Origin of the sequence: Pseudomonas sp. S31, assembly GCF_016648105.1 — a bacterium.
Taxonomy (GTDB): Bacteria; Pseudomonadota; Gammaproteobacteria; order Pseudomonadales; family Pseudomonadaceae; genus Aquipseudomonas.
The window spans coordinates 344334-563869 of record NZ_JACVVE010000001.1; the positions used below are offsets into that span (position 1 = coordinate 344334).

General features: G+C 63.6%; 183 protein-coding genes, 2 pseudogenes and 1 riboswitch. Of the genes and pseudogenes, 101 read left to right on the plus strand and 84 right to left on the minus strand.

The window, feature by feature from the left end; translation table 11 throughout:
- Positions 1–214 precede the first annotated feature (214 nt).
- From IAE37_RS01425 to IAE37_RS01445, 5 genes are all read left to right on the plus strand, one after another.
- On the plus strand, positions 215–1240 hold the full coding sequence (locus IAE37_RS01425; protein WP_201167701.1) for a polyamine ABC transporter substrate-binding protein: 1026 nt from the start codon (positions 215–217) through the stop codon (positions 1238–1240).
- Positions 1237–2148: an ABC transporter permease gene (locus IAE37_RS01430; protein WP_201167703.1), complete on the plus strand. Its 912-nt coding sequence runs from the start codon at positions 1237–1239 to the stop codon at positions 2146–2148. Before IAE37_RS01425 ends, IAE37_RS01430 begins: the two co-directional genes overlap by 4 nt.
- 6 nt (positions 2149–2154) lie before the next feature.
- Positions 2155–2964: an ABC transporter permease gene (locus IAE37_RS01435; protein WP_201167706.1), complete on the plus strand. Its 810-nt coding sequence runs from the start codon at positions 2155–2157 to the stop codon at positions 2962–2964.
- A gap of 19 nt (positions 2965–2983) precedes the next feature.
- Positions 2984–4132: an ABC transporter ATP-binding protein gene (locus tag IAE37_RS01440; RefSeq protein WP_201167709.1), complete on the plus strand. Its 1149-nt coding sequence runs from the start codon at positions 2984–2986 to the stop codon at positions 4130–4132.
- Between the two features lie 94 nt (positions 4133–4226).
- The gene (locus tag IAE37_RS01445) at positions 4227–5534 is read left to right on the plus strand and encodes a substrate-binding domain-containing protein (protein WP_201167712.1); all 1308 of its coding nucleotides are present in this window, start codon (positions 4227–4229) and stop codon (positions 5532–5534) included.
- Positions 5535–5545: 11 nt separating this feature from the next.
- Here the strand turns inward: IAE37_RS01445 and IAE37_RS01450 are convergent, their stop codons facing one another.
- Positions 5546–7750 (minus strand): TonB-dependent siderophore receptor, encoded by a 2205-nt coding sequence (locus tag IAE37_RS01450; protein ID WP_201167715.1) that lies wholly within the window; start codon positions 7748–7750, stop codon positions 5546–5548.
- A 335-nt stretch (positions 7751–8085) separates the two neighbouring features.
- Between IAE37_RS01450 and IAE37_RS01455 the strand changes: the two genes are divergently transcribed.
- Entirely contained in the window at positions 8086–9084 is a 999-nt protein-coding gene (locus tag IAE37_RS01455; RefSeq protein WP_201167716.1) for a TerC family protein, read from the plus strand.
- An 87-nt stretch (positions 9085–9171) separates the two neighbouring features.
- A complete protein-coding gene (locus IAE37_RS01460; RefSeq protein WP_201167717.1) occupies positions 9172–10521 on the plus strand; it encodes an SPFH domain-containing protein in 1350 nt (449 codons plus the stop codon).
- Between the two features lie 55 nt (positions 10522–10576).
- On the opposite strand, the gene IAE37_RS01465 is transcribed toward IAE37_RS01460, so the two are convergent.
- Positions 10577–11806, minus strand: coding sequence for an acyl-CoA dehydrogenase (locus IAE37_RS01465; RefSeq protein WP_201167718.1), 1230 nt, complete (start codon positions 11804–11806; stop codon positions 10577–10579).
- 138 nt (positions 11807–11944) lie between these two features.
- Between IAE37_RS01465 and IAE37_RS01470 the strand changes: the two genes are divergently transcribed.
- Positions 11945–12874 carry a LysR family transcriptional regulator gene (locus tag IAE37_RS01470; protein WP_201167719.1) on the plus strand — a complete coding sequence of 310 codons (930 nt, stop codon included), beginning with the start codon at positions 11945–11947 and terminating at the stop codon, positions 12872–12874.
- Positions 12875–13051: 177 nt separating this feature from the next.
- Positions 13052–14206 (plus strand): cysteine desulfurase family protein, encoded by a 1155-nt coding sequence (locus IAE37_RS01475; RefSeq protein WP_201167720.1) that lies wholly within the window; start codon positions 13052–13054, stop codon positions 14204–14206.
- A 13-nt stretch (positions 14207–14219) separates the two neighbouring features.
- On the opposite strand, the gene nfsB is transcribed toward IAE37_RS01475, so the two are convergent.
- Positions 14220–14873, minus strand: a complete 654-nt coding sequence (gene nfsB, locus IAE37_RS01480) for an oxygen-insensitive NAD(P)H nitroreductase (protein ID WP_201167722.1) — start codon at positions 14871–14873, stop codon at positions 14220–14222.
- A gap of 105 nt (positions 14874–14978) precedes the next feature.
- On the opposite strand from nfsB, the gene IAE37_RS01485 reads away from it, so the two are divergent.
- The 3 genes and pseudogenes from IAE37_RS01485 (at position 14979) to IAE37_RS01495 (ending at position 17403) form a co-directional block, all read left to right on the plus strand.
- Positions 14979–15878, plus strand: coding sequence for a LysR family transcriptional regulator (locus IAE37_RS01485; RefSeq protein WP_201167724.1), 900 nt, complete (start codon positions 14979–14981; stop codon positions 15876–15878).
- Positions 15879–15937: 59 nt separating this feature from the next.
- Positions 15938–16768, plus strand: coding sequence for an AraC family transcriptional regulator (locus IAE37_RS01490; RefSeq protein WP_201167726.1), 831 nt, complete (start codon positions 15938–15940; stop codon positions 16766–16768).
- Positions 16769–16818: 50 nt separating this feature from the next.
- Positions 16819–17403: pseudogene (locus IAE37_RS01495) on the plus strand (LysE family translocator).
- A 31-nt stretch (positions 17404–17434) separates the two neighbouring features.
- Here the strand turns inward: IAE37_RS01495 and IAE37_RS01500 are convergent.
- Positions 17435–18634: a sugar transporter gene (locus IAE37_RS01500; RefSeq protein WP_201167728.1), complete on the minus strand. Its 1200-nt coding sequence runs from the start codon at positions 18632–18634 to the stop codon at positions 17435–17437.
- A gap of 256 nt (positions 18635–18890) precedes the next feature.
- Positions 18891–19943 carry a vanillin reductase gene (calA, locus tag IAE37_RS01505; protein ID WP_201167730.1) on the minus strand — a complete coding sequence of 351 codons (1053 nt, stop codon included), beginning with the start codon at positions 19941–19943 and terminating at the stop codon, positions 18891–18893.
- A gap of 180 nt (positions 19944–20123) precedes the next feature.
- Here calA and IAE37_RS01510 point away from each other — a divergent pair, with 180 nt between their 5' ends.
- Positions 20124–21029, plus strand: a complete 906-nt coding sequence (locus tag IAE37_RS01510) for an AraC family transcriptional regulator (RefSeq protein WP_201167732.1) — start codon at positions 20124–20126, stop codon at positions 21027–21029.
- Between the two features lie 30 nt (positions 21030–21059).
- On the opposite strand, the gene thpR is transcribed toward IAE37_RS01510, so the two are convergent.
- Positions 21060–21605: an RNA 2',3'-cyclic phosphodiesterase gene (gene thpR / locus IAE37_RS01515; RefSeq protein ID WP_201167740.1), complete on the minus strand. Its 546-nt coding sequence runs from the start codon at positions 21603–21605 to the stop codon at positions 21060–21062.
- A 131-nt stretch (positions 21606–21736) separates the two neighbouring features.
- Between thpR and IAE37_RS01520 the strand changes: the two genes are divergently transcribed.
- From IAE37_RS01520 to IAE37_RS01535, 4 genes are all read left to right on the plus strand, one after another.
- Positions 21737–22537: a hypothetical protein gene (locus IAE37_RS01520; RefSeq protein ID WP_201167743.1), complete on the plus strand. Its 801-nt coding sequence runs from the start codon at positions 21737–21739 to the stop codon at positions 22535–22537.
- A 156-nt stretch (positions 22538–22693) separates the two neighbouring features.
- The gene (gene lpxO / locus IAE37_RS01525) at positions 22694–23593 is read left to right on the plus strand and encodes a lipid A hydroxylase LpxO (protein WP_201167758.1); all 900 of its coding nucleotides are present in this window, start codon (positions 22694–22696) and stop codon (positions 23591–23593) included.
- A gap of 78 nt (positions 23594–23671) precedes the next feature.
- Complete coding sequence (locus IAE37_RS01530; RefSeq protein WP_201167761.1) at positions 23672–24016, plus strand: carboxymuconolactone decarboxylase family protein; 345 nt, start codon at positions 23672–23674, stop codon at positions 24014–24016.
- 77 nt (positions 24017–24093) lie between these two features.
- Positions 24094–24663: a GNAT family N-acetyltransferase gene (locus IAE37_RS01535; RefSeq protein WP_201167764.1), complete on the plus strand. Its 570-nt coding sequence runs from the start codon at positions 24094–24096 to the stop codon at positions 24661–24663.
- A 58-nt stretch (positions 24664–24721) separates the two neighbouring features.
- Here IAE37_RS01535 and IAE37_RS01540 read toward each other — a convergent pair whose 3' ends face one another.
- Positions 24722–25468, minus strand: a complete 747-nt coding sequence (locus IAE37_RS01540) for an outer membrane beta-barrel protein (RefSeq protein ID WP_201167767.1) — start codon at positions 25466–25468, stop codon at positions 24722–24724.
- Between the two features lie 220 nt (positions 25469–25688).
- On the opposite strand from IAE37_RS01540, the gene IAE37_RS01545 reads away from it, so the two are divergent.
- From IAE37_RS01545 to IAE37_RS01570, 6 genes are all read left to right on the plus strand, one after another.
- Positions 25689–26855 (plus strand): DUF1624 domain-containing protein, encoded by a 1167-nt coding sequence (locus IAE37_RS01545; protein ID WP_201167770.1) that lies wholly within the window; start codon positions 25689–25691, stop codon positions 26853–26855.
- Between the two features lie 28 nt (positions 26856–26883).
- Positions 26884–27082: riboswitch (cobalamin riboswitch) on the plus strand.
- 113 nt (positions 27083–27195) lie between these two features.
- Positions 27196–28221 (plus strand): ABC transporter substrate-binding protein, encoded by a 1026-nt coding sequence (locus IAE37_RS01550; protein WP_201167773.1) that lies wholly within the window; start codon positions 27196–27198, stop codon positions 28219–28221.
- Positions 28221–29237, plus strand: a complete 1017-nt coding sequence (locus tag IAE37_RS01555) for a FecCD family ABC transporter permease (RefSeq protein ID WP_201167776.1) — start codon at positions 28221–28223, stop codon at positions 29235–29237. Before IAE37_RS01550 ends, IAE37_RS01555 begins: the two co-directional genes overlap by 1 nt.
- Positions 29234–30022: an ABC transporter ATP-binding protein gene (locus IAE37_RS01560; RefSeq protein ID WP_201167779.1), complete on the plus strand. Its 789-nt coding sequence runs from the start codon at positions 29234–29236 to the stop codon at positions 30020–30022. The genes IAE37_RS01555 and IAE37_RS01560 overlap by 4 nt, the downstream gene beginning before the upstream one ends.
- 17 nt (positions 30023–30039) lie before the next feature.
- Complete coding sequence (locus IAE37_RS01565; protein ID WP_201167782.1) at positions 30040–30471, plus strand: pseudoazurin; 432 nt, start codon at positions 30040–30042, stop codon at positions 30469–30471.
- Positions 30468–31805 carry an OprD family porin gene (locus IAE37_RS01570; protein ID WP_201167783.1) on the plus strand — a complete coding sequence of 446 codons (1338 nt, stop codon included), beginning with the start codon at positions 30468–30470 and terminating at the stop codon, positions 31803–31805. The genes IAE37_RS01565 and IAE37_RS01570 overlap by 4 nt, the downstream gene beginning before the upstream one ends.
- Before the next feature lie 11 nt (positions 31806–31816).
- Here IAE37_RS01570 and IAE37_RS01575 read toward each other — a convergent pair whose 3' ends face one another.
- Both IAE37_RS01575 and IAE37_RS01580 read right to left on the minus strand, forming a co-directional pair.
- Complete coding sequence (locus tag IAE37_RS01575) at positions 31817–32125, minus strand: hypothetical protein (RefSeq protein ID WP_201167785.1); 309 nt, start codon at positions 32123–32125, stop codon at positions 31817–31819.
- A gap of 75 nt (positions 32126–32200) precedes the next feature.
- On the minus strand, positions 32201–32728 hold the full coding sequence (locus IAE37_RS01580) for a GNAT family N-acetyltransferase (RefSeq protein ID WP_201167786.1): 528 nt from the start codon (positions 32726–32728) through the stop codon (positions 32201–32203).
- 100 nt (positions 32729–32828) lie between these two features.
- Here IAE37_RS01580 and IAE37_RS01585 point away from each other — a divergent pair, with 100 nt between their 5' ends.
- The 6 genes from IAE37_RS01585 to IAE37_RS01610 all read left to right on the plus strand — a co-directional run bounded on the left by IAE37_RS01585 (position 32829) and on the right by IAE37_RS01610 (position 37102).
- Positions 32829–33308 carry a hypothetical protein gene (locus IAE37_RS01585; RefSeq protein WP_201167787.1) on the plus strand — a complete coding sequence of 160 codons (480 nt, stop codon included), beginning with the start codon at positions 32829–32831 and terminating at the stop codon, positions 33306–33308.
- A gap of 161 nt (positions 33309–33469) precedes the next feature.
- Positions 33470–33853 (plus strand): hypothetical protein, encoded by a 384-nt coding sequence (locus IAE37_RS01590; RefSeq protein WP_236409720.1) that lies wholly within the window; start codon positions 33470–33472, stop codon positions 33851–33853.
- Between the two features lie 176 nt (positions 33854–34029).
- Positions 34030–34806, plus strand: a complete 777-nt coding sequence (locus IAE37_RS01595; protein ID WP_201167791.1) for a ParA family protein — start codon at positions 34030–34032, stop codon at positions 34804–34806.
- Between the two features lie 135 nt (positions 34807–34941).
- Positions 34942–35697, plus strand: a complete 756-nt coding sequence (locus IAE37_RS01600; protein WP_328822673.1) for a hypothetical protein — start codon at positions 34942–34944, stop codon at positions 35695–35697.
- 110 nt (positions 35698–35807) lie between these two features.
- On the plus strand, positions 35808–36257 hold the full coding sequence (aroQ, locus tag IAE37_RS01605) for a type II 3-dehydroquinate dehydratase (RefSeq protein ID WP_201167796.1): 450 nt from the start codon (positions 35808–35810) through the stop codon (positions 36255–36257).
- Positions 36254–37102: a shikimate dehydrogenase gene (locus IAE37_RS01610; protein WP_201167798.1), complete on the plus strand. Its 849-nt coding sequence runs from the start codon at positions 36254–36256 to the stop codon at positions 37100–37102. The genes aroQ and IAE37_RS01610 overlap by 4 nt, the downstream gene beginning before the upstream one ends.
- Before the next feature lie 57 nt (positions 37103–37159).
- On the opposite strand, the gene IAE37_RS01615 is transcribed toward IAE37_RS01610, so the two are convergent.
- Together IAE37_RS01615 and IAE37_RS01620 are read right to left on the minus strand one after the other, a co-directional pair.
- Positions 37160–37696, minus strand: a complete 537-nt coding sequence (locus tag IAE37_RS01615) for a thioredoxin family protein (protein ID WP_201167800.1) — start codon at positions 37694–37696, stop codon at positions 37160–37162.
- Entirely contained in the window at positions 37686–37961 is a 276-nt protein-coding gene (locus IAE37_RS01620; protein WP_201167802.1) for a DUF2790 domain-containing protein, read from the minus strand. The genes IAE37_RS01615 and IAE37_RS01620 overlap by 11 nt, the downstream gene beginning before the upstream one ends.
- A gap of 219 nt (positions 37962–38180) precedes the next feature.
- Between IAE37_RS01620 and IAE37_RS01625 the strand changes: the two genes are divergently transcribed.
- The 3 genes from IAE37_RS01625 to IAE37_RS01635 all read left to right on the plus strand — a co-directional run bounded on the left by IAE37_RS01625 (position 38181) and on the right by IAE37_RS01635 (position 40947).
- A complete protein-coding gene (locus IAE37_RS01625; protein ID WP_201167815.1) occupies positions 38181–38921 on the plus strand; it encodes a response regulator in 741 nt (246 codons plus the stop codon).
- The gene (locus IAE37_RS01630; RefSeq protein WP_201167818.1) at positions 38918–40204 is read left to right on the plus strand and encodes a sensor histidine kinase; all 1287 of its coding nucleotides are present in this window, start codon (positions 38918–38920) and stop codon (positions 40202–40204) included. Before IAE37_RS01625 ends, IAE37_RS01630 begins: the two co-directional genes overlap by 4 nt.
- Before the next feature lie 254 nt (positions 40205–40458).
- Complete coding sequence (locus IAE37_RS01635) at positions 40459–40947, plus strand: HvfX family Cu-binding RiPP maturation protein (RefSeq protein ID WP_201167821.1); 489 nt, start codon at positions 40459–40461, stop codon at positions 40945–40947.
- 248 nt (positions 40948–41195) lie between these two features.
- On the opposite strand, the gene IAE37_RS01640 is transcribed toward IAE37_RS01635, so the two are convergent.
- The 7 genes from IAE37_RS01640 to IAE37_RS01670 all read right to left on the minus strand — a co-directional run bounded on the left by IAE37_RS01640 (position 41196) and on the right by IAE37_RS01670 (position 52350).
- The gene (locus IAE37_RS01640) at positions 41196–41903 is read right to left on the minus strand and encodes an HvfC family RiPP maturation protein (RefSeq protein WP_201167837.1); all 708 of its coding nucleotides are present in this window, start codon (positions 41901–41903) and stop codon (positions 41196–41198) included.
- Complete coding sequence (locus IAE37_RS01645; RefSeq protein WP_201167840.1) at positions 41896–42729, minus strand: HvfB family MNIO-type RiPP peptide maturase; 834 nt, start codon at positions 42727–42729, stop codon at positions 41896–41898. Before IAE37_RS01645 ends, IAE37_RS01640 begins: the two co-directional genes overlap by 8 nt.
- A gap of 73 nt (positions 42730–42802) precedes the next feature.
- Entirely contained in the window at positions 42803–43243 is a 441-nt protein-coding gene (locus IAE37_RS01650; RefSeq protein WP_201167843.1) for an HvfA family oxazolone/thioamide-modified RiPP metallophore, read from the minus strand.
- 142 nt (positions 43244–43385) lie between these two features.
- Positions 43386–43940, minus strand: a complete 555-nt coding sequence (locus tag IAE37_RS01655; protein WP_201167846.1) for a DUF4174 domain-containing protein — start codon at positions 43938–43940, stop codon at positions 43386–43388.
- A 187-nt stretch (positions 43941–44127) separates the two neighbouring features.
- The gene (locus tag IAE37_RS01660; RefSeq protein ID WP_201167849.1) at positions 44128–48657 is read right to left on the minus strand and encodes an NEL-type E3 ubiquitin ligase domain-containing protein; all 4530 of its coding nucleotides are present in this window, start codon (positions 48655–48657) and stop codon (positions 44128–44130) included.
- A 78-nt stretch (positions 48658–48735) separates the two neighbouring features.
- Entirely contained in the window at positions 48736–51096 is a 2361-nt protein-coding gene (locus IAE37_RS01665) for a DNA polymerase II (protein ID WP_201167852.1), read from the minus strand.
- Positions 51097–51159: 63 nt separating this feature from the next.
- Positions 51160–52350 (minus strand): MFS transporter, encoded by a 1191-nt coding sequence (locus IAE37_RS01670; protein ID WP_201167855.1) that lies wholly within the window; start codon positions 52348–52350, stop codon positions 51160–51162.
- A gap of 115 nt (positions 52351–52465) precedes the next feature.
- Between IAE37_RS01670 and IAE37_RS01675 the strand changes: the two genes are divergently transcribed.
- Entirely contained in the window at positions 52466–53377 is a 912-nt protein-coding gene (locus IAE37_RS01675) for a LysR family transcriptional regulator (protein WP_201167858.1), read from the plus strand.
- Here IAE37_RS01675 and IAE37_RS01680 read toward each other — a convergent pair.
- Positions 53358–54278 carry a LysR substrate-binding domain-containing protein gene (locus tag IAE37_RS01680; RefSeq protein WP_201167861.1) on the minus strand — a complete coding sequence of 307 codons (921 nt, stop codon included), beginning with the start codon at positions 54276–54278 and terminating at the stop codon, positions 53358–53360. The two genes, IAE37_RS01675 and IAE37_RS01680, sit on opposite strands and share 20 nt — an antisense overlap.
- Positions 54279–54438: 160 nt before the next feature.
- Between IAE37_RS01680 and IAE37_RS01685 the strand changes: the two genes are divergently transcribed.
- The 7 genes from IAE37_RS01685 (at position 54439) to IAE37_RS01715 (ending at position 59795) form a co-directional block, all read left to right on the plus strand.
- Entirely contained in the window at positions 54439–55215 is a 777-nt protein-coding gene (locus IAE37_RS01685; RefSeq protein WP_201167864.1) for a YqcI/YcgG family protein, read from the plus strand.
- Between the two features lie 2 nt (positions 55216–55217).
- Entirely contained in the window at positions 55218–55850 is a 633-nt protein-coding gene (locus tag IAE37_RS01690) for a LysE family translocator (protein WP_201167891.1), read from the plus strand.
- A 40-nt stretch (positions 55851–55890) separates the two neighbouring features.
- Positions 55891–56985, plus strand: a complete 1095-nt coding sequence (locus IAE37_RS01695; protein WP_201167893.1) for a hypothetical protein — start codon at positions 55891–55893, stop codon at positions 56983–56985.
- A gap of 175 nt (positions 56986–57160) precedes the next feature.
- Entirely contained in the window at positions 57161–57838 is a 678-nt protein-coding gene (locus tag IAE37_RS01700; RefSeq protein WP_236409749.1) for a sel1 repeat family protein, read from the plus strand.
- Between the two features lie 99 nt (positions 57839–57937).
- Positions 57938–58639, plus strand: coding sequence for an AzlC family ABC transporter permease (locus IAE37_RS01705; RefSeq protein ID WP_201168514.1), 702 nt, complete (start codon positions 57938–57940; stop codon positions 58637–58639).
- Positions 58636–58950 (plus strand): AzlD domain-containing protein, encoded by a 315-nt coding sequence (locus IAE37_RS01710; RefSeq protein WP_201167899.1) that lies wholly within the window; start codon positions 58636–58638, stop codon positions 58948–58950. The genes IAE37_RS01705 and IAE37_RS01710 overlap by 4 nt, the downstream gene beginning before the upstream one ends.
- On the plus strand, positions 58947–59795 hold the full coding sequence (locus IAE37_RS01715) for an AraC family transcriptional regulator (RefSeq protein ID WP_201167902.1): 849 nt from the start codon (positions 58947–58949) through the stop codon (positions 59793–59795). The genes IAE37_RS01710 and IAE37_RS01715 overlap by 4 nt, the downstream gene beginning before the upstream one ends.
- Positions 59796–59832: 37 nt before the next feature.
- On the opposite strand, the gene IAE37_RS01720 is transcribed toward IAE37_RS01715, so the two are convergent.
- The gene (locus tag IAE37_RS01720; protein ID WP_201167905.1) at positions 59833–61047 is read right to left on the minus strand and encodes an MFS transporter; all 1215 of its coding nucleotides are present in this window, start codon (positions 61045–61047) and stop codon (positions 59833–59835) included.
- Between the two features lie 422 nt (positions 61048–61469).
- Between IAE37_RS01720 and IAE37_RS01725 the strand changes: the two genes are divergently transcribed.
- Positions 61470–61697, plus strand: coding sequence for a hypothetical protein (locus IAE37_RS01725; RefSeq protein ID WP_201167908.1), 228 nt, complete (start codon positions 61470–61472; stop codon positions 61695–61697).
- Between the two features lie 48 nt (positions 61698–61745).
- On the opposite strand, the gene IAE37_RS01730 is transcribed toward IAE37_RS01725, so the two are convergent.
- The 5 genes from IAE37_RS01730 to IAE37_RS01750 all read right to left on the minus strand — a co-directional run bounded on the left by IAE37_RS01730 (position 61746) and on the right by IAE37_RS01750 (position 67337).
- Complete coding sequence (locus tag IAE37_RS01730) at positions 61746–62234, minus strand: copper chaperone PCu(A)C (protein ID WP_201167911.1); 489 nt, start codon at positions 62232–62234, stop codon at positions 61746–61748.
- Positions 62234–62842, minus strand: a complete 609-nt coding sequence (locus tag IAE37_RS01735) for an SCO family protein (protein WP_201167914.1) — start codon at positions 62840–62842, stop codon at positions 62234–62236. The genes IAE37_RS01730 and IAE37_RS01735 overlap by 1 nt, the downstream gene beginning before the upstream one ends.
- 265 nt (positions 62843–63107) lie before the next feature.
- Positions 63108–63692: a Fe-S biogenesis protein NfuA gene (gene nfuA, locus IAE37_RS01740; protein ID WP_063545100.1), complete on the minus strand. Its 585-nt coding sequence runs from the start codon at positions 63690–63692 to the stop codon at positions 63108–63110.
- 57 nt (positions 63693–63749) lie between these two features.
- Complete coding sequence (locus IAE37_RS01745; RefSeq protein ID WP_201167917.1) at positions 63750–64784, minus strand: acyltransferase family protein; 1035 nt, start codon at positions 64782–64784, stop codon at positions 63750–63752.
- A gap of 213 nt (positions 64785–64997) precedes the next feature.
- Positions 64998–67337, minus strand: a complete 2340-nt coding sequence (locus tag IAE37_RS01750) for a fatty acid cis/trans isomerase (protein WP_201167919.1) — start codon at positions 67335–67337, stop codon at positions 64998–65000.
- A gap of 137 nt (positions 67338–67474) precedes the next feature.
- On the opposite strand from IAE37_RS01750, the gene metH reads away from it, so the two are divergent.
- The 5 genes from metH to dkgB all read left to right on the plus strand — a co-directional run bounded on the left by metH (position 67475) and on the right by dkgB (position 75147).
- Positions 67475–71182: a methionine synthase gene (gene metH, locus IAE37_RS01755; protein WP_201167933.1), complete on the plus strand. Its 3708-nt coding sequence runs from the start codon at positions 67475–67477 to the stop codon at positions 71180–71182.
- A 151-nt stretch (positions 71183–71333) separates the two neighbouring features.
- On the plus strand, positions 71334–71552 hold the full coding sequence (locus IAE37_RS01760) for a DUF2970 domain-containing protein (RefSeq protein WP_201167936.1): 219 nt from the start codon (positions 71334–71336) through the stop codon (positions 71550–71552).
- 469 nt (positions 71553–72021) lie between these two features.
- Positions 72022–73674, plus strand: coding sequence for a nitrite/sulfite reductase (locus IAE37_RS01765; protein ID WP_201167939.1), 1653 nt, complete (start codon positions 72022–72024; stop codon positions 73672–73674).
- Positions 73658–74152, plus strand: coding sequence for a DUF934 domain-containing protein (locus IAE37_RS01770; RefSeq protein ID WP_136914153.1), 495 nt, complete (start codon positions 73658–73660; stop codon positions 74150–74152). Before IAE37_RS01765 ends, IAE37_RS01770 begins: the two co-directional genes overlap by 17 nt.
- Before the next feature lie 191 nt (positions 74153–74343).
- Positions 74344–75147: a 2,5-didehydrogluconate reductase DkgB gene (gene dkgB / locus IAE37_RS01775; RefSeq protein WP_201167942.1), complete on the plus strand. Its 804-nt coding sequence runs from the start codon at positions 74344–74346 to the stop codon at positions 75145–75147.
- A gap of 3 nt (positions 75148–75150) precedes the next feature.
- Here dkgB and IAE37_RS01780 read toward each other — a convergent pair whose 3' ends face one another.
- On the minus strand, positions 75151–75624 hold the full coding sequence (locus tag IAE37_RS01780; protein ID WP_201167945.1) for a sn-glycerol-3-phosphate transporter: 474 nt from the start codon (positions 75622–75624) through the stop codon (positions 75151–75153).
- 109 nt (positions 75625–75733) lie between these two features.
- Here IAE37_RS01780 and IAE37_RS01785 point away from each other — a divergent pair, with 109 nt between their 5' ends.
- Entirely contained in the window at positions 75734–77164 is a 1431-nt protein-coding gene (locus IAE37_RS01785; RefSeq protein ID WP_201167948.1) for an alpha/beta hydrolase, read from the plus strand.
- 108 nt (positions 77165–77272) lie between these two features.
- Positions 77273–77737 carry a nuclear transport factor 2 family protein gene (locus IAE37_RS01790; RefSeq protein WP_201167962.1) on the plus strand — a complete coding sequence of 155 codons (465 nt, stop codon included), beginning with the start codon at positions 77273–77275 and terminating at the stop codon, positions 77735–77737.
- 44 nt (positions 77738–77781) lie between these two features.
- Here the strand turns inward: IAE37_RS01790 and IAE37_RS01795 are convergent, their stop codons facing one another.
- The 8 genes from IAE37_RS01795 to IAE37_RS01830 all read right to left on the minus strand — a co-directional run bounded on the left by IAE37_RS01795 (position 77782) and on the right by IAE37_RS01830 (position 88979).
- Positions 77782–78744, minus strand: a complete 963-nt coding sequence (locus IAE37_RS01795) for an aliphatic sulfonate ABC transporter substrate-binding protein (RefSeq protein WP_201167965.1) — start codon at positions 78742–78744, stop codon at positions 77782–77784.
- A 15-nt stretch (positions 78745–78759) separates the two neighbouring features.
- Positions 78760–79719: an ABC transporter substrate-binding protein gene (locus tag IAE37_RS01800; protein ID WP_201168517.1), complete on the minus strand. Its 960-nt coding sequence runs from the start codon at positions 79717–79719 to the stop codon at positions 78760–78762.
- Positions 79720–79963: 244 nt separating this feature from the next.
- Positions 79964–81016 (minus strand): ABC transporter substrate-binding protein, encoded by a 1053-nt coding sequence (locus IAE37_RS01805; RefSeq protein WP_201167968.1) that lies wholly within the window; start codon positions 81014–81016, stop codon positions 79964–79966.
- A gap of 11 nt (positions 81017–81027) precedes the next feature.
- Entirely contained in the window at positions 81028–82050 is a 1023-nt protein-coding gene (locus tag IAE37_RS01810) for an aldo/keto reductase (protein WP_201167971.1), read from the minus strand.
- Positions 82051–82086: 36 nt separating this feature from the next.
- A complete protein-coding gene (locus IAE37_RS01815; protein WP_201167976.1) occupies positions 82087–83874 on the minus strand; it encodes an ABC transporter ATP-binding protein in 1788 nt (595 codons plus the stop codon).
- Positions 83875–83899: 25 nt separating this feature from the next.
- The gene (locus IAE37_RS01820; RefSeq protein WP_201167979.1) at positions 83900–85063 is read right to left on the minus strand and encodes an LLM class flavin-dependent oxidoreductase; all 1164 of its coding nucleotides are present in this window, start codon (positions 85061–85063) and stop codon (positions 83900–83902) included.
- 50 nt (positions 85064–85113) lie between these two features.
- Positions 85114–87612: a TonB-dependent receptor plug domain-containing protein gene (locus tag IAE37_RS01825; protein ID WP_236409722.1), complete on the minus strand. Its 2499-nt coding sequence runs from the start codon at positions 87610–87612 to the stop codon at positions 85114–85116.
- A gap of 149 nt (positions 87613–87761) precedes the next feature.
- Entirely contained in the window at positions 87762–88979 is a 1218-nt protein-coding gene (locus IAE37_RS01830) for an acyl-CoA dehydrogenase family protein (protein WP_201167982.1), read from the minus strand.
- 267 nt (positions 88980–89246) lie between these two features.
- On the opposite strand from IAE37_RS01830, the gene IAE37_RS01835 reads away from it, so the two are divergent.
- The 3 genes from IAE37_RS01835 to IAE37_RS01845 are packed head-to-tail and all read left to right on the plus strand — an operon-like array spanning position 89247 to position 92708.
- A complete protein-coding gene (locus IAE37_RS01835; RefSeq protein ID WP_201167985.1) occupies positions 89247–90236 on the plus strand; it encodes an ABC transporter permease in 990 nt (329 codons plus the stop codon).
- Positions 90233–91078: an ABC transporter permease gene (locus IAE37_RS01840; RefSeq protein ID WP_201167988.1), complete on the plus strand. Its 846-nt coding sequence runs from the start codon at positions 90233–90235 to the stop codon at positions 91076–91078. Before IAE37_RS01835 ends, IAE37_RS01840 begins: the two co-directional genes overlap by 4 nt.
- Before the next feature lie 34 nt (positions 91079–91112).
- Entirely contained in the window at positions 91113–92708 is a 1596-nt protein-coding gene (locus IAE37_RS01845) for an ABC transporter substrate-binding protein (protein WP_201167991.1), read from the plus strand.
- A gap of 64 nt (positions 92709–92772) precedes the next feature.
- Here IAE37_RS01845 and IAE37_RS01850 read toward each other — a convergent pair whose 3' ends face one another.
- Entirely contained in the window at positions 92773–93459 is a 687-nt protein-coding gene (locus IAE37_RS01850; RefSeq protein WP_201167994.1) for a B3/B4 domain-containing protein, read from the minus strand.
- 405 nt (positions 93460–93864) lie between these two features.
- Between IAE37_RS01850 and IAE37_RS01855 the strand changes: the two genes are divergently transcribed.
- The 8 genes from IAE37_RS01855 to IAE37_RS01890 all read left to right on the plus strand — a co-directional run bounded on the left by IAE37_RS01855 (position 93865) and on the right by IAE37_RS01890 (position 101928).
- On the plus strand, positions 93865–94785 hold the full coding sequence (locus tag IAE37_RS01855) for an ABC transporter substrate-binding protein (protein WP_201167997.1): 921 nt from the start codon (positions 93865–93867) through the stop codon (positions 94783–94785).
- A complete protein-coding gene (locus tag IAE37_RS01860; RefSeq protein WP_201168000.1) occupies positions 94782–95930 on the plus strand; it encodes a phosphotransferase enzyme family protein in 1149 nt (382 codons plus the stop codon). The genes IAE37_RS01855 and IAE37_RS01860 overlap by 4 nt, the downstream gene beginning before the upstream one ends.
- A gap of 10 nt (positions 95931–95940) precedes the next feature.
- The gene (locus IAE37_RS01865; protein ID WP_201168003.1) at positions 95941–96819 is read left to right on the plus strand and encodes a sulfurtransferase; all 879 of its coding nucleotides are present in this window, start codon (positions 95941–95943) and stop codon (positions 96817–96819) included.
- Positions 96820–96918: 99 nt separating this feature from the next.
- Entirely contained in the window at positions 96919–99087 is a 2169-nt protein-coding gene (locus IAE37_RS01870) for a TonB-dependent siderophore receptor (RefSeq protein WP_201168005.1), read from the plus strand.
- A gap of 9 nt (positions 99088–99096) precedes the next feature.
- Positions 99097–99930 (plus strand): 5'-nucleotidase, lipoprotein e(P4) family, encoded by an 834-nt coding sequence (locus IAE37_RS01875; RefSeq protein WP_201168008.1) that lies wholly within the window; start codon positions 99097–99099, stop codon positions 99928–99930.
- Positions 99931–99950: 20 nt separating this feature from the next.
- On the plus strand, positions 99951–100547 hold the full coding sequence (pnuC, locus tag IAE37_RS01880) for a nicotinamide riboside transporter PnuC (protein ID WP_201168011.1): 597 nt from the start codon (positions 99951–99953) through the stop codon (positions 100545–100547).
- Entirely contained in the window at positions 100544–101332 is a 789-nt protein-coding gene (locus IAE37_RS01885) for a GntR family transcriptional regulator (RefSeq protein ID WP_201168014.1), read from the plus strand. Before pnuC ends, IAE37_RS01885 begins: the two co-directional genes overlap by 4 nt.
- Positions 101333–101448: 116 nt before the next feature.
- Positions 101449–101928, plus strand: coding sequence for an isochorismatase family protein (locus IAE37_RS01890; RefSeq protein WP_201168028.1), 480 nt, complete (start codon positions 101449–101451; stop codon positions 101926–101928).
- A gap of 10 nt (positions 101929–101938) precedes the next feature.
- Here IAE37_RS01890 and IAE37_RS01895 read toward each other — a convergent pair whose 3' ends face one another.
- From IAE37_RS01895 to IAE37_RS01910, 4 genes are all read right to left on the minus strand, one after another.
- Complete coding sequence (locus tag IAE37_RS01895; RefSeq protein ID WP_201168030.1) at positions 101939–103564, minus strand: BCCT family transporter; 1626 nt, start codon at positions 103562–103564, stop codon at positions 101939–101941.
- Between the two features lie 204 nt (positions 103565–103768).
- Complete coding sequence (locus tag IAE37_RS01900; protein ID WP_201168033.1) at positions 103769–104899, minus strand: hybrid-cluster NAD(P)-dependent oxidoreductase; 1131 nt, start codon at positions 104897–104899, stop codon at positions 103769–103771.
- A gap of 5 nt (positions 104900–104904) precedes the next feature.
- Complete coding sequence (locus IAE37_RS01905; RefSeq protein WP_201168036.1) at positions 104905–106161, minus strand: aromatic ring-hydroxylating oxygenase subunit alpha; 1257 nt, start codon at positions 106159–106161, stop codon at positions 104905–104907.
- A 107-nt stretch (positions 106162–106268) separates the two neighbouring features.
- Positions 106269–107225, minus strand: coding sequence for a LysR substrate-binding domain-containing protein (locus tag IAE37_RS01910; RefSeq protein ID WP_201168039.1), 957 nt, complete (start codon positions 107223–107225; stop codon positions 106269–106271).
- A gap of 461 nt (positions 107226–107686) precedes the next feature.
- On the opposite strand from IAE37_RS01910, the gene proX reads away from it, so the two are divergent.
- Positions 107687–108715 (plus strand): glycine betaine/L-proline ABC transporter substrate-binding protein ProX, encoded by a 1029-nt coding sequence (proX, locus tag IAE37_RS01915; RefSeq protein ID WP_201168042.1) that lies wholly within the window; start codon positions 107687–107689, stop codon positions 108713–108715.
- Between the two features lie 110 nt (positions 108716–108825).
- On the opposite strand, the gene IAE37_RS01920 is transcribed toward proX, so the two are convergent.
- The 3 genes from IAE37_RS01920 to IAE37_RS01930 form a co-directional block, all read right to left on the minus strand.
- Positions 108826–111885, minus strand: coding sequence for an efflux RND transporter permease subunit (locus tag IAE37_RS01920; RefSeq protein WP_201168044.1), 3060 nt, complete (start codon positions 111883–111885; stop codon positions 108826–108828).
- Positions 111885–112970, minus strand: a complete 1086-nt coding sequence (locus IAE37_RS01925; protein ID WP_201168047.1) for an efflux RND transporter periplasmic adaptor subunit — start codon at positions 112968–112970, stop codon at positions 111885–111887. The genes IAE37_RS01920 and IAE37_RS01925 overlap by 1 nt, the downstream gene beginning before the upstream one ends.
- A gap of 79 nt (positions 112971–113049) precedes the next feature.
- On the minus strand, positions 113050–113826 hold the full coding sequence (locus IAE37_RS01930; RefSeq protein WP_201168063.1) for an IclR family transcriptional regulator: 777 nt from the start codon (positions 113824–113826) through the stop codon (positions 113050–113052).
- Between the two features lie 123 nt (positions 113827–113949).
- Between IAE37_RS01930 and IAE37_RS01935 the strand changes: the two genes are divergently transcribed.
- Entirely contained in the window at positions 113950–115374 is a 1425-nt protein-coding gene (locus IAE37_RS01935; RefSeq protein ID WP_201168065.1) for an amidase, read from the plus strand.
- 90 nt (positions 115375–115464) lie between these two features.
- A complete protein-coding gene (locus IAE37_RS01940) occupies positions 115465–116787 on the plus strand; it encodes an MFS transporter (protein ID WP_201168067.1) in 1323 nt (440 codons plus the stop codon).
- 106 nt (positions 116788–116893) lie between these two features.
- Here the strand turns inward: IAE37_RS01940 and IAE37_RS01945 are convergent, their stop codons facing one another.
- Together IAE37_RS01945 and IAE37_RS01950 are read right to left on the minus strand one after the other, a co-directional pair.
- Positions 116894–117943, minus strand: a complete 1050-nt coding sequence (locus IAE37_RS01945; protein WP_201168070.1) for an NAD(P)-dependent alcohol dehydrogenase — start codon at positions 117941–117943, stop codon at positions 116894–116896.
- Between the two features lie 144 nt (positions 117944–118087).
- The gene (locus tag IAE37_RS01950) at positions 118088–119098 is read right to left on the minus strand and encodes a zinc-dependent alcohol dehydrogenase family protein (protein ID WP_201168072.1); all 1011 of its coding nucleotides are present in this window, start codon (positions 119096–119098) and stop codon (positions 118088–118090) included.
- Positions 119099–119257: 159 nt separating this feature from the next.
- On the opposite strand from IAE37_RS01950, the gene IAE37_RS01955 reads away from it, so the two are divergent.
- On the plus strand, positions 119258–120184 hold the full coding sequence (locus IAE37_RS01955; protein WP_201168075.1) for a LysR family transcriptional regulator: 927 nt from the start codon (positions 119258–119260) through the stop codon (positions 120182–120184).
- A gap of 53 nt (positions 120185–120237) precedes the next feature.
- Here IAE37_RS01955 and IAE37_RS01960 read toward each other — a convergent pair whose 3' ends face one another.
- On the minus strand, positions 120238–120942 hold the full coding sequence (locus tag IAE37_RS01960) for an SDR family oxidoreductase (RefSeq protein ID WP_201168078.1): 705 nt from the start codon (positions 120940–120942) through the stop codon (positions 120238–120240).
- Between the two features lie 90 nt (positions 120943–121032).
- Positions 121033–121926 (minus strand): LysR substrate-binding domain-containing protein, encoded by an 894-nt coding sequence (locus tag IAE37_RS01965; RefSeq protein WP_201168081.1) that lies wholly within the window; start codon positions 121924–121926, stop codon positions 121033–121035.
- Positions 121927–122207: 281 nt separating this feature from the next.
- Here IAE37_RS01965 and IAE37_RS01970 point away from each other — a divergent pair, with 281 nt between their 5' ends.
- From IAE37_RS01970 to IAE37_RS01980, 3 genes are all read left to right on the plus strand, one after another.
- Positions 122208–123557 (plus strand): MFS transporter, encoded by a 1350-nt coding sequence (locus IAE37_RS01970; RefSeq protein WP_201168083.1) that lies wholly within the window; start codon positions 122208–122210, stop codon positions 123555–123557.
- Between the two features lie 21 nt (positions 123558–123578).
- Positions 123579–124841, plus strand: coding sequence for a gallate dioxygenase (locus tag IAE37_RS01975; RefSeq protein WP_201168086.1), 1263 nt, complete (start codon positions 123579–123581; stop codon positions 124839–124841).
- Positions 124842–125069: 228 nt separating this feature from the next.
- Positions 125070–126317, plus strand: coding sequence for an OprD family porin (locus IAE37_RS01980; RefSeq protein ID WP_201168088.1), 1248 nt, complete (start codon positions 125070–125072; stop codon positions 126315–126317).
- A 44-nt stretch (positions 126318–126361) separates the two neighbouring features.
- On the opposite strand, the gene IAE37_RS01985 is transcribed toward IAE37_RS01980, so the two are convergent.
- Positions 126362–127579, minus strand: coding sequence for a LysR family transcriptional regulator (locus tag IAE37_RS01985; RefSeq protein WP_201168100.1), 1218 nt, complete (start codon positions 127577–127579; stop codon positions 126362–126364).
- Between the two features lie 158 nt (positions 127580–127737).
- Between IAE37_RS01985 and galB the strand changes: the two genes are divergently transcribed.
- From galB to IAE37_RS02005, 4 genes are all read left to right on the plus strand, one after another.
- A complete protein-coding gene (gene galB / locus IAE37_RS01990) occupies positions 127738–128472 on the plus strand; it encodes a 4-oxalmesaconate hydratase (RefSeq protein ID WP_201168111.1) in 735 nt (244 codons plus the stop codon).
- The gene (locus IAE37_RS01995) at positions 128469–129185 is read left to right on the plus strand and encodes a 4-carboxy-4-hydroxy-2-oxoadipate aldolase/oxaloacetate decarboxylase (RefSeq protein ID WP_201168113.1); all 717 of its coding nucleotides are present in this window, start codon (positions 128469–128471) and stop codon (positions 129183–129185) included. Before galB ends, IAE37_RS01995 begins: the two co-directional genes overlap by 4 nt.
- A gap of 2 nt (positions 129186–129187) precedes the next feature.
- The gene (locus IAE37_RS02000; protein ID WP_201168115.1) at positions 129188–130270 is read left to right on the plus strand and encodes a 4-oxalomesaconate tautomerase; all 1083 of its coding nucleotides are present in this window, start codon (positions 129188–129190) and stop codon (positions 130268–130270) included.
- 258 nt (positions 130271–130528) lie between these two features.
- Entirely contained in the window at positions 130529–132442 is a 1914-nt protein-coding gene (locus IAE37_RS02005) for a tyrosine-protein phosphatase (protein WP_201168117.1), read from the plus strand.
- An 18-nt stretch (positions 132443–132460) separates the two neighbouring features.
- Here IAE37_RS02005 and IAE37_RS02010 read toward each other — a convergent pair whose 3' ends face one another.
- The 6 genes from IAE37_RS02010 to IAE37_RS02035 form a co-directional block, all read right to left on the minus strand.
- Positions 132461–133438 carry an AraC family transcriptional regulator gene (locus IAE37_RS02010; RefSeq protein ID WP_442967755.1) on the minus strand — a complete coding sequence of 326 codons (978 nt, stop codon included), beginning with the start codon at positions 133436–133438 and terminating at the stop codon, positions 132461–132463.
- A gap of 77 nt (positions 133439–133515) precedes the next feature.
- The gene (locus IAE37_RS02015) at positions 133516–135237 is read right to left on the minus strand and encodes a S8/S53 family peptidase (protein WP_236409724.1); all 1722 of its coding nucleotides are present in this window, start codon (positions 135235–135237) and stop codon (positions 133516–133518) included.
- Positions 135238–135371: 134 nt separating this feature from the next.
- The gene (locus IAE37_RS02020; protein ID WP_201168131.1) at positions 135372–137777 is read right to left on the minus strand and encodes a glucose/quinate/shikimate family membrane-bound PQQ-dependent dehydrogenase; all 2406 of its coding nucleotides are present in this window, start codon (positions 137775–137777) and stop codon (positions 135372–135374) included.
- 57 nt (positions 137778–137834) lie between these two features.
- A complete protein-coding gene (locus IAE37_RS02025; protein WP_201168134.1) occupies positions 137835–139202 on the minus strand; it encodes a carbohydrate porin in 1368 nt (455 codons plus the stop codon).
- Between the two features lie 299 nt (positions 139203–139501).
- Complete coding sequence (locus IAE37_RS02030; RefSeq protein ID WP_201168136.1) at positions 139502–139771, minus strand: hypothetical protein; 270 nt, start codon at positions 139769–139771, stop codon at positions 139502–139504.
- Between the two features lie 131 nt (positions 139772–139902).
- The gene (locus IAE37_RS02035; protein ID WP_236409725.1) at positions 139903–140574 is read right to left on the minus strand and encodes a TIGR02466 family protein; all 672 of its coding nucleotides are present in this window, start codon (positions 140572–140574) and stop codon (positions 139903–139905) included.
- Between the two features lie 196 nt (positions 140575–140770).
- Here IAE37_RS02035 and IAE37_RS02040 point away from each other — a divergent pair, with 196 nt between their 5' ends.
- The 3 genes from IAE37_RS02040 (at position 140771) to IAE37_RS02050 (ending at position 144761) form a co-directional block, all read left to right on the plus strand.
- On the plus strand, positions 140771–141286 hold the full coding sequence (locus IAE37_RS02040) for a sigma-70 family RNA polymerase sigma factor (RefSeq protein ID WP_201168139.1): 516 nt from the start codon (positions 140771–140773) through the stop codon (positions 141284–141286).
- A complete protein-coding gene (locus IAE37_RS02045) occupies positions 141283–142206 on the plus strand; it encodes a FecR domain-containing protein (RefSeq protein WP_201168146.1) in 924 nt (307 codons plus the stop codon). Before IAE37_RS02040 ends, IAE37_RS02045 begins: the two co-directional genes overlap by 4 nt.
- A gap of 107 nt (positions 142207–142313) precedes the next feature.
- Positions 142314–144761 (plus strand): TonB-dependent siderophore receptor, encoded by a 2448-nt coding sequence (locus IAE37_RS02050; protein ID WP_201168149.1) that lies wholly within the window; start codon positions 142314–142316, stop codon positions 144759–144761.
- Positions 144762–144807: 46 nt separating this feature from the next.
- On the opposite strand, the gene IAE37_RS02055 is transcribed toward IAE37_RS02050, so the two are convergent.
- Positions 144808–146793, minus strand: coding sequence for a TonB-dependent receptor family protein (locus tag IAE37_RS02055; protein WP_236409726.1), 1986 nt, complete (start codon positions 146791–146793; stop codon positions 144808–144810).
- A 506-nt stretch (positions 146794–147299) separates the two neighbouring features.
- Here IAE37_RS02055 and IAE37_RS02060 point away from each other — a divergent pair.
- Positions 147300–148427 carry a sigma-54 interaction domain-containing protein gene (locus IAE37_RS02060; RefSeq protein ID WP_201168530.1) on the plus strand — a complete coding sequence of 376 codons (1128 nt, stop codon included), beginning with the start codon at positions 147300–147302 and terminating at the stop codon, positions 148425–148427.
- 60 nt (positions 148428–148487) lie between these two features.
- On the opposite strand, the gene IAE37_RS02065 is transcribed toward IAE37_RS02060, so the two are convergent.
- The 16 genes from IAE37_RS02065 to IAE37_RS02140 form a co-directional block, all read right to left on the minus strand.
- Positions 148488–150311, minus strand: a complete 1824-nt coding sequence (locus IAE37_RS02065; RefSeq protein WP_201168155.1) for an ABC transporter ATP-binding protein — start codon at positions 150309–150311, stop codon at positions 148488–148490.
- Between the two features lie 83 nt (positions 150312–150394).
- The gene (locus tag IAE37_RS02070) at positions 150395–150907 is read right to left on the minus strand and encodes a GNAT family N-acetyltransferase (protein ID WP_201168158.1); all 513 of its coding nucleotides are present in this window, start codon (positions 150905–150907) and stop codon (positions 150395–150397) included.
- 156 nt (positions 150908–151063) lie between these two features.
- Positions 151064–152428 (minus strand): MFS transporter, encoded by a 1365-nt coding sequence (locus IAE37_RS02075; RefSeq protein WP_201168533.1) that lies wholly within the window; start codon positions 152426–152428, stop codon positions 151064–151066.
- A gap of 111 nt (positions 152429–152539) precedes the next feature.
- Positions 152540–153748 carry an acyl-CoA dehydrogenase family protein gene (locus IAE37_RS02080; protein ID WP_201168172.1) on the minus strand — a complete coding sequence of 403 codons (1209 nt, stop codon included), beginning with the start codon at positions 153746–153748 and terminating at the stop codon, positions 152540–152542.
- Positions 153749–153780: 32 nt separating this feature from the next.
- Positions 153781–155496, minus strand: a complete 1716-nt coding sequence (locus IAE37_RS02085) for a dipeptide ABC transporter ATP-binding protein (protein ID WP_201168174.1) — start codon at positions 155494–155496, stop codon at positions 153781–153783.
- Positions 155493–156356, minus strand: coding sequence for an ABC transporter permease (locus IAE37_RS02090; RefSeq protein WP_201168176.1), 864 nt, complete (start codon positions 156354–156356; stop codon positions 155493–155495). Before IAE37_RS02090 ends, IAE37_RS02085 begins: the two co-directional genes overlap by 4 nt.
- A complete protein-coding gene (locus IAE37_RS02095) occupies positions 156353–157345 on the minus strand; it encodes an ABC transporter permease (RefSeq protein ID WP_236409727.1) in 993 nt (330 codons plus the stop codon). The genes IAE37_RS02090 and IAE37_RS02095 overlap by 4 nt, the downstream gene beginning before the upstream one ends.
- Positions 157342–159027 (minus strand): ABC transporter substrate-binding protein, encoded by a 1686-nt coding sequence (locus IAE37_RS02100; protein WP_201168179.1) that lies wholly within the window; start codon positions 159025–159027, stop codon positions 157342–157344. The genes IAE37_RS02095 and IAE37_RS02100 overlap by 4 nt, the downstream gene beginning before the upstream one ends.
- Positions 159028–159177: 150 nt before the next feature.
- Positions 159178–160599: an NtaA/DmoA family FMN-dependent monooxygenase gene (locus tag IAE37_RS02105; RefSeq protein WP_201168196.1), complete on the minus strand. Its 1422-nt coding sequence runs from the start codon at positions 160597–160599 to the stop codon at positions 159178–159180.
- A 9-nt stretch (positions 160600–160608) separates the two neighbouring features.
- Positions 160609–162267 carry a dipeptide ABC transporter ATP-binding protein gene (locus IAE37_RS02110; RefSeq protein ID WP_201168200.1) on the minus strand — a complete coding sequence of 553 codons (1659 nt, stop codon included), beginning with the start codon at positions 162265–162267 and terminating at the stop codon, positions 160609–160611.
- Entirely contained in the window at positions 162264–163091 is an 828-nt protein-coding gene (locus IAE37_RS02115) for an ABC transporter permease (protein WP_442967756.1), read from the minus strand. The genes IAE37_RS02110 and IAE37_RS02115 overlap by 4 nt, the downstream gene beginning before the upstream one ends.
- A gap of 105 nt (positions 163092–163196) precedes the next feature.
- On the minus strand, positions 163197–164249 hold the full coding sequence (locus IAE37_RS02120; RefSeq protein ID WP_201168229.1) for an NADP(H)-dependent aldo-keto reductase: 1053 nt from the start codon (positions 164247–164249) through the stop codon (positions 163197–163199).
- 38 nt (positions 164250–164287) lie between these two features.
- Positions 164288–165640, minus strand: a complete 1353-nt coding sequence (locus IAE37_RS02125; protein ID WP_201168231.1) for an LLM class flavin-dependent oxidoreductase — start codon at positions 165638–165640, stop codon at positions 164288–164290.
- Positions 165637–166911, minus strand: coding sequence for an acyl-CoA dehydrogenase family protein (locus tag IAE37_RS02130; RefSeq protein ID WP_201168233.1), 1275 nt, complete (start codon positions 166909–166911; stop codon positions 165637–165639). Before IAE37_RS02130 ends, IAE37_RS02125 begins: the two co-directional genes overlap by 4 nt.
- A 41-nt stretch (positions 166912–166952) precedes the next feature.
- Positions 166953–167885 carry an ABC transporter permease gene (locus IAE37_RS02135; protein ID WP_201168235.1) on the minus strand — a complete coding sequence of 311 codons (933 nt, stop codon included), beginning with the start codon at positions 167883–167885 and terminating at the stop codon, positions 166953–166955.
- The gene (locus IAE37_RS02140; RefSeq protein WP_442967752.1) at positions 167882–169399 is read right to left on the minus strand and encodes an ABC transporter substrate-binding protein; all 1518 of its coding nucleotides are present in this window, start codon (positions 169397–169399) and stop codon (positions 167882–167884) included. Before IAE37_RS02140 ends, IAE37_RS02135 begins: the two co-directional genes overlap by 4 nt.
- Positions 169400–169996: 597 nt before the next feature.
- Here IAE37_RS02140 and IAE37_RS02145 point away from each other — a divergent pair.
- Complete coding sequence (locus IAE37_RS02145; RefSeq protein ID WP_201168239.1) at positions 169997–170746, plus strand: class I SAM-dependent methyltransferase; 750 nt, start codon at positions 169997–169999, stop codon at positions 170744–170746.
- Here the strand turns inward: IAE37_RS02145 and IAE37_RS02150 are convergent.
- Complete coding sequence (locus IAE37_RS02150; RefSeq protein ID WP_201168252.1) at positions 170739–172940, minus strand: TonB-dependent receptor family protein; 2202 nt, start codon at positions 172938–172940, stop codon at positions 170739–170741. The genes IAE37_RS02145 and IAE37_RS02150 overlap by 8 nt on opposite strands.
- Positions 172941–173211: 271 nt before the next feature.
- On the opposite strand from IAE37_RS02150, the gene IAE37_RS02155 reads away from it, so the two are divergent.
- Entirely contained in the window at positions 173212–173466 is a 255-nt protein-coding gene (locus IAE37_RS02155; protein WP_201168256.1) for a hypothetical protein, read from the plus strand.
- A 29-nt stretch (positions 173467–173495) separates the two neighbouring features.
- Here IAE37_RS02155 and IAE37_RS02160 read toward each other — a convergent pair whose 3' ends face one another.
- From IAE37_RS02160 to IAE37_RS02180, 5 genes are all read right to left on the minus strand, one after another.
- Positions 173496–174512 (minus strand): GNAT family N-acetyltransferase, encoded by a 1017-nt coding sequence (locus tag IAE37_RS02160; RefSeq protein ID WP_201168267.1) that lies wholly within the window; start codon positions 174510–174512, stop codon positions 173496–173498.
- Positions 174513–174767: 255 nt separating this feature from the next.
- Complete coding sequence (locus IAE37_RS02165; protein ID WP_236409728.1) at positions 174768–177149, minus strand: TonB-dependent siderophore receptor; 2382 nt, start codon at positions 177147–177149, stop codon at positions 174768–174770.
- Positions 177150–177230: 81 nt separating this feature from the next.
- Positions 177231–178145, minus strand: a complete 915-nt coding sequence (locus tag IAE37_RS02170) for a FecR family protein (RefSeq protein WP_201168283.1) — start codon at positions 178143–178145, stop codon at positions 177231–177233.
- Positions 178142–178657, minus strand: a complete 516-nt coding sequence (locus IAE37_RS02175) for a sigma-70 family RNA polymerase sigma factor (protein WP_201168286.1) — start codon at positions 178655–178657, stop codon at positions 178142–178144. Before IAE37_RS02175 ends, IAE37_RS02170 begins: the two co-directional genes overlap by 4 nt.
- 103 nt (positions 178658–178760) lie before the next feature.
- The gene (locus tag IAE37_RS02180; RefSeq protein WP_201168289.1) at positions 178761–179630 is read right to left on the minus strand and encodes a DMT family transporter; all 870 of its coding nucleotides are present in this window, start codon (positions 179628–179630) and stop codon (positions 178761–178763) included.
- A 121-nt stretch (positions 179631–179751) separates the two neighbouring features.
- On the opposite strand from IAE37_RS02180, the gene IAE37_RS02185 reads away from it, so the two are divergent.
- The gene (locus tag IAE37_RS02185) at positions 179752–181134 is read left to right on the plus strand and encodes an aminotransferase-like domain-containing protein (RefSeq protein WP_201168291.1); all 1383 of its coding nucleotides are present in this window, start codon (positions 179752–179754) and stop codon (positions 181132–181134) included.
- 262 nt (positions 181135–181396) lie between these two features.
- Here the strand turns inward: IAE37_RS02185 and IAE37_RS02190 are convergent, their stop codons facing one another.
- The 5 genes from IAE37_RS02190 to IAE37_RS02210 form a co-directional block, all read right to left on the minus strand.
- Positions 181397–182995, minus strand: a complete 1599-nt coding sequence (locus tag IAE37_RS02190; protein WP_201168294.1) for a GMC family oxidoreductase — start codon at positions 182993–182995, stop codon at positions 181397–181399.
- Complete coding sequence (locus IAE37_RS02195; RefSeq protein WP_201168296.1) at positions 182982–183827, minus strand: shikimate dehydrogenase family protein; 846 nt, start codon at positions 183825–183827, stop codon at positions 182982–182984. The genes IAE37_RS02190 and IAE37_RS02195 overlap by 14 nt, the downstream gene beginning before the upstream one ends.
- Positions 183828–183832: 5 nt before the next feature.
- Positions 183833–185266 carry an aldehyde dehydrogenase family protein gene (locus IAE37_RS02200; protein ID WP_201168298.1) on the minus strand — a complete coding sequence of 478 codons (1434 nt, stop codon included), beginning with the start codon at positions 185264–185266 and terminating at the stop codon, positions 183833–183835.
- Between the two features lie 156 nt (positions 185267–185422).
- On the minus strand, positions 185423–186307 hold the full coding sequence (locus tag IAE37_RS02205) for a LysR family transcriptional regulator (RefSeq protein WP_201168539.1): 885 nt from the start codon (positions 186305–186307) through the stop codon (positions 185423–185425).
- 20 nt (positions 186308–186327) lie between these two features.
- Positions 186328–187371: a LacI family DNA-binding transcriptional regulator gene (locus IAE37_RS02210; protein WP_201168310.1), complete on the minus strand. Its 1044-nt coding sequence runs from the start codon at positions 187369–187371 to the stop codon at positions 186328–186330.
- A gap of 200 nt (positions 187372–187571) precedes the next feature.
- Here IAE37_RS02210 and IAE37_RS02215 point away from each other — a divergent pair, with 200 nt between their 5' ends.
- The 6 genes from IAE37_RS02215 (at position 187572) to IAE37_RS02240 (ending at position 194019) form a co-directional block, all read left to right on the plus strand.
- Positions 187572–188783, plus strand: coding sequence for an ABC transporter substrate-binding protein (locus IAE37_RS02215; RefSeq protein ID WP_201168312.1), 1212 nt, complete (start codon positions 187572–187574; stop codon positions 188781–188783).
- 66 nt (positions 188784–188849) lie between these two features.
- Entirely contained in the window at positions 188850–189728 is an 879-nt protein-coding gene (locus IAE37_RS02220) for a branched-chain amino acid ABC transporter permease (protein WP_201168314.1), read from the plus strand.
- Between the two features lie 10 nt (positions 189729–189738).
- On the plus strand, positions 189739–191517 hold the full coding sequence (locus tag IAE37_RS02225) for a branched-chain amino acid ABC transporter ATP-binding protein/permease (RefSeq protein WP_201168316.1): 1779 nt from the start codon (positions 189739–189741) through the stop codon (positions 191515–191517).
- Entirely contained in the window at positions 191504–192208 is a 705-nt protein-coding gene (locus tag IAE37_RS02230) for an ABC transporter ATP-binding protein (protein ID WP_201168319.1), read from the plus strand. The genes IAE37_RS02225 and IAE37_RS02230 overlap by 14 nt, the downstream gene beginning before the upstream one ends.
- Positions 192209–192256: 48 nt before the next feature.
- Positions 192257–193252, plus strand: coding sequence for an NAD(P)H-quinone oxidoreductase (locus IAE37_RS02235; RefSeq protein WP_201168321.1), 996 nt, complete (start codon positions 192257–192259; stop codon positions 193250–193252).
- Positions 193249–194019 carry an SDR family oxidoreductase gene (locus tag IAE37_RS02240; RefSeq protein WP_201168325.1) on the plus strand — a complete coding sequence of 257 codons (771 nt, stop codon included), beginning with the start codon at positions 193249–193251 and terminating at the stop codon, positions 194017–194019. Before IAE37_RS02235 ends, IAE37_RS02240 begins: the two co-directional genes overlap by 4 nt.
- Positions 194020–194081: 62 nt before the next feature.
- On the opposite strand, the gene tssM is transcribed toward IAE37_RS02240, so the two are convergent.
- The 3 genes from tssM to vasI are packed head-to-tail and all read right to left on the minus strand — an operon-like array spanning position 194082 to position 199725.
- Entirely contained in the window at positions 194082–197660 is a 3579-nt protein-coding gene (gene tssM / locus IAE37_RS02245) for a type VI secretion system membrane subunit TssM (RefSeq protein WP_201168341.1), read from the minus strand.
- Positions 197661–197668: 8 nt separating this feature from the next.
- Positions 197669–199120, minus strand: a complete 1452-nt coding sequence (gene tssA / locus IAE37_RS02250) for a type VI secretion system protein TssA (RefSeq protein WP_201168351.1) — start codon at positions 199118–199120, stop codon at positions 197669–197671.
- The gene (gene vasI, locus IAE37_RS02255; protein ID WP_236409729.1) at positions 199108–199725 is read right to left on the minus strand and encodes a type VI secretion system-associated protein VasI; all 618 of its coding nucleotides are present in this window, start codon (positions 199723–199725) and stop codon (positions 199108–199110) included. Before vasI ends, tssA begins: the two co-directional genes overlap by 13 nt.
- 354 nt (positions 199726–200079) lie before the next feature.
- Here vasI and tssB point away from each other — a divergent pair, with 354 nt between their 5' ends.
- From tssB to IAE37_RS02345, 18 genes and pseudogenes are all read left to right on the plus strand, one after another.
- Positions 200080–200583 (plus strand): type VI secretion system contractile sheath small subunit, encoded by a 504-nt coding sequence (gene tssB / locus IAE37_RS02260; RefSeq protein ID WP_201168364.1) that lies wholly within the window; start codon positions 200080–200082, stop codon positions 200581–200583.
- Positions 200584–200601: 18 nt separating this feature from the next.
- Positions 200602–202092: a type VI secretion system contractile sheath large subunit gene (gene tssC, locus IAE37_RS02265; protein ID WP_201168383.1), complete on the plus strand. Its 1491-nt coding sequence runs from the start codon at positions 200602–200604 to the stop codon at positions 202090–202092.
- On the plus strand, positions 202089–202499 hold the full coding sequence (tssE, locus tag IAE37_RS02270; protein WP_201168391.1) for a type VI secretion system baseplate subunit TssE: 411 nt from the start codon (positions 202089–202091) through the stop codon (positions 202497–202499). The genes tssC and tssE overlap by 4 nt, the downstream gene beginning before the upstream one ends.
- Before the next feature lie 2 nt (positions 202500–202501).
- Positions 202502–204268, plus strand: coding sequence for a type VI secretion system baseplate subunit TssF (tssF, locus tag IAE37_RS02275; RefSeq protein ID WP_201168398.1), 1767 nt, complete (start codon positions 202502–202504; stop codon positions 204266–204268).
- The gene (gene tssG, locus IAE37_RS02280; protein ID WP_201168407.1) at positions 204232–205248 is read left to right on the plus strand and encodes a type VI secretion system baseplate subunit TssG; all 1017 of its coding nucleotides are present in this window, start codon (positions 204232–204234) and stop codon (positions 205246–205248) included. The genes tssF and tssG overlap by 37 nt, the downstream gene beginning before the upstream one ends.
- Positions 205245–205805, plus strand: coding sequence for an FHA domain-containing protein (locus IAE37_RS02285; RefSeq protein WP_201168422.1), 561 nt, complete (start codon positions 205245–205247; stop codon positions 205803–205805). The genes tssG and IAE37_RS02285 overlap by 4 nt, the downstream gene beginning before the upstream one ends.
- Positions 205802–206602, plus strand: a complete 801-nt coding sequence (gene tssJ, locus IAE37_RS02290; RefSeq protein WP_201168430.1) for a type VI secretion system lipoprotein TssJ — start codon at positions 205802–205804, stop codon at positions 206600–206602. The genes IAE37_RS02285 and tssJ overlap by 4 nt, the downstream gene beginning before the upstream one ends.
- 46 nt (positions 206603–206648) lie before the next feature.
- Complete coding sequence (tssK, locus tag IAE37_RS02295; RefSeq protein WP_201168441.1) at positions 206649–207986, plus strand: type VI secretion system baseplate subunit TssK; 1338 nt, start codon at positions 206649–206651, stop codon at positions 207984–207986.
- A 97-nt stretch (positions 207987–208083) separates the two neighbouring features.
- Positions 208084–208833 (plus strand): type IVB secretion system protein IcmH/DotU, encoded by a 750-nt coding sequence (gene icmH / locus IAE37_RS02300; protein ID WP_328822681.1) that lies wholly within the window; start codon positions 208084–208086, stop codon positions 208831–208833.
- A gap of 133 nt (positions 208834–208966) precedes the next feature.
- Positions 208967–209482 carry an Hcp family type VI secretion system effector gene (locus IAE37_RS02305; RefSeq protein WP_201168454.1) on the plus strand — a complete coding sequence of 172 codons (516 nt, stop codon included), beginning with the start codon at positions 208967–208969 and terminating at the stop codon, positions 209480–209482.
- Between the two features lie 74 nt (positions 209483–209556).
- Complete coding sequence (locus tag IAE37_RS02310) at positions 209557–211623, plus strand: type VI secretion system Vgr family protein (RefSeq protein WP_201168456.1); 2067 nt, start codon at positions 209557–209559, stop codon at positions 211621–211623.
- Positions 211620–212543 carry a hypothetical protein gene (locus tag IAE37_RS02315; protein ID WP_201168459.1) on the plus strand — a complete coding sequence of 308 codons (924 nt, stop codon included), beginning with the start codon at positions 211620–211622 and terminating at the stop codon, positions 212541–212543. Before IAE37_RS02310 ends, IAE37_RS02315 begins: the two co-directional genes overlap by 4 nt.
- Positions 212540–215728 carry a T6SS effector BTH_I2691 family protein gene (locus IAE37_RS02320; RefSeq protein ID WP_201168461.1) on the plus strand — a complete coding sequence of 1063 codons (3189 nt, stop codon included), beginning with the start codon at positions 212540–212542 and terminating at the stop codon, positions 215726–215728. Before IAE37_RS02315 ends, IAE37_RS02320 begins: the two co-directional genes overlap by 4 nt.
- Positions 215728–216528 carry a DUF6708 domain-containing protein gene (locus IAE37_RS28695; RefSeq protein ID WP_236409730.1) on the plus strand — a complete coding sequence of 267 codons (801 nt, stop codon included), beginning with the start codon at positions 215728–215730 and terminating at the stop codon, positions 216526–216528. The genes IAE37_RS02320 and IAE37_RS28695 overlap by 1 nt, the downstream gene beginning before the upstream one ends.
- Positions 216525–216782 (plus strand): PAAR domain-containing protein, encoded by a 258-nt coding sequence (locus IAE37_RS02330; protein ID WP_201168464.1) that lies wholly within the window; start codon positions 216525–216527, stop codon positions 216780–216782. Before IAE37_RS28695 ends, IAE37_RS02330 begins: the two co-directional genes overlap by 4 nt.
- 140 nt (positions 216783–216922) lie before the next feature.
- Positions 216923–217801: a type IVB secretion system protein IcmH/DotU gene (gene icmH, locus IAE37_RS02335; protein ID WP_236409731.1), complete on the plus strand. Its 879-nt coding sequence runs from the start codon at positions 216923–216925 to the stop codon at positions 217799–217801.
- 14 nt (positions 217802–217815) lie between these two features.
- Positions 217816–218520, plus strand: a pseudogene (locus tag IAE37_RS02340) (bacteriophage T4 gp5 trimerisation domain-containing protein); the annotation flags it as partial.
- Complete coding sequence (locus IAE37_RS02345) at positions 218517–219455, plus strand: DUF4123 domain-containing protein (protein ID WP_328822683.1); 939 nt, start codon at positions 218517–218519, stop codon at positions 219453–219455. The pseudogene IAE37_RS02340 and the gene IAE37_RS02345, both read left to right, overlap by 4 nt.
- Positions 219456–219536 lie beyond the last annotated feature (81 nt).

The following is a 219536-nucleotide window of genomic DNA, read 5'->3' on the forward strand; positions in this document are numbered from 1 at the left end:
GCGCCGAGCCGCGGAGTGATGGCCGGTCGCCTCCTCCCTCTTGCGAAAAGTTTGGAATACCATAATATGATATCCCGTAGACCTTAAACTGCAGGCCGGCACCTACAATCACAATCGGCCGCAAGACACTTTGTAAAGCTGCTCCCCGAACACAGTTGGCGGGCGCAAGACAAATAGCCCCGCCTCGAATAACAAAAGCAACGAGGGCGTAACCATGCTGTTGAGCAAACGTGTAACCGCAGTGCTGTCCGCCAGCCTGCTGACCCTGGCATGTCAGGCCGCCCAGGCCGCCGACAGCCTGAATTTCGTCAGCTGGGGCGGGACCACCCAGGACGCCCAGAAAGAAGCGTGGGCCGTTCCCTTCAGCAAAAGTACCGACATCAAAGTCGTCCAGGACGGCCCCACCGACTACGGCAAGCTCAAGGCCATGGTCGAGAGCGGCAACGTGCAGTGGGACGTGGTCGACGTCGAAGCCGATTTCGCCCTGCGCGCCGCCAGCGAAGGCCTGCTCGAACCCCTCGACTTCAACACCATCCAACGCGACAAGATCGACCCGCGCTTCGTTTCCGACCACGGCGTCGGCTCGTTCTTCTTCTCCTTCGTGCTCGGCTACAACGAAGGCAAGCTCGGTGCCAACAAGCCGGTCGACTGGACTGCGCTGTTCGACACCAAGACCTACCCGGGCAAGCGCGCCCTGTACAAATGGCCAAGCCCCGGGGTGCTGGAGCTAGCCCTGCTGGCCGATGGCGTAGCCCCCGACAAGCTCTATCCGCTGGACCTGGACCGCGCCTTCAAGAAGCTCGACACCATCAAGAAAGACATCGTCTGGTGGGGCGGTGGTGCTCAGTCCCAGCAGTTGCTGGCCTCTGGCGAAGCCTCGCTTGGCCAATTCTGGAACGGCCGTGTCTACGCCCTGCAACAAGACGGTGCGCCGGTGGGCGTGAGCTGGAAGCAGAACCTGGTCATGGCCGATTTCCTGGTCATCCCCAAAGGCGCCAAGAACAAGGACGCGGCCATGAAGTTCCTGGCCAACGCCAGCAGCGCCGAGGGCCAGGCCGAGTTCGCCAACAAGACGGCCTATGCGCCAGTGAACCTCGACAGCGTGGCCAAGCTGGACAAGGACCTGGCACCGAACCTGCCGACCGCTTACGCCCAGGACCAGGTCACCCTGGACTTCGCCTACTGGGCCAAGAACGGCCAGGCCATCGCCGCGCGCTGGAATGAGTGGTTGGTCAAATGAAAGTCGCCATCAACGCCCTGCATAACGCCCAAGGTGCCCCCACGGGCGCCCCGGGCGCGGCCAGCCGCCGCGTCAGCCTGAGCCAGCGCTGGAAAGGCAGCCGCAACCTGTTGCCGGCCCTGCTGTTCCTCGGCCTGTTCTTCTTCGCTCCGTTGATCGGCCTGCTGCTGCGCGGCGTGCTGGAGCCGGTGCCGGGCCTGAGCAACTATGAGCAGTTGTTCGCCAACTCCGCCTATGCGCGGGTGCTGTTCAACACCTTCTCGGTGGCCGGCCTGGTGACGCTGATCAGTGTGCTGCTGGGCTTCCCGCTGGCCTGGGCGATCACCCTGGTGCCCAAGGGCTGGGGCCGCTGGCTGCTGAACATCGTGCTGCTGTCGATGTGGACCAGCCTGCTGGCGCGCACCTACTCGTGGCTGGTGCTGCTGCAGGGCTCGGGGGTGATCAACAAGGCGTTGATGGCCATGGGCATCATCGATGCCCCGCTGGAACTGGTGCACAACCTCACCGGCGTGGTGATCGGTATGAGCTACATCATGATCCCGTTCATCGTCCTGCCGCTGCAGGCGACCATGCACGCCATCGACCCGATGGTGCTGCAGGCCGGCTCCATCTGCGGCGCCAGCCCCTGGACCAACTTCTGGAAGGTGTTCCTGCCACTGTGCCGCTCGGGGTTGTTCTCCGGTGCGTTGATGGTGTTCGTCATGTCGCTCGGCTACTACGTCACGCCGGCCCTGCTGGGTGGGGCGCAGAACATGATGCTGCCGGAATTCATCATCCAGCAGGTGCAGTCGTTCCTCAACTGGGGCCTGGCCAGCGCCGCCGCCGCACTGCTGGTGGTGATCACCCTGGTGCTCTTCTACCTGTACCTGAAGCTGCAACCGGAATCCCCGGTCGGCAACGCGAGGTAAACCGCCATGCTCCTGTCCCCCAATGCCATGGGCCGCCCGCTGCGCACGGGCCTGTACCTGACCACCGGCGTCATCGCCGCCTTCCTGCTGCTGCCGGTGGTGTTCATCATCCTGCTGTCGTTCGGTTCCTCGCAATGGCTGGTGTTTCCACCTCCGGGCTGGACCTTCAAGTGGTATGGCCAGTTCTTCTCCAACCCCGAGTGGATGGAGGCCGCCCTGGCCAGCCTCAAGGTCGCCGTGCTGACCACCCTCGCCGCCGTGGCGCTGGGCCTGCCCACCGCGTTCGCCCTGGTGCGTGGTCGCTTTCCGGGCCGCGAGATGCTCTACGGCCTGTTCACCATGCCGATGATCGTGCCGCTGGTGATCATCGCCGTGGCGGTATACGCACTGTTCCTCAAGCTGGGCTATACCGGCACGCTGTTCGCCTTCGTGGTCAGCCATGTCATCGTCGCCCTGCCCTTCACCATCATCTCGATCATCAACTCGCTGAAGCTGTTCGACCAGTCGATCGAGGATGCCGCAGTCATCTGCGGCGCCTCGCGCCTGCAAGCGATTCGCAAGGTGACCTTCCCGGCCATTCGCCCCGGCATGATCGCTGGCGGCCTGTTCGCCTTCCTGGTCTCGTGGGATGAAGTGGTCCTGAGCGTCATGATGGCCAGCCCCGACCTGCAGACCCTGCCGGTGAAGATGTGGACCACCCTGCGCCAGGACCTCAGCCCGGTGATCGCCGTCGCCTCGACGCTGCTGATCGGCCTGTCGCTGCTTGTCATGTTCATTGCCGCCGCCTTGCGCCGGCGCACCGAAGCCAACGCCTGAGCGCGCGGAGAAAACCACAATGAGTGCAGTCATCAAAGACAACGCGCACGGCAAGACCCTGGTCAGCCTGCGCGGCCTGAACAAGCACTACGGCGACTTCACCGCCGTGGACAACCTCGACCTGGAGATCCAGGACGGCGAGTTCCTGACCTTCCTCGGCTCCAGCGGCTCGGGCAAGTCCACCACCCTGTCGATGCTGGCCGGCTTCGAGACGCCAAGCAGTGGCGAGATCCTGGTCGAAGGCCAGTCGCTGGTGAACGTGCCGCCGCACAAGCGTGACATCGGCATGGTGTTCCAGCGCTACTCACTGTTCCCGCACCTGACCGTACGCGACAACATCGCCTTCCCCCTGGCCATCCGCAAGCTCGGCACCGCCGAAACCAACAAGCGCGTCGATGCCATGCTCAAGCTGGTGCAACTGGAAAAGTTCGCTCACCGCAAACCTTCGCAGATGTCCGGTGGCCAGCAGCAGCGCGTAGCGATCGCCCGGGCCCTGGTGTACGAGCCACGGATCCTGCTGATGGACGAACCGCTCGGCGCACTGGACAAGAAACTGCGCGAAGACCTGCAGGACGAACTGCGCCAGCTGCATCGGCGGCTGGGCATCACCATCGTCTACGTGACCCACGACCAGGAAGAGGCCATGCGCCTGTCCCAGCGCATCGCCATCTTCAGCCACGGCAAGATCGTCGGCTTGGGCAGTGGCTACGATCTCTACCAGAACCCGCCGAACGCCTTCGTCGCCTCGTTCCTGGGCAACTCCAACTTCCTGCGCATCACCGCCAATAGCCACGGTGCCGGCAATTTCGAGGGCCAGCCGGTGGCCATCCGCCTGACCCCGGGCCTTGCAGCCGAGCAGCAGGCGCTGATCATGGTGCGCCCGGAAAAAGCCCTGGCCCTGACTGCCGAGCAGGCCGCACGCGAACCGCTGCCGGCGGGATGGAACGAGGTCGGCGCCAAGGTGGCCGAGGTGCTGTTCCTGGGTGAAAGCCAGACCTGCCATGTGGTCACTGCAGGCGGCACCGAACTGACGGTCAAGGCGTTGTCCGCCGCCGGCATGCCGATGCAGCCAGGGGATACCGTGAAAGTCCGCTGGGCGGTGGCCGATGCCTGCATCTATACCGAATGGGCCGAGAGCGACCTGAGCAAGTCGGCAGGTGCGCACTGAGTACACTCGGCGGCTGACATGTCCTGAGCGTCATATTTCGGTCACGCCATCGTCGTAATCTGCCGGGCAACGCTATGTCACAAGGTTGCCCGGCATGCCCCGCGTGCTTTTCCTGCTGATCGCCCTGTTGCCCGGCCTGGTTCTGGCCGAGTCCGCGCAGTTGCGCGTACAAGGCTCCAATACCATCGGCGCGGCCCTGCTCCCGGCACTGGCCACGGGGCTGCTGCAGGCACAGCACGCCCAGGCCATCGAACAGCGACCAGGTGCGCAAGCCAACGAGACCGTGATCAACGCCCGTGACGGCAACGGCAAGACACTGCGTATCGACATCGCCGCGCATGGCTCGAGCACCGGTTTCAGCGCACTCGGCCGTGGCGAGGCCGACCTTGCCGCCGCCTCACGGCCCATCAGCGACGCCGAACGGCAGCAATTGCGCGCGCTGGGTGACTTGCGGGCGGCCACTTCCGAACAGGTCATCGGCCTGGATGGCGTGGCGGTGATCGTCCATCCGGACAACCCACTGCCGCAGTTGACCACCACGCAACTGGCGCAGATCTTTTCCGGGCAGATACAGCGCTGGGAACAACTGGGCGCCTCCCGCGGGCCCATCCACCTGTACGCCCGTGACGACCGCTCCGGCACCTACGAAACCTTCAAGGCCCTGGTGCTGGAGCCACAACATGCCGAACTGGCGGCCAGCGCGCAGCGTTTCGAATCCAGCGACGAATTGGCCATGCGGGTCGGCAGTGACCGTCAGGCCATTGGTTTCAGCAGCCTCGCTTCGGTGCACGGTGCCAAAGTGCTCGCGGTGGCCGAGGGCGATGCTCCGGCGATGCTACCGGCACGCGCTCTGGTCGCCAGCGAGGACTACCCGCTGTCGCGGCGGCTGTACTTCTACCTGCCGGCCAATGCCAAGCCCCAGGCCAGGGCCCTGGTCGAGTTCGCCCAGAGCCCGGCTGGCCAGGCGATCGTCGCCGAGCAAGGCTTCGTCTCGCAGCAGATCAAGGCCCAGCCGGTTCCCGCCCAGGCTGACATGCCACCGCGTTACCGTAGCCTGGCGCAACAGGCACAGCGCCTGAGCGTCAACTTCCGCTTCCAGGAGGGCAGCGCCAGCCTCGACAACAAGGCCCTGCGCGACGTCCAGCGGGTGGTCGAATACCTGCGCCAGGCCGGCAAGTTGCAGGGCAAGGCCGTGCTGGTCGGCTTCGGCGACACCAAGGAAACGCCCGGCCGCGCTGCCCTGCTGTCGCGCCTGCGGGCCCTGGCGGTGCGCCGCGAGCTGGCCCGCGACGGGGTCGAGGTGCTGGAGGTGGCGGGCATGGGCGACGAGTTGCCGGTGGCAGGCAACGACCTGGAGCAGGGCCGCCTGCGCAACCGGCGCGTGGAAGTGTGGGTCTACTGAGGCAGGTCGCCTCAGAAGTCGTAGCGGGTGGTCAGCATGAAGTTGCGCGGATCGCCGTAGAAGCCACCGTTGTAGAAGCCCAGGTTGCCGTAGTAGCGCTTGTCGGTGAGGTTGTTGCCGTTCAGCGTCACGGACAACTGCTCGGTCACCTGGTACTTGGCCAAGGCATCCAGGGTCAGGTAGCTGGCCTGGGTGTGGCGGTAGTCGTCGGTGTCGGTGGCCGGGTTGTAGAGGTCTTTCCAGATCTTGCTCTGCCAGTTGGCCGAGGCGCCGAGGGTGAGCTTGTCCCAGGCCCCGGGCAGGCGGTACGTGGTGGACAGGCGCAGCAGGTTCTCCGGTTCGATGGTGGCGATCTTGTCACCATCGCCATCCTTGGTCACACGATGGGTGAAGCCACCCTGCACGTGCCAGTCCGGGGTCAGTTCGCCGGCCACCTCCAGCTCGAAGCCGCGGGTCTTGGCGCCTTGCACCGCGCGGTACACCGAGGTGTTGGTGGCCGCGTCGAAACCGACCAGCTCGGGCAGGTTGTCCTGGCGCACTTCGAACAAGGCCAGGCTGGCATTCAGTCGGCCGTCGAAGAACGCGCTCTTGAGCCCCACTTCGTAGGCATCGCCCTCTTCCGGCTCGATCATCTTGCCATCGATGTCCTCCTCACTCTCGTGGGGCTTGAAGATGCTGGTATAGCTGCCGTACACCGACCAGTGCTCATCGAGGTCATAGACCACGCCGGCATAGGGCACCACCACGCCGTTCTCTTCCAGGTCCTGGGTCTTGCTGCGCTGGCCGCTGGTGGTATCCAGGCGGGTGCTGTCCAGCTGCCAGTTGGACAGCCGGCTGCCGAGGATCACCGACACGTTGTCGGTCGGCTTGAAGCGGCCGGTGAGGTACGCCGCGCTTTCCTGCAGGCGGGTATCGACCTTGCTGGTCGGGCGGCCCCAATCAGGCTCGGGGAAGTTGCCGTCCCACTGGAAGATGTTCGGCGCGCTGGCGAAGAAGAATGGCCAGTTGTCCTCATGGGCACGGATATCGCGATGGGAAACACCGACGACCAACTCGTGCTCGCGCCCCAGCAACTCGAACGGCCCACTGGCATACAGGTCGTAGGCATTCTGGTCGGTCTTGTAACGGTAGCGGCCCAGCCACACGCCCATGCCGCTGCCATCGACCGGGTTGGGGTTGCCGCTGGCGGCCGAGCCCAGGGTGATCGGCGCATCGGATTCGGTGCGGCTGGCCGATGCCTTGATCGACCAATCGTTGGCCAGGCGCTGCTCGAGGGTCACGAACAGGTTGTCGTTGGTATTGTCCCACTGGCTCCACTTAGTGGCGGGGTTGAAGGAACGCGGCATGCTGAAGCCGTTGCCGGTACTGTCGACCAAGGCCGTGGACGGGCCCCAGGAGGAACCTTCGGGGCGGTTGGTCTGGCGGCTCAGGCCAACGCTGAGCAGGGTGTCTTCCGACAGGTCGGCCTCGACGATGCCGTACATCACCTGCTTCTTCTCGGACAAATTATCCATGAACGACTGGCCGTCCTCGTAGGCGGTGACGAAACGCCCGCGCACATTGCCGGAGGCGGTCAGCCCGCCGCCCACGTCGAGCTCGCCTCGATAGGTGTCCCAGCTGCCCGCGCCAAGAGAGGCATAACCGGAAAACTCGCGCGTCGGCCGCTTGCGCACCAGGTTGACGGTCGCCGAAGGGCTGCCGAAACCGCTGAGCAGCCCGGTGGCACCGCGCAGCACCTCGACACGGTCGTAGATCACCATGTCGGTCTGGTCGATACCGTTGCCGAAGCGAAATGCAGCGGGAATGCCATCGATCTGGAAGTTGTCGATCTCGAAGCCGCGGGCCTGGAAGCTGGCGCGGTTGCTATCGAGCTTGGTAACCGTGATGCCAGGGGTCTTGGCCAGGACATCACCAATGCTGGTGAGGTTCTGGTCGTCCATCTGCTGGCGCGTGATCACGCTCACCGACTGCGGGGTCTCACGCGGCGACAAGGCCATACGCGTGGCCGTTCGGGTCGCCCCCGTGGTGTACGAATGAGTCCCCTCAGTGGTTTCCCCCAGGGAGGTATCGGTGACGGCGGTGGCCCCCAGCTCGAGGGCGCCCTTGACCTGGGTATCCTCGGCCCAGGCGATGCCGATCGGTGCGGCGAGGCTCGCCGCGAGTATGGCCAGTGGCAGTGACGCGCGCTGGCGGACGGGAGTGGCGGTCCATGCCACGTGATCCGTGTTCTGTGAATGGTGCTTTGGCACGCTTGTTGACCCCTACTTGATGACGTTGGGGCTGATCGACGGCATTGTTCTTGTGGTTGCTCGCCAAGGGCGGGCCGCTCTGAGGCGGCGGAGCGCATATTAATCTTTATTAACAATAATTAACAATTGGGAATTGATCGCTTTAAGGGCACTTTGCAAAGAAAAGTAACAGGACGCCGTTCGGCACCACCGAGGGATGGGGCTAGGCTCTAAGTCATGTGATACCGGGCCCCTCTGACGGCTGCCCAGCCGTGATGTCGGATCACTGTTGCCATGCAACGTCGACTATCAAGGAGGGGCTCATGACGGCTCTGCACGTATTCCTCACCACTCCATTTCTGGGTACCGCCACCTGGCTGTGGCTGGTCTTCATGGCCATCGTCATCGGCTTGCTGGTGCTCGACCTCGGCGTGCTGCACCGCCAAGACCGCGAAATCGAAATGCGCGAGAGCCTGCTGCTGTACAGCGGCTATTTCAGTGTCGGCGTGCTGTTCGGTGCCTGGGTCTGGCACGAGCTGGGCGCCCAGTCGGCGTTGGAGTTCTATACCGGCTTCCTGGTGGAGCAGTCGCTGTCGATGGACAACGTGTTCGTCATGGCGATGATCTTCGGCTACTTCGCCATCCCCCGGCGCTACCAGCACCGTGTGCTGTTCTGGGGCATCCTCGGCGTGGTGCTGCTACGGGCGATCATGATCGGCGTGGGTGCTGCACTGGTGCAACATTTCGCCTGGGTGCTGTACCTCTTCGGAGCTTTCTTGCTGTTCACCGGGGTGAAGATGGCCCTGTCCAAGGAGGACAACCACCCGGACCTGGCCGACAACCCGATCATCCGCTTCGTGCGCCGGCACATGCGAGTGACCGACGAGATCCACGGCTCGCACTTCTTCGTGCGCCTCACCCCGCCTGGCCAGAGCAAGGCCCTGCGCTACGCCACCCCGCTGTTCCTGGCCCTGGTACTGATCGAACTGGCCGACCTGGTGTTCGCCGTCGACAGCGTGCCGGCGATCTTCGCCATCACCCAGGACCCGTTCATCGTCTACACCTCGAACATCTTCGCCATCCTCGGCCTGCGCTCGCTGTATTTCGCCCTGTCGGCGCTGATGCACCGCTTCGTCTACCTCAAGTACGCGCTGGCGATGGTGCTGATCTTCATCGGCTGCAAGATCTTCTACCACGGCATGGTCGGCAAGGTGCCGGCGTTGCTGTCGCTGGGGGTGACGTTCGGGTTGCTGCTGGGCGGGGTGGTAGTGTCGTTGATCAAGACGCGCGGAGCAAAGGTGGCAAACAAAATCGAGGGCTGACCGTGTCCTACAAGCGTCTCGGAATCCGCTGATTGTAAGGCATATCCAGGCTTAGGCAGCATTCGCACTTCCCACAAGGAGTGGCCCATGCAAAAGCTCTCGATGCAGTCTTTCAACTCCCTGCGTATCAGCGGCAAGTTGATCGCAGCGGTGTTGATCCCCGCGCTGGCGATAGGCGCCTTCACCGTCACCTTCGATCACGTGTACTTCTATAACGAAGCGGGCCAGATGACCCATGTGCGCACCATTTTTGGCGAAGAGAAGGTCGTCGAAGACGTAGGCTACGCCACCAAATGGTTTGGCCGCAGCACGGCCTGGCGTCGCACCATTGGCGTCCAGTCGGCCATGCAGGTCGATGATGACGCCGTACCCAATGGGCACCCCGCCGTGACCATCGAAAACCTGCCCATCGTGTTCCTTGGCAATGTCGACGCCAAGGCAGAGTTCAGCACCCAGTTTCGCCTGCCTTCCGGCGATGCCTTCTTGAAGATCGCCCAGGAATACCGGACCCCCGACAACTTCCTGCAACGTGCGCTGCTGCCAGCCGTGAAGGAAACCCTCCAGGCAACGGCATCGTTGATGAGCGCCGATGACTACTACGCGGGGAACCGCAGTCATTTCGGTGCGGAATTCGAAAACCAGCTGCGTAACGGCCTGTACCTGACCAGCCGCAAGGAAATCCGCGTCAAGCGTGACAACTTCCCGCCACAGACAGCCGTGCTGCAATCCGGCACCGAGCAGGGGAGCTTTGGCGACAACAGCTCGACCCGCTTCGTCATCGAGAAGAAATTGGGCAAGGATGGCCAGGAGCTGCGCAAACAACAGCAGTTTCGCTTGTTCGGCGTCGAACTCGTGGACGCACGGGTCACCCATATCGACCCCAACCCGCAATATCAGCAGCGCATGGTACGCGTGCAACAGGCGCTCGCAGAACTGGCAGTCGCACGGCAGAATCGCCTGAAGGAAGAAGAGGAAAAAGAACTGGTGACTGCGCGGGGCGCCAAGGATGTCGAGGCCAGACGCCAGGAAAGCTTGCGCAACCAGATCGAACGCACCACCGAGGCTGAAACCGAAAAGCAGCTCACGTTGATCAATGCAGAACGGGAAAACCGCCGCGCCGAGATCGACAAGCAGACCGCCGAGCTACTGCGCGATACCGCGCGCGTCAATGCGGAGGCCACCAAGATCGCCGCCGATGCCGAAGCCTATGCCCGCGAAGCCCAGATCAAGGCCGATGGAGCGCTGCAGACCAAACTTGACGCGCTAGTCGAGATCAACCGCGCTTGGGCCGACGCGGCTGGCCGCGCGCCTGTGCCAAACGTGATGATGGGCAGCGCTGACGCTGGTGTCGGGCGTCAGGACGAAATGAGCAAGCTGATGAGCGTGCTAGCCACCAAGGCCGCACAGGATCTGGTGGTGGACCTCAAGACCCAGTGAATCCACCATGAGCTCCTTGGCGCTCCGCCCGCCAGGAGCTCATGCAGTACCCTCCTCAGTGACCGCTACGCGTCATTTCCGCCGGCACATACTTGCCAATCTCATACTTGCCAATCGCCGCCCGATGCACCTCGTCCGGCCCATCGGCCAGGCGCAGGGTGCGCTGCATCGCGTACATGTAGGCCAACGGGAAATCACCGCTCACCCCTGCCCCGCCATGCATCTGGATGGCCCGGTCGATCACCTTCAACGCCACGTTCGGCGCAACCACCTTGATCTGGGCGATCTCACTGCGCGCCACCTTGTTGCCGACGGTGTCCATCATGTACGCGGCTTTCAGGGTCAGCAGCCGCGCCATGTCGATCTCCATGCGTGAATCGGCGATCTTGTCGACGTTGCCACCCAACCGTGCCAATGGCCGGCCGAACGCAGTGCGAGCCACCGCCCGCTTGCACATCAACTCCAGCGCGCGTTCGGCCATGCCGATCGAACGCATGCAATGGTGGATCCGGCCCGGCCCGAGGCGGCCCTGGGCGATCTCGAAACCACGGCCTTCACCGAGAATCACGTTCTCATAGGGCACCCGCACGTTCTCGAACAGCACCTCGGCATGGCCATGGGGCGCGTCGTCGTAGCCGAACACCGGCAGAGGCCGGACGATCTTCACCCCCGGTGCATCGGTCGGCACCAGGACCATGGAGTGTTGCTGGTGACGCGGCGCCTGCGGGTCGGACAGCCCCATGAAGATCAGGACCTTGCAGCGCGGATCGCAGGCACCGGAAGTCCACCACTTGCGCCCGTTGATCACCCATTCGTCGCCATCGCGCACAGCAGTGGCCGCCATGTTGGTGGCATCCGACGAGGCCACGTCCGGTTCGGTCATGGCGAAGGCCGAGCGGATCTCGCCGCGCAGCAACGGTTCCAGCCACTGGCGCTTCTGCGCCTCGCTGCCATAGCGCACCAGCACTTCCATGTTGCCGGTGTCCGGCGCCGAGCAGTTGAAAGGTTCCGGCCCCAGCAGCGAACGCCCCATGATTTCCGCCAGGGGCGCATATTCCAGGTTGCTCAGCCCGGCGCCGTACTCGGAGTCCGGCAAGAACAGGTTCCACAGGCCCTCGGCCTGGGCCTTGCTCTTCAGCGTCTGCATGATCGCGGTGGGCTGCCAGCGGTCGCCCTCGGCGACCTGGCGTTCGAACACCGGCTCGGCGGGATACACATGGGCATCCATGAATGCGCTGACACGCTCGCGCAGTGCCTGGACTTTGGGCGAATAGGCGAAATCCATCGGGGCTACCTTCACGATTCGAAAGACATGGGCAGAGCCTAGAGCAGCCACCCTTCATCCACCTAACCTATTTTCCGCGTGTATAAACATTCATAACCGATATATGATCGGCCAATAACTCCAATAAGAGCGGCGCCCATGAACCTCAGCAAAGTCGACCTGAACCTTTTCATCGTCTTCGACGCGATCTACACCGAAGCCAACCTGACTCGCGCCGGGCAGATCGTCGGCATCACCCAGCCAGCGGTGTCCAACGCCCTGTCGCGTTTGCGCGAAACCTTCAACGATCCCTTGTTCGTGCGTACCGCCCAAGGCATGGTGCCCACGCCCATGGCGCAGAACATCATCGGCCCGGTGCGCAATGCTCTGGCGCTGCTGCGCACCTCGGTGCAGGAAAGCCGCATCTTCAACCCGCAGCAGGCCAGCAAGACCTTCCGCATCAGCATGACCGACCTCACCGAGGCGGTGGTGCTACCGCCGCTGTTCCAGCGCCTGCGCCGCCTGGCACCGGCAGTGATGATCGAAAGTTTCCTGTGCAAGCGCCGCGAGACCACCAAGGAGCTCGCGGCCGGGCGCCTGGACTTCGCCGTCGATGCGCCGCTCAACACCGACCCGCAGGTACGCCACGTGAAACTGATGCAGGACCGCTTCGTCTGCGCCCTGCGTCAAGGCCACCCGCTGGCCGACTCGCGACTGACCCTCGAGCATTACCTGGGCATGACCCATATCCACATTTCCAGCCGCCGCAACGGCCTGGGCTATGTCGACCTGGCCCTGGGCAAGATGGGCGTGCAACGCAAGGTAGCGCTGCGTTCGCAGCACTACCTGATGGCTTCCCAGGTGCTGCAGCAAACCGACATGGTGATGACCGTGCCGGAGCGTTTCGCCCGCCGCCACCAGTTGCGTTACCAACCGTTGCCCGTAGAGGTGGCGCCTCTGGAGACGCACCTGTACTGGCACGAGAGTACCGATCAGGACCCAGCCAACCGCTGGATGCGCGAACAGATCATCGAGTTGTGCGAGCGGGTGGTGATGGAAGAGGAGCAGAAAGCCATGCAACCGGCCTGATTGCGCTGCCGGCCAAGCGAGATGGGGAAATATTTTCTCCAGCCTTCCTGATCAGGAGAATCTTTTTCACGAACCTGAAGCGCCACGCCACGATTTGGCAAAAAGCGTGTTCGAGGGCACCGTTACGCTAGGTTCATCGATCGCCGATTCCACGGCGACATTGCCCGGACCCGCCCCATGCCTAGCGCCCCACTGTACTTCGATTACGCCGCCACCACCCCGGTCGACGACCGGGTCATCGAGGCCATGCTGGCCTGCCTCGGTCGCCATGCCACGTTCGGCAACCCGGCATCCAGTGGGCATGCCCACGGCCAGGCCGCACGCGAGGTCGTCGAGCAGGCCCGGCGCCAGGTCGCCGAGCGTGTCGGTGCCGACCCGCAGACCATGGTCTGGACGTCTGGCGCCACCGAGTCGAACAACCTCGCCCTAAAGGGCATTGCCCAGGGCATCGGCCAAGCGGGCCACCTGATCACCAGCCAGCTGGAGCACAAGGCGGTACTCGATACCGTGGCCGAACTGGAACGCCAGGGCTGGGCGGTAACCCGCCTGGCTCCCGACACGTCAGGGTTGATCCACCCGGACGCAGTGCAAGCGGCGCTGCGTGCCGATACCCGGCTGGTGTCGTTGATGGCCGTCAACAACGAACTGGGGACCGTGACCGACTTTGCCGCCATCGGTGAGCGGGTGCGCGCCCATGGCGCGCTGTTCCACGTCGACGCCGCCCAGGCGGTCGGCAAACTGTCGATCGACCTCGGCACGAGCGCGGTGGACCTGATGTCGTTCTCGGCGCACAAGGTCTATGGGCCCAAAGGCATCGGTGCACTGTATGTCGGCCCGCGCGCGGGCAAGCTGATGCGCGCACAGATCCACGGCGGTGGCCATGAGCAGGGGCTGCGCTCAGGCACCCTGGCCACCCACCAGATCGTCGGCATGGGTAGCGCTTTCGCCCTGGCCGGGCAGCCGGGAGACAACGACTACCAACACACCGAACGGCTTGCTTCCCAGCTACGCGAGGGGCTTCTTGCACTCCCTGGGATCAGCCTCAATGGCTCCCCGGTGCAGCGTGTTCCCCACACTTTTAACCTGTGTATCGAAGCCGCAGGTTTCAACAGCGCCGCATTGGCCAGTGAACTGGCGTTGTCGACCACCTCGGCCTGCAATTCCGCCAGCAATGCGGCATCCCACGTACTGCTGGCGCTGGGCCTGGATGAAGCGCAGGCGCGGCGCAGCGTGCGGGTGAGCATCGGGCGGTTCACCACCGAGGCCGAGATCGAGCAGGCCATCGAGGTGTTCCGCCGGGCGTTGTCCGCAGGCTCTACCGCGTTCTGGTAGGAGCACGGCGGGATTACAGGAAGGTGAACACCGTCGAAGCCGGCAGGCGCGACTTGCTCAGCCCAGCGTTGAAGTCCGACTCGCTGCGGTAGCCCAGGCTCAGCAACACCACGCTGCTATAGCCTTGCTCGCGCAGGCCCAGCTCGGCGTCGAGCACCTTGCTGTCGAAGCCTTCGATCGGTGTAGCGTCCAGGCCATGGGCAGCGGCGCCGAGCAGTGCGGTACCCAGGGCCAGGTAGGTCTGCTTCTCCATCCAGTGCTGCAGGTCCTTGAGGTCGAAGCGATGCAGGTCGACGTAGCCGCGGCGGGTCTGGTCCTGGCCGGCACGGGCCTGCTCATCGCGGAAGCGCCCGTCACGCTGTTCCTGGTCGAGCACGGCGTCGAGGTGCGCCTCGGTCATGTCGGTGCGGGTGCAAAAAGCGATGACATGCGAAGCGTCGAGGATTTTCGCCGTGTTGTAGGCGAAGCGCCCTTCGGTGGCCTTGGCCAGGCGCGCCTTGCCTTCCGGGCTGTCGGCAACGATGAAATGCCAAGGTTGCGAGTTGACCGACGACGGGCTGTGGCGCAGTTGTTCGAGCAGCGCATCGATGGTCGCCTGGGGAATCTTGCGAGCGGCATCGTAGGCCTTGGTGGTATAGCGGCGCTTGGCCAGGGAGACGGTATCCATGCTGCAACTCCAATTAAGCGGGACGGGATTCGTGGCACATCTTATCTTTCCTTCAGGGAAGAAAAACCAGCAGAATGCAGCAACACTTTCACCTTTGGAGTGAAAATGCTCCGTATCGATGACCTCGAACTGTTCGTACGCAGCAGTGCGCTGGGCAGTTTCACCGCGGCAGCCCATGAGGCCGACCTGCTGCCTGGGCAGGTCGCCGCCGCGATCAAGCGCCTGGAGCGCGACCTCGACGTGCGCCTGTTCGCCCGCACCACACGCAGCCTGCGGCTGACCGCCGAGGGCGAGCTGTACCTGCCCACCGCGCTCAACGTACTGGAAAGCCTGCGCCAAGGCCGCGACAACCTGCATGGCGCGCACTCCGGACTGCGCGGTGTGCTGCAGGTCTCGGCGCCTTCGGACCTGGGGCGCAACATCCTGCTGCCGTGGTTGAGCGATTTTCGCCGCGATCACCCTGACCTGAGCCTGCGGCTGTTCTTGTCCGACCAGATCGCCGACCTGTTCCGTGACCCGGTGGACGTCGCCATTCGCTACGGCATCAATCAGGAAGCCAACTACGTCGCCCTGCCCCTGGCGCCCTGGAACCGCCGGGTACTGGTCGCCTCACCCGGCTACCTGGCCCGTCATGGCCGGCCGCTGAGCGTCGACGACCTGCAGCACCACGCCTGCCTGCTTTATCTGCAACTGGGGCGGATCTATGACAAATGGCGGCTGGGCAATCGCCTGGTCCAGGTCAGTGGCCCACTGTTCAGCGACGACGCCGACGTGGTGCGGCGCTGGGCGCTGCTCGGCGAGGGCATCGCCTACAAATCGTGGCTGGATGTCAGCGCCAACGTGGCGGCAGGTGAACTGGAAGTGCTGCTGCCCGAGTACCCTGGCGAGCTCACCCCGGTGACTCTCGCCTGCCCGCATCGCAAACAGTTGTCGCCCGCCGTGTCGCGCCTGCATGTGTGGCTGCGCGAGCGTTTCGCGGCACTGGAGCCTGCACAATTGTTCTAAACGAGCAGAGGCCGGTGCGTTAAGGTAAACAACCCTTTCCCAGCCGCAGCCCCGCCACCATGAGCAACTGGATCGACCTCAAGCAGGACGCCGACACCGGCATCGAGTCGGTCCGCGCACACTTCGTCGGCCATGCCTACGACCCACACTGGCACGACAGTTTCCTGGTCGGCGTCACCGAACAGGGCGTGCAGCAATTCAACTGCCGCCGGGTGCGCCACCACAGCACGCCAGGCCAGGTGTTCCTGCTCGAACCGGGTGACATCCACGATGGCCATGCCCCGACCGCCGACGGCTTCACCTACTCCACGCTGTACCTGCAACCCCACTGGCTCGAGACAGAACTACGCTCGGTGTTCGAACAAGCGCCCAGCGGCAACCTGCCCAGCTTCGCCGATACCCTGTGCCACGACGCCCGGTTGGCCCATGCCACTGCCGTGGCCTTTCGCGCTGTGCACGACCAGGAGCTGCGCATCGTTCGGCAAAGCGCCATGGACCAATTGCTCGGCTGCCTGACCTGTCACCTGCACTGGCGCAAGCGCCTCGATCCCGACCCCCGCCTGCCACTGACCGCCCAGCGTGCGCGTGATTACCTGCATGCCAACCTGGAGCGCGACATCAGCCTGGAAGAGGTTGCATTGGTCTGCGGCGTCGACCGCTTCCGTCTGACCCGCGCTTTCAAGGCCGCCTTCGGCCTTGCTCCGCATGCCTACCTGATCCAGTTACGCCTGGCCCGCGCCCGGCGCTTGCTGGCCCTGGGCCAGACGCCCGCCGAAGTGGCCGTGGCCCTGGGTTTCGCCGACCAGAGCCACCTCGGGCGCTGGTTTCGCCGGGCCTATCGCCTGACTCCGGCGGATTACCGCAAGCGCTGCTCAAACCTTCCAGACTAGTGCCGCATTGGCGGCGAACATGACGCTCTGATCAACCGGAGCCGTTCGCCATGTCACAATCGTTGTTGCCCTTCATCCTGTTTGCCCTGGTCGCCAGCATCAGCCCCGGGCCGACCAACCTGCTGATCCTCGCCCACGGCGCCCGCCAAGGCCTGCGTGCGAGCCTGGCGCCGATCCTCGCGGCCTGTGGCGCAGCGGCCGCGATCGTGCTGGTGGTCGGCCTGGGGCTTGGCGAAGTGCTCCTGCGTCATCCGTTGGCGCAACAACTGATGAGCTGGGCCGGGGTCCTGTGGCTGAGCTGGCTGGCCCTCGCCATGCTGCGCGGAGCCAGCGAGCCACTCGGCAACGCCAGCGCGAGCCCGTTCGGCGTGGTGAGCGCGGCCTCGCTGCAACTGGTCAACCCCAAGGTCTGGCTGATGGCGGTGGCGGTGATCGGCGTGTTCGCCGCACCGTCGTTGCCGGTATGGTAACTGGCGCTGGTCTTCCTGCTGATTGCGCTGCCGTGCATGACGGCGTGGGCAGTATTGGGTGTGGGCAGCGCGCGCTGGTTGCAGGCGCCGGGGCGGTTGCTGTGGTTCAACCGAGGGTTGGCGGGGCTGTTGCTGGTGTCGGCGTGGGCATCGCTATTGAGGTGAGCTGCGCTTGTGGCAGCCCACCATCCATCCATCAAGGGATCAAGGCCTCGCGAAAGCGCCGGCTGCTGGCCACCGCGATACCCAGCCCGACCACGGCGACGACACCGCCCACCAGGCCGATATGGGCAACGCCCAGCTGGCTGCTGACGATACTGCCCAGCAGCGCACCACCGCCGATGCCGATGTTGTAGATACCCGAGAACAGCGCCATGGCCACGTCGGTGGCGTCGGACGCCAGCTTGAGCGTCTTCGATTGCAGCGCCAAGCTGAAGCTCAGGATCGCCACGCCCCAGCACATGCTCAGCCCGGCGAACACATAGAAGTTGCCCGACAATGGCAACAGCAACAGCAGGCAGGCCGCCAGCACGCCAATGGAACCCAGCAGGAAGCCCTGGGGGAATCGCTCGCTGTAGCGGCTGAACAGCACCGAACCGAATACCCCGGCGCCGCCGAACAGCAACAGCAGCAAGGTGGTGCGCTCGCCGCCGATCTGCGCCACGTGCAGGGCGAACGGTTCGATATAGCTATAGGCGGTGAATTGCGCGGTGATGACCAGCGTCACCAGCAGGTAGGTGATCACCAGCGCGCGGCGCTTGAACAGGATCGGCAAGCTACGCAACGAACCGGAGTTCTGGCTCGGCAGCAACGGCAGCGATTTCAACAGGCACAGCATGGTGGCCAGGGCCACGCCGGCGATGCTGAGGAACGTCACCCGCCAGCCCAGCGCCTCGCCGACCACGCGCCCCAGCGGAATGCCCAGCACCATCGCCAGGGTGGTACCGGTGGCCAGCAGACCCAGGGCCTTGGCCTGTTGCCCGGGCGGCGCGACACGCACCGCCAGCGATGCGGTGATGGACCAGAACACCGCGTGGGCCAGGGCGATGCCGATGCGGCTGACCAGCAGCATGGCGAAACTCTGCGACAGCCACGACAGCAGGTGGCTGACGATGAATACCAGGAACACCAGCAGCAGCAGGCGGCGACGCTCGATGTTGCGGGTCAGCAGCATCATCGGCAGCGAGGCCAGGGCCACGACCCAGGCGTAGATGGTCAGCATCAGGCCGACCTGGGCGGTGCTCATGTCGAAGCTGCGGCCAATGTCGCTGAGCAGCGCCACCGGCACGAATTCGGTGGTATTGAAGATGAAGGCGGCCAGGGCCAGCGCGATCACGCTCAGCCAGCTGCCGCTGCCCACGGTCGGGGGCATGTTGACGGGGGTGGGTCCATTCATGGAGGAAACTCGCTGTTACGCGGACAAGGCGATAGAACGCACGACCCACGCCGAGGTTCGACGGGGTTGACGCATGATGGGTTATTGGAGGAATGCCCGGCATGGTACGCGTCAGGGCGTGGTGCCACAACCGTTGTGGGCGTTGACGCTCGAAGAACCGGCCGGCCCGGCTCCCCGGCAAGGCCGCTCCTACCCCGACCGTTCAGGTAAGGAGCGACCTAGCGCCGCGAAAGGGCTGCGCAGCAGCCCTGCTGATTCAGCCCTTGAGGGTGGCCATGTCGATCACGAAGCGGTACTTCACATCACCGGCGATCATGCGCTCGTAGGCCTGGTTGATGTTGCGGATATCCAGCATCTCGATATCGCAGCGGATGTCGTGCTCGGCGCAGAAGTCCAGCACTTCCTGGGTCTCGGCGATGCCGCCGATCAACGAGCCAGCCAGCACCCGGCGCTTGAGCACAAGGTTGGCCGCGTGCACCGCCGGGTCGATCGGCTCGATCAGCCCGACCAGGATGTGCACCCCGTCGAACTTGAGGGTTTCCAGGTACGGATTGAGGTCGTGTTGCACCGGAATGGTGTCGAGCAGGAAGTCGAAACGCCCGGCCGCGGCCTGCATCTGCTCGGCGTCGGTGGACACGATCACATGGTCGGCACCCTGGCGGCGGGCTTCCTCGGCCTTGGCCTGGGAGCGGGTGAACAGCGTCACTTCGGCGCCCAGCGCCTTGGCCAGCTTGATGCCCATGTGGCCCAGGCCGCCCATGCCGAGGATGCCCACTTTGTGGCCAGGGCCGACGCCGTGATGCTTGAGCGGCGAATAGGTGGTGATGCCGGCACAGAGGATCGGCGCCGCGCTGGGCAGGTCCATGCCGACAGGAATACGCACGACGAAGTGCTCGTTGACCACGATGTTGCTGGAGTAACCACCCATGGTGTTGCTGCCGTCGACCCGGTCAGGGGTGGCGTAGGTCATGGTCGGGCCTTCCAGGCAATACTGTTCCAGGTCCTTGGCACAGGCTTCGCAGTGGCGGCAGGAGTCGACCATGCAACCGACTCCGACCAGGTCGCCGACCTTGTGCGCCGAGACCTGCGCGCCGACGGCGGTGACCCGGCCGATGATCTCGTGACCAGGCATCAGCGGGTACACGGCGATGCCCCATTCGTTGCGTGCCTGGTGGATGTCGGAGTGGCACACGCCGCAATACAGGATCTCGATGGCGACGTCGTCCGGGCGCGGGCTGCGGCGCTCGAAGGTCATGGGGGCCAGTGGGCTGGTCGGGGTTTGGGCGGCGTAACCGATGGCGGTGTACATACAGGGCCTCGCAGTCAGTGAAACGATTCAGGCGACGCATTGTGCACGCCCCTGCACCACCGAGCCCACGGCTGATTCTCCGGCATGCATGCCTGATTCTCCGAAGTTGCCACACTACACCTGGCGTCTTTCCTTCGATCTGCGATGATTGCAGTGTCTGATCCTCCGCCCTGGCCCATCATGCAACTGACCCGTCACGTCGATGCCAACGCCCCGCTCTGCGGGCTCATCCGCAACCTCGCCACGCGCCCTGGGTTCGTGCCCACCCACCTGCCCCAAGTCCAGGTGTTGAGCTGGGGGCACTATGTGGCCAGCAGCCCGCAGATCTACGAACCGAGCCTGATGATCCTGGCCCAGGGCAGCAAGCTGGCGCGCCTGGGCCCGCGCACGTTGGAATACGGCGCCGGGCATTACCTGGTGCAGGCGCTGTCGGTGCCATTCATGTGCGAGACCTTCGCCACCGAGGACGCCCCGCTGCTTGGCGTGGCCGTGGACATCGACCGCAGCGTGCTGGGCGAGTTGGTGCAGAGCATGGACTTGCCGCCGGACCCTGCGGTGCAGGCGCAGACGCCGCAATCGATGACCTCGGCCGCGCTGGACGCCCCGATGCGCGAGAGCGTCGAGCGCCTGCTGCAATGCCTGCAGGACCCGCTGGATGCCAAGGTGCTCGGCCCGGCACGGGTACGCGAAGTGCTCTACACCGCGCTGCGTGGGCCTCAGGCCGGGGTGCTGCGGGCCCTGGTGGAGCAGCAGGGGCACTTTGCCCGCATCGGCGCTGCCCTCGCCCACCTGCGCGAGCACTACACGGCGCCGCTCAGCGTCGAGGACCTGGCAGCCCGCGCCAACATGAGCGTGTCGACCTTCCACGAGCATTTCAAACGCTGCACCGACATGGCGCCCATGCAATACCTCAAGCGCCTGCGGTTGCTCAAGGCCCAGCAGATGCTGATCGGCGAGGGCCTTGGCGTGGCCCAGGCCGCGCACCGGGTGGGCTACCAGAGCACCTCGCAGTTCAGCCGCGAATACAAGCGCCAGTTCGCCCGCAGCCCAGGCGACGAGTTGCCCTACCAGAGCTTGCCGGTGTAGCGACGCATCTGTTCAAACAGCGGCCTTGAGTCATTTGCGAAGCGGCCACTGGGCCAATGGCCAGTAAGCACCCTTGCGGGACTCGTACAGCGTGAAATGCTCGGGGGCGAGATAGAACTCCGGCGCACTGGTGGCCTCTGGCGGGCAGTTGCGGTAGTCCCTGGCCAGCGTCAGGTGCGGGCGGTATTCGCGGCTGGGCGCCTGCAGCCCCAACGGCAGCATCGCCTGCTGCAAGCCGTACACCAGTTGCAACAAGTCAAACGGCGTCTGTTGGGCCTCCAGCACCAAGGCGCTGGCACGCTGCCACACGTGCAACCGGTCGAGCAACAGCCTCGGCATCGCGACTGGCACTGGCAACTGGTCGACCGCTGCGCAGATTGCTGGCACCTGCACGGCATCCACATCGCCAAGAAATAACAGCGTGACATGAAAGTTGTCCGCCGGTACTGGCTTACCACTGCGCAGGGCCAGGCCGCTCCGCCACTGGGCCAAGGCACGACGCTGGGCGTCATTGACCGGCAAGGCGAAGAACAGCCGTTTGAAAGGTCGCCCGGGATTACGAGGTAACAACGTCATTAATTCACTCCTGAGACACGTTCACGAACTGCCGGCGTCAGCGCCGTGTCGCTCCTGATAATTCTGCTAGTACCGGCCTGACGACGGTATATCTACCCTGGACTTCCCTTCAAATGGCAATGGAATCGACCATGAACCAGCATGAGAACGCCCCAAAAGCAAACAATGCCATGCATGCGTCGCTGAACTTCAGCGGCCAAACGCTTCCGTTCACCACGGAAGACGTCGTGAGTGGTGAGCATTTCGGCAGGCTGTGGGTCCAAGGCTACCAGGCAACGCGGCACCCCAACTCCCAGCAGGAAACGTTCACCCAAATCACGCTTCAGTTTCCCGAAAAAGACCTGGCGCCAGGCAAGGTATTGATCATCGGCAACGGTGAAGGTGCAGAAATATCGGCCTACTTGGGCTCGACCCGCATTGGTCGCTCTGGCTATGCCACTCAAGGCGAAATCACCATTACTCATTGGGATAACCGTACCAGGACACTCAGCGCCACCTTCAACTTCGATGTCGAAGCGACCCAGGGCGACGTGCAGGTGATGAGCGGGACGCTGGACATATCCTTGGCTGCCGCTGCCGCCACCGGCAAAGGCTTTGCCAAGGCCACACTCGACCCGATCATAAACCCAGCCCTAGGCCACCTCGATGCAAGGTCCATCCACTTCATTGAATCTTCGGACGGCGTCATCCGGCTCAGAGCGGTGCAGGAAGGCGCATCTGCAAAACAGGGAGTCTGGGTGAATGTCGGTCAGCATTCTGCGCGGGTGTTCTTCATCATCGATAATGGTCTCTACGACGCGTTCGGCGAGGTCAAGGCTCACTGGGATGCGCAGGCCAAAAAATTGACGCTCGACGCCGAAGAACTGGTCTTCACTTACCAAGGCGTGGAACACAAAATCGCCAATCTCAGGATCGATGCCACACAGGCATAACACGCCGTCAAGTCACGCAGACCTTGGCGCAGAGCCTGCCTCTCGTACCAAGGTCTGCCCTCCTTGCACAACATTCCTCTATAAAGCTTCGGTTCGATTGTTTATGCTGGCGGGCTTAGCCATCACCCATGGCCATTAATCGATACGTATTCGCCCATGAAAATCGCACTCGTCCTGATCTTCCTCTTCTCGATCGCCTATGTTCACCTGCGCGGTCGGGTTCGCCACAAGCTGACCCGCCAGCTGGGCGACCACTCCAGCTTCCTCGCCCCGATCAACAGTTTTCTCTACCTGTTCTCCCGCCACCCGGCCAAGCCCTACCTGCCGGTCGAGGCCTTTCCCGAGCTGCAGCCGCTCAAGGACCATTGGCAGGAAATTCGCGAGGAAGCCCAGCAGTTGCTGCACGTGGGCGAAATCAAGAAGTCCGACAACTATGACGACGTCGGTTTCAACTCGTTCTTCAAGACCGGCTGGAAGCGCTTCTACCTGAAGTGGTACGGCGAGAGCCACCCTTCGGCGATGAACCTGTGCCCACGCACCACCGAGCTGCTGCAAGGCATCGGCACGGTCAAGGCGGCGATGTTCGCCACCCTGCCACCCGGCGCCAAGCTGGTCCGTCACCGCGACCCTTATGCCGGTTCCTACCGCTACCACCTGGGCCTGGACACACCGAACGACGACGGCTGCTACATCGACGTCGACGGTGAGAAATATTCCTGGCGTGACGGCGAAGCGGTGATCTTCGACGAGACGTACATCCACTACGCCGCCAACACCACCGAGCACAACCGTATCATCCTGTTCTGCGACGTCGAGCGCCCGCTCAAGTACCGCTGGGCCACCGCCTTCAACCGCTGGTTCAGCCGCAACGTGATGGCCGCGGCGGCCGCCCCCAACGATGCCAACGACAAGACCGGCGGCATCAACCGCCTGTTCACCCGCATCTACAAGATCCGCGAACGCGGCAAGGCCCTGAAAAAGCGCAACCGCACCCGCTACTACCTGGAAAAGTGGGCCGTCGTCGCCGCCCTGCTGCTGTTCTTCATCTACATCTGATGCCTGCCCGGGCGGCCCTGCCGCCCTTCATCGTCTAGCCTGAAAGCTCACCCTCCCCAACCGCACAAGGTGAAGACGATGAGCATGATGGACTGGGACGCCTACCGTAAGCAGTTGATGGCCGGCATCGGCGATCTCAAGCAGTTGTCCCCCGATACCGTCGCTGGCTACATGACTGCCAGCGGCGCCGGCGCCAAGACCAACCATCTGGACGCCAAGACCCGCGAACTGATCTCCCTGGCCGTGGCGGTGACGACCCGCTGCGACGGCTGCATCGCCGTGCATTCGCAGCAGGCGGTCAAGCACGGCGCCACCCGCGAGGAAATCGCCGAGGCCCTCGGCGTGGCCGTGGCGATGAATGCTGGGGCCGCACTGGTGTACTCGGCCCGTGCCCTCGACGCGCTGGGCAAGGCCGACGGCTGAGCCGATTGGCGTCGCTGCCCTTGCGCGGCGGCGCCTACCCCCCCAGACTTGGCGGCCCAGCCACTTCAGGTAACGCCATGACCCTTCTGCGCCCCATGACACCAGACGACTTCGAGCGCTTCTGGCCGACCTTCCAAGCCGTGCTCCAGGCCCGTGAAACCTACGCGCTCGACCCGGACATGACGATCGAACAGGCGCGCCGTCTATGGTTGGAGCTGCCACTGCACGGCTGGGTGGCCGAACACCAGGGCGAACTGTTGGGTGCCTATTACCTCAAGGCCAACGCCGCCGGCCCCGGTGCTCATGTCGGCAATTGCGGCTACGTGGTCTGCGAAGCGGCCCGTGGGCGCGGCGTGGCTCGGCTGATGTGCGAGCACTCGCAGAAGCAGGCGCGCCAGGAGGGCTTCCTGGCCTTGCAATTCAATTCGGTGGTGGCCAGCAACGAAGTGGCCGTGGCGCTGTGGCACAAGCTCGGCTTCGAGACCGTCGGGCGCTTGCCCAAGGCGTTTCGCCATGCCCGGCTGGGGCTGGTGGACTGCCTGGTGATGTACAAGTGGCTGGCGGATGAGCCAGTGGTGGAGAAGCCGCCACTGCTGATCGGGCGCAAGAACATCGAAGCGCGGGTGTCGCGCCGGCGCGGGCGCTGATCGAAGCGCCGGCCTCTTCGCGAGCGGCGAAGGGGCCGGGCCTGTCAGCCTAAGAGGCTCAGAACGCCAAACCTACCTTGAAGCCGAACTCATCACGCTTGAGCTTGGTGTTGTCGGCCGCTTCCGAGTCTTCATCCAGCTTGTACTCGGTCCGGGTGTAGTACACCCCGGCCTGCACCGGCAGGTCGCCCTGCTGGTTCATCAGCAAGGTGACCTCGGCGTACGGATTGGTACGGTCCTTCATGTCCACGCTGTCGCTGCCGAAATCATCCACCTTGAGCCGCGCACGGCCATCGATGCTGCGGCGCGCCCCGACTTCCACGCGCAGAGTCGATGCATCGAACTGGTGGTTGTAGCCCAGCGCGGCCTTGGCGAACGGCGACTTGTAGGTGAGCTTGGTGTCCAGGTCGTTGATCTCCGGCTCGAAACGCGACCAGCTGTAACCACCGCCAACGATCACGTCGACGAAGTTGCGCGCATCCAGCGCCGCGCGCCAGCCCAGGTCGAGGTCGGCCTGGGCTTCCTTGAGCTTGTTGTCGTTCTTCTTGCCGTACTTGGCTTCGGCACCCACCTGGTAGATGAAGCCGGATTCGGCGGTCAGCTTGTTACCGAACGTGGCGAACACACCGCCCTCGCCCATGTGGTCCTTTTCAGACTCACTGCCCCCTTCGAACTTGAACTTGTCGTACGCGCCAAGCAAGCCGACGCTGAACAGCGGGTCGGTACTGGGCGCAGCGGTGGCCAGCAGGGGGCTACCGAGCAAAGCGAACAGGCAGGTTTGGCGCAGCAGATTGCGAGCGGACATTACGTGCAGTCTCCATGACAGAAATACGATTGACGAATCAGCGCTTCGAGACCGCCGCCTGCGAGAAAGTTCGAAAAAAAATCACCAAAAACGTAGAACATTGTGATTCCACTCGCATTTTGCAATGGGTGCCCAGCAAAGATTGGGCTACCACACCGCCCAATAATAGTTATAAGATAACGTTTCATTTGACATCCATTCCTGCCTGCGACCTCTTCACATGACAAGCGCCTCAGCCACGCCCACCCTGCTCACTCAGCGCCTGCAGAGCATCGATGCCCTGCGCGGCCTGGTCATCCTGTTCATGTTGCTGGACCATGTCCGCGAAACGTTCTTCCTGCATCGCCAGGTCAGCGACCCGATGACCATCGACGCCACCGATCCTTCGCTGTTCTTCAGCCGCACCCTGGCCCACCTGTGCGCGCCGGTATTCGTCCTGCTGACCGGGCTGTCGGCATGGCTGTACGGCGAAAAATACCAGGGCCGCAGCGACGTCTCGGCGTTCCTGTTCAAGCGCGGGCTGTTCCTGGTGGTGCTGGAGTTCACCCTGGTCAACTTCGCTTGGACCTTCCAACTGCCGCCCAGCGTGATCTACCTGCAGGTGATCTGGGCCATCGGCATCAGCATGATCGCCCTGTCGCTGCTGGTCTGGCTGCCACGCCCCGCGCTGCTGGCGATCGGCGCGCTGATCATCGCCGGGCACAACCTGCTCGATGGCGTGCACTTCGGTGCGGAATCGGCCCTGCACGTACCATGGGCGATCCTGCATGACCGAGGCTGGCTCGAGGTTTCCGAGGCGATGCGCCTGCGCACTTCCTACCCTGTGCTGCCTTGGATCGGCGTGATCGCCCTGGGCTACGGGCTGGGGCCCTGGTTCGCCCGTGGCAGCCTGGCCGACAAGCGCCAGCGCCGTTTGCTGGTGGCGGGGGTCGCCGCCCTGCTCGGCTTCGTCGTGCTGCGCCTAGCCAACGGCTACGGCGAGGCGCCATGGCGCATCTATCCCGACGTTACCCAGACCATGATGAGTTTCTTCAATATCACCAAGTACCCCCCATCACTGTTGTTCGTGGCCCTGACCCTGGGCTGCGGCCTGTTGCTGCTGCGCGCCTGCGAACGGGCCGGCGCCGCGCGCTGGGTGAGCATGCTGGCGGTATTCGGCGCCGCACCGATGTTCTTCTATCTGCTGCACCTGTACGTGCTCAAGGTGCTGTACCTCGCTTGCGTGTCGCTGTTCGGCCTGAATCACGGCGACTACTTCGGCTTCGACGGCATCGCTTCGGTGTGGCTGGCTTGCGTGCTGCTGGCAGCGGCGCTGTACCTGCCAGTGCGCAGCTTCGCCCGGCTGAAGGCACGCCGCCGCGACATCCGTTGGCTCAAGTACTTCTGAAAATGCGTTTCACCGGGCGGCCGGATGGTCTACCATGCGGCCCGCCGGTTTCCACCACGGAATTAATAGGGAATCCCCGGCTCGCTCACGCGGGCCAACTGGAACTGCCCCCGCAACTGTAGGTGCCGAGCCTGCTCCATCGATGCCACTGGATCTGTTGATCCGGGAAGGCTGGAGCCGGGCCATGACGCACCAGTCAGGAGACCTGCCGGCCCACATTCACCAACCGGCGGGGTGTCCGGGATGGCCATCCGTACCGGTGCCGTTCGCCATAGCGCGGGCGCTGGCGATGCCTGTCCGTGGGTTCCTCCGTGAACTGTCCGATAGGAGATCGACCAGCATGCAGCCCCGTTTCGCCACCCTGCTCGCGGGCCTCGGCCTGGCCGGCCTGGGCTTCGTCGGCCCGGCCCTGGCCGCCGCCACCCAGTACCCGCTGAGCGTGCACAACTGCACCACCACGCAGACCTTCACCCAGGCGCCCCAGCACGTGGTCACCATCGGCCAGGCCGGCACCGAGATGCTCTATGCCCTGGGGCTGGGCGACAAGCTGGTCGGCACCTCGCTGTGGTTCAACAACGTGCTGCCCGAATACAAGGCCCTCAACGACAAGGTCGAGCGCCTGGCCGACAACGACCCGAGCTTCGAGGCCGTGGTCGGCAAGCGCCCACAGCTGGTGGCCGTGCAGTTCGAATGGATGGTCGGCGCCCAGGGCGTGGTCGGCACCCGCGAGCAGTTCGACGAGCTGAAGATCCCCACCTACCTGCTGCCCTCGGATTGCGAAGGCAAGGACAACCTGGTCGGCGCCGATGGCACTCGCCTGCAGGCGTTCCAGGTCGACAGCATCTACAAAAGCATCAGCCAGCTGGCCGAGATCTTCGATGTGCAGGACCGCGGCGCGGCACTCAACGCCGACCTGCAGGGCCGCCTGGCCAGCGCCCGCCAACAGCTGGCCGGCAAGGACCTGAGCCATACCTCGGCGCTGTTCTGGTTCTCCAGCGCCGACCTCGACATCGACCCCTACGTCGCCGGCCGCCAGGGCGTAGCCGACTTCATGCTGCGCACCCTGGGCGTGCGCAACGTGGTCGAGTCGACCGAGGAGTGGCCGACCGTGGGCTGGGAGACCTTGGCCAAGGCCAACCCGACCTGGCTGATCATCGCCCGCATGGACCGCCGCCGCTTCCCCGCCGACGACTACCAGAAGAAGCTCGAATTCCTCCACAGCGACCCCGTGACGCGCAACATGGACGCGGTGAAGAACAACCGCATCATCATCCTCGACGCCGATGCCATGCAGGCGGGCATTCGCCTGTTCCGCGGCCTGCAGACCCTCTCCGCGGCCTTCGCCAGCGGTAAAGCGGCGCAGTGATGGCTCGCCCGCTGTACACCTGCGCCCTGGCCTTGCTGGCGCTGCTCGCAGCCTTGCTGGCCGGCACCGCGATCGGCGAGAGCAACCTGCCGCCCGACGTCGTGTACCAGGTGTTGGCCAACCATCTGTGGCAGGCCGGCTACCCGGTCGACCCGATCGATGCCGGCATCGTCTGGAACTATCGCCTGACTCGCACCCTGGTCGCGGCGGCCTGCGGCGCCGGCCTGGCCACCTGCGGGGTGATCCTCCAGGCGCTGCTGCGCAACCCCTTGGCCGAGCCATACCTGCTGGGCCTGTCGGCAGGCGCCTCGACCGGCGCGGTGCTGGTCGGCCTGCTGGGCTGGGGCAGCGTGGCCCTGAGTTTGTCCGGTGGCGCCTTCATCGGCGCGCTGGCGGCGTTCGCCCTGGTCCTGGTGCTGGCACGCGCCGCTGGCCCGAGCAGCAACAACGCCCAGGTGATCCTCGCCGGCATTGCCGGCTCGCAACTGTTCAACGCCTTGACCGCGTTCCTGATCACCAAATCGGCCACCGCCGAGCAAGCGCGGGGCATCTTGTTCTGGCTGCTGGGCAACCTCAGTGGGGTGCGCTGGCCATCGGTGTGGCTGGCATTGCCGGTGGCGCTGGGCGGCTTGCTGGTTTGCCTGTGGCACCGTCGGGCCCTGGATGCCTTCACCTTCGGCACAGACTCGGCCGCCTCGCTCGGCATTCCCGTGCGCCGCACGCAATTGCTGCTGATCAGCTGCGCCGCGCTGGTCACCGCAGTGATGGTGTCGATCGTCGGCGCCATCGGCTTCGTCGGCCTGGTCATCCCCCACGCCTTGCGCCTGTTGCTAGGGCCCGGCCACAGCCGCCTGCTGCCAGCCAGCGCGCTGGGCGGCGCATTGTTCCTGATTGCCGCCGACGTGCTGTCGCGCACACTGATCCCTGGCCAGGTGATCCCGGTGGGCGTGGTCACTGCGTTGATCGGCGCGCCGGTGTTCGCCCTGATCCTGGTCAGCCGACGGAGGCAGTCATGACCCTCATGCCCTCGCTCGCCATTGCCCCCCTGGCCTGCGCCCAGCTTGGCCTCAAGCTGGGCGGCCAGGCGGTGCTGCGCGACATCGACCTGAGCGTGGTGCGCGGCGAAACCCTGGGGATCGTCGGCCCCAACGGTTCGGGCAAGTCGTCGCTGCTCAAGCTGCTCGCCGGCTTGCGCACCCCCACCCATGGCAGCGTGCAGTTGCTCGGCGAGCCGCTCGCCGGCCTGCCCAGGCGCCGCATCGCCCAGGCCCTGGCCCTGGTCGAACAGCAGGCCGACACCCTCGACGCCATCAGCGTGTACGACGCGGTTGCCCTTGGCCGCACGCCGTGGCTGTCGGCGCTGGCACCGTTCGCCAAGGAAGACCGCGCCATCGTCGAACAGGCGCTGGTCGATGCCGATGCACTGCACCTGCGCGCACGCCTCTGGGGCTCGTTGTCCGGTGGCGAACGCCAGCGTGTGCACATCGCCCGCGCCCTGGCCCAACGCCCCCAGGTGCTACTGCTGGACGAACCCACCAACCACCTCGACATCCAGCACCAACTGGGCCTGCTGCGCCAGGTGCAGGCGTTGCCGGTGACCACCCTGGTGGCCCTGCACGACCTCAACCAGGCCCTGACCTGCGACCGCCTCGCGGTGCTCGACCAGGGCCGCCTGGTGGCCCTCGGCAAGCCGCTGGACGTGCTCACCCCCGAGCGCCTGCTGAGCACCTTCGGCGTCCACGCCCACTACCTCACCGACCCCTTTGACGGCGCGCGCATCCTGCGTTTTCGCGCCCCTTGAAACAGGAAATTGCCACCATGTTGCGCCCTGTCGCCCTGCTGCTTGCCAGCGCCCTTCTCGCCCCTGCCGCGCTGGCCCAGGTGTATGAAGTGAAGATGCTCAATCGCGGCGAGGCAGGCGCCATGGTGTACGAGCCAGACCACCTGCGCATCGCCCCGGGCGACACGGTACGCTTCCTGCCGACCATGAGCGGGCACAACGCCGCCAGCCTGCCAGGGCTGTTGCCCGAAGGCGCCGAGGCGTTCAAGAGCAAGCTCAACCAGCCTTTCGAACACACCTTCGCGGTACCCGGGCTGTACGGCATCCAGTGCATCCCGCACCTGGCCATGGGCATGGTGATGCTGATCCAGGTGGGCGACGGCGCCGCAGTACAACTGCCAGGCAATCTGCCTGAGCGTGCCAGGGTGCGCCTGGCCAGCCAGATGGGCCAACTGGAGGCTGGGCAATGAGCCGCTGGTGGCTGGCGCTCCCCTTGCTGGGCAGCGTGGCCCAGGCCCAGGCGGACTCGGCGCAAAGCCTGAGCAACGGCCTGGTCGAGGACAGTACCTGGAGCCTGTTGAACCGCAGCGTGTACGACCAGCGCGACTACAAGCACGGCGCCCGCAACAGCGGCGCGCGTAACGCCTACAAACCCCGAGACCAGCGCAACGGCCTGGCCGAGGAGTGGGCCTACGGCCTGATGGGCACGTTCAGCTCCGGCTTCACCCAGGGCCTGATCGGGGTCGGCGTCGATGCCCATGCCTACCTCGGCGTGCAACTCGACAGTGGGGGCGGCCGTGCCGGCAAGGCCCGGCTGCTCGGGCTGGACAACGACGGGCACCCGAAGAGCGAATACGGCCGTGGCGGCGCAGCGCTCAAGCTGCGCCTGTCGAATACCGTGCTGTCGTATGGCGAGCAGCGGGTCAAGACACCGGTGTTCAGCTCGTCGGACAGCCGCCTCTTGCCGGAAACGGCCACCGGTTTCTTCCTCACCAGCAACGAATTCGACACGCTCAAACTGGTGGCCGGCCACTTCAACGAAAGCACCGACCGCAATGCTTCGAGCCACGACCAGGGCTTCGTGGTCAACTACTCCGATGGCCGCCAAGGCAACAGCTTCGACCTCGCCGGGGTCGTCTGGAACCCCGCTGCCGAGCTGAGCGCCAGCCTGTACACCTCACGTTACGAGGACAACTGGAACCAGCACTACCTGGGCAGCACCTTGACCCATGCGCTCGATGAGCGCCGCAGCCTGAGCCTGGACCTCAACCTGTACCGCACCACCGATACCGGCAAGGCGTTCTCCGGGCAGATCGACAACACCACCTGGAGCCTGGTCTCGCGCTATGCCCAGGGCCCGCATGGGTTCAGCCTCGGCTGGCAGCAGGTCGATGGCAACACACCGTTCGACTACGTCACCCGCGGGGCTATCTTCATCGGCAACGCGGTGCAGATGTCCGACTTCAACGCCCCTAACGAGAAGTCCTGGCAAGCGCGCTACGACCTCGACATGGGCCCGTTCGGGGTACCGGGGTTGAACCTCACGGCGCTGTATGTGCGCGGCTTCGATATCGACGGCACGCATGTAGACCCCAACGGTGGCTATGCCTACCTGGGCTACGGTAAAGGCGGCAAGCATTGGGAACGTGACCTGGAGGCGCGCTACGTGGTGCAGAGCGGCAAGGCCAAGGGCACGGCGTTTTCCCTGCGGCACAACGTGCACCGGGGCAACACCGCCCAGGCCGAGCTCGACGGCAACCAGATTCGGCTAGCGGTGGAGTGGCCGATTTCAGGCGGTCTGTGAGGCCGGCAGCCTCACCGCTGCCCGACCCCCCACGCGCTTCTCTCGAGCGGATTCATCCCCACCACCACCTCGCCGAATACCTCGCTCAGTTCTCTGCTCAACCCACCCTGCACCTGATGAGAGGTCAGCAAGAAGCGCTTCACCGCCAACGGCCAGGCGCCATCCTTGTGCGCCGTGACGATGATCGCCTTGGCATCCTGCCCCTGTGCCGTGGGCCGCACCTCTGCAAGCCGCCGCTCGAAGTCGACGTAGGTCCAGTCATCGTGCCGGCCTTCGAACTCGTCCAGCAACTTGAGCTTGTACAAGGCAATGTGCGCCATCGGCAGAACCCCCTGATTGGTAAATGTACCCAGGACGGTAAGGCAACCGGAGCGGGAGCGAAATAAACGCGTTGATCAAGACGCCACGGGATGTTCGGAATTTTCCGATGCGAGTCGCCTTTCCATGTGCGTGGTCTGCCAGACCGGATCCGCCTCGACATCGACAACCCTGAAGCCCTGCTGCTCCCAGAAGCGGATCGCCCCGGGCAGGAACGGATGAGTGTGCAGGTACAGGCATTCGACGCCAGCGGCGCTGGCGTGCAGCCTGAGCGCCTCGAACAGTGCAGCGGCCAGGCCATGGCGGCGATAGGCAGGCATCACGAACAGGCGCACCACTTCGACCACCCGCTGACCGTGATAATCCAGCTGGGCGAAACGATGGTCGTACGGCAGGTAGCCGATTGCCGCGATCAACCGGCCCTGGTCGCGGGCCACGAGAAAATGGCCAGCGCCATCGAGGTAGGTGTCGGCAAAATGCGCCAAGTCCCTGGGCAATGGGCTATCGGCCAGCAGCGGAAACAGCTCGCGCCGCGCCGTGTCGACGAACGCGACGGTCTCGGCCGTGGCCTCGCGGGTGGGTACTTGGATGATCCAGTCAGGCATGGCAGCACGCATACAGTTGAGTCGACCCCGTTCTACCCCAGGCAATGCGCCGGTGCAAATCGGTATAATCGCCCCATTCACTCCCTGCCCAGGCCATCCCATGCCCCGCTTGCCGAAGTTGCTGCTGCCCCTGCTGATGTTCACTGCCCTCGCCGCCTGCGACCAGAAACCCACCCGCGAGGAACAGATCCTGGCCAAGCTGCCGTTGCAGGATGCCTACGAGCACAACATCGGGCGCATGGCCGCCCTGCTGACCCGCACCCACCCGCAGCTCGACCAGCAGCAGATCGAGGCTGTGCTGCGCAAGCACCTCACCGTCGAGGACCAACGCCAGGACCTGTTCAAGCTCTACAGCGAAAAGAACTTCAGCGATGCCGAGTTCGCCACCATCGTCGAAGCCACCCAGGACCCGGCCAAGGCCCAGGCCCTGGAAGACACCGACGAAGGCAAGCGGCTGAGCGAAAAACTGACCACGCTGATGCGTGAAACGGCCAGCGATGCCAAGGTGCAGGCACTGGCCGAACAACGCATGCAGCAGGTCGAGGACGAGCTGACGGCGCTGGAGAAAGCCGGTTCCTGAGTCCACGCCAACGGTGGAACCACTGGACAACCCTGGCGTTCTACCGGCAATGCCTGGCCGGGTGAGAAAACCTGCCCGTCCGTCGCCGCCATCGCACCGCCCCCGCTTGCCCTTTGCCGAACGCAGGTAATCACCCATAAAGGACATTCACCATGAAGCGGATGACCTCTCACGCTCTGCTGTTGGCCTTGTGCCTGGGCAGCAGTGCGCCGATGGTACTGGCAGCGACCGACATGAACGACCCTGGCAATGGCAGCCACGGCATGGGCACGGGCACCATGAACGGGGGCACGGGCGGTGCCACCGGCTCGGGGACGCCTGGGGATGCGACCGGTAGCGGCAACAGCACCGACCGCAATGGCACCGATAATACCGGAGGCGATGGCACTACCCAGGGTCCTTCCACCGGCAATGGAAACATGGGGCCGGGCGGTGTCGGCAATGGTCCCAGCAATGACAATGGCATGGGCAATGGTAATGGCACCGGAACAGGAACAGGGACCGGGACTGGATCCGGCGCAACGGGCGGTGACGGCGGCAGCTAGGCCCTCACGCGGCGCATGGCACGGGCTATGCCCGTGTTCGCGGGGCAAGCCCGCTCCTACAGGCAGGGTCTGGTATGCGGTCCATGCTAGTTGTAACAACCCTTGTCATAAAACTGTCGTCTTATGGTCATAGGATTGCCTGCAACCTGACATTTCCCATTCACGGAAGAAGTCCCATGCGTCGTGTCGTATTCAATCAAAAAGGTGGCGTAGGAAAATCGAGTATCGCTTGTAACCTTGCCGCGGCCAGCGCTGCCGAAGGTTACCGCACGCTACTGGTGGATCTCGATCCGCAAGCCAACGCCACCTACTACCTCACCGGCCTTACCCACGACCAGATTCCCCCGGGCATCGCTGACTTCTTCCGCCAGACCCTGTCGCCGGTGACCGCTGCGGGCAAGAAACACCGTGCGCACATCACCGAAACGCGCTACGACAACCTTCACCTGATCACCGCCAGCCCCGACCTCAGCGACCTGCAGAGCAAGCTGGAAAGCAAGTTCAAGATCAACAAGCTGCGCAAGCTGCTGGTGGAGCTGGGCGAGGACTACGAGCGTATCTATATCGACACCCCGCCCGCGCTCAACTTCTACACCTTCAGCGCCCTGGTCGCCGCCGAGCGCCTGCTGATCCCGTTCGACTGCGACAGCTTCTCGCGCCAGGCATTGCTCAGCGTCATGGCCGAGGTCGAGGAACTGCGCCAGGACCACAACCCCAACCTGCAGGTCGAAGGCGTGGTGGTCAATCAGTTCGCTGGGCGTACCGCACTGCACCAGACCCTGGTAGATCAGCTGCGCGGCGAAGGCCTGCCAGTGCTGCCGGTATACCTGAGCAGCTCGATCAAGATGCGCGAGTCGCATCAGGTCTCGGTGCCGCTGGTGCACATGGCGCCGCGGCACAAGCTGGCCCAGGAGTTTGTCGATTTGCTCGATGCGCTCGAACGGGCGGCGTGAGCAGCATGCTCAAGGCCCACGATCTCTGTTACCGCTTCCTACAGTAATGGCGGCCCAGTCCTAGATCCGCATCCTCGATACTGTGCGCCCTGCCGGCACATGAAGCGCCGGCAACAGGCATACCGAGGAAACCCCGTGATCGAATCGCGACATTACGCAGGGCTGGCGGTCGCTCTGCTAGCGCTGACAGCCTGCCATGCAGCCCCGCCACGCGCCATGGAACCCGCCGAGCAAACCTTCAGGGCCGGCATGATCGAGGCTTTGCACCGCAGCATCCAGCAAGCCGACACTGGCGAGCAGATTGGCGCCGTCTTGCTGCATGTCGTGCTCGACCGCCGCTCCGCCCCCCTCGAATGCAAGGCCACCAGGGCGCCGGCCAAGTACCAGAGCAAGATGCCCAGCGACGTGCCCCCCAGTGATTTCCAAGCGCTCGCCAGCGTGGTCGAAACACAGTGCCGCAAGGCCATCTACCCGCTTGCACCTGCCAATGCGCAGAGTACCGAGGATGTCGTCGACGTCATCGCCCCGTTGATGCTGATGCTTCCCTCGGAGGCCCAAGCGACCAGTACCCCTCGACGACAGGCCAACGCGCGAAGGGACTATTTCTGGAAACACCTGCTACGCGATCAACCGATCAGCAGCATCGGCACGGCTTCGGTGTATTGGCGGGCGAACGCCGAAGGCCAGGTCGATGGTTGTCTGGTGCAACTTCACCCCCATCCGCTGCGGGCCGCGGAGTTCCGCCTCGATGGCGATTTTCAGGCCCGCCTGAGTAACCGGTGCATGGCCTTGAATCTCAGTGACCTGCCGTACTTCTCGGTGGATCAGCAGGGTTTTGCCGAGGGCTACAGCGAGCTCGACTACGCGCCCTGGCGCGTAGGCCAACCATAGATATCCGATAATCGCCCACTTTCCAGGGGGCGGTCTTTTGCCTAATTGACGAAACTAACCAGATAGTACAAAGATAAGCGCATCCAACAACAACAAAGGCGCTGTTTGCCATGAAGCCCCTTATCCTTGTCCTCAACGGCCCCAATCTCAACATGCTGGGTACCCGTGAACCCGCCCAGTACGGCCACGAAACCCTCGCCGACCTGGGCCAGCGCTGCGCTGACAGTGCCAGGGCCCACGGCCTGGAAATCGAGTTCCGCCAGACCAACCACGAAGGCGAGCTGATCGACTGGATCCACGCCGCACGTGGCCGCTGCGCAGGCATCCTGATCAACCCTGGCGCGTGGACCCACACCTCGGTGGCCATCCGCGACGCCCTGGTCGCCAGCGAGCTGCCAGTGATCGAAGTGCATCTGTCCAACGTGCACAAGCGCGAGCCCTTCCGCCACGTATCGTTCGTGTCCGGCATCGCCGTGGGAGTGATCTGCGGCCTGGGTAGCCAGGGCTACCGCATGGCCCTGAGCTACTTCGCCGAACTGCTCAAGGAGCAGGCCGCATGAACCACCCTGCCATTCTCGCCGGCCTCATCGGCCGCGGCATTCAGCTGTCACGCACCCCTGCCCTGCATGAGTACGAAGGCGATGCCCAGGCCCTGCGCTATCTGTACCGGCTGATCGATGCCGACCAGCTGGGCGTCGACGACAGTGCCCTGCCGCGCTTGCTCGACGCCGCGCAGCACACCGGTTTCACTGGGCTCAACATCACCTACCCATTCAAGCAGGCGATCCTGCCACTGCTCGACGAACTCTCGGATGAAGCGCGTGGCATTGGCGCAGTGAACACCGTGGTGTTCAAGGAGGGCAAACGAGTCGGCCACAACACCGATTGCCTAGGCTTCGCCGAAGGCCTGCGACGCGGCCTGGCCGACGCGACGCGGCGCCAGGTGGTGCAGATGGGCGCCGGCGGCGCGGGTGCTGCGGTGGCGCATGCCCTGCTCAGCGAAGGCGTCGAGCGGCTGGTGCTGTTCGAGGTCGACGTCGCTCGGGCACAGGCCTTGGTCGACAACCTCAACGCACATTTCGGCGCGGGCCGCGCGGCGCTCGGCAGCGACCTGGCCAGCTCCCTGGCAGAGGCCGATGGCCTGGTCAATACCACCCCGGTCGGCATGGCCAAGCTGCCCGGCACGCCGTTGCCGATCGAACTGCTGCATGCACGGTTGTGGGTCGCCGAGATCATCTACTTCCCGCTCGAGACCGAATTGCTGCGCGCTGCCAGAGCCTTGGGCTGCCGGACCCTGGATGGCAGCAGCATGGCGGTGTTCCAGGCGGTGAAGGCGTTCGAGCTGTTCAGCGGCCGCCCTGCGGATGCCCAGCGCATGCAGGCACATTTCGCCAGCCTCGGCTGAATCGACGTCACCCCCGGTCCGCAGAGATACCGCGTGCCGAGGGTGCCCCCCTGCTCATCAACCGTGCTCATCGAGCAAGGCCTCGATCACTTTTTCCTGCCCGTCGTAGTCGCCTTCACCGAAATGCACATGGCGCACCTGCCCCTGTCGATCGACGAAGTAATGAGCCGGCCAGAACTGATTGCCCCAGGCGTTCCACACCCGGTGATCGTTATCCACCGCCACCGGATAATCGATCCCCAGGCTCGCCACCTTGCCCTTCAAGGTGCCGACATCATGCTCATAGTCGTACTCCGGCGTGTGCACGCCTACCACCACCAAGCCCTGGTCGGCATAACGACGCGCCCAGTCATTGACGTGCGGCAGGCTGCGCTGGCAGTTGATGCAGTCCCACGTCCAGAAGTCCACCAGCACGACCTTGCCCTTGAGTTGCGCAGCGTCCAGCGGCGGCGAGTTGAGCCAGCCGCTGGCCCCCGCGAGCGATGGCATGGCGCCGTAGCTGTCACGCGCCATCAGCTGACTGGCCAGGCCCAGGCCCAACAGTGCCAAGGCCACGCCACCCGCAGTGAGCAACCTCCGGCGCTCAGCTCTCATGGCAACCACCGGTGGCGTAGGTGCGGTACTCGATGCTCTGCGCATGGCCCTTGGAGTCGAGGTAGTCCATGCGCGTGTTGACCAGGCCGCAGGCATTGCTTTGCTCGTCCTGGACCGACAGCACCTTCTGCACATCCAGCTTGTCGCCATAGCGGTACTGCATCGCTGCGGCCTGCGGCGAGGGGGCGCTGGCGGCCTGGGCGGTAACGGCAGCAATGCTCATCACGGCAAGCAGGCTGGCGCTGGCAAGGGTCTTGAAGTTCATGGCATCTCTCCTGTGCATCGTTGGGGTGTGGGGAGGTTCGCTCCCCGGTCGAGAGCCATTTCACGCCCGGCAGGTATCGCCCATGTGTCTTCAAGCCCTGTGATGTGCTTCCTCCTGTATCTGTACGCGAGCCAGATACACTGCAATACAAAGCCACGCAGGCACGGGCGCGAACGCTCGGTACACTGCGCCCAACCCACCCATACAGGAAGGCAACGCATGGATCACGTCGATCACATCCTGATCGTCGACGACGACCGCGAAATCCGCGAGCTGGTCGGCAACTACCTGAAGAAGAACGGCTTGCGCACCAGCATCGTCGCCGACGGCCGGCAGATGCGCGCCTTCCTCGAAGCCAACAGCGTCGACCTGATCGTCCTCGACATCATGATGCCCGGCGACGACGGCCTGGTGCTGTGCCGCGAGTTGCGCGCCGGCAAGCACCGCAACACGCCCGTGCTGATGCTGACCGCGCGCAACGACGAGACCGACCGCATCATCGGCCTGGAAATGGGCGCCGACGACTACCTGACCAAACCCTTCTCGGCCCGTGAGTTGCTGGCGCGCATCAATGCCGTGTTGCGCCGCACGCGCATGCTGCCGCCCAACCTGACCATCAGTGAAAGCAGCCGCCTGCTCGGTTTCGGCCAGTGGCGCCTGGATACCACCGCCCGTCACCTGCTCGACAGCGAAGGCACCCTGGTGGCACTCAGCGGGGCCGAGTACCGTTTGCTGCGGGTGTTCCTCGACCACCCGCAACGGGTGCTCAGCCGCGAACAGCTGCTCAACCTGACCCAAGGCCGCGAGGCGGATATCTTCGACCGCTCCATCGACTTGCTGGTCAGCCGCCTGCGCCAGCGCCTGGGTGACGATGCCCGCGAACCGGCCTGCATCAAGACGGTTCGCAGCGAGGGCTACGTCTTTTCCCTGCCCGTGCAGTTGCTCGAGTCGCCGTCATGAAGTGGCCTTCTACCCTGGCCTCGCGCCTGGCACTGATCTTCTTCACCGGCCTGGTGCTGGCCTACGGCCTGTCGTTCAGCCTGCAGGCGTACGAGCGCTATGTCAGCAGCCGCTCGATGATGCTCAGCAACCTGGAGCTGGACGTGTCCACCTCGGTGGCCATCCTCGACCGCCTGCCGGCCGCCGAGCGTGCCGCCTGGCTGCCGCGCCTGGAACGCCGCACCTATCGCTACCGCCTGGACGATGGCCTGCCAGGCGACGCCATGCCCAGCGGCGATCCGCCCATGGCCGCCGAGTCCATCGTCAAGGCCATCGGCAGCGATTACCGCCTGACGTTCCAGGAGATTCCCGGCCCCAATGCGCATTTCCAGGCGCACCTGCGCCTGGCCGACGGTGCTCCGCTGACCATCGACGTGACCCCGAGCCCAGTACCGACGGCACGCTGGCTGCCCCTGGTGCTGCTGATCCAGCTTGCCGTGCTGTTGTTGTGCACCTGGTTGGCGGTGCGCCTGGCGATCCGCCCGCTGACCCGCCTGGCCCAGGCCGTCGATGACCTCGACCCGGACAAGCCAGGGCTGCAGCTGGATGAAAGCGGCCCGCGCGAGGTGCGCTACGCGGCGCTCGCCTTCAACGCCTTGCAGGCGCGCATCGCCGCATACCTCAAGGAGCGCATGCAGCTGCTGGCGGCGATCTCCCATGACCTGCAAACCCCGATCACGCGCATGAAACTGCGTGTCGAAGTCATGGACGACGGAGCGGAGAAAGACAAGCTGTGTCACGACCTTGATGCCATGGAGCATCTGGTGCACGAAGGCGTGGCCTATGCCCGCAGCATGGACATCAACACCGAGGCGCCGTGTCGCATAGACCTCGACGCGTTTCTCGACAGCCTGGTGTTCGACTATCAGGACAGCGGTGCGCGGGTCGAGCGCCAGGGCAGCAGCGCGAGCTTGCTGGAAACACGCCCGCACGCCCTGCGCCGGGTGCTGGTGAACCTGCTGGACAACGCATTGAAGTTCGCCGGTTCCGCGCAACTGGAGGTGGCCACGGAACAGGGCCGCACGGTGATCCGCGTGCTCGACCAAGGCCCTGGCATTCCGGGCGCCGAGCTGGCCGACGTGGTCAAGCCGTTCTACCGGGTGGAGAGTTCGCGCAATCGCAGCACTGGCGGTACCGGGCTGGGCCTGGCCATCGCCCAACAGCTGACCCAGGCCCTGGGCGGTCGCCTGACCCTGAGCAACCGTGCCACCGGTGGGCTGTGCGCACAGATCGAGTTGCCATAGCCCTGCGCTTCGAGGCACTACCTGGGATACGTCTACAAACCGATACACAACCCGCCCGCCGCCGACACACTGCAGATACCCCACCCCAGCACACTCCCGGTCACACCACCACAACCGGGAGACTTCACGATGCCCCCCTCACCCTGCCCTCCGGCTGGAAGCTGTTCGCCGCCATCGCATTCAAGCTCACCGCCAAGCTGGCCCAACGCCGCCGCGTCGCCAGCACCCCACTGTGCTGAAAGGAGACACTGGAAATGCAAGCATTGACCCGCACCCTGAACAACGTCGACCGTCTCGGCACCTGGAGCGCCGACTTACCGCTGCGGCTGTTCCTGGCCTGGGAGTTTTTCGAATCCGGCTGGGAAAAGTTCAACGGCAGCAACTGGTTCACCGACATCCAGGGTAACTTCCCCTTCCCGTTCGATGCACTGCCAGTGGAGCTGAACTGGCAACTGTCGATGTGGGCCGAGCTGCTGTTGCCGTTACTGCTGTTGCTGGGCCTGGGCACGCGCCTGGCTGCGGCCGGGTTGATGGTAGTGACCGTGGTGGCGATCGCTGCGGTGCACTGGCCGGCACATTGGTCGAGCCTGGGCGAACTGGCCCGGGGGTATTCGATCAGCGACCAGGGGTTTGGGAACTACAAGCTGCCGCTGATCTACCTGGTTGCGTTGCTGCCGTTGCTGCTCAAGGGCGCGGGGCGGCTGAGTCTTGATCATTGGCTTAGAAGGCGGGTGGCTGCCTAGTGTCCGACTGGAGTTTGGTGTGCACGCGTAAATCGAGCGCCGCCCGCGCGGCGCTTCGCGGGTAAACCCGCTCCTACAGTTCGTTTCGGACCAGTCATGCCAGTGAAATCCCCTGGCGAATCACACGGCTGGCAACCATGGCCTGTCAGGCATGGCACGTTGCAATAGATGTAGGAGCGGGTTTACCCGCGAAGCGCCGCGCGGGCGGCGCTCGATCTGGTAGGCGCCATCAATGGCATGGCGGTCTCCTACGCATCCAACCCCGTACCAATGACCACGCCCTGCGCCCGCAGGCTTTCCAGCAACGCCAAACCAGGTCCAATCTCCGCGCCAAGCGCGAGCAAACGCTCGCGGCCAGTACCACGAACCTGCGCCAGTAACCGATAAGCCAGCGGCGTCAGGCGGGCGAAGCGCACCTTGAAGTCGGCATCGCGATACACCAACAGCAACGTCGGCACCTCAGGTGGAGTCGCCGCCTGGAAACCCGGGCCAATGCACTCGACCGGCCACTGATAGGCCAACACCCTCGCGGTGCACGACAACAACGGCTCGCCTTCGAGCAGGTCCCCCTCTGGCTGATGCAGGGGATCTTCGGCATCGCTCAGGTACAACTGCGCCTCGACCCACTCATAATGGGCCAGCTCAAGCTGCCAGGGCTCATCGAGCTCGACCGCTTGCAGGTAATCGACAAAGGCCCCGGCAACTTCGCTGAACAGTGGCGTCTGGCTGCGGTAGTTGGCATAGAAATCGTGCACCCGTGCCTGCCAACGCTGCTGGCCCAATGTGTCGCGCATCACCGGGAAACTGCCGGCCAGCAACCCTTCGATATTGCCGAAGAACAGCTCGCGGTAGACCTTCAAGCGCCGCGCTTCGATGCCAGGTGGCGGGGCGTGCCGGTCCGGGTCGCGCAAATGGCGGGCCAGGGTGAATTGCTGATCGTGCAACCGTTCAGCCATGACGGAGCCCTCCCACCGCCTGCTGCACGGCACGAATCCGCGCCGTCTCCTCGAGCAATTCGGCCAGCGGCGGATAATTGAAATCACGCTCCAGCACCGTCGGCTGCGCGCCAAAGCGCTCGCAGGCGATGGCGAACAAGCGCCAGACATCGTCGCGCACTGGGGCACCGTGGGTGTCGACCTTCAGATCCGGCGCTTCGTCGTAATGCCCTGCGACGTGCATCCCAGTGACCCGCCCCAATGGCAGCCCCTGGAGAAACGCTTCGGCGTCGTAACCGTGGTTGCAGGCATTTACGAAGACATTGTTGACGTCCAGCAGCAGGTCGCAATCGGCTTCGTCGAGTACCGCCCGGATGAACGCCAGTTCGCTCATCGCCTGGTAGGGCGCGGCGTAGTAGCTGATGTTTTCCACGGCGATGCGCCGCTGCAAATGGTCCTGGGCTTGGCGGATCCTGGCGACCACGTGATGCACCGCCTCTTCGGTGAAGGGGATCGGCATCAGGTCGTAGAGGTGGCCATCGTCGCTGCAGTAGCTGAGGTGTTCACTGTACAGGCACACCTGGTGGCGATCGAGGAACTGTCGCGTCTGCTCCAGCAGCCCGATATCCAGAGGCGCGCTGCCACCCAGCGACAGCGACAAGCCATGGCACGCCAGCGGAAAACGCTCGGCCAGGCAGGCCAGCCCCTGGCCGTAGGCGCCACCGACGCCAATCCAGTTCTCCGGCGCGCACTCGAGAAAGTCGACGGCGCCGGCCTCCATGGCCAGCAGCTGCGCCATCAACCCCCGGCGCAGACCCAGGCCGGTAAACAAGGATGTCGTATTCATCACAAAGGCTCCAGCAAGCACGACGCCCCACCTGGACTCCAGGCGGGGCGTCGTAGGGGTTCATCGGTCAGGATCAGGTCGGGTCGACCAGGTGACTGAACAGGTCCTTGGGCATCGGCTTGCCGTTGGCCTGGTAGATGGCCTTGAGATGGTCGTAGGCCTCCTGCTCGGAGATGAAGCCATCGTGGTTGCTGTCGATTTTGTCGAAGTCGGCCGCACGATCCTTGGCTACCGCGAGAAACTCCTCGCGTGACACCTTGCCGTCGTGGTTGCTGTCGGTGCGGGCGAACGAAGCGTCGCCACACTTGCCCTCGCCGCATTTGCCTTCGGCCTGGGTGGCCTTGGCGCCGCCACCGCACTTGCCCTCGCCACACTTGCCCTCACCAGCGGCCTTGGCCGAGGCCAGTTGATAGCCTTGCGACAAAGGCTCGACGGCGAATGCGTTGCTGCCAATCGCCATGCTGCCGATCAGCGCGGCGCCCAGCAGGCCCAGCGTGTTCCGTGGGTTTTTCATGGTGTTGCTCCACTGTGGTTGGAAAGTGGAGCCATTAGGCCGCGACGGTGTATCGACGATGTATCGCGCAGGCCCGGGTTTTGTGTGGCACTGCATCATCGATGCGCCTGGATACATTGCGATACAGGCGCATCGGCGGCGATCAATCGTCCAACGGCTTGGGCGGCGCAGCAGGCTTGGCCGGCTTGGTTGGCTTGCTTTCCTTGGCCTTGGGCTCGGCGACCGGTGCCGCCACCGGTTCGGCGGCGGTCATGGCCTTTTCGCTGGCGGGCAGTTCGTCGACGGCCTTGAAGATCACCTGCGGGTCGATCTTGTCACCGCTATCGTCATCCTTGAGCACATGGCGTTCGCCGTCCTTGCCCACCAGGATCACCTTGGTGCCCTTGCTCGCGCCGAGCTTGAGTTCGCGGATCAAGGCCATGGTGGTCTGCTGCTCGAGGCTCTTGTCCTCACGCTTGCCGACCATCTTCGCCACGCTGTACAGCACCAGGTTGCGCTCCTTGAAACCGGCCTGGGTGGCCGGGTCTTTCAGCGCCTCCTCCAGCCCGCGCAAGGTCGGGTCGGCGCTGCTGGGTGCGATCACCACGAGGGGCCTGGCCTTCCCCACTTCCTTGGCCAGCGGTGCATCACTGTCGGCTGCGAACGACGGCCCGGCAATTGCGAGCAGAGTGGCGAGGGTCAGTGACCGAACGAGCATGCGCATCTCCTTGTTTTCCCGATAAACCAAAGACTGCGGATCAGGGAGAAAGATCCGCGCTGCGAGCCTAAACCAGCCGGCCAGGCTTACGCTCGCGGCAAAGGTAACATCCGATTTCCGCGCCTTTTGCCAGAAACGGCCTGCACCTTCTTCAGGCATGACTGGCTTCTGCACAGAGCATAGCCCATCAAGGCCCAGGCGCGGCCGGTGCTTCACCCGGGCCGGCAGGCAGCGGCGAGAGTTCACCGAGGGCCTGCCGGGTCAACCTGAGCATCAAGGCACGCCGGGCCACGTCGCGCTCGCGCTGGACCTCGTTCATCTGCTCCAGGTAGCGCCCTTCCGGCAGGGTTTCGACAGCTGTCATCAAGGTGTCGACGCGGTCGTGAAACCCCACATCGAGCGCCTCGAAACGCTCTGCATGGGCCTGCAGCAGGTATTCGCGCCAGAAGTCCCGATCGACCAGCGACTGGACAAGCCGCTCCACGGTTTCCTGGCTCAGGACCTCCGCGCGGGCGAGGTCGACCTGCGCCGAGCTCAATCCGGCGGTCTCGGCGAACAGCATGTCGCCTGGTTGCGCCGGCAACGCCAGGGCCTCGCGCAGGCCAATGCGGTAGGCGAGCATTATTTCGATCTGATCGGGGTCGGCACCGCCGGCACGGCGCGTGGTGTAATCGCGCTCGGCGATCCGGTCGACCTGCTCCAGCCGCCACAATTGTCGCCCCAGGCGCAACAGCGCCGACTCCTCGCCACCTGCCTGGGCATCGTAGCGCGCCTGCCACACCAGCAGTCGCAGCTCCAGATCGCTGAAGGCCAGCGCGGCGCTGTCCTGGCAGGTCACCGGCAAGCCCGCCTGGGCGAACAGCTCGATGCTCAGGCTTTCGTGTGCCTCCATCGCCGCCAGCATCGCGAACACGCGGCTGGCCAGGGCGACCGGCTGCTGCTGGAAGTCGGCGGTTTCCAGCAGGCGACTCAGTAGCAGAAAAAAGTCCGACGCCTCGGCCTGCGACTCAAGGTCGTCCCAGAACATCGCCTGCTGGGTCCGCGCCGTGCTGTCGGCGGCATCCAGCCAGCGCTGGCGGGTCGCCGTCGGCTCCAAGTCACCTGTCAGTTCGGCCGACCAGCCATGATCGCGCATGAAGGCCTCGAGCCGTAGCGCGTCGCCTTCAGGCAAAGGGTTGCCTTCCAGGCGGACCGCGGCACTTATCCATGCAGGGGCGCGATAAAAACGAGCGGGAACGCGGGTGATGTCGTTGTCACGCAAGTCCGCCAGGAGCAATTCGAAACGCCCGAACAATCCGTCCGGCAGGACGGCCAGACCAGTGGCGCGCAAGTACAGATGACGCAGGCGCGCCATGCGTTGCACGGAGAACACTTGGCCGAGCGGGTTATAGGACAGGTTGATGTACTCCAGGTGTTCGAGGTTGGCGAGCATCATGCTTTGCCCAGCATCGAGGACGATCTGGTTGCCGAACAGGTCGAGCTGGCGAAGCAGGGTCAATTGCCCGAGCCCTGCGGGTATGCGGTCAAGCCGGTTGCCCATCAACTCGATGATACGCAGGGTACGAAAGGCGCGAAGGAAACCGGCAGGAATCTCACTGATGCCCATCGCCATCAGCGAAAGCTCACGTACGTGTTCGAAATGAACCTGTTCCGGCAGATCCGGCAATTGTTCCACTGTGAGGTTGCGTATGGTCAGGCGAAAGGCCCCTGGCAGCGTCGCGTCGGTATCGTCGGCACGGCGTTGCCAGCAACGCTGCAGCGCCTCGGCGAACGAATGCCGGTCGGCCCGTTGCAGCCTGCCGACTGCCTGCCGGGACCAGGTGTGCAGGCTGCGGCTGAGCGTCTCCAACTCGGAGGCAAGACGCACCAGTTCTGCTTCGACCTGGCGCCCCAATTGCCGGACCTGGGCCAACCAGCGTTGCACCTGCGCATCATCGAACGCAGGATACAGCCCACGCACCGTCGCATAGAGCCCTGCGCTGCGTCCGCGCCCACGACCGCTGAGCGGATAGCCGAGACGTCCACCCTCCAGGCGCTGCGGCGCTCGGAACCAGCGCGGCGGCGATACCGGCTCGAACAGCGCCGTCAGCTCCGCCCTGCGTGGGCCGGCCAGCGTCCGTAGCAAGCCACGCAATTCGCCAGCGTCTGTCGCCAACGGCGCTGCCAGGGTCTGGAACAATTCGCCAGGGCCCGCCAGGAGTTGCCCACCCGACAGTATCCGGAACTGCCCCGCGTGATGGATCACGTCATACGCCACGCCACTGTGCTCAGCGCCGGCCTCCATCAGCAATGGGCCCTGCGCCGAACCCTCGAACAAGCGCCAGCGAATACCCGGTACGCCAGCCTCCAGGTACAGGACGACACGTGCAAGGTCGGCAGTCTGCGGCGCTTCGAGGTAGAACCCTTGCAACGCCCTGGCCAGCCGTTGCTGGCGCGCACTGGCGCGGGCGGCCTGGGCAAGCGCCGGCGGCACGCGTCCCAGGCCGGACACTGCCTGGCGGTCGGCAACCTTCGCCGCACGCAACAGCTCGCTCGCCCCGCGGCGGTGCAGGCTTGGAAAGATCCGGCGCAACGTCGCGCTTGCAGCATCCTCGGCTGGCTGGCTGGCCTGGTAGAGCGCATCGAACCAGGCACGCCGATGCACCGTCGCTTGCGCGGCGTCCACCCCTTGCGTGCCTGCCACCGCCTGCAACAGCTGCAGGGCCTGCGGGTCGTCCACGGCGCGCCCTGCCTGCAAGGCATCGGTCAGCTCGGCCAGACGCCGGTCGATGACGAAACGCTCCACGCTGTCGATCAAGCCGGCCTCGGGCGCCTGCCCGTGCACGTGCCAGGCACGCAGATGGTCGGCGTCCAGGCCATGCACCCACATCACCTGCTCGATGCGCTGTTCGTCCAATTCGGCGCAGACCCCACCCAAACGCCGGAACATGCGTGGTGTATCGGCCCACTCGGCAGGTTGCTCGCACCACAAGCGCCAGGCACCCGCGCCGTTGTGGCACAGCGACGGGCTGTGACCGTCACGCGACAGCAGGTGCCAACGGCCATCGCTGACACGTTGGGCGACCGGATAATGATGGCCGTCCATCTCGATCCAGGCTCGCTCGGCCAAGCGGTACACGCCCGCCTCGTCACGCAGGGCCTCGGCCGGTGGCGCAGCGACGCGGTAGGCCGTCACGTCCGGCTGCCACAGCTTGCGCATGCCCGAGTCCAGATGTGCCGGCACCATGTCGTCGACCCAGCGCGAACGGCTCCAGGCATTGCGCGCCATCGTGAAACCGGCCGCAGTGGCAGCCAGTACCGCCACATCGGTGGCGACGTTCACCACGTGCTCCAGCGCCTCGGCCGAGTCCCCCTCATGCCAGGCATCGACACCGTGATACACCTCGCGCAGCAACTGCCAACCGGCATAGCCCAGCAGTGCGAGGCCCAACCCAGGGACGAACAGACCGGCCAGGTTGAGCAGGGTCCAGCCTTCGGCCGCCAAACGCTGGTCGTGCGCTTGCTGCACCTGCCTATCGAGCGCCGCGGTCGGGACGGCGAGCATCGCGGCATCGTCCATGATCTGGGCGATGCGGTCGTTGCCCAGGGTGTCGAACACCGGTGCCGGGCAACTGCGCAGGCGTTCACGCAAATCGGTATTGGCCAGGTCGGAAAGCCCCTCGTAGCCTTGGTCCACGGCAGAGAAAAACGCCTGGCTGTCGCGGCGCCGGACGAACCGGGCGAAGAAACGCTGGTAGTCCGCGGTACGCAGGTGCTTGCCCAGGGCATTGGCAAAACCGCGCAGGTCAGCATGCGCACGCCAGGGCGAATGCGGGTCGCCGGGAATGTGCACCAGCACTCGCGTGCTGGAGGTGTACAGCGGGCTGAGGCGTTGGTCGCGCACATCCAGCACGAGGATCTGCTCCAGGGCGCAGCCGAGCATTTCCAGACGCTTGATCTCGACCGGGTTGCCATCGAGCTCGAGGGGGCCACGCAGGCTGCACAATTCGACCAGCAGCCGGTGCTCCGCCGGCGTCACGTGGCCCTTGAGCAGCGCCACGTGGGCGTCGACCAGCATGGTATAGCGATGGCCCCTGGCGAACAGCGACAACACCCTTCTGCGCCCCTCGCCCTCTGGCTCGGAGGGCAGCGACGCAGGTTGCAGCACCCCACGCAGGTGGCTCTGGTACGCCTTGCCCAGGTCGAGCCTGCGGCACAACAGCGCGAAGCCTGCCGACGTCGGCAGCGGTTTCTCACCCTCCTGCGCCCCGCCAGCCGATGCGCCGACGCGCTCCAGACGGTTGCCGACCAGTTGTCCCCCTGGCGTGGCGTCGTCCGGGGTGAAATTGCGCCAGGCGGCCTCGAGCAGCGACCGCTGCATATACACCGCCCGCGTTACCGGGTAACCGATCGGCTGGGGGGTCACCACCGGCTCGCGATGCCCCCAGCGCTGAACGACGCCCGCCAGGTTCACGCTTTCGCCGACGGCCTGGTCCAGCGCCTGCTGGAGCAGAGGCTGGGTAAACGCGGCGACGTCCTGGATCGCGCCGAGTACCTCGCTGACGCGCTGGTTGAAATACAGGCTGAGGCTCATCGCATCCCCCAGCTCGCGCAACTGTTCGACACTGGCGGCTCGTAGCCAGTGCGGTATGCGCTCGGCGATCAGCCGGTCCTGGAAGGCCTGCTCTTCGGTGGGTGGTACGGGTACGCTGTCATCGAATCGGTCGTCGCTGCTCATGGTGCGGTGCCTCCTGCGCAAAAACCCAGGCTAGGCGCCTCGCTGTTGCAGGCTGCGGTGATGATCTACCACCCGCGCTCAGAACAGGCTCAACTGCTGGTCGATCAACGCCTCGAACTGATCGCCGACCATCGGCAGGATGGCATCGGCCACCGGTTGCAACTGGCGACTGAGGTAATGCTGGTAGTCGATGGGCGAGCGCCGGTCTTCCAGGGGTTCAGGGCCGGCGACGGTAATCACGTAGCTGATCCAACCGCCGTTCTGGTACTGCCGGGGCCGCCCCAGCTGGCGGTTGTAGTCATCGGCCAGGCGCGCCGCACGCACATGCGGCGGCACATTTCGCTGGTAGTCGGCCAGGGGCCTGCGCAGGCGCTTGCGGTAGATCAGCAGTTCATCCTGCTCGCCGGCCAAGGTGCTGCGCACATATTCCTTCAGGTACTCACGGTACGGCTGGCCGCGGAAGATCCGGCCATACAGTTCCTGCTGGAACTGCCGAGCCAGCGGCGACCAGTCGGTGCGCACCGACTCCAGGCCCTTGAACACCATCTCATCACCGCCATCGGCACGCTGCACCAGGCCGGCATAGCGCTTCTTGCTGCCCTCGTCGGTGCCCCGGATCGTGGGCATGAGAAAGCGTCGGTAATGGGTCTCGTATTGCAGCTCGAGGGCACTGGCCAGGCCCATCTCCTGCTGCAGGTGCTCGCGCCACCACTGGTTGATCTGCGCCACCAGCTGTCGGCCGATGCTGGCGGCGGCTTCCTCGTCGTGGGCCTGTTTCAACCAGACGAAGGTGGAGTCGGTGTCGCCGTAGATCACATCGAACCCACTTGCCTCCACCAGGGCGCGGGTCTGGCGCATGATCTGGTGCCCGCGCAGGGTGATCGACGAAGCCAGGCGTGGGTCGAAGAACCGGCAGCCGCTGGAGCCGAGCACGCCGTAGAACGCGTTCATGATGATCTTCAGCGCCTGGGACAACGGTGCGTTGCCTGCGCGCTTGGCCGCTTCACGGCCCTGCCACACGTCTTCGACGATGGCCGGCAGACAATGCTGGCTGCGCGAGAAGCGCCCGCCACGAAAGCCCTCCACCGAATGCGCGTCATCCGGCTGGCGCAGACCTTCGACCAAGCCCACCGGGTCGATCAGGAAGGTGCGGATGATCGAGGGGTACAGACTCTTGTAGTCCAGAACCAGCACCGAGTCGTACAGCCCTGGGCGCGAGTCCATGACGAAGCCACCGGGGCTGGCTTCGTCGGGACGGCTGCCGAGGTTGGGCGCGACGAAACCCAGGCGGTGCATGTGCGGGATGTACAGGTGGCAGAACGCGGCGACCGAGCCACCGCTGCGGTCAACCGCCAGGCCGGTGACCGAGGCCCTTTCAAGCAGAAACTCGAGCAGCCGGGTGTGCGCGAAGATCCGCGTGACCAGCTCGCAGTCCTTGAGGTTGTAGCGAGCCAGGGCAGGCTTGTCCTCGGCGAACATGCGGTTGATCTCGTCCATGCGCTGGTACGGCGTGTCGATGGCCTTGCCCTCCCCCAGCAACGTCTGCGCGACGTTTTCCAGGCTGAACGACGGGAAGCTCCAGGTCGCCGAGCGCAACGCCTCGATCCCATCGATGAGCAGCCGCCCTGGGGCATCGGCGAACACATGGCCGCGGTTGGCGTGGCTGCGCAAGGTCATCGGTGCGCCGTTACGCCCCAGTGCCAGGGGCATGTCCAGCTGCCGGGCATGCTCGTGGAGGATGCGCAGGTCGAACTGGATCAGGTTCCAGCCGATGATCGCATCCGGGTCGTGGCGGGCCAACCACTGGTTCAGGCATTCGAGCAACGCGGCGCGGTCTGCACAGAAGTGCAGGTCGAAGTCGACCTCGGCGGCCTGGTCACCAGGCGCCCCGAGCATGTACACCTGGCGCTGCCCGCATCCTTCCAGGGCGATGCTGTACAACTCACCGCGCTCGCTGGTCTCGATGTCCAGCGACGCCAGGCGCAACGGCGGGCGATACCCCGGTGAGGGTTTGAGCTGGGCATCGCACACCACGCCTTCGCTGTCCATTCGCCCGGTGTAGTGCACTGGGGCGGTGATGAAGCGCTCCATCAGGTAGCGTTCCGGCGGACGGATATCGGCTTCGAGTACGTCGATGCCGGCGCTGCGCAGGCGTTGCTCGAGTTGCAACAGCTGGCGGTACTGGCGGCAGTACAGGCCCAGCACCGGGCGCTGCTCAAAGTCGCGCAGGCGCAACGGCTTGAGTTCGGCCCCAGGCTCATCGCCCAGCAATACCTTGGCATGGGCGGCCTGTGCCTGCGGCAGGAAGGCCACCGACTCCTGGGGCGCCAGGCGCAGCAAGCGTGGGCCCTGGTCGGTGGCGAGCCAGAACTCCACGCAGGTGCCCTGGGGCGTATCGTGCCAATGCCGGGTCAGGACAAAGCCCTGCTGCAACTTCACTGCGGTGTTCCTCGAAGCGCCCTGAGGCAAAAAGGCGATTCTACCCCAAGGCGCCACGCCAGGTTATCGCGCCCCGGCGCTGAAGCCCGCGTGCCTTCCGGCCCAGGCCAGCATCCAGGCCAGCGCGATGAACACCAGCACCACGGGCACGAAGGCCTCGACCCCAGCACCGCTGAGCAGTAAACCTCCGATGATGCCACCCAGGGCGATCGCGCTGTTCCACACCGTGACCAGCATCGACTGGGCCACGTCGCCGCCTTCGCCCGCCGTATCGGCGCAGGCGGTCTGCAACAGGGTAGGCGCGCCCCCGTAGGTCAGGCCCCAGAGCGCCACGCTGAGGTACACCCAGAGCGCACTGGTCTGGCCCAGCGCCAGCGTGGCCAGGGCAAAGGCGCCGAGGCTGAGCAGCACCAGCGGCCGCAGGTGACGATCGACCAGCACCCCGACCAGGCCGATGCCCGCCAGCGCCGCGAGACCGAACACCATCAGCACCGGGCCGATCTCGGCGGCCATGCCGGCAGCGGCCAGCAACGGCACGATATAGGTGTAGAGGATGTTGTGGCCGAGAATCCACGCCAGGATCACCAGCAGTACCCGCGCCACCCCGGGTATGCGCAACACCTGGCGCGCCGCCGGGCGTCGGCCCGCGGCATGGCCTGGGTAGTCGGGCACCGCACGCAGCACCCAGGCCACCAGCAGCAACGCCGCCAGCGTGACCACGGCAAAGGTGGCACGCCAGCCCAGGCCGGCGCCCAACCAGGTGGCGATCGGCAGCCCCAGCGACAGGGCAATCGGCTGCCCGAGCATGGCCACGGCCATCGCCCGCCCTTGCTGGGCCACTGGCACCATGCGCCGGGCATGCCCGGCGATCAGGCCCCAGGCCAGGCCCGCCGCAGCGCCAGTTAGAAAGCGCAAGGCCAGGGTCAGGGTGTTGTTCGACGACAACGCGGTGAAGCCGTTGAACAGAACGAAGCCGAGGATGGCCAGCAACAGCGCACGGCGCCGGAACCAGCCCTGGGTCAGGGTCACCAATGGGATCGCCGTGAGCAACGAGCCCAACGCATAGGCGGTGACCCACTGCCCGGCCATGGCTTGGCTGATGTGCATGCCGCCGGCGATCTGGTCGAGCAGCCCGGCCGGCAGGGTTTCACTGAGAATGGCGATGAAGCCGGTCATCGCCAGGGCCAACAGGCCGCTCAGGGGCAAGCGGCCGGTGCGGGTGTCGGACACGGGCGCGGCAGAGGTCTGGGACATGGTGCAAGCCTTGTGGGAAATTCGGACGGCCAGTCTGCAAGGGCAGGCATTACGGAAAAAGACGGGTAGTATTCCACTCACCCAGGACATTGGTGTCCGCAATCAGGAGTGGCGCATGGACAGCCTCAGCGGCTTCGTGGTGTTCAACCGGGTGGCCGAGACCCGCAGTTTCGTCGCTGCCAGCCAATCGCTGGGCATCAGCGCCTCGGCGGTGGGCAAACGCGTGGCGCGCCTGGAGAGCCGCCTGGGGGTGCGCCTGTTCCACCGCAGTACCCGGAGCATCACCCTGACTGCCGAGGGCCTGCTGTTTCTCGAGCGCAGCCGGCGCATCCTGGCGGAAATCGAGGCCACCGAGCAGGAATTGTCCCAGGCCAGCGAAACACCACGCGGGCGTCTGCGCATCAGCCTGCCTCAGGTGACCGGCCTGGTGATGCCAGCACTGGCCGATTTCATGGCGCTATACCCACAGGTCGAACTGGACCTGGAGTTCACCGACCGCATGGTCGACATCGTCGGCGAAGGATTCGATGTGGTGATGCGCGGGGGGCAGCCGCAGGACTCGCGGCTCAATGCCAAGTTCCTCGGCCATTTCCAGCATTGCCTGGTGGCATCGCCCGCCTACCTGGACGAACGCGGCACGCCGCTGCACCCACGTGATCTTGCCGCGCACACTTGCCTGCACTACCGCTTTCCGAGCAACGGCAAGCTGGAAACCTGGCCATTGCGCCAGGACCACCCCGAGCAGTCCCACGACATCCCCATCTCGATGGTCTGCAACCATGTCGAGACGCGTATCTGCTTCGCCATCAACAACCGCGGCATCACCTGCCTGCCGGACTTCGCCGTGCGCCGCGAACTGGCTGCGGGCACCCTGGTCAGCGTGCTCGACGACTTCATCGAGCGGCGCGGCAGCTTCTACCTGCTGTGGCCATCCGGCCGCCAGGTACCGCCGAAGTTGAGGGTGTTCATCGACTTCATGCTCGAGCGGGTATTCGCCGAGTACGGGGTCAGTCGTAGAGGTAGTTGATGTCCTTGTAGGCCAGCGGTGGGACCTTGCTGACCAGGTAATCGCGCAGCTTGAGCATCTGCCGTGCCTTGGGGCTGGACTTGAGCCAGGTCATGTAATAGCCGTCACCGGTCGCCACCGCGTGCTTGAACGGCGTGACCAGGCTGCCTGCCGCCAGGTCGGCACTGGCCAGCGCCAGGTCGACTACCGAGATGCCCAGGCCCTGCTGCGCCGCCGAGATGCCCTGGTCGAGGGTATCGAACACCTGGCCTTTGTCGATGCTGATGTCCAGCGCGTCCATCCGCGCCAGCCAACGCCGCCAGTCACGCCGATCCGGTGAGGGATGGAGGAATTCACACTGGCGCAGGTCGGACAGTTCCGGCTGGGCCTGGGCCAGGTAGCCCGGATGGCACACCGGGATCAGCCATTCGTCGAACAGCTTGAAGCCCTCGACATCGGCGGAAAACGGCCCGTTGCCCAGCAGGATCGCGCAGTCGTAAGGCTCGGAGTAGAAGTCCACGGTGTCGATGTCCATCCACACGCTGGACAGTTGCACGCTGCAGTTGTCGTCGAGCTTCTTGAAGCCGTCCAGGGCCCGCAGCAGCCAGCGCACGGTCAAGGTCGAGGGCGCTTTCAGGCGCAGGCCATAGCGGTCCTGGCGCAGCAGCGCGCAGGCGTTCTCGATGATCTTGAAGCCGACCTTGAGCTCCTGGGCCAGCAACCGGCCGTGCTCGGTCAGGCGCAGCTTGGGGCCACGCCGCTCGAACAGGTCGCAACCGAACATCGACTCCAGTGTCTTGATGTGATGGCTCACCGCACCCTGGGTCAGTGCGAGTTCCTCGGCCGCACGGGTGAACGAGCCGTAGCGTGACGCCACCTCGAAGGCCCGAAGGGCATGCAAAGCCTGAATCCGTTCCGACATGACGCCCTCGAAGCATGAGTAAGACTAATAGTAGGTCATAGTTCCACGCGTTTTACAACCTGGGAGGGGTTCCAGAAAATGCAGGTAAATAACAAAGATAAACAACCATCTTGCCTGCATATGACTGGATCACCCACTTAACAAAACGCCTGGGGAAATCATGTTTACGGGTTATGGAAATTGCTATCGCCTGGACGCGCTAGAGCTCACTTCTGAACATGTCCGGAACACCCAACACTGGACCTACAAGACCATAGAACATTTTCGCGGCATCCTCGCCAATCCCGACTTCCCGTGCCTGTTCGGGCGCAAGGCAGTCGCCGGGCAGAGCTGCCACATCCTCTTCGCCCGCGCCGACCATCTGGCCGACGACATCGCCCGGGGCCTGGCCGACTACGTGCGCACCGTCACCCCGATTCCGCTCAAGCAGCGCATCGGCAGCCCGCTGGTGGTGTTTCTCGAAACCGCCGGCGACAGCACCCTGGCGCAGCAGCAGTCACTGGCCTGGAAGGTCCTGCGAGGCGTGCACGCGCGCGACCCGCAACCCTGGCCGCAGGCCATGCCCACCGACCCCGACGACAGCGACTGGTCGTTCTGCTATGCCGGTATGCCGCTGTTCATCAACATGAATTTCCCCGGCCACCAGCAGATGAAAAGCCGCAACCTGGGCCCGCACATCACCTTCGTCATCAACCCGCGGGAGAACTTCGACGAAGTCGCCGATACCGCCACCGAGAGCGGCAAGCGTATCCGTGCACGCATCCGCGACCGGGTTCGCCACTACAACGACGGCGTGGTGCCCGACACCCTGGGTGCCTTCGGCGACGCCGACAACTACGAATGGAAGCAGTACCAGCTGCAGGAACAGGGGTCGCTCAACCCCTCGCGCTGCCCCTTCCACGCCCATGCGACAACCGATACCGTGATCGAGAACTGACCGTGAATACCGCACTGACCGCCACCTACGCCCTCACCGTGCTGCTGCTGATCGCCACCCCCGGCCCGGTCGTGGCACTGATCGTCAACACCGCCGCCGCCTCTGGCTCGCGCAAGGCCATGTTCACCGCTGTCGGCACCAACTGGGCCTCGCTGGTGCTGATCGGTGCCGCGGCCTGGATCATCATGACCAGCGCCGCCATCGACAGCGCCTGGCTCAGCGGCATGAGCCTGCTGGGTTGCCTGTTCATCGGCTACATCGCCGTCGGCACCCTGAAGGAAGCCTTGCAGCCGCCAGCGGCCGACGCGCCGGATGCGCCCCCCCGCCCGGCACGTGCCGGCGGCGGCCTGTGGCAAGGCTTCATGGTGGGTATCTCCAACCCCAAGGACATCATCTTCTTCATCGCCTTCTTCCCGCAGTTCATCCAGATCACCGAATCGTTCGGCAAGAGCATGGTGGTGCTGTCGCTGCTGTGGGTGGCCATCGATTTTGCCGTGCTCAGCCTGTACATCTTCGCCATCGGCAAGATCGCCTCGCAACGCAGCAACCGCCTCATCTCCCTGGCCTCGGGGGTCGCGCTGTTGCTGATCGCCGTGGGCGGGCTGGCTTACAACCTCACCGCGCTGGCGGGCTGACGGCCTTGCGCCCGCGCCACGCCCGCCACGACGGAGCCCCATGCGACTGACCGACACAACCCCGCACGCCCCAGGCACCGCGTCGCCCCTGCAACAGGATTACCAGCGCTTCCTGATGCTCGGCCGACGCCGCGCGCCCCATACCTTGCATGTACACGAGAGCGGTTACCGCTCCGCCACCATCAACACCGATGCCCTTGGCCTGCGCTACAGCCACTGCGCTGGCAAGCGCTTCTCGGCCGCCGAGCGTGGCGGCGCGCCACGGGTCAACCTGCTGGTCGGCGGCTCCACCGCCCTGGGCATCGGGGCCAGCGGTGACCAGCACACGGTGGCCTCGCACCTGTCGATGCTGACCGGCGAGGTGTGGCTGAGCCTTGCCGGCTGCGGGCTCAACGCCAGCCAGGAACTGCTGCTTTTCCTCAGTCACCAGCATCGCTTCGGCCAGGTCGGCCACGTGGTCGTGCTCAGCGGCCTGAACAGCCTCGCCCACGAAGCGCTGGGCGAGGTGCTGGACAGCGCTCACGAGCCGCTGCAGACAGCGGCCTACCAGCACTTGCTCAACAGCTTCAGCGAAGGTGCAGGGTCAGTCGAGGGGCAGCAACACAAACCGCTCTGGCGTCGCCTGCTGCAAACCCTGGCACCTCGCCGCGCACCGCCCCAGGTGCAATGGTCGCTGTCGGCGCCCAACAAGCGCCTGGCCCGTGCCGCAGACAGCATCGGCCGTACTCTGCTGCAATGGGACCGCCTGCTGGCCGGCAGTCATGCCAGCCTGACCTTCATCCTGCAACCACTGCTGCCGTGGTGCCGCGATACCCTGCCGGCGGGCGAGCAGGCCGCGCTCGAAGCCCTGGAGCGCCAGCCGGCCAACTTCGACCGGCTGCTCGACGGCGTCTTCGACAGCCAACTGCATGCGGACTTCTTCCGCCGCATCAAGCAACAGGCCGACCCGGTGGCCTGTTACGACATGAACAGCATGCTCAGCAGCTCGCCTGTGTTCGGCGCCGACCTGTTCGTCGACCGCCTGCACCTGAACGACCTGGGCAACAACGCATTGGCCAAGGTCATCACCGCCAAGCTCGGCCTGGCCCATGAAAAACACGCCCAACGCAGGGTGACGCCGATCAAGCTCGTCTGAACAATGTTGCATAAGCCTTTCAGCCAGCCCCCGCGCATGGCTAGAATACGCCGTCGTCCTGTTTTGCCTGAGGCCCACGGGTATCTGCCATGAACATCGAAGCCGTCCATCCGCAGCTAGCTGCCTGCCGTGACATCGGGTCGCACGGGGCTCGCCTGTGAGCCGCGTCAGCCTGATGCCTTCGCTCCTGGTGGCCCTGGCGCCGTTCAGCGCCCATGCGCTGGAGGTGCATATCGACCCCCATGCCGACCTGCTCTACCGCCAGGCCCTGCCGCTGCTCGAACAGGCCGATGCCCAGGACGATGCGCCGAGCCCCCTGCGTGCCGTCGTCGACGCCGACCCGGAGCTCACCCGCCAAGGCCAGGCCATGGCGCGCACCCTGCCCACCGCCGTGGCGCTGCTGAAAAAGTCGGTGGCCCTCGGGCACCCCGTGGCGCAGTATCGCTTGGCGCTGTACTACATGACCTACCTGCCGGCTGCGCAGATTCCCGACGCCGCCTGTCCGCTGCTCGAGTCGAGCCTCAAACAGGGCTTCGCGCCACCCGCCACCGCCATCGCCACTTGGTGCCCGCCCTACAATGCCAGCCTGGCCTACCGCAGCGACCTCGAGTCGGTGCCGAGCATGGCCACGTTATATGCGCCCTATTACCCGCAACCGGCCGCGCGCCTGGCGTGCAGCCGCAGCCAGCCGCAAGGCCTGGAGATGCAGTGGGGGCGCCAGCGCGACTATCAGGCCGAGGTCTATCGCCTGCTCGGCGATCTCGACCCGGCGCAGCGCCAGGCCCTGCTGCAAAAGGCCGTGGACATCAATGGCTGCGCAGCGGCCCAGCAGCGGCTCACCAGCTATCGCTGAACCGGTCTGCCCGTGGCCCTGAGCAAGATCGTTCAAGCCACCTGTTACGCGCTCTGGCATGCTGGCAGTCCGAACCCCGAGTACCTCATCGTCGCCACCATGCCCAGTCATTCACCCATCGCCCGCCATGCCTTCCTGCGTGGCGCCATCGCCATCCTGCCACTCTCGCTCGCCGTCGCGCCCTGGGGCCTGCTGGCCGGTTCCATGGCCATCGAGGCCAACCTCAGCGCCTGGGAAGGCCAGGGTCTGTCGGCCATCGTCTTCGCCGGTGCCGCGCAACTGGTGGCCATCGGCATGCTCAAGGGCGGGGCGAACCTGCTGTCGATCCTGCTCACCACCCTGCTGCTGACCTCCCAGCACTTGCTGTATGGCCTGTCCATGCGCCCGGTGCTGTCCAACCAGCCACTGCGCTGGCGCTTGGGGCTGGGCTTCTTGCTGACGGACGAGTTCTTCGCCCTGACCAGCCAGCACGACCGCCAGCAGTTCAACCGCTGGTACGCCCTTGGCGTGGGCCTGACCTTCTACGTGGCCTGGAACCTGTTCACCTTCGCCGGCATCGTGCTCGGCCAGAGCATTCCTCACCTGGACCAACTGGGCCTGGATTTTTCCATCGTCGCCACCTTCGTGGCGCTGATCGCTCCGCTGGTACGTAACCTGGCTACCGTGGTGTGCGTGGCGGTTTCGCTGTTCTGCTCGGTGCTGTTCAGCTACTGGCAGTGGGAAACCGCCCTGGTCGCCGCAGGCCTGCTGGGCATGGCCGCCGGCTTTGTCTGCCAGAAGTTTTCCGGAGCTCGCCAATGACCTGGCTGCTGATCTTCGCCATGGGCGCGGTGGTGTTCCTCAACCGCTATGCCTTCCTCGAACCGCGCCTGCCGCTGCGCCTGAGCTCCAATGCGCGGCAGTTCCTGGGGTTTGCCGTGCCCGGCATGCTCACGGCGATCTGCGGCCCAATCATCTTCCTACCCGGCCACCAGTTGGACGTGAGCCTGCTCAACCCCTATCTGCTGGGGGCGGTGGCAGCGGTGGCACTGGTGTTGTTGACCCGCAGCGTGTTGCTGAGCATGCTGGTGAGCATGTTGATCTTCTTCCTGCTGCGCAGCTGGCTGGCATGACCCACTCCCTGCGCGAACAGACCCACCTCTGGCAAGCGCCCGCCCTGGGTGACGTGGAGATGTTGCATGCGCGCTATTACCAGCAGCGCTTCGCCCCGCATGTGCACGAAGGCTATGTGTTCACCGTGATCGAATCCGGCGCCCAGCGTTTCTGGCACCGCGGCAGTGAACACCTGGCCCCGGAAGGCAGCATGGTGCTGATCAACCCCGATGAACTGCATACTGGCGCCACGGCCCACGAAGCCGGTTGGCGCTACCGCGGCTTCTACCCCGAACAGGCCAGGGTCAGCGGCGTGCTCGACGAGCTGGAACTGGGCCGCGGCATGCCCCACTTCAAAGCCAGCGTTATCCACGATCCGGCGCTGGCCACCGCCTTCAGCCGCCTGCACAGGTTGTCGGAGTCGGCCGCCAGTGCCCTGGAACAACAAACGGCCTGGCGCCAGGCGGTACTGGCCCTGGTACAGCGCCATGGGCATTGCGCCGAACCCGCCGCCCCCGGTAACGAGCCCTTGGCGGTCGCCCGCGCCCGTGAACTGCTGGAAAGCCAGCTCGCCGACCCTCCGTCGCTGGAGGCATTGGCGGCAGCGGTCAACCTGTCGCCCTTCCACTTCGCCCGGGTGTTCCGCCAGGCCACTGGCCTGCCACCGCATGCCTGGCTGAAACAGCGACGCCTGGCGCGGGCAAGGGATTTTCTGAAAAGCGGATTGGCGGCCTCTGATGTAGCGTTCGCCTTGGGATTTGCCGACCAGAGTCATTTGAACCGGCAGTTCAAGCAAGCCTACGGGGTGACTCCGGGGGTATATCGACAGGCTTGCGTTCAATCAGCCAGACACCCAGTTGTTTAAAAGTTCAGATTCCTGACAATGGGTGGCTGACCGCCAATTAACGATTGTCAGCATCATCGTCACGCCCTCTCATGTTCCAGGCCATTGGCGCGACAAACAACATTAGCGTCATCCAGATGAAGGTTGCCGACCCCGCAAATACAAAAACCAGACTCGCAATTAGTCCAGAAGCAGCATCACCAAGAACAGCTGTAAAATAGTAAACCGAAAAATTCCTACCCACCTCATGATCGCTCGATAAACACTGTATATTGGTGACTATCGCGATATCGATAAATGCTCCGACAAAGCCAACCATGAACAGGGTCATCAGAAAGAGCCAACTGCTAAATTTCAGCGCCACCGCTGCAGCAAAAAACAGGGCACCATAGATAACCCAATAACGCAGCACCAGTCGCACGGTCGTCTTATTATTGAAGCGTGTATAGAGCACGCCGCCCAGTACAGTGCCGGCTGCAAGTAGCGCGAACACGTAACCAACTACCTCTTCCGAGGCGAAATGATCCAGTACTGTGGCCGGAAGGATGAAGCGGATCACAGAGGTGGCGAACGTCGCACAGAGGGTGGTGCAGCTAATAACTGCGAACAATGGCGCATTGCTAGCTTTGAGCTGGCTTAAGCTTTGCACAGTGCCCCGAAACAAAGCTGGCCCGTCGAATTCCTGGCGGAGACCTTGCCGGGGTGCCTCTAGGGTAGCGATGGAGATGCCCGACGCTACCAGGCAAATTGCGAAAAACAGGAACGTCGCTTCACGGGACAACAGCAACACGCATGCTGCGAACACCAGCGGTCCAACAATCGAAGCCGCATCCTCGATGACCTGGATACCGCTGTTGGCCGAGGCCAGCCGATTTTTTTCGATAAGATCAGGGAAGTATGCACGAAAGGTGGGTACATAAAGACATTCAAGAGCGGTCATGACCATCGCGAGGCTTACCATCATAGGCAATGCCAGCGTATATACGGCGGATAGGGTGAAAAAAGCAAAGGCCACAACACTTTTAGAAATCTCGACGCTGACTAAGGTTTTTCTTTTGTCGACATTATCCGCCAGCCATCCGCCAAGGGGCGAAAACACTACAGTTGGCAAATAGCGAAAAAAATACGCCATGCCAATCAACAGCATATCCGCATTAGTCACGGAAACAATCGCCACAGCGAATGCGGCTTCGAATGCAAATTCTCCGCATTTGGAAAAACAGTACCCCGACGCTAGAACTCGCGTCCCGCGATTAAGAATCAGCGCCTGCATGTCGATTATTTCCTCAGCCTGCGGTATAGGTCAGATTTTGCATCGCTTAGGCACAATCAACCTACAACCCACCCACAACCAAGCGCAACTCCAAAGTTGTAACGCAACCACTACCAATAGTAGGAAGCGACATAGAGAAAAAACGATAATTCCTACTTAAAGGGCGTGTGCTTTATGGTAGAGAACAATTACCTGCTCGCAGAATAGAGCGGCTCAGACAGACCGTGTGAAGGCCGAGCCACAAGCGGGGCGTAATATAAATCCACCAGAACCGAATGATTTTGTTTGATATTTTTAACAAGTAACAATTTACTACAGCTTTATAAGCCGGCCTTTGCTGTTGCTCACATGCGCCCTCTGGAAAGCCCAGGTGCCCTGCAACCCCTCTGCTACAATGAGAAAGCTAAACGGAGGATCCCATCATGTCCGAAAGAGAGCTCACCACCCTGATATCGCTGATGAACCAGCGCCAGGCCTGCCTGAGCAGTGCCTGCGAGGAGATCGCCGACTGGATCGACCGCCAGGGCGATGTGCCCGCTGCAGGCAAGATCCGCGCTAGCCTCAAGGCGTTGGAGGCCGATGAGGCCCAGGTTCGTAAGACCCTGACCTCGCTGACGCTGGAGAGGCCGCTGCCACGCTTCCGTAGCTGAAGCGCGCAGCGCAAGGAAGAAGGGCCGCGGATGCGGCCCTTTCGTCTGTCAGTGGTTCATGTGCATGTGGTCATGCCCACCGCCAGCCTCGGCGTTGAGAGGGCGGACTTCTGCCTGCACTTCCACGGTTTCCTTGGCGCCCTTGGCATCTTCGATGGTCAGGGTCAGCGGCACCTTCTCGCCTTCCTTCACTTGCTGGACCAGGCCCATCAGCATCACGTGATAGCCATTGGGGTCCAGGCTCACCGGCTTGCCGGCCGGCAGCTCCACGGCCTTGACTTCCTTCATGCCCATCACGTCGCCGTTCATGGTCATCTCGTGCACTTGCACGGTCTTGGCCACGGGCGAGGCAACGCCTACCAGCTTGCTGTCGCTGCTGGCGGTCAGGGTCATGAAGGCACCGGTGGACGGCTGGTGCGGCACGCTGGCGCGTACCCAGGCTTCGCTCACGGTGGTCTGGGCCAAGGCAGGCAGGGCCATGCCCAGCAAGGCGATGGCGGCCAGGCCGCGCTTGATCGGTTGCAGTGAAACAGCCATTAGCAAATCTCCATCAGGGTGACCAGGTCTTCGGCGCATTCCTTGGCGTTCAGGGAATGACCCAGGCTCAGACGCAAGGTGCCACGTGTATCGTAGACGTAGCTGGTGGACGAGTGAGAGATGGTGTAGGTATCACCCGCCGGCACTTTCTCGTAGAACACCTTGAACTCCTTGGCCACCTCGGCGATTTGTTCCGGGGTGCCGGTCAGCGCGGTGAACGACGGGTCGAAGGCCTTCAGATAGGCGTCGAGCACTTCGGGGGTGTCGCGCTCCGGGTCCAGGGTGATGAACACCACCTGGAACAGGTCGCGGTCGCGTCCCCTGAGCAGGTTCTTGATCTGCACCGCACGTGCCAGCGTGGTCGGGCAAACCGCCGGGCACTGGGTGAAACCGAAGAAGATCATCGGCATGGAGCCGTAGAAGCTCGACAGGGTGCGCTCGTTGCCCTGGGTATCCTTGAGGCGGAACTTGCGTCCGAGGATCTCGTTGCTCATGTTCTTGCCGTACTTGAACTCGAGCCCACGCGCCGGGCTGCAGCCCGCCAGCAAGCCAAGCCCGAGAACGCCCATCCCGGCAACGACTGAGCGCCGGGTAAACAGATCATTCATGGAACCATCCTTTACAGGGAAGGTGCCGGCCCTCGGGACGGGCCGGCCGAAAAACCGGGGCATTCTGGCATGACACCCCCAGTGCGGCCACCCGACCTTGGGGCAGATGGCCTGCAGCCCTTTGTTTACGGGCTGCGGCTTGTTGTCGCAGGGGTTGAATCCGTAACACTTTGTTGCTAGGGGCGGGAATCTTGCTCGGTTTCTATAAACCACCGCGGCGCCTGCTTCGCGGGTAAACCCGCTCCTACACAGCGTGCCGCGTTACTTAGTAGTAGGCGTTTTCCTTCTGGGTGTGGTCGGTGACGTCGCGCACGCCCTTGAGTTCAGGGATACGCTCGAGCAGGGTGCGCTCAATGCCGTCCTTGAGCGTCACGTCGGCCTGGCCGCAACCCTGGCAACCGCCACCGAACTGCAGCACAGCGATACCATCGTCGACCACGTCGACCAGGCTCACCTGGCCACCATGGCTGGCCAGGCCCGGGTTGATCTCGGTCTGCAGGTAGTAGTTGATGCGCTCGTTGATCGGGCTGTCTTCGTTGACCATCGGCACCTTGGCGTTCGGCGCCTTGATGGTCAGTTGGCCGCCCATGCGGTCGGTGGCGTAGTCGACCAGCGCGTCCTCGAGGAACGGCTCGCTGACCGCGTCGATATAGGCGGTGAAGCTTTTCAAGCCCACGGCGGTGTCGTCGGGCTTCTCTTCGCCAGGCTTGCAATAGGCGATGCACGTCTCGGCGTACTGGGTGCCCGGCTGGGTGATGAAGACACGAATGCCAATGCCGGGCGTGTTCTGCTTGGAGAGCAGATCGGCCAGGTAGTCATGGGCGGCGTCGGTAATGGTTATAGCGCTCATGTAGGTTCCTCACAGACTTGCGCCAAGTGTACGCCAACACGGCCTTCTAACAAAGTCCTAGTATTTGACTCGGGAAAGCGCATATTCCTCGCCCTGCCCCCGTGTCTGCGCCAACCAGGCCTGCATGCGCCGGTAAAGGCCGCGTTCCAGCCACTGGTAGCTGAACCAGGACATTAGTCCAATGGACGGCACGCACAAGGCAAACACCAGGTATGGGTTCAGGCCCAGGCGCTGGCTGGCGAACCAGCCGGCGTAGAGCACCAGCACGTGAATCAGGTACACCGAGTACGAGCAGTCGCCCAAGGCCTTGAGCACCCGATTACCCCTGAACCACGGCTCCAAGGAAAGAAATGCCAGCACGATCAAGGCGCTAGGCAAGCCCCAGTGCAGAAGGCGCTGGGAGGCATCCAGGTGGTAGATGGCGTAGCCCGCCGCCAGCAGGGTGAGCAACGGCAACACCCGCCCCTCGCGCACCAGCCCGCGGCGGTACAGCACGCCCAGGCCGATACCCAACAGGAACTCGTAGATGATGCCGTTGTTGTAGAAGTGGCTGAGCACGCCCAGGCGCCCCAGTACCTCGCTGGCCAGCAGCAGCGCCGTGCTCACCAGCAGCAGGTGGTGGCGCTGACGCACCAGGAACGCGAGGCCGAACAACAGGTAGAAGAACATTTCGAAGTTCAACGTCCAGCCGACGTTGAGCGTGGGATACATGCCATAGCCGCCAGGGTTCTCTGCCGGAATGAAAAACAACGACATGAGCAGGTGCTGGGCGTTGAACACCTGGTGCGGCATCCAGCGACTGAAGGCCAGGATCAACAGGGCCATGACCAGGGTGTAGAACCAGTAGGCAGGAACGATGCGCAGGGCGCGGTTGAGCAGGAACTGACGGGGTTCGATGTCCTTGTCGCGGGTCGACAGGTAGATAACCAGCCCGCTGATGACGAAGAAGATATCGACGCCTACGGCGCCTCGGTCACTGAACAATTGGCCGATGGGGCCGGTGGCATGGAAGTCGAAAAATATCTGCATGAAGTGGTGGCAGACCACCACCCAGGCGGCGAACGCCCGCAGTGCCTGAAGCGAATACAGCATGGAATACCTGCGATTGCCGGTGCATTGAGGCCCGGGTCGAGTGCCGAGGCGAGCGCTGCGCGCTCGTTCGCGGGTAAACCCGCTCCTACAGGTACAGCGCGGACCTGTAGGAGCGGGTTTACCCGCGAAGGGCTGCAATGCAGCCCCCAGCAATCGACCAGGACCACCCACCAGTTCCGACCGTAAGGTATCCGGAAAGGTCAGCCCACCCGATCAGAGGTTCTCGTAGCGGTTCATGTCCAGCACCCCCGCCTCCACCGGCTGGGTCTCCTTGATGTAGCTGTTCAGGTCATGGAAGTAGTGCCAGAACTGCGGATGGCTGCGGCGGATCCCCCAGCGCATGACCACACGCTCGAAACGATCGGCATCGTCACCGGCGTACTCCAGGTCTTCGACGAACTCTGGCACATCGGCGGTGGGCACGTTGAAGATGAAGTTCGGATAGCTGCTGAGCACGCCCGGATACAGGGTCAGGGTATCGAGCCCCGGCTGGTAGCGGTGCGCCTCACCGAGCAGGAAGGCGACGTTGCTGTGCGCACGGTTGCGCAGCAGGCTGTAGACCTGGCGCTGGCCGCCCTGCCCTTCGATGCGCAGCATGGTCGCCTCGGGCAGTTGGTCGATCACCTTCAGCCCGGCTGCCGGCCGCGACACCAACCGGCTCAGCGACTGCTCGGCATTTCGGAACTCCTCGCTCAAGCCCGGCCGCGAGCAATAGGCGTCCTTGCAGCGGTTGATCGGGTCGGGCGAGGCGTTGATGCTGGTGGTGCGTTGCAGCAGCTTGAGACCGAAGTCGCGTTTGGGGTGCGCCTTGTCCAGCTTCAGGCCGCTTGGCGTGTCGCTGTCGATGTCCTCGTAATCGAGCCACATCTTCACCTTGCCGCCATTCTGGTACCAGTCGCTGAGGATCGCGCCACGCTTGTCCGCTGGCATCAGACGCAGGAAGTTGACTTCGGCGCCGTTGCGGATCAGGTCGAAGTACAGGCGCGTCTGCAACTGGTGCGAGACGTTGCCATAGACGTCGAAGTTGACCGCCAGCTGGTAGTAGGTGCGCTCGAGCAATGGGTAGTCGAACAGCCACATGGTCAGCGGCACGTCACCGATCAGGCCCTTGGTCACGGAGGCGCTGTCGAAGTGGCGGAAGATGGTCAGCAGCGCGTTGTCGTTGCCGGCCCACAGGGTCGACCAACCCGGTGCCGGCATCTCGGCATAGGCTTCGCGGCGCAACTTCTCGTACTCGTTGCGCTTGTCGCGATAGGCATGCCACAAGCTCAGCACGCTGCCCACGTCGTCGATCTGCCCCGGCATGGCCAGCAGTGGCGTGGCTTCGCCGCGGTACTTGGCATCGGTGACGTAGCGGTCGAAGGCCGGCTCCTGGAACAGCGCCCAGAAGTTGTCGCGGATCACGTCGGTGGCGATCTGCCCGCGGCACACCGGGCCGCGAATGAAGGTGCGCACGAAGTACTCGGCGTTATCGAGCATGAACTGGTAGCGCGCCACCGCCGGGATCGCCTCGAAGGTCTCGAACGGGTTGGCCCGGTGCCGCGGCCCGTAGCCCGGCAGCGCGGTGGCGTGCCAGTCGCCGGCGTAGAACAGCTGCTTGACCCGCTTGAGCTTCTGCGGGCCCATCGGGTAAGTGATGTGGGTCTTGTGCACGATCACGCCCTGTACCGGCACCAGGCGGTAATAGAAGTCGGTACCGGGCGGGTCGTTGGGGCGGCGCGTGGCGATGATGTCGACCGGCTTGCCGCTCGGCGTGCGCGAACGCACCCACTGGAAGAAGTGGCCCTGCTCGCCGCCGACGAAATAGATATGCGCCAGGAACAGGTGCTCGTACAGCCAGCGGCCAACCAGGGCTTCGGTCGAGCCCGGGCGGTTGAGCAACTCTTCCCATTCGCCGATCTGCCTTGCCTCTGCCGCGCTCGGCTGGATCGGCTGGTACTCGACCGGCGCGCCTGCCGCCAGCCAGCGTTGCATGGTCTGGTACTCCTTGTCGGTCAGGCCGGTGACCGCCAGCGGCATGCCTTCCTTGGGATGGGCGCCGGCATAGGCGTCGAACTCATGGGGCATGGGGCACATATTGTTGCGCTGCAGGCCCAGGACGATGTCGTCGGGCAGCTTGGCGTTGGGCGTGATCGGCGTCTTGTGCCCCAGTTCGAGCATGCGCGCCATCAGCGCGGCCTGGCTGCCCTGATTGTCGAGCACCGAATAGAAGCCCTTGGCGCGCCATTGCTCTTCGGTCTGGGCGTCGTAGAACAGGCGCGTGGTGGCCACGGCCTTGCTCCGGTCGCCCTGGTACACCGGCACCTTGCTGGCACCGCGCACGGCCCCTTCGGGGCTCTCCAGCTTGAGCTGGCAGGCGGCGTCATTGCAGGCATGGCAGGCGACGCATTTCTCGGTGAAGATCGGTTGGATGTCGCGGGTGTAGGAAATTGCCGGGCTCGACTGGGGCGTTTGTGCGCCAACCATGCCGCTCATGAACAGCGCGCATGCGCCCGCCCAGGCAAGAAAACAACGTTGCAACATGTGCCGAAAGTCCTGGTTCTTGAAAGCCATCACGGTTTGCCTGATCGTCCTTGGATGCGTAGGTGCCAACATGAGCATAATTCATGGAAATGGCCGATGCGCCTAAAATCCGCGCAGCTTTGCTATGATTCCGCACCTTCTGATATTTGCCCGACCAGGTAGTTCTCATGTCCGACCGCAGCGCTCGTCTCCAAGCACTCCAGAACGCACTCAAGGAGCGCATCCTGATCCTCGACGGCGGCATGGGTACTATGATCCAAAGCTACCGGCTCGAGGAACACGACTATCGTGGCACGCGCTTTGCCGATTGGCCAAGCGATGTCAAGGGCAACAACGATTTGCTGCTGCTGAGCCGCCCCGATGTCATCGCGGCCATCGAAAAGGCCTACCTGGACGCTGGCGCCGATATTCTCGAGACCAACACCTTCAACGCCACGCAGATTTCCCAAGCCGACTACGGCATGGAATCGCTAGTCTACGAGCTAAACGTCGAGGGTGCGCGCATCGCCCGCCAGGTGGCCGACGCCAAGACCCTGGAAACCCCGGACAAGCCGCGCTTCGTCGCCGGCGTGCTCGGCCCGACCAGCCGCACCTGCTCGATCTCCCCTGACGTCAACGACCCCGGCTACCGTAACGTCACCTTCGACGAACTGGTCGAGAACTACATCGAGGCCACCCGCGGCCTGATCGAGGGTGGCGCCGACCTGCTGCTGATCGAGACCATCTTCGACACCCTCAACGCCAAGGCAGCGATCTTCGCCGTGCAGCAGGTGTTCGAGGACGACGGCATCGAACTGCCGATCATGATCTCCGGCACCATCACCGATGCCTCCGGCCGCACCCTGTCCGGGCAGACCACCGAAGCGTTCTGGAACTCGGTGCGCCATGCCAAGCCGATTTCCGTGGGGCTGAACTGCGCGCTCGGCGCCAAGGACCTGCGCCCGTACCTGGAAGAGCTGGCGACCAAAGCCGATACCCACGTCTCGGCCCACCCCAACGCCGGCCTGCCGAACGCCTTCGGCGAATACGACGAGACCCCAGCGGAAATGGCCGCGGTGGTCGAGGAATTCGCCGCCAGCGGCTTCCTCAACATCATCGGCGGTTGCTGCGGCACCACCCCCGGCCACATCCAGGCCATCGCCGAGGCGGTCGCCAAGTACCCCCCGCGCGAAATCCCGGAAATCGCCAAGGCCTGCCGCCTGTCGGGCCTGGAACCGTTCACCATCGATCGCCAGTCGCTGTTCGTCAACGTCGGCGAGCGCACCAACATCACCGGTTCCGCCAAGTTCGCCCGGCTGATCCGTGAAGAGAACTACACCGAAGCCCTGGAGGTCGCCCTGCAGCAGGTCGAGGCCGGCGCCCAGGTGATCGACATCAACATGGACGAAGGGATGCTCGACTCCCAGGCCGCCATGGTCCGTTTCCTCAACCTGATCGCTGGCGAACCAGACATCTCTCGCGTGCCGATCATGATCGACTCGTCGAAGTGGGAAGTGATCGAAGCGGGCCTCAAGTGCATCCAGGGCAAGGGCATCGTCAACTCGATCTCCATGAAGGAAGGCGTGGAGCAGTTCAAGCACCACGCCCGCCTGTGCAAGCGTTACGGCGCCGCCGTGGTGGTGATGGCCTTCGACGAGGTCGGCCAGGCCGACACCGCCGCGCGCAAGAAGGAAATCTGCCAACGCAGCTACGACATCCTGGTCAATGAAGTGGGCTTCCCGCCGGAAGACATCATCTTCGACCCGAACATCTTCGCCGTCGCCACCGGCATCGAGGAGCACAACAACTACGCCGTCGATTTCATCGAGGCCTGTGCCTACATCCGCGATCACCTGCCCCATGCGCTGAGCTCGGGTGGTGTGTCCAACGTGTCGTTCTCGTTCCGCGGCAACAACCCGGTGCGCGAGGCGATCCACTCGGTGTTCCTCTACCACGCCATCCAGAACGGCCTGACCATGGGTATCGTCAACGCCGGCCAGCTGGAGATCTACGACGAGATCCCCGCAGCCCTGCGTGAGAAGGTCGAGGACGTGGTGCTCAACCGCACCCCGCACGGTACCGACGCCCTGCTGGCGATCGCCGACGACTACAAGGGCGGCGGCGCCACCAAGGAAGTCGAAAACGAAGAGTGGCGCTCGCTGCCGGTGGAAAAACGCCTGGAGCATGCGCTGGTCAAGGGCATCACCGCGTTCATCGTCGAAGACACCGAAGAATGCCGCCAGCAGTGCGCGCGCCCCATCGAGGTCATCGAAGGCCCGCTGATGAACGGCATGAACGTGGTCGGCGACCTGTTCGGCGCCGGCAAGATGTTCCTGCCCCAGGTGGTCAAGTCGGCCCGCGTGATGAAGCAGGCCGTGGCCCACCTGATTCCGTTCATCGAGGCCGAGAAAGGCGACAAACCCGAAGCCAAGGGCAAGATTCTCATGGCCACGGTCAAGGGCGACGTGCACGACATCGGCAAGAACATCGTCGGCGTGGTGCTCGGCTGCAATGGCTACGACATCGTGGACCTCGGCGTCATGGTGCCGGCGGAGAAGATCCTGCAGACCGCCCGCGACGAAAAATGCGACATCATCGGCCTGTCCGGCCTGATCACCCCGTCGCTCGACGAGATGGTCCACGTCGCCCGGGAAATGCAGCGCCAGGGCTTCGAGCTGCCGCTGATGATCGGCGGCGCCACCACCTCCAAGGCGCATACGGCGGTGAAGATCGAGCCCAAGTACAACAACGATGCGGTCATCTACGTCACCGACGCCTCGCGTGCGGTCGGCGTGGCCACCCAGCTGCTGTCCAAGGAACTGAAACCGGGCTTCGTCGAGAAGACCCGCCAGGAGTATGTCGAAGTCCGCGAGCGCACCGCCAACCGCAGCGCCCGCACCGAGCGCCTGAGCTACGACAAGGCCATCGCGGCCAAGCCACAATACGACTGGGCCGCCTACCAGCCCGCGGTGCCCTCCTTCACCGGGGTCAAGGTGCTGCAAGACATCGACCTGCGCACCCTGGCCGAGTACATCGACTGGACACCGTTCTTCATCTCCTGGGACCTGGCCGGCAAGTTCCCGCGCATCCTCACCGACGAAGTGGTCGGCGAAGCGGCCACGGCCCTGTACAAGGATGCCCGCGAGATGCTCGACAAGCTGATCGACGAGAAGCTGATCAGCGCCCGCGCCGTGTTCGGCTTCTGGCCAGCCAACCAGGTCGCCGACGACGACATCGAGGTCTATGGCGACGACGGCCAGCCGCTGGCTACCCTGCACCACCTGCGCCAGCAGACCATCAAGCCCGACGGCAAGCCGAACCTGTCGCTGGCCGACTTCGTCGCACCGAAGGCAAGCGGCGTCACCGACTACGTGGGTGGCTTCATCACCACCGCCGGCATCGGTGCCGAGGAAGTGGCCAAGGCCTACCAGGACAAGGGCGACGACTACAGCTCGATCATGGTCAAGGCCCTGGCCGACCGCCTGGCCGAGGCCTGCGCCGAGTGGCTGCACGAGCAGGTGCGCAAGGAGCACTGGGGCTATGCCCGCGACGAGCACCTGGACAACGAAGCGCTGATCAAGGAGCAGTACAGCGGCATCCGCCCTGCCCCAGGCTACCCGGCCTGCCCGGACCACACCGAGAAGGCCACGCTGTTCCGCCTGCTCGACGGCAGCGCCATCGGCGAAACCGGGCCGAGCGGCGTGTTCCTTACCGAGCACTTCGCGATGTTCCCGGCGGCGGCGGTCAGCGGCTGGTACTTCGCTCATCCGCAGGCGCAGTACTTTGCCGTTGGCAAGGTCGACAAGGACCAGATCGAGCGCTACAGCGCACGTAAAGGCCAGGAAGTGAGCGTCAGCGAGCGCTGGTTGGCGCCTAACCTGGGTTACGACAGCTGATACCGGTGTGGCTGTTTCGCGGGTAAACCCGCTCCTACAGGCGGTGCGGCCCTGTAGGAGCGGGTTTACCCGCGAAGAGGCCGGCACAGCCAACCACCGAACGATCGCCTAGACTGTCCCTGACCGCCTCTGAACCCCCTCAGGAGCCCCCATGGACGACCAAGGCCAGGACAAACCGCCAACCCTCTGGCAGATGTTGCACAGCATCCTCGCCGCCGCCTTTGGCGTGCAGAGCGGCAAGAATCGCGCGCGCGACTTCACCCATGGCAAGGCGAGCCACTTCATCGTGCTCGGCACCCTGTTCACCCTGGTGTTCATCCTGGTGCTGATCGGGCTGGTGCAACTGGCCCTGCACCTGACCGCCCGCTAGGCGACGACGACCCTCGCCAGCAAGCCAGCCTCATTGCGGAAGAAGGCTTGCCGGCGATGAGGCCGGTACAGGTACTTCACGGTCTTGAGGATAAGGCTACTGGTGGCTGACCCAGTAAACGGCAGTGACCACCACCAGCACGATCAGGCACAGGATCGCCCAGGCATCGACGCTGCTATCAGCTTTGCGGACCTTGGTTGAGTTGCCCATTGCATTGCCTCTTGTAGTGTTATGGGGAATGCACTTCACACCACAGTTAAGACGAGCAATGCCCTTCTCTCAAGCAGGGTCTTTGCAGCGCATCACCGGCTACAAATGGCAGTTAGTCTCACTTAGTTCGTTTGGTTCTTTTCATATGCAAAAACATCACTTTAGCGCATAAACACAACCTGCTATCGTTCGCCGGCTCCGAACCGGAGTGCGCGGCCGTGCGCGCGAATAGCTGCATGCAGCCTGAGACAGGACTTTTATGTACGTATACGACGAGTACGATCAGCGGATCATCGAGGACCGCGTCAAGCAGTTCCGTGATCAGACCCGCCGCTACCTGGCCGGTGAGCTGAGCGAAGAAGAATTCCGCCCTCTGCGCCTGCAGAACGGCCTCTACATCCAACGTTTCGCCCCGATGCTGCGCGTCGCCGTGCCGTATGGCCAGCTGAACGCGCGCCAGGTTCGCACACTGGCCAAGATCGCCCGCGACTACGACAAGGGCTATGCCCACATCTCCACCCGCCAGAACGTGCAGTACAACTGGCCGGCGCTGGAAGATATCCCGGAGATCCTCGCCGAACTGGCCACCGTGCAGATGCACGCGATCCAGACCAGCGGCAACTGCCTGCGCAACACCACCACCGACCAGTTCGCTGGCGTTGCTGCAGACGAGATCATCGACCCGCGCCCATGGTGCGAGATCGTTCGCCAGTGGACCACCTTCCACCCGGAATTCGCCTACCTGCCGCGCAAGTTCAAGATTGCGATCAACGGCTCGAAGGAAGACCGCGCCGCCATCGAAGTGCACGACATCGGCCTGGAGCCGGTGCGCAACGCTGCCGGCGAGCTGGGCTTCCGCGTGCTGGTCGGCGGTGGTCTGGGCCGTACCCCGGTGGTCGGTTCGTTCATCAACGAGTTCCTGCCCTGGCAGGACCTGATCAGCTACCTCGACGCCATCCTGCGCGTGTACAACCGTTACGGTCGTCGTGACAACAAGTACAAGGCGCGGATCAAGATCCTGGTCAAGGCACTGACCCCTGAAGTGTTCGCCGAAAAGGTCGAGGCCGAAATGGTCCACCTGCGTGGCGGCAACACCACCCTGACCGAAGACGAAGTACAGCGCGTCTCGCGCCACTTCGTCGACCCGGACTACCTGGCCCTCGACAACGTCGACTACGCCGCCCAGGACGCAGAAAACCCAGGCTTCGCCCGCTGGCGCTCGCGCAACACCCGTGCCCACAAGCGCCCGGGCTACGTCGCCGTGACCCTGTCGCTGAAGCCGACCGGCGTCGCCCCAGGCGACCTGACCGACAAGCAGCTGGACGCCGTGGCCGACCTCGCCGAGCGCTACAGCTTCGGCTTCCTGCGCACCTCGCACGAGCAGAACATCATCCTCGCCGACGTCGAGCAGCGCCAGCTGCACGCCCTGTGGCTGGAACTGCGCGAAGGCGGTTTCGCCACGCCGAACATCGGCCTGCTGACCGATATCATCTGCTGCCCGGGCGGTGACTACTGCTCGCTGGCCAACGCCAAGTCGATCCCGATCGCCGAATCCATCCAGCGCCGTTTCGACGATCTGGACTACCTGTTCGACATCGGCGAGATCGACCTGAACATCTCCGGTTGCATGAACGCCTGTGGCCACCACCACGTCGGCCACATCGGCATCCTCGGGGTGGACAAGAAGGGCGAGGAGTTCTACCAGGTCTCCCTGGGTGGCAACGCCGCGCGCGACGCGAGCCTGGGCAAGATTCTCGGCCCATCGTTCGCCCAGGAGCAAATGGCCGACGTGATCGAGAAGCTGATCAACGTGTACGTCGAACAACGTACCGAAGAAGAACGCTTCATCGACACCTACCAGCGTATCGGCATCGACCCCTTCAAGGAGCGCGTCTATGCAGCGAATCATTAAGAACAACCAGATCGTCGACGAAACCTGGCACCTGCTGCCCAAGGAAACCTCGTTCGACGAGCTGACCAACTGCGACGACTACATCGTGCCGCTGCAGATGTGGCGCGACCACGCCCACGTGCTCAAGGCCCGCGACGGCGGCCTGGGCGTGTGGCTGGACAGCGACGAGCAAGCCGAGGAAATCGGTGACGACGTCGAGCACTTCCAGGTCATCGCACTGAACTTCCCGGCCTTCACCGACGGGCGCAACTACTCCAACGCGCGCCTGCTGCGTGACCGCTACAAGTTCAAGGGTGAGCTGCGTGCCATCGGCGACGTACTGCGCGACCAGCTGTTCTACCTGGCCCGTTGCGGTTTCGATGCCTTCGCCATCCGTGCCGACAAGGACCCGGAAGACGCGCTGCAAGGCCTGAAGGACTTCTCGGTGACCTACCAGGCCGCCACCGACGAGCCGCTGCCGCTGTTCCGCCGCCGCTGATCGTCGAAGCTATAGCAACGGCCCGCCACTTGGCGGGCCGTTGCGTTTCTTGCCTCCTGGTCAAATGACCTTCGCTCTGCCCCGTCTTAATCAATCCCGCCGAAACCCGCACACTCTCCTGCACTCGAACACCAACCGGCCTGGAGCGTCTAGGCTCTACCGGTCCCTCCCCTATGAGCAGGAGCAACGCCATGAGCATCCCTTCCTTCGGCCTCGGTACCTTCCGTCTCTCCGGCCAAGCCGTGATCGACTCGGTCAAGACCGCCCTGGAGCTGGGCTATCGCGTCATCGACACCGCGCAGATCTACAAGAACGAAGCCGACGTCGGCCAGGCCATCGCCGAGAGCGGCGTGCCGCACAGCGAGCTGTTCATCACGACCAAGATCTGGGTCGACAACTACGCCGCCGACAAGCTGTTGCCAAGCCTGCGTGAAAGCCTGGAGAAACTGCGTACCGACCACGTCGACCTGCTGCTGATCCACTGGCCCGCGCCAGGCAACGGCGTCGAGCTGCGCGAATACATGAGCGCATTGGCCGAAGCCAAGAAGCTGGGCCTGACCCGCCAGATCGGCGTGTCGAACTTCAATATCGAGTTGACCCGGCAAGCCATCGAGGTGGTGGGCAAAGGCGAGATCGCCACCAACCAGATCGAGCTCAGCCCGTACCTGCAGAACACCAAGCTGGCGGCGTTCCTCAAGGAACAAGGCATCACCGTCACCTCGTACATGACCCTGGCCTATGGCAAGGTGCTCAAGGACCCGGTGCTGGCCGACATCGCCGCCAAGCACAAGGCCACCGTCGCCCAGGTGGCTCTGGCCTGGGCACTGCAACTGGGCTACGCGGTGATTCCGTCGTCCACCAAGCGCGAGAACCTGGCCAGCAACCTGCTCGCCCAGCAACTGAAACTGGACGCCGAGGACATGGCGCGCATCGCCAAGCTCGAACGCAATGGCCGCGAAGTCAGCCCAGCCAGCCTGGCGCCCGAGTGGGACTGACCGCTAGAAGCGCAACCCGACGTTGACCATCCCGGCCGCCGCGCCAAGGATCACGAACTCGGCGCCCACTGGCCCCCAGTGGGCGCCGAGCGAAGGAATGATCACCGGGGCGACGCCCAGGTGGTTGAGCGGGATCTTGTCCTGGTACTCGCCCTTGTAGCCCTCGATCAAGCCAGCGCTGAGCTTCACGTACACCGGATAGCGGTCGTGTTCCCAGATCTTGCCGAGGTAGGCATAGTACGAGCGTTGGTAGAACGAGTTCTTGAAGGTCGCGGCGCCCCAGAGCACCCCGTCGGTGTACACCCGTTCGACGCCGACCAGCTCCTGATGGTTGTTGTGGTCAGGGTCATGGGTCCAGTGCTTGGTCCAGACGCTGGTCTGGATGTACCAGTAGTCACCTTCACGTTCGCTATCGTTGGCGGTTGCGGCCAGACTTACCGCGAGCAGGCCAATGCCTGCAGCTGACGCCCAGTTCATGCGCAAGGTCTCGTGGGGAAGGTGTTGAGACACTAGCCGGCGCCGGGGTAAAACGCCACCTGCTTGGAGCGTCACTTAACAGGGAGATACAAGATCGATGCGGCGGCTGATGGTTTGCTTGGTGTTCCTGGTGCTGGCATTGTTGCTGGTGGCCCTGTTCGGCTTTCGCATTACCGCGATCGCCGACTTTCGCCTCGAGCCGTGGCACACCTACGTGCCCGACGAGCTGGATGCCGACGCCATCGATCACAGTGATTGGGCCGGCTACGTGACGGCCGAGGCACGCCTGTTCAAGGCGTTGGAAAAGGAGATGCGCGAACACCCGCCAAGCGAGCGAACCACGGCCTTCAATCGCTTCGATGCCAGCAGCCGGGTCTACCCAGGCAACCTCACCCACGACTGGAACCGCTCCTACATCACCGAACCCAGCCAGGCGGCCAAGGGCGCGGTGGTACTGCTGCACGGCCTGACCGACTCGCCTTACAGCCTGCGTCACCTGGCCAGCCACTTCCAGGCCAAAGGCTACGTGGTGGTCGCCATACGCCTGCCCGGCCATGGTACGGTGCCCGCCGGCCTGACCGATGCCCACTGGGAAGACTGGATGGCCGCCACCCGGTTGGCGGTACGCGAGGCTACCCGTCGTGCGCCAGGCCAGCCGCTGTATCTGGTCGGCTTCTCGAATGGCGGTGCGCTGGCGGTCAAGTACGCCCTGGACGCACTGGCCACGCCCGACCTGGCCCGGCCCCAGCACCTGGTGCTGATTTCGCCGATGATCGGCGTCAGCCGCTTCGCCCGTTTCGCCGGCATCGCCGGCCTGCCAGCGCTGTTCCCGGCGTTCGCCAACGCGGCCTGGCTGAGCGTGCTGCCCGAGTTCAACCCCTTCAAGTACAACTCGTTCCCGGTGAATGCGGCGCGCCAGTCGTACGAGCTGACCGAAGCGGTGCGCCAGCAACTGCTGGAAGCTTCCAGGGATCCGCAGGGCTTACAGGCGCTGGCCCCGATCGTCACCTACCAGTCACTGGTCGACGGTACGGTAAGCACTGCGGCGATCCAGACCGACCTCTACGACCGCTTGCCGGCCAACGGCAGCGAACTGGTGATCTTCGACACCAATGCCTCGCTCGGCATCGACGAAATGCTGCGCCCGGCAGTGGCGACCCTGCGTGAGCGCCTATTCGCCGCCCCAGCCCGCGACTATGCCCGCACCCTGCTGGCCACCCGCGGGCCCGGCGATGCCCGGCTCAAGTCGCTGCGCTATGCCGCAGGCTCGACCGAGGCCGAAGAACAACTGCTCGATGCCAGCTACCCCAGCGGACTGTTCTCGCTGTCGCATGTCGCGTTGCCCTTCCCGCTCGATGATGCACTCTATGGCCAACAGCCCAGCCCAGCGGAAAACTACGGCGTCAACCTGGGCACCCTGAGCATGCGCGGCGAACGCGGCGCGCTGATCCTCGATGCCGGCAGTTTTTCCCGCGCGACCTCCAACCCATTCTTCGAGCTGATGCTGGACAACCTCGACCACGCCGCGCAGGTGCGCTGAACCTGGCTGTTCCGCCCGGCGCAATTATGATGTGCAGCCCGCGGATATTCTCCACGCTCGGCGGGCGGACTACGCTTTGTATCCATCCCCAAGCCCGAGGAAGCCGCGATGTCCCGTCCACCCCTGCCACCCTTTACCCGCGAAAGCGCCATCGAAAAGGTCCGCCTGGCCGAAGATGGCTGGAACGGCCGTGACCCGGCCAAAGTCGCGCTGGCCTACACCGTCGATACCGTGTGGCGCAACCGCGTGGAGTTTTCCCGTGGTCGTGACCAGGTTCAGGCGTTCCTGACCCGCAAGTGGAACCACGAACTGGAATACCGCCTGATCAAGGAACTGTGGGCCTTCACCGGCAACCGCATCGCCGTGCGCTATGCCTACGAGTACCACGACGACAGCGGCCAATGGTTCCGCGCCTATGGCAACGAGAACTGGGAATTCGCCGAGGACGGCCTGATGCAGTACCGCCACTCGAGCATCAACGAACACCCCATCAGCGAGGCCGAGCGCAAGTTCCACTGGCCCCTGGGCCGCCGTCCGGACGACCATCCAGGGCTCAGCGAGCTAGACTTGTAAGGGTTGCTGATCCTGGTCGGCAGAGCCCTGCCGGCCTGGCCCACTCACTGCGCCGAGCGTGGCTCGAACACGGTCACCGCCCGTGCATCCACCGGTTTGGGCAGCAGCCCCTCGCGGTAGAAAGCATCGGCAATACGCTGCTGCTCACCCAGGTTTTCCAGCTTCACCGGCTGCACGTCGTAGCTGCGCCGGGCGTTGGCCTGCTGCACCGTGGCGCTATCCAGGTTGCCCCACAGCGGCCCCAGGACCCGGGCTGCTGCGCCAGGATTGGCCTTGGTCCACACGCCTATTTCACGCAACGCCTGGTAGACCTGTTCGAGTACCTCTGGGTGTGCCTTGGCGTAGTCGCTACCGGCCAGGTAGTAGCGCTGGTAGCTCGCCAGACCGGTGCCATCGGACAGAATACGGGCATTCTGCTGGCGCTGGGCACTGGCTACGTAGGGGTCCCAGGTAACCCAGGCATCGACCTTGTGGTTCTCGAAGGCGGCACGCCCGTCGGCCGGAATCAGGTACGCCGGCGTGATGTCCTTGAAGCTCAGGCCGGCCTTGGCCAGCGCCTGGATCAGTAGGTAGTGGCTGCCAGCCGCCTTGGTCACCGCGATGCGCTTGCCCTTCAGGTCGGCCAATGTCTTGAGCGATGAATCGGCGGGCACCAGGATCGCCTGGGCCGACGGCGAAGGCGCTTCACGGGCGAAGTAGGTCAGTTTGGCACCGGCCGCCTGGGTGAACACCGGCACGGTATCGGCGACGTCCGCGGACAGGTCGACATTGCCCAGGTTCAGCGCTTCCAACAGCGGCAGGCCGCTGGGGAACTCGTGCCAGGTGACGCGAATGCCTTGTGCCTGCAGGCGTTGCTCCAGGGTGCCGCGTGCCTTGAGCAGGGTCAGCAGGGTGGAAGACTTCTGGTAGCCGATACGCAAGGTCTGTTCGGCGTTGGCCAGTGACGGCAGCAAGGCTCCGGCCAGCAGGCCCAGGGTGAGGTAACGCAGGCGCTTGAGGTTGAGCATGGGCATCATCCCGAATCAGTGTTGGGCCGCAACGGTGTCGTTCGCAGGCACGGCGAAACCCCTGGCGAAGGTCGGCGCCACGTCCAGGGGTTGGTTCATCAGGCCGTGGGCGTGATAGAAATCGGCGGTTTCCTGTTGCTCGCCGACGGTCTTGTCATCGATGGCCTGCCAATGCAGCTGGCGGCGTTCGAATTGCAGGCGCGCAGCCTCCTGCGGGAAGCCGATGATCGCGGCCAGGGTTCGCGAATAGCTGTCCAGGTGCTGGTAGGCCCAGACCTGGGCCGTTGCCAGGCGTGCCAGGTAGTCCTGCAGCGCCGCGCGCCGCGCCGGATCGTCCAGGGCCTTGTCGGTCGCAGCGAGGAAGCTGTTGCCGCTGGACAACCCGCGGCCGCTGACCAGCACCCGGCCCTGCCCGCTCAGTTCGGCCAACGCGGTGTAGGGTTCCCAGGTCGCCCAGGCATCGACCGAGCCATTGGCCAGGGCGATCTTGGCATCGACCGGGCCGAGGAAGCGGAACTCCACGTCCTTCTCGCTGAGGCCCACCTGGTCCAGCGCCTTGAGCGCGATGTGATGGCCGATGGAACCACGCCCGGTGGCAATGCGTTTGCCCTTGAGGTCGACAGCGCTTTTCAGGCCTGAATCGGGGCGCACCAGTACCGCGGTGCCGTAGGGGTCGGCCTTGTCCACGGCGATGGCCTTGACCGGAGCGCCGGAGGCCAGCACGAACAGCAGCGGTGCATCGCCGATGATGCCAGCATCGATGGCGCCGGCATTGAGCGCCTCGGCCAAGGGTGCCGCAGCCGGGAACTCGGCCCAGTGGATGTCGTATGGCAGGTCGCGCAGCGCATCGGCGGCTTCCAACTGGGCGCGCATGTTGCCCTTCTGGTCACCGATACGCAGGGTCAGGCGTTCGTCGGCGATCCCTTGGACCGCGAGTAGCGAGGCAACGAGAAAAACTGAAAGACGGGCACGCACGGACATCCTGTACTCCTGGAAAGAATGCTGAACAGGAGGTCACTGTAGCGATTGCTTTTAGATAAATGAAATTGATTTTAGAGCTAAGCTAATATGCGAATGTGTTTTAAATTGCTTTTTATCAGTAGTGGCCTCTTCGCGGGTAAACCCCTCCTACAGGCGCGCTGTGACCCTGTAGCGGGTTTACCCGCGAAGAAGGCAACGCGATCTTGCAGGATCAACTCTCACACGCAACGCGATGCGGTCAGGATTCCAGCACAACCTGGTCCACCAACGCCGCCGCATGCGCCAACGGTGCCGGGTCGATCCAGCTATCGAAATCGAAATCCCGTACAAGGAACCCTTCGGCCAGCAGAAACGCTTTCTGCCGCCGCAACCCCTCGACGTACACCGCCGACAACTGCGGCTCGAACGACAGATGCAATCGCGGCCCGAACGCCAGGCGCACATCCTCGGCCGCCACGCCCGTTTCCGCAGCAACCACCGCAACGACTGGGTCTGGGTTCTGCACCGCCCATTGCGCCGTCTTCAGTAGCACTGCCAGGTAACGCGCCACCCGTTCGGGAGCGTGCGCCAGAGTCTGCCGGTCGACAGTGACCGGGCGCGGCGACCCGGCGCTCAGGCGCAGCATCGGGTCGGCCTGCTCGTTGAGGTCGATGATCGGTCGCAGACCCTGGGTTAAGGCTTTGGCCACCGCAGCGCCCTTGATGAAGATCGCGTCCACCACGCCGGCTTGCAGCGCCTGAATCGGCAAGGCGTGATGATCTTGCCCGGCCGCGCCAGCTTCCTTGAGCTCCCACTCCGGTGCTTCGATGTCGACGAAGTGCACCGAATCGCGCGGCACCTCGCCGATTTCCAGCGCACTCAACAGCCCCCGAAGGGCCTCGGCGCGCCCCACATCGACCAGATCGCCCGCCGCCTTGCGCACCAACCCCAGGCGGCGCCCGCGCAAATCGGCCGCGCTACGAATATCGGCATCGTCGCGAACCAGCACCAGTTGCCTTTCATCGACCCAGGTGATCCCCACTACCGCCGTATCCTGGCCATTGGCACGTGCCCAGATCGGCGGCACGTTGCCACCCTCACGGAAGCTACCAGGCAGGCTATGGCGAAAATGCGACTCCCGCACTGCTCGGTCCTGGGAGGCGCGAATGGAGTCGAGAATGATGCCTTGTGCCGCAAAGGCGTTCTGCAGCCAACGCTTGTGCTGGGCGATGCCGGACGTGGTGGGAACCGGGCAGCGGGTGTACCACAGGGTATCAACCGCTACCTGAGATTCAGGCGAAACATGGCTCATGGCATCGTCCCTCAAACGCGCGACTGGCGCCCATGGAAAGGATGGCTCGGGTCGTTGTATCCCGGCGTCGACGAATGCCCGGTCACCACCAGGTCGTCGATGAACGCTTCGTCCTCGGCGGTGAACGCATAATTCAGTGCTGGGACATAGTCATCCCATTGCGCCTCGGTCCGCGGCCCGGCAATCGCCGAGGTGATCAGACGGTTGTTCAGCACCCAGGCCAGGGCGAACTGCCCCGGGGTGATGCCCCGGGCCTCGGCATGCGCACGCACGCGCTGGGCCAGGTCGAGCGACTCGGGACGCCATTCGGTCTGCGCCAGGCGCTTGTCGTTGCGCGCGGCGCGGGTGCCTTCGGCAGGCGGTTGGTCCGGCGCGTACTTGGCAGTGAGCACGCCTCGCGCCAAGGGGCTGTAGGACACTACGCCAATGCCGTAGTAGTCGGCGGCAGGCAGGTGCTCGTTCTCGATCTGGCGGTTGGCCAGGTTGTACAGCGGCTGGCTGGCGCTTGGCCGCTCGATGCCCAGCAGGTCGGCAGTACGGCTGAACTCGGCGAGCTTCCAGGCGCGGTGATTGGACAAGCCGTAGCTGCGAATCTTGCCCGCGCGGATCAGGTCGCCCAGCGCCCGAAGGGTTTCCTCCACCGGCGTGGCGTGATCCTCGCGATGCAGGTAGAGCAGGTCGATGTAGTCGGTGTTCAGGCGCTTGAGGCTGGCCTCGACCGACTGGATCACATTGTGCCGCGAGGCACCCTGGTCGTTAGGCCCCTGCCCGCCTGGGTTGGGGTTGACGAACTTGGTCGCCAGCACCCATTGGTTGCGGCGCGCGGCGATCAGGCGCCCTACCACTTCTTCAGAGGCGCCGCCGTTGTAACCGTTGGCGGTGTCGATGAAATTGACGCCCTGGGCGAAGGCCTTGTCGGCGATGCGTTGGGCGACGTCGTTCGGGGTCTGCCCGCCGAACATCATGGTACCCAGAGTGATCGGCGAGACCTTGATGCCATGGCGGCCCAGGTTGCGGTATTGCAGCGTGCTCATGTTTGCTCCTTGGTGGTTCAAGCGTCCAGGGTCAGCCTAGACAGCGAAACGGGACAACAGGACCGCCACCGGCAACGCGTGCCAGGCTGGGTCGATATGGGGGATGGATTCTTCTGTCGCGCTGGCCGTGCCGAAGCGTGGCACCGGCACTGCGCCGATCAGCGTGCGCGTATAGGCATGGGCGGCCTCTTGCCAGATGCTCTGACTGCCCTCCTCGACGATGCGCCCGTCGTGCATCACCAGCACCCGGTCGGCCATGTACTTGACCACCGCCAGGTCATGGGAAATGAACAGATACGACAGGTTGAACTGTTGTTTGAGCTCGGCCAGCAGGTTGAGGATCTGCGCGCGCACCGAGACATCGAGCGAGGATACCGCTTCGTCGAGGATCACCAGTTTTGGCCGCAGGATCAGCGCCCGGGCAATGCCGATACGCTGGCGCTGGCCGCCGGAGAACTCGTGCGGGTACCTCCAGGCAGCATCGGCTGGCAAGCCGACCCGCTGCAAAGTTTCGTGTATCCGCGCGCTACGCGCCTGCGCCGAGCGCTCGCCATGCTGGCGTAATACGCCATCGAGGATGCTGTACACGCTGTGACGCGGGTTGAGCGAGCCGTACGGATCCTGGAACACCATCTGTACCAGCGGCCGGTAGGCGCGCCATTGGCGATCGCTGAGGCCACTGACCCGCTGACCGTCGAGCAACACCTCGCCGCGACTGCTGGCGATCAGGCCGAGGATGGTCTTGCTCAAGGTGGACTTGCCGCAGCCGGACTCGCCGACCAGGCCCAGGGTCTCGCCAGGGCGGATGACGAACGACACATCGTTGACCGCCTTCACCTTGCCCTGGCGCTGCACATATTCGCTGACCAGCCCCCGTACCTCCAGCACCGGGTTACCTGGCGCCACAGGCGCCCCAGCACCGGGCTGGCGTGCCGGGTGGTGCAGCTCGAAGCGCGTGGCCTGGCCCTGCGCGCGGCTGACGCGGATCTCCGGCAGCCCCTGACGCAGGTAATGGCGATCGCCATCCAGGCGCAACGAGGCGCCCAGCAGTCCTTGGGTATAGGGATGCCGTGGTGCGGTGAAAATGCGCTCGGCGCTGTCGGTCTCGACGATTCGCCCATCGTGCATCACCGCCACCCGGTCGGCCCATTGCCCGACCACCCCGAGGTCGTGGGTGATCAGCAACAAGCCCATGGCGTATTCCTGGCTGAGTTCACGCAGCAACTGGAGGATGTGCGCCTGCACGGTCACGTCGAGCGCAGTGGTGGGCTCGTCGGCGATCAGTAGCGCCGGGTTGCACGCCAGTGCAATGGCGATCATCACCCGCTGCCGCTGGCCACCGGAGAGATTGTGCGGGTAGTCGTCCAGGCGCTGCTCGGCGTGTGGAATGCGCACCCGCTGCAGCAACTTCAGGGCTTCGTCGCGTGCGGCGCGCTGCCCCAGGCGGCGATGCCGACGCAACACCTCGACGATCTGCTGGCCGATGCTCAACACCGGATTGAGCGAGGTCATAGGATCCTGGAACACCATGGCGATGCGGTTGCCGCGCAGTTCGCGCAGCTGCTGGTCGCTGAGCGCGGCCAGGTCCTGGCCATCGAAGTCCACCCGACCTTCCAGCCGCGCCCGCCCACCCAACAGCCGCAGGATCGCCATGGCCGTAGTCGACTTGCCGCAACCGGACTCACCGACCAGAGCCAGTGTTTCTCCACGAGCCACGCTGAAACTCACGCCCTTGACCGCCGCATGCTGGCCATAGCGTACCCGCAGGTTGTCGACTCGCAGCAAAGGCTGGGCAAGGTCGTTCAAGGGCACCACGGCGTTCATGGACGGTCTCCCGCTCGATCCGCAATCACAGGCGCAGCCCGGCAGCCTTGAGCCGCGGCAGGATCTGCTGGCCGAAGTGGGCCAGGTCCTTGGCAAAGTCATGGAAGTTGAGTTGTACCCCGTCGATGCCCGCCGCCTTCAGCGCCGCCAGTTGTTCCACCACCTGGTCGGGCGTGCCGACGATCTCGATGTTACCGCCCAGGCCGAGGCCGGTGTTGCGTGCACCGCCGCGCTCGCGCCAGGCGTGGGCATCGCTGGCGTAGGCGGTGTGGGTGCCGAAGCTGCTGGTCACCTTGTTGCCGGTGATGCCCTCCAGATAGGCTCGGGTTTCGGCTTCGCTGTCGCGGCTGACCACGATCGGGTTGATGATCACCTTCACTTCGCGCCCGTACTCGGCGGCGCGGGCCTTGACCCGCGCCACGTGCGCCGGCAGGTCTTCGAGCACCTCGCGGATGCCCGAACCCGAGGAATTGGTGACGAACACCAGGTCCGAGTGCTGGGCGGCAAAGTCGATACCGGCACCCGAACCTGTGGCGGTGACCAGTACCGGCCGGCCATACAGCGGCTTGGGCGTGATATAGCCGTCCTTGATCTTCCAGCCGTGCCGACCTTCGTAGCTGAAGTTGTCCGGGTGGGTCCACAACGTATTGAGCACATCGAACAACTCACCGGCCAGTTCGTAGCGCTGGTCGTGTTCGATCTGCGGCTTGCCGAACATCTCGTGTTCGACCGGCCGGTGCCCGGTGACGATATTGATACCCCAGCGCCCCTTGGCGATATGGTCGAGCGTGGAACCGTACTTGGCCAGGTGCAGCGGGTGCAACGGGCCGTACAGCACGTGAATGGTCGAGATCAGCAGCATGCGCTGGGTGGCTGCGGCCATGGCACCGAGGGCGATGAACGAGTCCAGCGAGGCCTCGCCGTCATAGCCGCCCTTGGGCAGCCACTGGGTGCGGCTGAACGCCAGGTCGAAGCCCAGCGCCTCGGCCTGCTGGACGATGGCCAGGTTGTAGTCGAACGTCCAGGTGTTGGAGGTCGGGTAGTCGCTCAGGCGGATGTCCTGCATGTTGAGGAACAGTCCGAGCATCAGCGGCTGGCGCAGGGCCTGGCTGAGCGGGCTGTCCGGGTAGTCGCGCGGGGTGGGGAAGCGGTCGCGCGCGAATGCAGGTTGCGGTTGTGGCTGGGCCATAGGCGTTCGCCCTCCTTGCGGGGTTCGGGAAAGGTGCCGAGGCGCTGGACTCACCAGAAGTAGTCCAGCCGTGCGTAGTAGTAGCCACCGTCCACGCCGTAAGGCGAGTACCAGCTGTAGGCCGGGTTGTCGACCGGGAACAGGTAGTACAGCTTGGCTTGCGCAGACAGCTGCTCGGGCCGCTCGTTGAAGATGTTCAGGCCGCCCACCGAAACCTTGAGCTGGTCGCTGACGTTGTAGCCGACGTCCAGGTCGGTGATGAAGGCCGGCTTGATCTTCTCGTCGCGGTTGGCGTTGTACTGGCTCTTGCCGGTGACCGACGAGTAGCGGGTTTCCTTGAGGGTGACCTCGAAGTCGTCGATGAACCAGGTGTGCTGCAACGACGTCTTGTTCTTCGGGAAGGCGCTTTCCAGGTTGCCCTGCTTGTCGCGCCCCAGCACCTGCACGCCGGTGCCGGCGAGCGAATCGGGCTCCTTGATGTCGCGGATCTCATGCAACTGCTGGGTGCTGGTCAGGGTCCACTTGCCACGCCCCCAGGGGCCGTACTCGGCGCGGTAGTCGGCCACCAGGTCGATGCCACGAGTGCGGGTGTCAGCGAGGTTGCCGTAGTAGACCACGCTCTGGTTGGTGTCCAGGCCGGCAGCAGCGAGGATGGCGGCGATGTTCGGGTCGTTGAGGCCACTGAGCGAGCTGGTCTGGAGAATGCGGTCCTTGATGTCGATCTGGTAGAAGTCCACCGTCAGGTCGAGGTTGCTGGCAGGCGTGGCGACGAAGCCGACACTGTAGTTGCGCGACTTTTCCGGTTTGAGCTTCTTCGAGCCCAGTGCTGCGGCCGCCGCGGACCCTGGGGCGGCATAGTTTGTCACCTGCTGCTGCAACTCGCCGGTGATCGGGCTGGAGCCCCAGGCCGAGGTGCTCGAGGAGAAATGCTGCTGTTGCAGCGATGGTGCGCGGAAACCGTTGTTGATGGTGCCGCGCACGGCCAGGGTTGGAGTCAGCTGGTAGCGCGTAGACAGTTTGCCGCTGGCGGTATCGCCAACGTCGCTGTAGTGCTCGAAGCGCCCTGCCACGCTCACTTCCCAGGCGTCGGTGAACTTTTGTGTGAGGTCGACGTAGCCTGCGGTGTTGCTGCGATCCCAGCTACCTGCCGCTGCAGGACTGAAGCCGCCCCACCCGGCCGAGCCGGAGTTCGGTCGTTTGCCGGCATTCGCCGAGCCCTCGGGATAGATATAGCCACCGTCGGCATAGGAGGCGTATTCACCGGCACGGATCTGGTAGGTGTCGGTGCGGTATTCAAGGCCTGCGCCCACCTGCAGCGGCGCCTTGAACAGCCCGGTATCGAATGCGCGGTTGACGTCCAGGTTGTTGGTCCACTGGCTGAAGATCGCCTGGCCGTTGTCGAAGTCGGTGGGGCTGTCGGGGCCGAACGAGGCGTTGAGCGAGTCGTCGTTGTGCAGGTGCAGGTCGTTGCGACCCCAGCTGGTCGAGGCGTCCCAGTCCCAGCCGAGCAGGTCGTTGCCCTTGAGGCCGAACACGCCCTGGAAGTCGTCCTCCACCGAACGGAACTTGGGCTGGAAACCGTCGGGGTAGATGTCGGGGATGTTCTGCGCCGACACTGCCGTGCGGAAGGTGCCAAAGCCGGTGGAATCACGGTGGCTGAAGGTCGAGAACGAGTAGAAGTCCAGTGCCTCGTTCAGCGGGAGTTCCATGTTGTACGAGGCATTGTAGGTCTGCACCCGCGGCTGGCCCATGATCTGCCGGTAGCGGCTCTTGCCGTACTCGCGCGGGTCGTCGCCTGGGTAGATTCTGGTGCGATCAGGCACGGCACCGGCGACATTGCTGGTTTCCTGGATCTTGATATCGGCGCTGAGGTTGAAGAAGCCTTCGTTGGGCAATTCGAAGCCCTGGTTGATCGAAGTCTGCCCGGTGGCGCCGAAGTTGCCCTTGCTGCCCTCGCGCTGCCCATACTGCCCGTACACGGCGCTGGCCTGGCCGCCGCTGGCATTACGCTTGAGGATGATGTTGATGACACCGGCAATGGCGTCGGAACCGTACTGCGCCGCCGCGCCATCGCGAAGCACCTCGATGTGGTCCACCGCCGCCACTGGAATCAGGTCGAGGTCGACAGGCGACTGGCCGTTGGCCGTACTCGAGGCTTGATGGAAGATCTGTGCGGTGTTGTGTCGACGCTTGCCGTTGACCAGTACCAGCACGGCGTTGCCGCCCAGGCCGCGCAAGGTGGCTGACTTGACCGCGATCCCGGTGGCCCCGGTGAAACCTGCGTCATTGGTGTAGGAAGGTACCTGTGCAGCCAGCGCATCACGCAGGTTCTGCTTGCCGCTGCGGGCCAGGTCGTCGGCACTGATCACATCGATGGGAGCCAGGCTCTGTGCCACCGTGCGTTTTTCGACGCGGGTGCCGGTGACCACCACGGTCTCCAGGGCATCGTCTTGTACGGCGGCCAATGCGCCATGGCCATAAAGGGAAACGAGGCCGATCGACACCATCTTGCCGAGGTGCGAGCGGGAACTTGCGAACAACGCATTCATGCGACTACCTGCAAAACAAAAGATTGCTGGCGTGGTGGTCGTGCCTGGCCAAGAACAAATAAGTGTTATTTGGAGCGGTACCTGGTAATGGCGTACGCGGGTCGGACAGAGGCGTGATGAAAGTGCAACACCCCGTTTTGCAACAGCAACTAGAAAACCAGACCCTCCTGCAAGTGCGTCACGGTTTGATTGATATGGTAATCACCGACCACACGGGCTCTGTGCAGCAGTGGATTATGATTGAGCACAGTCCGAATGTTTCGCCAATGCCGGTCGAAGTTGTATTTGCGCGAAGTCGCCGAGCCGCCGCCTACTTCGTACAGCACTTCGGCGGCGCGCAGCGCCAACTTGGCGACGATGACTTGCATCTGTGCATTGGCCAGGGCGCCGTCAATCAGTATCTGCTCGAGTTGCGGGTCGCCGCCAAGCAGCGCCTGCGAACCCCGGTCGAGTTGCCGAGCGGTCTGGCCGATCAAGGCATCGGTGGCGTAGGCCGTAGCGGCGATCTCCCCCACCACCTGTTGTACGAACAGGTCGTCACGGGCTTCGTCCGCCGGGCTGTGCATCGCCGCTCGGGCATTGCGACGCACGTACTGCACCGCATCCTCACGAATGTTGCGCACCACCCCGGCCGCGCAGGCGGCCAGGTGCAACTGGCGCAGGGCAGAGCAATGGCGGCCGGCGGCCTTGTGATGAGCCCGTGGCTGGACTTCCTCGGGCCAGACCTGCACATCGACCAGCTCGATTCCGCCGCTGGCGGTGAGGCGCTGGCCCATGCCGTCCCAGTCGTCGAGGATGCGGATGCCGGGCCGGTCGGCAGGAACCAGCACCGACACCACCTGGCCCTGATCGTCGGTGGCCGAGAACACCAGGTAGTCGGCGTAGGCCGAACCGGTGGCGTACCACTTGCGACCATTGAGCCGGTAGCCTTCGCCCTGCCGGCTCAAGCGGGTACGGATGGTGCCCAGCGGCGCCCCGACCTCGGTGTGCGCACCAGCGAACAGCTTGCCGTCCAGCACCTTGCCCAGCAACGCATCCCGGGCCTCGCTGGCGGGTCCGTGAATCAGCCCCTCGACGAAGTTGAAGTGCGAGCGCAGGGCATGGGCAACGTTGGGATCACCCTGGGCCAGGCTGGCGATGCTCTCGATGTAGTCGGCCACCTGGCCGCCTGGCCCTCCCTGGGCCACCGGCACACGCAATGCGCCGATACCCGCCTGGCGGATTCGCTCGAATGCGGCAACCGGCAGTTCTCGCTCAAGGTCACGTCGACTGGCCTGCTCGGCGATCTCGCTGCGAATCACCTGGACCTCGGCGAGGATTCGCGCCAGGGCATCGACAGGTTCGACAGGTACTTCAGGTTTCGCCATCACTGCCACGTCCCACTCCAACTTAGAATTCCATTCAAGTGCTACCCGAACAACTAACCAGCGACTTGCAAGTTGCCATCGGGTTATTCCAGGCCGCCGACAGTACTGGCCCGCCGCGCGTCAGGTCAACCCGGCCAGCGCGCTCGACATAGACTGTTTTTATCTATCGTTAGAGAACCGTTCTTGAATAACCTTATGCATTTTTCGCGCATTGACAAAGCGTTTCAGCCACCGTGTAAATAGCCTCGCCTTTTCGGGAGGTCATTAATGAAATCAACTAAGGACGTTGGCCAGGCGCTGTGGCGTGCGCTGGTACATACCGTACCCACGGTAGTTGGAATATTGCTGATCAACTTCTTCTTGTTGCAATTGGCCCCGGGTGACGCCGCCGATGTCATGGCGGGCGAGTCGGGTTCCGCTACTGCTGAAAGCCTCGCGGCCCTGCGCAGCCAGTTCGGCCTGGACCAACCATGGTGGGTGCAGTTGTGGGCCTACCTCAACCACCTGCTGCACCTGGACCTCGGCTACTCGCCACGTTATGGCGCAGCGGTGCAGACGCTGATCGGGCAACGCCTGGGCACCACCCTGGCATTGATGGGATTGGCGATGGCGCTGGCCTTGCTGTTGGGCATCACCCTCGGCGTGGTCATGGCCAGCTTCCAGGGACGCTGGCTCGATCGCCTGTTGTCGGCCGCATCGCAGCTGTTCTATTCACTCCCGGGCTTCTGGGTCGGGCTGATGTTGATCGTGGTGTTCTCGGTCAAGCTGGGCTGGTTGCCCACGGGCGGCGCCGGCACCATCGGCAGCGACCTGCGGGGGCTCGACGCGCTGCTGGACACGCTACGCTACCTGACGCTCCCAGCCTGCTCGCTGGCGCTCATCTACATGGCGATCTATGCGCGCCTGACCCGCGCCTCGATGATCGACGTGGCCCGCCAGGACTTCGTCCGCACCGCGACCGCCAAGGGCCTGGCACCGCTGACCGTGACCCTGCGCCATGTGTTGCGCAACGCCCTGCTGCCGATCACCACCATGGCCGGCCTGCACCTGGGTGGCATGCTCGGCGGCGCGGTGGTGATCGAAACCGTGTTCAGCCTGCCTGGCCTCGGCCGGCTGGCCTACGACGCGGTGATGGCCCGCGACTACAACGTACTGCTTGGCATCCTGCTGATTTCCTCATTGCTGGTGATCGCCACCAACCTGCTGGTGGACGTGTTGCAAGCCTGGCTCGACCCCCGCATCCGGAACCGTACATGACCGTATCGCGCCGTATCGCCTTGCCGGCGCCCTTGCGCGCCCCACTGACCCTGTTCGCCCTGGCCGTTCTGCTGACCGTGCTCGCCTGCGCCGTACTCGCACCCTGGCTGTTCCCTGGCGACCCACTGGACATGCAGGCCGAGGCATTCCTCTGGCCAGGGCAGGACTGGCACTACCCACTGGGCACCGACATGCTCGGGCGCGATGTATTGGCTGGCCTGGTGCACGGTGCGCGGATCTCGTTGCAGGTCGGTGCCCTGGCGACGCTGGCCGGGGTCCTGTCCGGCGTGCTGCTCGGCGCCTTGGCAGGCTATTTCGGTGGGCGCCTGGACTACGCCGTGCAGCGCCTGGTGGAGATCTTCCAGACCATGCCCAGCTTCGTGTTGCTGGTCGCTCTGGTAGCCATCGCGCAGCCGTCGCTGCCCACCGTGGTGTTCGCCATTGCCCTGATCTCCTGGCCGACGGTGGCCCGCCTGGTGCGCGCCGAGGTACGCTCGCTGCGCCACCGCGAATATGTCCTGGCCGCGCGCAGCGTAGGCTATGGGCACTGGCGGATCATCCTGCGCGAGATCCTGCCCAACGTCCTGCCAACCCTGGTGGTGACCACCTCGATCATGATCGCCTCGGCCATCCTCATGGAGTCGGCGCTGTCGTTCATGGGCCTGGGCGACCCCAACCACGTGAGCTGGGGCAGCATGATCGGCAATGGCCGCGAGCAGATCCGTACCGCCTGGTACCTGACGGCCATTCCAGGCCTGGCGATCTTCCTCACCGTGCTCGCCTTCAACCTGCTGAGCGACGCCCTGACCGATGCCTTCACCCCCAACCGCGCCGACGCCTGACGGCCACACCCTCCCCCGACTACGGACCTTGCCCATGAGCCTGACCCGACGCCAACTCCTGGCCTATGGCGGTGCATCCGCCGCCTTCCTGCAGCTATCGCCGCGCCTGTCGTTCGCCGAAGATGGGCCGGTGGCTGGCGGCACCCTCAACCTCCACGTGGCCATCGAGCCGCCGATCCTGGTCAACCTGACCCATACCGCTGGCCCCACGGTATACATCGCCGGCAAGGTCACCGAGGGCCTGCTGACCTATGACGACGATCTCAACCCCAAGCCATTGCTGGCCACCGCCTGGGATATCAGCGCCGATGGCCTGCGCTACACCTTTTCCCTGCGCCAGGGCGTGAAGTGGCACGACGGTCAGGACTTCAGCGCCGATGACGTGGTGTTCTCGCTGCAGACGCTGAAGGCCGCCAACCCGCGAGGGCGTGCGACCTTCGCCAACGTTACCGAGATCAAGGCGCTGGACCCTCACCGGGTCGAACTGACGCTGAGCAAGCCGGCACCGTACCTGATCACCGCCCTGGCGGCGTGCGAGTCGCCGATCGTGGCCCGTCACGTGTACGGCCAGGCCAAGCCCCAGACCCATCCGAACGCCACGGCGCCCATCGGCACCGGGCCGTTCGTGTTCCGCGAATGGGTGCGTGGCAGCCATGTGATCCTCGAGCGCAACCCGCATTACTGGGATGCGCCGCGGCCCTACCTGGACCGTATCGTGGTACGTTTCATTGGCGACTCGGCGGCCACGGTGGCGGCACTGGAGGCCGGAGAGCTGCATTTTTCCACCGGCGGCGTGCCGCTGACGGATGTCGCGCGTTTGCAGGGCAACCCACGCCTGACCATCGAGGACCGCCGCGAGCCGTACATCAACGGCATCATGCGTATCGAGTTCAACCTCGAGCATCCGGACCTGCAGAAGCTGCCAGTACGCCAGGCCATCGCCCATGCGATCAACAACGATTTCATCCGCAAGACCATCTGCCTGGGCTACGGCAAGCCGCTGCCTGGGCCGATCAGCCCGGACATGACGCGGTTCTTCGATCCCGAGCTGCCGCGCTATGCCTATGACACGGCCCTGGCCAACCAGCTGCTGGAGGACGCGGGCTATGCCAAGGGCGCCGACGGCGTGCGCCTGCGCCTGACCCTCGACCCACTGCCGGCCGGCGAGGTGTACCGGCGCACCGGCGACTACCTGAAGCAGGCACTTGCGCGGGTGGGAATCCAGGTCAACCTGCGCAGCCAGGATTTCGCCACCTATGTGAAGCGGGTGTACACCGACCGGGCGTTCGACTTCACCCTCAACGGCATGAGCAACCTGTTCGACCCGACGGTGGGGGTACAGCGGCTGTACTGGTCGAAGAACTTCCAGCCGGGCGTGCCGTTTTCCAATGGGGCGCGTTACAACAACCCGAAGGTCGATGCGTTGCTCGAGGCTGCGGCAACCGAGACCGACGAGAAAAAACGCTTTGCGCTGTTCTCCGAATTCCAGCGCCAGGTGGTGGCCGACCTGCCGGATCTTGGGGTGGTCACCCAGGTCAACCCGGTGGTCTACGACAAGCGCGCGCGGCAGCTGTTCAGCGGTGGCGAAGGCCTCGGCGGCAGCCTGGCCCACGCCTGGCTCGCCAGCTAGGCTCGCACCAGGCACCGCGCTGCCTGCTTCGCGGGTGAACCCGCTCCTACAGGGCGCGTGGAGATCAGGGCTGGACCAACTGCTGCTCGACCTGGATGCCCGGCATCATCTGGCGCAGGCCTTCGCTCAATGCCTCGCCTGCCTGCAACAGTGCATCCAGGGGCATTTGCGGCAGGCTTTCGAGAATGAACCACAGCTGCTGTGCCTGCGAATCCAGGCGGGTCCTGAGCCCTTGCCGCCAGTTCCACCGGCGGCAGGTGACACCTTGCTCGTCCCGCCAGATCACTTCGCCTGCCTCGGGCGACTCCGTGATCGCAAGCCCTTCCTTGAACGTATCGAACAGCTCCGTTCCATCGGCCACCGTCAACCGAGGACATCCGGCATAAGCCGCAAGGTTTTCCCCTCCCACCGGCACGGCGAACTCCAGGCTGATGGCATTGTACAAATCGACCACCGGGTCGATCGCAGGCAACACACCATCGCGCAGCACACGCTTGCGCAAGGCCTGTGCCGAGCACGGCGTGCGCTGCGGCTTGGCGCCAAAACGGCGGAAGGTATCGGCCCAGGCGTCGAGATGCGCTTCGGCCCAGCCCGGAGCCCCTGCGCCAACTGCTTGGCAGGCTCGCTCCAGCGCCGCAGTGGCGAATTCCGGCCGACTTATCGGCCTGGCCATCGCGCTGATACTCAGCCCCCGAAAACCCGGTGCGATCTCGGCGATTCGTGGGTCGATGACGGGAATGACAGCAGACATACTGACCTCCTCCCTTACCGCCGCCCCAGGTTTCGCAGCGCGTAGCGCCCCCATGCCTGGCCAAGAATGGTCAACGCCTGCGACAGTGCCTTGAGTTTGCTTTTCAATCGAATTCTCCTGTTTGCGTGAACTGGGACAGCCAGCCAGGCGAACCACTGTGGCGCAGAACTATCGATAAGATCCAACGACTTAAAGGCATGCCGCATTAGAATTTCTTATGTCGCAATACTCGCCATGCACGCGCTCTTTATCGCCCGCGTCAGTGCGAGCTATCTCGAAACGACCTTAGAAAACCCGCCAATATTCTCCAGAGGCATAAAAGTAGCACCGATCGATATTGGTATATACCAGAGCGCTCCCCGTTAAATCTGCCCATGAGCCTGAGGGCAGCACGGAGCAAGATCGATGACCGTTGTACGGGTGATGCTGGAGTACTTTCATCCCTGGCCGAATTCGGCCGGGTTCTACCTGGCCCGCGAGCGCGGCTGGTACCGCGAGGCGGGTTTGTCGGTGCAATTGTCGGTACCGGACCCGTTCCACGGCGATACCTTGGAACACCTGCTCCAGGGCCACGCCGACCTTGGCGTTTTTCCCAGCAACCGCCTGCTGGTGCGGCGCAGCCTGGGCCAGCCCCTGCTGGGCGTCGCAGCCATCAACCAGCGCGGTCTGGAGTCGATCCAGACCCTGAGCGACAGCGGCATCCAGCGCCCCCGCGACCTGGCCGGCAGGCGCCTGGCGCTCAACCCCACGCCTCGCGGGCTGGCCATGGTCCGCCACTTGGTGGCGGCAGACGGCGGTGATCCCGAGGCTGTCATCATCGTCGACAGCAAGGTGCGTGAACTGCGCCCGGAAGACCTGGCCGCTGGCGTTGCCGATGCCAGCTTCGGTGGCTACTGGGCGTGGGAAGCGCTGATGGACAGCACGATTGCACCCGAGCGCCGTGTCGTGTGGCCGGTCGACGACATTGGTGCACCGCGTTATCACAGCTACCTGCTCGGTGGACAAGAGCGTTGGTTCGAGCAGCATCCCGAGACCGCCCGCACGTTCCTGGCCGTCACCGAACGGGGCTTTCGCACCGTGGCCGCCGACCCACAATGCGCCCTCGAGGCCTACGAGGCGTCGATCCCCTACTTCCCCCGGCAGTTGCTCAGCCAATCGTTGCAACACATCGCCCCGACCTGGTTGCACGCGCAACGCTGGGGCCAGCAACGCGAAGCGCTGATCGCGCCCTATGCCCACTGGTTGCATGAGCATGGCGTGCTGGCCAACGCCGATGCCTGGCGCGGCGCCACCAGCAACGACTACCTGGCGGAGCCGCAGCCATGACCGCCACCACGCGCATCGCCCACGGCATGGGCTTGCAGCCGGTGCAGGCCGACTGGCCGGCCCTGACCCAGGAAGATGTGGAGCAGGTGCTGGGGCACTACCCGGCGCTCGGCAGCGTGGGCCCAGTACAGTGGCACAGCCCGCGGCCGTTCTCGGCCGCAGCGCGGGTCGCGACGGCGCACGGCACGGTGTTCGTCAAGCGCCACCACCGCAGTGTGCGGCAACCGGCCTGGCTGCTGGAGGAACACCGTTTCCTGCAGCACCTGGCACAACGTGGCGCACCGGTGGTCAGCGCACTGGCCGATCACACCGGGGCCAGCGTGCTGGCCCTGGGCGAATGGACCTACGAAGTGCTGCCGCTGGCCGAAGGCCAGGACCTGTACCGCGACGCGTTGTCCTGGACGCCGTTTCTCGAGCTGCCCCATGCCCATGCCGCAGGCGTTGCCCTGGCCCGCCTGCATCGAGCTGCCGAGGGCTACGCGGCGCCGGACCGGCAAACGCCGGTGCTGGTCTCCAACTTGCGCCTGCTCGGCAGTGACACGCCCGTGCAGGCCATCGAACAGGCCCTAGCCCGCCAGAGCGCGCTGGGCCAGTACCTGGCGGACAAGGACTGGCGGCACGCATTGCGCGAGCTGTACCTGCCCCATCACCGCGCCCTGCAGCCGTTGCTGGCCCGTCAACCCGCACTCTGGACCCACAACGACTGGCACGCGTCCAACCTGCTCTGGTCCGGCATCGGTGCCACGGCCGAGGTGCAGAGCATCCTCGATTTCGGCCTGAGCGACCGGACCTTCGCCCTGTTCGACCTGACCACCGCGCTGGAGCGCAATTGCATCCCCTGGCTGGAACTCGACAACGGTGGTCTTGCCAGCGCCGACCTCGACGCGGTCGATGCGCTGCTGGCCGGCTATCACAGCCAGCGCCCGCTGACCCAGGCCGACCTGCTCACGCTCAAGGCGCTGCTACCGCTGGTCCACGTCGACTTCGCCCTGAACGAGATCGACTACTTCCAAGGCATCGTCGGCACACAGGCGGACGCAGATATCGCCTATCACAATTTCTTCATCGGCCACGGTCGCTGGTTCGCGGGCAGCGAAGGTATCCGACTGCTCGGCCATCTCGACCGCCTTGCCCGTACACGCTGACAGGTGCCCTATGCACGCTCCGCTGATCTCCCCCACTACGCTGAACTCAGCCCTGCAACAGCCGGGGCTGCTGGTATTGGACGCCAGCGTAGAACTGGCCGCCGCACGCTTCGACGGCGATTACCGTATCGCCAGCGGTCGTGCAGCGTGGCTGCAAGGGCACATCCCAGGTGCCCACCACGCCGACCTGACCCGCGACCTGGCCGACACCACGGCCTCCTTCAGCTTCGCCCTGCCATCGGTGGAGCAGGCTGCAGCGGCGCTGTCGCGTCTGGGTGTCGGCCAAGCCCGGGACATCGTCGTGTACGACCGCCAGGATGGTTTCTGGGCCGCTCGCCTTTGGTGGATGCTGCGCAGCCTGGGCATCGCCGCCCGCGTGCTCGACGGTGGCCTGAGAGCCTGGCAGAACACGGGGCTGGCGCTTGCCTACGGCGAGGAGGCGGCTGCGCAGCACCCCTCGTCGGCTCTGGACATCAGCGCACGAGCCGGCTACTGGGCGAGCCGGGACGACGTGCTGGCCGTGCTCGCCGGGCAACGCCAGGGCACGCTGGTGTGCGCGCTGTCCGCCGGGCTGTTCGATGGCAGCGCGATCACCCGCTATGCCCGCCGTGGGCACATACCCGGCAGCCTCAACCGGCCGGCACGCACGCTGTTCGACGACCAGGGCCGCTACCTGCCGCGCCAAGCGCTGACCCAGGCCCTCGGTACTGGGTTGGTCGAGGGCGATGAACCGCTGATTCTCTACTGCGGCGGTGGTATTTCCGCCGCCGCCACGGCGCTGGCCCTAACGCTTTTGGGGCGCCCGAACGTCTACCTCTATGACGGCTCGCTACAGGAGTGGGCAGCCGACCCTGCTTTGCCAATGACCACCGGAGCAGCTCCGACCTGAAGTTCCCCTGAAAAGCCTGCTCCACCGCACAGGCGCCATCGCAGGTACACGTTCATCTGTTTTTCGGTGCCCCGCCACGGGGCGCCCAGGAGTCTGTTCATGGCTGTATCCCTGATCCTGCACCCTCGCCACGGCTTCGCGCTGGGGCTGTTGAGCGCGTCGTTGAGCCCGGCGCTCGTCTGGGCCGATAACACGACGCTGCTCGACACCATCACCGTCAGTGGCGACCAATCCGACAGCTACCAGGCCACCCGTGCCTCGGTCGGCGGCTTCGGCGAGGCCCCGCTGCTCGATACCCCCGCCTCGGTATCGGTATTCACCGAGCAGTTGCTCAAGGACCGCCAGGCCAGGCTGCTCAGCGAGGTGCTCAGCAACGATGCCTCGACGGGCGACAGCTACGCCCCCATTGGCTACTACGAAAACTTCGTGGTGCGCGGCTTTTCCCTGAACGCCGCCAGCAGCTACAAGATCAACGGCAGCACGATCAGCGGCGAGCAGAACGTAGCGCTGGAAAACAAACAGCAGGTCGAACTGCTCAAGGGCCTGTCCGGCCTGCAGAGCGGCGTGTCCGAACCCGGCGGGCTGGTCAACTACGTCACCAAGCGCCCGGAGAACGTACGCTCGGTCACCGTGGCCAGCAACCAGAGCGGCGAGCGCTACATCGCCACCGACCTCGGCGGCTGGCTCGACAGTGAGCAGCGCCTGGGTGTGCGTGCCAACTTCGCCCATGAAGACATCCGCACCTATGTCGACGACTCCGACGGCAAACGCGACTTCGCCTCGCTCGCCGTGGACTGGAACATCAGCGATGCCGCCCTGCTGCAACTGGACGCCGAGTACCAGACTCGCGAACAACGCTCGGTGGCGGGCTACCAGTTGCTCGGCGGCACCGTGGTACCCAGCGGCATCGACCCCAAGGACCGGCTGGCCGAGCAGAGCTGGTCGAAGCCGGTGAAGATCGACTCGCTCAACCTCGGCAGCCGCTTCGAGTACCGCTTCAATGACAACTGGACCGGCAAGCTCAGCGCCTCGCGCAGCCGTGTGGTAATCGACGACTACAGCGCCTTCCCCTGGGGTTGCTATGGCGCGGCCAGCTGCGCCAGTTCCGCCGTGCCCAACTATTTCAGCCCTGAGGGCGACTACGATGTCTATGACTACCGCAGCCCCGACGATACCCGCCGCAACGACGAACTCCAGGCAACCCTCGACGGCCGTTTCGATAGCGGTCCACTGCGCCATGAACTGACCCTTGGCAGCAGCGCCCTGCGCCGTATCGTCGACCGCCGCGACTCGGTCAACGAATGGGTGGGCACCGGCAACATCTATCAGCCACTGCCCGACTTCGCTCCCACCGACGTTCCGCTCGGCCACACCTACCGGCGCCTGGACAGCCGCCAGTACGGGCTGTTCTTCACCGACCGCCTGAGCTATGGCGAGCATTGGCAGGCGGTTCTCGGTGGCCGCGAGGTGCGCCTGGACGAGAAGACGTTCGATATCGATGGCAACACCACGCGCCACACCCAGCGCTGGGAGTTCCTGCCCAATGTCGCGCTGATCTACAAGCCGCGCCCGGACATATCGCTGTACACGAGCTACAGCAAAGGCCTGTCGCTGGGCGGCGAAGCGGCGTGGTTCACCACCAACGCCGACGAAATCCTGCCACCGACGGTATCGCGGCAGCTGGAGATCGGCGCCAAGCGTGATTGGCGCGGCCTGAGCCTGAACGCCGCACTGTTTCGCATCAGCAAGGCCTACCAGTACTCGCGCCCCAACGGCGACGGGACTTTCACCTACGTGCAACAGGGCAAGCAGGAGAACATCGGCCTGGAGCTGTCCGCCAATGGTCGGCTGACCGATCAATTGCAGGTCTCGGCCAGCGCCGCAGCGATCCGCGCGCGCATTGACGACAGCGGCACCGACAGCTACGAAGGGCATCAGGCGATCAACGTGCCCAAATTCCGCGCCAGCCTGCACGCCGACTACAGCATCCCCGGCATCAAGGGCCTGGCGCTGCTCGGAGGATTACGCTACAGCGCCAGCAAGTACGCGAGCCAGGCCGGAAACGTGAAGGTCGACGGCTACACCGTGTTCGATGCCGGCGCCCGCTACAGCATGGATGTGGAAGGCTACCAGACCGTGCTGCGCCTGACCGTGGACAACCTGTTCGACAAGCGCTACTGGCGCGATGCCGGTGAGTACATGGGCGATGGCTACCTGTTCCAAGGTGCACCCCGTACTGCCAGGTTGTCGGCCACCGTGAGTTTCTGAGGAAGCATCATGATCCGAACCATTTCCCTGCTTCCCGCCCTGCTGGCGGCACTGCTTGCCGGCTGCCACGTGCAACCGCGAGCCAACGACCAGCTCGACGCGGTGCTCTGGAGCCAGACCTCGGTGGAGCACGATGCGCTGTTCCTGCAGGTATTCGCCAGCGCCACCCGACAACTGCAGCACGCCTTGGCCGACCCCGCCTGGGACGCGCTCGCCCAACCCCCACGTACCCTGCAAGGCTTGCCGCCGGCAGTGATCGTCGATATCGACGAAACCCTGCTGGACAACGTGCCGCTCAACGCCCGCGCGGTCCTTGCCGACCGCCCCTACGACTACGACGCCTGGTACCGCTGGGTCGACCGCGCCCAGGCCCGCGCCTTGCCCGGCGCAGTGGCTTTCATGCAGGCCGCTGCCCGGCTTGGCATCACGCCGTACTACCTGACCAACCGTGAAGCCGGCCAGGAGCAGGCCACCCTGGACAACCTGCAGCGTGCCGGCTTCCCCATTGCCAGCAGCGCGCAGATCCTCACCGCCGGTACCGCCATTGGCGGTTGCCAGGCCAGCGGCTCGGACAAGTCCTGCCGTCGCCACTGGGTCGGCACCCAGGCCCGGGTACTGATGCAAGTCGGTGACAGCTTCGGCGACTTCATGACCACCCGTGGCAGCCAGCAGGCCCAACTGCAAGCGGCGGCGCCATACCTGCCTTGGTTGGGCGAACGCTGGTTCCTGCTGCCCAACCCGACCTACGGCAGCTGGTACAGCGCGCCCTACCAGGGCCACGAGGGGTTGGCTGAACAACAGAAACGCGCGTTCAAGCACAAGGCCTTGAAGCCCCAGTATTGACGCTTGCCCAGGAGGTACTCATGTCATCGTTGGAAATCGTCGCCGTGTTGTTCAACGTGCTCGGCGTGTGGCTCACCACCCAGCGCATCCGCTGGTGCTGGCCAGTGAGCGTGATCGCGGTGCTGCTGTATGCCTGGATCTTCTTCACGGTGAAGCTGTACTGCGACATGCTCCTGCAACTGGTCTTCGCCGTACTGCAGGGCTACGGCTGGTGGCGCTGGAGCCAGGGCGCCAGCGAGGCCGGCAAGGTACAGGTGCAACGCCTGCCCAGGCGCAAGGCACTCATCAGCCTGGCCCTCGGGCTGGCTGGCGCGGCGCTACTGGGCGCCCTGATGCAGCGTTACACGGATGCCTCGGCACCCTGGCTCGATGCGCTGCTCAGCGCGCTGAGCCTGGTGGCCAGCTTTTGGGCAGCGCGCAAGTACGTGGCCAGCTGGGGGCTGTGGATCGTCCTCGACAGCGCCTACGTCGGGCTGTTCCTGTTCAAGGGGCTGAACCTGACGGCGGCGCTGTACGCCGGCTTCGTGGTGCTGGCCGGCTACGGCCTGCTGGCCTGGCAGCGCGAGCTCCAAACTCGGCAGGACGCCCGACCGCTGGGCGGCGAGGTGTCACCATGAACCCGTTCCGCACCTCGTTCGTCAGCGAGTCGCAACCTTCGAACACCTGGCGAGCCAGCCAGCCGCACTACTTGCGGATCCGCGATCAACTCGTCGCGGACCTGGGCAATGGTCGCCTGGGCGCCGATAGCAAGTTGCCTGCCGAGCGCGAGCTGGCGCAGCGTTTTGGCTGCACTCGCGTGACCTTGCGCCAGGCCCTGCAACTGCTGGAAACCGACGGGATGATCTACCGCCAGGACCGCCGCGGCTGGTTCGTCAGCCCTCCACGGATTCGCTATGACCCCACCGGCATCATCGGCTTCATGGACTACGTCGCCCTCCAGGGCCGTACCCCACGTACCGAGTGCCTGCATGCCGAGCGCCGCCCGGCTGGCGCCTGGCTCGCCAAGCGCATGGGCCTGGAGCATGCGGAAGAGCCCGTGTTCTACCTGCAACGAAGACGCTGGGTCGACCAGCGTCCGGTGTTGCTGGAGTGCAATGTACTGGTGGCGGACTGGTGTCCGCAGTTGCTCGAAGCCGACCTCAATACCTCCCTCACCACGCTGCTGCGCGAGCGGTTCGGCCGGGTGCAGTCGCGCAGCGAGCTGTGCATGTACCCGGGCACGATGAATGATTTCCAGGCCGAGCGACTGCAGGTATCACCGGGTTCGAGCAGCTTCTACCTGGAGCGCCTCAACTATGGAGAGCACGGTCAGCCGGTGGAGTTCGACCAGGAATTCTGGCGCCCGGATGCACTGGCGGTAGTGCTGCAAACGCCCTACCCGGAACCGGCGCAGCAGCCATGAGCGCCATGCAGGAGACCTCTCTGCTGGCCCGACTGCAGTCACCGCGCCGGCCTCTTCGCGGGTAAACCCGCTCCTACAGGGTATACTCCGCCACCCACACTGTTCTGGAGTCGCCAATGCGCCAGGTTTTGCTCATCGTCGATGTCCAATCCACCTTCAGCCCACCCGAATGGCTGGTGGATGGCATCCGCGTCCTGTCGGCGCACATTCCATCGATCGCCTCGGTGGAGCTGCACGATGAGCAGGTGACGCCCTTCCAGCGGCAACTGGGCTGGCATCCGGCGAGCGAGGACGAATGCCTGGTCGAGGTGGACCAGGTATTCATCAAGCATGGCTATGGTCCCACCCCCGAGATGCTTGCCTACATCGCGCAACTGGGCGTCGAGCGCGTGCTGGTGTGTGGCTTGCAAACCGAAACCTGCGTGCTGGCGGCCGGCTTCGCCTTGTTCGATGCCGGGCTGAATCCAACGCTGGTGACCGACCTGACGGTGGGCTCATCGCTGGACCGGTCGGGCAAGTTGGGGCGCGAGCTGTGGAGGCATCACTTCGGCCAGGTGACGACCGCTGCCGAAGTGATTGCGGGGATACGCGCCTGAGGCCTCGCCGCTACCCTACCCGCTCCATGAACGCCTGGTCCGCGACCTCGACCGGTGCAGCCGCCGGCATCAGCTCGGCATTGGAGAACAAGCTGCGAGTCAGGCTGTAGGCGGTGATCAGCATGTAGATGGCAATCGGTAGCCCGACCACGATGCTGGCCATCTGAATGGCCAGCAGCCCACCCGCGATGATGAGACTGCCGGCAATCGCGCCCTCCAGCACGCACCACAGCAGCCTGATCCATTTCGGTGGATGGATGTCACCGGATGAGTTCAGGGTCGAGATCACTTGCGTGCCGGCGTCCGCCGCCGTCACGAAGTGCACGGCCAGCAGCAGGCAGATCGCCAGGCTGAGAACGCCGCCAAGGGTCGGGCCATCGAGACGGGCCAGGAAGGTGAACATCGCCGTGGTGGTTTCGCGCCGGGTCGCCTCGAGCACCGGCCCGCCGGTGAATGGCCCGGCTGCCGCCTGTTCGGCCACCGGCAGGCTGGCGTAGGCCTTGCGCGCCTGTTGCTCGTCCTTCAGTGCAGTGCCGCCGAATACCGACATCCAGATGATGGTCACCAGCGTCGGCACCAGCAGCGCACCGAAGATCAGCTCGCGCACCGTACGCCCGCGGGAGATCTTGGCGATGAACAGCCCCACGAATGGGCCCCAGGTCATCCACCACGGCCAGTAGAACGCCGTCCAGCTGTTCTGCCAGCCGCTGTCGGCCTGGGCGTCGGTCCAGAAGCTCATGCCGACGATGTTCTGCAGGTAGTCGCCGGTCGACTCGAACAGCAGGTTCATGATGTAGTGGGTGGGCCCGAGCGCCAGCACCACGGTCATCAACCCCAGGGACAGCCACATGTTCAGCGTGCACATGCGCTTCATGCCCTTGGACACCCCGAGCAGCAACGAGATCGAGGCCACCAGGGTGACCACCGCGATGATCGCCAGCTTGAAGCCCAGGCTCACCGGAAAACCAAACACCTGGTGCAAGCCCATGTTGATCTGCTCGACGCCCATCCCCAGCGCCTGCGAGACGCCGAAGGCGGTAACCACCGTGCCGACGATGTCGACGGTGTGGCCGATCGGGCCATAGATGCGGTTGCCGATCAGCGGGTACAGGATCGAGCGCAACGCCAGCGGCAGCCCTTCCCGGTAGGCGAAGTACGCCAGGCCCAGGCCGATGATGGTGAAGATCGACCAGGGGTGCAGGCCCCAGTGCAGCAGGGTGATGCGCATGGCCATCGAGGCGGCCTCATCGGTGAGGCCCGGCGTGAACGGATTGCTCGCGTAGTGCAGCACGGGTTCGGCCACCGACCAGAAGATCAGGCCGACGCCCATGCCGGCGCTGAACAGCATGGCGATCCAGGCGGCGAAGCTGAACTCCGGCTTCTCATCGGGGCGGCCCAGGCGCAGGGCGCCGTAGCGGCTGCAGCCGATCACCAGCAGCACGGCCAGAACCCCGCTGACCAGGGCAATGTAGAACCACTTGATGTTGTCGAGAATGGCGTCCGAGGCGGTCTTGAACACGCCTGTGGCTTCGTTGCCATAGGCGCCACAGAAGACGACGAAGGCCACGACGATGGCAAGCGAACACAAGGTCACGGTGGGGTTGAGGCCCTTGAGCAGGCCCTGTTTTGCACGCATCGGCTATATCCTTCTTATTCTTGAAAGGCTGGAGATCCAGCTCGGCGTATTCGCTGATAGGGACACAATGAAAAAAGGCCGGTGCTGCACAAAAGCCGTGCACCAGCCAAACACCAGGACAGGTGCCTGGCGACCACAGCAGAAGCTCCGTATCGGAAGGGTTCAGGAAGCGTCCGACCAGCCTGCGGCCGGACGCGGCGGATGTCAGAGGTCGACCACCAGGTCCGAGGTGGGTCGGCTGCAGCACAACAGGCGCAGCCCTTTGTCGATCTCGCGCTGGCGGATACCGCCGTTGTGCTTCATCTCCACCGTGCCCTCCAGCACCGCCGTCTTGCAGGTGCCGCACACACCCTGGCTGCAGGAGGATGGCACCACCGCACCGGCCTTCTTGGCGGCAGACAGCACGGTCTGGTCGGGGGTCATGGTGAAGACCTTGCCGGAGCGCGCCAGGCGCACGGTGAAGGTGTCCTGGGCCTGCCCGGCCCCTGCCGGCTCGGCCAGCGCCTCGAGCACTTCCTCGGCGTTGATGTCGAAGCTTTCCTGGTGATACCGGCCCAGATCGAAGCCGGCGTTGCCCAGCAATGCCTTGGTCGCGTCCATGTAACCCTTGGGCCCGCAGGTGAAGACCTCGCGCTCCTTGAAGTCCGGGATCTGGCGCTGCAGTTCGTCGGCCGACAAACGCCCGAGCGGGCCTTGCCAGTGCGGCTCGTCACCCAGCCCTTCGCAGAAGAACAGCGTACGCAGGTTGGGCAGCGCCCGTTCCAGGCGCGCCAGTTCCTCACGGAAGATGATGTCCTTGGGCGTGCGCGCACTGTGCACGAAAACGATGTCCAGGTCAGCGTGCAGGTCGGCGGCGGCGCGGGTCATGGCCATCAGCGGCGTGACGCCGGAACCTGCCGAGAGATACAGCAACTTCCTGGCCGGTGCGGCAACCGGGGTGAAGATACCCGCCGGCCCCGAGGCCGCCAGCGCACTGCCCGCCTTGAGATGGTCGTGCAACCAGTTGGACACTGCGCCACCCGGTACCCGCTTCACCGTGATGGAAAAAGTGAATGGCCGGGTCGGCGTCGACGACAAGGTGTAACAGCGCGACACGCTCTGGCCGTCGATGACCGGCGACACGGTGAGAAACTGCCCCGGCTCGTAGGCGAGCGCCGGGTAGTCGGGGCACTGGAAGACGAAGGTCTTCACGTCGTGGGTTTCGTCCACCACGCTCAGGCATTCGATTCGCTTGCTGTCACCACTGGCCCACTGGGCGCCGAAGCTCGCCCAATGGTCGGTGTCGGCAAAGCGCTGGTCAGCCCGCAGGCTGGCAATGTTCTCGACCATACCCATCACCGTCAGATCCCATGTGCTGCGAGGCGAGTGGAGTACCAGCGGGCGAACTGGTCCACGTACGGCTCGGTGAATTGTGAATACGGCCCAGGCTCGAAAGCCGGGTCCTGGGTGCCGCTGTGGGTGATGGCAACCAGGTTGGCATCCTGCTGGGTGGTGGCGACCCAGACCTCGGTCAAGCGCTGCAGGTCGTAGTCGACGCCTTCGACGGCATCCTTGTGCACCAACCATTTGGTGCGCACCAGGGTGCGCTCTGGCGACAACGGGAGGATCCAGCTGATCATCGCGTGGTCGCTCATCACGTGGGTCCAGGCGTTGTTGCCCCACATGTGCGTATCGCCCAGATCGCGCCGGGTCAGGTTGCCCAGCAGCCGGGTGCAGGCCACCTTGGTGTCGAGGGTCTGCGATTCGCCGCTGCCGGCGATGATCATGCGCTGGGTACGGAACTGCGTCGGGGCATCGTCGGCCAGGCGCTCGACGGTGGCATACAGCAACCCATCGCTTTCCCAATCGGCTTCGATACCGGCCTTGCGCACTTGATAGGCGTCGTAGGACGCTCGCTGCTCCTCGCTCATTTCCTCGAGGCTGACACCCAGGTCTTCAGACTGGTAGGACACGATCAGTTCCGGGTGGGTACCTTCGCAGTGGTAGCACTCGCGGTTGTTTTCCATCACCAGTTTCCAATTGCCGTTCTCGACGTAGTCGAGTTCGTAGGCAATACGGGTGTTGGTCAGGTCGAACGGCTCGAAGCGCGGGCCCATGGTCTCGACCAGAGCCTGGATGTCCTCGGGTGGGTCGTCGCTCAGGCACACCAACACGTGGGTGCCGACGACCACGCAGTGCACCGGCATCAGGCTGCGGCACTCGGGCTTGAAGTCCTTGCCCATGTGCTTGGCGTGCTTGAGGCTGCCATCGAGGTCGTAGGTCCATTGATGGTAGGGGCACACCAGCATGCCGACGGTGGATTTGCCGGCTTCCTTCAAGCGGGCGCCGCGGTGGCGGCAGACGTTGCGATAGGCGCGGACCTGCTCGTCGTCGTCACGCACCACCAGGATCGAAGCCTTGCCGATGTCGACGGTATAGACGTCGCCAGGCTCGGCGACATCCGCGGTCACGGCAACCAGGATCCAGTGTTTGTGGAAGAACACATCGAGGTCGTTTTCGAACACGTCCTGGCGACTATAGAGTTCGCCAGGCATACCGAAACCGGGCTTGCGCAAGTTCAACAACTCGCGATGGGTTTTAACAGGGGAAGTGCTCATATCATCCTCACGGGCTTTTATTCTTAGTTCGCCAGGAACGAGAGAATTATTTGAGCACCCCTGTTTTTCAGTCAACGCATTAATTTTTTCGACTGCATAACCTCAAGTTATTCACGAAGCATTTGCATGGGTGTCGGCATTGCCTTGCTTTGTAACCATTGAACGACGGCTTGCACATTGGGCGTCATGCCATGGCCATGGCGCACGACCAGGTAATAAGACTCTTTCTGGCGCAGCACGAACGGTTCGAGCTTGACCAACTCACCGCTATCGACCAAGTGATCGACCATGCGTCCCCAGCCCAGCGCCACACCATAACCATTGACCGCCGCCTGGATGACGTCGGTGTAGAGGCTGCAGCGCAAGTTGATGTTCAACTTGCTGATGGCAAGGCCCAGGCCCTTGAACCAGCCCGACCAGGTGATCCAGCCTTCCGAGGTGGCATCGGCATCGAGCAGCCCGGCGTTGGCCAGGTCTTCCAGGGTCACCGGCATCGGGTTGCGCGCCAGCCAGGTGGGCGAACAGACCGGAAACACCTCCTCCTCGAACAGCAGGATGGCCTCGCCATCGGGCCAGTGCCCGTTGCCGAAGCGGATATCCATGTCGAAGTCCGGGCTGCGCAGGTCGCCCAAGAACATCTGCGTGGCAAGCCGCAGCCGCACGTGAGGCAACACCTCCACCAGCCGATTCAGCCGCGGCATGATACGGAACTGCGACACGGCGGCAGTCGAGGCCAGCACGATCTCTTCCTTTTCGCTGCCCTGGATGATCTGGTCGAAGCCACTGGCGATCTTCTGCAACGACTCGGAGATGATCGCGAACAGCGTCTCCCCCGCCTCCGTCAGGTAGATATTGCGATGCATGCGCTGGAACAACTGCATGCCGACGTTCTCCTCGAGCACGCGGATCTGCTTGCTGACCGCGGCCTGGGAAACCCCAAGCTCCTTGCCGGCGAGGGTGAAGCTGTTCAGGCGTGCCACTGACTCGAACTGCAGCAGCGCGGTCATGGAGGGGATGATACGCCGGTAGCCCTTCTGGTTACTGGCCGATTCTTTATTGTTCATTGGCGGTCCACGACAAAGGCGAGTGACGCTTCGCTGATAGTTATGGCCGCCATGAAATCAGCTTTTTGTCGGACTGCCTACATGGGCTGTCGCGAATGAGCATGAAACGGCAGCATCGATAACCGCACGGTTATAGACGAATAACCTGACATTCTTCAAGGGCAGTAACAGCCCTCGCAAAGTTCGGCAAAAGCCTAGCCATTATATTTTTTGACCCCCCTGTACAATTCGAAAGGGTACGACTGGCCTAGAGTGGTTACTGTGAAGTGCCATACAACAACAAAACCCTGACCAGTAAGCAATGACCATTGCTTTCAACGGGCCACTTCACCGCACGACGTTGATTACCACGTCGCCCGTTTCGATCATGCCCGCATTACACCTGCCAAATCCCACGTCATTTCAGTTTCGCTATCGATCTGCCGTATTTGACGATAACAATCAGAAGAAGGTACGCGACGATGCACGAATCGAAGATCTCCCGCAGCATCCTGAACACCGCCCTGGCCCTGAGCTTGGTGACCGCCGCGCTGGGCGCCCACGCCTCGACGGAAAAACCCGGCGAAGGCATCAAGATCACCCCGGCATTCCCCACCGTCGATGAAGAGCGCTTCCGCGGCGAGGTGGCATTGGCAGGCCTGCGCGAGCTGGGCTATGAGGTGCAACCGCCCAAGGAAACCGAGTACGCGACCATGGTCCTGGCAGTCGGTTTCGGCGATGCCGACTTCACCGTCAATGCCTGGGACAAGCTGCACGCGAGCTTCTACGAGAAGGCCGGTGGCGATGCCAACATGGTCAAGACCGGCAACATCCTGCCCGGTGTGCTGCAGGGCTACCTGATCGACAAGAAGACCGCCGACCAGTACCACATCAAGTACATCACCGACCTGAAGAAACCCGAGATTGCCAAGCTGTTCGACACCGATGGCGACGGCAAGGCCGACATGACCGGCTGCAACCCGGGCTGGGGCTGCGAGCTGGTGATCGAGCACCAGATGAAAGCCTATGACCTGCAGAAGTCGATTCATGTGAACCAAGGCTCGTACTTCGCCCTGATGGCCGACACCATCACCCGCTTCAAGGAGGGCAAACCGGTGTTTTATTACACCTGGGTGCCGCAATGGGTCGCGGGCGTGCTGGTGGAGGGCCGCGACGTGGTCTGGCTGGAGGTGCCGAAAACCGACTTGCCCGGCGGCGACAACACGGTCGACACATTCTATGAAGGCAAGAACCTGGGCTTTGCCATCGATCGCATCGAGGCCCTGGTCAACCGCGATTTCGCCGCCAAGAACCCGGCAGCGGTGAAGTTCCTGTCGCTGATGCAGATCCCGGCCGCTGACGAAAGTGCGCAGAACCTGAAGATGCAGAGCGGCGAGAAATCCCTGCCGGACATCCAGCGCCATACCCGCGAATGGATTGCCGCGCATCAGGCCCAGTTCGATGGGTGGGTCAAGGCTGCACGGGCTGCCGCCGTGCAAGCCAGCAACTGATCCAGGCCCGTGTCTGGACTGCCCCCAGAAGTTGGACACCAGTCCAACCGTTGGCGGGCAGTCCATTTTGTAGGAGCCGGGTTGCCGGCGATAGGGCCAGCCAGGCGAGACTACTCGCCTGGCCTCACCCTGAAGAACAAACTGAACAGCATCGGCAACACGATCAACGTCAGCAACGTGGCGAACCCCAGCCCGAACATGATCACCACCGCCATGCTCTGGAAGAACGCATCCAGCAGCAGCGGCGCCAGCCCCAATAGGGTGGTCAACGCCGTGAGGCAGATCGGCCGCAGGCGGCTGGTGGCCGAATCGACCAGGGCCGTGTAGCCATCCTTGCCCGCCTCGATCTGCGCGCGGATTTCCTCGACCAGCACGATACCGTTGCGAATCAACATGCCGCTCAGGCTGAGCAAGCCCAGCAGGGCCATGAAGCCGAATGGAATCCCGGTGGTGAGGAAGCCTACCGTCACGCCGATCATCGCCAGCGGCACGGTCAACCAGATCACCGTGGCCTTGGCCAGCGAACCGAACATGATGATGGTGATCAGGAACATCGACAGGAAGGCGATCGGCAGGCTGCCGAACACCGCAGCGCGGGCATCGCGCGAACTGGCGAAATCGCCGCCCCACTCCAGGCTGTAGCCGTCGGGCAAGGCCATGGCCTCGATCTGCGGGCGAATGCGTCGGAACAACTGGTCCGAAGTCTGCCCCGAGTCGAGCTCGACGTCCGCCTCCACGGTCAGCGTGCGGTTGCGGTCACGGCGCATGATCAAGGGGTTCTCCCATTCGGTGGAGAACCCGGTCACCACCTGCTCGATGGGTACGTAGGCCTGCTGGACATGGCTCCAGACCTGGATGTCGTTGAGCTGTTCGGGGTCCAGGCGGTCTTCCCGGGGCGGTTGCACGACGATCGGCATCAGCCGTGTACCGTCGCGGTACAGGCCAACGGTCAAACCGCTGAAGGTCATGCGCAGCATGGCATCCAGGTCGCGCTTGTCGATACCCAGCTCGCGGCCACGCGCCTCGTTGTACTGCGGGCGAACCACCTTGGTCCGCGCCTGCCAGTCGTGGCCGACACCCGTGGCGACGGGGTCGCTGCGGATGATGCCGATCGCCTGTGCGCCAAGCTGGCGTAGCACCTGCGGATCGGGGCCGCTGAAACGCGCCTCGATCGGGCTGCCGGCGCTGGGGCCGAACATCAGGCGACTCAGTGAGGCATTGGCCTGCGGGTAGGTGTCGCGCAGGTAGCCTTCCAGCTCCCCGATCAGCGGCGCGATGGCGGCCAGGGTGTCGGTGCGCACCAACAACTGCGCATAGTTGGCGTACTGGCGCTGACCACTGTAGGTCAGGATGAAGCGCGGTGCACCCTGCCCGACCGTGGTCAGCACCTGCTGGACACCGGGCTGGGCCAGCACATGCCGGTCGATCTCGGCCGCCACGGCCTGGGTCTCGTTGATATCAGTGCCCTGGGGCAACCACAGGTCGACGAAGAACATCGGGGTGTTGGCTGGCGGAAAGAAACTCTGCCGCACCTGGGTGAAGCCATAGAGGCTCGCGGCGAGCAGGCCCACCAACAACACCATGCCTGGCCAGCGCAGGCGCAAGGCTTTGCCCAGCAGCCAGCGGTAGCCCCGGTAAAGCCATCCATCGTAGGGGTCGGCTGCGCCAGCCGCTGGCACCTTCACGCCCATGTTCTGGAAGGCCCACTTGGCGAACAACGGCGTGATGGTGATGGCGGTGGCCCAGCTCAGCAACAGCGAAATCAGCAGGACTTCGAACAATGACCGACAATATTCGCCGGTCGAGTCGTTGGACAGGCCAATCGGTGCGAACGCCAGGATCGCGATCACCGTGGCCCCCAGCAACGGCCAGCAGGTCTGTCGCACGGTGGCGGTGATCGCCTCGAGAATGCCCTGCCCGCGCTGCTTGCCGACCAGCACACCCTCGACGATGACGATGGCATTGTCCACCAGCATGCACAGCGCGATGATCATCGCGCCCAGCGAAATGCGCTGCAGCTCGATGCCGACCAGGTACATGATCAACAGGCTGCCGAGCACATTGATCGCCAGCACCACGGCGATCACGATACCGCTACGCAGGCCCATGAACAGCAGCAAGGTGCCGACCACGATCGCCAGCGACATCAGGAAGTTGAGGATGAAACCATTGACCGAGTGGCGCACTTCGACCGACTGGTCGTAGAACACCTTGACGCTCATGCCCGCCGGGCGCTGGGCTTCCAGCGCCTGCAGACGCGCCTGCAAGGCGCGGCCGACGTCGACCACGTTGACCTTGGGTGCGAACGACACGCCCAGGGCGAGGGCCTGCTTGCCGTCGGCACGGACCAGGTGGGTCGGCTCGTCGGAGAAGCCCAGGCGGATATCGGCGATGTCGCCGAGGAACAGGGTCTTGTTGCTGCCCGGTGTGCTGAGCAAGAGTTGCTCGAGCTCATCGACGTCATGGAATTCGCCGGTAGGGTGCAGCCTGACCGACTCCTGGCCGACGCGCAGGCGGCCAGCGTCGGACACTACGTTCTGGCGCCCGAGCAGGTCGCCCAGACGGGTGGGCGAGATCCCCAGCGAGATCATGTCCTGGCGCGGTACCTCGACCTGCACCTGCTCCTGCTGCAACCCGGCGATGCTGACTTTGCCCACGCCTGGCACCAGCACCAGGTCGCGGCGCAGCACATTGGCGAACGAACGCAGCTCCCGGTAGCTGTAGCCCTCGCCGGAAATCGACAGCAGCACGCCGAACACATCGCCGAAGTCGTCGTTGACCATGGGCGGGCCGGCGCCGGGCGGCAGCTGCACCGCCTGGTCGTTGACCTTGCGCCGCAGCTCGTCCCAGATCTGCGCCAACTGCTCGGCGCGGTACTCGGAGCGGATATTCACGGTGATCTGCGAAAGGCCAGGGCTGGAAATCGAGGTGACGGTATCGAGCGAAGGCAGTTGCTGGATCGCGCTTTCCAGCGGGTAGGTGACCTCTTCCTCGACCTGCTCGGCAGAGGCGCCGGCGTAGCGGGTCACCACCACCGCGGTCTTCACGGTGAACTCCGGGTCCTCCAGGCGGCCGATGTTGTCGATGGCATAGAGGCCGCCCAGGCCCAATAACACGATGACGATCCAGCTGTAGATCTGCTTGCGTATGAAGTATCCGGCGATATCCATCAAAGGCCCCGTTCGCGCGTCCATTCCCGCACGTGCTGGCCGGCGTGCAATTCGGTGCCGCCGACGGCCACCACCCGGTCGCCAGGCTCGAGGCCGCCGAGCACTTCGATGCCATCGCGGGTCAGTTGCCCGACTTCGACCCGACGAGCGCTCAACACCAACGCCGCGCCCTGCTCCTCGGCCAACCACACCTGGACTTCACCCGGCTTGTCATCCGGCGCGAACACCGCCTCGGCCGGCACCACCACCGGTATCACGCGTTCGCGGGTCATCTGGCTCAGGTCCAGCTCGAGGGTGGCGCTCATGCCCGGCAGCAGGTTGAGGTCCGAGGGGCGCTCGATGGTGTAGGTTACGGTGTAGGTCAGGGTGGCCGGATCCGGCGCGGTGGAGTGGTCCTTGTAGGTGGCCGGGAAGGTCCGCCCCGGCACGCGGCTGATGCTCACCAGCGGCTGCACGGCCTTGCTCCTGGCGTTGGTCTCGATCTCCTTGACCAGGTTGGCCTGCATCTGGAAGGTCACGTCCAGGGTGTTGGAGGAATGCATGATCACCACCGCCTGCCCGGCCTGGACCACATGGTGGTTCTGCACCGCGACCCGGGCCACGGTGCCGTCGAACGGGGCCAGCAGGCGCGAGAAACTCAACTCGTTCTGCGCCAGGCGCAGCGCGGCACTGGCGGTATCACGCTCGGCGCGGCGCTGGTCGAATTCGGCACGCGAGATGAGATTGCGCTGGTTCAGGGTCTCGACACGCTGGAACTGGGCGCGGGCCAGGTCGAACTTCGACTGGCGATCCTTGACCTGCAGTTGCAGGTCCTTGTCGTCGATCTCGGCCAGCAACTGGCCCTTCTTCACCGATTGTCCGTCCTTCACCGGCAGCGCGCGCAAGTGGCCGCCGCGACGAAACGACATGGCCACCTCGTCACTGGCGCGCAGTTGCGCGGGGAATCGGCGCAGCTGGTTCACGCTCTGACTGGTGACCGTGAACAGCTTGACCGGCCGGACTACCGCCGGCCCCTCGGTCTGCTCGTCGTTGCCGCAGCCGACCAGGGTGATGGCCAGCAGCAGCGGAAGGATTCTCAGGTTCATGAACGAAGATGCCCCAGCGCCGTACCGAAACGGAGTCTGGTAGCTATCGGCGAGAAGTCAAGGCAGCGCCTCGAAGGCTCTATCCGACCGTTACCGCCTGGCTGACTTCCATCAGCAAGGGCAACAGCTCCTGCTCTACCCTTTCCACCGGCCAGGCGCTCAATTGCGCGGTGATGTTGATCGCCGCCACCACCTGGAAGTGCACGTTGCGGATAGGCGCGGCGATGCCCACCTGCCCCATCAGCACCTGCTCGCGGGTCAGGGCGTAACCCTGCTGGCCCGCCTCCCGTACGCAGTCGAACAGAGCATCGCGGTCGGTCTCGGTGTGCTGGGTGTAAGCCTGGGGCGTGACCTGCGCCAGGCTGGCCTTGACCCGCTCGGGCGCCAGGTCGGCCAGCAGCACGCGCCCGGCCGAGGTGCACCAGGCCGGCATGCGCCGCCCCGGCAGCATCTCGGCGAAGGTCTGGTTGGGCCCTGGAATGCGCATCACATAGACGATGTCGTGGCCGCTCAGCACGCTCAGGTTGGCCGTGAGGTTGCAGCGCTCACGGATCAGCTTCAACGCCGGAAGTGCACGGCTGATCAGCGGTGAGGCATTGAGGTAGAGGAAACCCAGCTCCAGCGCCTTGTGCGTGAGGCTGTAGCGACGCGAGCGTTCGTCCTTGGCCAGATAGCCCAGCTCGCACCAGGTATGGGTGAAACGCTGCGCCGCGCTCTTGGTCATCTCGCAGGCTTCGGCCAGCTCGGTCAGGCCCAGCGAAGGCTGGCCATCACGAAAGACCTCCAGGACCCGGATGCCCTTCTCGAGCGTCTCGATGAACTGCGGGTGCTGCTGGCGGGCGTTTTTCTCGGTCACGTTCACTCTGCCTCCACTGCGGCTGGTCAGCATACCTCATCTTGACCCGCACACAGATCCCTTATATACATAGTACCACCAATCGATAACAAGTATCGCACATCGATACATCAAGGAGAAGGTATGGCCGGTCAACCGGTATGCAGCCTGGCCTCTCGGCCAGCGTGGGAACTGGCAGCGGAAATCCGTGCCGGGCATTTGTCTGCTCGGGAACTGACCCAGGCTTGCCTGATACAAGTAGACCGGCTCAACCCGTCGCTCAATGCGCTGGTCACCGTGGATGCCGAAGGCGCCTTGGCCAAGGCCGATGCCGCCGACCAGCGCCAGGCCCGCGGCGAAGCACTGGGCCCGCTGCATGGGCTGCCGGTGGCGCACAAGGACTCCTTTCTCACCAACGGCATGCGCACTACCTGGGGCTCTCAGGTGTTCGCCGAGCATGTGCCGACCCAGGACTCGGTGATCGTCAGCCGCCAGGCCGACGCCGGCTCGATCCTGCTGGGCAAGACCAACCTGCCGGAATTCGGCGCCGGCTCGCAGACCTTCAACGAAGTGTTCGGCGCCACCCGCAACCCCTACGCCCCGGCCATGACCTGTGGCGGCAGCAGCGGCGGCGCGGCGGTAGCGCTGGCCACCGGCATGGTCGCCCTGGCCGACGGCACCGACATGGGCGGCTCGCTGCGCAACCCGGCGAGTTTCTGCAACATCGTCGGCCTGCGCCCGTCGATCGGCCGAGTACCCAACGTGCCGAACAACAACAGCTTCGGTCAATTGACCGCAGCCGGCCCCATGGGCCGCTGCGTGGCCGATGTCGCCCTGATGCTTGGCGTGATCGCCGGTGAAGATCCGCGCGACCCACTGTCGCTGCCCTTCACCGCGCAGCCTCTGGACTTCGCCGTGCCGAGGGACTTCAAGGGCGCCCGCATCGCCTACAGCCCGGACCTCGGCGGCCTGCCCGTAGACCCGCAAGTGCGCGCCGTCACCGAGGCCGGCGTGCGCCGCCTGGCGGAACTGGGCTGCACGGTGGAACTGGCCGAACCCGACTTCACCGGCGGCACCCGCGCCTTCCAGGTGCTGCGCGCACTGACCTACGCCAGCGGCTACCGCCACCTGCTCAAGAGCCACCGCCACCTGCTCAAGGACACCGTGGTGTGGAACATCGAGCTGGCCAACCAGTTCGCTGCCGAGGACGTGATGGCCGCCGAAGCCGTGCGTGCCCGGCTGTTCCGCGAGACGCAGGCGTTGCTCGAGCAGTACGATTTCCTCGTGGCGCCGGTGAGCCAGGTGCTGCCATTCCCGGTGGAGCAGCCGTACGTGACGCAGATCGGCGACCAGGCCATGGACACCTACATCGACTGGATGAACAGCTGCTCGCTGATCACCCTCAGCGGCCACCCGGCGCTGTCGTTGCCCTGCGGATTCAGCGAACAAGGGTTGCCAGTGGGGCTGCAGATCGTCGGCCGCTACCGCGACGAACAGGGGCTGCTGGCCTTCGCCCAGGCCGTCGAAGCCGTCAACCGACCCTACGTCGACCGCCCTCTGGCTGGATGATCCTGCAACGCTGGCAGCGCGCGACAGACGCACAGACAACGCCGGCTTGATGCCTTTTGAACAATGCCAACAACAGTCAAAGGAAGCCTTATGTCCACCACCTCCTCCACGTCCCAGGCAAGCGCACCTGCGCCTGCGCGGCAACCGATACGGGCAGCCGCCGGCTCGTTCCTTGGCACCCTGATCGAGTGGTTCGATTTCTACATCTACGCCACCGCTTCGGCGCTGATCTTCAGCCATGTGTTCTTCCCTGGCAGCAGCCAGCTGGTCGGCACCCTCTCCTCCTTCGCCACCCTGGCGGTGGGCTTTCTCGCACGGCCGCTGGGCGGCATCGTGTTCGGCCACCTGGGCGACCGATTCGGGCGCAAGTACTCGTTGATCCTCACCCTGCTGTTGATGGGCGTATCGACCGTCGGCATCGGCCTGCTGCCGTCCTACGAGCAGGCCGGGCTACTGGCTCCGGTGCTGCTGGTGACCTTGCGAATTCTCCAGGGCGTCGCTGTCGGCGGTGAATGGGGTGGCGCAGTGCTGCTGGCCAGCGAGCATGCGCCTGAAGGCAAGAAGAGCTTCTACGCCTCGTTCGCCCAGCTCGGCAGCCCGGCAGGCCTGGTGCTGTCGTTGATGGTATTCCGATTCATCACCGAACTGCCGGAGGCCGACATGTACGCCTGGGGCTGGCGCCTGCCGTTCCTGGGCAGCGTGCTGCTGTTGCTGCTGGCCTTCGTGATCCGTCGCGGCGTACACGAGTCGCCGGAGTTCGAGGCCCAGGCCAAGGCCGAGAAGCCTGCGCAGTCACCGGTCAAGGCCGTGGTACGTGATGCCTGGCCGTTGATCCTGCTGGTGATGGGCGCATGCACCATCGGCATTTCCTCAGCCTACTTTACCAACACCTTCATGATCGCCTATGCCACCCAGTACATGGGTATCAAGAGTTCGGTGATCCTCGAATGCCTGTCGGTGGTGGCGATCGTCCAGCTGATCAACCAGCCGATCGCCGCCTGGCTGGCCGACAAGGTCGGCGCGGGGCGCTTCCTGCTGGTGACCTCGGGCATCAGCATCCTGGTGCCATACGTGATGTTCACGCTGGTTTCCACCGGGCAGAGCACGATGATCATCCTCGGTATTTCGCTGACCAAGGTGTTCTCTTCGGCGTTCTACGCGGTGATCGCCGGGTATATCGTCAACGTGTTCCCGATCTATCAGCGCTACTCCGGGATTTCCCTGGCCTACCAGGCCTGTGGTGCGCTGATTGGCGGCACCACGCCGATGGTCGGCACGCTCATCGCTGGCCAGGCAGCCGGACAGTGGTGGCCGTTGGCGGTGTTCTATTCGGTGCTGGCGTTCATCTCGTTCGCCTGCGTGATGGGGCTGATGCGCCGGCGCCAGGTGGTCGGGCAGCCAGCGTTGGCCTGATACGCTGTGCCGGCCTCTTCGCGGCGGTCCGAGGCCTCGATGACCCTTGTCATGAGGGTCCCCCACCCTGGGGCACCCTCATGCCAGAGTCTTGCGGCGCTGCCGATCAACCCGCGAGGCTGGCGCTGTCGATCACGAAGCGGTACTTCACATCCCCGCGCAACATGCGGTCGTAGGCCGCTTCGATGTTCTTCACATCGACCATCTCGATGTCGGCGACGATGCCGTGCTGCGCGCAGAAGTCGAGCATCTCCTGGGTTTCCGGGATGCCACCGATCATCGAACCTGCCAGCGTGCGGCGCTTCATGATCAGGTTGAACACGTTGGGCGATGGATGCGGCGTGGCGGGCGCGCCGACCAGCGTCATGCCACCGTCGCGCTTGAGCAGCACCAGGAATGCGTCGAGGTCGTGAGGTGCTGCCACGGTGTTGAGGATGAAGTCGAAACTCTTGGTGTGCGCCGCCATCTGCTGGGCATCGCGCGATACCACCACTTCATCGGCGCCTAGCTGCAAGGCCGCTTCGCGCTTGCTTTCGGAGGTGGTGAAGGCCACCACGTGAGCGCCCATGGCGTGGGCCAGTTTGATGCCCATGTGGCCCAGGCCGCCGATGCCGACCACACCGACCTTCTTGCCCGGGCCGGCACCCCAGTGGCGCAGCGGCGAATAGGTGGTGATGCCGGCGCACAACAGCGGCGCGACCGCAGCCAGTTGCGCCTCGGGGTGGCGGATGCGCAATACATAGCGCTCGTGCACGACGATGGCCTGGGAATAGCCGCCCTGGGTCCAGCCCGGCGCGTCCGGGGTGGGCGAGTTGTAGGTACCGACCATGCCGTCGCAATAGTTTTCCAACCCTGCTTCACAGTCATCGCAGTGCTGGCAGCTGTCGACGATGCAGCCGATGCCGACCAGGTCACCGGCCTTGAAGGCAGAGACATGAGCGCCGACCGCCGTCACCCGGCCCACGATTTCATGGCCGGGCACACAGGGGTACTGGGTGCCTTCCCACTCCGAGCGGACCTGGTGCAGGTCGGAGTGGCAGACACCGCAGAAGGCGATCTCGATCTGTACATCGTGCGCACCTGGGCTGCGCCGGGTGATGCTCAACGGTTCCAGGGGCTGATTGCCCGCATGGGCTCCATAGGCATTGACTTGCATCGAACGACCCTCCTGCTGGTTGGTGCGGCCATTGTCTGGCCGGTTCCTTTGCAATCAGTAGTGCAATCCCGTGGTTTGCTTGCCCGATCCTGCGAGCGTGCAACTCCCCAAGCTGTCCGGATCACCCTAGCCCAGGAGGTAGACCTAAGCCACCTTGATCACCACCTTGCCGAACGCCCCCCGCGCCAGATGCTGATAGGCCTCCCGCGCCTGGTCGAACGGATACACCCGGTCGATCACCGGGCGGATGGCATGCGCGTTCAGGAACGCATTCATGCGATCGAAAGACGAACGCGGCGCGACGGCGATGCCGCGCAAGGTGGTCTGACGGAAGATCAACGGCATCAGCCCCAAGGTAGTGGTCTGCCCGGTCAGGAAACCGATCTGGGCAATGCGGCCCGCCGCCTTGGTGGCGGCGATGGACTGGTTCAGTCCTTCCCCACCCGCCACATCCAGCAACAGGTCGACGCCTTTGCCATCGGTCAGTTTCAAGACCTCTTCCTCCCACCGTGGGAAGGCCTTGTAGTTCACCCCGGCGACCGCACCGAGCTTCTTCACCGCCTGCAGGTTGGCATCGCTGCTCGACGTGACGATCACCCGGGCGCCCAGCGCGGTCGCCAGCTGCACGGCGAATACCGACACCCCGCCAGTGCCCTGCACCAGCACGGTCTGCCCCGGCTGAACCTGGCCATAATCCACCAGCGCGTACCAGGCCGTGAGTGCGGCAATCGGCAAGGTCGCGGCCTCTTCGTCCGAAAGGTTGTCCGGGGCACGCACCGCGCTCTGCTCATGGATGATCATGTATTCGGCCAACCCACCCGGCAGCGGCGAGCCGAAGCAGTAGGCCGGCTCATCCGGCCCAGGCTCGCCATCGAGCCAACGCGAATACAGGTGTGAGTTGACCCTGTCGCCCACGGCGAAGCGGCTCACGCCCTCGCCCACCGCCACTACCGTGCCCGCCGCATCGCTGACCGGTATCAGGGGCTTGGGCACCAGGTGCGGCTCATAGATACCATCGACGATGGCCTTGTCGCGGAAGTTGAGGGAAACAGCCCCCACCTTCACCAGCAGTTCGCCCGCCTTGGGCACGGGCGTCGCAGCCTCGCCCATCACCAGGTTGTCCAACCCGAAATCGTTCAATAGCCAAGCTTTCATGTGCAGCACTCCAGGGGTGATCGATCGATGGTCCGCAGTGTTGCGCATCATCGGGCCCGGATAAATGCAGGGTTCGGTACATGATTGTTATCATTATGAGCAACAGTCAGATGACATAGCTCAGCCGCTCATGAAACAAAACCACCATGTGAGGGTGTCATGGAATTGCTTCAATCAATGCAAGTGTTCGCCCGCCTGGCCGAGCTCGGCAGCTTCACTCGCACCGCAGATGCCCTGCAGCTGGGTCGCGCACAAGTGACCCGGACCATCCAGGGCCTGGAGGACCTCTTGGGCGTGCGCCTGTTCCAACGCACTACGCGTACGGTGCGCCTGACCTTGGAGGGTGAGCGGTTCTACGAGCGAGTGAAGAGCCTCCTGGGCGATGTAGCCGAAACGACAGCGATGTTCTCCCAGCCCGCTACCGCGATGCGTGGGCGCCTGCGCGTGGACATCCCCGCCGCCTTCGCCCAACCGCAGTTCATGGCCTGCCTGAAGGCATTCGGCGACCAGCACCCCGGCATCGACCTGGTGCTCGGCGTCACCGATCGCACCGTCGATCTGGTCGCCGAGGGCATCGACTGTGCGCTGCGCATCGGCGAATTGCCCGACTCGAGCCTGATCGTCCGGCGTATCGGCCAAGCCACGATGGTCACCTGCGCCGCGCCTCAGTACCTGCGCGAGCATGGCGAGCCGCGCAGCCTGGAAGACCTGGCCCTGCATCGCGGCGTCACCTTCTTGTCCGGCCAGAACCAGCGACCGCAACCCTGGCAGTTCAACGACGACGCGGGCGAGCAGTCCTACCTGTGCCGCCGGGGCATCAGCGTCAACGAGTCCAACGCGTATGTCGAATGTGGGGTGGCAGGCTTCGGAATTGTGCAGGCACCGGGCATCACCCTCGAGCGATGCCTGGCTGATGGATCGCTGGTGGAGATCCTGCAGCATTTGCGGCCGTATCCTCGCCCGGTTTCGCTGCTATACCCCAGCCGATCTCATGTTGCACCACAGGTCCAGGTGTTCGCCGAGTGGCTGCGAAGGCAGTTGCCGGTCATCTACGGCCAGTGGCTGGAGGAGAACGCCCAGGGCTAGGAACGCGCCGAGTGCCAGCGCTTCCCAGTCAGCGCTGGCTGCGCAGGGCGCGTTCAGACGCTACGCGTCACACCCCCATCGACCTTGATGTTCTGCCCAGTGATATATGCCGCGCCTTCGCTGGCCAGGAAGGCGATGGTCGCCGCCACCTCCTCGCTGGTGCCATAACGCTTGAGCGGTACGCTTTCACGGCGCTGCTCGGTCGCCGGCAGGCTGTCGATCCAGCCCGGCAGCACATTGTTGATGCGCACGTTGTCGCCCGCGTAGGTGTCGGCGAAGATCTTGGTGAACGACGCCAGGCCCGCGCGGAACACCGCGGAGGTGGGGAACAGCTCGGTGGGCTCGAAGGTCCAGGCCGAGGAAATGTTGATGATCACCCCGCTCTGCTGGCGCTGCATGATCGGCGTCACCAGCCGCGCCGGGCGGATCACGTTGAGCAGGTAGGTGTCCATGCCCTTGTGCCAGTCCTCGTCGCTGATCTCCAGGATCGGTGCCCGTGGACCGTGGCCGGCGCTGTTGACCAGCACATCCACCCGCCCCCACTGGGCGACCACGGCATCGACCAGCCGTCGCAGGTCGTCGACCGACTGGTTGCTGCCAGTGATGCCGATGCCGCCGAGTTCCTCGGCCAGGGCCTCACCCTTGCCCGAGGACGACAGGATGCCGACCTTGTAGCCATCGGCCGCCAGGCGCCGCGCTGCCGCCGCGCCCATGCCACTGCCACCTGCGGTGATGATCGCTACTTTTTCCACTGCCATGCTGCCTCCACGCTGTCGTTCAAGGTTTGTCTAACCTTAGCGCGCCTGCGCTGAACGAGAGAGACAGGCCAACTTGTCCAAGCCAGTAGATTAACTATCGAGAGCCTGTTGCCCCAGCCAGGCCCTCACCAAGCCCAGCAGCGCCGGTTGGCGGGCCTTGCGCGGCCACACCAGATAGAACGCCTTGTCGAGCCGCAACGCCTGACCGAACACTTGCTGCAAGCGCCCGGCCGCGATATCGCCCGCGACGAAAGCCTGGTTGGCCAGGGCGATCCCCTGGCCGTTGATGGCGGCCTCGATGGCCAGCGAAGTCTGGTTGAAACGCATGTGCTTGGCGGTACCCGGCCCATGCTGCGGGAACAGCGCCGCGTTGAATGCGGGCCAGAAGTCGTGGGCATCGTGCAGCATCAGGTAGCCCTGCAACCCCTCGAAAGTGGTCGGCCCAGCCTGCCCCTGGAACAATGCCGGGCTGGCGACGGCGACTATCCGCTGCTCCATCAGCAGTTCGCTCTCTAGACCCGGGCCGAAGGGAGGCCGGCCGTAGCGCACGGCAATGTCCACCGCATCGGTATGAAAGTGCGACAGGCGATCGGTGGCCATTACCCGCAGGTCGATATCGGGGTTGCACTCGGCGAATGCCCCAAGCCGGGGGATAAGCCATTTGGATGCGAAGGTTGGGGTCACGCTGACCGTCAGGTGCGCCGGTTGCGGGCGCAGCAGGCGGGTCGCCTCGTCGATCATCGCCAAGGCGCCGCGGACGCTGCCGCTGTAGCCCAGGCCAGCATCGGTCAGCGCCAGCCCACGCGCCTGGCGCTCGAACAACGGCAGCCCCAGGTTCGCCTCCAGGCCTCGGATCTGCTGGGCGACGGCGGCCTGGGTGACACCCAGTTCCTCGGCCGCCAGGCGGAAGTTGAGGTGGCGGGCAACCACTTCGAAGACACGGAGCGCATTGAGCGAGGGCAGCGCGGCAAAACCTTCTGGCATGGTGGGGGCACGCGGTAGGGAAAAGAAGTCCCGCCGAGGCTAGCCGCTGGCGCCGGCAAAGGAAACCCGGGCCGGCCAAAAACCTACCTGGCATCAAGCCGATAAACAGAATCGATATCCCATTAAAGAATTCCCGCAGGCGCTGCGCCGGGCCCAGGGCTTACAGTCACCCTACGCCGAACTCCGGCGCGGTGATTCCTGCTGGATATCAGGCATTTCGAAGGCATTCGATGGCGTTCCAGCAGCATTCGCACCATTACAAGAACAAAAGGTGACCACGCATGCTCAAGCCTACTGTCGATACTGCCATCGACGTCAAAGACTGGATCGACAACCGTCCCATCTCCGCCTACCAGTGGTTGATCCTGTCGCTGTGTTTCCTGATCGTGCTGTTCGACGGCTTCGACGTCGCGGTCATGGGCTTCATCGCCCCGTCGCTGATGCAGGACTGGGGGCTGTCGCGCGCCGCCTTCGGGCCGGTGATGAGTGCCGGCATGGTCGGCCTGGCCATCGGCGCCCTGACCGCCGGCCCGTACGCCGACCGGCTGGGGCGCAAGAAGGTGCTGCTGATCGCGGTCAGCGGCTTCAGCCTGCTGAGCCTGGCCTGCGCCTTCGCCCGCAGCCCCTATGAACTGGCGGTGCTGCGCCTGCTGACCGGCATCGCCCTGGGCGCCGCCATGCCCAACAGCACCACCCTGCTGGCCGAATACCTGCCCGAGCGCAGCCGTTCGCTGCTGATCACCATCATGTTCACCGGTTTCAACATGGGCTCGGGCCTGGGGGGCTTCCTCGCCGCCTGGCTGATCCCGCAGCACGGTTGGCAGTCGGTGCTGCTGGCTGGCGGCCTGCTGCCGCTGGCCTTGCTGCCCTTGCTGCTGTGGCTGCTGCCCGAGTCGGCGCGCTTCCTCGCCGCCCGCCAGGCTCCCGCCCGGCAGATTGCCGCCGCCCTCGCCAAACTTGGCGGGCGCTTCGCCGAAGGCACCCGCTTCACCGTCAGCGAGCCGACCGTGCAACACAAGGCGCCAGCGCGCCAGCTGTTCAGCGAACGCTACCGCCTCGGCACCCTGGCCCTGTGGCTGACCTACTTCATGGGCCTGCTGGTGATCTACCTGACCATGGGCTGGCTGCCGACGTTGCTGCGTGACGGCGGCCTGTCGATCGAGCGCGCCGCCACCATCACCGGCCTGTTCCAGATCGGCGGCACAGTAGGCGCGATCGTGGTCGGCTGGATCATGGATCGACGCAACCCCAACCGGGTGATCGCCATCGCCTACGCCCTTGGCGGCCTGTGCATCGTCTCGCTGGGCGCCCTGAGCCTGGAGTCCAGCCTGCTGGTACTTGGCGTGACCGTCGCCGGCTTCTGCATGAGCGGCGCACAGACCGGTCTCAACGCCTTCGCCCCGGGCTACTACCCCACGGAATTCCGCGCCACAGGTGTAAGCTGGATGCTCGGCATCGGCCGCTTTGGCGCAATCTTCGGTTCCCTCATCGGTGGTGCCGTGCTCAGCCTCGGGCTGGGCCTGCCGCTGCTGTTCACCCTCCTCGGCCTGCCGGCATTCGCCGCCGCCGTGGCGATCCTGGCCAACGGCCACGCCCGGCGCCGCGCGAACGCGGCAGTGACCGCGCAGTAACCCGTCACAGAGGACATTCGCATGGCTCGCATCATTGGTGGCCTGGCCGTTTCCCACACCCCGACCATCGGCTTCGCAGTCGACAACGACAAACAGCAGGAAGCCGCCTGGGCGCCGATCTTCGAGAGTTTCGAGCCGATCCGCACGTGGCTGCAGGCGCGCCAGCCAGACGTGCTGTTCTACATCTTCAACGACCACGTCACCTCGTTCTTCTTCGACCACTACAGCGCCTTCACCCTGGGCGTCGACGATCTGTACGGCGTGGCCGACGAAGGCGGCAACCCGCGTGAGCTGCCACCGGTAAGCGGACACGCGGCACTGTCGCGACACATCGGCCAGAGCTTGATGGCCGATGAGTTCGACATGAGCTTCTTCCGCGACAAGCCGCTGGACCATGGCTTCTTCTCGCCGATGTCGGCGCTGCTGCCGTGCGACGAGGGCTGGCCCGTGCAGATCGTGCCGCTGCAAGTGGGTGTGCTGCAGCTGCCGATCCCTACCGCGCGGCGCTGCTACAAACTGGGCCAGGCCCTGCGCCGTGCCATCGAGAGCTACCCCGAGGACCTCAAGGTCGCCATCGTCGCCACGGGTGGCGTGTCGCACCAGGTGCATGGCGAGCGTTGCGGCTTCAACAACCCGGAATGGGACGCGCAGTTCATCGAGCTGCTGGTGAACGACCCGCAGCAGCTCACCGAGATGACCCTGGCCGAGTACGCAACGCTCGGCGGTATGGAGGGGGCCGAGGTGATCACCTGGCTGATCATGCGCGGGGCGCTGTCGGGCAATGTCGAGCGCAAGCACCAGAGCTACTACCTGCCGTCGATGACCGGCATCGCCACGTTGCTCCTGGAAAACCAGGACCAACCACTGCCGGCCCCGGTCAACGAGCGCCACCGCCAGCACATGCAGCACCAACTGGCGGGGGCGGAACTGCTCGAAGGCACCTACCCCTACACCCTGGAACGCAGTGCCAAGGGCTATCGCCTGAACAAGTTCCTGCATCGCCTGATCGAGCCGCAGTGGCGCCAGCGCTTCCTCGCCGAACCCGAAGCGCTGTACCGCGAGGCCGGCCTGAGCGAAGAGGAAAGCGACCTGCTGCGCCGCCGCGACTGGCGCGGGCTGATCCACTACGGGGTGATCTTCTTCGTCCTGGAGAAGCTCGGCGCAGTGCTGGGCGTGTCCAACCTGGATATCTACGCCGCCATGCGCGGGCAGAGCATCGACGACTTCATGAAGACCCGAAATCAGCAGGTCCGTTACTCGGTGGCCGGCAAGGCCGCCAACTGATCGTAGCGCAACATCCGGGGCCACACCTGGCCCCGGCGTACCCGCAACACCGAATTCCACGACAACGCCAATAACACGGAATCCGCCCCATGCCTCGATACACCCAGCCTCCCGCCTGACCACCTGGCCGCGCCGAGCCGCGCCGCCCCTCGCTCCCTGTTTCAACCTGCCCAGCGCCGATGCGCCGCTGGCGGGCCGCGCTTTGCCCATCACTGGAGAACAACAACAATGAAATGCCGCACTCTGTACCCGCTCGTGCCCACGGTCGCCCTGGCTGCCGGCCTGCCCCTGGTCGCCTCGGCCGAAGGTTTCGTCGACGATGCCAAGGCCAGCCTGACACTGCGCAACTTCTACATGAACCGCGACTACACCGGCACAGCCAGCCAAGGCAAGGCCGAGGAGTGGACGCAGAGCTTCATCCTCGACTTCCGGTCCGGTTTCACCCCCGGCGTGGTCGGCTTCGGCGTCGACGTGCTGGGCCTGTACAGCGTCAAGCTCGATGGCGGCAAAGGCACCGCCGGCACGCAACTGCTGCCCGTGCATGACGACGGGCGCCCGGCGGACGACTTCGGGCGCACGGCGGTGGCCGGCAAGATGCGCATATCCAAGACCGAACTGAAAGTCGGCGAATGGGCGCCGGCGCTGCCGATCCTGCGTGCCGACGACGGCCGCTCGCTGCCGCAGACCTTCCAGGGCGCCCAGCTCACCTCCAACGAACTGGCCGGCCTGACCCTGTACGGTGGCCAGTTCCGCCAGAACAGCCCGCGCAACGACGCCAGCATGGAGGACATGAGCCTGTTCACTCGCACCGCGTTCACTTCCGACCGCTTCGACTTCGCCGGCGGCGAATACCGCTTCAACCAGGACCGCACCCTCGTCGGCGCCTGGTACGCCCAGCTCGAAGACATCTATCAGCAGCGCTACCTGCAGGTGCAACACCAGCAACCCGTGGGCGACTGGGTGCTGGGCGCCAACCTGGGCTACTTCTGGGGCAAGGAAGACGGCAGTGCCAAGGCCGGCGAACTGGACAACCGCACCGCCTCGGGCCTGTTCTCGGCCAGGATCGGCGGCAACACCTTCTATGTCGGCCTGCAGAAGGTCATGGGCGACGATGAGTGGTTCCGGGTCAACGGCGCCAGCGGAGGCACCCTGGCCAACGATGCCTTCGGCTCCAGCTACGAAAGCGCCCAGGAGCGCTCGTGGCAGCTGCGCCATGACTTCAACTTCGTGGTGCTCGGCATCCCTGGCCTGACCTTGATGAACCGCTACATCCACGGTGACAACGTGCACAACGCCAGCACCGACGATGGCACCGAGTGGGGCCGCGAAAGCGAGCTGGCCTATGTGATCCAGTCCGGCCCGCTGAAGGCCCTGAACGTCAAGTGGCGTAACTCCAGTCAACGTCGCAACTGGGGCAGCACCAACAGTTTCGACGAGAACCGGCTGATCGTCAGCTATCCGCTGAGCTTGCTGTAGGGCTGGGGGCTGCTGCGCAGCCCTATCGCGGCACGAGGCCGCTCCTACACGGAGATCACCTGGCGGATACAGGCCATCAACGCAGCCGCCGCCGGTGACTGCAAGCAGCCGACGCGCTGCATCAGGCCAATGGCGCGCGCCGTGCCCGGCAGCGCCAGCGGCAGGCGTTGCAGCTCACCGCTGGCGATCTCGTGGGCGAGCTGATGGGCGGACACCGCCGCAAGCATGTCCGAGCGCAACAACAGGCCACGGATGATCGCCAGGTCGCCGCTTTCCACCACCGCGCTTGCCATCTTCGTACTGCCCCTGCCTGCCCCAGGGGCAGCCAGCCCGGCCGCCGCGAAACAGGCATCGAGCTGGGCACGGGCCGGCGAGCCCGCCCTGGGCAACACCCAGCGCGCCTCGCGCACCTGCGCCAAGGTCACCTGCCCCGCCAGCAACGGATGGCCGCGCCGCGCCAGAAGCACCATCTCCTCGGTGATCAGCGGCTCGCCGACCAGGTCGCTGGCATAGTCGCTGGGCCGCAGAGCCCCCAGCACGAAGTCCACATCACCGACGCGCAACTCGGTGGCCAGCAGGTCGAACGGGCTTTCGTTGGTGATCACGCGGACCTGCGGGTGCGCCGTGGTGAAACGCACGATGGCCTCGGGCAGGATGCGTGAACGCCCCAACGGCAGCGCACCCACGTGCACGATACCGCGCAGGGTGCCCTGCATGGCGCTGAGGTCGGTGTCGATGTGGCGTAGCTCGTTCAGTGCCCGGCGGATCGGGAAGAGGATTTCCTGGCTCGCCCGGGTCGGTTGCAGGCCCCGGGGCGTGCGTTCGAACAATGGCCGCCCACAACCGCCCTCGAGCACCTTGAGCGCCGCACTGACCGCCGGCTGGCTGAGGCCGAAGTGGCGCGCTACCGTCTGCATGTGCCGGGTTTCGCAAAGCTTGACGAATACCTCCAAGCGGCGTGCCTGGAACAGGTAGATCGGCTCGGCCTGGACGCAGCCCAACAACCGCGGCACCTCATCGAGCTCGGCGAGGACCCGCCTGGCGCGGGGCAGCACGCACTCGCCATAGTCGGTCAGGCGCATGCCGTTGGCGTGGCGCTCGAACAACGGCGCAGCCAAGCGCGCCTCCAACTCGGCGATGGCCCGGGTGACCACCGACTGCGCCCGAAACAGCAATTCAGAGGCCCGCGACACACTACCCACGTCGGCCACCCGAACGAAGGCACGCACCTGCATCAGGTTAGGCAGTTCAAGCTCAGTCATAGGGCCTCCGCGACGCCCGGCGCTTTACTGGCGCGACTATGCCGCCCCACTCCGTCATTGGCAATAAATAAAACGCATACCCGCAACGCTGGAATGCATTAGTCCCGCGCCAGCCCCGATGACATCCTGCCCCTACCCCCCGCAGGAGCCTACGAACAATGAACAACCCACAAAAATCCGCCCTGGTGGTCAGCGCCCATTCCGCCGATTTCGTCTGGCGCGCCGGCGGCGCCATCGCCCTGCACGCAGAGCAGGGTTATGCCGTGCACGTGGTCTGCCTGTCGTTCGGCGAGCGTGGCGAGTCGGCCAAACTGTGGCGCAAGGGCGAGATGACCGAGGCCAAGATCAAGGACGCACGCCGCGAAGAAGCCCTGGCCGCCGCCGAGATCCTCGGTGCCAGCGTGGAGTTCTTCGACATCGGCGACTACCCGATGCGCGCCGACAAGGACACCCTGTTCCGCCTGGCCGACGTGTACCGCCGGGTACAGCCGGAATTCGTTCTCAGCCATTCGCTGAAGGACCCTTACAACTACGACCACCCACTGGCCATGCACCTGGCCCAGGAAGCGCGCATCATCGCCCAGGCCGAAGGCTACAAGCCGGGCGAGCAGATCGTCGGCGCGCCGCCGGTGTATGCCTTCGAGCCACACCAGCCGGAACAGTGCGAATGGCGCCCGGACACCTTCCTCGATATCACCTCGGTGTGGGACAGGAAGTACGCCGCCATCCAGTGCATGGCCGGCCAGGAACACCTGTGGGAGTACTACACCCGGGTCGCCCTGCAGCGGGGCGTGCAGGCCAAGCGCAACGTCGGCATCACCAGCGCACGCAACATCATCTACGCCGAAGGCTTGCAGAGCGTGTTCCCACGCGTCACGGAGAACCTGGCATGAGTGGGCTGATCGGCAAGACCGGTATCGTGGTACGTAACATCCCACGCACCGAACCCCAGGTCATCGATGCCCTGGGGCAGCTCGGCGTGGCTACCGTGCACGAGGCCCAAGGTCGCAAGGGCCTGCTGAACACCGCCGTGCGCCCGATCCAGCAAGGCGTGGCCGTGGCTGGCAGTGCCGTGACCGTGCTGGTGGCACCCGGCGACAACTGGATGTTCCATGTGGCCGTGGAACAATGCCGCCCCGGTGACGTGCTGGTGGTGGCGCCCAGTTCGCCGTGCAGCGACGGCTATTTTGGCGACCTGCTCGCGACCTCGCTCAAGGCCCGCGGCGTGCGTGGCCTGGTCATCGACGCCGGCATCCGCGACAGCCAGACCCTGCGCGACATGGGCTTTGCCGTATGGTCCCGGGCCACCAATGCCCAGGGCACGGTGAAGGAAGTACTGGGCTCGGTGAACCTGCCGCTGCTGTGCGCCGGCCAACTGGTCAATGCCGGGGACATCGTGGTGGCCGACGACGACGGCGTGGTCGTGGTGCGCCATGGCGAAGCCCAGGTGGTGCTCGACGCCGCCACCCAGCGCGCCGAACTGGAAGAACGCAAGCGCCTGCGCCTGGCCGCCGGCGAGCTGGGCCTGGACATCTACGAGATGCGTCCGCGCCTGGCGGCCAAGGGCTTGCGCTACGTCGACCACCTCAGCGACCTGGACGACTGACCATGGGCCAGACCCGCATACCTTGCCTGCTGATGCGCGGGGGTACCTCCAAGGGTGCCTACTTCCTGCATGACGACCTGCCCGAATCCGGCCCGCTGCGCGATCGCGTGCTGCTGGCGGTGATGGGCTCGCCGGACGCCCGGCAGATCGACGGCATCGGCGGCGCCGACTCGCTGACCAGCAAGGTGGCGATCATTCGCGCCTCGCAACGCGACGACGCCGACGTCGACTACCTGTTCGCCCAGGTGCTGGTGGACGAAGCACGGGTCGACTATGGGCAGAACTGCGGCAACATCCTCGCAGGCGTCGGGCCGTTCGCCCTGGAGCGCGGCCTGGTGACGGCCAGCGGCTCGAGCACGCCGGTGCGGATCTACATGCAGAACACCGGGCAGATCGCCGTGGCCCAGGTGCCGACCGCCGACGGCCAGGTGGAATATGCCGGCGCAACGCGTATCGACGGTGTGCCGGGCCAGGCGGCTGCGCTGCTGGTGACCTTCGCCGACGTCGCCGGCTCCAGTTGCGGTGCACTGCTGCCCACCGGCAACAGCCGTGATCGAGTCGACGGCATCGAGGTCACTTGCATCGACAACGGCATGCCGGTGGTGCTGTTGCGCGCCGAGGACCTGGGTATCAGCGGCCATGAGCCCTGTGCGGTGCTGGACGCCGACAACGCGCTCAAGGCGCGACTGGAATCGATCCGCCTGCAACTGGGCCCGCGCATGAACCTGGGCGACGTCAGCCAGCGCAACGTGCCGAAGATGTGCCTGCTGTCGGCGCCGCGCAACGGCGGTGCGATCAACACCCGCTCGTTCATCCCGCACCGCTGCCACGCTTCGATTGGTGTATTCGGTGCAGTGAGCGTCGCCACCGCCTGCCTGGTCCAGGGTTCGATCGCCCAGGCGCTGGCGTGCACCGCCACGGGCGATGCCCAGCGGTTGTCGGTGGAGCATCCCAGTGGTGAATTCACGGTGGAAATCGCAATGCGCGATGGCGCCATCCACGGTTGCGGGCTGGTGCGCACCGCCCGGTTACTGTTCGATGGCCAGGTGTGCATTCCTGGCGACCTCTGGTCAGGCCCCCGGTAGGAGCGGCCTTGCGCCGCGATGGGCTGCGTAGCAGCCCCAGATCGTCAGGGCGCCATAGAACCCTGGGGCTGCTACGCAGCCCATCGCGGCGCGAGGCCGCTCCTACAGGGGTGGGCGATGTTCTGAAAATCGGGACAAAAAACGCAGCCTCGGGACAAAACCCGCACACTTCGCCATACGGCCCGAAACCGTAACATTCAGTTTCATCTCGCCCACCGACAGTAGCACGCTCAATCCAACCACAATGAGATCTGATCCGTGCTGCAACGTGTGCTCTGCTCCCTGTCCCTGCTCACCCTCGCCATCTCCGCCGCCCATGCCGCCGACGCGCTCGACACCCCACGTCTGGCCGGCATGGACAACTTCCGCGATATCGCCGGCACTACCGAGGCCTATTCCACCCGCCATGACGGCGTGATGCGTGCCGGGGTGTTCTACCGCGCCAATGCCCTGACCCCGACCGCCTCGGACCTCACCGTGCTCAACAGCCTGGGCATCAGCGACGTCTACGACCTGCGTACCGCCAGCGAGATCGCCACCACCCCGGACACCCTGCCGGACGGCGCCACCTACACCAACATCGATATCCTCGGCAGCACCAGCTCCGGCGCCAACGTGACCGGTATCTCGGTCACCACCGCAGCCCAGGCGCGGGCGATGATGGAGGATGCCAACCGCAGCTTCGTCAGCGATGCCGGCGTGCGCAGTCAGTTCACCACGCTGTTCAACGACCTCGCCGCTGCCGACGGCGCGGCGCTGTTCCACTGCACCGCTGGCAAGGACCGCACCGGCTGGACCGCCGCCGTGCTGCTGAGCATCGCTGGGGTGGACGATGCGACCATCATGGAGAACTACCTGGCGACCAACGAATACACCGCCGACCGCGTGGCCGCCACCCTGGCCGCGATGCCCGCGAGCATGGCCGAGATCTACGCGCCGCTGCTGGGCGTCGAGGCCAGCTACCTGCAGGCCGGCCTCGATGAGGTGACGGCCGAGTACGGCAGCATGGACAACTACCTCAAGCAGGGCCTGGGGCTGACCCAGGAAACCCTCTACGTGCTGCGCGGCAAGATGGTGCGCTACGCCACCCTGCCCGGCCAGGCCGGTTTCCTGGGCAATGCCGCTGCGGGTGCCCGCTTGCTCGAGCAATTGCAGGACACCTCGCTGTCGGGCAACTACACCGCCTACAACTACTACCTGCAATCGGCCATCGATGCCGGCACCTTGGGCGGCGTCGAGTCCAGGGTCGGCGGCCAGGTGCATGCCGATGCCGCCAGCTACCTGCTGCGCCAGGACGCGATGATCGACCGCGCCGCCGCACCGTTCACCGACGGCATCGACCTCAAGGCCGGCCAGTCGCGCCTGTGGAGCACCGCCCTGGCCGGCTACCTGGGCACCGATGGCTCATCCCAGGTATCGAGCAGCAACGAACACAGCCAGGGGTTGATGATCGGCCTCACCCAGCGCTTGAGCGAACAGCTCAGTGCCTACGCCGGCTTCGGCTACAGCAACGGCAACGTCGGCGGCGCGGGCGGCGAGGCGGACACCGACCTGACCTTCCTCGCCCTGGGCGCGCGCTTCGCCCCCGGCAGCCTGGAGCAGGGGCTGTTCATCGACGCCAAGGCCAGCGGTGGCTGGCTCGACTACAGCAGCAAGCGCGACATCGGCGGCGGCCTGGGCACCGCCAAGGGCGACAGCCACGGCACTCTGGTCGGCGGCAGCCTGGCCCTGGGCTACCGACTGCCCGCCGGCAGCGTGGTGCTGGAGCCAAGCCTGGGCGTGCGGGTAAGCCACGTCGACCTGTCGGGCTTCGACGAAAAAGGCAGCGAACTGGCGCTGCAGGTCGACGATCTGAAAGCCACCCGCCGCGCCGCCATGGCCAACCTCAAGGCGTCGTTCGCGCCGTACGCGCTAGGTGCCTGGCAACTGGTACCCGGTGTCGAGGTGGGCTACGAGCACGTCCTGGGCGATCACCAGGTCGACAGCCAAGCCCATCTGCTCGGCCTGGATATCGAGCAACGCGCCGCGTTCGACAACCGCGACCAGTTCAACGCTGGGGTCAACCTGATGGCCAACCTGGGTGCGTTGAGCGTCGGCGCCGAGGTCGCGGCCCTGGGCGGGGGCGACAGCCACGGCGTGAGCGGCAGCCTCAAGGCCAGCTACGCGTTCTGATGCAACGGGGCGGGCGGCCTACTTCAGGCCGCCTCGCCGCACATCCGCCGGGCTGACGCCATAGGCCTGCTGGAAATACTGGGCGAAGCGCCCGGCGTTGCTGAAACCAAGGCCCTGCGCAACCTGCGCCACCGAACTGCCCTCCCCGCGCTGCAGCACCTGGTGCGCCAGTTCCAGGCGCACCTGCCGCTGATAGGCGACGATCGACATACCCGCGAAACGCTTGAAGCCCTCCTGCAAAGCGCGCAGGCTGACATTGGCCAGCAAGGCCAGCTCGCTGCCACTGACCAGGCTGGCAGGGTGTTCGCGGATGTAGGCCATGGCGAGTTTCACGTGGCGAGGCGCCAGTGCCGGCTGCGGGCGGTGCAACGCCTCGCTGTAGTTGTGCGGCCAGGTTTCCAGTACCGCATCGACCAGCATTTCCTGGAGCCTCGCGGGCATCAACAGGCCACTGTTGATCAGTTGGTCGAACTCGATGCCCGTGGCCATTTCGAGCAAGGCACGAATCCCCTGGAATGCCGACTTGCCGAGGTCCACCACCGGCTCGAACCGAATGGGCGCGGCCAGCGGCCGCTCGAGCAAGGTCGACAGGCGTTCCACGAACAAGCCCCGACGGATCGACATGCCGCATTGGGCATGTCCATCGGCAATGCGCACCGAGCGAATATCCAGCTTGTCCACCGCCAGCCCGACCTGGTGGCCGCCCACAGCCTCGCCACGCTGATCGAACACGATATGGCCGGCGCTGGGTAGCACGAAGGTGATCTCGTCCTGGGGTGTGGGCAAGACGATGGTGAAGTCGCCGCGGTATTGCATGCGCCGCACGCTCATGCCCTCGAAGCGCCCATACACGCCGCCGATGGAGATACCGTCGCCCAGAGGCGGCAGGTCGGCATAGAGGTTGCCGAACATTTGTGTGAACAGCGCGCCGAAGTCATCGCTGCGCATGTCGTTGGACCGAATAATGAACTGCTTGCGGGTCGTACCGGGCTGCACCGTGTCGCTCGCCTGTGCCACTGGAAGGGATCCGCACGCTAGCAGCTGCCCCATGACAGGTATGTGACAACGGCGTATCAGCGCTTGCCAGGTTCGCCGCCGAGAATGACCAGGCGCATAGCCTCGAGCATGTCCAGCCGGGACGACAGGCCGATTGCCGGGTCGTCGCTGCGCTCACGCTCGTCAGCGCGCAATGGGGCGGTCAGGCCCGCCTGCGCAGGCAACGCGCTGCGGCGCAGTAAAGCCTTGATCTGTGCGGGTTGCAGATCGGGGTTGATGGACACCATCGCGGCAGCCACAGCGGTAACCAGCGCCGCTGAATAAGAGGTACCGCAGCCACCACCCGATCCTGCCCGCGGTGCGGTGGTCTGCGGCGGTCGTGGGCAGGCCGCAGCGGTGATATCGACTCGCGGGCCGAGGTTGGAGTTGCCACGTCGCACCACGAACCGCGCATCCTCCACGCCGACGTCGCGGCCACTGCGCTGATGCGCCCCCACCACCAGCAGTTGCTCCGATGACAGCGAGGCCGGCAGGTGATCGTCGGTGCTGGACGCGCTGTTGCCGGCGGAATTGACCACCAGCACCTCGGGGTGCTCGCGCTTCAACCAGGCAAAGAACCGCACCAGCAATCGCCGGTAACCCTCGAAGGCCAGGTCGGAGCGGACATTGGCCGTTATCGGCTGCCCCTTCAGGTCAAGCCTGCCCATGCGGTGCACGCCCCAGCTCCAGTTGAGCACGCGCACCTGGTCCTGGACCAGATTCACCGAGGCCGCTACACGGCCCACTACTCCGGTTTCGCCGCCGATGTCGACGATCACCCGAAAGCCCCGGCCCATCGGCCCGATCCGGCTCAACAACCCCCTGTTGCCGCCTTCGGCTATCCGGGCAGACAGTATCCCGGTCACGATGGAGCCGTGGGCATTTTTCGGGCGGCTGTGACGTGCCTGCAGGCTGACCCCGGCATGCCCGCAAGGCGCGACCAGTTCGGTGAAATCCGGCGAATCGAAGTTCACGCCCTTTTCGATCACGCCGACGCTCACCGGCCCTGGTCGCCGGTGCTCCCAGGCAGCATACCGGCGGTACAGGTCCACCCCCTGGTCGAAGCGATTGGCCGCCCAACCGTCATCGTCTGGCGGCTCAATGGCCTTGTACGGCTTCTGGCCGTCGTTGCGGTTGTCATCTTCCACCAGCACGGCCTCCACCGCCTGGTCTTGCTCCAACGCCTGCACCATCGCGTTACGCTCAAGTAGCGTGGAGCTGCTCAGGCGCACCTGGTACAGATTGAGCGGTGGGATGGCGCCGACTATCTGCAACCCGTGAGCCTTGGCGATACGCTGCGCCTGGGACTGCCCCTGGACATCTTCGTGGAGCAGTAACCCAAGCAGATCCACCGAGGTGACCAGATGGTCGGCGATTGGCACTTGTCGTTCGGAGTTGGCCGACAGCACGTAGCTCTGCCGCGTGCTCAGCCAGACCGGGTTGCTGATGCGCATGCCATCGCGCAACCACAACGAACCGCTGTCGAGCGGACGCTCCGGCAACTGCAGGTGCAGCGTCCGACCCTCGCGCGTGACGCGGCTGGCCGGTATCTCGCGACCGCCGAGCAGCACCTGCGGGATGGCGTCGGACAGGCCGCGTGCCTGCACGCACCAGGCCCTTGGCTGGCCTGGGGCCCAAGGCCCGCAGGGTGCCAGTTTCTCGATACGGATTGCTGCGGCTGCTTCGCCGGCGTCGCTCATCAGGATCACCACCAACGCCAGCAGGCGCGCCGCCTGCTTGCCCTTACCTGCCATGTCCATGTGGCCCCAGGCTACGTTTACCCGCACCCTAAAGCGCCTCGGTAAACCTGCCTACTGGCAGAAATGTCAGGTCAGGGCCAAAAGCCAGGCAAAAAAATGCCGCTCGAAAGCGGCATTTTTCTACAGCGCTAGCGTCAGTCGGCGAGCTTGTAGGCGATCACGTAGTCGCCCTGCTTGGTGCCCAGCGAGCCATGACCACCGGCCATGACCAGCACGTATTGCTTGCCGTCCTTGCCCTGGTAGGTCATCGGCGTGGTCTGCGCGCCGGCCGGCAGGCGGCCTTCCCACAGCACCTTGCCGTCGCGCACGTCATAGGCGCGCAGGTACTGGTCCAGGGTGCCCGACAGGAACGCCAGGCCGCTGGCGGTCATGAAGCTGCCGCCCAGGCTCGGTACGCCCATCGGCAGGGCCAGCGGCAGTGGCGAGTTGTCGCGCACGGTGCCGTTCTTGTGCTGCCAGATGACCTTGTGGGTGGTCAGGTCGACCGCAGCTACATAGCCCCAGGCCGGCGCCTGGCAAGGCAGGCCGATCGGCGACAGGAACGGCGACATGATCACACCGTACGGCGCGCCCTTGTTAGGCTGCACGCCCTCGGTCTCGGACTTGCGAGCCGGGCCGCCAGCCACGTCTGCGCTCGGCACCAGGGTGGAGACGAAGGCCATGTAGTCCGGGTTGGCGAACAGCACCTGGCGTACCGGGTCGACCGAAATGCCGCCCCAGTCGAACACGCCGAAGTTACCCGGGAACACCAGCGAGCCCTGCAGCGACGGCGGCGTGAACATGCCCTCGTAGCGCAGCGACTTGAACTGGATGCGGCAGAGCATCTGGTCGAACGGGCTCACGCCCCACATGTCGCTTTCTTTCAGGGTGGTCGGCGAGAAGTTCAGGTCCGAGAAGGCCTGGGTCGGCGCGGTGTGGTCGCCTTCCACGGCGCCCTGCGGCACCGGACGTTCCTCGATCGGCACGATAGGTTGGCCGTTGCTACGGTCCAGCACGTAGATGCTGCCCTGCTTGGTCGAAGCCAGCAGCGCCGGCTTGACGCCGTCGGCGGTCTTCAGGTCCATCAGGGTCGGCTGGCCGCCGACGTCCATGTCCCACAGATCGTGGTGGGTGAACTGGTAGGTCCAGCGCACCTTGCCGGTAGCCAGGTCCAGCGCGGTCACGCCAGCGCTGTATTTTTCCGACTCAGGGGTACGGTTGCCGCCCCATTGGTCAGGCATCTGGTTGCCCATGGGCAGGTAGACCATGCCCAGTTTTTCGTCGACCGAAGCCACCGACCACATGTTCGGCGAGTTGCGGGTGTAGAACTCGTCGGCAGCGATCGGCTCGGTAGCGTCCGGCTTGCCCGGATCCCAGTTCCACACCAGGTGGCCGTCGTGCACGTCATAGGCACGCACCACGCCCGATGGCTCGTCGGTGGAGACGTTGTCGGTCACGTGGCCGCCGATGATCACCAGGTCCTTGGTCACTGCAGGTGGCGAGGTGGAGTAGTAACCACCAGCGGCGAAGGTACCGATGTTGGTGGTGAGGTCGATCTGGCCCTTGTTGCCGAAGCCTTCGCAGACCTTGCCGGTGTCGGCATCGAGCGCGATCAGGCGGGTGTCGGCGGTCGGCAGGAACAGACGGCGCGGGCAGGCATTGGCGCTGGCGTCGCTACTCGGGCTCTGCTCGGCAGACGCCTCGGCGTAGGCTGCATCGTCGTGGTAGGCCACGCCACGGCAGGTCATGTGCGCCCAACCCTTGAAGTTGGCGGCGTTCTGCGTCGACAGTTTCGGGTCGTAGCGCCAGATTTCCTTGCCGCTGTCCGGGTCCAGGGCAATCACCTGGCTGTGCGGGGTGCACACATAGAGCATGCCATTGACCTTCAGCGGGGTGTTTTCCGCGGTGGTCTCGCCCGGATCGTTCTCGGTCGGGATGTCACCGGTGCGGAAGGTCCAGGCCGGTACCAGCTTGTGCACGTTCTCGGGGGTGATTTGCTTGAGCGGCGAGTACTTGTCGCCAAACGCGGTACGCCCGTAATGCTGCCAGTCGCCATCGGGCTGGGCCGGAGCGTTGTGGGTCACGTCGGTGCTGTCGCGGTCGAGGGTACCGTTGATTTCGCGATGTTCGACGAACTGGCTGGCCAGGGCCGCCAGGCCCGCCAGCACGACCGCCACGCCCAGCGCGCCAGTGGCCTTGCCCGCCGCTTCGCTGCCCGGCAGCGGACGACGGAACCACGGCAGCAGCATCACGATGCCGAGCACGAACCACAGCGCCAGGCGTGGCACCAGGCGCCACCAGTCCAGGCCCACTTCGGCCAGCGACCAGACGGTGCTGGCGAACAGCACCAGGGCATACAGCCACAACGCGGCGGGCTTGCCGGCCAGCAGCAGGACACCGGTCAGGGCGATGCCCACGCCGGCGATGAGGTAATACAGCGAGCCACCGACGGTAGCGAGCTTGATGCCGCCTGCCACCAGGGCCAGGCCCATCAGTAGCAGGACGATACCGAGCAGGCTCGGTAGCAGTCGGCTACGGTTCGAAGCACCCTGAGTGCTCATAGAAGAAACTCCATTTAGAGTGGGTCAAAAAACCGACCGGGGCCGGCGCGCTTCACGTCAGAAAGACGCTTGGATCTTCAGGCCACCGACCCAGGCGTCGTCCACTTGGGACACGCCACCGGGGTGACGGATGTACTGCAGGTTCGGGCGAACGGTCAGCCAGTTGGTGACATGCACTCCGTAGTTCAACTCGGCGTTGTACTCCGTGTCCTGCACCGGCAAGTAGGCAGGGTCGTCATAATCGTAGACGCCGCTGGCCAGGTTGGTCGCTTTGGCATTCTTGCGGTAGGCAGGGTTCACGTGGATCAGCGACACGGCGAAACCCATGTCGTCCAGCGGCCGAGCATCGAACAGGCCCTTGTAGATGGCACCGGCGGACACGTAGTGATCGACCAGGTTGGTCTTCTTGTCGTGCACGGTGGCCATGGTGAACAGGCTCAGGCCGCGCGAGGTATCAGCGCCCACCTGGGTGACCTGCTGCTTCACGCCGAACCACAGGCCATGCTTGCTCGACGCGCTGCGGTAGTCGTTGCCGGAGACGGCAGCGGGCTGGCCGTGGCTGTCCTTGAGGACGTCCTTGGCATCGGCGGTGCTGTAGTAGTAGCCGGCGCGGTACTCGCCCGGCAGGCCATTGAGGCGCGGCTGCCAGACCAGCTCGACCGGCAGTACCGCACCTTCGGTGCCGCTGCCACTGAGCTTGAAGCCATTGCCCGACTCGGTATTGGAAGGGTTTTGCTCGTAGGCGCCAATCTGCGCGTAGAGCTCCGGGGTGATCGCGTACTTGACTCGTGCGGCCCACTGGCTCACCGGCCAGTTGTACCAGATGCCACCCCAGTTACCGACCTGCGAGCCGCAGAACGACAGGTTCTGGAAGTCGCAGTCGTAGGTGTTGAAGTCCTCGCCTTCGCCGAACCGGCCGACCTTGATGTCCAGTCGCTGGTCGAGGAATTTCTGCTGGTAGAACATCTGCGTCAGACGCCAGTGCGAGCCGCGGCCCCAGACTTCCTGGGAGGAACTCAGCGTACCGACCCGTGGGTCGCCCACGCGGTCGTTGGAGATGTTGTCGCCGTTGCGATCGGTGACCGTCAGCTGGAAGGCCGCATCGTGCCAGCCCAGCAGCTTCTGCAGGTCGAACTTGGCGCCGAAGGCGAACTGATCGCTGTAACGGGTGGCGCGGCTGTTGTCGTAGCCGCCGCCCAGGTTGGCCCCGACTTCACCGACATAGCTGGCGTTGAACTCGATGCCTTGTTGCTCAAGGTCGTCACGCGTGCCGCCCCAATTGCCGAACATGTGGGGCGATTGACTATCGAAGGCATCCGTTGCCGAGGCTGGGCTGACCACTGCCAAGCCACTGAGCAGCGCGAAGGTGATCGTGCAGGCCTGCAACCCGGAGGGGCCGAGGTAGCGCTGTCTTGGATCATGCATGCAAGTATTAACGCTCGTTTTTTGTAAGGAAATGGATGAGAAAAAGGAGGCTGTCGTTTGAAGGGACAGCAGATGTTACTAGGTATTTCTAGCTCATTCGCAAGTGTAATGCATCGCCCAATGAAATTTCTTGAAGACTTTGCACGGAATTATTGTGGAATTTGTACGATTGCCGGGAAGGCAGGATAGGGGGTGGGCTGAGGTGAAAGTTGCCGGAAGTCAGTGAATCAGCAGATGAAACACCCAGGAAGAGCCGAAGGGCCAGTGCTGCTCGAGCGTGCACTGGCCCTTTCGAGCTATCAGTTGCTCTTGCCAGCGGTCCTCAGCTTTTGCAGCGCCTGGAGTGTATAGCTGAGGCACTTCTTGGCATCGCCGTCGTGCTTGGCGTCTTCGGCATCGATCCGCAAGGACTTGACCTCCCCCAACAGCGGCTGAGGCACCACGGCGATCGAAGCCCGGAGATCTCGCAACTTTTGCAAGTTCAGATCGCATTGGCTCATATCATCATCCGCAGCCATCGCCGAGCAGGCGATAACACTCGTGAACAGAAAAGCCGTTAGTTTTCTCACAGGGACCGTCCTCTCTTCGGGTAGGAATTAAGCTATTGATCGCGAAAAAATATAGCTCAATCCCTACTAAAGCCCATCTGCGAGCCGGTGATGGATTTTTTTATCGGTTGGCGTGAGGGCCAGGCAGAGCGTCAGACACCGAAGTTGAACGCGATCGAAATACGCGGCCGTGTTCCGTTGTAGCGCCGGACCGAATGCATCAACCACGACGGAAACATGATGAACGTCCCGGTCGCTGGGGCGACGGTCGTGCTGTAGCCGGCCGTCAGACAGCCCTCGATGCGCATCCTGAGGTCTGGGTTGTAGACCGAAGGCACCATGCCGCGCGGGTCTGGAAACTCCAGGTCGCCGCCGACCGCTGGGTCCGCCTGACGCCCCCCGTCGTCCACCCAATACACACCAGACCAGTAGGCACCCGGGTGCCCGTGCAGGTCGTTGTAGTCGCCCGGCAGGTTCACATTCACCCAGGCGTTGTGTTTCCACTCGAAGGTCGGCTCGATCAAGCCATGCTCCGCGCTGTGGACGGCGGTCAGCTGGTTCGCCAGGGACTCGGCGAACGCCAGCAATGCCTGCGCGGCCTCGCCACCCCAGGTGGTGAAGTCGGAGGTGGACTGCCAGCCGCCCTGGTTGCTGTGCGCCGTGCCCGGGTCCACGTCCATCCGCTGCGCGATGACCTCTCGCAACTGCGCATTCAAGGGCTCCGCATGAGGGTGGACGATGCTGGCGACGGGCGTCACGAAAAAATTGTGGATCTGGATGGCATCGGGATTCAAATCGAGCTTCTGCGGCATCGGTACACTCATCAGATCGCTCCAGGCACTGAGCGGGTGAAGTCGGTGACGTGCAACCCTGGCAGGCTGCAGCGGACTTCGAGGGTAACGGCCAAATGTGCAGAAACCATGGAGAAGTCAGGATACCCAAGCAACTTCCCAGTCATGGCCAATCTCTCTACAATCGCGACTGTTTCGTATTTGCATCATTCGCCGGCAGGGAGAGGGAATGTCCACCACGGCCCCCGACGCACCAACCCATGAGCATCTGCATGCCCTTTACCGCGACCACAATGGCTGGTTGCGCGGTTGGTTGCGCCACCGCCTGAACAACTCCGCCGATGCCGCAGACCTGGCCCAGGACACCTTCGTACGTGTGTTGGTGGCCCGCACCGCCAGCGGCCTGAAGGAACCGCGGCACTATCTGGCGACCATCGCTCGCGGCCTGGTCATCGACCTTTACCGCCGTCGCAGCCTGGAACAGGCCTATCTCGAAGCGTTGCGGCTGCGCCCCGAACTGCATGCGCCCTCGGCAGAGACCCGTGCGCTGATCCTCGACAGCCTGCTGGCCATCGATCGCCTGCTCGACGGCTTGGGCACGCGCACGCGGCAGATCTTCCTGGCGGTACAACTGGACGGGCTGCCCTACGAAAAAGCCGCCGAACGTTGCGGGGTGTCGGTGAGCACGGTGCGCAAGCACCTCGCCCGCGGCCTGATGCACTGCCTGCTGCTGGACGAAGCATGAAGCAGGCCCTGACCCAGGCAGTGGACTGGTATGTGCGCCTGAACGAAAGCTCGGTCAGCGCCACCACCCGCCAGCAATGGCAGGCCTGGCTGGCCGCCGACCCGCAGCATGCGCAAGCCTGGACGCGACTCGAACGCTTGCAGCAGCGTCTGGCACAGGCGCCTGCAAGCGTGGGCGCGAGTACACTCGAACAGGCCCGGCAACAGCGCCGGGCGGCAGTTAAGATGCTGGCGCTGCTGCTCGGCGTGGGTGCGGTCGGCTGGCAGGGCTACCAGCTTTCACCGTGGCAGGCCGACTACACCACTCGGGTCGGCCAGCGCCGCCAGCTGACCCTGGCCGACGGCAGCCGCCTGGTGCTGGACACCGATACCCAGGTGGATGTGCGCTTCGATGGCCAGCAGCGGCTTATCGTCCTGCGCCGGGGTGAAATCCTGGTAGAGACCGCCAAGGATGCACGCCCGCTCAGCGTGCAGTCGGCGGAAGGGCGAATCCTCGCCCTCGGCACCCGCTTCACGGTGCGGCAGTTCCAGGGCAGCACACGGGTCACGGTCGAAGCCCACGCCGTCGAGGTCCGGCCACGGCTGGCGCACGCCCAGGTACTGCGCGCCGAAGCCGGGCAGACCCTGACCTTCGCCGCCGACCATATCGGCCCACTGCTGCCAGCAGCCGCGCAAAGTTCGGCCTGGGTGCACGGCATGCTGGTGGTGATCGACTGGCGCCTGGACGAAGTGCTCGCCGAGCTTTCCCGTTATCGCCACGGTTACCTCGGCTGCACGGCCGAGGTGGCCGGCCTGCGGCTGTCCGGCACCTTCCTGCTGGACGACAGCGAGGCGGTGCTGGCCAACCTCGAGGACTCGCTGCCGCTGCAGATACGCCGCCTGACCCGTTACTGGGTGCGACTCGAGGGGCGTACGGCCTGAACCGAAAACTTTTTTACGCAAGGGGTAACAGATTTTCATTCCTGTTTCGGCTCTAGCTGCACCTGCGCAAAAGACGCAGCCCTGCCAACCCCAACAGGAAGCTTTTCATGTTCGCACGCCCTTCCCGCCTCGCCGGCGCCATCCACCGCGCAACCCTGACCTTGAGCCTGGCTGGTTCGCTGCTGGTGCTGCCCGCGGCCTGGGCCCAGCCCCAGCGCTATGACATCCCGGCCGGCAGCCTGGCCCAGGCCCTCAGCCAGTTCGCCGCCGCCAGTGGGGTGATGATCACCTTCAGCGCCGAAGATACCGCGGGCCTCAGCTCGCCAGGCCTGCGGGGCGATTTCGAGCTGGATCAGGGGTTCGCCCGTTTGCTTCAGGGCAGCGGCCTGCGGCTGGTGCAGGCCGGGGACAAACGCTACGTGCTGGCCAAGGCCGAGAGCGGCGGCGCGCTGGAGCTGGGCGCCACCAGCATCAATGCTGCAGGCCTGGGGGCCAACACCGATGGCACCGGCTCTTACACCACGGGCCTGAGCAGCACCGCCACCAAGCTGCCGTTGACCCTGCGCGAAACGCCCCAGTCGATCAGCGTGGTCACCCGCCAGCGCATGGACGACCAGGGCCTCAACGACATCACCGACGTGCTCCGGCAAACCCCTGGCCTGTCGGTGCAAAGCCTGGGCAGCGAGCGTTTCAACGTCTATTCGCGCGGCTATTCGGTGGACAACTACCAGTTCGACGGCATCCCCACCACGCTGGACATCGTCAGCCAAGTGTCGGCACAGAGCCTCGCCGACATGGCCATCTACGACCGCGTCGAAGTGCTGCGCGGAGCCACCGGCCTGATGACCGGCGCTGGCGATCCCTCGGCCACCATCAACATGGTGCGCAAGCGCCCAACTGCCGAGTTCAAGGGGCATGTCAGCGCCGGCCTGGGCTCCTGGGACAAGTACCGTACCGAGCTCGACCTGTCTGGCCCACTGACGCCCACTGGCAACGTACGCGGGCGCATGGTCGCGGCCTACCAGCAGAACAACAGCTATGTCGAGCACTACTCCCAGGAAAAGCAGATCTTCTACGGCATCCTCGAAGCCGACCTGGGCGACAGCACCCTGCTGACCGTCGGCGCCGACTACCAGAAGAACGACCCCAAGGGCTCGTCCTCGGTCGCCTTCCCCCTGTTCTACAGCAACGGCAAGCAGACCGGTTTCTCCCGTTCCACCAACAGTGCCGCGCGCTGGAGCAGCAACCCCCAGGATGCGCTCAATACCTTCGCCAGCATCGAACAGCAGTTGGGCCATGACTGGAGCCTGAAGGTGGCTGCCAACCAGATGTACATCAAGCGTGACGGCTACAAACTAGCCACCGCCAGCTGGGGCTTCCCCGATATCACCAGCGGCGACGGCGTGCGCCTGTACGGCGGCGCCGGCAGCACCTGGCAGAAACAGACCGGCCTGGACGTGCAGCTGCAGGGGCCATTCACGCTGGGTGGGCGCCAGCACGAGCTGATCGTCGGCTACAACTTCTCGCGCTACGAAAACCGCCATTCGCCTCTGCGCGGCACGGCGATCGAAGGTACCTATGTCAATTTCTACGACTGGGACAACTACACCACCAAGCCGGACACCAGCAACGGCAAGCTGTACGACGGCGACACCACCATCTATCAGAGCGGCGGCTACATCGCCACGCGTCTGCGCCCGACCGACGATCTGTCGCTGATCCTCGGTGCGCGGGTCAGCAACTACAAGTACGACTACGACCTTGAATACGTGCTGACTCCGCGCAGCAATCGCAACACCCAGTACCGCGAGAGCGGCGTGGTCACGCCGTATGCCGGGGTGGTCTACGATATCGACGACATCCATTCGGTGTATGTCAGCTACACCAGCATCTACAAGCCGCAAAGCGTGCGCGATGCCAGCGGCGCCACGCTCGACCCAAGGGAAGGCGACAACTACGAGGTGGGCCTGAAGAGCGAATTCTTCGGCGGGCGCCTGAACACCAGCGTGGCCGCCTACGTGATCGAGCAGGACAACCTCGCCGTGGTCGACCCAGGCCAGGTGGTTCCGGGCACCACCACCAGCGCCTACAAGGCCGTCAGCGGCGCCACCACCCGTGGTTTCGAGGTGGAAGCCAACGGCGAACTGGCGCCAGGCTGGAACCTGGCCGCCAGCTACAACCACAGCATTACCGAAGACGCCGACGACGAACGCATCAACAGCGAAGCGCCGGCCAACATGCTCAAGCTGTGGACCACCTACCGCCTGCCAGGCGATTTCGACCGCCTGACCCTCGGCGGCGGCGCCAACTGGCAAAGCGGCACCCACATCACCGTCACGCCCAGTACGGCGTTGGGCACGGTCAAGGCCAAGCAGTCGCAGTTCACCGTGGTCAACCTGATGGCCCGCTACCAACTGACCGACCAACTGTCGACCACACTCAACGTCAACAACCTGTTCGACAAGAAGTACATCAGTGCGCTGGATACCACGTTCTACAGCGGCTACTACGGTGAGCCGCGCAATGTGATGCTGAGTACCCGATACGATTTCTGAACCGACTCGCAGGAGGGCCCGCATTTCGCGCGCGCCCATGCCTGGTTCAAAAACGAAATGCCACTCCGGTGGTGATGTTGAACGGATCGCCGGGATAGAAGTTGGCCGAGTCCTGCCCCTTGGCGTCATACGCTGTGTTGGCGGCGGTGGCATAGCGCTCGTTGGTCAGGTTGCGGGCGTCGATGAACACCTCCCACTTCTGGCTGGGCGCCTGGTAACCCAGCTTCAACCCCCAAAGCGTATAGGATGGCGCGCTCCAGGTGTTGGCGAAGTCCACGTAGTAGCTGGAGGCTGCCCGTGCATTGAGCTGCGCGTAGAACCCACGGGCCTGCCGGTACTCCAGTTCAGCCTGGTACACCTCGCGCGGCAGGCTCGGCAGTTCGTTGTCGCCGAAGGTCGCGTCGTGGCGGTAGTGGAAGTCGTTGTAGGTGTAGGCCTGACGCAGGTTCACGCTATCGCCGTTAGGGCTCTCCCAAAGCAATGCATTGAGCCCCGCCTCGATGCCCTGGTGAATCGTCGGGCTGCCGTTGGAGGTGGCGACCAGTTGATCCTGGGTTGCCGTTGCCTGGCGTACTACCACCGACAACAGCTCTTTTTGCACCCACGAGCGATACACCGTAAGACTGCCGTCGAAGATACCGTGGCCGCCGCGGATACCGAACTCGACGGTGTTGGCTTTTTGCGGCCGCACATCACGAATGTACGGGGTACCGGTACTGCCGAGCTGCCAGGTCACCGGTGGATCGACGGAGCGGCTGACGTTGCCGAACAGCTCGAACTCCGGCGTCAGCTTGTATCGCAGGCCTATACGCGGTGCGATGTCATGCTCCTCATATTTCACCCCGCTGGGGAAGTCCGTGGTGTTGGTGCCCGTGGTGTACTGGATTTCTGCCTTGCGCTTGATATCGATGAACGACAGACCGCTCGACAGCCACAAGTCATCGGTCAGTTGCAGCTCATTACCAAGGGAGAAGACGGTATCGCGGGAGCCGGTGTAGTCGGTCTCCTGCTGCTTGAGCCCTGTGCTGCGGGCGTGCGACTTTACATCGGCGAGGTAGGCGCGGGTGTTGCTGAACGTCACCGTGCTGTCGCTGGGCAGGCCGAGGAAGGTATCACCGGTGCGCAGGTAGCGCAGGGTCAGGTTGATATCCTTGGAGCGCCAATCCTGGGGCGTTGCCGAGTAACGCCAGCCGTTGTACAGCGGGTAGTCGTTGTAGCCCAGCCCGACTTCCAGCTTGGCGTTGTCGTCGAAGGTATAGGTAGTCTTGCTGCCCAACAGCGTCGAGCCGTCCTTCTTGCGCCCGAACGGCACATTGTTGCTCCTGGGGTCATGCTTGAGCTGGTACTTGGTCAGGGTATTGCCCTGGGTCAGGGTCTCTTCGCGGTAACGCAGGAAGAAGCGTGTCTCCAGCTTCGGGCTGAATACATAGCCGAAGTTGGCCACGATCCCCTGCCCTTTGTTGGGCGTGTCGTGCTGATAGCCGTCGCGCTCGTTGTGTTGCACGCTGACGAAATAATCCGCGTTGCCCACGACCCCACCGGTGCTCAGCACCTGCTTGCGGTAACCGAAGCTGCCCCCTTCGAAACGCGCGTAATTGCCCGGATCGGTCCGCCCGGTCTTGCTCACGAAGTTGATCGCGCCGCCCAGCGACAGCGCAGCGTAATTGAACGCGTTGGCGCCGTAGAGCACTTCGGTGTGATTGACTGCGGCCATGTCCAGCATGTCTTCCTGGGTCCCTCCAGGGCCGGTCAACGGAAGGCCGTCGAAGAGAAACTTAACGCCCAGCACATAGCCTTGATAGAAAGAGTTGAGCCCGGAACCGCGGATCGAAATCTTGTTCGCTCCCGAACCGCTGGTAGCCTGGGCGAACACTCCCGGCTGCAGCGCCAATACGTCCTCGGCATTGGATGCCCGGCCTTTTTCCACTTCACGATTGTCGATGACCGCCGTCTTGCCGGGCACCTTGGCCAGTTGCTTTTCGGCTTTCTGCGCTTCAGTGGCCTGCGCCCCGGTCACGGTGACTGTCGCCAACCTGGCGTCTTGCGACGTGTCCTGTTCAGCCGCCAACGCAGCGCCGTGTACGGCGATCAACAACAACCCAAGGCTGGAGGCGCTGAACCGTGGGTCCCCGCGCCGAACACGTTTAACTAATTGCTGAAACTCCAATTTACCTACTCCCAGATCAATAAATGCTTTAACCGCTAATTTTGAAACTTCTAGTCCTGGGAGACTTAGCAGGGTTCATGCCAGATAAAAACTGTCTATTCATGGGCTATCAGCCGGATAACAGCCCTGACACACAGAAACTTTGCTGCCGTCCTGCACGAGATGCAACACCAACTGAACAGCCCGGCGCAGAGGCCTCGAACAGTTATATCCTAATGCGCTTTGTTCATAACATCATTTGCAGCCACAGCTGTTTGACAACGCACACGAAGAACCAGTAAAAACTTTTACTAGAACTTCCAATACACACACCTTTACCCACTTGATCCCTTGTGGTGACGCCGTTCGCCTTTTTTAACTTCGGGTCTGAACTGAACACTTTCCACCATAGGCTTAATCATGCATCTGCTGACCCTCCCCCCTCCCCGGGCCTGGCCACTTCTATCCGAGCCACCGCGCAGGTTTTCGAAGACCCCAAGTCCAAAGCCTTGCTCAAGCATCTGAACCAGGTCGCCCCCAGCGAAGCCAGCGTGCTGATCATCGGTGAAACCGGCACCGGCAAGGAGTTGGTCGCACGCCACATTCATCATCTCAGCGCCCGCAAGCGACAGCCTTTCGTGGCGGTCAACTGCGGCGCCTTTTCCGAGTCGCTGGTGGAGGCGGAACTGTTCGGCCACGAAAAAGGCGCGTTCACCGGCGCCCTCAGCGCCAAGGCTGGCTGGTTCGAGGAGGCCAATGGCGGCACGTTGTTCCTCGACGAGATCGGCGACCTGCCGATGTCGATCCAGGTTAAGCTCCTGCGCGTGCTGCAGGAACGCGAAGTGGTCAGGCTTGGCTCGCGCAAGAGCATTCCGATCAACGTCCGGGTCCTGGCCGCCACCAACGTACAGTTGGAGAAGGCCATCCAGGCCGGGCACTTTCGCGAGGACCTTTTCTACCGGCTGAACGTGGTCAACCTGAGTCTGAGCCCACTGCGAGAGCGGCCGGGGGACATCCTGCCGCTGGTACGGCACTTCATCGACAGCTACAGCCGTCGCCTGAATTATGGCGAGATCACGCTTAGCCCCGAAGCTGAACACAAGTTGGCCGACTACAGCTGGCCGGGCAATATCCGTGAGCTTGAAAACGTCATCCACCACACCCTGCTGATCTGCAAGGACGGGGTGATTCAAAGCGGCGACCTGCGCATGTCCAATTTGCGCCTCGAATGCGTGGATGACCCGCTGCCCAGCGAGCAGTCGGCACTGGGCCTGCTGGAGCACGCGATTCAAAGACTGTTCGAAGAACAGCTGGACAACCTGTATGAACAGGTGGAGCGCACGCTGCTCGGTGCAGCCTATCGCCTGTGCGACTACAACCAGGTACACACTGCCGAACTGCTGGGTTTGAGCCGCAACGTCACGCGCACGCTGTTGATCAACCTGGGTGAGCTCAAGGTCAACAAGCGCCGCCCGGCCCCGACGCTGGCCGACAAGCGCGAGTTGCAAATGTCGATATGACCGCGGCGCAGCCAACCTTGAGCAGTGCGTGCTGCTCAAGGCATCCCCCAGGGGCCTGGGTCAGACCACCTCACCCAGGTCATCGCTGAACTGCTGATTCCACAGCTGCGCATAGTAGCCGCCCCGGTTCAACAGTTGCGCATGGCTGCCATCCTCCACCACCCGACCTTTGCTGAATACCAGGATCCGGTCCAGATGAGCCACGGTAGACAACCGATGCGCCACCACCAGCACGGTCTTGTCTTCCATGATTTCGTCCAGCTTGTCCTGGATGTAGCGCTCGGTGATCGAGTCGAGGCTCGAGGTCGCCTCGTCCATGACCAGGATCGGCGCATTCTTCAGCAACACCCGGGCAATGGCGATGCGCTGGCGCTGGCCGCCTGAAAGCTTCACGCCACGCTCGCCGACCAATGATTCGTAGCCCTGCTCCATGCTCTCGATGAACTCGCGGGCACCCGCGCGATGGATCGCTTCGGCGACTTCTTCCATCGAGGCATCCAGCCGGCCATAGTGAATGTTCTCGCGGATGCTGCGATGGAACAGGCCTGGCTCCTGGGGAATCAGGCCAATCTGCTGATGCAGCGAATGCTGGGTGACACTGCGCACATCCACACCATCGATCAGCACCTCGCCGTCTTGCACGTCATACAGGCGCAGCAGCAAGCTCAACAGGGTCGATTTCCCCGAGCCGGAGGTACCCACCAGGCCAACCTTCTGTCCCGCCGGAATGACGATATTCAGGTGCTGGAAGATCGCCTGGTTGCCGCCGTAGCTGAATCCAACATCGCGAAACTCGATCGCGCCGGACTGGACCTGCAAGGGCTTGGCGTCGGGGCGGTCGATCACTTCGTGGGGGCGGATCAGGGTGCGCACACCATTGGCTATGTTGCCGGTGGCCTCGAAGAACTCCAAGAACCGCCGAGACAAGTTGCCGACATCGCTGATGATCAGCAGGGACAGGCTGGTGGACATCACGAAGCCGGCGATATCGATGCGCTGGTTGCGCCACAGGTACAGCGCCAGCAACAGCAAACCCAGTTTGAGCAGCACGCCACAACTGGTCTGGAACCAGCGGATCTTTTCCATGTAGCCCAGCGAGCGATAGGCGGCCGCCACTTCCTTGTCGAGAAAGCTGCCCAGGTAGCGGTGCTCGAAGGCGTGCCGGGCGAACAAGCGGATGTTGGCCAGGTTCGACACCGCGTCCACCACCTTGCCTGAGCTGATGCTGCGCGCCGCCGAGTATTGCTGCGCCAGGGGATGGCTGCGCCGCGCCAGCAGGTAGCAGACGGCGATGAACAGTGCAGACCAGCCGGCCATGAACGCCGCCATCAGCGGCGACGCGGTCCATAGCAACGCGGTGGCCAGGCTCAAGGTCACCAGCAGCGGAATCAGGTCGAACAACAGGATGCTCAATGTCTGGTTCACCCCCAGTGCCACCTCGGAAACCCGGTGTGCCAGCGCGCCTGCGAATTCGTTGCTGATGAAACGGTGCGAATGCTGCTGCAAGTACGCATAGACCACATGGGTTACCGTGCGCCGTTGCAGGGGCAGTACATGTATGTGGCAACCGGCTGCGGCCCGGGTGAACAGCACCTCGCAGACCAGCAAACCGCCGAACAAGGCCAACGGCCACTTCAACACGGTGAACGCCTGTTCAGCCTGCAACCCGTTGCTGACCGTGCGGGTAATCAGCCCCAATCCATAGGGAATCAGGATGGCGCAAACCACAGCGGCGATCTGCAACAACAGGATCGCCAGGTACCAGCCTTTGAAGTTGTTGATGAAAAAGCGCACGAACCGACCGGGTGTCGCCGGCAGTTGCTGGATATTCCAATTGCCCAGTCGGCGGTCACGCGGTGAAAATGAAGAAAAGGACGAGCTCATGTCAGTGAAGATTCCTGAATGACGCCTGTGGCCGCGCAGCTTTCAGGCAAAAGTGGGCGGTTCACTGCCCTCGGGTGCAGCATTCACAAGTGCGTACGGTAGCGAACCTCCTCCAGGGTGCGCCCACCCCGGCTCAAGCTGCGTACCGACTCGGGTTCGGCTGCCAGGCCAAGGTTGCGATAGAAGCCAATGGCTCGGGCGTTCTTGACCAGGACCCACAGCGTCAAGGCTCCATAGCCTTGGTCGATCAGGTGCTCGCGTGCCGCTTGCCAGAGCGCAGCGCCGATGCCGGTTCCCCAGTATTCGGCCAACAGATACAGCGCCGTGACCTCTCCCGTTCCGCCAGGCACTGCATCGACATCACGGCTCTGCCCGTAGGCGATCCACCCCACCAGTTGTTCATCGACGATGGCGACCGATACCCGCTGCGCACCGGCTTCGAGGGTTTGCCGCCAATAGGTGCTGCGCCGGTCCAGCGTGGCGCCCAGGGCAGACAGGTAGTTCTCCGGCATCAGTTCACGGTAGGCCTGTTGCCAACTGCGCACATGTACAGCGGCAATCGCCGCAGCATCACCAGGCAGTGCGTGACGGATCATCGCATCAGCTCCTTGCAAAAAGAACAAAGACATCAGCTATCAGGATTCATGCCAGCCCGGCAGGGCTTGCGGGCTGCGGCCTTCGGCGAAGAGCCAGCCGGGCGCCGTACCGATTCGCAACAGTGGCTGCACCACAACTGTCGCGAAACCTACAGCTCAGTCGCTGCGCCCGACGAACACGCCGCTGCCCGCGCCGGCCGCCAGCCTGCGGTAGATCGGCGCCGAGACCATGCACAAGCCCCCCGCCAGGCACATGACCCAGGCCACATCGCCTTGGGTCACGTCGGCATGCCCACGCACGGTCATGATCAGGTTGAGGGCAGCCGCCGCCAGCCCCACCGAGACACTCATGGTCAACTGGATGCTCATCGCCGACAGGCTGCTGGCGCCGCTCGACTGTTCGCGCGGCACATCAGCGTAGGTCAGCGCCCCCAGGGTACTGAACTGCAGCGAACGGATCACACCGCTGACAAATAGCGCCAGTACGATCACCCAGTACGGGGTAGATAGATCGAACAGCCCGGTGGCGGCCAGGGTCAGGCCGGTCAGCAGCGCATTGGCGATCAACGTACGCTTGAAGCCGAAGCGACTGACGATGCGTACGGCCAGCAGCTTCATCACGAACGCCCCGGCGCCACCGATGAAGCTCAGCAGGCCGGCCTGTAACGGGCTCAGGCCGAAGCACAGCTGGAACAGCAGCACCAGCAGGAACGGCTGTGCCGCGCTGCCGATGCGCATCACGTTGCCACCCCAGAAAGCGATGGCAAAGGTCGGAATACGCAGCAGGCTCAACTCGATCAGTGGATGCGTCGCACGCCGGGCTTGCCAGACATAGCCCAGCGCACCGAGCAGTCCGACTGCGATGACCAGCAGCGCCCATCCTGGGGGCAGCAGGCCATGACCCAGGGCTTCACAGCCAAACACCAGGCCGGCCAGGCCCAGCGCGCTGAGCAGCAACCCCGGGACATCCAGGGGCCGGCCACGCAGCCCCGGGTAGTCGGGGATATGCCGTAGCACCAACCACACGCCCAGTATCCCGATCGGCAGGTTGACCAGAAAGATCCACTGCCACGACAGCAAGGTCACCAGCAGCCCGCCCAGCGGCGGCCCGAGCACCGGGCCGATCAAGGCCGGAATGGTCAGGTACGACATGGCCCGCAGCAGGTTCTCGCGTGCCGACCAGCGAAGCAGGATCACCTGCCCCACCGGTACCATCATCGCGCCTGCCGCACCTTGGAACATGCGCGCAAGCGATAGCTGCAACAGCGAGTTGGAGCAGGCGCAGGCCAGCGAAGCCACGGTGAACAGCGCAATGGCACTGACGAACACCCGTCGTGGCCCGAAGCGATCCGCCGCCCAACCACTGACCGGCACGAACAGCGCCGCCGCCAGCAGGTACAACGACACCACCAGGTTCATACGCACACTGGGTTCGGTGAATTCCTCGGCCATCTGTGGCAATGCGGTGAGCACCGCCGTAGCGTCGATCAACTCCATGAACAATGCACAACCGATGATCATCGGGATGCGCCATAAGTCCGAGGTAGCGGGCGGGTCGCTGCTGCAGGCGGGGGCAACCGGCTGCTCGAGCGCCAGGTCGAGCCTTTGCTTGATACCCATGGCTCGCCTGACTCAGAACAACCCCGAGGTCGGCGGCGGCGTACCCTTGAGTTGCCAAGCGCCGACTGCCGCCGCCTTCCACTGACGCGGGTTATGGTTGGCCACGGTACGGGCATTGCGCCAGTGGCGATCAAGGTTGTGGCTGCGCCCGGTGGTGGATGCACCGCCGACATCGAACACCAACTCGGCTGCCTTCAGGGCCGACTCGGCAGCAATGTACTGGGCCTGTGCCACATCGACTGCGGCCTGGTCCACCACCTGGGTGTCCAGGTCCGAGGCCCAGGCCCGGTCGATCGACTGCGCTGCGTGCAGGACCACCGCCTCAGCGGTGAACGCGCGGGCTGACACATCGCCCACGCTCAATTCCACATACGGGTCGTCCACTGAACGGCTGGCGCTGCTGTGCTTGATCGGCCGTGCATGCTGAGTGGCGAAAGCGACGGCATCGTTCAGGGCGTTGCGGGCGATGCCCGCCTCTACCGCAGCGAGGAACAGCTGCAGGAATGGCGTCACGATCGTGCGCTTGCCCTCCTCGACGGTGCGGGTGCGGATTTCCTCTGGTTTCACCAGTACATCGCGCAGGTGTGTGGTGCCGCTGGCGGTCAGGCGCTGGCCCATGGCATCGAAATCATCCAGCAACTCCAGGCCCTGACGATCACGCGGCAGGATGAACGAGACCGGCTGCTCGTTCTCGTCCAGCGCTACCGCGCTGACCCAGTCGGCATACAGCGAGCCGGTGCTGTAGTACTTGCTGCCGCTGGCTCGGTAGTTGTCGCCATCGCGCACGATTCGTGCGCTCACCGAGCCGTTGGCGCCACCGATTTCCCAGCCGGCGTTGCCGACCACCGCGCCCTGCAAGTAACGGGCGAACCAGCGCTCACGCTCGGCTTCGGCACCCTCGGCACGGGATGCCAGCAAGCCTTCGACAAACCCGAAGCCGGGCCGTAGCGCCTGGGCTACGTTGGAGTCGGCCGAAGCGATGCGCATCAGCAACGCGATCACATCCTTGACCGAGCCGCCGGCCCCGCCGTAGCGCGTGGGAATGCGCACGGTGAACAGACCGGCGGCAGCGATCTGGGCCACGGCCTCATAGGGTAACTGCCGCTCCCGCTCCCGTTGCGCGGCGCCGGCAGCGATCTGCGGCAACAGGTGATCGGCCCGTGCGTTGAGTACTTCCACGGTGATGACGGCGGGTTGGGCTACAGCAGACAACGTGCTCATGACGGTTCCTTGTACAAAGTGCTGAAGGCGAACTAGATGGCGATTTTCCAGAGACGGGATTCGTCGAACAGCCACGCGGGGTCTTCCGGCTCCAGGGGCGGCACCACCAGGGTGCTACCGGAGCCCGGTAGACGCGGCACGGCGCCCAGCAGACGCTGGGTGTATTCGTGTTGTGGATGATCGAACAGGGTATCGACGTCGGCGATTTCCACGACCTGGCCGTGACGCATTACCAACACATCGTCGCTGACATGGCGGATCACCCCGAGGTCATGGGAAATGAACAGGTAGGCCAAGCCAAGTGAGGCTTGCAGGTCAGCCAACAGATCGAGTACCTGGGCCTGCACCGACACATCCAGGGCCGAGACTGGCTCGTCACAGATGATCACCTTCGGGTTGCTGGCAATCGCCCGGGCAATGGCCACACGCTGGCGTTGGCCGCCGGAAAGCTGCAGTGGCCGGCGGCTGGCCAGCTCCGCCGGCAGCCGCACCTGCTGCAGCAACTGCGCGCTTCTGGCCACGTACAGGCTTGCCTCGACACCCGCCACCTGCAGCGCATCGGCCAGGATCTGCCCGACGCTCCAGCGCGGGTCGAACGAGCTCAGTGGATCCTGATAGATCACGCTGATGTCACGCCGGTGGGGCCGGCGAGCCTTCTCTTCGACTCGCCCGGCGCCCGCCACCGACCAGGGTTGCCCGAGAAACCGCACCTCACCAGCGTCAGGTTGCAACAGGCCCAGAGCGATCCGTGCCACGGTGGTCTTGCCAGAGCCGGACTCGCCGACGATACCCAAGGTCCTGCCGGCGCGCAGCTCGAAACCCACGCCGTCGACCACTTGGCGGACCTGTTGGTCAGGCCCGACGTAACGCTTGCCCAGCCCCTCGGCCTTGAGCAGTACCGGCGCTTCATGCAGCGCCCGGCGCGCAGATATGATCGCGGCCTGCCCCGGCGAAAGCCGTGTACCGCGCGCATGCTCGGCGGGTACCGCGTCCAGCAACGACTGCGTGTACGGATGCTGCGGCCTGCGCAGCACCTGCTCCATCGGCCCCTGCTCCACCGTTTCGCCATGGCGCAGCACCAGCACCTCATCGGCCAGTTGCGCAACCACGGCCAGGTCATGACTGATGATCAGCAACGAGTCGCCCCGCGCCTTGATCTGCTGGAGCACTTCGAGAATCTGCGCCTGCACCGTGGCATCCAGTGCGGTGGTGGGTTCATCGGCGATCACCAGGCCGGGGTTCAGTGCCAGGGCGCTGGCGATCAACGCACGTTGGCGCAGGCCACCGGAGAGCTGGTCCGGACGTTGACGGGCTCGCAGGCGCGGCTCGGGCACCCCTACGGTCTCCAGCAACTCGATCACCCGCTCACCACGGCTGTGCCGGTCCCCCCAGCGATGGGTCTGCAGAACTTCGAGGATTTCCTTGCCCACCGGGCGCAGTGGGTCCAATGACACCAGCGCATCCTGCAGCACGAAGCCGATGTCTTTGCCGCGCAGGTCGCGCCACCCTCGCTCCGAGAGGCTCAGCAGATCATGCCCTGCGTAGCTCAGGCGACGCGCGCTGACCCGCGCCCCTTCGCCCGCCAGGCCAATCAGGCTGCGAGCGGTGACGCTCTTGCCTGAGCCGGACTCGCCGACCAGGGCCAAGGTCTTGCCCGGCCCCAGGGTGAACGAAACATCACGCACCACCGTTTGCCCGGCGAACTCGATGGACAAGCCCTCTACAATCAAACGCTTCACTTCGCTCATGACAGGCGGCCCTCCAGGCGTTGTTGCAGGTAACGACCGACGACCGTGGTGGACAGTGTGGTCAGGACGATGAACAGCCCTGGGAAGAACGTCAGCCACCAGGCGTTGGCGATGAAGTCGCGGCCCATCGACAGCATCGTCCCCCACTCAGGGGCCGGCGGCCGGGCACCAAGCCCAAGGAAGCTCAAGGCGGAGGCCCAGACGATCGCCTGTCCGACGCCCATGGTCAGGGTCACGATCAATGGCCGCATGGCGTTGGGCAGCAGCTGGCGGGTGACGATGCGCAAGGGTGGATGCCCCAACGCCCGCGCCGACTCGATGTATCCGGCGTTGCGTACTGCCAGGACCTGACCCCGCACCATCCGGGCATAGCCAGGTGCGCCGCCCAATCCGGTGGCGATGATGAGCGGGCCGATGCCACTGCCAAAGATCGCTACGAACAGCAAGGCCAGGATCAGGCTCGGAAAGGCGAACAGCACCTCCAGTAGCCAGCTCACGCCACGATCGACCCGAGCCCCGCCCAGTCCCCCTGCCAGCCCAAGCACGATGGCGATACTCATGGCGATGGCAGTCGCGGCCAAGCCAATGAACAGCGACTGCCGGGTCCCGTGGATGACCCGGGAAAAAATATCCCGTCCCGATTGGTCGGTCCCGAACCAGTGCGCCCAGCTGGGTGGATGAAAGGCATCACGCGGCACGATGGCCAGCGGATCGCTGTGGGCGAACCACTGTGGCGCGATGGCGGCAACGATCAGCAGCAGCAGGAAGGTCATCGCCAGCAGCGGCCCGAGGCACACACGACGGGGCGTGCGCTGCACGCGCTGCGCGGACAGCGCGGTATCCAAGGTCAGTTCAGTCATACCGCATTCCCCTGTTGACGAGGGTCGACCCACAGGTACAGCAGGTCGACCACGATATTGGCCAGCACGTAGCCGCCAGCAACCACCAGGCTGATGCCGATGGTCAAGGGCAGGTCCTGCGCCTGCACCGCCTGGAATAGTTGCCGCCCCAGGCCCTTGCGGGAAAAGATCACTTCGATCACCACCGCCCCACTGATCAGCGCACCAATAGCCCAACCGGAAAGTGAAATCCCCGGCAGGACGGCATGTCGCAGGGCATGTTTGAAGCGCACCGCGACGTCGCTGAGACCCCGGGTGCGGGCGGTCAGCACGAACGGTTGCTCAAGGGTCAGGTCGAGCGACTCACGGGTTACCTGGGCAATGAAACCGGCCAATGGAATCGCCAGGGCGAATGCTGGCAACACTAGGGTTCGCCAGCCGTCGCTACCGGCCGGTGGGAACCAGCGCAGGCCGAAGGCAAACACTGCCAGCAGCACGATGCCCAGCCAGAAATGCGGCAGCGCGGCCGACAGGGTTTCCGCCAACGACGCGAGCTTGCCCAGCCAGCGTCGACGCCCGGCGGTCAGTACGGTCAAGGCGAGAACCAACAGCCAGGACAGGGCCAGCGCTGCAAACGTCAGCTCCAGGGTCGGCCAGGATTGCTCCGCCAGGACACGCGTCACCGGCAGGTGCTGTGAGTACGACACGCCCAGATCGCCCTGCAACAGGCGCCCCAGGTACAGGGCATATTGCAGTGGCAAAGGCTTGTCCAGGCCATACTCACGAGTCGCCTCGGCGATGGTTTCCGGGGTCGGATTGCCGCTGGGGCCGCCGAGGATCGCCTGCACCGGGTCGCCCGGCATCAGGCGCAGGGCGAAGAAGGTCAGTGTCGCCACTGCCCATAGCACCAGGATCCCGCCGCCCAGACGCCACAGGGCGCGCCGCCCCAGTTGCTGCAGGCGCTCGCGACGGGGACTGGCCGCGGTATCGTTGGAAATGCCAGTGGTCATTTGTTCACCCATGCGTCATAGAGGTAAGTCACCGCCAGAGACGGCTCGAGGCTCACGCCCTGGGTGGTCTTGTAGATCCCCAGTCGAGTGCTTTGCGGGTAGGTGGTCAATTGCAGGTACTGACTGGAAGCCATCTGCTGCGCCTGGTAGTACAACGCTTTGCGTTGCTCCGGGTCCTGGGTGACCAGCGCCTGCTGCACCAGGCTCTCGAAAGTCGGGTCGGTATAGCCGGCGGTGTTCTGGTGGTAACCGCCAACCCCGGCGGGCTGGATGAACTCGGCACCGAAGATGATCCGCAGCACATCGGCGGTGTTGGTGTTCCAGTAACCCAGGCGGACGTCGTAGTCCCAGTCCGCCTGGCGCTTGGTGGCCAGCACGTCGCTCATCTGCTCGACCACCAGCTCGAAGCCGGCCTCTCGCGTCGTAGCCTGAACTTGCTCCCACAGGGTGTATTCCGAAGGGGGGGTACGGTTGCCCATCACCACGTACACACGCAGACGCTTGCCGTTCTTGGTGCGGTAGCCTTCGCTGTCGCGCTGAGCCCAGCCGGCCTCATCGAGCAGGCGCGCCGCACGGGTGGGCTCGTAGTCCTGTGCATGCTGGAAGTCGGGGCTGGAGAAGCGCGTGGCGGGGCTTAGCGGACCACCAGCGCGCGGGAATTCATTGAAGTAGACGCTCTTGAGCGCACCTTCGATGTCGGCGCTGCGCACGAACGCCTCGCGCACACGCACGTCATCGAAGGGAGCCCGGGTGATATTCAATGTGCCATTGGTGGGGTTGCCGGGACGCTGGGCGACCAGCAATTGCAGATCGGGATTGCGCCGTGCGGCTTCGTGGGATTCCGGCGGCACAGCCTCGATCACGTCCACTTCACCGGCCTGCAGCGAGGCAAAACGCACCGAGGGTTCCTGGATGAACTTCCAGATCACCCGGTCGAGCCAGGCTGGGCCTTGGTGTTTCGCCGTCGGCGGTGCCCAGTTGTAATCGGGGTTGCGCACCAGCTCGACCTGGCTCTGCCGGTCCCAGCGCACGATCTTGAACGGCCCACTGCCCACCGGGCTTTCGCAATTCACATCCCTTGGTCGCTGCAGCGCGGTGGGTGACTCGATCCCGAGAAAACCTTGGGCGAGTACTTCCAGGAACGCCGCATAGGGGGTCGCCAGGTGCACCACCGCCGTTTCGTTGTCGATCACCTCCGTGCTGCGGTACTGGCGAATATAACCACCTGCAGTGCTGGACTGGGTTTTCGGGTTGGCGATGTGGTCGAGGTTGGCCTTGACCGCAGCGGCGTTGAACGGCGTGCCGTCGGTGAAATGCACGTCGTTGCGCAAGTGGAAGGTGTAGGTCAGGCCGTCATCGGAAACCTCCCAGCTTTTTGCCAGCCATGGCCCTATCCGCCCGTCGGCATCCATCGACACCAGCGAATCGAGGTACTGCTGGCCGACGAACACCTGTGGCATGTCACCGGCCACATGCGGGTCGAGACAGGTCGGCTCGCGGTCGGTGGCATACACCAGCGTACCGCCACTGACCGGTTTGTCGCTGCGCGCCACCGAGGTACTTTCCTGCCCGCAGCCCAGCAAGGCACCGCACACTGCAGCGACCTTGACGAGTGGGAGGTATTTGAGCAGCGACCTCGCGGGGCTGCCGGGGAGTTGCAGATACGGAGCGGGTTCGCGCATGGTCCTGATGCCTCTAGTCCGGGAACAAGACCATTGCACAGGGCATGCCGCTTTTTTCAGCCCGTGAATACGGGGTTTCGGCGGTTTCGCAGTGTTGCCGAGCGACAATCTGCACGCCAGCTGTTGGCTTGCCAACACTCGCCCTTCCCTTCAGCCGAAACGCAACGGGCTGGCCGGTTGATGCAAGACGGCGGGGTCGCGGTAACGGGCGCCGTAGTGGTCGCTGGGTAAGCGCGAGTTGCCTGCGCCGAACAGGCGCTCGCGCAGCGTCTCTGTGTCGTTGTAGCGCTCACGGAAACGTCCGCGCCGTCGCAGTTCCGGGATCACCAGTTCGATGAAGTCGCGCGCGGTTTCGAACGACAGGTACTGGCGCAGGTTGATCCCGTCGATACCATCGACATCCAGCCACTTTTCGATCTCATCGGCCACCACGCCCGGCGTCCCCGCCACGAAGAAGCGCTCGCGATTGAACCCTTCCAATTGCCCTAGCACCGTGCCTGCCGTCCATTGCGGCTTGTAGCGCACCAGGCTTTCCCAGCCCTTGACCTTGCGCTCGATCAACTCACTGATCAGGGTGTCGCGCGGCACCGCCGTGAGATCCACCGCCGCCTGGGCATGGGCCAGCGAGGCCTCGACGCTCATCAACCGACGATAGCTGTCGAGCTTGCGACTGACCTCCTCATCGTTGCGGCCGACGATCACCCCGGCCATGACGATGAACTTGAGCCCTGCCGGATCCCGCTCATGGGCGATGGCCTTGTTGCGCATGGCCTGGATGTTGGCTCTGACCGCCGGCGTATCGATGCCCCCGGTGAACACCACTTCGGCATGGCGCCCAGCGAATTCGATGCCAGCCGGTGAGCCGGTCGCCTGGAACAACACAGGGGTGCGCTGACGCGAGGGCTGGCACAAGTGCGGGCCGGCGACCTTGAAGTGCTCGCCGACATGGTCGATGTAGCGCACCTTGTCCGGATCGGTATAGATACGGTTGGCGCGGTCCTGGATCACTGCGTCGTCATCCCAGGAGCCTTCCCACAGCTTGTACAGCACATCAAGGTATTCGTCGGCGATCTCGTAACGGTGATCGTGGACCACCTCGGTGTCGTGGCCGAAGTTGCGAGCGGCATTGGGCAAGTACGAGGTGACGATGTTCCAGCCAACCCGCCCTTTGGTCAGATGATCCAGGGTGCTCATGCGCCGGGCGAAAGCGAATGGCGGCTCGTAGGTCGTGGAGAACGTCGCACCGAAACCGAGGTTGCGGGTGACCGCCGCCATCGCCGGAATCACCAGCAGTGGGTCGTTGCTGGGGATCTGCATGCCCTCACGCAGGGAGGTCTGCGGTCCGCCACGAAAAGCGTCGTATGTGCCGATCACGTCAGCCAGGAACACCCCGTCGAAGGTGCCGTACTCCAGCAGCTGGGCCAACTCGGTCCAGTAGTCCAGGTCATTGAAGCGATGCCGGTTGTTCTCCGGATGCACCCACAAGCCATGCACGATATGGCTGACGCAATTCATTTCGAACAGGTTGACATGCAACTGCTTGGGCGCCGAGGCCCGTCCTTGTTCACTCATGAGCAGACCTCAAATGGCGATTTGCAAATAGAATTCGGCTGGAGGGTATTCGGCGTCGAGGGTCGGAATCGCGGCGATCAGCGAGCGCGTATAGGCATGGGCTGGGCGATCGAACACCGCGCGCACGGTGCCCATTTCCACCACTTGGCCGTCCTTCATCACCAACACCCGCTCGCTGACGTGGTTGATCACCCCGAGGTCGTGGGAGATGAACAGGCAGGCCAGGCCAAGGCGCTGCTTGAGGTCGCCGAGCAACTCGAGAATCTGCGCCTGCACCGATACATCCAGTGCTGAAACCGGCTCATCGCAGATCAGAACCTGCGGCTCGCTCGCCAGCGCCCGGGCAATGGCGACACGCTGGCGCTGGCCGCCGGACAGGTCGGTGGGCCTGCGTGCCAGCAGAGCCGCGTCCAGACGCACCAGTTGCAGCAGTTGCTCAGCCCTGCCCCGCCACGCCCTGCGCGGCAAGCCAGCCACCGACAGGGCCTCGAACAGCACTCGCTGCACGGTATAACGCGGGTCGAAGGAACTCTGCGGATCCTGGAACACCACCTGTACCGCACGACGGGCCTGGCGCTTCTGGCTGTCGCTCAATTGTGTCCAGCGCTGCCCGGCGATCCAGACTTCGCCACTGTCGGCGCTTTCCAGGCCGAGGATCAGCCGGGTCAAGGTGGTCTTGCCGGAGCCGGACTCACCGACCACGCCCAGCGTCTCGCCTCGACGCAGTTGCAGGGACGCCTCCTTGAGCACAGTCCGCCGGCGCCCGTCAGGCCCGACGAAGGACTTGCTCAAGCCGCAGGCTTCGAGCACCACCTCCCCGAGGTTTTCAGCCTGTGCCTCGACCAACGCCAACGGCTGGCGCTGGGGCTGGAAATGCACCGCTCGCGCCGCACGCAACAGCGACTGGGTGTAGGCATGCCGAGGGTCGTGCAGCACTTGCTCGGTGCTGCCCTGCTCGACAATCACGCCGTGGTGCATCACCGCGACGCGATCGGCCAGGCGTGCCACCACCGACAGGTCATGGCTCACCATCAGCAAGGCGTTTTCCTCAGCGCGCAGGTTTTCCAGCAAGGCAATGATTTGTGCCTGCACCGTGGCGTCCAGCGCCGTGGTCGGTTCGTCTGCGATGATCAGCTGCGGATTGCAGGCAATCGCCGAGGCAATCAAGGCCCGTTGGCGAAGCCCGCCGGACAACTGCCACGGGTACTGGCTGGCGCGCAACTCCGGCTCGGGAACACCGACCGCACGCAGCAGCTCCAGTACCCGCAGGCGCCGAGCCTCGGCCTTGAGCATGGTGTGCAGGTGCAACGGCTCCTCGACCTCGGCGCCAACCCGCCGTAGCGGGTCCAGCGCACCGAGGGCGTCCTGCATGACAAAACCGATACGGGCTCCGCGCAGGCGCTGCCAGGAGCGCTCATCGAGCTGGCGCAGGTCGGTGCCCTGGAACGCCAGCTTGGCCGCCTCGATCCGGGCACCTTTGCCAGTGAGCCCGGCCAGGGTGCGAGCGGTCACGCTCTTGCCCGAGCCGGACTCACCGACGATTGCCAGGCATTCGCCGCGCTCGATCTGCAGGCTGACGCCATGCAGCACCGGCCGAGCCTGGCCGAAGGCGACCGTCAGGTCACGTATCTCGACCAACGGGCCGAGGGTATGGATGTTGCCACTCATAGGGGTTTTCCTTCACTGCGGCGCAGCAGTTCTCGGCCGATGGCACTGATGGAAACCACGGTCAGGGTGATGACCAGGGCCGGCCACGCCACCAGCCACGGCGCATTGGCCAGGAAGCTGCGGCCGATGGCCATCATCCCGCCCCACTCCGGCGCCGGTGGCGGCGCGCCGAAGCCGAGAAAGCTCAAGGCCGCCCCGGCGGTGATGGTGCCGCCCATGCCGATGATGGCGAGGATCAGTACCGGTTTGCAGGCGTTGGGCAGGATGTGCCGCAGGACCACCGCCAGTTGCGGCTGTCCCAAGGTCACCGCTGCCTCGACGTAGCCGGTCTGCCGTACGTTGAGCGTCTGGGCCCGCACCAGCCGGGCATAGCGTGGTACACCCGCGATGCCCAGCGCGAGGATCAGGTTGGTGGTGCCCTGGCCGAAGAAAGTGATGATCACCAGCGCCAGCAGCAAGTCGGGGAACGCCAGCAGTACATCGATACCGCGCATCAGCGCGGCATCCAGCCAGCGCGGGCCGAGGCCTGACAGCAGGCCGACCAAGGTGCCCCAGGCCAACGCCAGAGCGGTGGCTGCCAGGCCGATGAACAATGAGGAGCGCACGCCAAAGATCAACCGGCTCAATACGTCCCGTCCGTTCTCGTCCGTACCCAGCCAGTACGTGGTATTGGGCGGCTGGAAGGCCAGGCGCGCACTGGCATCCAGCGGGTCATACGGCGCCAGCCACTGCGGCCCGGCCGCGGCCAGCAACAGCAGCAGGACCAGAACACCCGCGGCCCACACCCCGGGTCGCAGCAGCGCCCAACGCCCCAGGCCCGGCATGGGGTTGGCGCTACCGCCGGGCTGCGCAGCGGTGATGACGCTTTCGATTCCCTGGGACATCGCCCTTTTCCTCTCGACAACGGCCGCGTGGCGGCCTGGACTGGCCTACGGCGCCGGGTTGGGAATGCGTTGGTGAATGGCTTGCACCTTCGCCTTGATGTCATCGCTCAGCGTCACATCCAGTGCGCTGAGGTTGTCGTGCAGTTGCGCCAGGCTGGTCTGCCCGGTCAGGGCGCTGGTGACGAAGGGTTTGTCGAACAGATAAGCCAGCCCCAGTTGCGCCAGGGTAAGGCCGTGCTGGCGGGCGATCTCGACATAGCCGGCGATGGCCTCTTGGGCAGACGGACTGTCGTAGCGGTTGAAGGTGCGGTACACCGACGACAGCCGCGAACCTTCAGGCCGCGCGCCATTGAGGTACTTGCCGGTCAATGCGCCGAAGGCCAGGGGCGAATAGGCCAGCAGGCCGACGCCTTCGCGATGGCTGAACTCCGACAACCCGCCTTCGTACAGGCGATTGAGCAGGCTGTAGGGGTTCTGCACGCTGACGATCCTGGGCAGCCCCAAGCGCTCACTGTGCTTGAGAAATTGCCCGACGCCCCACGGCGTCTCGTTGGACACACCGATGTGCCGGACCTTGCCGGCCTTGACCTGGTCGGCCAGCACCGACAAGGTTTCCTCGATGGCCACGCTTCCCGCATCGTCCTGGTAGGGGTATTCACGCTGCCCGAAGATATTGGTCGTGCGGTCGGGCCAGTGCAGTTGATAGAGGTCCAGGTAGTCGGTCTGCAGCCGCTTGAGGCTACCGTCCAGCGCTTCGACGATGTTGCGCCGGTCATGCCGGCTCAGACCGTCGCGGATATGCCGTTGGCCATTGGCATCACGCGCGGGGCCGACGATCTTGCTCGCCAGCACCACGTCGGCGCGGCGCCCACTGGCGGCAAGCCAGCTACCGATATAGCGCTCGGTGGTGCGCCAGGTTTCGGCCTGGGTGGGCGTGGGGTACATCTCGGCCGTATCGATCAGGTTGACGCCGTGGTCCAGTGCCAGCTCGATTTGCTGGTGTGCCTCGCTTTCGCTGTTCTGATGGCCCCAGGTCATGGTGCCCAGGCCGAAGATGCTGACTTGGATATCGCTGTTGCCCAATTGGCGGTAACGCATGGCGGTTCCTTTATTCAAAAGTGAGCACGACGCAGGCTTCAAGCCTGCAGCGCGTATTGGTTGCTCGGAAATGGCAGCCCGAGGTGCTCGCGGAGCGTGCTGCCTTGGTATTCGTGGCGGAACAGGCCGCGCTTTTGGAGCAGCGGTACCACTTCATCGACGAAGACCTCGACGCCGGACGGGAACATGTCCGGCATGATGTTGAAGCCGTCGGCGGCGTGCGCCAGGTACCAGTGGCTCAAGGTCTCGGCCACCTGCTCGGGCGTCCCCACCAGCAGCCGATGACCGACCAGGATCCGTCGCGACAATTGCCGGATGCTGAGGTTTTCCCGCCGTGCCAGGTTCAGTTGCGCTTCCAGGAATCCCTGTGACCCGCGCTCGAAATCCGCAACCGCGCCGATGCGCGCCCAAGGCAACGGCGCGTCCGGGTCCAAATCGCTGGCCGCGATGCCGATGCGCCCCGCCACTTGCTCCAGCAGGCCGTGCTCACCGTGCCAGGCGTTAAGCTCGTCGAAACGTGCATGGGCCTCGGCTTCGGTGCTGCCGATCACCGTCGACAAGCCCGGCATGATCTTCAGGTATTCGGGGTTGCGCCCCCAGCGCACGGCCCGCGCCTTCATCTCGCGATAGAACTGCTGGCCGTCTTCCAGGGTGGTCTGGGTAGTGAAAATCGCATCGGCGTACCGCGAACCGAGTGACTTGCCGCCTTCCGACGAGCCGGCCTGCACCAGCACCGGCCGGCCCTGAGGCGAGCGCGGTACGTTCAACGGGCCCTTCACGGAGAAATGCTGGCCGACGAAATCTATGCTGTGCACCTTGCTCGGGTCGGCGAAGCGCCCGCCACGGGCATCCCCGATGATTGCGTCGTCTTCCCAGCTGTCCCACAACTTGAGGGTGACGTCGATGAACTCGTCGGCGCGGGCGTAGCGGTCGACGTGCAGCGGCGCACCCGCCAGGCCGAAGTTCTGGGCTGCGGCATCGCCAGCGTTGGTCACCACGTTCCAGGCGGCCCGGCCACCACTGATGTGGTCCAGCGAGGCGAACCGCCGGGCGATATTGAACGGGTCGTTATAGGTGCTCGATGCAGTGGCGATCACCCCGATACGCTGCGTGGCCAGGGCCACGGCGGTCAACAGCACGGTCGGTTCCAGGCGCCCGGCAGGCTGCTTCGATACGTCACCGGCCAGCGCCGGGCCGTCGGCGAGAAAGATCGCGTCCAGGCAACCGCGTTCGGAGATCCTCGCGATATTGCGATAGTACTCGACATCGAGATAGGCGTTGGCCGCCACTTCGGCACTGCGCCAGGCACCGGAATGCGCACCGAAGCCGAGGATATTCATGCCCAGGCTCATCTGCCCGCCACGCAGGTTGCTGCTGCTCACGGTGCTCATACGGCGCTCGCTTCGTCACGGACATTGTCACCCAGCTTCTCGGCATCGGCCGCTTGCAGGCTGCGCCACGCTGCATTCGGCGTGATGTCGTTGAGGTAGAAGTTGCCCAACGCCCGCTCGCGGTATATCGCCGGGTTGTGGGAGGCCAGGGTCCGCGCATTGCGCCAGTGGCGATCGAAGCGTCGGGTTTCGCTGGTGGCCGAAGCCCCCCCTACCTCGAACAGCAAGGTGGTGGCCTCCAACACCTGCTCAAGGACGATCTGCTGCGCCTGGTAGGCGCGGATCTCGGCCTCCGTGTAGTGCTGCTCGACGGCGTAGCCACCCTGCTCCGCGTCATGCACCTCCTGCAGCACATGCGCCACCGCCAGTACCTGCGCGCGAGCGGCATAGGCCAGGCTGGACAGCCGGCCGACGACCCGTTGCACCAGCGGGTCGTCCTTGGGGCTGGACTGCCCCGGAATGCCGAACGCCCGGGTACGCCCCTTGACGAAGTCGGTCGCGTCGCGCAGCACGGCCTGGGCGATGCCGGCCAGGGTGGCGAGGTGGAACAGCTGATAGAACGCGCTGAGGTAAGACTCGCCGCGCAGTTCGTCCTTCTTGAAACGTCGCACGATGTGCTGCTGCGGGACCTTCACCCCCGCAAAGCGCGTGGTGCCACTGCCGGTCAGGCGCTGGCCGAACCCGTCCCAGTCATCGATCACCGAGACGCCATCGGCGTCGGTGGGCACCGAGACGCTGACGAAATCATCGCCATCCAACGCGACCGCAGCGATCCAGTCGGCGTACAGGGTGCCGGTGCAATAGAACTTCTCGCCGTTCAACAACCAGCCAGCTTCGGGCTCGCCTGGTGCCTGCGCAACGAGGCTCACCGAGTTGCGGGTGGTGTCGGTACGCTCGGCCATCGCCGCGCCCCAGAGCTGGCCGGCCGCTACCTTGGGCAGCCAGTAGTCCTGCGATGCCTGGTCGAGGCTGGACAACCGGCCTTCGACGAAGCCGAAGTGGGCGCGAACGATCTGCGGCAGATTCGAGTCGGCCTCGCCCAGCTCGATCAGCAAACGAAACAGTTGTGGCAGGCTGGCACCCAGGCCCCCTTGCGCCTGCGGTACGCGCAAGGCGCCGAAGCGTGCGTCGCGCAGCCACTGCACGGCATCGAAGGCCAGTTCACGCTGTTGCTCGCGGGCCACGGCACTCTCGGCGATCCGCGAGAACACCTCGGTGAAGCGTTGTTGCAGGTCGTCCCAGGTCACATCGGAAGGGTTGGCGTTACTCATGGTTTTTCCTTGTTCAGAGAGGTTCAGCCGGCGTGGCGCGCTCACTCATGGGCACCGCGCGGGTCGATCCAACGGTTGATCAGGTCGACGGCCAGGTTGACGAGCACGTACACCGCTGCGGCCAGTAGCGTTACGCCCAGTACCATCGGTACGTCCTTGTTGCTGGCGGCATCGAGCATCAGACGGCCCAGCCCCTGGCGGGCGAAGAGCAATTCGATGACCACTGCGCCGCCCAGCAGACTGGCGAAGATGAAGCCAGCCAGAGTCACCAGCGGCACCAGCGCATGGCGCAGTGCATGACGCAGGCGCACTGCAGTTTCCGACAGCCCGCGGGCGCGGGCCATGGCGATGAAGGATTGCTCCAGGGTGTCCTCCAGCGACTGTCGCAGCAGTTGCGCCAGAACCGCCGCCACCGGCAGTGCCAGCGCTACGGTTGGCAGGATCAACGCGCGCCAGCCGTTGGAGCCGGACGGCGGCAGCCAGTGCCAGTAAAAGGAAAACACCAGCAGCAGCAAAATGCCGATGACGAAGGACGGTGCCGAGGCGAGGACCAGTTCACTGCCCGAGGCCAACGAGCGCACCCATGGCGCGCGGTTGGCGGTCAGGATCGCGCAGACCAGCGCCAACGTGACGGCCAGCAGCCCAGCACTGATCGACAGCTCGACGGTGGCGCCGATCTGCTCGCCAATGGCCTGGGCAACCGGAATGCGCAGGCGGTAGGACTCGCCCAGATCGCCCTGCAGCAATCGACCCAGGTAGTCTCCGTATTGCACGATCAGCGGTTGGTCCAGGCCATACTCGGCGCGCACCTGCGCCAGCAGTTCCGGTGTGGGCAGCGCCTCGGGCCCGCCGAGAATCGCCAGCGCGGTGTCGCCACCACTGAAGTTCACCGCCAGAAAGGTCAGGCTCGCCGCCCCCCACAGCACGCCGATCCCGGCCAGCAAGCGCAGGGCGATACGTTTGAACAGGTTCATGGTTGCCCCCGGTCCAGCCAGATGCTGGGGAAATAAGGCACGTTGTGCGAGGTGTCGAAAATCACACCCTTCACCTCGCGGCGATAGGCGGCCAGGACCTGGCTCTCGGTCGACGGTACCGCCGGTACAGTTTCGGCCAGGCGCTTCTGGGCCTCGCCATACAGGCGTTGAAGGGTTTGCGGATCACGCGACTGGCGGGCGGCGGTGAGCACCCGGTCCAGCTCGGCGTCGCGGAACTTGCCTGCGTTCTGGCCGATCAGCTTCGCCGTGCTGATCGACTGGCTGTGGTACAGCACGAACAAACCATCTGGCGTATTGGTGTGCCAGTAGCCGGCGGCCAAGGCCTGAAACTTGCCGGCATAGCGGCGCTCGGTGACACGAGTCAGCGGCAGCATTTCGATGGGCATCTCGAAGCCCACCTTCTTCAGGTCGGCCTGGATCGCCACCGAAACACTGGCCGGGAATGCCGGGTTGTCGTAGGTCAACAAGGTGGCCTTCAGGCGCTGGCCATTGCGGGTGCGGTAGCCCTGGGCGTCGCGCCCGGTCCAGCCAGCCTGATCGAGCAGTGCATTGGCGGCGTCAATGTCGTAGGCCAGGGCATCGATGTTGGGCTGATAGAAACGGGTATTGGCGGCGAGAAAGTCTGCCTTGGCGATGAGTTCGCCAAAGCCGGAAATCCAGGCCAGTCCTTCGCGATCGATGGCCTTGGCCACCGCACGCCGTACGAGTACGTCGTCGAAAGGTGGCTGCTCGACATTGAACGTCATGCTGCGGCTGGGGTTGCCTTTGCGGATACGGCTACGCAGCACCAGTTCGGGGTTGGCGCGGATTGCCGCGGCGTTCTGTGGCGGTGCGTCCAAGGCAAAATCCGACTGCCCGGACTCCAGCGAGGTGAAACGGATCATTGCCTCGGGTACGTAGCTGAGCTCAATCCGGTCCAGGTAGGCCTCACCCACATGTCGAGTCACCGGCGGCGCCCAGTTATAACCGTGACGCTTGACGAACACTGCGCCCTGATCACGGGTGTAACGCTGCAACACAAAGGGCCCGCTGCCGACCGGATGCTCGGCGATGCTCTTCGGTGCTTCACGAATCTGCTTTGGCGAGATCATGCCCAACCAGGACTGCGCCAACACATCAAGAAACGGCGTGTAGGGTTCGCGCAAATGGGCTTCGAAGGTGTATTCGTCGATGACCTTGCCACCGGTATAAGGCGCGATGTACGCCGCAGCCAGCGGTGATTTGGTGGCTGGGTCGCGCATATGATCAAGGTTGGCCTGCAGGGCTGCGGCATTGAAACGCTCGCCGTCGCTGAAGGTCACGTCGTCGCGCAGGTGGAAGGTGTAGATCTTGCCGTCTTCGGAAATCTCCCAGGACTTGGCCAGCCAGGGCGAAATGTTGCCCTGCTCATCCTGGGCCACCAGGCAGTCGAACAGAATCCGGCCCATCCACTGCATGTTGCCGTTGGATAACGCATGGATGTCGAAGCTGCCGGCGTCCGAAGCGGCAGACACTCGCAGCGTGCCACCAGAGCGCCCCGGCGCCTGCTCGTGAAAGTCAGATGCGGGATAGGTCACCACGCCGTCGACAAGCGCTCCGTCGGCATGCGCAGTGGCGGACGTCGGCGGCGATGCCGGTGAACAGGCACTGATCGCCAGATATAAAGAAAGCGCAACGGTTGATTTGAAGAGTGCGACCAAAACCCATTCCTTAGTTGAACCGGCCGACCATGAAATTGCATCAGCAAGATGTTCGACTATGCAGCGAACATGCCACTGTCATTGACGGGCTCCCCAAGTTTTAATTGCGCCGCGTTGCAGGCGTTACAAGACAGCGGTTTCCCCGTATTGCGCAGCCCCTTGAAAGCCCGCAGTCAGCGGCTCCTGCGCCGCGCCTAATAAGGCATACTTCTATGATTAGAACTGAATGAAAGTTGCGCTTGCTGGCCAACTCACAGATTGTCCGCTCACTGTTGTATTTGCTACAGCGTCCATCGGCTCTCGCGACTATCGACAAGCAGACACTGTTTGCTTGACGATAAAAGTCACTCGCTGAGCACTTGACCCTTGCGCGATTAATACGTTTTAAATCAATTCACGCCGGTGAGAACCATGACCCAGAATATCTACGACACCGACACCTTCTTCGAGGGTTATAGCCAGTTGCCGCGATCGCAACGCGGTCTTGCTGGCGCGCCGGAGTGGCCGGCCATACGCGCGCTGTTGCCCGACATACGAGGGCAACAGGTGGTCGACCTGGGATGCGGCTATGGCTGGTTCAGCCATTGGGCGGTCGAGCATGGCGCCGCGAGTGTGCTGGGCCTGGATATCTCGGAGAAGATGCTGGCACGTGCGACGTCGATCAATGCGGATTCACGCATCGACTATCAACGCTGCGACCTGGAGAGACTGGCCTTGCCTTCCGGGCGTTTCACCCTCGCCTACAGCTCGCTGGCGCTGCACTACATCCGCGACCTGGGAGGGCTGCTGCGCAGCGTGCGTGAGGCACTGCAGCCCGGCGGTCGGCTGGTGTTTTCCATCGAACACCCAATCTACATGGCTTCATTGCACCCGGACTGGGTAAACGATGACCAAGGCGGTAGAAGCTGGCCGGTGGATCATTACCAGGTCGAGGGGCAACGCACCACAGACTGGCTGAGCGCTGGCGTGATCAAACAGCACCGCACCCTTGGCACGCTGGTCAATCTGCTGATCGACAGCGGCTTCCGGCTCGATCGCCTCATCGAATGGGGCCCCTCGGCGCAGGACCTTGCCACGCATCCAGCCCTCGCCGATGAAATCCACCGGCCCATGATGCTGATCGTCGCCGCCAGCCGTGATTCGGTTCAGCCCATCACCTGAAGCTGTACTGCACACCCGCGTAGGCGCCAAAACCGTCGCCGGGAATGATCGTCCTCGGGTCACCGCCTTTTGCATCGTAGGTCGGGCTGATGGACGCCGCATATTTTTCATCAGTGAGGTTGCGAAGGTCCAGATAGACCGACCAGTCCTTCTTCGGCGAATCCCAGCCTACAGTCGCGCCCCACAGGTTGTAGGAACCGGCGGTGGCGGTATTGGCGAAATCGACAGCTGTCTTGGATGCGTAATAGGTGTTGACGCCGACGTAGACACCGCTGTTGAAGTCGTAACGCAGCTGAGCCTGATAGTTGTGCTTGGGGATACCAGGCAGACGGTTGCTGCCAAACTGATCGTCGTCGCGGTAGAAGAAGTCGCTGTAGGTGTATGACTGACGCAGGTGCAGGCTGTTGCCATCATTTTCGTACAGCAGGGAATCAAGCCCCAGTTCGACACCCTGGTGGATGGTCTTGCTGGCGTTGTACTCGGAGGTCAGCGCATCGGCGGTGGAGGTCGCCTCGCGGATGATCACCGAGAGCAGCTCATCCTTCACCTGCGAACGATAGAACGTCAGGTCCCAGGCCGTATCACCGAGCTGGCCGCGGGTACCGAGTTCAAGCGTATCGGCGATCTGCGGCTTGAGCTCCTGGCCTCCAGAGTTGAGCCCTGTGGCCGGACCAGAGGTGAACACCTGGGCCCCGGAAAGGAACGCCCACGACTGCTGGGCTTCCACCGTGCGGCTGAGATTACCGAACAGCTGCCAGCTGGGATTGATCTGATAGCGCACGCCGATACGCGGCGCGAACTTCAAGTCGTCCCGCTCGACCGGGTTGTTGGGGTTGTCGGCCTCGCCGCCGACGGGGTAGGACACCCGCGCCTTGCGTTCGAAACTGACGGCGGACAACCCTGCGCTGAGCCAGAGCCTGTCATTGACCACCTCTGTCTCGTTGCTGGCGCTCAGCACCGTGTCGGAGCCTTGGTAATCCGCCTTGCGTACTTCGCTGCCGGCAGGCAGGCCCGCAGTGACACCTGTGGGAGTCCGGACAATGGTCTTCGAGTAGCCATTCAGGTGTTCGGTGCGCAACAGATTGAGACGCGTCACGCTGTTCTTGCCAAACAGGGTGTCCAGGCGGTCGTATTTCAAGCTGGTCGAGTAGTCGCTGAAGCCCCAGGTCGTGCGGTTGACCCCTTGTCGCGCATCGATCGGATAGTCGTGGTAGACCAAGCCGAATTCAAGGTGGGAATCGTCGTCGAAGGTGTACTCGGTCTTGCTGGCCACCCAGGTCGACCCGGGCTGTTTGCGGTGTGCGCGAACGTTGACGCTGGTGGGGTTGGCCTGCTTCGGATCATCATTGAGCTCGGCCTTGGTGATGTAGCCAGGTGTCTCGTTGTCAGTTGTGCGGTAGCGGTAGTACAAGCGAGTCTTCAATTGCGGCGAGAATTGGTAGCCAACGTTGCCAGCAAAGCCCGCACTCTTGCCCCGGGTCTGATCCTGGAATCCATCGGACGATGAGTCCGTCAGGCTGACGTAATAGTCGAGTGGCCCGAACACCTGCCCGGAACTGATCTGACGCTTCTGATAGCCGTAGCTGCCAGCTTCGTAGCGTACCTGCAGGGGCGCGGCGTCATACCCGGTCTTGGTGACATAGTTGATGGCACCACCCAGGTACAGCGAGCCGATATCGAAGGCGTTGCCCCCGCGCAGGACTTCGGTGTGACTCAGCCCCAGCGGCTCGAACAGTTCATAGGGCGTGCCGCCAGGTCCAGACACCGGCAGGCCGTCGAAAAGGTAGAAGATGCCGGCGCGAAAGTAACCCACGCCCTTGTTGATGCCGGAGCCTCGGATAGAGATGCGGCCACCGTCGTTGTTGCCGCCACCCTGGGTCGCGATCACACCGGGCTGTAGCGCGAATACATCGGTGGCGGTAGACACCCGGCCTTGTTCCACGGTCGATGCATCGATGTAGTTGGTCCCGCCCGCCACCTCCTTGAGGGCAAGCTCGGCCTGCTGGTTGTCGTCGAGTTTTCCTGCCTGAACGACAACGGTGCTCAGTTGGCGGGTCGGGACCGACTCGCGGGTCTCCTCGACGTCGGCAGAGGCTGCGTGCAACTGGCCGACCAGAAAAAATGTGGCACCTGCGCCCAAGGCCGATGGCAATCGGCGGCGGGTAGTAGACGGTGAAGAACCTGCCTTTTTCATTCCTGACTCCTGCTTGCTTCGATATCCAGCGCCCAATGGGGCGACGCTGAGTTGGCGCAAGCGATAGAGCACGGAACATGCCATCTGATCTGGCCCGTAAATAGCCGGAAAAGCGCTGTTTAGAGCACGCTACTGAACAGATTGAAACAGTGGGCGGTCAGGGGCTGACTAAGTTTGAACAACGCCTCGGCACCCAGCCGCCTCCGACAAGGGCTCTGTGCTGTTGTATGATCTTGGCAACGCTGGGGCTCACCGTAGGATGATGGATAGCATGCAGATACTGAAAGCGATCGACACTGACCGCAGGAGTTTCATTCCGCTAAGGATCCTGTACTTATGCGTATCTGCTGGGATGGTCGTGGGCTCTGCCCTGTTGCTGCTCAACAAGGGCTTTTGGGGTATTTTCGCATTCTGCTGTATCAACACGCCCTTCCTGGTGATCTCCGTCTACTGGAAAGACGGAAAACTCAAGCGCTTCAATGAGACGATCGCCAGTTTCGCAGAGACGTTCTGGCCGCTGTGCTGACACCGGCCTTAACGACCCCACTCGCACTCTCATTGATGCCCATTGTGGGGACACCGAGCTTGAGCGTTGCCCGTCACTTCGATGATTTCAACAAACCCTTCGGACCTGCAAGGTGGCTCGAACGCAGCCGCGACCGCTTCGATACTCGCCCTCGGCACTTGATGATCCTCTCGACGCAATGCGTTGCGTGCCAATGCCTCTTCCACCGAGGCGCGCACCCAGATCGCCGTGACCGGCACGCCATGGCGCGCGGCTGACGCCACGATTGGGGCTCGGTGCTCCCGCCGCGGTAGTGCCGCGTCGAAATAGAGATATTGGGTGCAATCGGCCGCCGCACGATGCTCATCGATCCAGCTGCTTTTCCCCGCAGCCTGAATACCCACTACCATGAACAATCGCGCTTTCGCGCCACGGTGCACCAGTGCTGCCTCCAAGGCCTGCAACGCGAGGCGCCAGGCATCAGCATTGCGGGGCGGGCTGAACACTCGCCCACCAAGGGTTTCAAGGTAGTGATCGGGATTGAATATCCGTGCTTCCGAGGACGGGGCCGACGACCAACGATAGCCCACCACCGGCCATGGCAGCCCAGCCAGATCGATGGCGTGGACGAATTCTTCCCGGCCACCGCAACGTTGGTAAAAGTGCCGATGTGGGTTATCCGCCAACACCCAGGCGAACAATCCTTGCCGGCCCGGCACTTGCAACTGCATCGCCACGGCCTGCAGCAGTTGTCGTCCTATCCCCTGCCGTTGCCAACGCGGTAGCAGATACAAGCCATAGAGCTCGTTGGCCTCATCGGACGCGTGGCTTCGATTCGGCCCTCCCGACGCAAAGCCCACGATCTGTCCTGCGACCTTGGCAACGAAGTAGATTACTCCACGGCTGGCAAAGAGAGTCTGATGCCTTTGCTGTTGTTCCTTGCAGGTCAACCCAGCCAGAAAGGTATCCGGCAGGATGCCCTGGAAAGTTGTCTGCCAGGCTTTCACCGTCACCAGCGCGATACCTGCGAAATCCTCGGGGGCTGCAGGGGTAATGAGCAAGTCCATGGGCACTTTCCTTGGCTTAGGTAGGTTGATCAGGGCTCCCAAGGCCTGGTTTGCAAACAGCTGGGGAAAATAACCTGGGGCATCGAGGCGTAACGCACGTCAAAGGCACGAACCATGCCAGCGAGCAGCAACGGGCGAGGGACGCCTCAGACGCACGGGGCTCCATGCGGGTGTGCCGCAGCGGAACAGTTTGCTGGGGCGATGCACGCTGACCAACAGTTGCAGTGATGCAACTTCCAGCAGGACGTTGCGGCCTCAGAATGTGTACTTGACGCTCATCATCACATTCCGGGGGTCGCCGTAAACGTTTTCAGCACGTATGGGACTGTCGGTAATGCTCAGGTAATAGCGCTTGTCGAAGACGTTGTTCAGGTTGATCTGCGCCTGAATGTGCGCGTCGTATCGATAACCGACCATCAGGTCCACCACCTCGTAGGCATCCTGGCTGATGTTGTAGGTCTGGTCTTTGTTGTAGATCTTGCTCTGGTGATACACCGTGCCACCCACACGCCAGCGCTGGCCATCGACGGGCAAGGTGTAGTTGGTGGTGAGCTTGAAAAGCTGGTTCGGCAGGTCAGTGTCGAACTTCTTGCCGACATTGCCGGCGTCGCTGTCCTTCACGTAGGTGTTCTCGGTGTAGCTGTAGCCGGCGCCAATCTGCCACAGCGGGGTCAGTGCGCCTTGTACCTCCAGGTCGATACCCTTGCTGCGCACCTTGCCGGCAGCTTCGTAACAGGTGAGGCCGGCAGCGGAATCCGCAGGGCACTCGGTGGTCTTGGCGCGGTTTTCCTGGTCCATCTGGAAGATTGCCGCCGACGCATTGAGCTGATCGTCGAACCAGGCACCTTTGATTCCTACCTCGTAGTTCTTGCCCACCACCGGTTCGAGCAATGAGCCATCGACGTCGCGATAGTTCTGCGGCTTGAAGATATCCGTGTAGCTCGCGTACACCGAGTAGTGCTCGTTCAAGTCGTAGATGAGCCCGGCATATTTGGTGACGTTGCGGTTGACCTTGTACGCCGAAGGGGTCGCGCTGGTGGCCGTACGGTACACCGAGTCGTACTCGTACCAGTCGAGTCGACTGCCGAGAACCAGGGTCAGTGGATCGGCGAGTTTCAACCGTGAAGTCATGTAGACGCTGCGTTGCTCGATGTCGACGCTCTGACTGGCGTTGTAGGGGATATCACCCTTGGCCACCGCCTGGTGATCCCAGTCGAACAGGTCGATGTCGCTGGCCAGGGTCAGGTACGGGGCGCCTTTGTACGAGTAGGTTTCATCGTGCTTGGCCAAACCGAGCACCAACTGGTGCTGCCGGCCAAACAGCTGGAACGGCCCGCTGGCGAACAGGTCGTAGCTGCCTTGGTGGTCGCTGTACCAGAACTTGCCCAGGCGCTGACTGAAGTTATTGTCCTGGTTCAAATCGAATACCTTGGTGGTGAATTGATCCAATTCGCTCCAGACCTTGGTCGCCGACAGGTTCAAGCGCCAGTCATTGGCAAGATGCTGCTCCAGATTGACGAAAGCGGTTTCGTAAAGACGGTTGTACGACTCCCAGTCGTTACCCAGGAACGTCGAGCGAGACAGGTGCAGGTCGCTGCCGTCGGCTGCCACCGGGATACCGCCCCAGCCATTGTTGTTATTGTCTTCCTGGCGCGAGGCGCCGAACGTGAGCACGGTGTCATCGCCCAGGTCGGCAGCGATCACGCCGTAGAACAAGCCGCGCTCGTTTTGCACAATGTCCTGGAAACCTTGGTGGTTCTGGTATGCCGTGACCAGCCGGCCGCGCACACGGGCATCGCTCGCCAACGGGCCCGACACGTCGATCTCGGTGCGGTAGCGGTCCCAGCTACCAGCACTGGCGCTGATACTGGCCTGTGGCGTTGCGGTCGGTTTCTTGCGCACGAGGTTGATCGATGCCGAAGGGTTGCCTGCGCCCTGCATCAGGCCGGTAGCGCCCCGCACGATTTCCACGTGGTCATAGATGGCCATGTCCCCAGCACCGGTGGACTCGCCTGCTGAGCCCGTGCTGGTGATCGGAATGCCGTCGTACATCAGATTGTCGATCAGCGTACCGCGAGCATAGTAACGCTGACGGTCCGGGCCGAGTTCCTGGACGGTCAGGCCTGGGGTGCTCTTGACCACATCATCGAGTGTGCTCATGGCCTGATCGTCGATGCGCTGGCGGGTGATCACCGTGGCGGACTGCGGGGTTTCCCTCAAGGTCAGGGGCAGCTTGGTCGCCCCGCGCATCGGACCGGTCGTGTAGGAACCAGTGCCTTCGCTGGTTTCGCCCAGGCCACTGCTGTTCACCGTAGTGGCATCCAGCTCCAGGCCATCACCGCTGGGCGCGGCAATCATCCATACCGCGCCTTGGCTGTCCAGGTTCAGGCCGCTGCCGACCAACACCAGGCGGACTGCCGATTCGGTGTCGTAGCGCCCCTTCAGCGCCGGCGCGGACTTGCCCGCTACCAGGCGTTCATCGAAGGCCAGGCTCACACCGCCCTGGGAGCCAATCTGGCGCAGGGACTGGGACAGCGGCTGGGCTGGCAGGTCGAAGTCGAAGCTGGCGGCAACGGCCGGAATGCTAAGCACCAGAGCCGAGCCTGCGGCCAGGCTTAGGAAGACGTTGTACGACATGGAGGTCATCTCTCGTTGAAATAGGCAGATACTCCCTGACGGAGCAGCGCCGCATTTCCCTGATGTCCGTTTGCAAAAAAATCAGCGGGGCAGCAGCCACATGGCGTCATCACGCCTTTGCAGGGTGGCGTTGGCCAACGTCGGCAGGGTTTCGACGAAGCTATCGATGTCCCTCAGTTGCACCACTGCCGAAAGCCGGCGCGGCGACTGGCCGAAGACTTTGAGGGGCAGCCGCTGGTAGCGGGACAACACCGCTGCGACCTCCTCCAGGCTAGCGTCCTCGAAGCTGAGGTTGCCGTCGGGGAAGCTGAACGCCGCCGCAGCCGAACGCGACAAGCGGGTGAGTTGGCCGGCCGCGTCGCAGCGCACGACCTGACCGGCTTCGAGCAGCGCCTGCGCGGTATCGCTGTCGACCTGCACACGCCCACGCTCGACGCTGACCTGGACCTGCTCAGGCAGGCGCTCCACCACGAAGCGTGTGCCCAGTACCCGCACCCGGGCCAGCCCGGCTTCGACCAGAAACGGCCGGCGGCTGTCGCGCTGCACCGTGAATATCGCCCGCCCGCGCAAGAGCAGCAGATGCCGCTCCTGGCTGTTGTAGCGCACCAGCAGGCGTGAATCGGCGTCCAGGGTCAGCTGGCTGCCATCTGCCAGGGTAACCTCCCTTTGCTCGGCGATACCGGTGGCGTATTGCACCTCGCGGCCGACCAGCCGCGACCACGCCAACCAACCACCCAGGCCCGACATCGCCAGCAAGCCCAGCAGACCGCCGCCCAGCAACCGTCTGCGCCTGACGCCTTCCATCGCTCCGGCCAACGCCTGGGTCTGCGAGGTATGGGCGAACCCTTGCCAGAGGTCGGCGAAGGCCTGGTATTCCTCGGCATGCCGCGGGTCGGCAGCCAGCCATTGGGCAAAGCGGGCACGTTCGGGATGATCGGCTGGCAACTCGAGCACACGGGTGAACCAGCGTGCGGCCTGCTGGCGGATATCGCTCACGACAACAGCGCCCGTGCCGCACGCAAATCGAGCATGGCGCGGATCAGGTGGCGCTCCACCGCTGACAGCGAGATGCCCAGCAGCTTGGCGATCTCGGTCTGGCGCCGGCCTTCGATGCGTGCCAGCCAGAACACCTCGCGGCAACGCGGTGGTAAGCAATCGAGAATGCGTTGCAGGGCGTCCAGGCGCTGGGCCAGGTCTGCCAGGTGTTCAGCCGACGGCGAGACACCGGCTTCGCCGGCGACGACCATCAACGGTTCGAGCGCGCCCTCTCCCTCGGGCAAACCGACATAGCGACGCGCCTCACGGTAATGGTCGATCAGCACCGAGTGGGCGATTCGCCGCAGGTAGGCATTGGGTTGCTCGATCGGCCGACGCTGGGACGCCAGCACGAAGCGGACGAAGGCATCGTGCAGCACGTCACAGGCGCGTTGCATGCACTGGGTCTGCCGTCCGATGCCCAGCAGCAAGTCCGAATATGCCCACTGCAAATTGATGCCTTTCCACTCCATTGCCTGATCCCCTGTGCAGCACGAGGACGGATCATAGGCAGCCAGGGGCGCCATGGCAAATGGGAATCATTCTTCATGATGATCCACAATCCGGACTTTTCATCTACTGGGCGTATTTCTTGGCCCCGGCAACACAGATGACCGCGCCCAGCGTCACCACGACCATCATCCAGCTGACGTGCTCGTGCAGCAGCAACGCTGCCAGCCCAAGCCCCATGAACGGCTGGAAAAGCTGCAGTTGGCCCACCGCCGCGATGCCTCCTTGGACGAGCCCTCGGTACCAGAACACGAACCCGATCAGCATGCTGAACAGTGAAACATAACCGAAGCTGAACCACGCCGGCGCGCTGACCTTGGCGAAGGCATCAGCCGCGGGAAGATTGGCGACAGTCAGCAGCAACATGAACGGCAATGCCACCAGCAGTGCCCAACAGATCACCTGCCAACCACCCAGTTTCCTCGACAGCCGCGCCCCTTCCGCATAGCCCAGCCCACAAACCACCACCGCAGCCATCATCAACAGGTCGCCCACCGCCGACGCCTCGCCACCATTGATCAACGCATAGCCCACGACCAACCCGGCACCAAGCAACGAGAACAACCAGAACAGTGGCCTAGGTCGTTCACCGCCCCGCAGCACGGCAAATCCTGCGGTACACAGCGGCAGCAGCCCGACAAAAACGATGGAATGGGCCGAGGTAACGTGCTGCAGGGCCAGTGCCGTCAGCAGCGGGAACCCGATGACCACCCCAAGCGCTGTCACCGCCAATGACGACAGATCAGCACGTTCTGGTCGAGGCTGGCGCAGCACAAGCAGGAAAAGCGCACCCAACAGGGCAGCAATCGTTGCCCTGGCACAGGTCAGGAACGTCGGTTCGAAGGCCGCCACTGCCACACGTGTTGCCGGTAATGAGCCTGCAAAAATGGCGACGCCTATGAAGCCGTTGATCCACCCGCTTGTTGATTTTTCCATACCTGAGCCCTCGATAAACGAGGCCTCAGTACATCACTGACACGCTTACCGAGGCCACGTACAATCCAATACAGTTGAGCCGAACTGTTATGCCTATCAATCCAGTACAGTCGAGGGTGCGATGAAACGGAGCGGAACGCGAATCCGAACGGTCATGGGTGAAATCCAATCCAGGATAGCCTCTCGAACCTACACACCCGGCGCGAGAATTCCATCCGTCCGCGCAATGGCTCAGACCATGCAGGTATCGGTTTCTACCGTGCTCGAGGCCTATGAGCGGTTGATGGCAGAGGGTGTGCTCAGCTCTCGGCCGGGCTCTGGCTTCTACGTGGCGGGGCCAGTGGCGCCGCTGGCACTCACCGAACTCGGGCCCCGGCTCGATCGTGCCGTCGACCCGCTGTGGATCTCGCGCCAGTCGCTTGAAACCGCCAGCGATGGATTGAAGCCAGGGTGCGGCTGGCTACCCCCGTCCTGGCTGTACGAAACGGGCATGCGTAAAGCGCTGCGGGTCGCTGCCCGTGCCGACACCGCGCAGTTGGCTGAATATGCTTCACCGCTGGGACACCCGCCCCTCAGGCAGTTCTTGTCGCGACGGCTGGCAGGCATAGGGATCGAAGCCCCGCTGGAACAGATCATGCTCACCGACTCCGGCACGCACGCCATCGACCTGATTTTCCGTTTCCTGCTGCAACCGGGAGACACGGTCCTGGTCGACGACCCCTGCTATTTCAATTTTCACGCACTACTCAAAGCCCATAGGGTGAACGTCGTAGGCGTTCCCTACACGCGAACAGGCCCAGACATCGATGCATTCGGCACCGCCCTGCTGGAGCACGCTCCCCGGTTGTACATAACCAATTCCGGCATTCACAACCCAACCGGGGCCACTCTGTCTCCCGTCATAGCTCACAGGCTGCTGAAGCTGGCGGACAGCTCTGATCTGGTGATTGTAGAGGACGACATCTTCGGCGATTTCGAAACCACGCCCGCGCCACGACTGTCAGCCTTCGATGGGCTTTCTCGCGTCATCCAGATCGGTAGCTTTTCCAAGACCATTTCCGCTTCGATTCGATGCGGCTACATCGCGGCGCGCGGTGAGTGGATCGAGAGCCTGGTCGATCTCAAGATTGCGACGACCTTCGGCGCGGGACGCCTGGCCGCGAACATCATCCATCAAGCCATTACCGACAGCGGCTACCGAAAGCACATGGACAGCGTTCGCCTTCGGTTGGCCGAGGAAATGGACAGGACGGTCGCCAGGCTCAAGGCCATCGGTATCAAGCCCTGGATGATTCCCCAGGCTGGCATGTATCTATGGTGCCAACTCCCTCAAGGGAAGGATGCAGCAACGCTGGCCAGGGCTTGTTTGAATGAAGGCGTCGTGCTGGCGCCCGGCAATGCTTTCAGCCAGTCCCTGACTGCGGGCGATTTCCTCCGTTTCAATGTTGCGCAATCGGGGGACGCGAAGATCTATGACGTGTTGGCGCGGGCGCTGGGGCGTTAGCTGAAACTGTCCAACTTTTCGGAGGCAGTCCACTCTGTAGGAGCGGGTTTACCCGCGAAGCAGGCGCCGCGGTGGATGGCACCGGCTGTGCCGGTGTTCGCGGGTAAACCCGCTCCTACAAAAATTGCTATAGGCTCAACGGCAACAATGGATCGAAAGCTTTCATTCACGACCGGTTGCCTTCGACCCATGGTTCCCCTAATCCGGCGAAGCCGTGCCAGACGTTCGCGGCGGTACGACGCCTCCGTTGCCCAAGACGCTTCTACCGATGCTGGCCATCCTCGATGATCAGCTCCGCCGCCCGCTCGGCCACCGCCATCACCGCGCCCTGGATGTTGCCCGATACCATCGACGGCATCACCGAGGCATCCACCACCCTCAGCCCCTGCAAGCCATGCACCTTCAATCGCGAATCCACCACCGCGCCAGGGCCTTCGCCCATCCTGCAGGTGCCGATCGGGTGATAGATGGTCTGCCCGGTGCGGCGCGCGAACTCCAACCACTGTCCGTCGCTCCGTGCATCCTGCCCAGGGCTGGTTTCCGCTTCCACGTAACGCGCCATGGCAGGCTGCATGACGATGCGGCGGGCGATCTTCATGCCTTCGACGATGCATCGCTGGTCCTCTGGCTCGGCCAGCATGTTCGGGCGAATGGCGGGCATCGCATTTCGGTCGCTGCTCTCTATATGCACCGAGCCCATCGACTTGGGCCGCAACTGGCTGACGCCGATGGTCATGCCCGGGTGCCGGTCGAGCACGCGGTTGGCCGCATTGGCGTAGCTGGCGTGGACGAAGAAGTACTGCACGTCCGGGGTCGGCAGCCGCGGGTCGGTCTTGACGAAGCCATGGACCAGTCCGGTGCCCAGGGTGAGGATGCCCGTGCGCCGGGTGAAGTACTCGGTCACTGCCAGGCCCAGGCGCCATCCGCGGGCAAGCTGGTTGAGCGTGACCACATCCTTCATGCGCCAGTTCATGCGGGTGGCGAAGTGGTCGATGTAGTTCTCCCCTACCCCGCGCAGTTCGTGGCGCAACGGCACCCCTGCAGCCTTCAGCACCCCGGTGTTGCCGATGCCGGACAACTCCAGCAATTGCGGTGACTGAATGGCGCCCGCGCAGAGGATGACTTCGACATTGGCCTTGACCGTGACTTCGCGGCCGCCGTGCTGATAGGTCACGCCAACGCAGCGGTTGCCTTGCAGGTCGATGCGCAGCACGTGCGCGTGGGTCACGATACTGAGGTTGGCTCTGGCGCGGGCTGGCTTGAGGTAGCCGTCCACCACGCTCCAGCGTCGGCCGTCCTTCTGCGCCACCTGGTAGTAGCCGAAGCCCGTCTGGTCGTGGCCGTTGTAATCCTCGTTGTAGGGCTGGCCATCCTGCGCGGCGGCCTCGAGGAAGGCACTCGAAAGGGGAAAACGTTCGCTGACCTGATGGATATGCATGGGCCCCTCGTGCCCGCGGCTGGCATCACCCTGCGCATAGTTCTCGAAGCGCTTGAAGTAAGGCTCGAGGGTTTTGAAATTCCAGCCCTTTGCGCCTGTCGCGGCCCAGGCGTCATAGTCGCCGGGCTGCCCGCGGACGTAGATCATGCCGTTGATCAGGGTCGAGCCGCCCAGCCCTCGGCCGCGTGGCACCGCGATCTCACGGTCGTAGGTGCTGGCCTCGGGCTTGGTCTTGAAGTTCCAGTTGAAGCGCTGGTCGACCATCAACTTGCTGAACCCTGCCGGGATCGGGATCCACCGGCCATTGGGCTCGCCACCCGCCTCCAGCACCAGCACGCTGTGCTTGCCCGAGGCGCTCAGCCGGTTGGCGAGAATGCACCCGGCCGTGCCACCGCCTACGATCACATAGTCATGGTTGTGCATGGGCGGCCCTCGCTTCTTCGCTGGCAGCGCTCATGGCAGCGGCCATCAGCTCGACCTGGCACTGCAACATGGGGCGGCCCAGGTGCACGCGGCAGCCACGTTCGGCTGCAGCCACCAGCAACGGCGTGTGCTCGGGCTGCATGATGATTTCCGCGACGATCTGCTCGCGGCCCAGGCGCTGCACGTCACAGGGGTAGTCGTCGTCCTCGCGCAGGCCCATGGAGGTGGCATTGACCACCAGGTCGTGAGCGGACGGGTCGGCCGAGCCGACGGCAAAGGTGACCGCTGGGAACAGGCCGGCCAATCGCTCGACCAGGCCTTGGGCCTTGGCCCGGGTGCGGTTGGCGATGGTTAGCCTGGCAACGCCAGCCTCGGCCAGGGCAAAGGCAATGGCTTGCGCGGCCCCGCCTGCGCCCGCCAGGTACACCGACTTGCCTGCGGGCTCGATGGCTGCCCGGCGCAAACCTGCGACAAAGCCGAGGCCGTCGAGCATGTCGCCATGCAGCCGGCCATCGGCCTGGCGGCGCACCACGTTGACCGCACCGACCAGCGCCGCCGCCGGCGATACGCTGTCACACAAGGGCAGCATGGCGCCTTTGTGCGGTACCGTGACCACGAAACCATCGAGGTTGCGCAAGGCGCGCAGGCCCTGTACGGCTTCGGCCAACTGCTCGGGGCCGATATGCAGCGGGACCATCACCCGGTCATCGCCGCGCACTGCCATCAGGGCGTTGATCTCCTGCGGGGTCTTAACGTGGTGGATCGGGTCGGCGACGATGGCGAACAGTCGCGTGTGCCCAGTGATCGCCTGGGGTAGTACGGGTTTGTTCATGAGGTTCACGCCTGGGTGTAGGTGGTCTTGATCGCGGTGTAGAACTCGCGCGCATAGGGGCCTTGCTCGCGTGCGCCATAGCTCGAGCCCTTGCGCCCGCCAAAGGGGGCGTTGTAGTCGACGCCGGCGGTGGGCACATTGACCATCACCATGCCGGCCGTGGAGCGGGCCTTGAAGTCGCTGGCGTGCTTGAGCGAGGCGGTGCAGATACCGGATGACAGGCCGAATTCAGTGTCGTTGGCCAGCTCCAGCGCGTGCTCGTAATCCCTCGCGCGCAGCACGCTGGCGACCGGGCCGAAGACTTCCTCGCGGTTGATGCGCATGTGGTTTTCGGTGTCGACGATCAGCGCCGGGGTCAGGTAGTGGCCCGGGGTCTGGCGCTCGATGCGCTCGCCGCCGGCCAGCAGCCGCCCGCCTTCACGCTGGGCGATGTCGATGTAGTCGCAGTTCTGCTGCAACTGGCTGGCAGAGACCACCGGACCGATGTCGGTACCCGCCTTGAGCGCGTTATCGACCTTGAGCGCGGCGAGGCGCTCGACCACCGCCGCGACGAACCGGTCGTGCAGGGCCTCTTCGACGATCAGGCGGCTGGACGCCGTGCAACGCTGGCCGGTGGAAAAGAACGCACCCTGTACAGCCACCTCGACGGCCTGTTCGAGGTGGGCATCGTTGAGCACCACCAACGGGTTCTTGCCACCCATCTCCAGCTGCACCTTGGCCCCACGGCTCATGCAGGCGATGCCCACGGCTCGCCCCGTCTGCGTCGAGCCGGTGAACGACACGGCGTGCACCTTGGGGTGCCGGGCGAGCACCTCGCCCACCTGCGAGCCAGCGCCCATCACCAGATTGAACACCCCGGCCGGCAATTGCCCGGCACGCACGATGATCTCGGCCAACGCCCAGGCGCTGCCAGGCACCAGGTCGGCCGGCTTGAACACCACCGCATTGCCGTAGGCCAGCGCCGGTGCGATCTTCCAGGCAGGAATGGCGATGGGGAAATTCCACGGCGTGATGATGCCGACCACGCCCTCGGGCTCGCGTCGCACTTCTGCCTCCACACCCGGGCGGATGCTCGCCAGGCGCTCGCCCGACAAGCGCAGCGCCTCGCCGGCGAAGAACTTGAACACCCGCCCGGCGCGGGTCGCTTCGCCGATACCTTCGGCCAGCGTCTTGCCCTCTTCACGGGCCAGCAGGTAACCCAACTCGTCCTTGCGGGCAAGCACCTCCGTGCCGATGCGGTCCAGCGCATCGGCACGCTGCTCCGCGGTCATCCGCGCCCAGCGGGGTTGGGCAGCGTGGGCCGCATCCACGGCCTGCTCGGCCTGATGCGCGCTGGCCCTGGCGTACTCGCCGACCACGTCGTTCGTATCCGAAGGGTTGATGTTGCGGTTGATGCTGCTCCCTTCGACCCATTCGCCAGCGATGTAATTGTTGTTCATGGCCTTTTCCGAAACAGAGTGTCGAGACTGATTCGGCCAGGGTTCATGTGTTGCACGTGCGTCCTGGCCGACCGTGTGAACACCATAATCGGGCCAGGCCGACACCAGGTATGACGCCCAGGCAAAGCAGGTTTGCCTGAGCGTCAATGCAAGTCGTCAGAGCCCCCAGGGGTGCGCGGCGATTCGCTGTTCGATGGCGCGGATGAACGCCCTGATGCGTGGGCTGAGGTTCTTGCGGTTGGGGTACACCAGGTAGATGGGCTGGGCGATGCCGGGCCGGTACTCTTCCAGCACCGGCACCAGGCGGCCGGCCTTGAGGTCGTCGCCGATGTGGAAATCCGCCAGCCGAACGATGCCGCCTCCGTTGAGGGCAATGGAGCGCAGCAAGTCGCCCTGGGTGAAGGTGGAACGCGGCTGCACCGGCACGATGGTGGTTTCGCCCTGATACTCGTAGCCCCAGGTGTTCCAGGGGCTGTCGAAAGCGAAGTGGTAGCAGTCGTGGCGTAGCAGGTCTGCTGGTGTCTGTGGGCAGCCACGTTGCGCCAGGTAGGCCGGCGCCGCGCAGGTGATCCAGTGGGCTTCACCCATGCGCCGCGCCACCCGTGACGAATCGGGCAGCACGCCGCTGTGGATGGCGATGTCCAGGCCCTGGTCGAACTGATCGACGTACTGCGCGCCCACTTCGATTTCCACCGACAAGCCGGGGTTGGCGGCCAGGAACTCGGGCAGCCAGGGGATGATCTGGTGCTTGGCGAAGGTGGCCATGGTGTGGATGCGCAAGGTGCCGCTGAGCCTTGCTGGAAAGGCTTCGGCCAGCGAGTCGGCCTCGGCCATGGCGTCCATCACGGCACGCGCGCTGCGCAAGTAGACCTTGCCTTCCTCGGTCAGGCTCAGGTGGCGAGTGCCACGCTGGAACAGCCGCACTGCCAGGCGGTCTTCCAGGCGAGTGACCAACTTGCTCACCGCCGAGGGCGTGAGCTCGTTGGCGCGGGCGGCCGCCGAGAAGCTGCCGTGCTCTGTGGCCCAGAGAAACGCCAGCATCTGCGCGTAGTTTTCCTTGCTCACCGTCCGTCATCCTGGCGCTTGGCAGGCGTGAGCCGGGCGCTGCTCTGCCGGGCGACCAGCGCGATGTCCAGTTCGGTGACGCGCGCCACCTCTACGCCTTCGATCTGCGCGATCAGGGTGTCGGCGCTGATCCGGCCGATCTCGAAAATCGGAATGCTCACCGACGTCAGGCTGGGCGAGGCAATGGCGCTGAAGCTGATGTCGTCGAAGCCGGTGATCGACAGTTGTGCCGGAACCTCGATGCCGCAGCGCTTGGCCTGCTCGCTGGCGCCCAGGGCCAGCAGGTCGGTGGTGCAGATCAGCGCCGTGGGCCGGGGCGACATCTGCAACAGCTGCTCGAGGCCGGCCCGGCCGCCATCGATGCTGAACGGCTGCTCGATGATGCGGTTTTCCGGCACCTCCAGGCCCTGCTCGGCGAAGCGCTTGCGCACCCCCTGGATCCGGTAGCGAGTACGTTCGTTGTACTGGCGGTGGCCGGTGAGGATGGCGACATCGCGATGGCCCAGGCCCAGCAGATGATCGGCCACCAACTCGCCGCCCCTGACGTTGCAGAAGCCCACCGCGCAATGCGCTTGGCAATCGTCCACCGACCACATCAGCACGTACGGCCGCTGCGACACCTGCAGCAGGTCGAACACCGCTGGATCGTGATCGGTCCCCACCAGGAAGATCCCCTCCACACCCCGTTCGATCAAGTTGCGCACGCTGGAAAGCTCACGTTCGCGGTCGTATTCGTGGGAAGCGATGATCAGCTGGTAGCCGCAGGCGTTCAGCCGCTGCTGCAGTGCCTGGATCGAGTCGGCGTAGATGGGGTTGTTGAGCGTGGGGAAGATCGCCGCGACGCTGAAGGTGCGGCGCAGGGCCAGGGCTCTGGCGGCCCCGTCCATCACGTATTGCAACTGGCGCACGGCGTCGTCGACCTTGGCCAGGGTGGCCGGTTTCACCTGGTCTGGGTTGGACAAGGCGCGGGATGCGCTGCCCAGTGAAACCCCGGCCAGGCGGGCGACATCTCGCAGCGTCGGTTTATGGTTTTTTGTCATAGGTATCGTGGCTCCTGCTTGACAGCAGTATATCACCGCGCTTAAAAATGAACCGGTTCATATTTTGAACCCGGTCATGCCAAACCAACAAGAAAGCGACCGTCAGGCCTCCCAGCACCCACCGCGGTGTTTTTTTTGAACCTGGATTTGAACCGGTTCATTTTTACCTGACGACGCACGACATACCAGGAGGCAACACAATGAAAATAATGCCTTGGGCCCTCAGTGGCGTCGCCGCACTGACCTTGTCAGCCTCGCTGACTGCCTATGCCGATGTACAGATCGGCGCGCTCTACCCACTCAGTGGCGCCCTCGCCCTGCTCGGTGACGAGAGTTATCGCGGGGTGGAACTGGCCGTGGCCGAACGCAACGCCGCCGGTGGCCTCAAGGGCGAGCCGATCAAGCTGGTCAAGGCCGACGCGGTGGACGCGGCCCAGGCCGTCAGCGCCGCGCGCCGGCTGACCTCCAGCGACAACGTCGCGGCGGTGTTCGGCAGCTACTCCTCCGCCCTGTCCTTCGCCGCCACCCAGGTCACCGAGCTGGCCGGCATCCCCTACTTCGAGCTCGGCGCCGTGGCCGACAACATCACCGACCGCGGCTTGCAGAACGTGTACCGCAGCAACCCCACCGCCAGGAACTTCGCCGAAGGCACCATCACCGCGATCACCGAACTGGTGGCGCCGCAGCTCAAGGTCGACCCGAAAAGTCTGAAGATCGCGATCATCCACGAAGATGCCTTGTACGGCACCACCATCGCCAACTTCCAGAAGGAGCTCGCCGCCAGCAAGGGCCTCAACGTGGTCGAAGTACTGCCCTACTCAGCCAAGGCCGTGGACCTGTCGTCGCTGATCCTGCGCCTCAAGGGTGCCGGCGCCGACGTGGTCCTGCAGACCTCCTACCAGAACGACACCACGCTGTTCTTCCGGCAGATCCGCGAGGCCGGCTTCGCACCCAAGGCCATCATCGGTGCCGGCGGCGGCTACTCGATGCAAGACACCATGAAGGTGGTGGGCGCGCAGAACATCGAAGGCGTGCTGGACGTGGACTTTCCGCAGTTCCAGACCAACGAGGCCGGCGCCCCCGGCATCGCCGCCTTCGCCGACGCCTACCGCGCCCGCTACGGCAGCGAGCCCCGCTCCGGGCACAGCCTGATCAACTATGTGGGGGCCAAGGTGTTCCTCGACGCCATGGCCAACGCCAAGTCGTACGATGCCGAGGACATCCGCCAGGCCGTGCAGGCCATCGATATCCCGGTCGGGCAGACCGCAGCGAACATCGGTGCCAAGTTCGCCGAGAACGGGCAGAACCAACGCGCGCAGACCACCATCATGCAGTGGCAGCAAGGCGTGCTGAAGACCGTGTACCCGCAAGACGCCGCCGTGGCCCAGGCCACCCTCGCCAGCCAGCCCTGATGCTACCGACAACACCCAGGCAACACGCCCCTGACCGGGGCGTGTGCCTGTGCACGAGGACCTTTCATGGACATCTTCCTGCAACTTCTGCTTAACGGCGTGTTGCTCGGTGGCACGCTGGCCATCATCAGCATCGGCCTGACGCTGATCTTCGGCATCGTCAGGGTGGTCAACTTCGCCCACGGCGAGTTCCTGATGATCGGCATGTACGCCGTGTACCTGATGAACCAGCATTTCGGTTTGCATCCCTATGCCGCGATACTTCCGGCGGTCGCCCTGCTGTTCGTGCTGGGTGCCGGCATGCAGCGTTTCATCATCCAGCCCCTGCTCGCAGCCGAAGGGCACATCCAGATTTTCGCCACGGTCGGGGTCTCCATTGCCCTGATGAACGCCGCCCTGCTGGTGTTCGGCGCCGACATGCTCACCGTCAGCAACCCCAGCGGCCTGGGCACCGGCAGCGTGGCGGTCGGCCCGCTGCGGGCCAACAGCGGCCAGCTGCTGACCTTCGGCGTCTCCCTGGCGCTGGTCGGCGGCCTGCACTGGTTCCTGCACAACACCTTCCTCGGCCGTGCGGTGCGGGCCACGGCGCAGCATCGCAACGCCGCGCTGTTGATGGGGGTGAACGTCAACCGCATCTACATCTTCGCCTTCGGCCTGGGCTGTGCCTGCCTGGGCCTGGCCGCCGGGATGATCGCGCCGCAATATCCGGTGTTCCCCACCTTTGGCACCTTCTTCGTGCTGACCGCCTTCGTCATCGTGGTGCTCGGTGGCCTTGGCAGCCTGTCGGGAGCGCTGGTGGGTTCGATCCTGATCGGCGTGGTGGACAGCCTGGCCGGTTACTACATCGCGCCCGACCTCAAGGAGGTCGTGTACTTCCTGATCTTCCTGGCGATCCTCATTTTCCGCCCCACCGGCCTGTTCGGTGCCGGGCGCGGTTCAGAGTAGGAGCTTAGCGATGAACCTTCTTCACCCCCGCGTCTACCTCAGCCTGGCGGCGCTGTCGCTGCTGTTGATCATCCCGTTCGCGGCAGGCTCCAACTTTGTCTTTCACCTGTTCATCCTGATCTGCAGCTATGCCGCGCTGGCCAGTGCCTGGAACATCGTCGGCGGTTTCGCCGGCCAGCTGTCGCTGGGCCATGCCGTGTTCTATGGCACCGGCGCCTACGTCAGCACCCTGCTGTTGCTGCACTTCAACCTCAGCCCCTGGCTGGGCATGCTCGTGGGCGCTGCGGCCAGCACCGTGCTGGCGGTGCTCATCAGCTGGCCGTGCTTCCGCCTGCGCGGGCCGTTCTTCGCCCTGGCGACCATCGCCGTGCTCGAAGTGGTGCGCCTGCTGGTGATCAACCAGCATGACCTGACCGGCGGCGCTACCGGCCTTGCCGTGCCGCTCAAGCTCGGCGCCGAATGGATGCTGTTCCGCGCCCGCTGGCCGTATCTGCTGATCGCCTTCGGCTTCCTCGCCATCACCTTGCTGGTGTCGTGGAAGCTCAAGCACTCGCGGCTGGGCTATTACCTGATCGCCGTGCGCGAGCGCGAGGATGCCGCGCAGGCAGTGGGGGTCAACGCGGTCAAGGTGAAGCTGATCGCGGTAGTACTGTCGGCCGCCCTGACCAGCCTGATCGGCAGCTTCCACGCCATGTACCTGACCTTCATCGAGCCTGGGGCGATGTTCTCCCTGGAGCTGTCGATCCAGATCGCCATGTTCGCCTTGATCGGCGGCCTGGGCACCTTGTCCGGCCCACTGATCGGCACCGTGATCGTACTGCCCCTGGCCGAACTGGCGCGGGGTTGGCTGGGCGATGCCGGCAGCGGCGTGCATGGCCTGGTGTATGGCCTGGTGCTGGTCGCCTTCGTGCTGACCATTCCGCAAGGGCTGGTCGGGCGCTTCGGCCCACGGGTGAGCGCCTGGGTCGACCGCCTGCCCGGCGCCAAGGCCATGGCAGACACGCCCGCAGCGCCGCTACCGGTAGGCAGGCCCTCGCCGCGAGCTGGCGAACCAATCCTGGTCGCCGAACACCTGCACAAATACTTCGGCGGCCTGCACGCCACCAACGACGTGTCGCTGACCTTGAACGAAGGCGAGATCGTCGGCGTGATCGGCCCCAACGGTGCCGGCAAGACCACCGTGTTCAACCAGCTGTCCGGGTTCATCCAGCCGTCCTCCGGCAGCGTCAAGGTGCGCGGTGCCGACGGGCAATGGATAAACCCGAGTACCCCGGCGCAGTTCGCGGTGGCTGGCATTGGCCGTACCTTTCAGATCGTGCAGCCGTTCGCCGACCTGAGCGTGTGCGAAAACATCATGCTCGGTGCCTTCATGCATACCCGCGACCCGGCCGAGGCCCGGCAGATCGCCACCCAGGTCGCCGCGCTCACCGACCTCGGCCCGCTCCTCGACACCCGCGCCCGCAACCTCACCGTCGGCGGCATGAAGCGCCTGGAGATGGCCCGTGCACTGGCTACCCGACCCCGCGTACTGCTGCTCGACGAGGTCATGGCCGGGCTCAACCCCACCGACGTGGCCAAGGCCATCGAGATCATCCGCCGCGTGCGCGACACCGGGGTCAGCGTGCTGATGATCGAACACATCATGCAGGCGACCATGACCCTGTCCGACCGTATCGTGGTGATCAGCACCGGTAGCGTGCTGATGGACGGCGACCCGCAGGCCGTGGTCAGCAACCCGCAGGTCATCGAGGCTTACCTGGGCAAGGAGTACGACCATGCTGCAGCTTGACAACATCCATGCGGGCTACGGCAACACCGAAGTGCTGCGCGGCGTATCGCTCGAGGTCAGGGCTGGCGAAGTGGTGACCCTGGTAGGTGCCAACGGGGCCGGCAAGACCACCACCCTGCGCAGCCTGTGCGGCTTGATCAAACCCAGCCAGGGCAGCATCACCTTCGACGGACGCCGCCTGGACGGCAGCCGCCCGGATGAAATCGTCGACGCCGGCATCACCCTGGTGCCCGAAGGCCGCCAGCTGTTCCCGTTCATCAGCGTGCGCGACAACCTGTTGATGGGCGCCTACAAGAAAGCCGCCCGAAGCGCGGTGAAGCAGCGCCTGGAACAGGTGCTGGAGCTGTTCCCGCGGGTGCGCGAGCGGCTGGAGCAACAGGCCGGTTCGCTGTCTGGGGGCGAGCAGCAGATGGTGGCCATCGCCCGTGGCCTGATGGCCGACCCCAAGCTGCTGATCTTCGATGAACCCTCGCTGGGGCTGTCGCCGCTGCTGGTGTCGCAGGTGTTCGGGATCATCGACAAGATCCTCGCCCTGGGCACCACGGTGCTGATCGTCGAGCAGAACATCGTGCACACCCTGCGCGTCGCGCACCGCGGCTATGTGCTGGAGAACGGCGCCATCACCCTGACCGGCAGCGGCCAGGCGCTGCTGGACAACCCCCACGTCAAGCGTGCTTACCTCGGGCTTTGAGACCGTGGTAAGCGACACTTCCACATTTGAGCCAAGGAGCCACACACCATGGGTCATACCATGCGCCTGATCGATCACCGCCCCGGCGGCAGCCCCGACTGCCTGCGACTGACCGAGGCGCCCCTGCCCACCCCCGCCGCCGACGAAGTGCTGATCAAGGTGGCCTATGCCGGCGTCAACCGCCCGGACGTACTGCAGCGCTCGGGCAGCTATCCACCACCTGCAGATGCCTCCCCCTTCCTCGGGCTGGAAGTCTCCGGCGAAGTGGTTGCAGTGGGCAGCGACGTACAAGGCCTCAAGGCCGGAGACCGGGTCTGCGCCCTCACCCCCGGCGGCGGCTACGCCGAATACTGCTGTGCACCGGCCGCACACTGCCTGCCGGTACCGCAGGGCCTGTCACTGCTGCAGGCTGCAGCCCTGCCGGAAAACTACTTCACGGTCTGGACCAACCTGTTCGAGCGCGGCCGCCTGAGCAGCGGTGAAACCGTGCTGGTGCACGGTGGCTCCAGCGGCATCGGCCTGACCGCGATCCAGCTGGCCCAGCAATTCGGCGCCCACGTGCTGGCTACCGCCGGCAGCGCGGAGAAACTCGACGCCTGCCGCCAGGCCGGGGCCAGCCGGGCGATCAACTACCGCGAGGAAGACTTCGTCGACGTGGTCAAGGCCTGCACCGATGGCCGCGGCGTGAACATGATCCTCGACATGGTCGGTGGCAGCTACTTGCAACGCAACATCGATTCACTCGCCGTCGAAGGCCGGTTGGTGCAGATCGCCTTCCTCGAAGGCAGCCAGGCCGAGCTGAACGTGATGCCGATCATGCTAAAGCGCCTCACGTTCACCGGTTCCACCCTGCGCGCCCGCCCCAAGCAGGAAAAAGCCGCCATCGCCGACGCCCTGCAGCAACACGTCTGGCCGCTTCTGAGCGCGGGGGCTTGCCTGCCGGTGATCCATGCCACCTTCCCCCTGGCGCAAGCCGAACAAGCCCACGCACTGATGGAAAGCAGCCGCCATATCGGCAAGATCATGTTGGAGGTCAACCCATGATTGCAGGTCGTCACAACGGCAGGAAGGTCCTGGTTTCGGGAGCCGCCAGCGGCATTGGTGCGGCCATCGCACTGCGCTACTGCCAGGAAGGGGCGACGGTCGCGCTGCTCGACCTGAACCCGCAGACGCTGGCCGAACAAGGCGAGAGCCTGCGCACACAAGGTTTCCAGGTAGCCTGGCAAGCGGCGGATGTCGGCGATTTCGAGCAATGCCAGCAAGCCTGCACACGGCTGGCCGACGAAATCGGCACCATCGACACGCTGATCAACAACGCCGGTATCTCGCCCAAGCATGACGGCAAGCCTGCGCCGATCTGGCAGATGAGTGCCGAAGAATGGCAACGGGTGGTCGCCGTCAACCTCAACGGCGCCTTCAACCTTTCCCGCCTGCTTTCGCCGTCGATGGTCGAGCAGCGTTTCGGGCGCATCATCAGCATGTCGTCGGTGGCTGGCAGTGCCTACCTGCCGCTGGTCGCCGCCCACTACAGCGCTACCAAGGCGGCGATCATCGGCCTCACCCGCCACCTCGCGGGCGAGCTGGGCGAGTTCGGCATCACCGCCAACGCCCTGGCGCCGGGGCGGATCGAAACACCGCTGTTGAAAACCGTGGCAGCGACCGCCAACGAGGCGGTGATTGCCGAAACCCCCTTGCTCAGGTTGGGCCAGCCCTGGGAAGTGGCGGATGCCGCCTGCTATCTGAGTGCTCCTGAGAGTGCGTTCATTACCGGGCAGGTGCTGGATGTGGCGGGGGGGTGGTTGATGCGCTGATGGCGAGTGGGGCAGCAGGCTCAAGCAGGCCCTGCTGCACGTTCACCAAGCCTGCCCCGATCCTAGAGCATGGAGACACCCGGTTGCTGGTCGGCCGAAGGCTCCTGCAGCAGGCCTCGCGGCAACTTGAAGCCCTTGAATGGTTGTTGGGTAATTGGGTTGAAAGACTTCTCGGCGTTGAGGCGGTATCGCATCACCCCGTCACCGGCCCTGAAACTCAGGTCTACACTGGTGGCGGTGCGACCATTGAGCACGCCACGGCTCAACAGCCGGAACATCGACCACGGCCCGCGGTACTCTAGGCTGTTGCTGTTGCCGTTTTGCCTGAGTAGCGTGAGGTTGCTGCGCACCTGCGGTCCCAAGGTGTTTGGCCAGATCACCCCAGTGATCTGGCGAGGGCCGTGGGTATAGGAAACCAGTTGGCCATCCAGGTCCAAGACGCTGGTGCGCTGATTGGCACTCAACCCCAACGGTTCGATGCTGAACTGCACACTCAGGCTTCCCCGTTGATCGAAGAAGGTTTCGCGTATCCGCTCGGCTGCAGCCAATTGCTCCAGGACGTCGCTGCGGATCAGCGAGCCCCCTTGTTGGTTACTCAGCGCCTCCAGGTTGTCCTTGAGAAAGACTTCAAGGTAGCGATCCTGGAACTTTCGCAGCCGGCCCTTGGGACCGAAGAACGCTTCGAAATCATCCAACGAAGCATCAGGGGCGTGCGCAACGAACGGATAACGACCCGCCAGGCGTTGCTGGAAGAAACTATATACGTCGGTGTCCCAACGTCGTTCGAGCTCTCGCAATGCCTCGATGTTCAGTACCTGCGCGGTCTGTTCCGCCAACTTCCTTACCTGATGATTGACGGGCTCTGGTAACCCGGAAGCAACTCGCTGCAAGTGCGCAATCGGATCGGGGCCGGCCAACGAAAAGCGTTGAAGCACCAGATGCAGCGCGGCCTTGCCACGATCTGCACTGTCCTGCACGGTTTTTGCGTAGTCGTGAACGGCAGCCACTGCATCCAGGGCCTCGTCGTAATAGCTCGGCTGGGTACCTTTGGGCTCCAGCAAGGCATTCAAGCTCGAGAATGCGCGGTGGATATCAAGCCCATGCTGCTCCTGGTTACCTGCGTCAGGCGCCACGGGGGCCAGTTGCGTATTGTCACGCACGGTTTCGAGCAGACGCCGCAACGGGGCTGTCGGTCCCGTCCACTGTTGCAGTATCGACACGCCATGATTGAGGTCGTGGAAGTCAGCCACCGAGACGGCCCTCAACGATCGGCGCCAGCTGTCTATGTAGTCCGAGGTGTACAGACTGCGAATTCGCTCGGCCAACGCATCCCGGTCGGCGTCCGAATAGTCAAGTTGGCGCCTTTCTCCCAGCGCCCACTGATCGATCATTGCCATCTCGGTAATGTGCTGGCTGCGAGGCTCGAAGTACTCCTTGAAGCCTCTCGCCGTTACCAATGGAGGCAGCACGGTGTCCGCGTAGCTGCTCCTTGCATCCGAGGACGGCTGATAGACCACATCGAACGCTGGCCCGACCTGATTGCGCAGATCCAGGCCGTTGCGCAGTTGATCCTGCGCATTTTGCTTGAGGCTGGTGTACACCCGCTGCGGTAGCGGTACCTCGCGCAGCGACTCCTGGACCTCGCTGACCCGCTGGCGGAACTGCGACAGGTCGGTGTCGGCATAGGCCAAGGCATACTGCAGATGGCGCATGAGGTCGCGCTGCAAGGCTCCCTGCCCTGGAAACGCCTTTTGCCATTGCTTGGCCATCCAGTCTTCGACCCACTGCGGGCGACGATTCGGACGGTCCTCGATCATTCGATAGACCCTGAGCGCCGCCATTTGCTGCTCGCTGCCAGGCGGTGCTGCATTCATCGCATCGACAACGCCACTGGCAACGGCTGGGAGGAACCGGCGAGAGAGCAGATTCAGGTAGGCCTCATCGACCCGGGGGCCAACGGCATGTCCTTGGTACAGGCCCAGATCAGCAATGCCCGGCCAGGCAGAGCGGTATTCACCGAATACTGAAACGGCATCGCGGATCTCGCCCAGCGGTGCCAACAGGTTGCGACCGGTGGGGTCGAGGTGCTGGTCCACTTCCTGGATACCGAACATCTGACTTTTCGCCTGTACAGCGGCCGCCTTGGCAGCGTTGATGTCGAAAAAACGCTGCCAACTGGAGATGGCGATGGCCAGTGCGAGGGCGCCGACTCCAGCACTCACCCATAACAGCTGCCGCTTGGTACGTGCCACCCTGACGTTGTCTCCCGCCAGGCCAGACTCCCTGTAGATCACGTCGTGGAAGAGCTGCTGGATGAAGTAGACCAGTGGCTTGCCCTGCGCCTTGCTCTCGCGCAACTGAGCCATCGTCCTGTATGGCTGCGCAGCCTCTCGGACGAACGCATTGCTGATTTCGCCTTGCTGCAGAACCGACGACCAATAGACCCCACGCACCAACGCAGGCGTGGTAAAGCGGTCGCTCGCCAATACTTCTCGCAGTAGCCCCACCAGCATCGGGCGCAGGCCCGCCAGTTGAACATGCAAGGAAGTCAGGCGTTCACGCTGTTTCGCGCAGCCCAAGGCATGTAGCGCCTCAGTCACCTGCTGCTGCACCTGGCGGATCATCCCATCGTAGTGCTCTATGAACTCATCCAGCCAGGCATCGTAGCTGCTGATGGCATCCAGTTTGAAGGTGAACCCCAACATCCGTTCACGCTGAGCGGCGGATAGCCCGGAGTAGAGTTCGTCGAACCCATCCAACAGATCGAATTTACTCAACACCACATACAACGGCAGGCGCGAACCTAGCTGGCTGCTCACCTCGTGCAGCCGCGTGCGCAGTACCTGAGCCAGGGTTGCTCGCTGCTCCGGGTGGGCGCGCAGTAGCGATGGAAGATCGATCACCAGTATCAGGCCGTTGAGCGCTCTTTGGCTCCGGTTGTGCACCAGCCATCGCAGTAGATGGTCCCACAGCCTCGCCGGGGTACCGGCGGGCGTGCTTGTCCGCGCTTCTTCCGTCTCACCTTCGCCATGCTCGCTTGCCGCCGGAACTTGAGTGATGAGCTCACCGGGAGGATCGAGAAGCACCGCGTCGTCGCTGATCCACCAGTTCACTGGATATTCGAGCGCCTGTACACCGTGTCCCTGGGCCTGCACCCTGGTAAGACGGGTCAGGGCAAAACGTTGATTCGACCGATCGATGAAACTGCTCTTGCCAGCGCCCTGTTCGCCGATCACCAGATACCAGGGCAACCGGTACAGCGCTCGGCGTCCCCCGGCATTGTCGAGAAAATGGGCCAGGTTCTGGTCCAAAGCCCGCTGTTGGGCTTCGACGTATTGCAGGCATGGGTCGGCTTTGACGGCTGCGTCCTGGTACTGAAGCGCCTGCAATCGACGAAACCGTACACGCATGACCAACGCCCAGCACAATACCGAAAGCGTCAGTAGTAACAGGCTCGCCATCGCTCGATTCGCCAGGCTACCCAACGGTTGCTGTCCACGCCAGGTCCAGTTCGGGCCGAGCCACCAGATAGCCATCAGCAGTAGCAGCGCGCCAAGCACGACCAGCACAGGCATTGCCAGCCCGATGCGTGATAGCAGAGGTGCTCCCCAGCGTTTGCCCAGTGTCCAGAGTTGATTCATGAAGGCTTCTACTCCCTGTTCTTTTCAAGCAACGCTGAGGTTGCGCCGTAGTGCTGAAGCCTCTGGAACACATCAGGCTCCCAGGCATCGGCAGTGGTTTGCTGCATCGTCTGGGCAACACTGGCGCACAGGTCCTGGGCTAACCAGGAAATCCCCCTCGCTGCGAGTAGGTCGGCAGCGATGATCGTGCTGTGGCAGCGCTCGCGAGGTGCCAGCAAGTCCGCTTGCATACCCTGCAGGTGCAGGAGCACCGGCTCTACGCCACTGGACTCCAGCTGGCTGGTGAGTTCTTCACGCAGGCTTGCGAACTCCCGACCTGCGCTGGGTTGGTCGCTATCCGCCACCCTGCCCCTCAGCCAGGCCAGGCACTGACCATCGACGAACGCCGTGCCATCGCTGAAGCACAGTTGTTGCAAAGCTGGCATGCGCAATACAAAGCGCGCCGTAGTGCTGCGGATGGCCTCGGCCACTTCGTCCATTGAAAGGCGCGCGGCCACGGTACTGGCGAGATAACTGCCTCGAATCCAATAAGGCGACGACGTCACGCTCTTTTCGATCCGCAGTAGCAAGGCCGGGGCGATGGATGTGCTGACGATCGCGTCTTCGTAGACGCGAGCAATATCGAGCGGAACCGCCATCAACTCCGTGCGGTTATCCTGCCTGGCAGCTGGCGCTGCATGGAGATGGGCCCACAAGCCAAAACGCCGCAGTTGGTAGCCCGCAGGGTCATAGGGGTCCTGCTGGTTGATGAACTCAGCCATACTGAGCACAGCTCGGCGAGTCTCGCGTTCGTTACCCAGAGAGAGGCTGGCCTTGGGCGCAGCGAACAGATCGAGCAAGGGCGCCGGCTCGATCTTTGGCACTGCTTGCATGGCGGTAGCGTCGTCTCCGCTCTCGGCGGACTCCAGGTGCCTGAGCATAAGCCGTTCCAGTTCACCAAGGGCGGCCTCATCCAGTTGCGCGGCTTCGGACTGCCGACGCAAGCTTGCCAGGGCCTCTTGTGCGACGGCGGCATGCGTACAACTGTAGGTGAAACGATCCAACCTTGGTAAGGCATCCAGCAAGCGGTTGATGATCAAGCCGACCAGCTTGCGCTTACCGAGAAGGCCCTTGGGGCCAGGCTTGGGATGGGCGCACTCCCAGTACTGCTCCATCATGCCGGCGAGCAGCTCCAGGGTGAAACCCCAGTTTTGCCAACAGCGGCTACGTAGCCAGGCGACACTCAGGTGCCCGACGATACGCAGGTGCTTGCACTGACTGGCCAGATACTGGCGAGACGCCTCCTCGATATAGGACCAGTCGATCGAGCTCTCCTGCAGCCCCCCGAGCTTTACCATTTCCTGATCGATAGCCTGATAGGTCTCATCTTCCATGTCGAACAACCCGGCAGGCATCTGCGGGTCGACGGGAGCAAGCAAACGCCTGATCTCCTGCGCTGAAACCTGCGCTACCAGCGACATGTCTTGCGCGCCTTGTCGATCATGGGGTCAAGGCCGACGGCATCGAATGTCAGCCCATCGATCGATGTGTCATCGCTGGCCACGCGAATCCGGTTGGCACCTATGAGCGTCTTGATCTGCTCGATCGCCGGCAATCCACGACCTGCATCGAGCACCTGCCCATTTTCCATGACCTGCCAGTAAGTCGCGGAGGTAGAGCCTCGCTCGCCATGCAACTGCACCTTGACCCGGCGGGTTGCGAACGCTTGTCCGGTAATCAGTTGCAGGCGGGAGATGTTCTGTATGCAACTGATCGACAGATAGGTACGCGGTTCGATCGACGCGATCGCGGGTGCGGAGATGATCACCCGCGACCGCGCTCGCTCCTCGCCGTCGGCCTGTATGCGGAAAGTCAGGTCGTCCGCCGTTCGGTCGGCTTCGTTGCCCAGCACATTGACGACGCTGGGCGCCTCTTGCTCCGGCGCAGACCATGTCCGGCTCTTCACCTGTGCGGGTGTTCCCGCAGCCTCATCAAAGCAGGCTAGGCGCTCAAGGTTGGAAACGATACGAGGGCAATCGCGAACATTTGCAGCCAACGCCGAATTCAGACAAATCAGCAACGACAACCCAGCACTGTAGGCGCAGCGACTAAGCATTGGAACTAGCTCTCTTCCTAGGGAATGACTATCAAGTTAACAGGTAATTTTTCCTACATTAACCCGGGAAACTTTCGCACAAATTAAAACCGGAGCCCCGAGAACAAAAACGAGACTAATTCATAAAACCAAAAACGCACAAATAAATATAAACTTACAATTTTTAACTCGACCAGAAACCAACTTCGGATGCATCGTTTTTAGGACAACCGAACACGACCAACAAAAAATAACACCAAACCGAAGGAAGTTGTAGGAACATTCCTACAAAACCATAACTCACGACCCAATTAAGTAGGAAACTTCTTACAAGGAGTTGCGCGCATGTCTAAAACCATGAGCTCTGTTGCCCCCAAAGAGCGCATCAACATCCGTTACGTTCCCGCCACGGGTAATGAGCAAGCGGAAATAGAACTACCCCACAAGATGCTGGTCCTCGGCGATTTCGGGCTCAGCGAAGATAGGTCCCTCGAAGATCGTCCGATCCTGCGCATCGACAAGCACACCTTCAACGACGTATTGAAAGACGCCGACGTAAGCCTGGACATTTCTGTGCCCTCTGTACTTAGCGCCTTGCCTGACGCCGAGCTCGCCGTCAACTTACGGTTCGGCTCGATTAAGGACTTCGGGCCAGACCACATTGCCCGTCAGGTACCTGAGCTGAACAAGTTACTGGCATTACGCGAGGCACTCGTCGCGCTCAAGGGACCGCTGGGGAATGTCCCGGCATTCCGCAAGCAACTGCAACGCCTACTGGCTGACGAGCAAGCTCGCAAGCAACTCGCGCAAGAGCTGGAAATGATTTTCGAAGCCCCTGCTGAAGACTAATCCAAAGGAGCGCGACTGATGCCTGAGCAGAACAGCACGACCACCCGCACAGAGATAGAATCCGAAACTCTCGGTAAAGCTACCCTGCTTGACCAACTCATGGCCGAAACCATGTTGGTGCCAACGCAGGATGGCTACCACGTGGCAAAACAAGGCGTGGCCGCTTTCATTGCGGAAATGCTCAAGAACGATGACGTCGATCAAACGATCAACAAACATCGCGTCGACCAGATGATCGCTGAAGTCGATCGTGTACTGGGCAAGCAAATGGATGCGATCCTGCATCAGCCGGAGTTCCAAGAGCTAGAGTCCGCCTGGCGTAGTCTCAAGCTTCTGGTGGACCGCACCGATTTTCGCGAGAACATCAAGCTGGAGGTCCTCCACACCAGCAAGGAAGACCTGCTCGACGATTTCGAGAACGCCGCCGACATCACCTGCAGCGGCCTCTACAAGCATGTCTACACCTCAGGCTATGGACAATTCGGTGGTGAACCTGTGGCGGCCATGCTCGGTAACTACAGCTTCGGCCCTTCCTCCCCCGACATCAAGCTGCTCAACTACATGGCCTCGGTCGGCGCCATGGCGCACGCCCCGTTCCTGACGGCACCGGCACCGGAGTTCTTCAACCTGAGTAGCTTCGAAGGCCTGCCCGACCTGAAAGAGATCAAGGACATCTTCGCCGGCCCTCGCCACGCCAAATGGCGTGCATTCCGCGAGAGCGAAGACGCGCGCCATGTTGCCCTGGTCGGGCCTCGCTTCATGCTGCGCTCCGCTTACCATCCTGACGAACAGCCGATCCAGAGTTTCAACTACGACGAAAACATCGACGGCCGCCATACCAACTATCTGTGGGGCAACTCCGCGTTCCTGCTGGGCAGTTGCATCAATGACAGCTTCGCACGCTATCGCTGGTGCCCGAACATCATCGGCCCGCAATCGGGAGGTGCCGTAGAGGATCTGCCGGTGCACCTGTTCGAATCGTTGGGTCAACTGCAAGCGAAGATTCCAACCGAGGTACTGATCTCCGATCGTAAGGAGTTCGAACTGGCCGAGGAAGGTTTCATCGCCTTGACCATGCGCAAGGACAGCGACAATGCGGCATTCTTCTCGGCCAATTCCGTGCAGAAGCCGAAGACCTTCCCGAAAACGCCCGAGGGCCTGCAGGCCCAGACCAACTACAAACTTGGTACACAACTGCCCTACCTGTTCATCGTCAACCGGCTCGCCCATTACATCAAGGTGTTGCAGCGCGAGCAGATCGGCAGCTGGAAAGAACGCCAGGATCTCGAATCCGAACTGGGTAAGTGGATCAAGCAGTACGTCGCTGACCAGGAAAACCCGTCCGCCGATGTCCGAAGCCGCCGACCACTGCGTGCCGCCAAGATAGAAGTATCCGATGTGGCTGGCGATCCGGGCTGGTACCAGGTCTCGCTCGCAGTACGTCCGCACTTCAAGTACATGGGCGCGAACTTCGAAATCTCCCTGGTCGGGCGGCTCGATACCCAATGACGGGTTTGTTCGGTCGCCTGGCGGCGCAGTCGCAGAACGGCCCGGAGCCCTCCAGGACGGAACGTGCCGGGCACAAACTCGACATGATCAAGCGCCACCTCGAAACGCTGCTGAATACCCGACAGGGTTGCTCGCAGAGCAGCCCTGAATTGGGTCTGCGTGATTTCAACAGCCACGACTCTAGCAGCGGTGACCTGCTCCAGCAGATAAGCGAAGACATCCGCCTGACCATACACCGATTCGAGCCGCGGATACGTCTGCAGGCGCTTACCGCTATCCCGGATGCCAATGCCCCGCTGGAGCTGCACTTTCGGCTGGAGTGCCAGCTGCAGGTGAACAATCTGTCGGAGCAGTTGCAGATCGACCTGCTGGTCAACGGCCACAACCGTTACACGCGAGTACGCTAGCCATGTCGTTAAAGGACCGATTCACCGAAGAACTTCGCTACCTGCGTGAACTCGGGAGCGACTTCGCCAAGGACAACCCGCAACTCGCCCGCTTTCTCGGCAAGGACAGCAGCGACCCTGATGTCGAGCGCCTGCTCGAAGGCTTTGCCTTCCTGACCGCCAAGTTGCGGCTCAAGCTCGAAGATGACTTGCCGGAACTGACGCACCCGATGCTGCAGTTGCTGTGGCCTAATTATCTGCGTCCGCTCCCAAGCGCAACCATCGTTCAGTTCACCCCGCTCGAGCAGTCACTCAGCCAATCCCAGCAAATTCCCAAAGGCGCCCGCTTGTTCTCCAAGCCGGTGGATGGCATCGCCTGCGAGTTCCGAACGTGCACCGACGTTACACTGCAACCCTTCGTCATCAGCCAGGTCGACGCTACCCAGACACTGGACAGCTCGGTGGTGCGCATTGACCTGGGCACGCTGATCGAGCGCCCGTTGAATACCCTCGAATGCGATAGTCTCGACTTTCACCTGAGCGGCGACGATCACTCTGCCCAAACACTGTATCTGTGGCTGTCGCAGTATTTGCTTCAAGTCCGGGTCACCATCAACGGTGAGGTACGTCGAATCCCGGCCAGTAGCGTGAAGTTTTCAGGATTCAGTCCCGACGAGGCGTTGCTGCCATATCCGCAAAATGTATTCGACGGATACCGTATCCTGCAGGAGTACTTTGCCTTCCCGCAGCGCTTCCATTTTTTCAGCCTGGCGGGGCTGGGCAGGCTGTGGCCCGACCAGGCCAGCCGAAATGTCCGTCTCGAGTTTCACTTCAGCCGCCAATTCCCCCAGTCGATGCGCGTGGGCACCGATGACTTCAGCTTGTTCTGCACGCCTGCGGTCAACCTGTTCCAGCACGGCGCCGAGCCCATAGACCTGTCTGGCGAACAGGCACACGCCATGTTGAAACCAACTGGCGGTCAGCTCCACGCCTACGAGATATTCAGTGTCGATCAGGTCATCAGCACGCGTAGCACGGAGGGCGGTGCCGGCGTTCAGCCCCTGCGCGTTTTCCGCCCATTCGAGTCATTCGCCCATGAAATCGAACATGTCCAGGGCCGCACCGCGCTGTACTACCGCTGCCAGGTAGAAAACTCGCTGCGAGACGATGGAGTGGTTCACCGCATCAGTTTCGTCCGGGCCGACGCCAACCTTTACATCGGCGACCTGGAGACCGCGTCCATCGACCTGACCTGCACCAATCGGGATCTGCCACTGGCGTTGAGCGTGGGCGACATCTGCGTGAATACCGAAGTCACCCCGCCACTGGTCAGGTACCGCAATATCCGGCGCCCGACTCGACCTTGTCGGCCAGTGCTCGATGGCGAGTTGCAGTGGGCATTGATTTCCAACCTGTCGCTGAACTATTTGTCGCTGCTGTCTACAGACCCGCTCAAGGCAGTCATCGGCGCCTACGACTTCGTCGCCCTGCATGACATCCAACAGGCCCGCTCCACGCGCAAGCGTCTCGATGCAATCCGTGACGCCCACACCTCCTCCTTGGACTGGCTGATCCAGGGGCAACCCATCCGCGGCCTGCGGACCCACCTGAACATCGAACAGAGCGGGTTCCGCTGCGAGGGCGACCTCTACCTCTTCAGCTGCGTGCTTTCCCACTTCTTCGCGCTCTACGCCAGCATCAACTCCTTCCACCAGTTGGAAGTAACCAACACCACCAACAATGAGCATTACACATGGCCACTACTGACCGGCAAGCAACCGCTGATCTAGCCGATCGGCTGTTGGCCGAGGCGCATCAGTACAACTTCTTTCAGCTGCTGGAACGCCTGCACGGCCTCCATGGCGATGATCTGGAGCCTCGTTGGCCAATAGATGCTGTGCGTCGGCGCGTGCGCCTGACCAGTGATCCACGCCTGACGTTTCCCGTGGCCGATGTCTCGAAGGCCGAGCGCATGCCTGAAGGGGATGAACGCTACAAGGTCTGTACGACGTTCATGGGGCTGCACGGTACCGATTCGCCCCTGCCCAGCTATTACCTGGAGCAATTGGCCTACGAACATGCCCAGGGCATCGGTGCACGCCCGGCCTTCTTCGACTTCTTCAACCACTACATACTCAGCCTGTTGCACCGCAGTTGGCGTAAGTATCGCTATCACATCCGCTTCCAAGCGGGTGCCAGCGATCAGTTCTCCCAGTACGTCTTCGCCTTGATCGGCCTCAACAACAAGCAACTGCGGGGCGATACCCCACTGCCCTGGAGCCGACTGCTGAGTTTTGCTGGCGTCATCGCCAGCCGCAGCCGCGCCCCCGGTACGGTGGCCGGGATCATCGGCCACTGCTTCGACCTGGGGTCAGTGCAGATCCGCGAGTTCGAGACGCGCCTGGTTAGCACTTGCACCAAGCAGACCGTCAGCCTGGGGCTTGCCAATGGCCTACTCGGCAGCAGTTTCTCGGTCGGTAACCGAACACGTACCCGAAGCAGCAAGTTCACCCTCGTGATCAGCGAGCTCGACCAGACGCAACTGCGGGACCTGCTACCCAGCGGCGTGAATTTCGGGCGATTGCGCGCCCTGATCGACTTTCTCCTGCGCGACGGTCTTGCCTACGACCTGGAGCTTCGACTCAAGCAGCATGCACTTTCCCCCTTCTGCCTGCATCGCAGCCAGGGTGCTCATCTCGGCTGGACAAGCTTCATGGACGACAAACAGGGCAAATGCCGTCCCGTGGTAAGCATTCGGGGGCGCTCATGAACACACTGACCCTGAGTATCGCCAACTGCCTGCAACTGCGACAGGGCATGACTCGCCATCATCGCTTCGACCGCAGCGGAGGCACCATCGGAGGCCAGGCTGCGGACTGGCAGCTGCTCGATCGATGCCAGGGTGTTCTACCCATCCACTGCGAGATTCGCTGGGCGGAGGATTGCTTCTGCGTCGTCGACCATGGCAACCGAACTTTCCTGAATGGCAGTTCGAGAAGCGTGGGACGGCAGGGGGCCATGCGTCTGAGGGATGGCGACCAACTGAGCATCGGTCGGTTCGTGGTTCAGGTGCGTTACCAGGAACGAATGAACACAGGTTCAGTGGAGGGGCTGTTCATCCGCCAGCAGGAAGTGATTGCAGCCCTGCCGCCAGCACATCCCGATGCCAGAGGACTCGAGAACATCGCAGACAGGGCACCTCCCGAAATCTGCCAGGCGTTCCATCACATCATCGGATACGACCCATTGCTGGCGTTGGACACGAGTCCAGCGGCAGCAGCGCAGCCTGACGATCTGCAGGGCTTTATTGGAGGAGTGCAACCATGACTCGCCGCTTGTTGCTCATCATCACTCTGCCCCTGGCATTCGTCGGCAGCGCAGGTTGCTCCACCCTGGGCAAGCTGGGTCAGGTAATCATGGACCCCTCCATACCCGTCGGCGCTCCCGGAGATCAGCCCACCGAGGTGGCTTTCAGCATCAATGTCAGTCCCACGGTCAATGGCAACCCCAATAGCCTGGAAGCGCCCCTTGTGGCTGACGTCGCATTCGAGTCCAGTCCCTACACCGTGAATCTCAACGCTGACGACCCTTATGTGCTGACCGAGAGAGTTACAAGCGGACTCAGTCATTTGCAGGACCGTTATCCAGCACTATCGCCCGAGGTATCTGAAGGGGACACCGCAGAGGAACAGCTCCATTCGATTCAGGGCGAAGACACACCCGGTAGCTATCACAGGCCTGGCGTCCCCCTGGATTTGCCCAGTGTCCAGACCGAAGCCTCGGAGCAAATAGCCACGCCCATCGCCATCAAGATCCTGCAACTGCGAGACGATTCCCTACTGCGCAACAGCTTGTATCAAGCTCTGCGCACGGATCCGGCCAAGGCACTGCGCAGCTCGTATATCCGCGACGACGACTACGTGCTCCTTCCAGGCCAATTCAAGTTCGTACCGTTCGCCGCAGTCAATCCCGACACCCGCTACATCGCGGTAATCGCCGATTACGGCCCTCAGCAAGGCACCACGTGGAAACAGGTGCTTCGCATACCACCCCAGGGCCGCCACATCGTGCTCTCCCTGTTGATTCAAGACTCGCAGTTGGTACTGAAGGGAGAAAGCCAATGACTACCTACTGCGCCCGCCCACCTGTTCTATCTGCCCTGGAGCGCCCATGAGCTCACGTAATCCAGTCCTCTGGCCTGAGGGACTGTTCGTCAAGCCACAACATTTCCAGCAGTCGACTCGAGCCAGCGAGGCTGCCTTTCACCAACGCCTCGCCACTCTCAACGGAGCTTTCTATGGTTTCAGCGAACTACAGCTGAACGACGAGTACCTGAGCCTGGGCAAGATCGCCATCACGCGCGCAAGAGGCATCATGCCCGATGGGACCGTGTTCGACATTCCAGGCGACCTTCCGCCTCCAGCGCCGCTGGAAATCACTGGCGCGGCATCACTGAACAGCGAGATCCACCTGTGCCTGCCGCTTCGCACCGAGGGTGGGCGGGAAGTCAGCTGGCCAGACAGCGCCGCCAATTATCGCTATGTCGCTCAGCCGTACGAAATCAAGGACACCCACACCGCAGACGGTGATCTGGTGCAAGTGGACCTGGCGGTACCGAACTTTCAGCTCAGGGGCGAGACGCAAGACAGCAGCGCCTACACCCGCCTCGCTTTGGCCAGAGTCCTCGAGCGCCGTCCTGATGGTGGCCTGCGGCTGGACGAGGGATTCTATCCCACCAGCCTTTGCGTAGCGGCGGTGCCTGGCCTGAAACGCTTTCTCGACGAGATCACCCACACCCTGCGCGAACGCGCCCGCAACCTGGCTGCACGCATCGGTTCCTCGAGCCAGTCCGGTGTCGCGGATATTCGCGACTTCAACCTGCTGCAAGCGATGAACCGTTGGTGGCCTTACTTCCAGCATCTGGCGCGCCAGCCACAGACTCACCCAGAACAACTCTATCTGTGCATGAGCCAGGCATGCGCCGAGCTGGTGACGTTCACCGATGAAAGCAGGACGCCCCAGGATTATCCCGCGTATCACCACACGGCTCTACGGACCTCGTTCAAGCCATTGGAAGACACTCTGCGCCGGGCACTGAGCACCGTGCTGCAACCACGGGCAGTCTCGCTGCCACTGAGTGCCTACGCTCACGGCGTGCTCAGCAGCACCTTGGAAGACCGGCGCCTGATCGATGAGGCAATTTTCGTTCTTGCCGTGCGTGGCGATCTACCTGCCGAGGAGCTACGCCAACAGTTCTTGCAAAGAACCAAGGTCACCTCGCTCACGGCAAGCAGCCAACAAGTGCCGTACCTGTTGAACGGCATTCCTCTGCTGCCATTGCCTGTGGCCCCCCGCGACCTGCCCTTCCATGCAGGCTACTGCTACTTCGAGCTGGAACGGCGTGACCCAGCCTGGGAAGACATGAAGGACAGCCATGGTTTCGGCATTCAGATTTCCGGAGAGATTCCGGGCCTGGAGCTGCAGTTCTGGGCAATCAGGAGTGAATGAGATGGAAAACCATGTCTACAAGGCCGATCAACACACTGGCACGGTCAAGCGCGCCATGCCCTCGATGCTGCAAACGTCTGCATCAACGACAGAATCCGTGAACCAACGAGCAGACAATGCCGTTGACCCTGTTTATGCCGCCGACCCGGACTTCGCGCTCCGGGGAGGCTATGCCAACCAGATGATAGATGCCGCCATACCGCTGTTCGGCTTGGTGATGCGCCTGCGTACGCTGGACGATCTACCGCACATCGCGGAAGTCCACAAGCAGGTTCGTAACGAGGTCTCCAACATCCTCGACGAAATGCGCCAGCAAACCTACGAGCCTGCACATCTGCTGGCCTATTCCTATGCACTGTGCCTTTACCTGGACGAGGCCGTCATGACCCGGCCTTGGGGAACGCCCTCCTGCTGGAGCCACGAACCGCTGCTCAGCATCTTCCATCATGAAACCTCGGGCGGCGACAAGATCTTCACAGTGCTCTCCAGGTTGATGCAGGAGCCCAAGCGCTACCTGGACGTCATCGAGTTCATCTACATGTGCCTGTGCCTGGGCCTCAAAGGCAAGTACGGCATCGCGCCAAAGGGTGACGAATCGCTGAACCAGCTGATCAAGAAGGTGCATGGCGTCATCCGTGAAGTGCGCGGTCCGGTGCCGGAACCTACCCACGACCCGTTGACCAATGTCGCCCCCCGTCATTACCGCATGAGCCGGCAATGGCCGTGGTGGAGTCCATTGGTGATCTCCGTCCTGGCCATGGCGGTGGCTTACGGTATCTACAGCTATCGCTTGCACCTGATCACTACCGAAGTTCTGGAATCGCTCAACGGCGTCTTGCAGCAATAGCCGTCCGACCACGCAAACATCGTCGAGCACCGAATTGGCGGGGCTGCTGCCTCGCTGACAAGCCCATCGCTTTCGATGGCCACGCCACCGCTGGTGTGCGTGTTTTATCCACATGGACGCAGGAGAGACTGCCATGCCAACACCCGCTTACATCAAGATCGAAGGTCAGACCCAAGGCAACATCACGGCCGGCGCATTCACTTCCGACTCGGTCGGCAATGTCTTCGTGGAAGGCCATGAAGACGAGATTCTGGTACAGGAAATCAAACACCTGATAAACGTGCCCACAGACCCGCAGAGCGGCCAGCCGTCGGGACAGCGGGTACACAAACCCTTCACTTTCACCAGTTCGCTGAACAAAGCCACACCGCTGATGTACCAGGCACTGGCGAGCGGCGAGATGCTGCCCACCGTCGAGGTCAACTGGTATCGCACCTCGGTGGAAGGCAAACAGGAGCACTTCTTCACGACCAAGCTCGAGGACGCGACCATCGTCGCAATCAATACCGTCCTACCTCACGCCCAGAACATCAAGAACGCTGACTTCACTCAGTTGATCGAGGTGTCGATGGCATACCGCAAGATAGCCTGGACCCACGTCACCGCGGGTACCGAGGGTTCCGATGACTGGCGCAAGCCGATCGTCTGACCTGCGCTGAATGTCCTGGGCAGGTCAGTCCTGTCCGGGTCTTCATTTCCGCGAACGGCGTACAAGGAATTTCCATGCCCAACCAATCCGACCTGCGTTTCACCTTCCAGCCCCTGGTCGGCGATTCGCTCTTCGAGGTGGTGTCGTTCTCACTCACGGAGGCAGTGAGCACACCCTTTCGTCTGACCCTCGAACTCGTCAGTTTCCAGACAGACGTCAACTTCACCCACCTGCTCGACCAGCCCGTGCTCTTCACCCTCTGGCGCGCCGATCGCCCGGTACGCTATGTCCATGGCCTGGTCAGCACCTTCAGCCAAGGCGAAACGGGCTTTCGTCGCACCCACTACCACGCCGTGGTCGAGCCCCAGCTGGCCCGCGCCAGCCTGCGCTCGAACTGGCGCATCTTTCAGCAGAAAACCGTGCCGCAGATTCTCGACGTGATGCTCAAGGGCCAGGGCATTCTGCGCCATGACCTGTTCAGCAGCCTCGACCACCAGGTCCGAGAGTTCTGTGTCCAGGCTGGTGAAACCGACCTTGAGTTCATCACCCGCCTGGCCGCCGAGGAAGGCTTCGTCTACCGCTTCGAGCACAGTGCCAAGCAGCACAAGCTGATCTTCACCGACCGTTTGCTGGCGTTCGGGCAACTCCGCCAGGGCGCCATCACCCAGGAAGGCGACGAGCGAACCGACGATTCGCAAAGACCCAAAATCGACACCGTGCTCTACCATACCAACAGCGGTGGCGATCAACCCGGGCCATGCCTGCACCGCCTGCGCTACAGCGAGCAGGTGCGCACCTCGCGCCAGGTACAACGCGACTACACCTTCACCAACCCGGCCTATCGCCAGGAACACGCGGCCAACGCCCATGGCGCCCCCTGGTACGAGCGCTTCGACTATCCAGGGCGCTACAAGCGCGATGCGGTGGGCAAGCCCTTCACCGCCAACAAGCTCACCGCACTGCGCCACGATGCCCGGATCGCCAAGGTCAAGGGCGACGACATGCGTTTGCAGCCCGGCCTGAGCTTTACCCTCACCGAGCACCCGCGCGAAGACCTCAACGCGCACTGGCGGGTGGTCGAGGTGACACACACGGGCAGCCAGTTCACCAGCCTGCAGGAGGAAGCTGCAGGCGCGGACCGCAGCACGCATTACGAGCAAACCGCCGTGCTGGTCCCCGGCATGGCCGAGTGGCGCCCCAAATCCCCAGACAAGCCGCGCATCGACGGCCCGCACATGGCTACCGTGGTGGGCCCGCCTGGCGAGGAGATCTATTGCGACGAATGGGGCCGGGTCAAGGTCAGCTTCCCCTGGGACCGGGAAAGCCAGGACAACCAGTTCAGCTCCTGCTGGGTCCGCGTATCCCAGGGCTGGGCCGGCCTCGGCTGGGGCTCGATGGCCATTCCGCGGGTCGGCCAGGATGTGGTCATCCAGTACGTCAATGCCGACCCCGACCAGCCGATGATCACCGGGCGTACCTACTGCGGCAACCAGCTCCCCCCCTATGAGCTGCCCGCACACAAGACGCGCATGACCATCAAGAGCAAGACCCACAAGGGCAAAGGCTTCAATGAGCTGCGCTTCGAGGATGAGCTGGGGCGCCAGGAGGTGTTCATCCATGCCGAGCGGGATCAGAACAATGTGGTCAAGCATGATGAGACGACGCGGGTCGGACGCAATCGTGTCGAAGAGGTTGGCAATGATGAACAGCTGACCGTTGGCCACGACCTCCGCCAGGAAACGGGACGCGACCGAATTCACCGGATCGGACGCTCTAGCCAGATAACTGTTGGCCATGACCTGACCGAGCAGGTCGACAACGACCGATTCGAGTCCACGGGTGCCAACCAGCGAATATCTGTTGGCGGCGACAGTGATCTCTTCGTCAAAGGTCATCAGAGCATCAGCATTGGCGAGGGCGTAAGTCAACAGACCACTGTCTACGAGCTGAAAGTCAGCGAGCGCGTCGAGTTCAGAAGCCCGGGCGGCAGCATCGTCCTCGATCAGGAAGGCATCACGATCAACGGCCGAACACTCACACTCCTGGGGCCTACCAAAGCGGGCGCGAATGGAGAAGGGAACGTTATAGCGCTGGAGCTGACATCAGAGCCCAGCACGACCTGCGAGGAGAAGCGCCGATGAACAGCGATGCCGTGATCAGGCTTATCACGGAGTTGTGGCGGCCTGCGATGTACTGCTTCGTACTGGTGGACCCGTTAGCGGTACCTGACGATGACAATCACTCGATGCTCACTCGGCTGCATGAGCTCTTGGGCGACCACGCGATCACGCGGGTTCGTAGGGCGGACTTGCCGCCCGAACCAGCGCTACACCCTGCATTGATTTGCCTGTCCAACCCTGGGGCGCCTCTCAATATGCCTTTGCTGGAAATCACAGTTGGGGCTGCGGGTAGGGACATCCAGCGCCGCAAACGCCAGATATGTGGTTGGCTGCTGAGCGAAGCCCTGCCCTCTCAAATCGCAGATCACTTGGCCGCGCTATGCCAACTGCCGACCCCATCAGGCGGCACAGTCTTTTGTCCGGTCTATGAACCTTTACGCCTCGAGCTCCTTGGCGCATCACTCGAGCGCCCAGAGCTTGGCCCTTGGTGGCCAATCGAACACTGGGTGTTCCCGAGCAGTGGCGGCAAGCTCGCCAGCCTTAAAGGTCAGCCTCATTGCCATAGCGCTTTGCCTGCGGCCAGCCTGCGTGTTCAAGAGGATGTCACGCTGATCGAAACCCTGCTGGCCGCGCGCCGCTCCTTGTTGGCTCGCTCCTGGTTCATGGATCAGTTGCCTTTGCCCGCCTTTGCCGCAGTACGCGCATCCAATCACATTGAAGATGCACGCAGGCTGGGTCTCACCGCAGAGGAAGACATTCTGGTTCTCGCTCTCCATCAGCTATGCCTGAACGCCGATGTGCATACCTTGCGGCCCGTCCAACATTGCATCGAAACGGCCATCCGCTTGAAACGCCCTCTTGCCTCGTTGCTCGCTCAATACAACGAGGCGGCTTGGGAGCGCATGACATCCGTCCTTCCCTCAGCCAGGTACCGTCCATGAGTATCAGTCAAACCATCGCCACTGCGGTCGCCGAGGCCGCACTGCCAACCCGGTGCAAGGCCTGTGAACGTCATGGTCTGCCCATCCTCCCTCTGAGACGAGCACTCGTACCTGATACACGACCCGCCTGGACTGCAGACGATGCCCAGCCAGCGGCTATCGAAGGACTACGCATATTACGCAGTGGGTTCCTCTATGTATTGCTCGACGAAAGCGTATGGCATGCCTACCAAGTGACCGAACAAGGTCACCTTCGCCGCATTGACCCGTACGAGCCGCCACTTGGCCCACCACCACCGTTGCCCAACAAATGTGTGAACGCGGACCACGATATTCCATCAGCTTTCATCAACATAGATACAAGCCGCTACAGCACGGCGTGGCTCGCATTCTCCAGTGATCCCTGGCCCGCCAGCGTGCTCGTCGGCTACAAGTCGGCCAAATTTCCTTCCAATCGGTTCCAGGTGCTGGACTTGACGCAGGCCCGGGAAAATCCAGACGATGTCGGCCTGTCTATAACCCCTGACGAACTGCAAGTCGATCGCCAGGTGTTTGAGTACAACCAGCAACTGGCCGGCCCATTCGACAGCGCCCATGGCTTCCACAGCCGGTTTTTACGCAAAACCGCGTTGAGGGGATTCGTGATCAATGCCATGGCCAAGCATGAGCTGAACCAGGGCGTACCTGCGGTGGTCCTGCACGACACGGTCGGCCTGATTCAGGAATACAACCATCAACGCCTGGGCTGGATCGTCAAGCGGCAGGCCTGGCGAGAAGATCCGCAGCGCGCCTACCAATTGCAAACCTCGCAAATCCTCCAAATCATTCGAGCAACACACCGTCAGTGGGCAGCGGAAAAGGTTCCGCAGTTCGAGACTCATGCAGGCGATGGACCGCCGGTTTTCGTCGATCCACAAGTGGAATACCAGCGAATCGTCGAGATGCGCCAGCGAGAGAGCGACGAGAGGCTGGAGGAACGGTATGACGAGTCGCGGCGGGCGGCGTTCCAGTTGGAATACGACAGTCAGGAGGCGCGCTTTCAGTGGCACATCGACCAGCAAGCGAAAAACTACGCAACCCTATGTGAGAGCACCGCGTTCAAGCTCATCGAGGAATACGACTATGATGGCCGGGACCGTGACTCGGGCATTGCGTACTCCAAGACCATGGCCGCGTGCTTGGCAGGTGGCATTACCGAAGCACCCCGCTCGGCTCCCGAGCCAGGCCCTCCACCAGCCGGGTCCAGCGAAGCACTCTGGCTCAAGTGGCTGCAGGACCCAAACAGCCCTGCGTATCGTGCCGTGATACTCCGAGATCAGGCAGTTCTCGCCAGCCTGCTTCCCAGCTTTTCTCAAAATGGGCCGGTGCAATGGAATGACAGTGACAAACTCTATGCCGCCTTGAGCAAGCTCATTGCCAGCGACGACCTAGGGCAACGCTTGCGTGGTGACCTGCGACAGGCGATCACCGAAGTTCAAGGCGCACTCAATGCTGCCACCCAGCGCCTGCAGGCCCAAATAACTCCGGGGATCCAGCATACCGTGCTTCGCCTGAACACGGCGAGCCAGTTGCTCTACAACGGCGTGCATTTGATTGAGCTGCACGTGCAGATGAAATTGGGTGAGTACTACGCCTTGCAGTGCGCTCATTTGCGCGAGGTGCAGAAAAAAGCTAGCGACGCTATGGCCAAAGCCCGGGATCGGTTGAGGCCGACTCTCGATGAGTTGAAAGCCGGGGCTCACAACGGAACCCGCAAGGTCAAACCGATTATCCAAACAGGGTTGCTGAGCCTTGCGGTGCTTGATCCGAAGATTGCGAATACGGTGATCAATGTGAGTGTCTGGGTTGAAGCGAAGGCTGATGTGCTGCGTGAGCAATTGCTCAGGGAGGTCAACCTAAACGTCAATCAGCTGAATAACGCGGCCCAATTAAATTTGTTCCATATTTCGGTGGGCGTGGGGACGCTGGAATTAGGTGCGCGCAAGATCCTTCAGGGAGTCCAAATAAACGCCCAACAGGCTGCGCAATTGGTCCGCAAAAACTTTCTCAGATTGAGAGGTCTATCAGGAAGCTGGGATTTATTATTAGCGTTGGGTGGGCTATATCTACTGAGCAACAGCCTAGAACGTAATAGAATAAGCGCAGAGGCCGTAATAGGATCGAAAGCTGGCGAAGCAATGATCGCGCTTTATGGAACACAAGTAGCAATATTGGGTACCGCTGCAGAAATCGCAGGAATATCAATATCGATAGCAACCCAAGCTCGAACTCTAGGAAGAAACATCATCCGCATTGGGGCCTCAATCAGTGCTGCAGCGGGTTTAATTGACACGACTCAAGCCGCGATTGCAGCCAAACGAACTTTTAGAGAAGGAGATGGCAGAGCAGCCGTCGGACATGCACTCTCCGCCATTGCAGCAAGCTTGGGAACATACTATGCAATCATGGCCATTAGCACTCCACTTATACTAGGCCCACTAGGCATTGCAATTTCCCTGAGCCTAATCGCAACATCCTTGAGCAAATTTTCGTCAAAAGAGGAATCTACTGAGTTGGAATCCTGGGCAAGACGTAGTTACTTTGGTTATGCCAATGAGACCCCAGCTATTCATTGGAATCAGCCTCATCACGCAGATTTAGCGTTCGCCGAGCTAAATGCAGCAACGCTTGGCGTACGCACAAGCATCACATTCTCATCCAACATAGTCAACGCCTCAACTGGCGCACTTCAAGGCAAAGTTGAAAAAATTGAGCTAAAACAGAAAGTTAAATTTCGCATAAGACTCCCAGGCTTTGCTGAAGACCTATCAAGCTATCAATGGAGTGTACTTCTCCAGCACCATGGAGATAGTGAGGCATACAAACTTAACACCGGAAAACTTGCAGCTTACGCTGAACACTTCCCACTGAACCGCCCACCCCAGACTGCTCACCTCAGCGACTTATCGTCAAACCCTTCACCAACAATGATTCATCGTCATGGGAAAGTTAAAGTTCTCGAAACCAGAAACCCCTCATCCCAAGAAGGCAATCTCAGTTTCACACTTGAGCTAGCGGGAGAAGTAGAACTCACTCCGGACATCGAAATAAACTCATTAAGCAGCGCATCCTTACATATTATCTACTGGCCCGACCGAATGACTCCCGATGGTTATGCCGAAATACTATCAACAGTGTACACTTAATGAAAAAAACTTATCGAGATATTGGTTGGCAATATGACTTACCTAAAACTAATACAGGCCTTAAGCTAGAGATCGACACGCTGAATGGCTTCCCGCCGATTACTAGCCTTAACGAGATATTCCTAGAGATTCCCCTTGCCCGGGTGGCTTACCGGGGATTCTTTAGCATCGCAGGTTGTGCAATACTTCTGGCATCAGCGGCAGCTTCAATTTTTCTATCTGCCACAATATTGACCTCACCAAAGATTGATTACACATCAATTATCACGCTTTTGCTAGCGTGGCTAGCCGCATTATACTTGACAGGCCCGAGCATATGGCTAGATCTAAGGCTACCATACAATGAACCAATTCGCTTCAATCGACAACGCCAGAAAGTTTATTTTTACAGCTATAGATTCGACCGATTCCGTCCGTTCGCCCGGGAAAACTGGGGAGTTAAGGCTGTAGTGTACGACTGGCAGGATGTGACGGCTGAGGCATATCGGGTATATTTACCCTTGGGATCCGGCGGTCTGGTAGAAAAAGTTATGATCTCAGTTTGCAACCCCGAAACTGATAAAATCATAGACCGCTTGCCCTTCGCTGATAGCATAGAAAAAGGAGAGCAGTACTGGGCCATGGCTCAAAAGTTTATGCAAAACGGTCCCGGAGAACTATCGAAACTCGATTCCACACCAAACTATTTAACCAGGGAGGTTCATAGGCGTCTACTTAATCGATTCGCGCCCGAGGTCCGATGGCCCGCCGAGATGGATCTAGAGTCCCGTACCGCCCCTAGTCCAGAGGGTCAACTATGAAGCCTGTCGTGCTCGTTGGGCACCGCCATGAATGCCCATTACACGGCCATGGTGTAGTGGAAACAGGCAGCGCAACATATACTTTCAGTGGTAGGCCAGTGGCCCGAATTGGCGACCGGATCAGTTGTGGGGCAGTAATAGTGACCGGGTCTAAAAATTATTTCATAGAAGCGAGCGCAGTCGCTCGTGAAGGAGACACAACGGATCATGGAGGCGTGTTAACAGAAGGAGACGCTGATTGGCTACTCGAGTAAGAGAAACGCCAATTAAGGCAATCGTGCGCCACCATCAGTTCACTTCTCGGAACTGTCGTCCGTTAGCCTCCTGCGGCACAAAGATTGGTTTCGACAGTAAAATAGTCATTACACTTTAGCATTGCGACAAGGAACCGTTTATGCACCGATCAGGTAGGCAATACGAGAAGAACCAGGCGGCGACTGGCCCCCACTACAATGCAAGCGAAAGCAGTGCCGAAATCATGCTCGATTTATCCGCTTGGAGCGACGAATACTCAGGTCAGAGAGATAGCGGAACAGGCAAACTTTGGCATAAATACGAATACCCAGCCGATCCGGACTTCGCATTGCGCGGTAGCCACACCAATCAGATGATAGATGCCGCCATACCGCTGTTCGGCTTTGTGATGCGCCTGCGTACGCTGGACGATCTACCGCACATCGCGGAAGTCCACAAGCAGGTTCGTAACGAGGTCTCCAACATCCTCGACGAAATGCGCCAGCAAACCTACGAGCCCGCGCATCTGCTGGCCTATTCCTATGCGCTGTGCCTTTACCTGGACGAAGCCGTCATGACCCGGCCTTGGGGAACGCCCTCCTGCTGGAGCCACGAACCGCTGCTCAGCATCTTCCATCATGAAACCTCGGGCGGTGACAAGATCTTCACAGTGCTCTCCAGGTTGATGCAGGAGCCCAAGCGTTACCTGGACGTCATCGAGTTCATCTACATGTGCCTGTGCCTGGGCCTCAAAGGCAAGTACGGCATCGCGCCAAAGGGTGACGAAGCGCTGAACCAGCTGATCAAGAAGGTGCATGGCGTCATCCGTGAAGTGCGCGGTCCGGTGCCGGAACCTACCCACGACCCGTTGACCAATGTCGCCCCCCTTCATTACCGCATGAGCCGGCAATGGCCGTGGTGGAGTCCCTTGGTGATCTCTGCTCTGGCCATGGCGGTGGCTTACGGTATCTACAGCTATCGCCTGCACCTGATCACTACCGAAGTTCTGGAATCGCTCAACGGCGTCTTGCAGCAATAGCCGTCCGACCACGCAAGACGCGCATGACCATCAAGAGCAAGACCCACAAGGGCAAAGGCTTCAATGAGCTGCGCTTCGAGGATGAGCTGGGGTGCCAGGAGGTGTTCATCCATGCCGAGCGGGATCAGAACAATGTGGTCAAGCATGATGAGACGACGCGGGTCGGTAATGATCGCACCGAGGGTGTCGAGCATGACGAAACGATCACGATCGGCAACGACCGCAACGAAACCGTGGGCAACGATGAGCGGATAACCATCGGCCGCGACGCAGCTGTTGAGGTGGGACGAAACCAAACGATCAACATAGGCAAGGATCGCATCGAGGCCGTCGGCAACCATCGCCATGACCAAATAGCCGCCGACCATCGAATCAGTGTTGGCGGTAACCTCGAGCAGCAGATTGAGGGGTATGCCGAACTGGAAGCCCGAGCAGAAATTCGTCGGCGTACGCGGATCTACACCCTGAATGCGGCGGAAGCAATCGTCATTCAAGGGCCCGGCGGCTCCATTCGAATCGACGAAGGCGGCCTGACTCTGGACAGCCCGACGATTCGTATCAACGGCGAAATGTTCAAATCGGCCGGCGGGTCGAACCATCCATTTTCCATGGCCAGCGCCCCTGCCAGCGGTAAGCCTCTGGACCGCCAGTGTGGACGGCGTCCCGATGGAAGTTGTGCCTTGCCCGATTGCAAGTGCATAGGGGGACAGGGCCAATGAGTGAAATCTCACCGAGCCTTACACCTGCGCAAGACTCATGCGAAATCATCGGGCATGGATATCGCTATCTGATGCTTTTGCCCATTCCTATCGAGTTCTCGGCTATGCAACCTCCTCAGATCATCAAAGGAGAGGTCATTCCGCCTTATTCACCGTCGCTGTTGGAACTGATCAGCCAGATCAACCCCAACGTACCCCACGCTTGGGTATGGAAGCGCAGCGCTCTGGATGAAGAGTATGAAATGGGGCCCTTGTTGGTGGACACCGCCACCGCCCCCGATCTAGCCCATCATGCAATTGCCGTCTGGCAGCCCTTGGGCGCCGTGATTGCAATGGATTCAGATGCCAGCCTCATGGATCTCGCAGATCACTTCACGAGCATGGTTCAGTTCCTCCTGCCCAGTCAGGTAGTTGCGAAGCACGACATTCAACCCAATCACCTCTCAGCCTGGCTGGCAGGATTGGACGACGACCAAAGGGAGACCTGGCTAGGTCCAGTATCGCGGTTAGCATGGCGTATCGACTGGGGGCCGGCCCACGAATGTCGAACACTCGAGCGTGTTCCCACCTCAGCGCGCTCGCGGCACGAGCCAGCGTTGACCCTACAGCAGCATGAACTCGATCGGTTCCACGCTGGCCTGCACGACCTTTTCGTGCGCAGCCTGACACACGAAGTGTTGGCCTTGCCGCCATATACCACTCACAGCTTTGCAGACGTCTATGAGTGGATCGAAGCACTACTCCCCCAGCTGAAAAAACTCAATTTCCGCGATGAAGAAGTCGCAGGTCAGTTCATTCGCCTGGTCGCCGAGCACATGTGGCTGATGAGCAACGCCGAAGCTGGAGAGATCTACACCAACCTTCAGGAATCGCCTCAAGGCAGGCTTCGCGAGCTGCAAGCACTGATCGAAAGCAAGGAACCCACACATGAATGAAAACTCGGTCAGCAGCGCCACCTCTGGCCCTGCTTGCGGCGCACGTGTCCCGATCCTGCCCATCCGCTATGCCATCGTACC

Bases quoted from the DNA above. Each gene is read 5' to 3' on its own strand.
- IAE37_RS01425 (WP_201167701.1), top strand. From the start codon at position 215: ATGCTGTTGAGCAAACGTGTAACCGCAGTGCTGTCCGCCAGCCTGCTG.
- IAE37_RS01430 (WP_201167703.1), top strand. From the start codon at position 1,237: ATGAAAGTCGCCATCAACGCCCTGCATAACGCCCAAGGTGCCCCCACG.
- IAE37_RS01435 (WP_201167706.1), top strand. From the start codon at position 2,155: ATGCTCCTGTCCCCCAATGCCATGGGCCGCCCGCTGCGCACGGGCCTG.
- IAE37_RS01440 (WP_201167709.1), top strand. From the start codon at position 2,984: ATGAGTGCAGTCATCAAAGACAACGCGCACGGCAAGACCCTGGTCAGC.
- IAE37_RS01445 (WP_201167712.1), top strand. From the start codon at position 4,227: ATGCCCCGCGTGCTTTTCCTGCTGATCGCCCTGTTGCCCGGCCTGGTT.
- IAE37_RS01455 (WP_201167716.1), top strand. From the start codon at position 8,086: ATGACGGCTCTGCACGTATTCCTCACCACTCCATTTCTGGGTACCGCC.
- IAE37_RS01460 (WP_201167717.1), top strand. From the start codon at position 9,172: ATGCAAAAGCTCTCGATGCAGTCTTTCAACTCCCTGCGTATCAGCGGC.
- IAE37_RS01465 (WP_201167718.1), bottom strand. From the start codon at position 11,806: ATGGATTTCGCCTATTCGCCCAAAGTCCAGGCACTGCGCGAGCGTGTC.
- IAE37_RS01470 (WP_201167719.1), top strand. From the start codon at position 11,945: ATGAACCTCAGCAAAGTCGACCTGAACCTTTTCATCGTCTTCGACGCG.
- IAE37_RS01475 (WP_201167720.1), top strand. From the start codon at position 13,052: ATGCCTAGCGCCCCACTGTACTTCGATTACGCCGCCACCACCCCGGTC.
- nfsB (WP_201167722.1), bottom strand. From the start codon at position 14,873: ATGGATACCGTCTCCCTGGCCAAGCGCCGCTATACCACCAAGGCCTAC.
- IAE37_RS01485 (WP_201167724.1), top strand. From the start codon at position 14,979: ATGCTCCGTATCGATGACCTCGAACTGTTCGTACGCAGCAGTGCGCTG.
- IAE37_RS01490 (WP_201167726.1), top strand. From the start codon at position 15,938: ATGAGCAACTGGATCGACCTCAAGCAGGACGCCGACACCGGCATCGAG.
- IAE37_RS01500 (WP_201167728.1), bottom strand. From the start codon at position 18,634: ATGAATGGACCCACCCCCGTCAACATGCCCCCGACCGTGGGCAGCGGC.
- calA (WP_201167730.1), bottom strand. From the start codon at position 19,943: ATGTACACCGCCATCGGTTACGCCGCCCAAACCCCGACCAGCCCACTG.
- IAE37_RS01510 (WP_201167732.1), top strand. From the start codon at position 20,124: ATGCAACTGACCCGTCACGTCGATGCCAACGCCCCGCTCTGCGGGCTC.
- thpR (WP_201167740.1), bottom strand. From the start codon at position 21,605: ATGACGTTGTTACCTCGTAATCCCGGGCGACCTTTCAAACGGCTGTTC.
- IAE37_RS01520 (WP_201167743.1), top strand. From the start codon at position 21,737: ATGAACCAGCATGAGAACGCCCCAAAAGCAAACAATGCCATGCATGCG.
- lpxO (WP_201167758.1), top strand. From the start codon at position 22,694: ATGAAAATCGCACTCGTCCTGATCTTCCTCTTCTCGATCGCCTATGTT.
- IAE37_RS01530 (WP_201167761.1), top strand. From the start codon at position 23,672: ATGAGCATGATGGACTGGGACGCCTACCGTAAGCAGTTGATGGCCGGC.
- IAE37_RS01535 (WP_201167764.1), top strand. From the start codon at position 24,094: ATGACCCTTCTGCGCCCCATGACACCAGACGACTTCGAGCGCTTCTGG.
- IAE37_RS01540 (WP_201167767.1), bottom strand. From the start codon at position 25,468: ATGTCCGCTCGCAATCTGCTGCGCCAAACCTGCCTGTTCGCTTTGCTC.
- IAE37_RS01545 (WP_201167770.1), top strand. From the start codon at position 25,689: ATGACAAGCGCCTCAGCCACGCCCACCCTGCTCACTCAGCGCCTGCAG.
- IAE37_RS01550 (WP_201167773.1), top strand. From the start codon at position 27,196: ATGCAGCCCCGTTTCGCCACCCTGCTCGCGGGCCTCGGCCTGGCCGGC.
- IAE37_RS01555 (WP_201167776.1), top strand. From the start codon at position 28,221: ATGGCTCGCCCGCTGTACACCTGCGCCCTGGCCTTGCTGGCGCTGCTC.
- IAE37_RS01560 (WP_201167779.1), top strand. From the start codon at position 29,234: ATGACCCTCATGCCCTCGCTCGCCATTGCCCCCCTGGCCTGCGCCCAG.
- IAE37_RS01565 (WP_201167782.1), top strand. From the start codon at position 30,040: ATGTTGCGCCCTGTCGCCCTGCTGCTTGCCAGCGCCCTTCTCGCCCCT.
- IAE37_RS01570 (WP_201167783.1), top strand. From the start codon at position 30,468: ATGAGCCGCTGGTGGCTGGCGCTCCCCTTGCTGGGCAGCGTGGCCCAG.
- IAE37_RS01575 (WP_201167785.1), bottom strand. From the start codon at position 32,125: ATGGCGCACATTGCCTTGTACAAGCTCAAGTTGCTGGACGAGTTCGAA.
- IAE37_RS01580 (WP_201167786.1), bottom strand. From the start codon at position 32,728: ATGCCTGACTGGATCATCCAAGTACCCACCCGCGAGGCCACGGCCGAG.
- IAE37_RS01585 (WP_201167787.1), top strand. From the start codon at position 32,829: ATGCCCCGCTTGCCGAAGTTGCTGCTGCCCCTGCTGATGTTCACTGCC.
- IAE37_RS01590 (WP_236409720.1), top strand. From the start codon at position 33,470: ATGACCTCTCACGCTCTGCTGTTGGCCTTGTGCCTGGGCAGCAGTGCG.
- IAE37_RS01595 (WP_201167791.1), top strand. From the start codon at position 34,030: ATGCGTCGTGTCGTATTCAATCAAAAAGGTGGCGTAGGAAAATCGAGT.
- aroQ (WP_201167796.1), top strand. From the start codon at position 35,808: ATGAAGCCCCTTATCCTTGTCCTCAACGGCCCCAATCTCAACATGCTG.
- IAE37_RS01610 (WP_201167798.1), top strand. From the start codon at position 36,254: ATGAACCACCCTGCCATTCTCGCCGGCCTCATCGGCCGCGGCATTCAG.
- IAE37_RS01615 (WP_201167800.1), bottom strand. From the start codon at position 37,696: ATGAGAGCTGAGCGCCGGAGGTTGCTCACTGCGGGTGGCGTGGCCTTG.
- IAE37_RS01620 (WP_201167802.1), bottom strand. From the start codon at position 37,961: ATGAACTTCAAGACCCTTGCCAGCGCCAGCCTGCTTGCCGTGATGAGC.
- IAE37_RS01625 (WP_201167815.1), top strand. From the start codon at position 38,181: ATGGATCACGTCGATCACATCCTGATCGTCGACGACGACCGCGAAATC.
- IAE37_RS01630 (WP_201167818.1), top strand. From the start codon at position 38,918: ATGAAGTGGCCTTCTACCCTGGCCTCGCGCCTGGCACTGATCTTCTTC.
- IAE37_RS01635 (WP_201167821.1), top strand. From the start codon at position 40,459: ATGCAAGCATTGACCCGCACCCTGAACAACGTCGACCGTCTCGGCACC.
- IAE37_RS01640 (WP_201167837.1), bottom strand. From the start codon at position 41,903: ATGGCTGAACGGTTGCACGATCAGCAATTCACCCTGGCCCGCCATTTG.
- IAE37_RS01645 (WP_201167840.1), bottom strand. From the start codon at position 42,729: ATGAATACGACATCCTTGTTTACCGGCCTGGGTCTGCGCCGGGGGTTG.
- IAE37_RS01650 (WP_201167843.1), bottom strand. From the start codon at position 43,243: ATGAAAAACCCACGGAACACGCTGGGCCTGCTGGGCGCCGCGCTGATC.
- IAE37_RS01655 (WP_201167846.1), bottom strand. From the start codon at position 43,940: ATGCTCGTTCGGTCACTGACCCTCGCCACTCTGCTCGCAATTGCCGGG.
- IAE37_RS01660 (WP_201167849.1), bottom strand. From the start codon at position 48,657: ATGAGCAGCGACGACCGATTCGATGACAGCGTACCCGTACCACCCACC.
- IAE37_RS01670 (WP_201167855.1), bottom strand. From the start codon at position 52,350: ATGTCCCAGACCTCTGCCGCGCCCGTGTCCGACACCCGCACCGGCCGC.
- IAE37_RS01675 (WP_201167858.1), top strand. From the start codon at position 52,466: ATGGACAGCCTCAGCGGCTTCGTGGTGTTCAACCGGGTGGCCGAGACC.
- IAE37_RS01680 (WP_201167861.1), bottom strand. From the start codon at position 54,278: ATGTCGGAACGGATTCAGGCTTTGCATGCCCTTCGGGCCTTCGAGGTG.
- IAE37_RS01685 (WP_201167864.1), top strand. From the start codon at position 54,439: ATGTTTACGGGTTATGGAAATTGCTATCGCCTGGACGCGCTAGAGCTC.
- IAE37_RS01695 (WP_201167893.1), top strand. From the start codon at position 55,891: ATGCGACTGACCGACACAACCCCGCACGCCCCAGGCACCGCGTCGCCC.
- IAE37_RS01700 (WP_236409749.1), top strand. From the start codon at position 57,161: ATGCCTTCGCTCCTGGTGGCCCTGGCGCCGTTCAGCGCCCATGCGCTG.
- IAE37_RS01705 (WP_201168514.1), top strand. From the start codon at position 57,938: ATGCCCAGTCATTCACCCATCGCCCGCCATGCCTTCCTGCGTGGCGCC.
- IAE37_RS01710 (WP_201167899.1), top strand. From the start codon at position 58,636: ATGACCTGGCTGCTGATCTTCGCCATGGGCGCGGTGGTGTTCCTCAAC.
- IAE37_RS01715 (WP_201167902.1), top strand. From the start codon at position 58,947: ATGACCCACTCCCTGCGCGAACAGACCCACCTCTGGCAAGCGCCCGCC.
- IAE37_RS01720 (WP_201167905.1), bottom strand. From the start codon at position 61,047: ATGCAGGCGCTGATTCTTAATCGCGGGACGCGAGTTCTAGCGTCGGGG.
- IAE37_RS01725 (WP_201167908.1), top strand. From the start codon at position 61,470: ATGTCCGAAAGAGAGCTCACCACCCTGATATCGCTGATGAACCAGCGC.
- IAE37_RS01730 (WP_201167911.1), bottom strand. From the start codon at position 62,234: ATGGCTGTTTCACTGCAACCGATCAAGCGCGGCCTGGCCGCCATCGCC.
- IAE37_RS01735 (WP_201167914.1), bottom strand. From the start codon at position 62,842: ATGAATGATCTGTTTACCCGGCGCTCAGTCGTTGCCGGGATGGGCGTT.
- nfuA (WP_063545100.1), bottom strand. From the start codon at position 63,692: ATGAGCGCTATAACCATTACCGACGCCGCCCATGACTACCTGGCCGAT.
- IAE37_RS01745 (WP_201167917.1), bottom strand. From the start codon at position 64,784: ATGCTGTATTCGCTTCAGGCACTGCGGGCGTTCGCCGCCTGGGTGGTG.
- IAE37_RS01750 (WP_201167919.1), bottom strand. From the start codon at position 67,337: ATGGCTTTCAAGAACCAGGACTTTCGGCACATGTTGCAACGTTGTTTT.
- metH (WP_201167933.1), top strand. From the start codon at position 67,475: ATGTCCGACCGCAGCGCTCGTCTCCAAGCACTCCAGAACGCACTCAAG.
- IAE37_RS01760 (WP_201167936.1), top strand. From the start codon at position 71,334: ATGGACGACCAAGGCCAGGACAAACCGCCAACCCTCTGGCAGATGTTG.
- IAE37_RS01765 (WP_201167939.1), top strand. From the start codon at position 72,022: ATGTACGTATACGACGAGTACGATCAGCGGATCATCGAGGACCGCGTC.
- IAE37_RS01770 (WP_136914153.1), top strand. From the start codon at position 73,658: ATGCAGCGAATCATTAAGAACAACCAGATCGTCGACGAAACCTGGCAC.
- dkgB (WP_201167942.1), top strand. From the start codon at position 74,344: ATGAGCATCCCTTCCTTCGGCCTCGGTACCTTCCGTCTCTCCGGCCAA.
- IAE37_RS01780 (WP_201167945.1), bottom strand. From the start codon at position 75,624: ATGAACTGGGCGTCAGCTGCAGGCATTGGCCTGCTCGCGGTAAGTCTG.
- IAE37_RS01785 (WP_201167948.1), top strand. From the start codon at position 75,734: ATGGTTTGCTTGGTGTTCCTGGTGCTGGCATTGTTGCTGGTGGCCCTG.
- IAE37_RS01790 (WP_201167962.1), top strand. From the start codon at position 77,273: ATGTCCCGTCCACCCCTGCCACCCTTTACCCGCGAAAGCGCCATCGAA.
- IAE37_RS01795 (WP_201167965.1), bottom strand. From the start codon at position 78,744: ATGCTCAACCTCAAGCGCCTGCGTTACCTCACCCTGGGCCTGCTGGCC.
- IAE37_RS01805 (WP_201167968.1), bottom strand. From the start codon at position 81,016: ATGAGCCATGTTTCGCCTGAATCTCAGGTAGCGGTTGATACCCTGTGG.
- IAE37_RS01810 (WP_201167971.1), bottom strand. From the start codon at position 82,050: ATGAGCACGCTGCAATACCGCAACCTGGGCCGCCATGGCATCAAGGTC.
- IAE37_RS01815 (WP_201167976.1), bottom strand. From the start codon at position 83,874: ATGAACGCCGTGGTGCCCTTGAACGACCTTGCCCAGCCTTTGCTGCGA.
- IAE37_RS01820 (WP_201167979.1), bottom strand. From the start codon at position 85,063: ATGGCCCAGCCACAACCGCAACCTGCATTCGCGCGCGACCGCTTCCCC.
- IAE37_RS01825 (WP_236409722.1), bottom strand. From the start codon at position 87,612: ATGAATGCGTTGTTCGCAAGTTCCCGCTCGCACCTCGGCAAGATGGTG.
- IAE37_RS01830 (WP_201167982.1), bottom strand. From the start codon at position 88,979: ATGGCGAAACCTGAAGTACCTGTCGAACCTGTCGATGCCCTGGCGCGA.
- IAE37_RS01835 (WP_201167985.1), top strand. From the start codon at position 89,247: ATGAAATCAACTAAGGACGTTGGCCAGGCGCTGTGGCGTGCGCTGGTA.
- IAE37_RS01840 (WP_201167988.1), top strand. From the start codon at position 90,233: ATGACCGTATCGCGCCGTATCGCCTTGCCGGCGCCCTTGCGCGCCCCA.
- IAE37_RS01845 (WP_201167991.1), top strand. From the start codon at position 91,113: ATGAGCCTGACCCGACGCCAACTCCTGGCCTATGGCGGTGCATCCGCC.
- IAE37_RS01850 (WP_201167994.1), bottom strand. From the start codon at position 93,459: ATGTCTGCTGTCATTCCCGTCATCGACCCACGAATCGCCGAGATCGCA.
- IAE37_RS01855 (WP_201167997.1), top strand. From the start codon at position 93,865: ATGACCGTTGTACGGGTGATGCTGGAGTACTTTCATCCCTGGCCGAAT.
- IAE37_RS01860 (WP_201168000.1), top strand. From the start codon at position 94,782: ATGACCGCCACCACGCGCATCGCCCACGGCATGGGCTTGCAGCCGGTG.
- IAE37_RS01865 (WP_201168003.1), top strand. From the start codon at position 95,941: ATGCACGCTCCGCTGATCTCCCCCACTACGCTGAACTCAGCCCTGCAA.
- IAE37_RS01870 (WP_201168005.1), top strand. From the start codon at position 96,919: ATGGCTGTATCCCTGATCCTGCACCCTCGCCACGGCTTCGCGCTGGGG.
- IAE37_RS01875 (WP_201168008.1), top strand. From the start codon at position 99,097: ATGATCCGAACCATTTCCCTGCTTCCCGCCCTGCTGGCGGCACTGCTT.
- pnuC (WP_201168011.1), top strand. From the start codon at position 99,951: ATGTCATCGTTGGAAATCGTCGCCGTGTTGTTCAACGTGCTCGGCGTG.
- IAE37_RS01885 (WP_201168014.1), top strand. From the start codon at position 100,544: ATGAACCCGTTCCGCACCTCGTTCGTCAGCGAGTCGCAACCTTCGAAC.
- IAE37_RS01890 (WP_201168028.1), top strand. From the start codon at position 101,449: ATGCGCCAGGTTTTGCTCATCGTCGATGTCCAATCCACCTTCAGCCCA.
- IAE37_RS01895 (WP_201168030.1), bottom strand. From the start codon at position 103,564: ATGCGTGCAAAACAGGGCCTGCTCAAGGGCCTCAACCCCACCGTGACC.
- IAE37_RS01900 (WP_201168033.1), bottom strand. From the start codon at position 104,899: ATGGGTATGGTCGAGAACATTGCCAGCCTGCGGGCTGACCAGCGCTTT.
- IAE37_RS01905 (WP_201168036.1), bottom strand. From the start codon at position 106,161: ATGAGCACTTCCCCTGTTAAAACCCATCGCGAGTTGTTGAACTTGCGC.
- IAE37_RS01910 (WP_201168039.1), bottom strand. From the start codon at position 107,225: ATGAACAATAAAGAATCGGCCAGTAACCAGAAGGGCTACCGGCGTATC.
- proX (WP_201168042.1), top strand. From the start codon at position 107,687: ATGCACGAATCGAAGATCTCCCGCAGCATCCTGAACACCGCCCTGGCC.
- IAE37_RS01920 (WP_201168044.1), bottom strand. From the start codon at position 111,885: ATGGATATCGCCGGATACTTCATACGCAAGCAGATCTACAGCTGGATC.
- IAE37_RS01925 (WP_201168047.1), bottom strand. From the start codon at position 112,970: ATGAACCTGAGAATCCTTCCGCTGCTGCTGGCCATCACCCTGGTCGGC.
- IAE37_RS01935 (WP_201168065.1), top strand. From the start codon at position 113,950: ATGGCCGGTCAACCGGTATGCAGCCTGGCCTCTCGGCCAGCGTGGGAA.
- IAE37_RS01940 (WP_201168067.1), top strand. From the start codon at position 115,465: ATGTCCACCACCTCCTCCACGTCCCAGGCAAGCGCACCTGCGCCTGCG.
- IAE37_RS01945 (WP_201168070.1), bottom strand. From the start codon at position 117,943: ATGCAAGTCAATGCCTATGGAGCCCATGCGGGCAATCAGCCCCTGGAA.
- IAE37_RS01950 (WP_201168072.1), bottom strand. From the start codon at position 119,098: ATGAAAGCTTGGCTATTGAACGATTTCGGGTTGGACAACCTGGTGATG.
- IAE37_RS01955 (WP_201168075.1), top strand. From the start codon at position 119,258: ATGGAATTGCTTCAATCAATGCAAGTGTTCGCCCGCCTGGCCGAGCTC.
- IAE37_RS01960 (WP_201168078.1), bottom strand. From the start codon at position 120,942: ATGGCAGTGGAAAAAGTAGCGATCATCACCGCAGGTGGCAGTGGCATG.
- IAE37_RS01965 (WP_201168081.1), bottom strand. From the start codon at position 121,926: ATGCCAGAAGGTTTTGCCGCGCTGCCCTCGCTCAATGCGCTCCGTGTC.
- IAE37_RS01970 (WP_201168083.1), top strand. From the start codon at position 122,208: ATGCTCAAGCCTACTGTCGATACTGCCATCGACGTCAAAGACTGGATC.
- IAE37_RS01975 (WP_201168086.1), top strand. From the start codon at position 123,579: ATGGCTCGCATCATTGGTGGCCTGGCCGTTTCCCACACCCCGACCATC.
- IAE37_RS01980 (WP_201168088.1), top strand. From the start codon at position 125,070: ATGAAATGCCGCACTCTGTACCCGCTCGTGCCCACGGTCGCCCTGGCT.
- IAE37_RS01985 (WP_201168100.1), bottom strand. From the start codon at position 127,579: ATGACTGAGCTTGAACTGCCTAACCTGATGCAGGTGCGTGCCTTCGTT.
- galB (WP_201168111.1), top strand. From the start codon at position 127,738: ATGAACAACCCACAAAAATCCGCCCTGGTGGTCAGCGCCCATTCCGCC.
- IAE37_RS01995 (WP_201168113.1), top strand. From the start codon at position 128,469: ATGAGTGGGCTGATCGGCAAGACCGGTATCGTGGTACGTAACATCCCA.
- IAE37_RS02000 (WP_201168115.1), top strand. From the start codon at position 129,188: ATGGGCCAGACCCGCATACCTTGCCTGCTGATGCGCGGGGGTACCTCC.
- IAE37_RS02015 (WP_236409724.1), bottom strand. From the start codon at position 135,237: ATGGACATGGCAGGTAAGGGCAAGCAGGCGGCGCGCCTGCTGGCGTTG.
- IAE37_RS02020 (WP_201168131.1), bottom strand. From the start codon at position 137,777: ATGAGCACTCAGGGTGCTTCGAACCGTAGCCGACTGCTACCGAGCCTG.
- IAE37_RS02025 (WP_201168134.1), bottom strand. From the start codon at position 139,202: ATGCATGATCCAAGACAGCGCTACCTCGGCCCCTCCGGGTTGCAGGCC.
- IAE37_RS02035 (WP_236409725.1), bottom strand. From the start codon at position 140,574: ATGAGTGTACCGATGCCGCAGAAGCTCGATTTGAATCCCGATGCCATC.
- IAE37_RS02040 (WP_201168139.1), top strand. From the start codon at position 140,771: ATGTCCACCACGGCCCCCGACGCACCAACCCATGAGCATCTGCATGCC.
- IAE37_RS02045 (WP_201168146.1), top strand. From the start codon at position 141,283: ATGAAGCAGGCCCTGACCCAGGCAGTGGACTGGTATGTGCGCCTGAAC.
- IAE37_RS02050 (WP_201168149.1), top strand. From the start codon at position 142,314: ATGTTCGCACGCCCTTCCCGCCTCGCCGGCGCCATCCACCGCGCAACC.
- IAE37_RS02065 (WP_201168155.1), bottom strand. From the start codon at position 150,311: ATGAGCTCGTCCTTTTCTTCATTTTCACCGCGTGACCGCCGACTGGGC.
- IAE37_RS02070 (WP_201168158.1), bottom strand. From the start codon at position 150,907: ATGATCCGTCACGCACTGCCTGGTGATGCTGCGGCGATTGCCGCTGTA.
- IAE37_RS02075 (WP_201168533.1), bottom strand. From the start codon at position 152,428: ATGATCATCGGTTGTGCATTGTTCATGGAGTTGATCGACGCTACGGCG.
- IAE37_RS02080 (WP_201168172.1), bottom strand. From the start codon at position 153,748: ATGAGCACGTTGTCTGCTGTAGCCCAACCCGCCGTCATCACCGTGGAA.
- IAE37_RS02085 (WP_201168174.1), bottom strand. From the start codon at position 155,496: ATGAGCGAAGTGAAGCGTTTGATTGTAGAGGGCTTGTCCATCGAGTTC.
- IAE37_RS02090 (WP_201168176.1), bottom strand. From the start codon at position 156,356: ATGACTGAACTGACCTTGGATACCGCGCTGTCCGCGCAGCGCGTGCAG.
- IAE37_RS02095 (WP_236409727.1), bottom strand. From the start codon at position 157,345: ATGACCACTGGCATTTCCAACGATACCGCGGCCAGTCCCCGTCGCGAG.
- IAE37_RS02100 (WP_201168179.1), bottom strand. From the start codon at position 159,027: ATGCGCGAACCCGCTCCGTATCTGCAACTCCCCGGCAGCCCCGCGAGG.
- IAE37_RS02105 (WP_201168196.1), bottom strand. From the start codon at position 160,599: ATGAGTGAACAAGGACGGGCCTCGGCGCCCAAGCAGTTGCATGTCAAC.
- IAE37_RS02110 (WP_201168200.1), bottom strand. From the start codon at position 162,267: ATGAGTGGCAACATCCATACCCTCGGCCCGTTGGTCGAGATACGTGAC.
- IAE37_RS02115 (WP_442967756.1), bottom strand. From the start codon at position 163,091: ATGCCGGGCCTGGGGCGTTGGGCGCTGCTGCGACCCGGGGTGTGGGCC.
- IAE37_RS02120 (WP_201168229.1), bottom strand. From the start codon at position 164,249: ATGCGTTACCGCCAATTGGGCAACAGCGATATCCAAGTCAGCATCTTC.
- IAE37_RS02125 (WP_201168231.1), bottom strand. From the start codon at position 165,640: ATGAGCACCGTGAGCAGCAGCAACCTGCGTGGCGGGCAGATGAGCCTG.
- IAE37_RS02130 (WP_201168233.1), bottom strand. From the start codon at position 166,911: ATGAGTAACGCCAACCCTTCCGATGTGACCTGGGACGACCTGCAACAA.
- IAE37_RS02135 (WP_201168235.1), bottom strand. From the start codon at position 167,885: ATGAACCTGTTCAAACGTATCGCCCTGCGCTTGCTGGCCGGGATCGGC.
- IAE37_RS02145 (WP_201168239.1), top strand. From the start codon at position 169,997: ATGACCCAGAATATCTACGACACCGACACCTTCTTCGAGGGTTATAGC.
- IAE37_RS02150 (WP_201168252.1), bottom strand. From the start codon at position 172,940: ATGAAAAAGGCAGGTTCTTCACCGTCTACTACCCGCCGCCGATTGCCA.
- IAE37_RS02155 (WP_201168256.1), top strand. From the start codon at position 173,212: ATGCAGATACTGAAAGCGATCGACACTGACCGCAGGAGTTTCATTCCG.
- IAE37_RS02160 (WP_201168267.1), bottom strand. From the start codon at position 174,512: ATGGACTTGCTCATTACCCCTGCAGCCCCCGAGGATTTCGCAGGTATC.
- IAE37_RS02165 (WP_236409728.1), bottom strand. From the start codon at position 177,149: ATGTCGTACAACGTCTTCCTAAGCCTGGCCGCAGGCTCGGCTCTGGTG.
- IAE37_RS02175 (WP_201168286.1), bottom strand. From the start codon at position 178,657: ATGGAGTGGAAAGGCATCAATTTGCAGTGGGCATATTCGGACTTGCTG.
- IAE37_RS02180 (WP_201168289.1), bottom strand. From the start codon at position 179,630: ATGGAAAAATCAACAAGCGGGTGGATCAACGGCTTCATAGGCGTCGCC.
- IAE37_RS02185 (WP_201168291.1), top strand. From the start codon at position 179,752: ATGAAACGGAGCGGAACGCGAATCCGAACGGTCATGGGTGAAATCCAA.
- IAE37_RS02190 (WP_201168294.1), bottom strand. From the start codon at position 182,995: ATGCACAACCATGACTATGTGATCGTAGGCGGTGGCACGGCCGGGTGC.
- IAE37_RS02195 (WP_201168296.1), bottom strand. From the start codon at position 183,827: ATGAACAAACCCGTACTACCCCAGGCGATCACTGGGCACACGCGACTG.
- IAE37_RS02200 (WP_201168298.1), bottom strand. From the start codon at position 185,266: ATGAACAACAATTACATCGCTGGCGAATGGGTCGAAGGGAGCAGCATC.
- IAE37_RS02205 (WP_201168539.1), bottom strand. From the start codon at position 186,307: ATGCTGGCGTTTCTCTGGGCCACAGAGCACGGCAGCTTCTCGGCGGCC.
- IAE37_RS02210 (WP_201168310.1), bottom strand. From the start codon at position 187,371: ATGACAAAAAACCATAAACCGACGCTGCGAGATGTCGCCCGCCTGGCC.
- IAE37_RS02215 (WP_201168312.1), top strand. From the start codon at position 187,572: ATGAAAATAATGCCTTGGGCCCTCAGTGGCGTCGCCGCACTGACCTTG.
- IAE37_RS02220 (WP_201168314.1), top strand. From the start codon at position 188,850: ATGGACATCTTCCTGCAACTTCTGCTTAACGGCGTGTTGCTCGGTGGC.
- IAE37_RS02225 (WP_201168316.1), top strand. From the start codon at position 189,739: ATGAACCTTCTTCACCCCCGCGTCTACCTCAGCCTGGCGGCGCTGTCG.
- IAE37_RS02230 (WP_201168319.1), top strand. From the start codon at position 191,504: ATGCTGCAGCTTGACAACATCCATGCGGGCTACGGCAACACCGAAGTG.
- IAE37_RS02235 (WP_201168321.1), top strand. From the start codon at position 192,257: ATGGGTCATACCATGCGCCTGATCGATCACCGCCCCGGCGGCAGCCCC.
- IAE37_RS02240 (WP_201168325.1), top strand. From the start codon at position 193,249: ATGATTGCAGGTCGTCACAACGGCAGGAAGGTCCTGGTTTCGGGAGCC.
- tssM (WP_201168341.1), bottom strand. From the start codon at position 197,660: ATGAATCAACTCTGGACACTGGGCAAACGCTGGGGAGCACCTCTGCTA.
- tssA (WP_201168351.1), bottom strand. From the start codon at position 199,120: ATGTCGCTGGTAGCGCAGGTTTCAGCGCAGGAGATCAGGCGTTTGCTT.
- tssB (WP_201168364.1), top strand. From the start codon at position 200,080: ATGTCTAAAACCATGAGCTCTGTTGCCCCCAAAGAGCGCATCAACATC.
- tssC (WP_201168383.1), top strand. From the start codon at position 200,602: ATGCCTGAGCAGAACAGCACGACCACCCGCACAGAGATAGAATCCGAA.
- tssE (WP_201168391.1), top strand. From the start codon at position 202,089: ATGACGGGTTTGTTCGGTCGCCTGGCGGCGCAGTCGCAGAACGGCCCG.
- tssF (WP_201168398.1), top strand. From the start codon at position 202,502: ATGTCGTTAAAGGACCGATTCACCGAAGAACTTCGCTACCTGCGTGAA.
- tssG (WP_201168407.1), top strand. From the start codon at position 204,232: ATGGCCACTACTGACCGGCAAGCAACCGCTGATCTAGCCGATCGGCTG.
- IAE37_RS02285 (WP_201168422.1), top strand. From the start codon at position 205,245: ATGAACACACTGACCCTGAGTATCGCCAACTGCCTGCAACTGCGACAG.
- tssJ (WP_201168430.1), top strand. From the start codon at position 205,802: ATGACTCGCCGCTTGTTGCTCATCATCACTCTGCCCCTGGCATTCGTC.
- tssK (WP_201168441.1), top strand. From the start codon at position 206,649: ATGAGCTCACGTAATCCAGTCCTCTGGCCTGAGGGACTGTTCGTCAAG.
- IAE37_RS02305 (WP_201168454.1), top strand. From the start codon at position 208,967: ATGCCAACACCCGCTTACATCAAGATCGAAGGTCAGACCCAAGGCAAC.
- IAE37_RS02310 (WP_201168456.1), top strand. From the start codon at position 209,557: ATGCCCAACCAATCCGACCTGCGTTTCACCTTCCAGCCCCTGGTCGGC.
- IAE37_RS02315 (WP_201168459.1), top strand. From the start codon at position 211,620: ATGAACAGCGATGCCGTGATCAGGCTTATCACGGAGTTGTGGCGGCCT.
- IAE37_RS02320 (WP_201168461.1), top strand. From the start codon at position 212,540: ATGAGTATCAGTCAAACCATCGCCACTGCGGTCGCCGAGGCCGCACTG.
- IAE37_RS28695 (WP_236409730.1), top strand. From the start codon at position 215,728: ATGAAAAAAACTTATCGAGATATTGGTTGGCAATATGACTTACCTAAA.
- IAE37_RS02330 (WP_201168464.1), top strand. From the start codon at position 216,525: ATGAAGCCTGTCGTGCTCGTTGGGCACCGCCATGAATGCCCATTACAC.
- icmH (WP_236409731.1), top strand. From the start codon at position 216,923: ATGCACCGATCAGGTAGGCAATACGAGAAGAACCAGGCGGCGACTGGC.
- IAE37_RS02345 (WP_328822683.1), top strand. From the start codon at position 218,517: ATGAGTGAAATCTCACCGAGCCTTACACCTGCGCAAGACTCATGCGAA.